We start from the raw sequence: 228498 nt of genomic DNA on the forward strand, positions 1-228498 counted from the left end.
ACAAAGCCGCGCTGTGCGCCCGGCCGTTTCTCCTGCCCAACTGGGGCTGGCTGCTGGTCCTGTTGGTTGCCGCGCCGCTGGTCATTACCGTTCTGTTCTGGCAGGACTGGTCGGTTTACGCGCTGATTGCCGCCACCGTCATCGGTCTGGCGGTGCTGAGTAAAATTTATCGTCAGGCAGAAAACCAGAAGCAGCGTAAAGAGCTGGGCCTGATCGTGACCCTCACCGTCTTTAGCCTGCTGTTCTGGGCCTTTGCCCAGCAGGGCGGCAGCTCCATCAGCCTGTATATCGATCGCTTCGTAAACCGCGATATTTTCGGCTATTCGGTTCCTACCGCCATGTTCCAGTCGGTAAACGCCTTTGCCGTGATGCTCTGCGGCGTGGTGCTGGCCTGGCGGGTAAAAGAGAGTATGGGGGGTCGCCGCAGCGTACGCATCTGGGGCAAATTCGCTCTCGGCCTCGGTCTGATGAGCGCCGGATTCTGCATTCTGACCCTTAGCGCCCGTTGGTCCGCAGCCTATGGCCACTCTTCCATGCCGCTAATGATCCTCGGTCTGGCGGTGATGGGCTTTGCAGAGCTGTTTATCGACCCGGTGGCGATGTCGCAGATTACACGTATTGAAATCCCTGGGGTAACTGGCGTATTAACCGGCATTTATATGCTGCTTTCCGGCGCGATTGCCAACTATCTGGCGGGCGTTATTGCCAACCAAACGTCCCAGAGCGCGTTTGACGCCAGCGGCGCGATCAACTATTCCATCAATGCTTATATCGATGTGTTCAGTGACATCACCTGGGGCGCGCTGGCCTGCGTCGGGCTGGTACTGTTGATCTGGCTGTATCAGTCGCTTAAATTCAGAAACCGCCCGCTGGCGATTGAGTCCTGAGTTAACGGGCATGAGTGGCTGGGCGCCGTGACCCGATCGTCTTCGTTAAGGTCGGTTACCCGCAGCACCCAGCCACGCTCGCTTCCCTGTGTCTGCATGGTGTGGGCAATGCGTAGCGCCGCCTCCCGCTGACCTTCTTTTTTCCCTGCTGGCGTCCCTGCAATAAACCTTCCTGTAGCCCCTGGCTATGTCCTTCCAGGCTACCGGGTGACATAAATGACCTTACGCGCCTTTTCTTGCCGCTTCATAGGCGGCAAGCGTCGCCGCGCGGGCCTGTTTATGATCGACGATGGGCTGCGGGTAGTTAAGCGTGACGCCTGCTTTTTTTGCCCATTTCCACGGTTCGTGAATCGCGTTTCCAGGCACGTCGCGCAGTTCCGGGAGCCACTGACGAATAAACCTACCGTCGCGATCGAATTTTTCCCCCTGCGTTGTTGGGTTAAAAATACGAAAATAGGGTGCGGCGTCAGTACCTGTGGAGGCCGCCCACTGCCAGCCGCCGTTATTGGCGGCGAGATCGCCATCAATAAGCTGCGACATGAAATAGCGCTCGCCCTTGCGCCAGTCGATCAGCAGGTCTTTCACCAGGAAACTGGCGGTAATCATTCGCAGACGGTTATGCATCCAGCCGGTAGCATTAAGCTGGCGCATAGCCGCATCAACAATCGGAAAGCCGGTTTGCCCCGTCTGCCAGGCGCTGAAATGCGCCGCGTTATCCTGCCAGGCTACCTTTTCCGTCCAGCCGATAAATGGGCGGTATTTACACAGCGCAGGGTTCCAGGTCATCAGATGCCGATAAAACTCTCGCCAGATAAGCTCGTTCAGCCAGACGCTGCCCGGCCCGCCGTCCAGTGCGTCAGGCTGTTCGGCGAGCAGGCGGTGCAGACACTGGCGCGGCGATAACCCTCCCGTCGCCAGAGCGGCAGATAAACGGCTGGTGCCGTCGATAGCGGGAAAATCCCGCTGCTGTGCGTATTCACCCGCCCCCTGCTGGCAAAACTGGCGCAGTCGGGCTATCACCGTTTTTTCGTCCACCGGGAAAAGCGTGGTGTCTGCCTCCTGCTGCGGATAGGTAAACACGATTTTTTGACGCCGCTGCGCCAGGGGCGAATTTTCTCGCGCGGCTGGCGCCGCCACACATTCAGGCATGGCCTCTTTCAAGCGCTTAAGCCAGGCATTTTTAAACGGGGTAAAAACTTTATACATTTCCTGATTGCCGGTCATCACCGATCCCGGCGGCAGAATCACGCTGTCGTCAAACCCTTCACATACCACCTCAGGCAGCGCTTTTTCTACCGCCGCATCCCGTTCGCGTTCGTTGACCTCATACTGATAGTTGTAAAAAAGATGGCTGACATCATGCTGCCTGCAGACCGCTTTTACCGTTTCGACGCTGGCGGTAAAGTCGTCCGCTTCGGCGGTGAGCAGCGGGATGCCCTTCTCCGCGAGGGAGGCCTGCAACCCTTCGAGTTGCGCACGGATCACCCCCGCCTGACGCGGCGACATAGTGTGATCTGCCCATTGGCGGGGCGTGGAGATAAAGAGCGCCAGCACGTGCGCATTACGATGGCGACAGGCGGCGGCAAGCGCGAGATTGTCATGCAGACGGAGATCGCGGCGGAACCAGACCAGATGGGTGGGCATAGAACTCCTGTTAAAATAACGCGGTACGTTTCACGATAATGATTTTTATGTCCTTACTGCCGGGTCCTTCAGGCGCTAAGTGTAGACGCAGACATAAAAAAACCGCCACATGACTGTTGGCGGTTTTTTTGTCGGTCAATGATCAGTAAAAATCGCAGGTCGCTTTTTCTGCCTGGTCCATCCACACCGGCTTGTCGCTGGTTTTCGACCAGACGCGGTGCAGGTAGCTGTAAAAACGGGCGCGATCTTTCCAGAACAGCATGACCGGCAGCGCCAGGACTCCCGCCAACACGGCGAAAGTACGGCGTAAGAACACAACATGCGCGGGATAATCTTTATAGAGTCCCATACTTTCTCCCCTTTTATATCTTCGGTGAATTGCACCGTGAAAATGAATTTGGTTATCTGATGAAAATTGTACCGCCTTGCCTGTAATTTTACTACTCATCCGACCACTTATTTTTAGCGGTTTAGGCTTTATTTACCTTCATTACGTAATTAAGTTACACAAAGGTTAAATTAATACTAATCATTAGTTAAATAATGGTCTCTGCCATTTTTATACTTTTTTTACACCTTACCCGCCAATTTTTGCGAAATCTTTGCGGGCAGATATTTACCCTTTGATTATCACCATTATGCCACTGGAGGTGCACTGTGAGTGCAGGCGTGATAATCGGTATCGTACTGATTTTCTTATTATTAGGTTATCTGGTATATGCGTTAATCAACGCGGAGGCATTCTGATGGCTGCGCAGGGATTTCTACTTATTGCCACGTTCTTAGCGATGCTGTTCTTACTTGCCAGACCCCTGGGAGTCGGACTGGCGCGTTTGATTAACGATACGCCGCTTCCGGGCACAGCAGGCATTGAGCGTCTGCTCTGGCGGGCGCTGGGGATTTCCCAACGGGAAATGAACGCCCGGCAGTATGTGCTGGCTATTCTCGCGCTGAATGTGTTGGGGCTGGCGGTGCTGTTCGTCATGCTGATGTGTCAACAGCGCCTGCCGTTAAATCCGCAGCAGTTGCCGGGCCTGTCATGGCATCTGGCGCTCAATACGGCAGTAAGTTTTGTCACCAATACCAACTGGCAGGCTTACGGCGGAGAAACGACCCTTAGCTATTTCAGCCAGATGGTCGGCCTGACAGTGCAAAACTTCTTGTCAGCGGCCACCGGGATTGCCGTCGTGTTCGCGCTGATACGCGGGTTTATCCGTCAGAGCGCCAGCACCCTGGGTAATGCCTGGGTCGATCTGGTACGTATTACCTTGTGGATCCTGTTCCCCCTCGCGTTACTCATCGCGCTGTTCTTTATTCAGCAAGGGGCGCTGCAAAACCTGCTGCCGTATCAGCCGTTCACCACCCTCGAAGGGGTGCAACAGTCCCTGCCAATGGGACCCGTCGCCTCTCAGGAAGCGATAAAAATGCTGGGTACCAACGGCGGCGGCTTCTTTAACGCTAACTCGGCGCATCCGTTTGAAAACCCGACCGCGCTGACCAATCTGGTGCAGATGCTGGCGATCTTTTTGATTCCGGCGGCCCTGTGCTTTGCGTTTGGCGACGCGGCAGGCGATAGCCGCCAGGGGCGAATGCTGCTGTGGGCAATGTCGCTGATTTTTATCGTCTGCGTGGCGGTAGTGATGTGGGCGGAGGTGCAGGGTAACCCGCATCTGCTGCAATACGGCGCCGACAGCAGCCTGAATATGGAGGGGAAAGAGAGCCGCTTTGGCATTCTGGTCAGCAGTCTGTTTGCCGTGGTCACCACCGCCGCGTCCTGCGGAGCGGTCATTGCCATGCATGACTCCTTTACTGCGCTGGGCGGGATGGTGCCCATGTGGTTGATGCAGATCGGTGAAGTGGTGTTCGGCGGCGTCGGCTCAGGCCTCTACGGTATGCTGCTGTTCGTGATGCTGGCGGTATTCATTGCCGGCCTGATGATTGGCCGCACGCCGGAGTATCTCGGTAAAAAGATCGACGTGCGCGAAATGAAAATGACCGCGCTGGCGATTCTCGTTACCCCCGCGCTGGTCCTGCTCGGCAGCGCGCTGGCGATGATGACCGAGGCGGGACGCAGCGGCATGCTTAACCCCGGCCCTCACGGCTTTAGCGAAGTGTTGTATGCGGTCTCCTCGGCAGCCAATAACAACGGCAGCGCCTTTGCCGGTCTGAGCGCGAACTCACCGTTCTGGAACTGTCTGCTGGCCTTCTGCATGTTTGTCGGTCGCTTCGGGGTGATTATTCCGGTGCTGGCGATTGCCGGTTCGCTGGCGGTGAAACAGCGCCAGCCTGCCAGCCCGGGTACGCTGGCGACCCACGACGCGCTGTTTGTCGGGCTGCTGATTGGCACCGTACTGTTAGTCGGCGCGCTGACCTTTATTCCTGCACTGGCGCTTGGCCCAGTGGCTGAACACCTTTCCTTACGCTGAGCACGGAGCACATGACTATGAGTCGCAAACAACAGGCGCTTTTCGAACCGTCATTGGTCGCTCAGGCGCTGATGGACGCCGTGAAAAAATTAAGCCCCCATACCCAGTGGCGCAATCCGGTGATGTTTATCGTCTGGATCGGCAGCCTGCTGACTACCCTGATAGCCATCGCGATGGCTGGCGGGCAGATGCCTGGCAGCGCGCGGTTTACCGGCGCGATCGCCCTGTGGTTATGGATCACCGTGCTGTTCGCTAATTTTGCCGAAGCGCTGGCGGAAGGACGCAGTAAAGCCCAAGCCAACAGCCTGAAAGGGGTGAAAAAAACCGCCTTCGCCCGCAAACTGCGCGAGCCGAAATACGGCGCGCAAAGCGATCGTGTGGCGGCGGACCAACTGCGTAAAGGCGATATCGTCCTCGTGGAAGCCGGCGATATCATTCCCTGCGATGGCGAAGTCATTGAAGGCGGCGCGTCGGTGGATGAGAGCGCCATTACCGGCGAGTCTGCGCCGGTGATCCGTGAATCCGGCGGCGACTTCGCCTCGGTCACCGGCGGGACGCGTATCCTCTCCGACTGGCTGGTAATCGAATGCAGCGTCAATCCAGGCGAAACCTTCCTCGACCGGATGATCGCCATGGTCGAAGGCGCGCAGCGTCGTAAGACGCCAAACGAAATCGCCCTGACCATCCTGCTGATTGCCCTTACCCTCGTCTTTTTGCTGGCAACGGCAACGCTGTGGCCGTTTTCCGCCTGGGGCGGCCATCCGGTGACCGTGACCGTACTGGTGGCGCTGCTGGTGTGCCTGATCCCGACCACCATCGGCGGATTGCTCTCCGCGATCGGCGTGGCCGGCATGAGCCGGATGCTCGGCGCGAACGTTATCGCCACCAGCGGACGTGCAGTGGAAGCAGCGGGCGATGTGGATGTCTTGTTGCTGGATAAAACCGGCACCATCACCCTCGGCAACCGTCAGGCGTCACAGTTTCTGCCAGCCAGCGGCGTGGATGAACGCACGCTGGCGGACGCGGCGCAGCTTTCTTCGTTAGCGGACGAAACGCCGGAAGGCCGCAGTATCGTTATCCTCGCCAAGCAGCGTTTTAATCTGCGCGAGCGCGACGTGCAGTCGCTGCATGCCACTTTCGTCCCGTTCACTGCCCAGAGCAGGATGAGCGGTATTAACATCGATAACCGGATGATCCGTAAAGGATCGGTGGATGCGATTCGCCGCCACGTCGAGGCTAACGGCGGGCAGTTCCCGCCTGATGTCGAGCAAAAAGTGGACAGCGTCGCCCGCCTGGGCGCCACGCCGCTGGTGGTCGTGGAAGGCGCACGCGTACTGGGGGTTATCGCGCTTAAAGATATTGTCAAAGGCGGCATAAAAGAACGTTTCGCCCAACTGCGCAAAATGGGCATTAAAACGGTGATGATCACCGGCGACAACCGTCTGACCGCCGCCGCCATCGCCGCCGAGGCGGGGGTGGATGACTTCCTCGCCGAAGCCACGCCGGAAGCCAAGCTGGCGCTGATTCGCCAGTATCAGGCGGAAGGACGCCTGGTGGCGATGACCGGGGACGGCACCAACGACGCGCCAGCGCTGGCTCAGGCTGACGTCGCGGTGGCGATGAACTCCGGCACCCAGGCGGCGAAAGAAGCGGGTAATATGGTCGATCTCGATTCTAACCCCACCAAGCTGATTGAAGTGGTGCATATCGGCAAACAGATGCTGATGACACGCGGTTCCCTGACAACTTTCAGTATCGCTAACGACGTGGCGAAATACTTCGCGATTATTCCGGCTGCCTTTGCCGCAACGTACCCGCAGCTTAATGCACTGAATATTATGCGTTTGCATTCGCCGGATTCCGCGATTCTCAGCGCGGTCATTTTTAATGCGTTGATCATTGTCTTTTTGATCCCCCTGGCGCTGAGAGGCGTGCGCTACAAACCGCTCTCCGCCTCTGCGATGCTGCGCCGCAACCTGTGGATTTACGGTCTCGGCGGTCTGCTGGTGCCGTTTATCGGAATCAAAATCATTGATGTTCTGCTGACCCTGCTGGGTCTGGTGTGAGGGATATATGAATCAACTACGTCCATTCTTGTCGACGCTGATTTTTCTGATGCTGTTGACCGGCGGGGTTTACCCGCTGCTGACCACCACACTGGGACAGTGGTGGTTTGCGCCGCAGGCCAACGGCTCGCTGATTATTGACAATAACATCGTGCGCGGCTCCAGGCTTATCGGGCAAAACTTTACGGCGGAAGGATATTTCCACGGTCGCCCTTCCGCTACCGCCGACATGCCTTATAATCCGATGGCGTCTGGCGGCAGCAACCTTGCCGTCAGCAATCCTGAGCTGGATCAGCAGATCCAGCAACGGATAGCCGCCCTGCGCGCCGCCAACCCGCAGGCCAGCGCTACGGTGCCGGTTGAACTGGTCACGGCGTCCGCCAGCGGTCTGGATAACAACCTGAGTCCGGCCGCCGTCGCCTGGCAGATCCCGCGTGTCGCCAACGCGCGCAATTTACGCGTTGAAACGGTGAGGCAACTGGTCGCAAACTATACCCAAACGCCGCCGATTGGCTACCTCGGCCAGCCAGTGGTCAATCTCGTGGAACTGAATTTAGCGCTGGATAAGCTCTGATGGTTAATGAAGAACCGCTCCGCCCGGATCCCGATCGTCTGCTGGAGCAGACGGCGGCGCCGCACCGGGGAAAACTGAAAATTTTCTTCGGCGCCTGCGCGGGCGTCGGGAAAACCTGGGCAATGCTGGCCGAAGCGCAACGTTTGCGCGCCCAGGGGCTGGATGTTCTGATTGGGGTGGTGGAAACCCACGGACGCAAAGAGACCGCCGCCCTGCTGGAGGGGCTGGCGATTTTACCGCTGAAACGCCAGGCGCATCGCGGGCGTCACATCAGCGAGTTCGATCTCGACGCCGCCCTCGCCCGCCGTCCGGCGCTAATACTGATGGACGAACTGGCGCACAGCAACGCGCCTGGCTCACGTCATCCGCGACGCTGGCAGGACATTGAAGAACTGCTTGAAGCCGGTATCGATGTGTTCACCACCGTGAATGTCCAGCACCTGGAAAGTCTCAATGATGTCGTCAGCGGCGTCACCGGTATCCAGGTGCGCGAAACCGTTCCGGACCCTTTCTTTGACGCCGCCGACGAAGTGGTGCTGGTCGACCTGCCACCTGACGATCTTCGCCAGCGCCTGAAGGAAGGCAAAGTGTATATCGCCGGTCAGGCCGAACGCGCCATTGAACATTTCTTTCGCAAAGGCAATCTCATCGCCCTGCGCGAACTGGCCCTGCGGCGCACCGCCGACCGGGTGGACGATCAAATGCGCGCCTGGCGGGGACGCCCCGGCGAGGAAAAAGTCTGGCACACACGCGACGCCATTCTGTTGTGCATTGGACACAATACCGGCAGCGAAAAGCTGGTGCGCACCGCCGCGCGTCTGGCGTCCCGGCTGGGCAGCGTCTGGCATGCGGTGTACGTCGAGACGCCCGCCCTGCACCGTTTACCGGAAAAGCAGCGGCGGGACATTCTCAGCGCCCTGAGGCTGGCGCAGGAGTTGGGGGCGGAAACGGCCACCCTTTCCGATCCCCGTGAAGAGAAAGCGGTGGTTCGCTATGCCCGCGAGCATAACCTGGGCAAAATCGTGCTGGGACGCCCCCCGGGACGGCGCTGGTGGCACAAAGCGTCTTTCGCGGACCGGCTGGCGAAACGCGCGCCGGAACTGGACGTTATGATTGTCGCGCTGGACGAGTCGCCGCTACGCCCACTCTCCGCCCTGCCGGATACCCGCAGTTTTAAGGACAAATGGCGGGTGCAAATTCAGGGCTGTCTGGTCGCCGTCGCCCTTTGCGCGCTGACGACATTCATTGCCAGCCAGTGGCTGGCGGCCTTCGACGCCGCCAACCTGGTGATGCTGTATCTGCTGGGCGTGGTGGTGATCTCTCTTTTTTATGGCCGCTGGCCGTCGGTATTTTCTACCGTGATCAGCGTGGTCAGCTTTGACCTGTTCTTTATTGCCCCGCGCGGCACGCTCGCGGTATCCGACGTTCAGTATCTGTTGACCTTCGGGGTGATGCTCACGGTGGGTCTGGTGGTGGGGAATCTCACCGCTGGGGTGCGCTACCAGGCGCGCGTGGCGCGTTATCGGGAACAACGCACCCGTCATCTGTATGAAATGTCGAAAGCGCTGGCGATGGACCGCAGCGAGAAAGATATTGCCGTCACCAGCGAGCAATTTATCGCTTCCACGTTTCACGCCCGCAGCCAGATTCTGTTACCGGATGCGCAAGGCAGTCTGACGCCGCTGACCCACGCCAGGGGCATGACGCCCTGGGACGATGCGATCGCCCGCTGGAGCTTTGACAAGGGCCAACCGGCTGGCGCGGGCACCGATACCCTTCCCGGCGTGCCGTACCAGATCCTGCCATTGCGCAGCGCGGACAAAACGTACGGGCTGGCGATCGTCGAGCCGGGAAACCTGCGACAACTGATGATCCCTGAACAACAGCGCCTGCTGGAAACCTTTACGCTGCTGGTGGCGAACGCCCTTGAGCGCCTGACGCTCACCGCCAGTGAAGAACAGGCGCGTCTGACCAGCGAGCGGGAAAGCCTGCGTAACGCCCTGCTCGCTGCGCTCTCTCACGATCTGCGCACTCCGCTGACGGTGCTGTTTGGCCAGGCGGAAATTCTCACCCTCGATCTGGCCAGCGAAGGCTCCGCGCACGCGAAGCAGGCCAGTGAAATTCGCCAGCATGTGCTGAATACTACCCGGTTGGTGAATAATCTGCTGGATATGGCGCGCATTCAGTCAGGCGGCTTTAACCTGAAAAAAGAGTGGCTGACGCTGGAAGAAGTGGTGGGCAGCGCGCTGAAAATGCTGGAGCCGGGGTTACTTCACCCGGTCAATCTCTCCCTGCCAGCCCCGCTGACGTTGATCCATGTTGATGGCCCGCTGTTTGAACGGGTCCTGATCAATCTGCTGGAAAACGCCATTAAGTATGCCGGGCCGCAAGCGGAGATCGGCATTGACGCCCATGTCGAAGGCGACCAACTGCTGCTTGACGTGTGGGACAACGGACCGGGGATCCCCGAAGAACAGCAGCAGCCGATCTTCGACAAATTCGCCAGAGGTAATAAAGAGACCGCGGTACCCGGCGTCGGGCTGGGACTGGCGATCTGTCGGGCGATTGTTGAAGTGCACGGCGGCGCCATTGCCGTCTATAATCGCCCCCAGGGCGGCGCCTGTTTTCGTGTTACACTGAAGCAAGAAGCGCCACCAGAACTTGATGATTTTCATGAGGATATGTGACAAACGTTCTGATTGTAGAAGATGAACAGGCCATTCGCCGTTTTCTGCGCAGCGCGCTGGAAGGCGACGGACTGCGTGTATTCGAAGCGGAAACCCTGCAGCGTGGACTGCTGGAGGCAGCCACGCGGAAACCGGATCTTATTATTCTCGATCTTGGCCTGCCGGATGGCGACGGCATCGATTTCATCCGCGATCTGCGGCAGTGGAGCGCCGTCCCGGTGATCGTGCTTTCTGCCCGCAGCGAAGAGAACGATAAAATTGCCGCCCTTGACGCGGGCGCGGATGACTATCTGAGTAAACCTTTTGGTATTGGCGAACTGCAGGCGCGTCTGCGCGTGGCCCTGCGCCGTCATGCCGCAACCCCTTCCCCTGATCCGGTTGTCCGCTTTTCCGACATCGTGGTGGATCTCGCCGCGCATCTGATTCATCGCGGCGAAAGTGAAATTCACCTTACGCCGATTGAGTTCCGCCTGCTGGCCGTCATGCTCAACAATCCGGGAAAAGTGTTAACCCAACGGCAGCTGTTGAATCAGGTTTGGGGGCCGAACGCGGTCGAACATAGCCACTATCTGCGTATTTATATGGGTCACCTGCGGCAAAAGCTGGAGCAGGATCCGGCCCGTCCCCGGCATTTCATCACCGAAACCGGCATTGGCTATCGTTTTATGCCATGAATGGTTATTCATTATTTTTAAATAATTCTAAAAATTAATTTTTAATATACCGCACTGCCATAATAATAATTATGGCGGCATAAGTTTATTCTCACAAAAAATAACAAAATACAAACCTATAACATATAAAACACATTTTGATATCTTATCTGCCATCATGCATAAAAAACGACTAAATATTTTGCGAATGATCGTTTTTTGTTGATCTCCTTCACGGATCGGACTGTTTTCCTGGATAAAATACCCTCACCTTCTACTGATAAAGGAAAGGTAACCAAAATGGAAAACAATAACCGCTTAATGCCCCATATCAGGCGAACAACACATATAATGATGTTTGCCCACCGTAATAGTTTTGACTTTCATTTCTTTAACGCCCGTTAGTCGTTCGACTATGGGCACGTCAGCATACAGGTCTTCCTGACTCGCTGTATCACAGGCCTGCGCCTGTATCTCTAAGTGCTCACACTGCGTAAACCTGAATTTGCCTGTAACCGGACAGGTAAGGTTTTTTGCATCCTAAAAAAAGCAATTCACTGATTTTATTTATCAGGGGATGGACTTTGCTTTTATTCCGGCGCTATCAGTTTCTCATTTGAGAAATTGAGGACCTGCTATTACCTGAAATAAAGAGATGAACATGTCTGAATTAAAAATTGCCGTAAGCCGTTCCTGCCCCGACTGCTTCTCAACGCAGCGTAATATTGTAAATGTGGATGAAACCCATTTTATTGACGTGGCGGCGGTCGTGTTATCGGTCAATGATATTGAACGAGGTAAACTCGAAGAAATTGACGCCACCGGCTACGGTATCCCGGTGTTTGTCGCGACCGAAAATGAAGAGCGCGTCCCGGCGGAATTCCTGCCGCGTATCTCGGGTGTTTTCGAGTGCCATGAAGCCCGTAGCGCCTATTATGGTCGGCAACTGGAAACCGCGGCGAGCCACTATGAAACGCAGTTACGTCCGCCGTTCTTCCGTGCGCTGGTCGATTACGTTAACCAGGGTAACAGCGCCTTTGACTGCCCCGGACACCAGGGCGGCGAGTTTTTCCGTCGCCATCCTGCTGGCAACCAGTTCGTTGAGTATTTTGGCGAAACGCTTTTCCGCGCCGATCTGTGCAACGCTGACGTGGCGATGGGCGACCTGCTGATCCACGAAGGCGCGCCGTGCGTCGCCCAGCAGCACGCGGCAAAAGTGTTTAACGCCGATAAAACTTATTTTGTGCTGAATGGAACGTCATCATCGAACAAAGTGGTGCTCAACGCGCTGCTGACGCCGGGTGACCTGGTGCTGTTCGATCGTAACAACCACAAGTCAAACCATCACGGCGCATTATTGCAGGCGGGCGCCACACCGGTATATCTGGAGACCGCGCGTAACCCGTATGGTTTTATCGGTGGGATCGACGCCCACTGCTTTGAAGAGCGTTATCTGCGGGAACTGATCGGCGAAGTCGCGCCTCAGCGCGCCCGCGATGCGCGTCCGTTCCGCCTGGCGGTGATTCAGTTGGGTACCTACGACGGCACCATTTATAACGCACGTCAGGTGGTGGATAAGATTGGTCATCTGTGCGACTACATTCTGTTTGACTCCGCGTGGGTCGGCTATGAACAGTTTATTCCGATGATGGCGGACTGCTCACCGCTGCTGCTGGAACTGAACGAAAACGATCCGGGCATTCTGGTGACCCAGTCGGTGCATAAACAACAGGCTGGCTTCTCCCAGACCTCGCAGATCCATAAAAAAGACAGTCATATCAAGGGGCAGTCACGTTACGTGCCGCATAAGCGCATGAATAACGCCTTTATGATGCATGCCTCCACCAGCCCGTTTTATCCGCTGTTCGCAGCGCTGGATATCAACGCCAAAATGCACGAGGGCGCCAGCGGCCGCAATATGTGGATGGACTGCGTGGCGAACGGCATCGACGCCCGCAAGCTGATCCTTGAGAACTGTCAGTATATCCGTCCGTTTGTCCCGGAAACGGTGGACGGGAAACCGTGGCATGCCTGGCCAACGGCGACCATCGCCAGCGATCTGCGTTTCTTCCACTTTGTACCCGGCGAAAGCTGGCACGCGTTCGAAGGCTACGCAGAGCATCAGTATTTTGTCGACCCCTGCAAGCTGCTGTTAACCACCCCGGGCATTAATGCGCGGACCGGCGAATATGACGCCTTTGGCGTTCCGGCCACCATTCTCGCCAACTTCCTGCGCGAAAACGGCGTCGTACCGGAAAAATGCGATCTCAACTCGATCCTGTTTCTGCTGACCCCGGCAGAAGACATGGCGAAATTGCAGCAGCTTGTCGCACTGCTGGTGCGTTTCGAAAAACTGCTGGCGTCCGACGCGCCGCTGGCCGACGTGCTGCCCTCCATCTACAAGCAGCATGAAGCACGCTACGCCGGATACAGCCTGCGTCAGCTGTGTCAGGAGATGCACGACCTGTACGCGCGCCATAACGTTAAGCAGTTGCAAAAAGAGATGTTCCGTAAAGCGCATTTCCCACGCGTCAGCATGAATCCGCAGGAGGCAAATTACGCCTATCTGCGCGGCGAGGTGGAACTGGTGCCGCTGCCGGAAGCCGAAGGCCGTATTGCCGCGGAAGGCGCGTTGCCTTATCCGCCGGGGGTGCTGTGCGTCGTGCCCGGCGAAGTCTGGGGCGGCGCGGTGCTGCGCTATTTCAGCGCGCTGGAAGAAGGGATCAACCTGCTGCCGGGCTTTGCGCCGGAGCTGCAGGGGGTCTACATCGAAGAATGTGATGGTCGTAAGCAGGTGTGGTGCTACGTGATCAAAGCGAGACAAGAGCATGACGGTCTGCTGAAAGGAGAAACATTATGAGTAAAGCCAAAGCCAACAAAATGGGCGTGATGCAGCTTACCATTCTGACGATGGTCAACATGATGGGCTCCGGGATCATCATGCTGCCGACCAAGCTGGCGGAGGTCGGCACCATCTCGATTATCTCCTGGCTGGTCACCGCTGTCGGATCCATGGCGCTGGCCTGGGCGTTCGCCAAGTGCGGGATGTTCAGCCGCAAATCTGGCGGCATGGGCGGCTACGCGGAGTATGCATTTGGCAAGTCCGGTAACTTTATGGCCAACTATACCTATGGGGTGTCGCTGTTAATCGCCAACGTGGCGATTGCCATTTCCGCGGTGGGCTACGGGACCGAGCTGTTCGGCGCGACGCTCACGCCGGTGCAGATTGGCCTCGCCACCATCGGCGTTCTGTGGATCTGTACGGTTGCCAACTTCGGCGGCGCGCGGATTACCGGGCAGATCAGCAGTATTACCGTCTGGGGGGTGATCATTCCGGTGGTTGGCCTGTGCATCATCGGCTGGTTCTGGTTCAGTCCGACGCTGTACGCGAACTCATGGAACCCGCATCACGTGCCGTTCTTTACCGCCGTCGGGTCGTCTATCGCCATGACGCTGTGGGCTTTCCTCGGCCTGGAGTCCGCCTGTGCTAACGCGGAAGTGGTGGATAACCCTGAACGCAACGTGCCGATAGCGGTTCTTGGCGGTACGCTTGGCGCAGCGGTGATTTACATCGTCTCCACCAACGTGATTGCCGGGATTGTGCCGAACATGGATCTGGCCAACTCCACGGCCCCGTTTGGTCTGGCGTTTGCCCAGATGTTCACGCCGGAAGTGGGGAAAGTGATCATGGCGCTGATGATCATGTCCTGCTGCGGTTCCCTGTTGGGCTGGCAGTTCACCATCGCTCAGGTGTTTAAATCCTCTGCCGATGAAGGCTATTTCCCGAAAATCTTCTCGCGGGTGACTAAGGTCGATGCGCCGGTACAGGGGATGCTGACTATCGTGATTATTCAGAGCGGACTCTCGCTGATGACCATTAGCCCGTCGCTGAACAGCCAGTTTAATGTGCTGGTCAACCTGGCGGTGGTCACCAATATTATTCCGTATATCCTGTCGATGGCCGCGCTGGTGATTATTCAGCGGGTGGCGAACGTCCCGCCAGCGAAAGCGAAAATGGCAAACTTCGTGGCGTTTGTTGGCGCGATGTACAGCTTCTACGCGCTCTACTCGTCGGGGGAAGAAGCGATGCTGTATGGCTCGATTGTCACCTTCCTCGGCTGGACGCTATACGGACTGGTATCGCCGCGCTTTGAGCTGAAGAATAAGCACGGGTAAGTTAGCCCCCATCCTGAGACAAAAAAGGCGCCTTACGGCGCCTTTTCATTTGTCGGTAACGCCTGACGCATCAGGCGTTTTTCAGCACTTCGCTGACGATTTCAACCGCTTCTTTTTCGATCTGCTTGCGATGTTCTTCGCCGAGGAAACTTTCGCAATAGATTTTATAGGCGTCTTCCGTACCGGATGGACGCGCGGCAAACCAGCCGTTTTCCGTCATCACTTTCAGACCGCCGATCGCCGCGCCGTTGCCCGGCGCCGCGGTCAGGCGCGCGGTGATCGGATCACCAGCCAGCGTGCTGGCGCTGACCATTTCCGGCGACAGCTTCGACAACGCAGCTTTTTGCGCAGAGGTTGCGCCCGCCTGCAGGCGGTTATAGCTTGGCGCGCCGAAACGCGCCGCCAGTTCGTTGTAGTGTTCCTGCGGGTTTTTACCGGTGACGGCGGTAATTTCCGCCGCCAGCAGGCACATGATGATCCCGTCTTTATCGGTGGACCACGGCGTACCGTCGAAACGCAGGAACGATGCGCCCGCGCTTTCTTCACCGCCAAAGCCAAAGCTTCCGTCAAACAGGCCGTCAACAAACCATTTGAAGCCCACCGGCACTTCGACCAGTTTGCGGCCCAGATCGTTGACCACGCGGTCAATCATTGCCGAGGAAACCAGGGTTTTACCCACCGCCACCTCTTTGCCCCACTGCGGACGGTGCTGGAACAGATAATTGATAGCGACCGCCAGATAGTGGTTCGGGTTCATCAGCCCCGCCGGCGTGACGATACCGTGACGGTCATAGTCCGGGTCGTTGGCAAACGCCAGATCAAACTTATCACGTAGCGCCAGCAGGCCAGCCATCGCGCACTCCGAGGAGCAGTCCATGCGGATCGCGCCGTCTTTGTCCAGGTGCATAAAGCGGAAGGTCTGATCCACCTGATCGTTCACGAGGGTCAGGTTGAGCTTGTAGTGCTCCGCAATACGCTTCCAGTATTCAATACCGGAACCGCCCAGCGGATCGACGCCCAGCGTCAGGCCCGCTTTCTGAATGGCGGCCATATCAACAATTTCCGCCAGCCCTTCCACAAACGGCTGCACCAGATCCTGCTCTTTGACGTGACCAGACGCCATCGCCGCATCGAGAGAAATGCGCTTCACGCCCTTCAGACCGTCGGCCAGCAGCGCATTTGCGCGGTCTTCCACCACTTTCGTGACGTTGGTATCTGCCGGGCCGCCGTTCGGCGGGTTGTATTTGATGCCGCCGTCTTCCGGCGGGTTGTGAGACGGCGTGATGACAATACCGTCCGCCAGCGCCCCCCCTTTTTTATTGTGAACCAGGATAGCGTTCGACACCGCAGGCGTCGGGGTAAAACCGTTGTTCTCCTGAACAATCACGTCGACACCGTTGGCCGCCAGCACTTCCAGCACCGAGATAAACGCCGGTTCGGACAGCGCGTGGGTATCTTTCCCCACATAGCAAGGGCCGGTGATACCGTTTTTCGCACGTTCTTCGGCGATAGCCTGGGCAATCGCCAGTATGTGCGGCTCGTTGAAGCTATGGCGACCTGCACTGCCGCGGTGTCCGGAGGTACCGAACTTCACCGCGTGCTCGGCATTCCCTGCCTCGGGTTTCAGTACATAATATTGCGCCGTCAGTTGGGCGACGTTAATCAAATCACTTTGTTGCGCAGGTTGACCTGCACGGTTGTGGATTGCCATTGCCTGGTCCTTTTATGCAAGCATTAAATTGTTCCGCAAACCTTCTCAATCAATTCCGCCGGGAATTGCATTGACTGCATGATGTGTTCGACCATGCTGCATTTACGGCCGGTGTTGGTGTTCGTGATCACCCAGTACGGCGTGCCAGGCACATGTTTCGGCTTGGTCTGATTGCCGTTTTTCAGCAGCGTCTGTTCATCCGCCGCGAAATAGACGCGAGTGCGACCATGCAGCGAGTCGGTGGCATCGGCAAACGCCTGGTGATCCAGTGAGTAAAGTGTAGACAGCACCAGCATAAAGCGATTCACCGCTTTTTTCTGTTCGGCATATTCATCGGACAGCAGCAGCTCGCGCATAGCGCGCACTTTGTCTTTGACGGGATTGACGGGTTTCACTTCTGCGCTCACAGGCTGCGCGGCGCGTGCCTCTTTTGTCGCCGACGCGACGGGCTGCGATGCGGCGGAAAACTTCAACATACGCCGTAAAATGTCGGACGCGCTCTCGCCGATATGCTTGGTGTGGCTGGCAATATAGCTGTAGAGTTCATCATCAACTTCAATCGTTTTCATCTTAATCCAGTGCGGTGTCATAACTGATCTGAATACAAATCGTTGGAATTATAGGAGCAAATCCCAACAGCGGATAGCGTCAAACCTGGCTGAACAAAAAACTCGGAGTAAACCGTATCAGTTGCAGCCCAGTGGCAGAATGGTCAACATAATACCCTAACCCGACAGAGCGAAAAAAAGAACTTTGCCATGAAATTGAATATCCGAGCGCAAACTGCACAAAACCTGCACAATAATTCTCCCATCGTCCTCGTTCACGGTCTGTTTGGCAGCCTGGACAATCTCGGCGTGCTGGCCCGCGAGCTGGTCAGCGATCACGATATCCTCCAGGTCGATATGCGTAACCACGGCCTCTCGCCCCGCGATCCGCTGATGACCTATCCGGCGATGGCGCAGGATCTGCTCGACACTCTGGATGCGCAGCAGATCGAAAAAGCCACGTTTATTGGCCACTCGATGGGCGGCAAGGCGGTGATGGCCCTGACCGCGCAGGCTCCGGAACGCATCGATCGTCTGGTGGCGATCGACATCGCCCCGGTAGATTATAAGGTACGACGCCACGATGAGATTTTCGCGGCGATTAACGCCGTGACGGCGTCTCAGGGCACAACGCGCAAGGAGGCGGCTGCCGTCATGCGCGACCATCTCAGAGAAGAGGGCGTGATTCAGTTTCTGCTGAAGTCGTACGTTGACGGCGAATGGCGCTTTAACGTGCCGGTGCTGTGGGATCAGTATCCGCATATTGTCGGCTGGGAGCCGATTCCAGCCTGGGATCGCCCGGCGTTGTTTATCCCTGGCGGCAACTCCCCTTACGTCACCGAGGCGTATCGCGACGACCTGCTCGCGCAATTCCCACAGGCGCGCGCGCATGTCATCGCGGGCGCAGGCCACTGGGTTCATGCCGAAAAACCTGACGCAGTGCTGCGCGCCATTCGTCGTTATCTGAACGACAGCGCAAACTGATTAAAAACTCAGCGTCCGCGCGCGATTGCGCGCGCGAACGTTGGCGTGCCCCATCCACTGATGTATGATGGCGCGCTATCCATCCGGGCAGAGGCCTGGCTGATTGTTTCCCCGAAGTCACCAAAATCATGGCCAAAGAACAAACGGACCGTACGACATTAGATCTGTTCGCGCACGAGCGTCGCCCGGGACGACCTAAAACCAATCCGCTTTCACGCGATGAACAGCTGCGCATTAACAAGCGCAACCAGCTTAAACGCGACAAAGTTCGTGGCCTGAAACGTGTTGAACTTAAGCTCAACGCGGAAGCCGTCGACGCCCTGAATGAACTGGCGGAATCGCGCGACATCAGCCGCAGCGAGCTGATCGAAGAAATCCTGATGAGCCAACTGGCGACGTTGCGACGCCAGGGTTCAGTCTGAAACCCGCACAATTTATCACTATCATGTAGCAGGGAGTGCACTCGCGTGCGTTTGCTATTTCCGCATACCTGACTGTTCTGCTATGATTGCCCTTATCTGTGGGCAATTTGCCCCCACCATTTCAATAAGTTTCAAGAGGTTACTTTACTCATGGCAATCACTGGCATTTTTTTCGGCAGCGACACCGGGAACACCGAAAATATCGCAAAAATGATTCAAAAACAGCTTGGTAAAGATGTTGCCGACGTGCATGACATTGCAAAAAGCAGCAAAGAAGATCTTGAAGGCTATGACATCCTGCTGCTTGGTATCCCGACCTGGTACTATGGCGAAGCGCAGTGTGACTGGGACGACTTCTTCCCGACTCTGGAAGAGATTGATTTCAACGGCAAGCTGGTGGCGCTGTTCGGCTGCGGCGACCAGGAAGATTACGCGGAATATTTCTGCGACGCGTTAGGCACTATCCGCGACATCATTGTGCCGCGCGGCGCGACCATCGTCGGTCACTGGCCGACCGCGGGTTATCATTTTGAAGCGTCGAAAGGCCTGGCCGATGACGATCACTTTGTCGGTCTGGCCATTGACGAAGATCGCCAGCCAGAACTGACCGCCGAGCGCGTTGAGAAATGGGTTAAGCAGATTTCTGAAGAACTGCACCTGGATGAAATCATCAACGCCTGATGACCGTGCGGCGCAAAGACCATTTGCGCCGCATCAATAGACAAAACCAATCAAAATAATTGCTACAAATTTGTAACTTTCTTGCCCATCCCTGTACAATGTGCGGGAGTTATTAGGTGGCGCTCTCATTTCCAGGCAATACCACGTTTTTATTAACATTTGCCCGAGGCTTGCAGTTTTCATTTAAGGATGGCAGTCCTATAATGAGAGGCATTATCTCGAATGCAATTTCTGTCACTTCTCGTATGAAGTGAATCGTTTAGCAACAGGACAGATTCCGCATGACTGACAACAATACCGCATTAAAGAAGGCTGGCCTGAAAGTAACGCTTCCACGTTTAAAGATTCTGGAAGTGCTTCAGGAACCGGATAACCATCACGTCAGTGCGGAAGATTTATACAAACGACTGATCGACATGGGTGAAGAAATTGGTCTGGCGACCGTCTATCGCGTGCTGAACCAGTTTGATGACGCCGGTATCGTAACCCGCCACAATTTTGAAGGCGGCAAATCCGTTTTTGAGCTGACCCAGCAGCATCATCACGATCACCTTATTTGCCTCGATTGTGGCAAAGTGATTGAATTTAGTGATGATTCGATTGAAGCCCGTCAGCGTGAGATTGCGGCGAAGCACGGTATTCGTTTAACGAACCACAGCCTCTATCTCTATGGCCATTGCGCCGAAGGCGACTGCCGCGAAGACGAACACGCGCACGACGGCAAATAATTTTACGCTTGATGAAAGCCAGCCTGCGGGCTGGCTTTTTTGTGGGCGCGATCCCGCCGTTTTCCTTCCCTCCCCGCCCGTGTTGCTTTAATGTAAAAATTCCCTTCCCTGACCTGTCCGGAGAATCGAAATGGAACTTCGCCAGTTACGTTATTTTGTTCGTATTGTTGAAACCGGCAGCATGGGTAGCGCCGCGCTGGATCTCGACATTGGCGTCTCGGCGCTGAGCCAACAAATGACACGTCTGGAAAGCGAACTCGCCATCCGCCTGCTGCAACGAACGTCGCGCGGCGTCACGCCCACTAACGCGGGGCTGGCCTTTTATTCTCAGGCGCAACTGGCGCTACGGCATGCCGACGACGCCATTCTTGCTGCGCGTGAGGCGCGGTTATCCGGCCACGTTAGCGTCGGTATGGCGCCCAGTACGGCATCGGTGTTGGGCATTCCGTTTATTAACGCCATGCGGGAAAGCTACGCTGACGTGCGACTGCACGTCGTGGAGAGTCTCTCCGGCAATCTTGAGCGGATGATTAACACCCGCCAGCTTGATTTAGCGGTCGTCTTTCAGAAAGAGAAGATCCTGCGCTGGAGCGCGAAGCCGGTTCTGGAAGAGCGGCTGTTTCTGATCGGCCCCCACCCCCTGCTGGCTATATTTCCTGAAGACAACATCATGCCTGCTCAACTGGCGAATATTCCCCTCGTGATGCCCAGTCAGGGCCACGGTCTGCGCGGCAGACTGGAGGCTATCGCACAAGAGCACGCGCTGCAGGTTGATATCGTTGCGGAAATTGACGGTCTGACGCTACTGATGCGGGCGGTCCGCGACGGTCTGGGCGCCACCCTACAACCTGGCGCGGCGATTTCCCGACTGGACCAGGACGACCTGCGCGTGATCGGCGTCCATAATCCGGTCCTCAGCCGTCCCAACTTTTTGGTCAGTTTATCGGATGACGAACTGACCCCGGCGGGGCTGGCAGCTCGCGTCGTGCTGGGTAAAGTGATGCGTGAACTGGTTGAGGCTGACCGCTGGCCAGGCGCCACCCTTTACGTTAACTAAAGAGGGTTTTAGCAGTACCTCATAGCGCCCCCACAACCCATGCGTATACATTTTCATTACAAATTTAACATTTGTTAAAGCGTAATGGAGTCTACGATGGTTGATGTTCTGGTGATTGGCGGCGGCAATGCCGCGCTGTGTGCCGCCTTAACCGCCCGGGAGGCCGGTGCGTCGGTGCTGCTGCTGGAAGCGGCGCCGCGCGAATGGCGCGGTGGCAATTCACAGCACACCCGTAATTTGCGCTGTATGCATGATGCGCCGCAGGATGTGCTGGTCGACCGTTATCCCGAAGAGGAGTACTGGCAGGATCTCTGGCGGGTAACGGAAGGCAATACCAACGAAGCGCTGGCTCGGCTGGTGATCCGCACCTCTTCGCAGTGCCGTGACTGGATGCGCAAACACGGTGTGAATTTTCAGCCACCGTTATCAGGCGCACTGCACGTTGCGCGTACGAACGCCTTTTTCATGGGCGGCGGCAAGGCGCTGGTCAACGCCTATTATCGCAGCGCGGAGGCGCTCGGCGTCACCATCCGCTATAACACGCCGGTACAGGCGCTGGAGTTACATGACGGCGAGTTTGTCGCCGCGCTGGCGGGCGATGAACGCATCGAGGCCAGAACCTGTGTACTCGCCGCTGGCGGTTTCGAGTCCAATCGCGAATGGCTACGTGAAGCCTGGGGACAAAACGCGCGTGGGGAATGGCCCGCCGATAATTTTCTCATCCGCGGCACCCGCTTTAATCAGGGTGTCCTGCTTAAATTTATGATCGATGCCGGCGCCGACATCATTGGCGATCCATCCCAGTCGCACTGCGTGGCGATTGATGCCCGCGCGCCACTGTATGACGGCGGGATCTGCACGCGAGTGGACTGCGTCTCTTTAGGCGTGGTGGTCAACCGCGACGCAGCGCGTTTTTATGATGAAGGCGAAGATTTCTGGCCGAAACGCTATGCCATCTGGGGGCGCCTGGTCGCCCAACAGCCGGGGCAAATTGGTTATTCCATTATCGACAGCAAAGCCATTGGTCACTTTATGCCACCGGTATTCCCCGGCGCGCAGGCCAATACGCTGGAAGAGCTGGCCTGCCAACTGGGGCTGGATGCACAACGTTTTAGCGCTACCGTCAGGCAATACAACCAGGCCTGCCAGCCTGGACACTTTGATCACACCGTCCTGGATAACTGCGCCACCAGCGGGTTAACGCCGCCGAAAACGCACTGGGCACGCCCTCTCGATACGCCGCCTTATTACGGCTACGCCCTGCGGCCAGGGATCACGTTTACCTACCTCGGTCTGAAAGTGAACGAACGCGCGGCGGTGCATTTCGCCGGAAAACCCAGCCGTAACCTGTTTGTCGCCGGAGAAATGATGGCGGGCAATGTGCTGGGCAAAGGCTATACCGCTGGCGTTGGCATGTCGATTGGCACCACGTTTGGCTGCATTGCCGGTAAAGAAGCCGCCCAGGCCGCACGTAAGGAGGCGCACCATGAAGCAGCTTGAGAAATTAATTATTGAGGCACAAATCATTACCGAACCGGAAGCCGAAGTGGAACGGGTGATGCAGGTTTGTAACGCCTGCCGCTACTGCGAAGGCTTTTGCGCCGTCTTTCCGGCGATGACTCAACGTCTTGAGTTTGGCAAAGCGGACATCAACTACCTGGCTAACCTGTGCCATAACTGCGGCGCCTGTCTGCACGCCTGTCAGTACGCGCCCCCTCATGAGTTCGCCATTAACGTACCGAAAGCGATGGCGGAAGTGCGCCTCGAAACCTATCAGCATTATGCCCGGCCCGCCGCGTTTGGCGCGTTGTATCGCCGGGCGGGCATGACCGTCGCGCTAACGCTGGTCTTTGCGCTGATTTTCTTCCTGTTGTTGGCGATGAGTCTGAAAGGCTCCTTGCTGCACCCGCCGCTGGCTGGCGACTTCTACCAGATATTCCCGCATAACCTGCTGGCCTGGATGTTTGGTTCCGTCTTTATTCTGGCGATGGGGTTGTTGATGGCTGGCGTGATCCGCTTCTGGCGTGAGATCTCCCCCGGCGCGCCGCAGCCCGTGGAAATTGCCGAAGCGACGCACAATGCCCTGACGCTGAAGTACCTCGACGGCGGACACGGCAAAGGGTGTAACGAAGCCGATGATGCCTTTACATTGCTGCGCCGTCGCTTCCATCACTTGACCTTCTACGGTTTTATGCTCTGCTTCGCCGCCACCGTGGTGGCGACCGGCTATCACTATTTTGCAGGGTGGGAAGCCCCTTATCCGTTTTTCAGCGTGCCGGTGCTCCTCGGCACCCTCGGGGGGGTAGGTCTGATTATCGGTCCTGCGGGTTTGCTGTGGCTGAACGTAAAGCGCTCGCCGCTGCACGGTGACGCGCGACAAAAACCGATGGATCGCGGTTTTATTTTGCTGTTGCTGTTGACCAGCCTGACAGGGCTGGGACTGCTGGCAGGGAGGGATTCCACGTGGATGGGCGTTCTGCTTGCTGTCCATCTTGGCGTGGTGATGGCGCTCTTTTTAACCCTCCCGTACGGAAAATTTGCCCACGGATTTTACCGCTGCGCTTCGTTACTCAAATGGGCTATCGAGAAGCGGCGCGGAAAACAGGCGGGGGTCGCAGGCGATTGACCCGCAACATCTTACCTCAATAACTATTACGATAAGACAGTGGAGAGCAATCCCATGAGCCAACAACCATCGCGCGCCGGCACGTTCGGCGCAATACTGCGGGTAACCAGCGGTAATTTTCTTGAGCAGTTCGACTTTTTTCTGTTTGGTTTTTACGCCACTTATATTGCGAAAACGTTTTTCCCGGCAGAAAGTGAATTCGCCTCGTTAATGCTCACGTTTGCCGTCTTCGGCTCCGGCTTTTTGATGCGTCCCGTCGGGGCGATTGTGCTGGGTTCGTATATCGACAGAATTGGCCGCCGTAAGGGGTTAATGGTAACGCTGGCGATCATGGGTTGCGGTACGCTGCTGATCGCCCTCGTGCCTGGCTACCAGACCATTGGCGTACTGGCGCCAGTGCTGGTGCTGCTGGGCCGACTGTTACAGGGATTTTCCGCCGGCGTGGAGCTGGGCGGCGTTTCCGTTTATCTTTCAGAGATCGCCACGCCGGGCAATAAAGGTTTCTACACCAGCTGGCAGTCGGCCAGCCAACAGGTGGCGATTGTGGTGGCTGCGCTGATCGGCTACGGTCTGAACGTCACGCTCGGGCACGATGAAATCTCTGAATGGGGCTGGCGCATTCCGTTCTTTATTGGCTGCATGATCATTCCGCTCATTTTTGTACTGCGCCGTTCGCTACAAGAAACCGAAGCCTTTATCCAGCGTAAGCACCGCCCCGATACCCGGGAAATACTGACCACCATTGCGAAAAACTGGCGCATTGTCACCGCTGGTACGCTGTTGGTGGCAATGACCACCACTACTTTTTATTTTATTACCGTTTATACGCCCACCTACGGCCGTGCCGTTCTGCATCTGAGCGCGCGTGACAGCCTGATAGTCACCATGCTGGTCGGGATTTCTAACTTTATCTGGCTGCCTATTGGCGGCGCGATCTCCGATAAAATCGGCCGTCGTCCGGTGTTGATGGGGATTACTCTGCTTGCGCTCATCACGACCTGGCCGGTGATGCACTGGCTGACCGCCGCGCCGGATTTCACCCGTATGACCCTGGTGCTACTGTGGTTCTCGTTCTTTTTTGGCATGTATAACGGCGCGATGGTCGCCGCGCTGACCGAAGTGATGCCGGTCTACGTACGAACGGTGGGGTTTTCGCTGGCGTTCAGCCTTGCGACGGCCATTTTTGGGGGGCTGACTCCCGCAATTTCTACCGCGTTGGTTGAGATGACCGGTGATAAAAGTTCGCCAGGATGGTGGCTGATGTGCGCAGCGCTATGTGGTTTCGCCGCGACGGCTATGCTGTTTGTTCGCCTGAGCCGCAGTTACCACCCCGTGGAGAATTAAGCCAGAAAACAGGGGCGGAGACCCTCTCCGCCCCCTGGGTTATTTGGCGCTATTGTTGCTGCGGATTTCCTGCCAGATCTTGTCACAATCGGCTTTTACCGCCTGATCGTTACCGGTACGCATCGCCTGTATGCACTGCTGGTAATCCAGTACGCGAACGCTTTCCTGACGGGTAAACTGCTCGTGCTGTTTCTCTTTCTTCAGCACCGCTAAAACGCTCTGGCAGGCTTCGATTTTTTCTGGCGATCCCTGCGCCGTATTGATGCAGGCGCTGTACGCCTCTTTCAGACGGCTGTCTTCTTTTGGCGCCGTCGTCGTTGTGCAGGCCACCAGTCCCGAAGCCATCACGGCGATGAGTATCAGTTTTTTCATAGAACAGTCCTCAACGGTGCGGCAGGCGCATGGCCCGCCGCGTATGGGCATTAGAAGATGGTGAACGGGGCAATGACGATAAATTTCACGTCACGCTCATCCTGGAAGATGTTGCCGTAACCACCGCCCCAGCTTGGGATGTTGGAGTGGTTGTCATACTCAGTGAAGTGCAGTTTAAACATGGTGCCTTTGGCGCGTCCGTCCTGCAGGGTATAGACCGCATCCAGGCTGTAAGATGATTCCTCGATAGTGCGATTTTTGTCGTAGTACGCATCAGGATTGCTCTGCCAGGTGGACGGCTTCGCATCCCAGGCATACACATAAGACGCCCCCACTGCCCAACCCGGCAGGTTCCAGTTTTTCAGGTCATACATCGCGCCGAAGAAGACCGCTTTTTCGCCGTTGGCGTTGAAGTCAGAACGGTTATCCCACCAGATATCCAGACGACCGTTGGAGGAGGCATAAGTCGGGGTCATACGCTGCAGGAAGTAACCCTGCTGCCCTTCCGCTTTCACCCAGGTGCCTTCCAGACGCAGGTCAACCACTTCCGCGACCTTGTAGCCGAAGGTTAACGCCTGCAGCCAGGCCGTACCGTCGTAAATATCGTTTGTGCTACGGTCATCCACTTTGTCACGCGCACCGTAGAACTGGTAGCTGGTCGTCAGCGGGTTGCCGCCTAAATCAAACTTATAGCTGGCTTTCGCGAAGTACTGATCGACATAGCCTTCAGACTGTCCAAATGCCGCTTCCAGCACCAGGTCGTTTTTGAAATCATATTTCGCGCCGACGGAATGAAGGTAATCGACCTTAGTCTTTTTATCGGCCTGATAGAATTTGTCGACCTCGGTGTGCCACGGCGCTTTGTATTCGTTGGCCCACATATAGGAGAAGCTCAGCGCGCCCGCATCGCCGTAGTCAAAGTTCGCCCCGGCTTCGGCACCCTGATAGGTGCCCGGCATAAAGCTCCAGTGCGGTGCTAACAGCGTTTGTCCGGTTGGCTGAATATACCCCGCGCGCGCCCAGGCGGGGCCATACTTAAATTTCGCCGCCGCTTTATACAGGCTTACTCCGCTTTTATCGCCCGAGTAATCTTCGTCGTAGCCTTTATTCTTTTTCGAGAAGGCAATTTCGTTGGGGTGACCGCTGTCGCCGTTTTCCGCCATTTCGATAGCGGTGAAGGCCGCGATATCGAGGCCAAACATATCAGCCGCGTAGCCGGACTGGAAATCCAGGTTGGCGTTCCAGGTCGCATGAGAAAGGTTCGTTTTATATTTGTCTTCGTCGGTAACGTCTTTACGATCGCGCTCGCGCTGCCAGTAATAGATCCCGCCCGTCAGGGTGGAGTCATCAAAAAAACCTTCGGCATGAGCGTGTGGAACAACAACCAAGCCCGACATTGCTGTGATACCGGCGATAGCCAGCGCCAGCGCACTACGTTTGCCACTGAACGTACGCATGTGTTAATCCTCTTTGACGTTTTAAAGTGCTGTCGCCAACGGCTAACAGCCAAAAAATAAAAGTGAAAAGTAGCATTGAGAAAGACCTCGCTGACTACAATGAATAGACTATTTTTCGCGACGCGAATTATCAATACCTTTCTGTAACGAGAATGTAAGAGTATGAGCAACCGCACATATTTCATCGCGTTCTGTTACATTTCATTCATTTGATCAAAAAAGCGGAATATCAGAAAAAATTACTTGTTTTCCAGAAAGATGAAATCGGTTACATCACGATAAGCATTGATGAAATCAATTTGTTATGTAAAAAGATTTGTTAAGCAGAATATTTAAGAAACGATAATTAATTCGCTTCGAAAAAAGAGAGTTGAGGGCAAAAAAAAACGCCGCTGAACGCGGCGTTTGAGAGACAAGTTGCGGCTTATTCGCCGACTTTCGCCCAGGTGTCACGCAGGCCGACGGTACGGTTAAAGACCAGTTTCTCGGCGGTAGCATAACGGCTGTCCAGACAGAAGTATCCTTCGCGCTCAAACTGGAACGCTTTACCGGCGACCGCCTCTTTCAGCGATGGTTCGGCATAACCCTGTTTGATGACCAGCGATTCCGGGTTCATTACGGACAGGAAATCTTCCGCCGCGCCAGGGTTCGGCACGCTGAACAGACGATCGTAGAGACGAATTTCAACCGGCAGCGCGTGCGCCGCGCTCACCCAGTGAATCACGCCCTTCACTTTACGGCCATCTGCCGGATCTTTGCTAAGGGTGTCGGCGTCGTAGGTACAGAAGATGGTGGTGATAGTGCCTTCGGCATCTTTTTCCACGCGCTCAGCTTTCACCACGTAGGCGTTACGCAGGCGTACTTCTTTCCCCATGACCAGACGCTTGTACTGCTTGTTCGCTTCTTCACGGAAGTCCGCGCGGTCAATCCAGATCTCGCCGCTGAACGGCACTTGACGACTGCCCATTTCCGGTTTGTTCGGATGATTCGGCATCGTGACCTGTTCGCTCTCGCCCTGCGGGTAGTTTTCGATCACCAGTTTCACCGGATCGATTACCGCCATCGCGCGCGGCGCGTTTTCATTAAGATCTTCGCGAATGCAGGATTCGAGCGACGCCATCTCAATGGTGTTGTCCTGCTTGGTCACGCCGATACGTTTGCAAAACTCGCGAATCGCGGCGGCGGTATAACCACGGCGGCGAAGACCGGAAATGGTCGGCATACGCGGGTCGTCCCAACCTTCCACATGCTTGTCGGTCACCAGCAGGTTCAGCTTACGCTTGGACATCACCGTGTATTCCAGATTCAGGCGCGAGAATTCATACTGACGCGGGTGAACCGGAATCGTGATGTTGTCCAGCACCCAGTCGTACAGGCGACGGTTGTCCTGGAATTCCAGCGTACACAGCGAGTGGGTAATACCTTCCAGCGCATCGCTGATGCAGTGGGTGAAGTCGTACATCGGATAGATGCACCACTTGGTGCCGGTCTGGTGATGCTCCGCGAACTTAATACGGTACAGCACCGGATCGCGCATCACGATGAACGGCGACGCCATGTCGATTTTCGCGCGCAGGCAGGCTTTGCCTTCTTCGAAACCGCCGGTACGCATTTTTTCGAACAGCGCGAGGTTTTCGTCCACGCTGCGATCGCGGAACGGGCTGTTCTTACCCGGCTGAGTCAGGGTGCCGCGGTATTCGCGGATCTGCTCTGGCGTCAGTTCATCAACGTAAGCCAGACCTTTGGTGATCAGCTCAACCGCGTAGGCATGCAGCTGATCGAAGTAATCGGAGGAGTAGCGAACCTCGCCAGACCAGTGAAAACCTAACCACTCAACGTCGTTTTTGATCGAATCAACGTACTCGATATCTTCTTTTACCGGGTTAGTGTCATCGAAACGCAGGTTGCACTGGCCCTGATAATCTTGCGCGATGCCAAAGTTCAGGCAAATGGATTTCGCGTGGCCAATGTGCAGATAGCCATTTGGCTCCGGCGGAAAACGGGTATGTACCGTGGTGTGCTTACCACTGGCCAGATCTTCATCGATGATCTGACGAATAAAGTTACTCGGGCGGGCTTCAGCCTCACTCATCGTGGATTCCTCAAAGCGTAAACAACGTATAACGGCATATGATCTTATAAGCCGGACAGACTGACAACCTTTAGTTACGCAAAATACGTCTCAAACGAAAATATGGGGACCATTTGCTGCAAAAAAAAGCGGCGAAGGTTTGCCTCCGCCGCTTAAGGTCGCTGTGATGTTGTCGGAACCCGGTTTTCGCCTTATCCGACCCGGACCTTTTTATTTACCTTTGATTTCATACAGTGGAGTTTGACCCGCCACGACGTGACCTTCGGCTTTCACTACCAGCGCGCTGAAGTCGTCGATGTTGCTGCACACCACCGGACTTATCATGGAGCGCGCGTTCGCGTTCAGATAGTCCAGATCCATTTCCAGGATCGGCTGGCCTGCAGTCACTTCAGCCCCTTCTTCAACCAGGCGTTTAAAGCCCTGGCCGTTCAGCGCAACGGTATCGATCCCCATGTGGACCACGATTTCCGCGCCTTTCTCTGTTTCCAGGCAGAATGCGTGGTTGGTATTGAAGATTTTCACGATGGTTCCCGCTGCCGGAGAAACCACGGTTTTGTCCGTCGGTTTAACCGCCACGCCGTCACCGACCGCTTTGCTGGCGAACGCCTCGTCAGGCACCTGATCTAACGCCACCACGTCACCGGTAATCGGGGAAACCAGTTCAGCAATGGTCACCGCATTGGGTACCGCCTGCGGCTTCTGGGCCGGGGTTGCTGTTGCAGCAGGCGCGGCATCCGCCGAGGCTGCGGCAACCGGACCACGCGCAACGACTTTTTTCATCGCGTCGCCAATGGATTCTGCTTTCGCCCCGACAATAACCTGAATGGTTTGTTTGTTCAGTTTCACCACGCCGGACGCGCCCAGGCGTTTACACATTGCATCGCTCACCCTGGCGGAGTCGCCAACGGTCAGACGCAGACGGGTGATACAGGCATCAATGGCTTTCAGGTTATCCGTACCGCCGACCGCTGCGATGTAGCTGGTCGCCAGTTGCGTCAGACCTTCTTCCGTATTGCTGTTCGCTTCTTCAGTCACCACCTCGTCTTCTTTATCTTCGCGGCCCGGCGTTTTCAGGTTAAACATACGAATAACCGCGCTGAACAACAGGAAGTAAATGACGAAGAACGCCAGCCCCATAACCAGCAGCATCCAGACGTTCTGGCTCGCCGCGGGCAGGCTGTACATCAACACGTAGTCGATAGCGCCCGCAGAGAACGAGAAGCCAGCGTGGATCCCCAATAGCGTGGCGATAAACAGGCTGATGCCGGTCAGAATCGCGTGCAGGAGATACAGCAGCGGCGCAAGGAACATAAACAGGAATTCCAGCGGCTCAGTCACGCCGGTCAGGAACGCGGTGATGGCGACGGACAGCAGCATACCGCCTACCATCGGACGACGCGCTTTCGGGGCAGCGAAGTACATCGCCAGTGCCGCGCCCGGCAGACCAAACATCATGATCGGGAAGAAGCCGGACATGAACATCCCGGCAGTGCCGTCACCCGCGTAGAAGCGGTTGATATCGCCGTGGAAAACGGTACCGGCAGCGTTGGTGAATTCACCAATCTGGAACCAGGCGATGGTGTTCAGCACCTGATGCAGACCGGTTGGGATCAGCAGACGGTTGATGAAACCAAAAATACCGGAGCCGAGCGCGCCTGCGGACACGATCCATTCACCGCCAGCATGAATAGCATGCTGAACCGGCGGCCAGACGTAGCCGAAAATCGCCGCCAGCACCAGGCAGAAAAAGCCCGTAGCAATCGGCACAAAGCGTTTGCCGCCGAAGAAGCTCAGGAAGTCAGGCAGCTTGATATCCGCCCAACGGTTGTAGACAGCGCCGCCCACCAGGCCGGTAATGATACCCGCCAGCACACCCATGTTGATTTCCGGGTTGATGGTGACCATCGCTTTAGTCAGTACGAAATAACCGACCGCCCCTGCCAGCGCTGCCGCACCCGCGCTGTCTTTGGACCAGCTGGATGCCACACCGATGGCGAAGATCAGCGCGAGGTTATCAAAAATCGCCCCACCCGCCTGCGCGATAAAGGCGACGTTCAGTAAATCTGGTTGGCCGAATCGCAGCAACAGCGCCGCCACCGGCAGCACCGCGATAGGGAGCTGTAACGCCCTACCCAGTCGCTGGAAAAAACCTAGAATGTTCATCTTATTCCCCCTACGAGACCCCGATATGGCCATTCAGGCCGTATTTTTATGTGTGTAGCTCAACTTCTCAGCGTGATGTTCCGGCAAATACGTTGTTAGATCATCTCCTGCAAGAGTGTGTGAAAATTTAATTCGTATCGCAAATTAAAAGCGTGTTTTTTGTGAGTACAGTCACCAAATATCGTTATTATCTCTCCCTGTCACTGGCTAACTTTGAAAACTTATTTTATCATTCAAAAAATCAAGACGGATTGACTCCAATCGCGACAGACCAGGTTACGCTTTAAGGTGCACAGACGCGCAATCCGCCAACGGCTTACATTTACTTTCTGAGGTGAAGAATGAGACTGATTCCCCTGACTACCGCTGAACAAGTCGGCAAATGGGCTGCCCGCCATATCGTTAACCGTATCAATGCGTTCAAACCGACAGCCGATCGTCCGTTTGTGCTGGGTCTGCCGACGGGCGGCACGCCAATGACCGCTTACAAAGCCTTAGTGGAAATGCACAAAGCGGGCCAGGTCAGCTTCAAACATGTGGTGACGTTCAATATGGACGAATATGTCGGCCTGCCAAAGGAACATCCGGAAAGCTACCACAGCTTCATGCACCGTAATTTCTTTGATCACGTTGATATTCCAGCAGAAAACATCAACCTGCTCAATGGTAACGCGCCAGATATTGACGCGGAATGCCGTCAATATGAAGAAAAAATCCGTTCTTACGGTAAAATCCACCTGTTTATGGGCGGCGTCGGTAACGACGGTCATATCGCATTTAACGAACCGGCTTCTTCCCTGGCTTCCCGTACCCGCATTAAAACCCTGACCCACGATACGCGCGTGGCAAACTCCCGTTTCTTCGACGGTGATGTGGATCAGGTGCCTAAATATGCGCTGACCGTTGGCGTGGGGACTCTGCTGGATGCCGAAGAAGTGATGATTCTGGTGCTGGGCCATCAGAAAGCCCAGGCTCTGCAGGCCGCCGTTGAAGGCAACGTCAACCACATGTGGACCATCAGTTGCCTGCAGCTGCACCCGAAAGCCGTGGTGGTCTGCGATGAGCCGTCAACGATGGAACTGAAAGTTAAGACGCTGAAATATTTCAACGAGTTAGAAGCCGAAAATATTAAAGGTCTGTAATGTTGTCTCCGCCCTGCCACTGCGTTCAGGGCGGCATATTTTTGAAATCGGGGGTCGGAATGTATGCTTTAACCCAGGGTCGGATCTTTACCGGCCACGAAATTCTTGATGACCATGCGATTGTTGTCGCCAATGGCCTGATTGACAGCGTTTGTCCGGTGGCGGAACTGCCGCACGGGATCGAACAACGTTCACTGAACGGGGCCATTCTTTCCCCCGGTTTTATCGACGTTCAGCTTAACGGCTGCGGCGGCGTACAGTTCAACGATACCGCAGACGCCGTTACCGTTGAAACGCTGGAAATCATGCAGAAAGCCAACGAGAAATCGGGCTGCACCAACTATCTGCCAACGCTGATCACCACCAGCGACGAACTGATGAAGCAAGGCATTCGCGTTATGCGTGAATACCTGGCGAAACACCCGAACCAGGCGCTGGGTCTCCATCTGGAAGGCCCGTGGCTGAATCTGGTTAAAAAAGGCACCCACAACCCGAACTTTGTTCGTCAGCCGGACGCTGCGCTGGTGGACTACCTGTGCGATAATGCCGACGTCATCACCAAAGTTACGCTGGCGCCGGAAATGGTGCCTGCTGAAGTCATCAGCAAACTGGCGAATGCCGGCATCGTGGTTTCTGCCGGACACTCTAACGCCACGCTTAAAGAAGCCAAAGCCGGTTTCCGCGCAGGTATCCGCTTTGCCACGCACCTGTTTAACGCTATGCCGTACATTACCGGCCGTGAACCGGGTCTGGCGGGGGCTGTTCTCGACGATGCGGACATTTATTGCGGCGTGATTGCCGACGGCCTGCACGTTGACTACGCCAATATCCGCAACGCCAAACGTCTTAAAGGCGATAAGCTGTGTCTGGTAACGGATGCGACAGCGCCCGCAGGTGCGAATATTGAACAGTTCATTTTTGCTGGTAAAACAATATACTACCGCAATGGATTGTGTGTGGATGAAAACGGTACGCTAAGCGGTTCATCGTTAACCATGATCGAAGGCGTGCGTAACCTGGTTGAGCACTGCGGCATTGCGCTCGACGAAGTGCTGCGCATGGCGACGCTCTATCCGGCGCGCGCGATTGGCGTAGAAAAACAGCTCGGCAGCATCGCGCCGGGTAAAGTGGCGAACCTGACCGCGTTTACCCACGACTTTAAAATCATCAAGACCATCGTTAATGGTAACGAGGTCGTTACTGAGTAAGAGAAAGTATGACACCAGGCGGACAAGCTCAAATAGGTAATGTTGATCTCGTAAAACAGCTTAACAGCGCGGCCGTTTACCGCCTGATTGACCAGCATGGGCCAATCTCGCGGATTCAGATTGCCGAACAAAGCCAGCTTGCTCCCGCCAGCGTAACCAAAATTACGCGTCAACTGATTGAACGCGGGCTGATCAAAGAAGTCGATCAGCAGGCCTCCACCGGGGGCCGCCGCGCGATCTCTATTGTTACCGAAACCCGCGGTTTCCACGCCATCGGCGTACGTCTGGGACGCCATGACGCGACCATTACCCTGTTCGATCTCAGCAGTAAAGTGTTGGCGGAGGAGCATTACCCGCTGCCCGAACGTACTCAGGAGACGCTGGAACATGCGTTGCTCAATGCAATTACAGCCTTTATTGACGGCAACCAGCGCAAAATTCGCGAACTGATCGCCATTTCGGTGATCCTGCCGGGCCTTGTCGATCCGGAAAGCGGCATGATTCATTACATGCCGCATATTCAGGTTGAAAACTGGGGACTGGTCGATGCGCTGGAAACCCGTTTTCGCGTTACCTGTTTTGTCGGTCACGACATCCGCAGCCTCGCGCTGGCAGAGCACTATTTCGGCGCAAGCCAGGACTGTGAAGACTCCATTCTGGTGCGCGTGCACCGCGGCACCGGCGCCGGGATCATCTCCAATGGCCGAATTTTCATTGGCCGTAACGGCAACGTCGGCGAGATCGGCCACATTCAGGTTGAGCCGCTGGGCGAGCGTTGCCACTGCGGCAACTTCGGCTGTCTGGAGACCATTGCGGCTAACGCCGCGATCGAACACCGTGTGCAAAACCTGCTCAAACAGGGCTATCAGAGCCGTGTTTCGCTAAATGACTGCAACATCAAAACCATCTGTAAAGCGGCAAACAAAGGCGACAGCCTGGCCTCGGAAGTGATCGAGCACGTAGGGCGACATTTGGGCAAAACTATCGCCATTGCCATTAACCTGTTTAATCCGCAGAAGATTGTGATTGCCGGTGAAATTACCGAAGCGGATAAAGTCCTGTTGCCCGCAATCGAAAGCTGCATCAATACGCAGGCGCTGAAGGCGTTTCGCCAGAATCTGCCAGTGGTGCGCTCTACGCTGGATCACCGCTCCGCTATCGGCGCATTCGCCCTTGTGAAGCGCGCCATGCTGAACGGCATTTTGCTCCAGCATTTGCTGGAAAACTGATGCGCTTTTATAGTATCGGATTCATAACCATTTCCCTGGGTAGTTCATGACCATTAAAAATGTCATTTGTGATATCGATGGCGTGCTGATGCACGATAACGTCGCCGTCCCCGGCGCAGCAGAATTTCTGACCGGCATTATTGAAAAAGGTCTGCCGCTGGTGCTGTTGACCAATTACCCGTCGCAAACCGGGCAGGATCTGGCGAACCGCTTCGCCACCGCTGGCGTCAATGTCCCTGACAGCGTGTTTTATACCTCAGCCATGGCCACCGCCGACTTCCTGCGTCGTCAGGAAGGGAAAAAGGCTTACGTGGTGGGCGAAGGGGCGCTGATCCACGAACTGTATAAAGCCGGGTTCACCATCACCGACGTCAACCCGGATTTTGTGATTGTGGGCGAAACCCGTTCCTATAACTGGGACATGATGCATAAAGCGGCATACTTCGTGGCGAACGGCGCACGCTTTATCGCCACCAATCCGGACACCCACGGTCGCGGTTTTTACCCGGCCTGCGGCGCCCTGTGCGCCGGTATTGAGAAAATTTCCGGACGTAAGCCGTTCTACGTCGGCAAACCCAGCCCGTGGATCATTCGCGCCGCGTTGAACAAAATGCAGGCGCACTCAGAAGAGACGGTGATTGTCGGTGACAATCTGCGCACCGACATTCTTGCCGGATTCCAGGCGGGACTTGAAACCATCCTGGTGCTTTCCGGCGTTTCTACGCTTGATGATATTGACAGTATGCCGTTCCGTCCGAGCTGGATTTACCCCTCCGTCGCCGAGATCGACGTTATTTAACGCCAACCGTTGCCTGATGACGTTTCGCTTATCAGGCCTACGGTCAAGCCACGCCGTAACTAATAAAATCACCTAAAAATTGTCGATTCATTAATAAATCCGTTCATTACGTACTCTTTTTTCATCATTCCATAATCGCTGTTGCGTTTTTTCTTTTTTACCCGGCAAAAGTATTGCGCCCTGCTCTCCTTTGCGGCATTTTTTAAATCAAGCACACACAAAATGTATTCAGACAGGGTAACGGAGAAGGTTATGTGTTCAATTTTTGGCGTATTCGATATTAAGTCAGATGCAGGGGAACTGCGGAAAAAGGCGCTCGAGCTGTCACGCCTGATGCGCCATCGCGGCCCGGACTGGTCCGGTATTTTTGCCTGCGACAAGGCCATCCTCGCGCATGAACGTCTGTCCATTGTCGACGTCAACGCGGGCGCTCAGCCACTGTATAACGAAAAGAAAACCCACGTATTGGCTGTCAACGGCGAAATCTACAACCATCAGGCGTTGCGTGCAGAATATGGCGATCGCTATGCGTTCCAGACCGGCTCCGACTGCGAAGTTATCCTCGCGCTGTACCAGGAAAAAGGCCCGGAATTTCTTGACGATCTGCAAGGAATGTTCGCTTTCGCCCTGTACGATACCGAGAAAGACGCGTATCTGATTGGTCGCGACCACATCGGGATTATCCCGCTGTATATGGGTTATGACGAACACGGTAACCTGTATGTTGCTTCGGAAATGAAAGCGTTGGTGCCGGTTTGCCGCACGATTAAAGAGTTTCCGGCGGGCAGCTATTTGTGGAGCCAGGACGGTGAGATTCGTCAGTACTATCAGCGCGACTGGTTCGAGTACGATGCGGTAAAAGATAACGTTACCGACAAAGCGGAACTGCGCCAGGCACTGGAAGACTCGGTAAAAAGCCATCTGATGTCAGATGTGCCGTACGGCGTGTTGCTCTCCGGCGGTCTGGATTCTTCAGTGATTTCCGCTATCACCAAAAAGTTCGCCGCGCGTCGCGTGGAAGATCAGGAAAGATCTGAAGCCTGGTGGCCGCAACTACACTCCTTCGCCGTCGGTCTGGAAGGTTCTCCGGATCTGAAAGCCGCGCAGGAAGTCGCGAACCATCTGGGCACGGTGCACCATGAGATTCACTTCACCGTGCAGGAAGGGTTAGATGCGATCCGCGATGTAATTTATCACATCGAAACGTACGATGTGACCACGATTCGCGCGTCAACGCCAATGTACTTAATGTCGCGTAAAATCAAAGCGATGGGCATCAAAATGGTGCTATCCGGCGAGGGATCTGACGAAGTGTTCGGCGGCTATCTTTACTTCCATAAAGCGCCAAACGCCAAAGAACTGCACGAAGAAACGGTACGTAAACTGCAGGCGCTACATATGTTTGACTGCGCGCGCGCCAACAAAGCGATGTCAGCCTGGGGCGTGGAAGCCCGCGTCCCGTTCCTCGACAAGAAATTTCTCGATGTGGCCATGCGTATCAATCCGGAAGATAAGATGTGCGGCAACGGCAAGATGGAAAAACATATCCTGCGTGAATGTTTCGAATCTTACCTGCCGGCAAGCGTCGCATGGCGTCAGAAAGAGCAATTCTCCGATGGCGTGGGCTACAGCTGGATCGACACCCTGAAAGAAGTGGCGGCGCAGCAGATATCCGACCAGCAACTGGAGACCGCCAGCTTCCGCTTCCCTTACAACACGCCAGGCTCGAAAGAAGCGTATCTGTATCGTGAGATCTTTGAAGAACTGTTCCCGCTCCCGAGCGCCGCGGAATGCGTGCCGGGCGGCCCGTCTGTCGCCTGCTCTTCCGCCAAAGCGATCGAATGGGATGAAGCGTTCAAAACCATGAACGATCCTTCCGGACGCGCGGTCGGCGTACATCAGTCGGCATACAAATAAATCTGCATGATGAAATGGGTCCGCAAGGGCCCTTTTTTTGTTCTAAAATCTTGCCCATAAAGTGTTTCATAACCAATAATTGCCGATTATTGCGTCACGCTGTTCGCAACCTAACCAAACAGTCACATTCACGCTGTTTTCGATGAAAAAGAGGTTGACGCTTCAAGGCTCAATACGCATAATGCGCCCCGCAACGCCGATAAGGTAACGCGAAAAAAGAGGGCTACGTAGCTCAGTTGGTTAGAGCACATCACTCATAATGATGGGGTCACAGGTTCGAATCCCGTCGTAGCCACCATCTTTTTTGCGGGAGTGGCGAAATTGGTAGACGCACCAGATTTAGGTTCTGGCGCCGCAAGGTGTGCGAGTTCAAGTCTCGCCTCCCGCACCATTCACCAGTACGCGTTGCACGGATGGGGTATCGCCAAGCGGTAAGGCACCGGTTTTTGATACCGGCATTCCCTGGTTCGAATCCAGGTACCCCAGCCATATTTCTTCGAGTTTGCGGATCACCGCGACGGTCATTGGGGTATCGCCAAGCGGTAAGGCACCGGTTTTTGATACCGGCATTCCCTGGTTCGAATCCAGGTACCCCAGCCATCGAAGAAATACTCTGGCTACGTAGCTCAGTTGGTTAGAGCACATCACTCATAATGATGGGGTCACAGGTTCGAATCCCGTCGTAGCCACCATCTTACGAAATGTCGATTGATTCGGCAGATTCAGAAAAATTTGTTGGGGTATCGCCAAGCGGTAAGGCACCGGATTCTGATTCCGGCATTCCGAGGTTCGAATCCTCGTACCCCAGCCACATTTTTCAGACGTTCCGCTAACGAACGTAAGAAGTACGCCAATTGGGGTATCGCCAAGCGGTAAGGCACCGGATTCTGATTCCGGCATTCCGAGGTTCGAATCCTCGTACCCCAGCCACGTTAAAAAAGCTCGCTTCGGCGAGATTTTTGCTTTTATGAATTCCGAAAGTCCCAGCCAGCCGTATACATGTTCTGCCTCTGTCGCTAGATTAAGCCACGGCAGATAAAGGGACGTTACGATGAACTACCAGATTTTTCCGTTTATATTTACCCGGACGGCAACGCTGTTCCTTTTTGTTTTCGCCGTCGTGCTAACTTTCTTTGACCTTTCCGCGTTGCTAACCTACCTCATTCTGGTCGATTTACTCTTTCCCATCGGCATATCAATGCGCCTGCACCAGCTCAACGAAACGGGAGTAGCGCTCACGCTAACGGAGAAGACCCACAATATCACCTACATTCATGGTTTACCGGCGCATGAACAGCGGGTGGTTATTAAAAACCCCTGTTTCTGGTCGAAAAAACGTATCCAGCAATTTTATATCTTCAGCTTTCTTGGGAAGCTAATTTTACAGGGGTTCTGTATCGCGATATTGGCACGCGAATATCTCCTGACAGGAACAAATGCCGCAACAGACATCGTCGCCCTGCTCATACTTGTGTATATGCTATCGATGTCAGGGAGAAGCGCCTATATGCTATATCGCATCGCCACCCATCGTTGGCGCTGTGAACCCCTGACGACCAGCAGCGGAAGCGTCTGGTATCAGGGATTTTTATTCGAAGGAAACAACAGAGTAACGCTGTTCGAGCGGCTACTTTAAGCGCGTGTTACAACCCTAACGCATACTTCAGCGCCTGGCGTTTAACGACACCCGCACGTTCAGCAGCCATCAGGCCGAGGTTGCGCAGCATACGCAGCGGCGGCAGGTTATTACTGAATCCAGCGTAAAACAGATCCATGCCACTCTGCATCATAAAGTTATCCGCCATGCGCCGCATTTGGTAGCGCTTCAACACCGGCTGGCTGGCCCAACGTTCCCCATAGCTGCGCGCATTTACCAGCACATCGATCAGCGCATCGACATCGCGATAGCCGAGGTTCACCCCCTGCCCGGCCAGCGGATGAATGGTATGCGCCGCATCGCCCACCAGCGCCAGGCCCGGCTGAACATACTGCAACGCGTGTCGACGGGTCAGCGGGAACGCACCTGCGGCCAGCGGCGTCACCGGCCCCAGCCGCGCCGGGAAATGTTTTACGATTTCCGCCTGCAACTGCGGCATGCTCAGGGTCTGCAACTGGCGAATACGCGCTGGCGCGTCATACCATACCAGCGACGCCCAGCGATCAAAGAGCGGCAGAAAGGCGCGCGGGCCATCCGGCGTAAACTGCTGCCAGGTACTGTCCCCCGGCGCCTGCTCGCACTGAACGCTGATCAGCATGCATGACTGCGCATACTGCCAGGCGTGAATGCCAATGCCAGCCCGTTGGCGCACCTGTGAATTCGCCCCGTCAGCGCCGACCACCAGCTTCGCCATAATATGCTCGCCATCTGCCAGCTCCAGTACCTGACTGTCGTGATGACGGTGTAGCGCCGCAAGCGACGCAGGGACTCGCAGGGTAACGTTCGGATGCGCCTCCAGCGCCTGCCACAGCGCCTGCTGCAAAACAGTGTTCTCGACCATATAGCCCAGCAGCGGAAGCTTCAGTTCCGCAGCGTCAAAAACAACGTGGGCATTTTCCCATTCCCAGGTTTCCAGCCGACGATAAGGATGGCTGCGCATCCCTTGTACCGCATCCCAGACGCCCAGGCTTTTTAACAGCGAAACAGACGCGGCGCTGATCGCGGAAATACGCACGTCGGGCCGGCTGTCCGCCGCAAAGGGCGCTGGCGCGGCATGTTCAATCACCGTGACCGTAAATCCGTTCTGCGCCAGTCCCAGCGCCAGCGCGCCGCCGACCATTCCTCCGCCGACAATGGCCACTTCCGTTGGTTGATTTGTCATGGTCATTCATCCTGTTACGTGAATCAGATAAGTTTACAGGATTTTTTACCCCTTGAGGCTGATAACGGTCATACTGGTCACAACCGCGGCAAAGCATTACACTATGCGCCCTGCAATTCAGCCACTATTTCGCAAGAGCAAGTCGATGACCAAAAAACTCCATATTAAAACCTGGGGCTGTCAGATGAACGAATACGATTCATCGAAGATGGCCGATCTGCTGGATGCCACTCACGGGTATCAACTGACCGACGTGGCGGAAGAAGCGGATGTGCTGCTGCTGAATACCTGCTCTATCCGCGAGAAGGCTCAGGAAAAAGTCTTCCACCAGTTAGGCCGCTGGAAGCTGCTGAAAGAGAAAAACCCCGATCTGATTATCGGCGTCGGCGGCTGCGTAGCGTCTCAGGAAGGCGAACATATCCGTCAACGCGCTCACTATGTCGACATTATTTTTGGCCCGCAGACGCTGCACCGTCTGCCGGAGATGATCAACTCCGTTCGCGGCGATCGCAGCCCGGTGGTGGACATCAGTTTCCCGGAAATCGAGAAATTTGACCGTCTGCCGGAACCGCGCGCGGAAGGGCCGACCGCTTTCGTTTCTATTATGGAAGGCTGCAACAAATATTGTACCTACTGCGTGGTGCCGTACACCCGTGGTGAAGAGGTCAGCCGTCCGTGCGATGACATCCTGTTCGAAATTGCCCAACTGGCGGCTCAGGGCGTGCGTGAAGTGAACCTGCTCGGTCAGAACGTTAACGCCTGGCGCGGTGAGAACTACGACGGCACCACCGGATCTTTCGCCGACCTGCTGCGTCTGGTCGCCGCCATCGACGGTATCGATCGCATTCGTTTTACGACCAGCCATCCGATCGAGTTTACCGACGACATCATTGAGGTTTACCGTGATACGCCGGAACTGGTGAGCTTCCTGCACCTGCCGGTGCAGAGCGGCGCGGATCGCGTACTTAACCTGATGGGACGCACCCACACGGCGCTGGAATACAAAGCGATTATCCGTAAACTGCGCGCGGCGCGCCCGGATATTCAAATCAGCTCCGATTTTATCGTCGGCTTCCCGGGGGAAACCACTCAGGATTTCGAGCAGACCATGAAACTGATTGCCGACGTCAATTTTGACATGAGCTACAGCTTTATCTTCTCTGCGCGTCCGGGTACCCCGGCAGCCGACATGGTGGATGACGTGCCGGAAGAAGAGAAAAAGCAACGACTGTATATTCTTCAGGATCGCATTAACCAGCAGGCAATGGCCTGGAGCCGCCGTATGCTCGGCACCGTTCAGCGCATTCTGGTCGAAGGCACGTCGCGTAAGAGCATCATGGAACTGTCCGGTCGTACTGAAAATAACCGCGTGGTCAACTTTGAAGGCACGCCGGATATGATCGGTAAGTTTGTCGACGTGGAAATCACCGACGTCTGGACCAACTCCCTGCGCGGTAAAGTGGTACGTACCGAAGACGAAATGGGCCTGCGTATCGCTGAAACGCCGGAATCGGTCATTGCCCGCACCCGTAAAGAAAACGATATTGGCGTCGGGTTCTACCAGCCTTAACGCCTTCAGGCCCGCTACGCTGGCGGGCCTTGTAATTCTTCTCGCCGCCCCCATTTCTACTGCAATGCTTGCGCCTTTATCCACTGGCGTGAATAATTTCCTTATCAGCCGGTGAACGTTCATCTTCCGGCTACCTATGCATAAGAGGAACAGTTTGAACACAGACACTCGCGAAATTACCCTTGAGCCCGCAGACAATGCCCGCCTGCTGAGCCTTTGCGGCCCGTTTGACGACAACATCAAACAGCTGGAACGCCGTCTCGGCATCGAGATTAACCGCCGTGACAACCACTTTAAACTGACCGGTCGCCCAATTTGCGTTACCGCTGCGGCAGATATTTTGCGCAGTCTGTATGTTGATACCGCGCCGATGCGCGGCCAGATTCAGGACATCGAACCGGAACAGATTCATCTCGCCATTAAAGAGGCGCGCGTGCTTGAGCAGAGCGCCGAAAGCGTGCCGGAATACGGCAAAGCGGTGAACATTAAAACCAAACGTGGCGTCATTAAACCTCGCACGCCGAACCAGGCGCAGTACATCGCCAATATTCTCGACCACGATATCACCTTCGGCGTCGGGCCGGCGGGTACCGGTAAAACCTATCTGGCGGTCGCGGCGGCGGTCGATGCGCTGGAACGTCAGGAAATTCGTCGCATTCTGTTGACCCGCCCAGCGGTTGAAGCGGGTGAGAAACTCGGCTTCCTGCCGGGCGATCTCAGTCAGAAGGTCGATCCGTATCTGCGCCCGCTGTATGACGCGCTGTTTGAAATGCTCGGCTTTGAGAAAGTGGAAAAGCTGATCGAGCGCAACGTGATTGAAGTCGCGCCGCTGGCCTATATGCGCGGACGCACCCTGAATGACGCGTTCATTATTCTTGATGAAAGCCAGAACACCACCATCGAACAGATGAAGATGTTTCTGACCCGTATCGGCTTTAACTCAAAAGCGGTGATCACTGGCGATATCACACAGATTGACCTGCCGCGCAACACGAAGTCCGGGCTGCGTCACGCGATTGAAGTGCTGGCGAACGTCGAAGAGATCAGCTTCAACTTCTTCCACAGCGAAGACGTAGTGCGCCATCCGGTGGTCGCGCGCATCGTGAACGCTTATGAGGCCTGGGAAGAAGCGGAACAAAAACGCAAAGCCGAACTGGCGGCGGAACGCAAGCGTGAAGCGCAGGAGCAAGAGCAGAAATGAATCCGGTGATCCTTGATTTACAGCTGGCGTGTGAAAACAACGCGGGCCTGCCGGACGAAGTCCAGTTTCAGACATGGCTGAATGCGGTAATCCCGCAGTTTCAGGAAGAATCAGAAGTGACGATTCGCCTGGTCGATACCGCGGAAAGCCACGATCTCAACCTGACCTACCGGGGAAAAGATAAGCCGACCAACGTGCTCTCCTTTCCGTTTGACGCGCCGCCGGGTATTGAGATGCCGTTGCTGGGCGATCTGGTTATCTGCCGTCAGGTGGTTGAACAGGAAGCGCAGGAACAGGGCAAGCCGCTGGAAGCCCATTGGGCGCATATGGTGGTACACGGCAGTTTGCATTTACTCGGCTACGACCACATCGAAGACGATGAGGCCGAGGAAATGGAAGCCCTCGAAACAGAGATTATGCTTGCTCTGGGCTATGAGGATCCGTACATTGCCGAGAAGGAGTAGCACTCCTTCATTTTGCATGCCTGAGACGCGTAGCGCCATCAGGCGGTAAATGCCGTCAGCGGCTGAGTTTACGCCTGACGCGCGTTCGATTAACTAACATGAGAACCCATACGACGCCATGAGCGACGACAATTCACACAGTAGTGACACGTTAAGCAACAAGAAGGGATTTTTCTCCCTGTTACTGAGCCAACTTTTCCACGGTGAACCGAAAAACCGTGATGAACTGCTGGCGCTGATCCGTGATTCCGGGCAAAACGAGCTGATCGATGAAGATACGCGCGACATGCTCGAAGGGGTAATGGATATTGCGGACCAGCGCGTTCGCGATATCATGATCCCCCGCTCCCAGATGATTACCCTGAAACGCAACCAGACGCTGGACGAATGCCTCGATGTCATTATCGAGTCCGCCCACTCGCGTTTTCCGGTGATCAGCGAAGACAAAGATCACATTGAAGGGATTCTGATGGCGAAGGATTTGCTGCCGTTTATGCGCAGCGACGCCGAAGCCTTCAGCATGGAAAAAGTGTTACGCCAGGCCGTTGTCGTCCCGGAGAGCAAACGCGTTGACCGGATGCTCAAGGAGTTCCGCTCACAGCGTTATCATATGGCTATCGTCATCGACGAGTTCGGCGGCGTCTCTGGTCTGGTGACCATTGAAGACATCCTTGAACTGATCGTGGGTGAAATCGAAGACGAGTATGACGAAGAAGACGATATCGACTTCCGCCAACTCAGCCGCCACACCTGGACCGTCCGCGCGCTTGCGCCGATTGAAGATTTTAATGAAGCTTTCGGCACCCACTTTAGCGATGAAGAGGTCGATACCATCGGCGGCCTGGTGATGCAGGCGTTTGGTCACCTGCCCGCCCGCGGTGAAACCATTGACATTGATGGTTACCAGTTCAAAGTGGCCATGGCCGACAGCCGCCGTATTATTCAGGTTCATGTCAGAATTCCGGATGACTCCCCCCAGCCAAAACTGGACGAATAAAACCGAACGGGAAGAAGAACTCAATGGCATTTGCCTCTTTACTTGAACGCCAGCGCATTCGCCTGCTGCTGGCGTTATTATTCGGGGCCAGCGGGACGCTGGCATTTTCTCCGTATGACATCTGGCCCGCGGCGATAATTTCGCTTATGGGCCTGCAGGCGTTAACCTTAAACCGACGTCCGCTCCAGTCCGCCGCTGTCGGCTACTTCTGGGGACTGGGGTTGTTCGGCACCGGTATCAACTGGGTGTACGTCAGCATCGCGCAGTTTGGCGGGATGCCTGGTCCGGTCAACGTCTTTCTCGTGGTGCTGCTCGCCGCTTACCTTTCTTTGTATACCGGCCTGTTTGCCGGGATCCTGGCGCGCCTGTGGCCGGAAACCCGCTGGCTGCGCGTGGCGATTGCCGCGCCAGTGGTCTGGCAAATCACCGAGTTCCTGCGCGGCTGGGTTCTGACCGGCTTCCCGTGGCTGCAGTTTGGCTACAGCCAGATTGACGGCCCGCTGAAGGGGCTGGCGCCGGTAATGGGCGTCGAGGCGATCAATTTTATACTGATGATGACGAGCGGCCTGCTGGTGCTGGCCCTCGTCAGCCGAAACTGGCGTCCGCTGGCGGTGGCGGCGATACTGTTTGCGCTGCCTTTCCCGCTGCGATACATCCAGTGGTATACGCCGGAACCCGAAAGGGCGACCCAGGTTTCTCTGGTGCAGGGGGATATCCCGCAGTCGCTGAAGTGGGACGAAAGCCAACTGATCAATACGCTGAAAATCTACCTTGATGCCACCCAACCGCTGATGGGGAAATCGCAGCTGATCATCTGGCCGGAATCCGCAATTCCGGATCTGGAAATTAACCAGCAGCGCTTCCTCGGCATGATGGACGATTTGTTACGTTCAAAAAACAGTACGCTCATTACCGGCATCGTTGACGCGCGCCTGAACAAGCAGAACCGTTACGACACCTACAACACGATTATTACGCTGGGTAAAGACAATCCTTACAGCTACGACTCAGGCAATCGCTACAACAAAAACCACCTCGTGCCGTTTGGCGAGTTTGTGCCGCTGGAGTCGATCCTGCGTCCGTTAGCGCCCTTTTTTGATCTGCCGATGTCCTCATTCAGCCGCGGTCCGTATATCCAGCCGCAGCTGCACGCCCATGGCTTTGCCCTGACGGCGGCCATTTGCTACGAGATCATTCTGGGCGAACAGGTGCGGGATAACTTCCGTCCGGACACCGACTACCTGCTGACCATCTCTAACGACGCATGGTTCGGCAAGTCGATTGGCCCGTGGCAGCACTTCCAGATGGCGCGGATGCGTTCGCTGGAGCTGGCAAGACCGCTGCTGCGTAGCACCAATAACGGGATAACCGCGGTAATTGGCCCGCAGGGCGATGTCCAGGCGATGATCCCTCAGTTTACGCGTCAGGTGCTGACCACCACCGTGACGCCGACCACAGGCTTAACGCCGTATGCCCGTACCGGCAACTGGCCGCTGTGGGCGATAACCGCCCTGTTTGGTTTTGGCGCACTGCTAATGAGCTTGCGTCAACGCCGGAAGTAACCCTCCCGCGTAATCTCGCCGGATGGCGGCCCTGGCCCGTCTCCGGCGTTTCCTTTCTCCTGCTATTCCATTCTGGCACGTCTATTGCTTTGTAATACAAGGCAAACCTGTTTTAAGCCCAACGTGCAACCGGGACGCACCAACGCGGTTCATCGGTAGCACCGAAACAGTGCAATGAAAGATTTTTGCCTCCGGATGGTGCGGCGCACTTCGCAAAAATAAACAATAACGCAGCAATATCTTTACATTCAGCCAAACTAAATGTTAACAAACAGGTACAACACTGCACGCGCAAGTTGCAGACGATAACAACATCACAATGGGTATCAATGCGCCGATGGCGCAGACGATAAAGGAGTTGGATATGCAATTACGTAAGCTAGCCACAGCAATGCTGGTTATGGGGCTGTCTGCCGGTGTGGCGCACGCGGAAGACGCCGCGCCTGCTGCGGGCAGCACGCTGGACAAGATCGCCAAAAACGGCGTCATTGTCGTGGGTCACCGTGAGTCATCCGTACCGTTCTCGTATTATGACAATCAGCAGAAAGTGGTGGGTTATTCTCAGGACTACTCCAACGCCATCGTTGAAGCGGTGAAGAAGAAGCTGAATAAGCCTGACCTGCAGGTGAAGCTGATTCCGATTACCTCCCAGAACCGTATTCCGCTGCTGCAAAACGGCACTTTCGATTTTGAGTGCGGCTCTACCACCAACAACGTTGAGCGCCAGAAGCAGGCCGCATTCTCTAACACCATCTTTGTCGTCGGTACCCGCTTGCTGGCGAAAAAAGGCGGCGACATTAAAGACTTCCCGGATCTGAAGGGCAAAGCGGTGGTGGTGACTTCCGGTACCACCTCGGAGATTCTGCTGCATAAGCTGAACGACGAGCAAAAAATGAATATGCGCATCATCAGCGCCAAAGACCACGGTGACTCCTTCCGCACGCTGGAAAGCGGTCGCGCAGTCGCGTTCATGATGGATGATGCCCTGCTGGCGGGCGAACGCGCGAAGGCGAAGAAACCGGACAACTGGGAAATCGTCGGCAAAGCGCAGTCCGAAGAAGCTTACGGCTGCATGCTGCGTAAAAACGATCCGGATTTCAAAAAATTGATGGATGAGACCATCGCCCAGGCGCAAACCTCTGGCGAAGCGGCAAAATGGTTTGATAAATGGTTTAAAAACCCTATCCCGCCCAAGAACCTGAACATGAATTTCGAACTCTCTGACGAAATGAAGGCCCTGTTCAAAGAGCCAAACGACAAAGCACTTAACTAACAACAATGAAATAGGGCGAGATCTCCTTGCCCTCTCGATTGCTGGTCAGCACGGACAGACTATACGCCTGATGGTCGTTCCCCATCAGGCCTGAAAACCGAAACACGCTGATCAACAATCTTCGAGGGTAGCGCTGCTACCCTTTTTTTTCGGAGTAGATGTATGTCAATAGACTGGAACTGGGGTATTTTTTTACAGGAAGCCCCCTTCGGCAACACCACCTATCTCGGCTGGCTCTGGAGTGGCTTTCAGGTCACCGTGGCGTTATCCATCACCGCCTGGATCATTGCTTTTCTCGTCGGCTCGTTATTCGGCATTCTTCGCACTGTGCCGAACCGTTTTCTTTCCGGTATCGGCACGCTTTACGTGGAACTGTTCCGTAACGTTCCGCTGATCGTGCAGTTCTTTACCTGGTATCTGGTCGTGCCGGAACTGCTGCCGGAAGATCTCGGCATGTGGTTTAAGGCAGAACTGGATCCCAACATTCAGTTCTTCCTGTCGTCAATGATCTGTCTGGGGCTGTTTACCGCCGCCCGCGTTTGTGAGCAGGTACGCGCGGCAATACAGTCGCTGCCGCGCGGGCAAAAGAATGCGGCGCTGGCCATGGGACTGACGCTGCCGCAGGCGTATCGTTACGTGCTGCTGCCTAACGCTTACCGGGTGATCGTACCGCCGATGACCTCAGAGATGATGAACCTGGTGAAAAACTCGGCCATCGCCTCCACCATCGGTCTGGTCGATATGGCGGCGCAGGCGGGCAAGCTGCTCGATTACTCCGCCCACGCCTGGGAATCCTTTACCGCCATTACCCTGGCATACGTATTAATTAATGCCTTCATCATGCTGGTGATGAACCTGGTGGAACGGAAAGTCCGCCTGCCTGGCAATATGGGAGGCAAATAATGTACGAATTTGACTGGAGTTCCATTGTCCCTTCCCTGCCGTATCTGCTGGACGGCCTGCTGATTACGCTGAAAATCACCCTGACAGCGGTGGTCGTGGGGATTGTCTGGGGCACGCTGCTCGCGGTAATGCGCCTCTCAAGCTTTGCGCCGATCGCCTGGTTTGCCAAAGCCTACGTTAACGTTTTCCGCTCCATCCCGCTGGTGATGGTACTGCTGTGGTTCTACCTGATTGTGCCGGGGCTACTGCAGGATGTGCTGGGCCTGTCGCCGAAAACCGATATCCGTCTGATCTCGGCGATGGTGGCTTTTTCGATGTTCGAAGCGGCGTATTACTCCGAGATTATCCGCGCCGGTATCCAGAGTATTTCCCGCGGACAGTCAAGCGCTGCGCTGGCGCTGGGGATGACCCACTGGCAGTCGATGAAGCTCATCATTCTGCCGCAGGCGTTTCGCGCGATGGTACCGCTGCTGCTCACGCAGGGCATCGTCCTCTTCCAGGACACCTCCCTTGTTTACGTTTTAAGCCTTGCGGACTTCTTCCGCACCGCGTCCACGATTGGCGAGCGTGACGGCACGCAGGTTGAAATGATCCTGTTTGCTGGCGCCGTCTACTTTGTTATCAGCCTGAGCGCGTCGTTGTTGGTCAGCTATTTGAAGAAAAGGACAGTTTAATGATTACCCTGAAAAATGTTTCGAAATGGTATGGTCACTTTCAGGTGTTGACCGACTGCTCCACGGAAGTAAAAAAAGGCGAAGTGGTGGTGGTTTGCGGTCCCTCGGGTTCCGGTAAGTCAACGCTGATTAAAACCGTTAACGGCCTGGAACCCGTGCAAAAAGGCGAAATTACCGTCAACGGTATAATGGTCAACGACAAGAAAACGGATCTGGCGAAGCTGCGCTCGCGCGTCGGCATGGTGTTCCAACACTTTGAGTTATTTCCACATCTGTCGATCATCGAAAACCTGACGCTGGCGCAGGTCAAAGTGCTTAAGCGCGATAAAGCCCCTGCCCGTGAAAAAGCGCAGAAACTGCTGGAGCGCGTCGGCCTTGCCGCCCACGCCAACAAGTATCCGGCGCAGCTTTCCGGCGGCCAACAGCAGCGTGTGGCGATTGCCCGCGCGCTGTGCATGGATCCGATCGCGATGCTGTTTGACGAACCCACGTCGGCACTCGACCCGGAGATGATCAACGAAGTGCTGGACGTCATGGTCGAGCTGGCCAACGAAGGGATGACCATGATGGTGGTCACGCACGAAATGGGCTTTGCGCGTAAAGTGGCGAACCGGGTGATTTTTATGGACGAAGGAAAAATTGTCGAAGACTCGCCAAAAGAAGCGTTCTTCGCTAACCCGCAATCCGAACGCGCAAAAGACTTCCTTGCGAAAATCCTGCATTGATCCTGACGGCGCGCACGGCAGAGTGCGCGCCATCTCACGCTTTCTTGTTTCGCTCCTCGAATCCTTTTCAGCCCGGCGTTACCCTTGCCACAAAAGTAGCGCTTACAAGGAGCAACAATGGCACTTCCGATTTTGTTTGATTGCGATCCGGGTCATGACGACGCTATCGCAATGGTTCTCGCCCTCGCCTCACCAGAACTTGATGTTAAAGCCATTACCGCCTCCGCCGGCAACCAGACGCCAGAGAAAACACTGCGTAACGTGCTGCGTATGCTGACGTTGTTGAAACGTACCGATATTCCGGTCGCGGGCGGGGCGGTGAAGCCATTAACGCGCGAGCTGATCATCGCCGATAACGTTCATGGCGAAAGCGGGCTGGACGGTCCGGCGCTGCCGGAACCGGCTTTTGCGCCGCAGCCCTGCACCGCCGTCGAGTTAATGGCGAAAACCCTGCGCGAAAGTCCACAACCGGTCACCATCGTCTCGACCGGTCCGCAGACCAACGTTGCGCTATTACTGAATAGCCACCCGGAACTGCACGCCAACATTGCGCGAATAGTGATCATGGGCGGCGCGATGGCGCTGGGTAACTGGACGCCCGCCGCCGAGTTTAATATTTTTGTCGACCCGGAAGCGGCGGAAATCGTCTTCCAGTCGGGCATTCCGGTCGTGATGGCGGGACTGGACGTCACGCACAAAGCGCAGATCCATGCTGATGATACCGAACGTTTTCGCGCCATCGGCAACCCGATCGCGACCATCGTCGCTGAACTACTCGATTTCTTCCTCGAGTATCATAAAGATGAAAAATGGGGATTCACCGGCGCGCCGCTGCATGACCCCTGTACCATCGCCTGGCTGCTGAAGCCGGAGCTGTTTACCACCGTGGAGCGCTGGGTCGGCGTCGAAACGCAGGGTAAGTACACGCAGGGAATGACAGTCGTGGATTACTATTTCCTGACGGGCAATAGACCGAACGCCACCGTGATGGTGGATGTCGATCGCGAAGGGTTTGTGGATCTTCTGGCTGAACGCCTGACGGCTTACGCGTAATGTTTGCCGGATGGCGACACCGCCATCCGGCAATGCGAATCACGGCTCGAACGGTCTGCGCTGAAACTGATCGTGACCGCATTTTGGACACAGCGGCAGTACGTCTGGCGTATACACGGCTAAATGGAAATGGCATTTTTCACACACCAGGTTGCCTAACCCCACCACCTCGCCGCTGTGATAAACCCCGTGATGGCTGAGATCCTGGAACACCTCACGCCATTCCAGCTGCGTTTTGTCGGTAATATCCGCCAGTTCCTGCCACAGGCTCTCTTTAATTACCCGCATAAAGACGCTGTCGGACTCCTCCTCTAGGCTCTCTTCGTAGCTCATGGCGAACTCTTCCAGGTCGCGTCTGACCGCGCGGATCAGTTCGTCCGCCTCGGTTCGCGTTAACTCCCCTGCCTGCAATACCCGCTGCCGCGCCTGTTCCACCAGCAGGTCGATATCGCGTTCGCCGTTACGCAGGCGTTCGCTTAATGACGCCACCAGTTCACGGTAATATTGAGCAACCTTGTTCATCGTTTCGCCTCCTGGGTCGTTAACTGTCTATAATAATAGACGTTATTTGCACACTGCTTTGTAAGATCGCCCGCAGAGTGAGTAAATCAATGCGCGGATTAACCCTGCGAAAGACTGTTTTGACGCGGGCGTTTGGGCTATGCTATGCGGATCTAAAACACCACCTCTAAAGCTACGTTTGTAGCTGTATTGAAAACAGGACCACTGGCTGCCATGCAAGAGCAATACCGCCCGGAAGAGATAGAATCCAAAGTACAGCTTCACTGGGATGAGAAGCGCACATTTGAAGTAACCGAAGACGAGAGCAAAGAGAAGTATTACTGCCTGTCTATGCTTCCCTATCCTTCTGGCCGACTACACATGGGCCACGTGCGTAACTACACCATCGGTGACGTGATCGCCCGTTACCAGCGCATGCTCGGCAAAAACGTGTTGCAGCCTATCGGTTGGGACGCTTTCGGCCTGCCTGCGGAAGGCGCAGCGGTGAAAAACAACACCGCGCCGGCGCCGTGGACTTACGACAACATCGCCTATATGAAAAACCAGCTTAAAATGCTGGGCTTCGGCTACGACTGGAGCCGTGAACTGGCGACCTGCACCCCGGAATACTATCGCTGGGAACAGAAATTCTTTACCGAGCTGTATAAAAAAGGTCTGGTTTACAAAAAGACCTCTGCGGTGAACTGGTGCCCGAACGATCAGACCGTGCTCGCTAACGAACAGGTGATCGACGGCTGCTGCTGGCGCTGCGACACCAAAGTTGAGCGTAAAGAGATCCCGCAGTGGTTTATCAAAATTACCGCTTATGCGGACGAACTGCTGAACGATCTGGACAAGCTCGATCACTGGCCTGACACCGTCAAAACGATGCAGCGCAACTGGATTGGCCGTTCTGAAGGCGTGGAAATCACCTTTGATGTGACCGGTTATGAAGATACGCTGACCGTTTACACCACCCGCCCGGATACCTTTATGGGCGCCACTTACCTGGCCGTTGCCGCCGGTCACCCGCTGGCGCAGAAAGCCGCGGCGAACAACCCGGAACTGGCTGCCTTTATCGACGAATGCCGCAATACCAAAGTCGCGGAAGCCGATATGGCGACCATGGAGAAGAAAGGCGTCGATACCGGCTTTAAAGCGGTACATCCGTTAACCGGCGAAGCGATCCCGGTCTGGGCGGCGAACTTCGTGCTGATGGAATACGGCACCGGCGCGGTCATGGCGGTTCCGGGTCACGATCAGCGCGACTACGAATTTGCCACCAAATACGGTTTAACCATCAAACCCGTCATTCTTGCCGCCGACGGTTCCGAACCGGATCTGTCCGAACAGGCGCTGACCGAAAAAGGCGTGCTGTTTAACTCCGGCGAATTCGACGGTCTGGCCTTTGAAGACGCCTTCAACGCGATTGCCGACAAACTGGCGGCGCAAGGCGTGGGCGAGCGCAAAGTGAACTACCGTCTGCGCGACTGGGGCGTTTCCCGTCAGCGCTACTGGGGCGCGCCGATCCCAATGGTCACCCTGGAAGACGGCACCGTCATGCCAACCCCGGAAGATCAACTGCCGGTTATCCTGCCGGAAGACGTGGTCATGGACGGCATCACCAGCCCGATCAAAGCAGATCCTCAGTGGGCGAAAACCACCGTTAACGGTCAGCCAGCGCTGCGTGAAACCGACACCTTCGACACCTTTATGGAGTCCTCCTGGTATTACGCGCGCTACACCTGCCCGCAGTATCAGGAAGGCATGCTGGATTCCAAAGCCGCCAACTACTGGCTGCCTGTGGATATTTACATCGGCGGTATTGAACACGCCATCATGCATCTGCTCTACTTCCGCTTCTTCCATAAGCTGATGCGCGACGCGGGCATGGTGAACTCTGACGAACCGGCGAAACAGTTGCTGTGTCAGGGCATGGTGCTGGCGGATGCGTTCTATTATGTCGGCGAAAACGGCGAGCGTAACTGGGTTTCTCCGGTAGATGCCATTGTTGAGCGTGACGAGAAAGGCCGTATCGTGAAAGCGAAAGACGCGGCAGGCCATGAACTGGTGTACACCGGCATGAGCAAAATGTCGAAGTCGAAAAACAACGGTATCGACCCGCAGGTGATGGTTGAGCGTTACGGCGCCGACACCGTACGTCTGTTCATGATGTTCGCCTCCCCGGCGGATATGACCCTCGAATGGCAGGAGTCCGGCGTTGAAGGGGCAAACCGCTTCCTGAAACGCGTCTGGAAATTGGTTTACGAGCATACTTCACGTGGCGACGCTGCGCCGCTGAACGTTGCCGCGCTGAGTGAAGATCAAAAAGCATTGCGTCGCGACGTACACAAAACGATCGCCAAAGTGACCGATGATATTGGTCGTCGTCAGACCTTCAACACCGCTATCGCCGCGATCATGGAACTGATGAATAAGCTGGCGAAAGCGCCGCAGGAAGACGAACAGGACCGCGCCCTGATGCAGGAAGCGCTGTTGGCGGTTGTGCGTATGCTTAACCCGTTCACTCCGCACGTCTGCTTTACGTTGTGGCAGTCGCTGAAAGGCGAAGGCGATATCGACAATGCGCCGTGGCCGGTGGCTGACGACGCCGCGATGGTTGAAGACTCCACCCTCGTCGTGGTGCAGGTCAACGGCAAAGTGCGTGGCAAAATCACCGTTCCGGTGGATGCGACCGAAGAACAGGTTCGTGAACGTGCGGGTCAGGAACATCTGGTCGCAAAATATCTTGAGGGCGTGACCGTGCGTAAAGTGATTTACGTACCGGGTAAACTTCTCAATCTGGTCGTTGGCTAAGCGCGGGAGGAAGCGTGCGATATCTGGCAACAGTGTTGTTATCTCTGGCGGTGTTAACCACCGCCGGGTGTGGCTGGCATCTGCGTAGCACTACGCAGGTTCCGGACACCATGAAAACCATGATCCTCGACTCCGGTGATCCTAACGGCCCACTGAGTCGTGCGGTGCGTAATCAGTTGCGCCTGAACGATGTTGAGCTGCTGGAAAAAGGCTCAATGCGTAAAGATGTCCCATCGTTACGTCTGGGCGCCGTCAGTATTTCTCAGGATACGGCGTCGGTCTTCCAGGACGGTCAGACGGCTGAGTATCAGATGGTCATGAACGTTAACGCCTCGGTGCTGATCCCGGAACACGGTATTTACCCGATCAACACCAAAGTGTACCGTTCATTCTTCGACAACCCGCAGATGGCGCTGGCGAAGGATAACGAACAGCAGATGATCATCAACGAAATGTATGACAAAGCGGCTGAACAGCTGATTCGTAAGCTGTCCAGCGTAAAAATCGCTGATGTCCGCTCTGTTCAGGAAGAAGAAAAAACTGAAAATACCGCGGCCACACCTGCGGCTTCTTCCTCACGCGTTTCAACCACGCTGGGTAACTGATGATTCGGTTGTACCCTGAACAACTCCGCGCGCAGCTCTCCGAAGGGCTGCGCGCGGCGTATTTATTACTCGGTAACGACCCTCTTTTGTTGCAGGAAAGCCAGGACGCCATTCGTCAGGCAGCGGTAGCGCAGGGGTTCGAAGAACACCATACCTTTTCGCTCGACAACAGCACCGACTGGAATGCGCTGTTTTCACAGTGTCAGGCGATGAGTCTGTTCGCCAGTCGACAGACGCTGTTGCTGTTGCTGCCGGAAAACGGTCCAAACGCCGCCATCAACGAGCAGCTGGCCCACCTCACTCAGTTACTGCATGACGATCTCCTGCTTTTGGTGCGCGGTAATAAGCTCACAAAAGCCCAGGAAAATGCCGCGTGGCTCAGCGCGCTGGCCGATCGGAGCGTACAGGTCAGTTGCCAGACGCCGGAGCAGGCTCAGCTTCCGCGCTGGGTGGCCGCCCGGGCAAAACAAAAGAATCTGCAACTGGATGACGCGGCAAATCAGCTGCTGTGCTATTGCTATGAAGGCAACCTGCTGGCGCTGGCGCAGGCGCTGGAACGCCTGTCATTGCTGTGGCCGGACGGAAAACTCACGCTACCCCGTGTCGAACAGGCGGTGAACGATGCCGCGCACTTTACCCCGTTTCATTGGGTCGATGCGCTGGTGATGGGCAAGAGCAAACGCGCACTGCATATTCTTCAGCAATTACGCCTGGAAGGCAGCGAGCCGGTCATTTTATTGCGTACCCTGCAGCGTGAACTTTTACTGCTGGTCAACCTCAAGCGCCAGGCCGCCCATACGCCCCTGCGCGCGCTGTTTGATAAACACCGCGTCTGGCAAAACCGCCGTGCCATGACGAGCGAAGCCCTGAACCGACTAAGCCTGACGCAACTGCGCCAGGCGGTGCAGCTACTGACACGTACAGAAATAACGCTGAAGCAGGATTATGGCCAGTCAGTCTGGGCGGAACTCGAAGGTCTTTCGCTGCTGATTTGCCATAAGGCGCTGGCAGACGTTTTTATTGATGGTTGATATGAAATCGTTACAGGCACTTTTTGGCGGCACCTTTGATCCGGTGCATTATGGTCACCTCAAGCCCGTGGAAACCCTGGCCAACCTGATTGGCCTGTCACGGGTGATTGTGATGCCGAACAATGTTCCCCCGCATCGTCCACAGCCGGAGGCCACCAGCGCCCAGCGGAAAACGATGCTCGAGCTGGCCATAGCCGATAAACCGCTGTTCACCCTTGATGAGCGTGAGCTGCTGCGCGATACGCCTTCTTATACCGCGCAAACGCTGAAAGAATGGCGAGAGGAGCAAGGTCCGGATGCGCCGCTGGCGTTTATCATCGGCCAGGATTCACTGCTAACCTTTCCCACGTGGCATGACTACGAAACCATCCTTGATAACACCCATCTGATCGTCTGCCGCCGTCCAGGTTACCCACTGGAGATGGCGCAGGAGCAGCATCAACGCTGGCTGGAAAAGCATCTGACGCATACTCCGGACGATCTGCACCGGCTGCCCGCGGGCAAAATCTATCTTGCCGAAACACCGTGGTTTAATGTCTCCGCCACCCTTATTCGCGAGCGTCTGGAAAACGGCGAATCCTGCGACGACCTGATGCCGAAAGCAGTATTGGACTATATTAATCTGCACGGTTTGTATCGTTAAGCACATCCGCTAACGCCGCCAGCAGGCGGTCGTTTTCTCCGCTACTGCGTATCGCCACCCGAAAATAACGCGCATCAAGCCCTGGATAATTGGCGCAGCTACGGATCAAAATATGCCGTTCGAGGAGCGCGCGCTGCAGATCCCTTTCGCATTTCAGCAGCAGATAATTTGCCCGGCCAGGATAGACGCTCAAACCCGACAGCGCGCTCAACTGCTGATAAACGCGTTCCCCTTCCTCTTTCAGCCACTGCCAGGTCGCCTGCTGCCAGGCGATGTCATCCAGCAGATGTTCTCCGGCAAGCGCCGCAAACGCATTGATCGACCAGGGCATCTGCCGGGCGCGTACTCTGGCGACCGCCTGCTCGTCGCTGTTGACCAGATACCCCAGACGCAGCCCCGGAATGGCATAAAACTTGGTCAACGAACGCAGCACCCAGATATGCGGGTTAGCCTGCAAGGTGGGAATAAACCCCGGCTCGTCGGGGATGAAATCGAGAAAGGCTTCATCCAGAATCAGTGCGATATTCAGCGCCTTACAGCGTCGCGCAATGGCCTCGAGCAGCGACCGCTCCGGCAGCAGGCCGGTAGGATTATTAGGCGTACAGAGAAACAGGCAGTCATGCTCAGCGCGGAGCGCGCCAAGGATAGCGTCGGTGAGCTGCCAGCCGTCCGCCTCACGCAGGGCGAACAGGTCAATCTGACATTCGCCGCGGCGTAAGGCGCGACCGTATTCGGCAAAGCCGGGCGTGACAATCATTGCCCGTCGCGGTTTAAGGCCGTCCACCAGCGCGAAAATCGCCTCCGTCTCGCCGTTTGTCGCCAGGATCCAGGATGCGGGGATCTGATGATGTTTCGCCAGCGCCTGATGAAGATGGCGGTACTCAACGTCCGGATAGCGCTCGGCAAGATGAAGATTGTCGACGATGGCGCGTTTTACCGACGCCGGCATACCCAGCGGGTTAATATTCGCGCTAAAATCCAGCAGCCGATCGGCTGAAATACCGAGTAGCTCGGCGGCCTCGCGGGTATTCCCGCCGTGTGCGCTTGAAAACAGAGACATCGTGCCGCTCCTGGCAAAAAACGTTATTTTAAAGAAAACAGCGCGCGCAATCAGGGCCAATATCATGTTTTGCGCGAATACGTTCACGAGGAAAAAATGCGACTCTGGTTAGTTCGTCATGGTGAAACCGAAGCCAATGTAGCCGGTCTGTACAGCGGCCATGCTCCCACGCCGCTGACGGCGCGAGGCATTACTCAGGCGCAGACGCTGAACACACTGCTCAAGCAGGTTCCCTTTGAGCAGGTACTGTGCAGCGAGCTGGAGCGGGCGCAGCATACGGCGCGCTTAGTCTTAGCCGGGCGAGATCTTCCTCTCCTGACCCGCCCCGAGCTGAATGAAATGTTTTTCGGCGACTGGGAAATGCGCCATCACCGGGATCTGTGCGAAGAAGATGCGAGCAATTACGCGGCGTGGTGCAACGACTGGCAAAATGCGATCCCCACCAACGGTGAAGGATTTCAGGCGTTTTCAGGCCGGGTGGATCGGCTGATAAGCCAGCTTGCCGACTACCAGCATCATACACATGTGCTGATGGTCAGCCATCAGGGCGTACTTAGCCTGCTGATTGCAAAGCTGCTTTCTATGCCCGCGACCGCCATGTGGCGCTTTCGCGTTGAGCAAGGCTGCTGGAGCGCCATTGATTTCCACGACGATTTTGCCACACTGCGGGTACTGAACAGCAGAGCGGTATGGCAGCCGGGAGAATGAAAGGTCTGTTTTTTAGCGCCAGACACGCTTCGACCATTGACACCCCCTGACAGGCTGCTATTCTCCGCTGCCAGACTTTTCCCGCCCTTCAGCCCTTTGCAGAAATTGTTTTACAAAAATGGCGATGCATTCTGTTGCATGGGGTGGGATGATAGCCCACTTTCCGCACCTGAGCCGGTGACATTTGTCCCGTACCCGTGTGGGTTCAGGTATACTGACAGACTTATTTGTTTTATGCATTCATGCCCCAGGAGGAAAACTTGCAGGGTAAAGCACTCCAGGATTTTGTTATCGACAAAATTGATGACCTTAAAGGTCAGGACATCATCGCCTTAGACGTTCAGGGCAAATCCAGCATCACTGACTGTATGATTATCTGTACCGGCACCTCCAGCCGCCATGTGATGTCTATCGCCGATCACGTTGTGCAGGAATCCCGCGCGGCGGGCATGCTGCCGCTGGGCGTGGAAGGCGAAAGTGTTGCCGACTGGATCGTCGTTGACCTGGGTGAAGTGATTGTCCACGTGATGCAGGAAGAAAGCCGTCGCCTGTATGAACTGGAAAAACTCTGGAGTTAATGCGTGAAGCTTCAACTTGTCGCGGTAGGCACGAAAATGCCCGACTGGGTACAAACCGGTTTTACCGAGTACCTGCGGCGTTTTCCAAAAGATATGCCTTTTGAGCTTATCGAAATTCCAGCGGGCAAACGCGGCAAGAACGCGGATATTAAGCGTATTCTCGACAAAGAGGGTGAACTGATGCTGGCCGCCGCAGGCAAAAACCGCATCGTCACCCTGGATATTCCGGGTAAACCCTGGGACACGCCGCAGCTGGCAACGGAACTGGAACGCTGGAAGCTGGACGGGCGTGACGTCAGCTTGCTCATCGGCGGGCCGGAGGGCCTCTCTCCCGCCTGTAAAGCAGCGGCGGAACAAAGCTGGTCGCTCTCCGCGCTGACCCTTCCCCACCCGCTGGTTCGGGTGTTGGTCGCCGAGAGCCTGTATCGGGCATGGAGCATTACCACTAATCACCCCTATCACCGTGAGTGATCGTTGAGCTTGAGTAGACTACGCAGCGGATGAAACTACAGAATTCTTTTCGCGACTATACGGCTGAGTCCGCGCTGTTTGTGCGCCGGGCGCTGGTCGCCTTTTTGGGTATATTGCTGCTCACCGGCGTGCTTATCGCCAACCTGTACAATCTGCAAATCGTCCGGTATACCGACTACCAGACCCGCTCAAATGAAAACCGCATCAAGCTGGTGCCCATTGCCCCCAGCCGCGGCATTATATACGACCGTAACGGCATTCCGCTGGCCCTGAACCGCACGATTTACCAGATCGAAATGATGCCGGAAAAGGTAGACAACGTGCAGCAAACGTTAGACGCCCTGCGCAACGTCGTGGATCTCACCGACGACGATATCTCGGCCTTTAAGAAAGAACGCGCCCGTTCGCACCGTTTCACCTCCATTCCCGTGAAAACCAACCTGACCGAAGTGCAGGTCGCGCGTTTTGCTGTAAACCAGTACCGTTTCCCTGGCGTCGAAGTGAAAGGCTATAAGCGCCGCTACTACCCTTACGGCTCCGCACTCACTCACGTTATCGGCTACGTGTCGAAGATCAATGATAAAGATGTCGAACGGCTGGATAAAGACGGCAAGCTGGCGAACTATGCCGCCACCCATGACATCGGTAAGCTGGGCATTGAGCGCTACTACGAAGATGTGCTTCACGGCCAGACCGGCTACGAAGAAGTTGAAGTCAATAACCGGGGCCGCGTCATCCGCCAGCTTAAAGAAGTGCCGCCGCAGGCCGGGCACGACATCCACCTCACCATAGATTTAAAACTGCAGCAGTATATTGAGACGCTACTCGCAGGCAGCCGCGCGGCGGTGATCGTGACCGACCCACGCACCGGCGGCGTGCTGTCGCTGGTGTCAATGCCCAGCTATGACCCGAACCTGTTTGTCGACGGCATTTCCAGTAAAGACTATTCCGGTTTGCTTAACGATCCGAACACGCCGCTGGTCAACCGCGCCACGCAAGGGGTTTATCCACCGGCCTCGACGGTAAAACCGTATGTCGCCGTCTCCGCGTTAAGCGCAGGCGTGATTACCCGCAATACCAGCCTGTTCGACCCGGGGTGGTGGCAGTTGCCGGGGTCTGAAAAACGCTACCGCGACTGGAAAAAGTGGGGCCACGGACATCTGAACGTCACCAAATCGCTGGAAGAATCCGCCGATACCTTCTTCTATCAGGTCGCGTATGACATGGGTATTGACCGCCTGTCCGAGTGGATGGGTAAATTTGGCTACGGGCACTATACCGGTATCGATCTCGCGGAAGAGCGCTCCGGTAACATGCCGACCCGCGAATGGAAAATGAAGCGCTTTAAGAAGCCGTGGTATCAGGGCGATACCATTCCGGTGGGTATCGGACAAGGTTACTGGACGGCCACGCCGATTCAGATGAGCAAAGCGCTGATGATCCTGATTAACGACGGCGTAGTAAAAGTGCCACATCTGCTGATGAGCACTTCCGAAAACGGCAAGCAGGTTCCGTGGGTACAGCCCCACGAACCGCCGGTTGGCGACATTCACTCTGGTTACTGGGAACTGGCGAAAGACGGTATGTACGGCGTGGCAAACCGCGGTAACGGTACTGCGCATAAATACTTTGCCAGCGCGCCGTATAAAATCGCGGCCAAATCCGGTACGGCCCAGGTCTTTGGCCTGAAAGCCAACGAAACCTATAACGCGCATAAAATTGCCGAACGCCTGCGCGATCACAAGCTGATGACGGCCTTCGCGCCTTATGATAACCCACAGGTTGCGGTCGCCATGATCCTCGAAAACGGCGGCGCTGGCCCGGCGGTGGGGACAATTATGCGTCAGATTCTTGACCACATTATGTTGGGTGACAATAACACCAGTCTGCCAGCTGAAAACCCGGCGGTTGCGGCGGCGGAGGATCAATAACGATGACGGATAATCCGAACAAAAAAACATTCTGGGATAAAATTCATATCGATCCCACCATGTTGCTGATTCTGCTGGCGCTGCTTGTGTACAGCTCGCTGGTGATCTGGAGCGCCAGCGGCCAGGATATTGGCATGATGGAGCGTAAGGTCGGGCAGATCGCCATTGGTCTGGTGATCATGGTGGTAATGGCGCAAATTCCGCCTCGCGTTTATGAAGGCTGGGCGCCCTATCTTTACATTGTCTGCATCATATTGCTGGTGGCGGTCGATGCCTTCGGGGCAATATCAAAAGGGGCACAGCGCTGGCTGGATCTCGGCATCGTGCGCTTTCAGCCATCCGAAATCGCCAAGATCGCCGTTCCGCTAATGGTCGCGCGCTTTATCAACCGCGACGTTTGCCCGCCATCGCTGAAGAATACCGCCATTGCACTGGTGCTGATTTTTATGCCGACCCTGCTGGTGGCGGCGCAGCCTGACCTGGGCACCTCAATTCTGGTCGCCCTTTCCGGCCTGTTTGTGCTGTTCCTTTCGGGCCTGAGCTGGCGTCTGATTGGCGTGGCGGCGCTGCTGCTTGCCGCGTTTATTCCGATCCTGTGGTTCTTCCTGATGCATGATTATCAACGCCAGCGCGTCATGATGCTTCTCGACCCGGAAACCGATCCGTTAGGCGCGGGCTACCATATTATTCAGTCTAAGATCGCGATTGGCTCAGGCGGCCTGAGCGGTAAAGGCTGGCTGCATGGGACGCAGTCGCAGCTGGAATTTCTTCCGGAACGTCATACCGACTTTATCTTCGCGGTACTGGCCGAAGAACTGGGCCTGGTGGGGATCCTTATCCTGCTGGCGCTGTACATCCTGCTGATCATGCGTGGCCTGTGGATTGCCGCCCACGCGCAAACCACCTTTGGTCGCGTCATGGCCGGTGGTTTAATGTTGATATTATTCGTTTATGTCTTCGTTAATATTGGTATGGTGAGTGGTATTCTGCCTGTTGTAGGCGTTCCGCTGCCACTGGTCAGTTACGGAGGCTCGGCGCTGATTGTGCTGATGGCCGGGTTCGGGATTGTCATGTCGATCCATACCCACAGAAAAATGTTATCGAAAAGCGTGTAAGGGGTGCGCAATGCGTAAGCAGTTGCCTGGAGTCTGCGTCGCAGCAGGAATTATGCTGCTCGCGGCATGTACGAGCGATGATGGTCAGCAAGCGACCATCGTTGCGCCGCAGCCAGCGGTATGTAATGGACCGGTGGTGGAGATCGGCGGAGCGGAGCCGCGTTACGAGCCGCTCAGCCCGACCGCTAATCAGGATTACCAGCGAGACGGTAAGCATTATAAGATTGTGCAGGATCCGTCGCGCTTCAGTCAGGCCGGGCTTGCTGCGATTTACGATGCCGAACCGGGCAGCAATCTCACCGCTTCGGGCGAGATGTTTGATCCGATGCAGCTGACGGCTGCGCATCCTACATTGCCGATCCCTGGCTATGCGCGAATTACTAACCTCGCCAATGGCCGGATGATCGTCGTACGCATTAACGATCGTGGCCCTTACGGCAACGATCGGGTGATTTCGCTGTCGCGCGCCGCCGCCGACCGTCTGAACACCTCGAATAACACCAAAGTGCGCATCGATCCGATCGTGGTCGCCCAGGACGGTTCCCTGTCGGGTCCCGGCATGGCGTGTACCACAGTGGCAAAACAAACCTATGCCCTGCCCGCGCGACCAGACCTGAGCGGCGGCATGGGAAGCGCCTCCTCCGCACCACAGGCTATCCAGCCTCAGGGCGATGTTCGCGCGATCAGTAACGCCACGCTGAAAAGCGAAGACAGCGCTGGCGCGCCGGTAAACAGTAGCGGTTTCCTCGGCGCGCCAACGACCTTAGCGTCAGGCGTTCTGGAAGGCAGTGAACCGACACCGGCTGCGCAACCCACCACTGCCGCGCCGGTAACCGCTCCTGTGAGCGCGCCAACTGCAACGGTACCTGCCGCAGCGCCTGCTGCAGCATCCGGTCATTATGTTGTTCAGGTCGGGGCAGTCAGCGATCAGGGGCGCGCGCAACAGTATCAGACGCGGTTAGCACAGCAGTTTAACGTGCCTGGACGCGTGACCCAGAACGGCGCCGTGTGGCGAATTCAGCTCGGTCCTTTCGCCAGTAAAGCGGAAGCCAGCGCGCTACAGCAGCGTTTACAATCCGAAGCCCAGCTGCAGTCATTCATCACCGGCGCGCAATAACGTAAAAGCGGCATCTGATTTGTCAATTTCTGTAAGTGACGTTAACAACGTTAACAAAAGTCACCCGGAAAGTCAGATGCCTGCCGGTAGTGCATTTGCTATAGTAAGGCACTTTTTTCAATTCCATCACGGATGTCGTAGTTCAGACCATGAAGACCACTTTTTCCGCTCGTTTCATGCAGCGCATGGCGCTCACCACGGCTCTCTTCACAGCCGCTATCTCAGGCGCGCATGCCGATGACCTGAATATTAAAACCATGATCCCGGGTGTTCCGCAGATCGATGCGGAGTCTTACATCCTTATTGATTACAACTCCGGCAAGGTGCTGGCTGAACAAAATGCCGACACCCGTCGCGATCCGGCCAGTCTGACCAAAATGATGACCAGCTATGTTATCGGTCAGGCAATGAAAGCGGGAAAATTCAAAGAAACCGATCTGGTCACGATTGGCAACGATGCCTGGGCGACCGGTAACCCGGTCTTCAAAGGCTCTTCTCTGATGTTCCTGAAGCCAGGAATGCAGGTGCCGGTCTCACAGCTGATTCGCGGCATCAACCTGCAGTCCGGTAACGACGCCTGCGTGGCGATGGCGGATTTTGCCGCAGGGAGCCAGGACGCGTTTGTAGGTCTGATGAACAGCTATGTGAACGCGCTGGGACTGAAAAACACCCACTTCCAGACGGTACATGGTCTGGATGCGGAAGGTCAGTACAGCTCCGCCCGCGACATGGCGTTGATTGGCCAGGCGCTGATCCGCGATGTGCCGAACGAATACTCGGTGTACAAAGAAAAAGAGTTCACCTTTAACGGCATTCGCCAGATGAACCGCAACGGCCTGTTATGGGATAACAGCCTGAATGTGGACGGTATCAAAACCGGACATACGGCAAAAGCGGGCTATAACCTTGTCGCCTCCGCGACCGAAGGGCAGATGCGTTTGATCTCCGCAGTGATGGGGGGACGCACCTATAAAGGTCGTGAAACCGAAAGTAAAAAGCTACTGACCTGGGGCTTCCGTTTCTTCGAAACCGTCAACCCGCTGAAAGCCGGTAAAGAGTTCGCCTCTGAACCCGCCTGGTTTGGCGATACCGATCGCGCCTCCTTAGGCGTGGATAAAGATGTGTATCTGACCATCCCGCGCGGACGCATGAAAGATCTGAAGGCCAGCTATGTTCTGAACAACGCGGAACTCCACGCGCCGTTGCAGAAAAATCAGGTGGTCGGCACCATTAACTTCCAGCTCGACGGCAAAACCATTGAGCAACGTCCGCTGGTTGTGCTGCAGGAAATCCCGGAAGGCAACTTCTTCGGTAAAATCATTGATTACATTAAATTAATGTTCCATCACTGGTTTGGTTAAAAATCGAACACTTGAAAGTGTGATTTCCATCCCCATATACTAAGCATCAGTAAAACTCCCGCCTTGCCGCGGGAGTTGTCATTTTTTTACGTTACGCCGGAGCTGACATGAAAACCAAACTTAACGAACTGCTTGAATTCCCTACGCCTTTTACTTACAAAGTTATGGGGCAGGCGTTACCTGAGCTGGTCGATCAGGTGGTTGAAGTGGTACAGCGCCATGCGCCAGGTGATTACTCTCCGACGGTAAAACCAAGCAGCAAAGGCAATTACCACTCGGTTTCTATTACCATCAACGCCACGCATATTGAACAAGTTGAAACACTGTACGAAGAGCTCGGCAACATTGAGATCGTCCGTATGGTGCTGTAAATCTGTTAACGTTACCCGGCATTGTCCGGGTAACCCCTCTCCTCTCTCGCTGTGATATACTTTTTCCCTCTTTTGTTTTCTCTACGGAGATGCTGTTTTGTCTCAGGATAAAATATTGGTCCGCCAGCTCGGCCTTCAACCCTACGAGCCCGTCTCCCAGGCCATGCACGAATTTACAGACACCCGCGATGAGCACACCGCCGACGAAATCTGGCTGGTAGAACATCACCCGGTCTTTACCCAGGGCCAGGCGGGAAAAGCGGAACATGTCCTGATGCCCGGCGATATCCCGGTGATTCAAAGCGATCGCGGTGGACAAGTGACCTATCATGGCCCCGGCCAACAGGTGATGTATGTCCTGTTCAATCTCAAACGCCGCAAGCTGGGCGTCCGGGAACTGGTCACCCTGCTGGAACAAACCGTCGTGAATACGCTGGCGGAAGTCGGTATAGACGCACATCCCCGCGCCGATGCCCCAGGTGTCTACGTCGGCGAAAAGAAAATTTGCTCCCTCGGATTACGTATTCGCCGCGGCTGCTCGTTCCACGGCCTGGCGCTGAACGTAAATATGGACCTTTCGCCATTTTTGCGTATTAACCCATGTGGTTATGCGGGAATGGAAATGACAAAAATATCGCAGTGGGATAAACAAGCCACCACTGAAAATATTCGGCCACGTTTATTGGCAAATATTTTAGCCCTGCTAAATAATCCTCCTCACGAATATATTACTGCTTAACCAATTGATAATAATGACCCACAAATTAGCTGGGTCATTAATCCAGATCCCTTGAAGGCTTTACAAAACCGCCTGGTTTCTATATTTTCATTATCTCTGTGTTTGAATCGTTAACGAAATATTTCGTTTCGTCGTCATTCTATTTTTCATCGACGCGCGTTAATTATTCAATCGTCATTCTTTTTGCAATCATTTTTCGCAATGGCAAGATGAGTAAGGGTGGAGAAAATATATGCAGCTCATAAATATAACTCACGCAATTATTCATAAAACAAATAAATCTGGAGTGTGAGCGTGAGTGAGAATAGTCAGCCGAAAGGTCATTGTTACGAACACCGGCCCGAAGATAAACCGCAAATTTTCAGAACGCTAAGAAATATCGACCTGAATCTGTTGACTATCTTTGAGGCTGTTTATGTTCATAAAGGTATCGTTAACGCCGCCAAAATACTCAATCTGACGCCTTCGGCCATCAGCCAGTCTATTCAGAAACTGCGCACTATTTTTCCCGACCCGCTGTTTATTCGCAAAGGACAAGGTGTTACGCCAACCGCCTATGCCACTCATTTGCACGAATATATCAGCCAGGGTCTTGAGTCGATTCTCGGCGCTCTCGATCTTACCGGCTGTTATGACAAACAGCGAACCATTACCATTGGCACCTCGCCGTCCGTCGGCGCGCTGGTGATGCCCACCCTCTACCAGGCGATCAAAACCCGCTTTCCGCAACTGCTGTTGCGGAATATTCCCGTGCATGACGCCGAAGCCCAACTCAGCCAGTTCCAGACCGATTTGATTATTGATAACCACGTCTACAGCAATCGCGTGGTCCAGCATCAGGTTCTCTTTTCCGACAACATTGAACTGGTTTGCCGGCAGAACCATCCATTCCTGACCGGCGCGTCCACCCCTGAGCACGTCGACAATGCGGAACACAGTCTGTTGATGATAGAAGGGCAAAGCTTCACGCTGCTGCGCCAGCGGATCCAGGAGATTTTCCCGAACCGGAAAATCAGCTTCAGCAGCTATAACATATTCACCCTTGCCTCGCTGATCGCACACAGCGATCTTGTCGGCATTATGCCAGCCCGCTTTTTCACGCTGTTCAACCAGTGCTGGTCGCTACAGCGGCTGCCGCACCCCGCCCTGAACCGCGAGCAGGTCGACTACTCGCTCCATTACAATCGACTGAGCCTGCGCGATCCCATTCTGGAAAACGTGATTACGGTTATTCGTGATGCTTTTTGAAAAGGAAATGTTGCTGTCGGGTCACAACTGAGGTTGGGCATATGGCACAAAACAACAACTATTTTACATTTTACCGACCACTCAGGCTGCTTTAAGGGCCGTTTCAATGATATACTGCCTGTAGTGAATTCAAAAATAGTTGATAAATACAACATTTCATTGAATTAAAACGCTTTCCTTCGTATTCGCAACTGGAACACGCACGCTATGAGTAAACCCATTGTGATGGAACGCGGTGTTAAATACCGCGATGCCGATAAGATGGCCCTTATCCCGGTCAAAAATGTGGCGACAGAGCGCGAAGCCCTGCTGCGCAAACCGGAATGGATGAAAATTAAGCTTCCAGCGGACTCCACACGTATCCAGGGCATTAAAGCCGCCATGCGCAAAAACGGCCTGCATTCCGTCTGTGAGGAAGCCTCCTGCCCGAACCTGGCGGAATGTTTCAATCACGGCACCGCCACCTTTATGATCCTCGGCGCAATTTGCACCCGTCGCTGCCCGTTCTGTGATGTTGCTCACGGTCGCCCTGTTGCCCCTGACGCCAATGAGCCGGTGAAGCTGGCGCAAACCATTGCTGATATGGCGCTGCGCTATGTGGTGATCACCTCCGTGGATCGTGACGATCTGCGTGACGGCGGCGCGCAGCATTTTGCAGACTGCATTACCGCAATCCGTGAAAAGAGCCCGAACATAAAAATTGAAACACTGGTGCCTGACTTCCGTGGCCGTATGGATCGCGCACTGGATATTCTGACCGCCACCCCGCCGGATGTGTTCAACCATAACCTTGAAAACGTACCGCGTATCTATCGTCAGGTTCGTCCGGGCGCGGACTACAACTGGTCGCTGAAGTTACTGGAACGCTTTAAAGAAGCGCACCCGGAGATCCCGACCAAGTCAGGCCTGATGGTGGGTCTGGGCGAAACGAATGCTGAAATCATTGAGGTGATGCGTGATCTGCGCCGTCACGGCGTTACCATGCTCACTCTGGGTCAGTATCTGCAGCCGAGTCGCCACCATTTGCCGGTACAGCGCTACGTCAGCCCGGATGAGTTTGACGAGATGAAAGCGGAAGCGTTGGCAATGGGCTTTACCCACGCCGCCTGCGGTCCGTTCGTGCGTTCCTCTTACCATGCTGACCTGCAGGCGAAAGGAATGGAAGTGAAGTGATTCAGTAACGAATCGTTACATTTCAGCCATAAAAAAAACCCGCCAGCGTGCGGGTTTTTTCTCGTCAGCATAAAACGGATGAGCATCCTGCTCCGGGCATTACTCTTTATGAGAGAGTTTTTCAGCCTGAACGTTACCGTCTACGTCTCTTTTTGCAGTCGCATCGTCATCGTTCATGGCTTTTTTAAAGCCCTTGATTGCCGTGCCCAGGTCTCCACCCAGCGTGCGTAACTTCTTGGTACCAAACAGCAGAACAACCAGTGCGGCAACCACCAGCAGTTTGGTAATACTAATCTCACCCATAAATACCTTCTCGAATTAAAACAGGCAGCAAAGCGTGCCTTGATAACCGGATAACATTAACGGTCATTTGACGCGCGCACACAATAGCAATCTGTAACAAGGTGAATCAAGCAGTGTTTAAAAAAACGTCATAATAATTGCGGTGGCGCAAATCTGCGATTACGTAACACCGGCAACTGCGCGCGCACCTGGCGGATCCGCGCGGCAGAAATCTCTGCCATGATCAGCGCCGGGCACTCTGCCGCCGCCGCGACGGTTACGCCAAACGGGTCGATAATCCGGCTCTGACCAATATTTTTATTTCCGCACTCACCGGCAGCGACCATATAACAGGTCGTGTCCAGCGCCCGGGCCGCCAACAGCGTTGACCAGTGGTGCTCTTTCAGCGGCCCACGTACCCAGGCAGCCGGAAGTACCAGTACGTCCGCCCCTTGTAGCGCCTGGGCGATCGACAGCTCAGGAAAGCGCAGATCGTAGCAGGTCATCAGCCCGACCTTAAACCCTTCCACCTCAATCAGCGGCGCAATCGTCTTTCCGGCGTCGACGTTTCGCGATTCCTGTATCGAAAACGCATCGTAAAGATGCAGCTTAGCGTAGCTCGCCACGATTTTCCCGGCGCGCAGCGCCACCAACGTATTCACCGCGCGTCCGGGAAGCGAAGGAACGTGGATAGTCAGGATAGTGGTCAGGGTATTGTTTGCGCTTTCCTGCAAAAGCCGCTGCAGGAACTCCCCTTCCAGTCGCTGGGCGGATTTAACCGATAAATCGGGATCCGCATCATCGCGCGCCAGCAGCGCTTCTGGCGGAACGAGCAGCGAGACGCCGCGTTTGACCGCTTGCGTCATCAACGATACGCAGGTTTCTGCGTTTTCTTCCCATACGGGACTGACGGCAAATTGCCCGGCAGCAGCGAACATACACCCTCCAGTCAGGTTGGTTACACTCGCCAACCCTGTTTATTCAGCGTTACACTCATACCCATTACTCATCAAATAACAGGATTACGCAGTGTTACAACTTCTTTTAGCAGTTTTTATTGGCGGTGGTACAGGAAGTGTAGCGAGATGGATGCTCAGTATGCGGTTTAATCCGGTACATCAGGCGATCCCTGTGGGTACCCTGACCGCGAATTTACTGGGGGCATTTATCATTGGCATGGGACTGGCGTGGTTTAGTCGGATGACCCATATCGATCCTGTGTGGAAAGTGCTTATCACCACGGGGTTTTGCGGCGGGTTAACGACCTTCTCAACCTTTTCCGCGGAAGTGGTTTTTCTGCTTCAGGAAGGACGTGTTGCATGGGCAATGCTGAATGTGCTGGTCAACCTGCTCGGCTCGTTTGCCATGACCGCACTGGCGTTCTGGTTAGTTACCGCCGCCAGCAGCCACTGAAGATCAAAAAAAACCCGCTGATTAAGCGGGTTTTGAATTCTTGCTGACGTAGGCTTACAGAGCGGTTACGTTTGCAGCAGAAGGGCCTTTGGCACCGTTAGTGATTTCGAACTCTACGCGCTGACCTTCAGCCAGAGTTTTAAAACCATTGGTCTGGATTGCAGAGAAGTGTACGAACACGTCTTTGCTGCCATCTTCCGGAGTAATGAAACCGAATCCTTTGGACTCATTAAACCACTTAACGTTACCTTTAATCTTAGACATCAAAATTACCTTTACATGAAAAATAGACACAAATGCTGTGTCGGGTACCAGTACACCAATTGTGGTACGCTTTGTCCAGTCGAACTTTGGTAAAAAGTGATAAATATCGCGTTATTTTTTAGCATAAGCATATAGCTTATTGTTTTATCTACTCTTTTTAATCACTTATCGCTTCAGAACTGAAAGCGCATCCAGGCAAAATAGACGTTACCATTATTGTAGGTACCGGGGATGTAGGTCATCTGAAACGTTGCCGGTCCGTACCCAATGGACGCCAGCGGCAGCAGCACCGGGACAGGAATGTAATTCCAGTTATCGCGCGCCGTAACGCCTGCGGTAAAGCCCAGCCCCAGTCGGAAGTTATCGTCCGGCAGTGGGCGCCATGTGCTTTCCCAACCATAGCCGCCAATGGGCTCCCATTTATTCCAGGAGTCTTTAAAGGCCATGATATACAGGCCATGCCAGTTTCCTTTTTCATCCCAACGTGACTGACCAAAACCGCCGCCCCACGGACGCTCATTATAACGATCGGTTTTTTCTTTATCGTAAGCGAAACGCGCATGCCAGGTGATCGCAGGAATATATAAATCATAATGTTCCGGCTCCCGCCAGGTCTCCGCGACATTGTCGGTAAACGTCGTAAACCATCCTTTCTCTTCAGCCAATGCCTGCTGTTGCAGGCCGGATTGAATAAAAAGAAAAACAATAAGGAAAAAGAATTTTTTAGCCACCATCACAATATTTATTACCCTGCTTAAGTACAGCTTAAATTGTACCAAAAAAAAGTTTAATGGGACCTTAACAGCGGTGATTTAAACCAGAATCAGATTGTTCTAAGATTTATTTTCACCCAAATAACCTTATTATATTTGGGTATATTTATTGCTGTGTTATCAGCGAGATATCGCTGTTTTTTTGTTCTGCTTCGCGCGTTGTTCTCCTGCCCCGCAAATTATTAACATTGATGCATCATAATTTGCACAAATATAAAACAAACACCCATAACAGGGATAAAGCCGGCTGAGATATATTGAACCGGTAGCATTATTGTAAAAAAAGCCGATAACTCAGATTTAATTCGTCTGTTTCTTGATTTTAATCAGCGAGTGTCGCAGGGTTATTCGGCACATTTTTACACCACTTAATTGGTATTTTCTTATTTTCATATCTGGGTGTCCATGCGACAGGGGAAACAATGTTAACAGTGATTGAACTCCTTATTGGAGTAGTGGTTATCGTGGGCGTCGCCCGCTACATAATTAAGGGGTATTCCGCGACCGGCGTACTCTTTGTCGGCGGTCTGGCGCTGTTGATTATCAGCGCGTTGATGGGACATAAGGTTCTGCCTGCCAGTGAATCGACAACGGGTTACACGGCGACCGATATTGTCGAGTACATCAAGATCCTGCTAATGAGCCGCGGCGGCGATCTCGGCATGATGATCATGATGCTCTGCGGTTTCGCCGCCTATATGACCCATATCGGCGCAAATGATATGGTGGTGAAGCTGGCATCCAGGCCGCTGCAGTACATTAACTCGCCTTACCTGCTGATGATTGCCGCCTATTTCGTGGCCTGTCTGATGTCGCTGGCGGTGTCTTCTGCTACCGGCCTCGGCGTATTGTTGATGGCGACGTTGTTCCCGGTCATGGTTAACGTCGGGATCAGCCGCGGCGCCGCAGCGGCAATTTGTGCGTCCCCTGCCGCAATTATCCTTTCGCCTACCTCCGGCGACGTGGTTCTGGCAGCGAAAGCCGCCGAAATGCCGCTCATCGACTTTGCCTTTAAAACGACGTTGCCGATCTCCATAGCCGCCATTATCGGTATGGCGGTAGCGCACTTTTTCTGGCAGCGTTATCTGGATAAAAAAGAAAACATCGCCCATGAAATACTGGACGTGAATGAGATCACCACCACAGCCCCGGCATTGTATGCCATCCTGCCGTTTACACCGATTATTGGGGTACTGATTTTTGACGGTAAGTGGGGACCGCAGTTGCACATCATCACCATTCTCGTGCTGTGTATGCTAATTGCGGCAGTACTGGAGTTTGTTCGTGGCTTTAATACCCAGAAAGTCTTCTCCGGGCTGGAAGTCGCGTATCGCGGCATGGCGGATGCTTTCGCCAACGTGGTGATGCTGCTGGTGGCCGCAGGCGTTTTCGCGCAGGGTCTGAGCACGATTGGCTTTATCCAGAGCCTGATCTCCATCGCCACGTCGTTTGGTTCGGCGAGCATCATTCTGATGCTGGTGCTGGTCATTCTGACCATGCTGGCAGCGATGACCACCGGCTCCGGTAACGCGCCGTTTTATGCGTTTGTCGAAATGATTCCCAAGCTGGCGCATTCGTCCGGCATCAACCCGGCGTACCTGTCGATTCCGATGCTGCAAGCCTCCAACCTGGGACGGACGATTTCTCCGGTTTCCGGCGTGGTGGTCGCGGTAGCCGGAATGGCGAAAATTTCGCCGTTTGAAGTGGTAAAACGCACTTCCGTACCGGTCATGGTGGGGCTGTTAATCGTGATTATCGCCACCGAAGTGATGGTGCCAGGCACGTCTTCCGCCGTCACTGGCGGCTGATATTATCCGGGGGAGATCAGCGCCGGATAAGACGCGGGGAAATCCCCAGGAGCATAATAACGATGTGACTGGGGTTTTGAGCGTAGCGAACAGTGAGGCAGCGTGAAGGTTGACGTGTATCACCCGTGGTAACTGCGCTGCGGCCGTCCTACCTTTCCATGCACTATTTCCGCTGTAATCAGATGCCGACTGGCGCAATACTCAAGGTACCGTCTGGCAGTGGTTCGGCTGATGGTCAGCGCCTGAGCGACGGTTTCGGCGGTGTGCTGTACCTGTGGGTCGGCGAACAGCTTCTTCACCGCGTTTAGGGTCAGCGCATCAATTCCGGTTGGCAGATCGTCTTTCGGCTCCCCACGGGCATAAGCATTAAACATCTCATCAATCTGTCGCTGGCTGGCGCTGTCATTACCCTCCAGCATCCGTTTGCGCTGCTGGTAGCGCGTCAGAGTCTGTCCCAGTCGCTCATAAGCGATGGGCTTGATCAAATAGTCAAACGCCCCGCTGCGCACCGCTTCCGATACCGTTTCCATATCGCTGGCGGCCGTGGTAAACACTACGCCGCCAGGATAGCGCGACTCGGTCAGCTCGTGCAGCAGGGTGATCCCTTTCCCGTCGGGCAGGTAATTATCCAACAGAATGAGTCCCGGTCTGAAGCGTTCGATCATCATTCTTGCCTGCGCCAGGTTGCCCGCTAACCAGATCTGGTTAAAACCGGGAATATGGCGGATGTATTCTGCATGCATTTCCGCAAGCAGCATTTCATCCTCAACGATTAATAGGGTTAATGGTTCCGTCATTGTTCTTTTTCACTTTCGGAATAAAGAGAGAAAATAGAGTGCCGCAGGGGGAATTGTCTTCCAGCGTTATCATCCCGCCACAGCGTCTCACATAGCTGGCAATCAGATACAGGCCAATGCCGTGCTCACCCGGCTCATCGGTACGGGTGCTGACACCCTGTTCAAATATTTTGTCGCGAAGCTCCTCTGGCACGCCGCAGCCCTGGTCGGCGACTTCTATCACCACCTCGTCACCTTCGTCGCTCAGATACAGTTCCACCACGTTATTGCCTTCCACTGTGCGTAAACTCGCTTCGAAGGCATTATCCAGCAGATTGCCGACAATCGCCGCAAATTCAGTGCTGTCCAGCCCTTGCGGCAGGTGATGCAGTTGGCTGCCAGGGACAATCGTCATTTTAAGCCCCAGTTCACGCGCGCGCTGTACCTTACCAAACAGCAATCCCGCTACCTGGCGGTCGGCAAAGGCGTCGCGCAGACTGTCGATAAGCTGCTGCTGCGCCTGGGACTCGCCCTGCACCATCTCCCTGACCCGATCGTACTCCTTCATCTGTAAAAGGCCATTGAGCGTCGACATCCAGTTAAGATGTTCGTGGCGTAACGTTCTGAGACTCTCTACGTATTGCTTGATCTGGGTTAACTGGGCGTTCAGGGTGGCGATTTCGTCTTTACTGCGAAAGCTGATAATCGCCCCCAGCAGTTCCTCGCCGGAACGGATCGCTTCGCGATTAGCAATCACGCTCAGGCCGTTGAAATTCATCATGACGTCAACGCGTTTTTCAGCAATGCGATCGGTAAAGAAATCGGACGGCGACACCACGTCCTCGATACGCCTGCCTAACCACTGTCGTCCTGGCGAGCGCAGACCAAGCATTTTTCTCGCGCTACGGTTAATCGCCGTGATAAAACCGTCCGGATCCACCGCAATCAGCCCTTCATACACCGAGCTAAACAGCGCCTCCTGCTGGCGCACCACCCGGGCGATCTGCCGGGGTTCCATGCCCATCATCTGACGACGAATATGGGTGGCGAACAACCACGAAAGTAGCATCAGAACCACCAGCAACAGCACAAACACGCCCGCCATCGGCAGAATAAAGTCCAACCGCCAGCTGTCTATTTTACTGACCAGATAACCGATGGAGACGACGCCGATAACATTGCCTTCATTATCAAAGATCGGCGTTTTGGCGCGCATGGCATTGCCGATTGAGCCGGTACCAGAGATGAAATAGCTTTCCCCTTTCTCCAGCGCGCCTGGCTTGATGAACTGCATCGGGTAGCCGATTTTTTTCGGGTTCGGGTGATAAAGGCGAACAGAGTTGCGATCGCCAATCACCACGTAGTCAAAGTCCGTGTCGATTTGCAGCTTATCGGCAATGGTTGCCAGTCGCTTGTAATCACGGGTTTTCACCGCCGCAATGATGCTGTCGTTCGCGGCGATGATCTTCGCCTGGTTCATCGCCATATCACGAACGTGGCGGGTCAAATAGTCTTCAAAGCTGGCGGAAAAATATTGCGCCAGCGCGGCGATAATGAACACCGAGAAAACCAGAATAAGCAGAAAAATACGCAACGGAAATGCCAGTTGTCAAAAAAAAGAAAACGGCTTTTTATTTTTTTGAACCAACATTGCTGTTCCTTTACCGGCATTATAAACAGAGCACGCACGCTAAATGTAATAAAAATGTTTTACTCCCACGCAAGCGGAATAAGAGTGATCGTTACAGATTCATCACCTTAAATCAATTAAACAACTTAAAACCACATCTCAAATTGTGATTAGAATAATTAAAAAACTTAAAACCATTAAACCCATAAAAACCATCTAAGTGTTTGTGAAATAAATCAAAATTTACCCCCTAAATACTCCTTACGATGTATGTGTTCAGGAGAAAAAGAAATATCTCGTCGCAAAATTTTCTTTTCCTCCAAATGAAAACAAAACGTTATTAAATTGCTTTTTCGTACAACATTCGCCTCAAAACGGCAACAATATAGCTTCTCAGGATGCCTTTACTATGTTTAGTAATAATGTGTTTACACGGGTCAAACGCTCAGAAAATATAAAAATGGCGGCGATCACACAATTCCTGAAAGAGAATGATTTAAGCATCGATACCACCGTGGAGGTGTTTATTACGGTGACCCGTGATGACCGCCTTATCGCCTGCGGCGGCATTGCCGGAAATATCATTAAGTGCGTGGCCATCAGCGAATCGGTACGCGGCGAAGGATTAGCGCTCACGCTGGCGACAGAGTTGATCAATCTCGCTTACGAAAGACATTGCACGCATCTGTTCATTTACACCAAAACGGAATACGAAGTCCTGTTCCGACAGTGCGGTTTTTCGACCCTCGCCAATGTTCCCGGCATCATGGTGCTGATGGAAAACAGCGCAACCCGCCTGAAACGCTACGCAGAATCGTTAACCCGTCTGCGTCACGACGGTAAAAAAATCGGCTGCATCGTAATGAACGCCAACCCATTCACCAACGGACATCGCTATCTGATCCAGCAGGCGGCGGCGCAGTGCGACTGGCTGCATCTGTTTCTGGTGAAAGAAGACACCTCGCGCTTTCCTTATGAAGACCGGTTCGATCTGGTGATCAAAGGCTCGGCGGATATCCCGCGTCTCACTGTGCATCGCGGTTCCGAATACATTATTTCCCGCGCCACATTCCCGTGTTACTTCATTAAAGAACAGAGCGTCATTAATCACTGCTATACGGAAATTGACCTGAAAATTTTCCGTCAGTATCTGGCGCCCGCCCTGGGAATCACCCATCGTTTCGTCGGAACGGAACCGTTCTGTACCGTCACCGCCCAGTATAACCACGACATGCGTTTCTGGCTGGAGACGCCCACCCTTCCCGCCCCACCGATTGAACTGGTGGAAATAGAGCGCCTGTGTTACCAGGAGACGCCCATCTCGGCCTCGCTGGTCCGCAAGCTGCTGGTTAAAAAAGATCTCACGGCTATCGCGCCGCTGGTGCCGCCTGCCACGTTGCACTATCTGCAACAAATGGCTGAACGCCCCGCAAACGGTGCGACAGTCCGCCAAAAGACCCCCGCATTAGTAACAGGTGAAAAATGAAAATAAACCAGGCTGCCGTCGCAGGCACACTTGAGTCGGGTGATGTGATGATCCGCATCGCCCCTCTCGATACGCAGGAGATTGACCTGCAAATCAATAGCAGCGTTGAGAAACAGTTTGGCGAGGCCATTCGCGCCACCATTCTGGCGGTTCTTGCGCAATATGACGTACGCGGCGTGCAAGTGAATGTCGATGATAAAGGCGCGCTCGACTGTATTTTACGCGCACGACTGGAAGCGTTACTGGCTCGCGCCAGCGGCATCCCGGCCCTGCCATGGGAGGATCGCCAATGATTTCCGCGTCTTTACAACAACGTAAAACCCGCACGCGCCGCAGCATGCTGTTTGTTCCGGGCGCCAACGCCGCCATGGTCAGCAACGCCTTTATTTACCCCGCCGATGCGCTGATGTTCGACCTGGAAGATTCCGTTGCGCTGCGTGAGAAAGACACGGCTCGTCGCATGGTTTACCACGCGCTGCAGCATCCTCTGTATCGCGATGTAGAGACCATCGTGCGTGTCAACGCGCTGGACTCCGAGTTTGGCGTCAACGATCTGGAGGCTGTCGTTCGCGGCGGCGCTGACGTGGTTCGTTTGCCGAAAACCGACACGGCGCAGGACGTTATTGATATTGAAAACGAAATCCTGCGCATTGAAAAAGCCTGCGGCCGCGAACCAGGCAGCACCGGCCTGCTGGCGGCCATTGAGTCACCGCTGGGCATTACCCGCGCGGTAGAGATCGCCCACGCCTCTGAACGCCTAATCGGTATCGCCCTGGGCGCGGAAGACTATGTGCGCAACCTGCGCACCGAGCGCTCGCCGGAAGGCACCGAACTGCTGTTCGCCCGCTGCGCTATTTTGCAGGCCGCACGTTCCGCCGGTATCCAGGCGTTCGACACCGTGTATTCCGATGCCAACAACGAAGCGGGTTTTCTGCATGAAGCCGCGCATATCAAACAGTTGGGCTTTGACGGCAAATCGCTGATCAACCCACGCCAGATTGAACTGCTGCATAACCTGTACGCCCCGACGCAAAAAGAGGTCAACCATGCGCGTCTGGTCGTGGAAGCCGCTGAAGCCGCCGCCCGCGAGGGACTCGGGGTGGTCTCTCTGAACGGCAAGATGGTCGACAGCCCGGTGATCGAGCGCGCGCGTCTGGTGCTCTCCCGCGCAGAACTTTCCGGCATCCGCGAAGAATAAGGCAAAAAATAATGACCCAGAAAAACGAACAGTCTCAACGACAGGAACGGGTAACGGCCTGGAGCCGCCGCGCTGAAATCAACCTGTCCAGCTATAAAAACGCGTCCAAACAGAACCTGCAGGCGCAGAAACCGCGCAACCAAAAGCTGTGCGCAAACCTGGAAGAAGCCATCCGTCGTTCCGGTTTACAGGACGGGATGACCATCTCCTTCCACCATGCGTTTCGCGGCGGCGATCTGACCATTAACCTGGTGATGGACACTATCGCCAGCATGGGCTTTAAAAACCTGACCCTGGCCTCCAGCTCCCTGAGCGACTGCCACGCGCCGCTGGTTGACCATATTCGTAAAGGCGTAGTCAGCCGCATCTATACTTCAGGCCTGCGCGGGCCGTTGGCGGAAGAGATCTCGCGAGGCCTGCTGGCCGAGCCTGTGCAGATCCACTCCCACGGCGGGCGCGTCAATCTGGTGCAAAGCGGCGAGCTGAACATTGACGTCGCTTTTCTCGGCGTGCCGTCCTGCGACCCGTTTGGTAATGCCAACGGCTATACCGGGAAAGCCTGCTGTGGTTCGCTCGGCTATGCCCGGGTCGACGCCGAAAGCGCCAATCAGGTGGTGCTGTTGACGGAACAACTGCTGCCGTATCCGCATAATCCGGCCAGCATCGCCCAGGATCAGGTCGATCTTATCGTTCAGATCGATCAGGTCGGTGATGCCGATAAAATCGGCGCAGACGCCACCCGTATGACCACCAACCCCCGCGAGCTGCTTATTGCCCGCAGCGCGGCGGACGTGATTGTTAACTCCGGCTACTTCAAAGAAGGTTTCTCGCTGCAAACCGGCACCGGCGGCGCGTCGCTGGCGGTCACCCGCTTCCTTGAAGACAAAATGCGCAGCCGCAACATTTGTGCGGACTTTGCGTTGGGCGGCATCACCGCCACCATCGTCGACCTGCATGAAAAGGGGCTGATTCGCAAACTGTTGGATGTCCAGAGCTTCGATCGCAACGCCGCTCAGTCGCTGGCGCGCAACCCGAACCACATCGAAATCAGCGCGAACCAGTACGCAAACTGGGGTTCCAAAGGCGCCTCCGTTGACCGCCTGGACGTGGTGGTGCTGAGCGCGCTGGAAGTGGACACCCAGTTTAACGTCAACGTGCTGACCGGCTCCGACGGCGTGATTCGCGGCGCGTCCGGCGGTCACTGCGACACCGCGGTCGCTGCTGCGCTGTCCATCATCGTCGCGCCGCTGGTACGCGGTCGCATTCCCACGCTGGTCGATAACGTGCTGACCTGCGTCACCCCGGGCTCCAGCGTCGACATTCTGGTGACCGACCACGGCATTGCCGTTAACCCGGCACGACCGGAACTGGCGGAACGCCTGAAAGAAGCCGGTATGAAAGTGGTGCCGATTGCGTGGCTGCGCGAGCGCGCGCAACAGCTCACTGGCGAACCGCGTCCCATCGCGTTCACTGACCGCGTGATCGCCGTGGTGCGTTATCGCGACGGTTCCGTGATTGACGTTGTTCATCAGGTGAAGGAATAAGCCATGCACCTGCTTCCTGAACAGGCCACCCGCCACGCGGTTTCTATTCCCGAGCTGCTCGCCAGCCGGGATGAGAGACAGGCAAGGCAACACGCCTGGCTTAAGCGCCATCCCATTCCACTGGTCTCCTTTACCGTGGTGGCGCCCGGCCCGATCAAAGACAGCGCGCTCACCCGTCGCCTCTTTAATCACGGCGTGACTGCCCTGTACGCGCTGGCGGAGACAGCGGGCTGGTTAATCAGGGAGCAGGCTGCACTGGCCTCTGCAAGCGGGCCGGAAGGCATGATCTCCATAGAAGCGCCGGCCCGTGACATCAAGCTCGCGACGATAGAGCTTGAACACAACCATCCTCTGGGACGCCTGTGGGACATCGACGTCCTGACGCCCGGAGGCGAAATTCTCTCCCGTCGCCATTTTGCGCTGCCTGCCCGCCGCTGCCTGCTGTGCGGGCAAAGCGCCGCAGCGTGCGCGCGCGGGAAAACCCATACGCTCTCCGATCTTCTTAACCACATGGAGGCGCTATTACATGCTGCCGATTCCCGATACGCACGGTGAAACCACCGCCCTGCCGCGCACGCTGTTTGACGCTTACGCGCATCTCGCCTGGCGCGCCATGCTGACGGAAGTGAATCTGTCGCCGAAGCCAGGACTGGTCGATCGCCTGAACTGCGGCGCGCATAAAGATATGGCGCTCGCCGATTTTCATCGTAGCGCGCTGGCCATTCAGGGCTGGCTGCCGCGTTTTATCGAATACGGCGCCTGCTGCGCACAGCTACCGGCAAACTCGGTGTTAAGCGGGCTGCGTCCATTAGGTATGGCCTGCGAAGCGGATATGTTCCGCGCCACCGCTGGGGTCAACACCCACAAGGGCAGCATTTTTTCGCTGGGTTTGCTGTGCGCCGCCATTGGCCGCTTACATCAGCTGCAGCGCCCCATTACGCCTGAAACGATCTGCGCCGCCGCCGCCAGCTTTTGCCGGGGCCTGACGACACGCGAACTGCGCAATAACAATCACCAAAAAACCGCAGGCCAGCGTCTTTATTTCCAGTTGGGCTTAACCGGCGCGCGCGGCGAAGCCGAGGCGGGATACCCCTTAGTGATCCGCCACGCACTGCCGCATTACCGCACCCTGCTCGCCACGGGACGCGACCCGGAACTGGCGCTGCTCGACACGCTGCTTGTGCTGATCGCGCGCAATGGCGATACCAACGTCGCCTCGCGCGGCGGGGCGGCAGGTTTGCGTTGGATCCAGCAGCAGGCCACAGCCTTACTGCAAAGCGGCGGCATTCGTAGCGCCGACGATCTCGACCGTCTTCACCAGTTCGATCAGGCGTGTATTGAACGCAATCTCAGCCCCGGCGGTAGCGCCGATCTGCTGATCGTGACGTGGTTTTTAGCTCAACTTTCTCAGGTTAACCATTTAAACACTTATTAAAATTTCCTTTTCGGAGAAGCACTTATGTCTTTATCTAAAGATAATATATGGAAATTATTGGCGCCTCTTATCGTCATGGGCGTCATGTTTCTTATCCCTGTTCCGGACGGTATGCCCCCTCAGGCATGGCACTACTTCGCCGTCTTCGTGGCGATGATTGTCGGGATGATCCTGGAGCCTATTCCGGCTACCGCGATCAGCTTTATTGCCGTCACTATCTGCGTCATTGGCAGCCATTACCTGCTGTTTGATGCCACAGAACTGGCCGATCCTTCCTTTAACGCCGGCAAACAGGCGCTGAAATGGGGGCTGGCGGGCTTCTCCAGTACCACCGTCTGGCTGGTGTTCGGCGCGTTTATCTTCGCGCTGGGCTACGAAGTGACCGGCCTCGGTCGCCGGATCGCGCTGTTCCTGGTGAAGTTCATGGGTAAACGCACCCTGACCCTGGGCTATGCGATTGTCATCATCGACATCCTGCTGGCGCCGTTTACGCCGTCCAATACCGCCCGTACCGGCGGCACCGTGTTCCCGGTGATCAAAAACCTGCCGCCGCTGTTTAAATCGTTCCCGAACGATCCGTCAGCGCGTCATATTGGCGGCTATTTGATGTGGATGATGGTGATCAGTACCAGCCTGAGCTCCTCTATGTTTGTCACCGGCGCGGCGCCAAACGTGCTGGGTCTGGAGTTCGTGAGTAAAATCGCGGGCGTGCAGATCAGCTGGTTGCAGTGGTTCCTCGGCTTCCTGCCAGTCGGCATCATTTTGCTGATCGTTGCGCCATGGCTCTCTTACGTACTGTACAAGCCGGAAGTGACGCACAGTGCGGAAGTTGCTGCCTGGGCGGGCGATGAACTGAAAACCATGGGCCGTCTGACCCGCAAAGAGTGGACGCTGATCGGCCTGGTTCTGCTGAGCTTAGGCCTGTGGGTGTTTGGCGGTGAGCTGATTGACGCCACCGCGGTCGGTCTGCTGGCGGTATCGCTGATGCTGGCGCTGCACGTAGTGCCGTGGAAAGATATCACCAAATATAATAGCGCGTGGAACACCCTGGTTAACCTCGCCACCCTGGTGGTGATGGCAAACGGCCTGACCCGCTCTGGCTTCATCGACTGGTTTGCTAACACCATGAGCGCGCATCTGGAAGGCTTCTCGCCTAATGCGACAGTCATTGTGCTGGTACTGGTGTTCTATTTTGCCCACTACCTGTTTGCCAGTCTGTCGGCGCACACTGCCACCATGCTGCCCGTGATCCTGGCGATTGGTAAAGGTATTCCAGGCGTTCCTATGGAGCAGCTGTGTCTTCTGCTGGTGCTGTCCATCGGTATCATGGGCTGCCTGACCCCGTATGCAACGGGCCCTGGCGTCATCATCTACGGCTGTGGCTACGTGAAATCTAAAGATTACTGGCGTCTTGGCGCAATCTTCGGGGTGATTTACATCGCGATGCTGCTGCTGGTTGGCTGGCCGATACTGGCTATGTGGAACTGATTTTTCCACGCGAGAAAACGGAATAACCCCACCGCCCGCCCGGTAATCATACCCGGCGGGCTTTTTTATGGTTAAATAGAGACTATTCAGTTTTTATATAAGTCCCACGCTCACCATGAAACCAATCTGGCAAAAATCTGTTCTTCTGGCTGCAACCCTGCTTCCTTTTTCATCGGCGTTCGCCGAACCGCTTCAGGCAAAACAGTATGGCGATTTTGATCGCTACGTGCTGGCGCTCTCCTGGCAAACCGGATTTTGCCAGAGCCAGCATGAGCGCAACCGCCATGAACCTGACGAGTGCCGCCTGCAAAAAGAGACCGCCAATAAGGCTGATTTCCTGACGGTACACGGTTTATGGCCAGGGTTGCCAAAGTCCGTTGCCTCGCGCGGGGTGGATGAACGGCGCTGGATGCGGTTTGGCTGCGCCACGCGTCCAATCCCTAACCTGCCGGAAGCGCGCGCCAGCCGCAAATGCGCGGCGCCGGAAACCGGCCTGTCGCTGGAAAGCGCCGCCAAACTGAGCGAAGTGATGCCGGGCGCCGGTGGACGCTCCTGCCTTGAGCGCTATGAGTACGCCAAACACGGCGCCTGCTTCGGCTTTGATCCGGATGCTTACTTCGGCACAATGGTGCGTCTGAATAAAGAGATCAAAAGCAGCGAGCTGGGAACCTTCCTCGCCGACCATTATGGTCAACGTGTCAGCCGCAGCGCGTTCGACGCGGCGTTTGCCAGACGCTGGGGTAAAGAAAATAGCAAAGCAGTGAAGCTAAGCTGTCAGGGTAATCCTGCGTATTTAACCGAAATCCAGTTTTCACTGAAAGCCAGTGCCATCAACGCGCCGCTGACGGCAGACTCTTTCGCCCCGCAACCGCATCCGGGAAACTGCGGCAAAGACTTTATTCTCGACAAGGTGGGGTATTAGCCGAGAATTCCGTGAAGCCGTAAGCAACCAGGTAATTGCCTGAATGTGAGCTAAATCACTTCAAAGTGCACGGAAGTCTCAGTATCATCAGGAGAGTTAAACCCTCGCCGCCTGACGGTGAGGGTTTTCTTTTGGGAATCTATACCTGCGGCAAAACGCAGTACTGACGACATGGAGTAAAAATGTCCAGACCAACTATCATCATTAACGACCTTGACGCAGAACGCATCGATCGCCTGCTGGAGCAGCCCGCGTATGCTGACTTACCCATTGCTGACGCGTTAAATGCCGAGCTGGATCGTGCCCAGATGTGTTCGCCAGAAACCATGCCGCCTGACGTCGTCACCATGAACAGTCGGGTGAAATTCCGCGATCTGAGCAATGGCGAAATTCGCGTGCGCACGCTGGTTTATCCTGCGGCAATGACCGACAGTAATACCCAGCTTTCGGTGATGGCGCCGGTGGGCGCGGCGCTGCTTGGCCTGCGCGTCGGCGACAGCATTCACTGGGAACTGCCGGGCGGCGCCTCCACGCACCTTGAAGTGCTCGAACTGGAATACCAGCCAGAAGCCGCAGGCGACTATTTGCGTTAATCCCTCATCTGCATAAGCGATTTTCCGCTTTACCCAGAGGATGCCCTGCATCCTCTTTCCGAAAATCATCCCTTCTTCCTGGTTCATCCTTTCACCGCCCGATCCATACTTAGAGCCGGTTTCAGTCGGCGTCTTTATCGCCGCCAGTTTGCGCACTGCCCGGTTCCAAAGGGCAAATGAAATAGCCTGACAGGACAGGCTATTAATCGGTTTCACCGGCAGGTACAGTCATGAACGAGACTTTTGCGATACTGCTGGGGTTTTTCGTGATGGCGGCAATCGTCATCGCAGCAGTTCTGTATCTGGAAAAGCGCTGGTAAGGGTCAGATAACGCCGCCTGGCATCGCATTCACCAGCCCTTTCACCGTTTTCTGCGCCGACTCTGCACTTTGCGCGCCCGGCACCAGGATGACTTTTCGGCACTCTTCCTGACGTTTTTCGAAGATCTCATACCCGCGAGCTGCGTCTTCAAACGGCATATAGTGAGTGACGATTTCTTCCGGCTTGAGCAGTCCTTTTTCCACTAAGGGCAGCAGCTCGCCCAGCCAGGCATGGACGTGAGTTTGCCCCATTTTAAAGCTCAGCCCTTTATCAAACGCATCGCCAAACAAGAAGCCGTGGATGAATCCGGCGTAAACGCCCGGCACGCTGACAATCCCGCCACGCCTTACCGCAGCAATACACTGGCGCAATGCTTTCCCGCTGCTGCCCTCGAGCTTCAGGTTGGTCAGCAGCGTTTCCGTGGCGCTGCCTTTGGCTTCAAACCCCACGGCGTCAATCACCGCATCCACGCCGCGATGCCCCGCGGTTTGCTCAATAATCAGCTCCGCCGCATCGTTATGATCGTCAAAATTAATCGGGATCGCGCCGTAACGCGCTTCGGCGAAACGCAGTCGGTAGGGATGGTGATCGACGATAAAAATTTGCTCGGCGCCCAGTAGCCGCGCGCAGGCGATGGTCAGTAGCCCGACGGGGCCAGCGCCAAAGACCGCCACGCTCGAGCCTTTCTGGATTTGCGCATTCTTCGCCGCCTGCCAGGCGGTAGGCAGGATATCCGACAGAAACAGCGCTTTGTCGTCAGACAGCAAAGGCGGAACCTTAAACGGCCCGACGTTGCCTTTCGGTACGCGAACATACTCCGCCTGTCCGCCCGGCACGCCGCCGTAAAGGTGGCTGTAGCCAAACAGCGCGGCCGGCGGCGGGATCTGTTTTTTATTCAGCGCCGCGCCCTTGCCGGCGTTGGTGTTTTCACAGGCGGCATATTGCTGCAAACGGCAAAAAAAACAGTCGCCGCAGGCGATCACAAAAGGGATCACGACCCGTTCGCCCTTCTTCAGGGTCTTTACGTCGCGACCGGTCTCAACCACTTCTCCCATGAACTCATGGCCAAAAATATCGCCATGCTTAACCTGAGGTATCTTCCCGCGATACAGGTGGAGATCGGAACCGCAGATGGCGGTCGCGGTAATTCGCAGGATGATATCGTCAGGTTGCTCAATAATGGGATCGGGAACATTTTCAACCTGAACATGATGCGGACCGTGGTACGTCAGTGCTTTCATATAACCTCCGGTACAGGGTTTTAAAATCGGCGCATCTCTAAAGGGTAGCCATCAGCGGGGAAAAGCCGTCACGCAGCGCGCCTTTGGGATTATTCCTGGCTGCACGCGCGGGGCATTTTCGCTAAAGAAACAGGACGAAGTGAAAAAGTGCCAGACAAAGAGCAGAAAGGAATATTATTATATGCTTGAATGATTTGAGTATTCATTAACAGGGAGAAACGGGTATGTATAAGACGATCATTATGCCGGTTGATGTTTTTGAAATGGAGCTAAGCGACAAGGCGATCCGCCACGCTGAGTTTCTGGCGCAGCAGGATGGCGTGATTCATTTGTTACATGTATTGCCAGGCTCTGCCAGCCTGAGCCTGCATCGTTTTGCCGCCGACGTTCGTCGCTTCGAAGAGCATCTGCAGCACGAAGCCGAGACCCGACTGCAGACCATGGTCGGGCACTTCAGCATTGATCCGTCACGTATTAAACAGCACGTCCGCTTCGGCAGCGTCCGCGATGTGGTCAATGAGCTGGGTGAAGAACTGGATGCGGATGTGGTGGTGATTGGTTCACGTAACCCGTCGATCACCACGCACCTGCTGGGATCTAACGCTTCCAGCGTCGTGCGCCATGCAACGCTGCCGGTGCTGGTCGTACGTTAGACTCACCGCTTCATAAACGATAAAGCCCTGCCTTTCGGCAGGGCTTTCTTATTGCAGGTATCGTCTTACTTTCTTTTTATGCCGTTTTCGTGCGGATCAGGTAGTCAAAGGAACTCAGTGACGCTTTTGCCCCTTCGCCGGTCGCGATGATGATCTGCTTGTACGGCACCGTGGTGCAGTCGCCGGCAGCGAACACGCCTTTCACGTTTGTTTCGCATTTCGCATCGATGATGATTTCACCCATACGGTTACGCTCGATGGCGCCTTCCAGCCAGTTGGTGTTCGGCAGCAGACCAATCTGCACGAAAATCCCCGCCAGCTCAACGCTGTGAACATCACCGCTGACGCGGTCGCGGTATTCCAGACCAACCACTTTCGAACCGTCACCTTTTACTTCCGTGGTCTGCGCGTTCAGAATAATGTCGACATTTTTCAGGCTGCGGACTTTATCCTGCAACACCTGGTCTGCCTTCATTTCAGGCGCAAACTCAAGCAACGTAACATGTTCAACGATGCCCGCGAGGTCAATCGCCGCTTCAACGCCGGAGTTACCGCCGCCAATCACCGCGACGCGCTTGCCTTTAAACAGCGGGCCGTCACAGTGCGGGCAGTAAGTGACGCCTTTAGTGCGATACTGATCTTCACCCGGCACATTCATGTTGCGCCATTTCGCACCCGTCGCAATGATGATACTGCGCGCTTTCAGCACCGCGCCAGACGCCGTTTCGATCTGGTGTAACCCGCCTTCAACGGCTGCCGGAACCAGTTTGCTGGCGCTCTGACTGTCGATCACATCAACATCGTAATCGCTGACGTGCGCCTTCAGCGCGCCCGCCAGTTTCTGGCCTTCGGTTTTCGGTACGGAGATGTAGTTTTCAATGTCTACCGTGTCGAGCACCTGACCACCGAAACGTTCGCCCATCAGGCCGGTACGAATACCTTTACGCGCGGAATAAACCGCTGCTGCCGCGCCCGCCGGGCCGGAGCCGACAATCAACACATCGTAAGCGTCGCGCTTGTTCAGTTCTTCGGCTGCGCGTTTTTCTGCGCCGGTATCCACTTTAGCGACGATTTCCGCCAGCGTCATACGCCCCTGACCGAACTCTTTACCATTAACAAAGACCGCCGGTACGCCCATCACGTTGCGATCGGTGATCTCGTTCTGGAAGGTGCCGCCGTCAATCGCCGTGTGCTTAATACGCGGGTTCAGCACCGCCATCAGGTTCAGCGCCTGCACCACGTCCGGGCAGTTATGGCAGGAAAGCGAATAATAGGTTTCGAATTCAAACTCGCCGTCGATATCGCGGATCTGCTCCAGCAGAGACTGCGTTTCCTTCGACGGATGGCCGCCAGTCCACAGCAGCGCCAGTACCAGAGAAGTAAATTCGTGGCCCAGCGGAGAACCTGCGAAACGAGGTCCCTGGTCAGAACCTGGGTTGGTAATCAGGAAAGACGGCTTACGCACCGGCAGACTGTTCTCTTCTTTGAACGTCACCTTCGGCGACAGTTCGGCGATTTCAGCCAGTAGTTCCCTGATTTCTGCCGATTTAGCGCTGTCATCCAGCGTGGCAATCAGCTCAACAGGTTTAGTGAGTTTCTCAAGGTAAGCCTTGAGCTGGGTTTTCATATTTGTGTCGAGCATCATTCTTCCCTCTCTGAAAACATCATCATGCAAGCTGCCTTAAACGGGCCGCCTGAATGCAACTTGCGTCATGGTGCTGGAATGAAATGGGCGCAGGCGCGCCCATGACTGAAACAATTTCCAAAGTATTTCGCGTCACAGCAAGGCGGCTAGCCTGAGAATCCCCGGAGCTTACGGAAGTCAGTGACCGGGGTGAACAGGCGACGCCAACGCAGCTATGGCGGAAAAGACGACGGAAATTTAGATTTTACCCACCAGGTCCAGGGATGGAGCCAGCGTCGCTTCGCCTTCTTTCCATTTCGCCGGGCACACTTCGCCTGGGTGAGCAGCAACGTACTGGGCAGCTTTGATTTTGCGCAGCAGGTCAGATGCGTCACGGCCGATACCTTCAGCGGTAACTTCGATCGCCTGGATGATACCCTGCGGGTCAACAACAAACGTCGCGCGGTCTGCCAGACCTTCGTCTTCACGCATGTTGTCGAAGTTACGGGTCAGGGCGCCAGTCGGGTCACCGATCATCGCATATTTGATTTTCGCGATGGTTTCAGAGCTGCTGTGCCATGCTTTGTGGGTGAAGTGGGTGTCAGTAGACACAGAGTAAACGTCTACGCCCAGCTTCTGCAGTTCTTCATAATGGTCTGCAACGTCACCCAGTTCAGTCGGGCATACGAAGGTAAAGTCAGCCGGGTAGAAGAAGAACACGCTCCAGCGGCCTTCGGTATCTTTTTCGGTAACTTCGATGAATTCACCGTTTTTGAACGCCTGGTTTTTAAAAGGTTTAATTTTAGTGTTAATCAAGGACATCTGTACTTCCTCCGTGTTTTCGTTGAGTTGTAAGGTAACGAAAAATGACTGACAGGGCTAATGCGTTTCCTTTATCAAATCAATAAGCGTTAGCTAACAACCTTCTCTCACCAACGTGGTGAACCTGAACAATCCAACGTAAAAAGGGCCACCTTCGCAGGCGGCCCCGTTACCTGAACTACCCGTAGGTAACTTCAGCGCCAGTGAAACTGGCTAAGTGTTGCGCTCTACATTACCTTAACAAAGGCTGTAACAGCGAAAAGGATTACAACACCCTGCCGGGAAAAGGGCAATCATTCCCTCCGAGATGTTGCCTATGGCTGTGATAGGTTTGCCCATCATGCTCGTAACGCATTAGATTTATAAGGAATAAAAATGTTTAAACGCACGCTTCTGCTCACCCTGCTGCCCTTTCTCGCTCATGGCGAAGAGCTTCCGGCGCCGGTTAAAGCCATCGAAAAACAAGGCATTACTATCATCAAGTCTTTCGACGCGCCGGGGGGGATGAAAGGGTATCTGGGAAAATACCAGGACATGGGGGTGACTATCTACCTGACGCCGGACGGAAAACAGGCGATTTCGGGTTATATGTACAATGAAAAAGGCGACAACCTGAGCAATCAACTGATCGAGAAAGAGATTTATGCCCCGGCTGGCCGGGAAATCTGGCAGCGGATGGAAAAAGCCACGTGGCTGCTGGATGGCAAAAAAGATGCGCCGGTGGTGCTGTACGTCTTTGCCGATCCCTTCTGCCCGTACTGTAAACAGTTCTGGCAGCAGGCCCGCCCGTGGGTGGAATCCGGAAAAGTGCAGCTACGTACTTTGCTTGTCGGGGTCATTAAGCCGGAAAGCCCGGCGACCGCCGCCGCCATTCTGGCGGAAAAAGATCCGGCTAAAGTCTGGCATGACTATGAAGCCTCGGGGGGCAAAATGCCACTTAACGTGCCGGCCTCCGTCCCGCCTGAACAAATGAAGATCCTGAATATGCATCAAAAAATTATGGACGATCTGGGCGCAAATGTGACGCCTGCTATCTATTATATGAATAAGGACAATGTGCTGCAGCAGGTCGTCGGTTTACCTGATAACGCGCAACTGGAAACCATGATGAAAAGTCATTAACATTTTGTGGGGTGATTAAAATTAAATTGACCATAATCGCCCTCAATACTTCTTAATTTCTTCACCAAAAAAAATTTAATGTGTTATTTTAGCCATACTAAATGTACCTTTAAGTTTACATCCTTAAATTTTCATCAGTGACAACACCTGATATATACATGCAATTGATAATTTCATCTTAGAAATGGAAACAGGAAAAAAACATGGCTAACCTTTACGATCTCAAAAAATTCGACCTTAACCTGTTGGTTATTTTTGAATGTATTTACCAGCATCTCAGCATCAGTAAGGCGGCTGAAACGCTTTACATCACACCCTCAGCGGTGAGCCAGTCGCTACAGCGGTTGCGGACGCAGTTAAACGATCCGTTATTTATCCGTGCTGGTAAAGGCATTACCCCCACAACAATGGGGATTAACTTGCATCACCACCTGGAAAATAATCTGAACAGTCTTGAACAGACGATAAATATCATGCATGAGACAGAAATCAGGAAAAGATTTATAATTTATGGCCCCCAACTCCTTATTTCTGAAAGTATTATGGATTTAATAAAGAAAGTTCGTCAGAATACGAACATAGAAATTGAACACCATGATATTCTCACCAGCAAAGAGTCGGCTGAAGATTTGTTAGCTTATCGAAAAGCTGATCTGGTCATTTCTTTATATCCAGTGAATAATCGTTCAGTTATTTGCAAGCCTTTTAATCCTGTAGATTGTATTCTGGTATGCAGCAAAGATCATCCTCGCATTAATGAACACTCCTCCCTGGAGGACATTTTAGAAGAACAATTCACGCTGTTTCTCCATGATGATCCAGGTGTGAAAGAATATCAACTACATCCCGAGAATATTATTAAGGGGAGAAAAATTGGTTTTCGTAGCCAGTCGCTAATTGCTATTGCAAACGTTATTTCTTCAACGGACATTATTGGTTTTATACCCAGAGTCATATTCGATTTCTATCAACCATTATTACAATTCAAACGAATCAATTATCCATTTGCGATCCCACCTGTTCAGCTTTATTACTTATACAACCGTTCCTCCATGAATAATAAGATGTTTTCGGAGATGATTTCACGGATGAATAATGACGGTTAAGATTTTGAGCGCTAAGCATTTGTTATATAAATACTTAGCGCCAACACATTCATAATAAATATGAATTTTGCACAATCCCTCAAACGGCCTATCGTATATAATTACTTATTGTATTATATTAATGATATTACCGTTCAGGGATAGGCTTTATATGTCTGTTTATAAGATTCCTTTAGATCAAAACGTTCTTGAAGCCGCAGAAGAACGAATATCATGGACCCTTGAGAATCTTCCACGCGTCTGTGTCTCATTTTCAGGCGGGAAAGACTCCGGGCTCATGCTGCATTTAACTGCACAGCTTGCACGCAAGTTAAACAAAAAAATTAGTATACTGTTTATTGACTGGGAGGCGCAGTTTTCCTGCACCATCGACTATATTGACGCACTGCGCCAGACATATTCCGACGTCATTGAGCATTTCTATTGGGTGGCGTTGCCCCTGACAACGCAAAATTCACTCTCACAATTCCAGCCAGAATGGCAATGCTGGGAACCCAATACCCGCTGGGTGCGCCAGCCGCCGCCGGATGCGATTACCGACCCGGGCTATTTTTCCTTCTATCAGTCCGGGATGACGTTTGAACAATTCGTACGCGAATTCGCCGACTGGTTTTCTAATAAACGCCCGGCCGCCATGATGGTCGGTATTCGTGCAGATGAGTCTTATAACCGTTTTGTCGCCATCGCCAGCCTGAGTAAGCAACGTTTTGCCGATGATAAACCCTGGACCACCGCCGCGCCGGGCGGACACACCTGGTATATCTACCCGATATATGACTGGAAAACCGCGGATATCTGGACCTGGTTCGCACAAACAAAACTGCCCTGCAATCCGCTTTATAACCTGATGTATCAGGCTGGCGTTCCGGCTCGCTATATGCGCATTTGCGAACCGTTTGGCCCTGAACAACGCCAGGGGCTGTGGCTGTACCATGTTATTGAACCTGAAAGATGGGCGCTTATGTGCGAACGCGTCAGCGGCGTCAGAAGCGGCGGAATATACGCCGGACAAAACAATCATTTTTACGGGCATCGGAAGATCCTCAAGCCCGACCATTTAAGCTGGCAGCAGTACGCCATGCTGCTCTTGCAAAGTATGCCGGAGAAAACGGCAGAGCATTACCGAAACAAAATTGCCGTCTATTTGCAGTGGTATAAGAAAAAAGGCGACGGGGAGATCCCGGAAACCCAGGCGGGTGATATTGGCGCGAAAGACATTCCGTCCTGGCGGCGCATCTGTAAGGTTTTACTGAATAATGATTACTGGTGTCGGGCGCTCTCTTTCAGTCCGACGAAGCCAAAGAGTTACCAACGTTACAGCGATCGCATGAAAGCAAAACGTAAAGAGTGGGGAATTTTATGCAACAACGACTAACACAGGAACTCACGCACTTTCTTTCTGCGTTGTCCGAAGAAGAGCGCATTAAAGCCATCAACGAATTCAGAATGGCCATTCATCGCGTCAGCCCGTTTCGCGACCAACCGGTAGACTGCGTTTTATGGATCAAAAACGAGCATATCGCGCCCAATGATTACAACCCCAATACCGTCGCGCCACCGGAAAAGAAACTGCTGCTGAAATCCATTGAAGAGGATGGTTTCACCCAACCCATTGTGGTGTCTCAGGCCAGTGAAGAAGAGTATGAAATTGTCGATGGCTTTCACCGTCACGAGCTGGGCAAAGGCCGGGCGGCGCTAAAAACGCGGCTGAAAGGGTATTTACCCATTACCTGCCTGGAAGGCGAACGCCACGATCGGATGGCGGCCACCATTCGCCATAACCGGGCAAGGGGACGGCATCAGATCCACGCGATGTCAGAAATTGTCCGCGAACTGGCGTTACTGGGCTGGGATGACGCTAAAATAGGCAAAGAGCTGGGCATGGACGACGATGAAGTGCTGCGCCTGAAACAGATCAACGTTCTGCAGGAGCTGTTCGCCAATCGTCGATTCTCGAAGGCCTGGACGGTGAAATAAGCAGAACGACTGATGCTCAGTATCCTACAAGGCGCAGGAAGTCACAGCCCCAGCCACAGAAATCAGGATGAGCATCAGCAGCAGCGCGCGCCGCCCTTCCCGCCGTATCGCGCATCCTGACGCTCGCGGAAAAACTCTTCATAGGTCATAGGTGTCTGCTCAGGATGCGTCACCCGCATATGCTCAACATAGTTGTCATAATCCGGTACGCCAATCATCAGCTTCGCCGCCTGGCCCAGATATTTACCGGCTTTCGAAAGCGTATCAAACATCATTCCCCCTTAACAGAAACACCCTCCCCCGGTGCGGGAGAGGGTGATGCATAACTTAGTGCGCGCCTTTCGCCTGCGCGACGATCTCATCCACGTTTTCCGGCATCGGCTCGTACGGCGTTTCTTTCGCCGTCGGCGTGTCCACCTTCAGCGCCGCCAGCGCGGTCTTGATGGAGAACAGCGCCAGCACCACAACCACCACCATAAAGAAGATCGTCAACCCGGCATCCAGACGGTTATTAAATACCAACTGCGCCAGCTGCGATTCGGTGTACTGCGCCGGAATATTGCCGCTGTCGATCATCGCCTGGAACTTATTGGCGATCGCCAGGAAGCCCACTTTCGCATCCGGACTGAAGGCTTTCTGCCAGCCGGCGGTCAGAGTACAAATCAGCAGCCACGCGGTAGGCACCAGCGCCACCCATGCATAACGCTGGCGCTTCATCTTGAACAACACCACCGCACAAAGCATCAGCGCCATGCCCGCCAGCATCTGGTTGGCGATACCAAATAGCGGCCACAGGGTGTTAATGCCGCCGAGCGGGTCGACGACCCCCTGATGCAGGAAGTAACCCCAGGCCAGCACGCACAGCGCCGTCGCCAGCAGGTTAGCGGGCAGCGAATCGGTACGTTTCAGCCCCGGCGAGATCACGCCCAGCAGATCCTGCAACATAAAGCGTGCAGCGCGCGTCCCGGCGTCCACCGCGGTGAGAATAAACAGCGCTTCAAACAGAATCGCGAAGTGATACCAGAAGGCGACATCCATCATCCCGCCCAGCGCACCGTGGAGAATGTACGCCATCCCCACCGCCAGCGTCGGGGCGCCGCCCGCACGGGAAATGATCGACTGCTCGCCGACCTCGTTCGCGATCTGGTTCAGCGTATCCGGCGTAATCACAAAGCCCCAACTACTGACCACCTGCGCGGCAGACGCTACCACGTCCGTAGTTCCGGCTGGAGCCAGAACCGCCATCGGGCTGTTCATTGCGAAGTAGACGCCCGGATCAATGATGCAGGCGGAAACCAGCGCCATGATGGCCACAAAGGATTCCATCAGCATCCCACCATAGCCGATAAAGCAGGCCTGTCCTTCATTCGCCAACATCTTCGGCGTGGTGCCCGAGGAGATCAGCGCATGGAACCCGGACACCGCGCCGCAGGCAATGGTAATAAACAGGAACGGGAACAGGTTACCGGTCCAGACTGGCCCCGTACCGTCGACAAATTTGGTCAGCGCAGGCATGGTCAGGGTTGGGCGCATGATCAAAATCCCTACCGCCAGGCCAACAATGGTGCCGATCTTCAGGAAGGTGGAGAGATAATCACGCGGCGCCAGCAGCAGCCACACCGGCAGCACCGCCGCCACGAAGCCGTACCCCACCAGCATCCAGGTCAACTGTACGCCGGTAAAGTCAAAGTATGGCGCCCAGGTTGGGCTTTCCGCGACCCAGCCGCCGGAGATAATGGCAAACACCAGGAATACCAGCCCAATCACCGACACTTCGCCAATGCGTCCCGGACGGAGATAGCGCAGATAAATCCCCATGAAGATAGCCAGCGGAATGGTGAACGCCACGGTATACGTCCCCCACGGGCTGTGAGTCAGCGCTTTCACCACAATCATCGCCAGCACCGCGAGGATGATCACCATGATCATAAAACAGGCCACCAGCGCAATGACCCCGGCGGTCGGCCCCATCTCCTCTTTCACCAGTTCGCCGAGCGAACGCCCGTCGCGCCGGGTCGAGACAAACAGCACCATAAAGTCCTGCACCGCCCCGGCGAGTACCACCCCGGCCAGCAGCCAGATCATTCCCGGTAGATAACCCATCTGCGCCGCCAGCACCGGCCCCACCAGCGGCCCTGCCCCGGCAATTGCCGCAAAATGGTGACCGAACAGCACTTTTTTGTCGGTCGGCACATAGTCCAGCCCGTCGTTATGACGCACGGCGGGCGTCATGCGCGTCGGGTCAACCGCCAGCACATTTTTGGCAATGTACAGGCCGTAAAAACGGTAGGCAATGAGATAGACGCAGACCGACGCCACCACGATCCATAGCGCGTTGATCTGTTCCCCACGGTTTAATGCAATGTAGCCCAGAGCGAACGCCCCCATAACCGAGAGCACTGTCCAGACGAGGTATTTCCCTGATTTATTCATGGTTGTTATCCGTTTGCATGTTCCAGAGAAGTGAGATGTTACATTTTGTTTCTATAACATCTTTTCCAGTTTTAACAACCTGACAACCTAATAAACCTGAACCATCACCTGATATTTACATTGCATTGTTAAGCGGATCACTATCCGCAGGAAAACCGCACAAAATGTGAAACTTTTTTTACAGCTCACAATTTTTGTTTCCTCACCGTTGTAGCCGCCAATGAAATGATTTGAATCATCTTTTTAATTGCTTACATCGTCAGAATAAGTGGGCTAAACGCATATCTACAAGGAGAAGGAAATGAGTAGTACAGAGGTAAAGGAGCAAAGAACAGGACCCGGCGCGTATTTCGCCCTGGCGTTTGCCGCCGTCTTTTTTTCCGGGTTATTGGGTGGAAAAGAGTGGTATGGGGTCTTTGACTTCACCACGCTCAACGGCGCGTTCGGACGCGTCGTGAGCGGCGTGAGTCAGCAAGGCGACGCGATCACCACCACCACCAGCGCCTTTCGCGGCGTGGGGGGGAACGGCGCGATGGACGGCTTTTTATTTGCATTGGGCCTCATTCCGGCGGTGATGTTCGCCCTCGGCATGATCAACGTACTGGAGCATTATGGCGCGTTGCGCGCCGCGCGCCGCCTGTTAACGCCCTTGCTGCGCCCGCTGCTGGGGATCCCTGGCAACACCGGACTGGCGATGATCGGCAGCCTGCAAAGCACTGACGTAGGAGCGTCACTGACCCGCAATTTGTCCGATGAAGGACAGATTACGGAAAAAGAGAAAGATATCTTCGCGATGTTCCAGTTTTCCGCCGGCGCAATGATCACCAACTTCTTCTCCTCCGGCGCGATCCTGTTCACGCTGATGGCGATGGACGGTACGCCCGCGGTCCCAACGTCTATCGGCGTTTGCATCATGGTGATGTTCGTGATGAAAATTTTCGGCGCCAACCTGATGCGCCTGATCCTGACGTTCAGCGGGAAAAAAGCCCCTGCCGTCACCGCGGAAAAAGGAGAAGCCTGATGAGCGCCCAAAATGCTAAACCGGTTATTACCGATGTCTTCGTTGAAGGCGCGCGTAAAGGCTGGAACATCGCCACCAGCAGCACATTGCCCAATGTCGTGATGGCCTTCATTATCATCAAGGCGCTGGAGATCACCGGCGCGCTGAAAGGCATGGGCATGATCTTCGCTCCGCTGATGGGGCTGTTTGGTTTACCCGGCGAAGCCGCCGCCGTGCTGATCGGCGGCTGGATGTCGATGGGCGGCGGCATTGGCGTCGCTATCGGTTTGTTCGATAAGGGGATCATCAGCGGCGAACATCTGGCGATCCTCGCCCCGGCTATCTATCTGATGGGCTCGCAGGTGCAATATCTGGGCCGTATCCTCGGGGTGATTGGCACCCAGGCCAAACGCATTCCGCTGATGATCGTTATTTCGATCGTCAACGCCTTTATCGCGATGCTGCTGATGCGCATCATTCTCTGAATTAAGGACGATGTATGGATCTTGAAACGTATTTTGCCGAACTGGAAACCCTGGTCAACGTGGACTGCGGCACCGCCACCCTTGAAGGTGTCGCGCAGGTTGCCGGCATCATCCGCCAGCTCTGGCAGCAGGAGGGCTGGCACGTCGAGTCCGTCGATCTGGGCGACAAGGTCGGTCCCGGCCTGTTTGTCACCAATAAACCGGGCGCCGAAAAATTCGACGTGCTGATGGTCGGGCATATGGACACCGTTTTCCCGGCTGGCACCGTGGCCGAACGCCCGATGAGCCGCGATGAAAACCGACTGTATGGTCCTGGCGTCTCTGACATGAAAAGCGGCCTGCTGAACATCCTCTGGGCAATGCGCACGCTGGCGCCGGAACATCGCGAACGCCTGAGCATCGCGGTCGCCATGAATCCCGATGAAGAAACCGGCAGCGTCTATTCTCACGAATGGATTGGCGAACTGGCGAAAAAATCACGCTGCGTGCTGGTCTGCGAAGCAGCGCGCGCCGACGGCTCGCTGGTGAAGGCGCGTAAGGGAATGGCAGGTTATCACCTGACCTTCACCGGCGTTGCCGCCCATGCAGGTAACGAACCGGAAAAAGGACGCTCGGCGATTACCGCTCTGGCGAACAGTATTGTCGCGATCAATGCCCTCGCCGACAGCCGCGCCGGAACGACGCTTAACGTAGGGGTCATTCGCGGCGGCAGCGCTGCTAACGTGGTGCCGGACAGCGCCTTTGCCGAACTCGACGTACGCTTCTGGCAAAACGACGAAGATGCCCGCGTCCATCAGGCGTTGCAGGAGATGTGCGAGCGCGGCTTCCTTGACGGAGTCACCACCACGCTCGTTCAGGTCAATCACAAACCGGCGATGGCGGCAAGTGAAGCGACGGGCGAGCTGATGGTCCTCGTGGAGCAGGCGGGTAAAGAAGAAGGTATTGCGATTACCTGGCAGGCCGTCGGTGGAGGCAGCGACGCCAACCATACCGCCGCGTTAGGCATTCCGACGCTGGACGGTCTTGGTCCGGTAGGGGCGGGTTTCCACAGCCCGGCAGAATGGCTGGATATCGCCTCGATCGCGCCGCGGATCCGCTTATTACGCCGCATCGTGTCGCAGTTGTAAGCGTCAACCCCTCTCTGCACAGGGAGGGGTATTTATCTTAACCGAGCACCGCGGTTCCCAGCCGGCAAGTGCAGCAACGCCGCCCTTGCTCATCAAACACCACAATCTCCCAGCTTTGACTTTGGCGCCCCAGGTGCAGCGGCTGACAGACGCCGCGTACTTTTCCCTGAGAGACCGGACGATGATGGGTGGCATTCAGCTCGGTCCCCACTACGCACTGACCGTCCCGGGTCATCAGATAGCCCGCCATCGAGCCCAGCGTCTCCGCCAGTGCCGCTGACGCGCCGCCGTGCAGCAGGCCAAACGGCTGATGAGTGCGGGCATCGACTGGCATTTCCGCTTCCAGCACCTCATCGCCCAGGCGGGTGTAGAGGATCCCCAGATGCGCCACCATCGTGTTCTGGCTGGTGGCATTCAGTTCATCCAGCGTTAAGTGACGTTTCCAGATCATCGTTATGCTCCCAGCGTCGAACCGCCGTCCACCACGATGTCCTGCAGCGTGATATGGCTCGCCAGATCGGAAGCAAGGAACAAAATGGTATTAGCGATCTCCTGCGGACGAGCGATTTTGCCCAGCGGAATACCGAGCTTAAACTGCTCGCCAAAGCCGCGAATGCGCTGTTGTTCAGCATCGTCGCTAATCCATAACGTGCGCTGCATATCGGTATCAGTGGAGCCAGGCGACACCACGTTACAGCGCACACCGTTACCCGACAGCTCCAGCCCAACGGTCAGCGCCAGGCTTTTCAGCGCCGCTTTTGACGCGCCGTAGGCGCTCATGCCGATACGCGGGGTGTGCGCGGCGTCGGACGCCACGGTGACAATCGCTCCCCCCTGCTGGCGGCGAAACTGCGCCATCGTCTGTTGAAAAAGATTAAACGCCCCACCGACGTTGACGGCAAAGGTTTGCTGCCAGTCGTCGGCGCTCAGCGCATCGGTGGCCCCCATACGCAGGATCCCGGCGGCGTTCACCAGCACGTCCAGTCGTTCGGTTTGCGCCAGTAAACGCTGGCACACCTCGGCCACTTGCCCTGCATTCGCCACGTCCAGCGTTTCGGTGACGAACGGGTAGTCGTCCAGCGCGAATTCACGGTCGAAACCGGTGACCTGTGCGCCCGCTTTCGTAAACGCCAGCGCGGTCGTGTAACCAATGCCCTTACCGGCGCCGGTAATCCACACCGTTTTGCCCTGAAAGTCAAACCCGGCCATTACTTCACCTCGCGTGAAAGCAGTGTCCACCAGGCGTCAATCGTCGGATTTTTCGCCAGCATCACGAAGTCGATATCGCCATGTACTTTGCGCCAGCGCGCCGCCAGCGCCATCATCCGCACCGAATCCAGACCGTAATCAATGAGGTTCTCATCATCCATCGGCGTATCGGACTCATCCAGCAGCGGCAGGATCAGGGCGCGCAGCGCATCTTTGCTGGCTGGGACTGGCGCGGGCAGCAGATCCTGCGTCATCACCACCCGGCCGGAACGTCCTGCGACGTACTTCAGCGACATCAGGTGCTCTTCGCGACTAAAGTCCGCCAGCGCGTCCGCCACCATAAACGGCTTGATGTCACGCATAAAGGCGTCGGTGGCGGTGGTCATGCAGCCGATATGCGCGTACACGCCGGTGATAATCAACTGGTTACGCCCCGTCTCTTTCAGCATTTGTTCAAGCGGTGAACGGTGAAACGCGCTGTATCGCCATTTCACCAGCACCGTGTCAGCCTCATCCGGCGTCAACAGATCCACCACCTTTTGCTGCTCCGGTGAACGGGTCAGGCCCGGCCCCCACATATCATTGAGCAACGCGCGGTCTTCATCGCTCTGCTCTTTCGGCTGGGCGGTGTAATAGACCGGAATGTGATGTGCTTTACAGTATTCCCGCAGGGCGGCGATATTGGCGATAACCTGCGCCATCATCGGGCAGTTTTCCCCCCAGAAGCTGACAAAGTAATCCTGCATATCGTGAATCAACAGCGCCGCGCGCTCGGGTTCAAAGGCCCAGTTCACCTTGTTGGTCGGAATATCCTGCGCGCCCGGCAGCGCGTATGCCTGTAATTTTGGGATTGCCATTGCGTGTTCTCCTTCAGGCCGTGCGCGTAGCCAGCCACTGACGTAATTGTTTTTTATCGACTTTACCGACCGGCGTCAGAGGCAGCGCCTCGACGGTCTCTACACGGTCCGGCAGCTTAAATTCCGCGACGCCCTGCTCGCGCAGGAATCGACGCACCTGGACGGCGCGCAGGGGTTCTTTCACCACCAGATACGCACAGCTTTTCTCGCCCATTAGCTCATCTTCCATGCTGACCAGCGCCGCATGGATCACCGCCGGATGGCGCAGCAACAGGTTTTCGATCTCTTCTGCGGCGATCTTCTCACCGCCGCGGTTGATCTGATCTTTTTCACGTCCCTGAACGGTGATGTATCCGTCTTTATCGATGGAAATCAGGTCGCCCGAACAGTAAAACCCGTTGGCGTCAAATGCGCTGGCGTTGTGCTCAGGGCTTTTAAAGTAGCCGCGGAAGGTATACGGACCGCGGGTCATCAGCCGTCCGGTCTCGCCCTGCGGCAGCGGATTACCGTCGGCGTCCGCTACCCACACTTCATCATCCGGACACATCGGACGTCCCTGGGTGTTGATGATTCGCTCCGGGCTGTCGTCAAGGCGGGTGTAATTCACCAGCCCTTCCGCCATGCCAAACACCTGCTGGAGCTGACAGCCGATCTCCGCCGGAATACGGGCCGCCAGCGACGCGGACAGACGCGCGCCGCCCACCTGCAACAGTTGCAGCGAGGCCAACTGCGCGTTGCTGCCCCATTCGTTAATTGCCTGAAGCCACAGGCTGACCGCAGGCGGCACCAGCGCCGTGGCGTTAATCTGGTGTTTTTCGATCAGCGGAAAGCACAGCGTGGCGCTCGGATCATCCGCCAGCACCACGGTTCCCCCGGCGAGAAACACGCCCAGCGACCCCGGCGAACTCATCGCATAATTGTGCGCCGCCGGAATCGCGCATAAAAAACGCGTCTGCGCGGTGAAGCGGCAGATTTCGTTGCTGCGGCACACGCTGTAGTAGTAGTCATTATGGGTTCGCGGGATCAGCTTCGGCGTCCCGGTGGTACCACCGGAAAGCTGAAAATAAGCCACCTCGTCGGCAGGGGACGGCGTGGCGGTAAACGCCTCCGCCGGGGTGTCAATCGCTGCCTGCAGGCAATGTTCGCCGTGGTCATTAAGCAGATGCACCACGCGAATAGTGTTGTGCTCCGCCACAAAGGTATTCAGGAAATCATCGCCCGCAAACAGCGCGTGTTGGCGGTCAGCAATCAGCAGCGCGGGTTCTATCTGCTTCGCGTAAGCGTTCAGTTCGGTACGCTGATGGCTGAACAGGGCGAGGACCGGCGCCACGCCCAGCTCCAGCAGGGCAAAGAAAGTGATATACAGTTCGGCCACGTTGCCCAGTTGCACCAGCGCGGTTTCGCCCGGCTTGATGCCCTGACGGCGTAAACTGCTGGCGAGATTCGCCGCCGCCTGATTCAACTGGCGATAGCTCAAATGGCGCTCGCCGTCGATCACCGCCGTACTGTCGTTTTGCGCATGGCGGGTCAGAATGTCCGTCAGCGGCAAATCCAGCCAGTACCCTTTTTCACGGTAACGCCGGGCAAACTCGTCAGGCCACCGGGTGAAAGGAATGCTCATCATCGCTCCTTAATGCAATCCAAAAACGTTCAACATGGTGGAGAGCTTGACGCCAGTTTCACGCCATTCCCCCACCGGCGAAGAGGCCGGGACAATTCCTGCGCCCGCAAACAGGCGAACCTGGTTTTTATGCAGCTTCGCACAGCGGATCGTCACCACCCACTCACCGTTTCCGTCGGCGTCGCACCAGCCGACAATGCCGCCAAACAGGTCACGGTCGAACGGTTCCAGTTCAGCGATAAGCTCAATCGCCGCCTGATGCGGGAAGCCGCTCAGCGCCGGCGTCGGATGCAGCAGGCACGCCAACGTCAGGGCGTTTTCTCCGGCGTTCGCCTTACCTTCAAACGGCGTGCCGAGGTGCCACAGCGTCGGGGTGGTAATCAACTGCGGCGAAGACGGCAGGTGCAGTTCACTGCTGCGATCGCGCAGAACGGTTTTCATCGCCTGGGTCACCAGATCGTGTTCATGGCGATCCTTCTCGGATGCCAGCAGACGGTTACCCGCCTCCCTGTCCAGCACGTCATCCGGCTGGCGACGGGCGGAACCGGCTAACGGCAGCGAACTGAAGCGCTCGCCCTCTTTGCGCAGCAGCAGCTCCGGACTGGCGCCGAGCAGCACCCCGCCGTCCTCCAGCGGGACATGGAAGTTGTAACTAACTGGGTTTTGCGCCACCAGACGTTCAAGCAGCGCGCCGCTGTCGATCTCCGCGTCGGCGGTGATATCAATCAGGCGCGACAGCACAACCTTATCAACCTCCGGCGTGGCGGTAAGCGCAGCGGCTCGCGCCACCATACTTTCAAAGGTGTCCTGCTCCGGGATCGCCCTGCGTTCGGTCACATTCAGCGACTGATGACCGGTAAAATAACGCGAGGCCTGCTGTTTTTCCTGTCGCGAGAACGTTTCCCAGGCATCCGGGATAAACAACGCGGAAGGCTGACGGGTATCAAACGGAATAGCGCCGACCATTATCGGGTTAGCGAGGCCCTGCGCTTTGGCATCGGCGAACAGATTATGTAATTTTTGTTGGAAAGGACTGTCTGGCGAATCGCCGTTGACGGCAGGTTCATTGAAACGGGCGAAGCATCCTGACGTCGTAAAACTGCGGTACGGCGACATAAAGAAAAAGCGATCGGGCGCAAGTGTTGCCATGGTCTGCTGTACTTCCTCGGCCAGTGACGTATCCATATCATCCTCCAAAATGATAAAGGTTTTAATAATGATTATCATTTATATTTTCGGGCGCTAACCTAAAAGCAAACAGGCAGTATGTCAACTCCTGGGGTAGCACAATGTGCGACTAAGGCTTGCATCCCTTATCCTTAATAATGAAAATGAGAAGCATTAATCACTCAGTACAGGAACCGATTAGTGAGACTGTCTTCTCTCCCCACCCTGCTTATTACGCTTGCCGTTTTCGGATTCTCCTCAGCCCAGGCCGCTGACTGGCCGCGCCAGGTCACGGACAGCCGCGGAAGCCACACGCTGGAGCGCAAACCCGAACGCATCGTTTCCACCAGCGTCACGCTCACCGGTTCGCTGTTGGCGATTGACGCCCCGGTCATTGCCAGTGGTGCCACCACCCCGAACAACCGTGTGGCGGACAGTCAGGGCTTTCTGCGCCAGTGGAGCGACGTGGCGAAAGCACGCAAACTGACGCGACTGTACATTGGCGAGCCGAGCGCAGAAGCCGTCGCGGCGCAGATGCCTGACCTGATTTTGATCAGCGCCACCGGCGGCGACTCGGCGCTGGCGCTGTACGATCAGCTGTCAACCATCGCCCCGACGCTTATCATCAACTACGACGATAAAAGCTGGCAGACGCTGCTGACCCAGCTAGGCGCGATCACCGGCCAGGAAAAACAGGCCGCCGCGCGCATTGCCGAGTTCGATAAGAAGCTGGCGAGCGTGAAACAGCAGTTAACCCTGCCACCGCAGCCGGTGAGCGCGCTGGTTTACACCGCCGCCGCCCACACCGCCAACCTGTGGACTCCGGACTCGGCACAGGGCAAGATGCTGGAACAGCTTGGCTTTACGCTGGCGACACTGCCTGCCGGGTTACAGGCCAGCCAGAGCCAGGGCAAACGTCACGACATCATCCAGCTTGGCGGAGAAAATCTCGCCGCCGGGCTGAATGGCCAGGCGCTGTTCCTGTTTGCCGGTGACGAAAAGGACGAGAAAGCGATTTATGCCAACCCGCTGCTGGCGCACCTGCCTGCGGTTCAGAACAAACGCGTTTATGCGATGGGCACCGAATCCTTCCGTCTGGACTATTACAGCGCAATGCGGGTTTTAGACCGCCTCGCCGACCTGTTTTAACGTGTTATTGTGCCTGACGGCGCGTCGCGACTCAGGCACTGGCTGGCTGCTGGCGAAACCGCCGCAGCTCGCTTAACAACAGCATCAACAGTACGCCAATCATCACCAGACCAAACCCGCTGACGCTGGCCGACGCCACGGGCGTCATCACAGCGCCCAGTCCGCCTAATAAGGCCGCGCCAATGGCGTCCCCGGTCACGTTCTGCGCGGTCCACAAACCGTTAATCCGTCCTAACATCTGTTCCGGCGTCTGGGTTTGCAGCAGGGTGTACTGCAACAGCGAACTTATTGCGCTCAGCCAGCCAAACAGCGCCAGGCAGACAACGCCCAGCGCCCAGATGGGCATCAGGGCGAACAGACCGATCGCCAGAAACGATCCCACGGTAGAAAGCAGCATAATCCACCCCGGCCGCACGCTGTGCGCCAGCTGTCCGCTGGTCAACGCGCCAACCGCCGCGCCGAGCGGAATGGCGGCGTACAATAAGCCAATCTGTGCCGCTGACATCTGCCAGCCGATCGCCAACGCCGGATACAGCACGCGCACGGCGCTGGCCATTGTCAGCAATCCGCCGAGCAGCGCGATCCCCCCGATTAGCGGGCTGGCAAGCAAAAAGCGAAATGCCGCGAGCAGCGACGTCAACGGATGCTCACGCGGCTGCGGCGGAGGCGGCAGAGCGGGTAAACTCAGCAACGGCAACAAAGTTATAAATGTTCCGGCCGCCGCCAGCCCGTAGTTCCATGCCACGCCGCCAGAGGCAAGAAGCAGCCCGCCGAGCATCGGCGAAATCACCGAGCCCAGACGTACGGTCAGCATAGTGATCGCCCCGGCCTGCATCAGGTTTTCGCGCCCGACCAGCGCAGGCGTTGCCGCCAGCAATGCGGTCACGCCGAGCGAGGCAAAGAAACCGTCCCACAAACCGAGCAGATAAATCGCCATCAGTGACGGCTCCGGCAGCATCGCATTCAGGCACAGGCCGATAAAGCCAATGCCGCAGGTGCCGCGCGCCAGCAGGATCACTTTTTTCCGCTCGTAGCGGTCCGCCAGCACGCCGCCAACCATCAGCCCGATAAACATCGCGCTGCCGGTCAACGTCACCGAAAGACCGACCTGCCAGGTGGAGTGAGTCATCATCTGGATCTGCACAGGTACCGCCACGCCGAGCAACCCCAGCGAGACGATCGAGATAAAACGGGCGAGGAAGACCGCGCGAAAAGCAGGATGCGTCCTCAACAGACTGAGGTTGAGGAGCCAGGATTGTCGATTCATTACAAAACCTTGATGGGTACTTTTATTATCAATTCCGTGGCTGCACATGGTAACATATTCAAATAAGATCGATAACGATAATTACTATCATTATCAGGGAAGTGGATATGTCATGCTCTGTTTCCGTGACGCGCGCCATTGCCGTGCCCGGATTGTTGTTATTACTGATTGTCGCCACGGCATTAAGTCTCATCATCGGGGCCAAGCCCCTCCCCGCGGTCGTGGTGCTGGATGCGCTTCGCGGCAGTTGCCACAGCGCCGACTGCACGATCGTGCTCGACGCCCGTCTGCCGCGCACGCTGGCGGGTCTGCTGGCGGGGGGCGCGCTCGGCCTTGCCGGGGCGCTCATGCAAACGCTCACCCGTAACCCACTGGCCGATCCCGGCCTGCTTGGCGTCAATTCCGGCGCCAGTTTCGCCATCGTGCTGGGGGCGGCGCTGTTTGGCTTTTCCACACCGCAGGAGCAACTGGTAATGGCTTTTGCGGGCGCGCTGGTGGCGTCGCTGATCGTGGCGTTTACCGGTAGCCAGGGCGGCGGACAGCTCAGTCCGGTGCGCCTGACGCTCGCCGGCGTCGCGCTGGCGGCGGTGCTGGAAGGCCTCACCAGCGGGATCGCGCTGCTTAACCCGGACGTCTACGATCAACTGCGCTTCTGGCAGGCCGGTTCGCTGGATATCCGCAGCCTGCAAACGCTCAAGGTGGTCATTGTACCGGTACTGTTCGCGGGAGCGACGGCGCTGATGCTGAGCCGGGCGCTCAACAGTCTGAGTCTTGGCAGTGATACCGCTACGGCGCTGGGCAGCAAAGTCGCGCGCACACAGCTTATCGGCCTGATGGCCATCACCGTGCTCTGCGGCAGCGCCACGGCGATCGTCGGGCCTGTCGCCTTTATCGGCCTGATGATGCCGCACATGGCGCGCTGGCTGGTGGGCGCCGACCACCGCTGGTCATTGCCTGTCACGCTGATCGCCACCCCTGCCCTGTTGCTGTTTGCGGATATCATCGGACGGTTGATTGTTCCCGGCGAACTGCGGGTCTCGGTCGTCAGCGCCTTTATCGGCGCGCCGGTGCTGATTTTTCTGGTTCGTCGACGCCCGCGAGGTGCCGCATGAGGCATATCTCCCGTCGTCTGTTTATCAGTTGCCTGCTACTGTTGCTTGCCTGCCTGCTAGTCGGTATGTGGAGTCTGCGCAGCGGCGCCGTAACGCTCGAAACCTCGCAGATTATCGCCGCCCTGCTCGGCGATGCGCCGCGCAGTATCACGATGGTCGTCACCGAATGGCGATTGCCGCGGGTATTGATGGCGTTGCTGATCGGCGCAGCGCTCGGGGTCAGCGGGGCGATTTTTCAGTCGCTGATGCGAAACCCCTTAGGTAGCCCCGACGTGATGGGCTTTAACACCGGCGCCTGGAGCGGCGTGCTGGTGGCAATGGTGCTGTTTGGCCAGCATCTGACCGCCATCGCGCTGGCGGCAATGGCGGGCGGTATTCTTACCTCGCTGCTGGTCTGGCTGCTCGCCTGGCGCAACGGCATTGAGACCTTCCGCCTGATCATCATCGGTATCGGCGTACGCGCGATGCTGGTGGCGTTCAACACCTGGCTGCTGTTGAAAGCCTCGCTGGAGACGGCGCTGACCGCCGGACTGTGGAACGCCGGGTCGCTGAACGGTCTGACGTGGGCAAAAACCTGGCCGTCCGCGCCGCTGATTATTCTCATGCTGATCTGCGCCGCCCTGCTGGTACGCCGAATGCGTCTGCTGGAAATGGGCGATGACAGCGCCTGTGCGCTGGGCGTCAGTGTCGAGCGTTCCCGCCTGATGATGATGCTGGTGGCCGTGGTATTAACCGCCGCCGCCACCGCGCTGGCCGGACCGATTTCGTTTGTTGCGCTCGTCGCGCCGCACATCGCCCGCCGACTTAGCGGTACCGCCCGCTGGGGATTAACCCAGTCCGCGCTCTGCGGGGCGCTGCTGCTGTTGGCGGCGGATCTCGGCGCACAGCAACTGTTTATGCCGTACCAGCTTCCGGTGGGCGTTGTCACCGTGAGCCTCGGCGGTATTTACCTTATCGCCTTGTTAATTCAGGAGTCCCGCAAAAAATGACCGAATCAGTAGCCCGTTTGCGTGGCGACCAGTTAACGCTGGGTTATGGAAAATTCACCGTTGCCGACAATCTTAGCGTCGCCATTCCGGACGGGCATTTCACCGCGATTATCGGGCCAAACGGCTGCGGCAAATCGACGTTGCTGCGTACCCTGAGCCGCCTGATGACGCCCGTACACGGACACGTCTGGCTGGATGGCGAGCACATCCAGCGTTACGCCAGTAAAGAGGTCGCGCGGCGCATCGGCCTGCTGGCGCAAAACGCCACCACCCCCGGTGATATTACCGTTCAGGAACTGGTGGCGCGGGGTCGCTACCCGCACCAGCCGCTGTTTACCCGCTGGCGCAAAGAGGATGAGGAAGCCGTTTCGCAGGCGATGCGCGCCACCGGTATTACCCATCTGGCCAACCAGAGCGTGGACACGCTTTCCGGCGGGCAGCGCCAGCGCGCATGGATTGCGATGGTGTTGGCGCAGGAGACGTCGATTATGCTGCTGGACGAACCCACCACCTGGCTGGATATCAGCCATCAAATCGATCTGCTGGAGTTGTTGAGCGAACTGAATCGCGAGAAAGGCTATACCCTTGCGGCGGTGTTGCACGATTTGAATCAGGCCTGCCGTTACGCTACGCATTTGATTGCCCTGCGGGACGGAAAAATTGTCGCCGAGGGCGCCCCCAGCGCGATTGTCAACGCCGGGTTGATTGAGGAAATCTACGGGTTGCGCTGCACCATCATTGACGATCCGGTCGCGGGTACGCCGCTGGTCGTGCCGCTTGGACGTTCAAACAGAGGTTAACGACGAAATGGCTTAGCCGGACAAGGTGCATATGCCCTGTCCGGCTGGCGGGTTTATTTATTCATCCGCCTCAATGCCGTTCAGCTTCCCGGCGATAACCGGACCAATCTTCTCAAACGCCGCAGGAGAAATGATCTCCACATGCGCGCAGTCCTGACCATACACCTCCAGTTCAGCGACCCACGGCGCCCAACTGCCTGTCGGACTCATCCCTGCGGGCAGCGTTTTTTCCGCCACAAACAGGGTCGCTCGCCCGTCAAACGGGACGCTGTGCGCGGTGCTCAGTAACCGCACAGCATCAGCATAGTTGCCTTCGATGGTGCTGAACAATTCACGGGAAGCCTTCCCCTGCTGGGCGGCCAGAAACGCTTCCCGCTCGCGATCGATTTCCGCCAGCACTTCCGGATCCAGCCCGTTGGCCTCTTTTTCCGACCAGTTTTGCGTTTCCGGCGGCCAGGTATCGAGCAGGCCCAGGAAAGCGACCGCTTCACCACGCGCGCGCAGGCGCGACGCAATGCCCTGCGCTAACGTGCCGCCGAGCGAATAGCCGAGTAAGTAATACGGGCCGTGCGGCTGTTGCGCCAACAGTGTCGCCAGATGGCGTTCGCAGACCGCGTCCAGATCGGCACAGGTCTGCATCGGCCCCTGTGGACGGGGAGACTGAATGCCGGTAATCGACCACTGCGAACCGAGATAGCGTGACAGAACGCTAAACTGCCAGGCAAATCCCGACGCCGGATGGAAACAGAACAGCGTGGGTCCCCTGCCTTTACGCAGCGGCAGCAGCGTTTCAAAACCCAGACGCTGGCTCTGTACGTCGTCTTCGGCCTCCAGTAACGCGGCCAGTTGGCCAACCGTCGACGCCACCATCACCTGCCCCGGCGTCACCTGACGCGCGAAAATACGGCTGAGCTGCGCCGCCAGCTTCATCGCCAGCAGCGAATGACCGCCGAGAGCAAAGAAGTCGGCATCAATGTCGTTAACTTCACAGCCCAGCAGTTGGCTGAACGCCCGCGCCACCTGCGTCTCAACCCCCGCCAGCGGCGCACGGCCTTTGGCGCGCGGGGCCAGTTCCGGCATCGGCAACGCTTTTCTGTCGAGCTTGCCGTTGGCGCTGAGCGGCAACTGCGCCAGTTGTAGCAGCACCACTGGCACCATGTGCGGCGGCAATGTCTCGCGCAGTTTCGCCTGTAGCGCCGCAATATCCAGCGGCAGGCCGGACTGTGAAACCAGATACCCCACCAGTTGACGGGCGTCGCCGCCGGTCGCCGCCGCCTGATTAAAGACGCAGGCATGAACCACCGCCTGCTCAACATCAGGCAGCGCCTGCATCACGCGGTCGATCTCACCCAGTTCAATGCGCTGTCCGCGGATCTTGAGCTGATCGTCACTGCGCCCAAGGTACTCCACCGCGCCGTTATCCAGCCAGCGCGCAACGTCGCCAGTACGATACATGCGCTCGCCGGGGGCAAACGGATCGGCGATAAACCGGCTCGCGGTGAGATCCGGTCGCCCAAGATACCCCTGTGCCAGTTGAATACCGGTCAGGTAGAGATCGCCCGCCACGCCAGGCGGAACCGGATGCATCATCGCATCCAGAATGCGCAGCCCTGTGTTCCAGACCGGGAAGCCAATCGGTACGCTACTGCCGGTGACCGCTGCCAGTTCGTCACCCCAGGCGGGATACCAGCTGACATCTACCGCCGCTTCCGTCGGCCCGTACAGGTTATGCAGCGGCGCATGGGTCAGTTGCTCCCACTCCCGGCACAGCTCGGCGGGCAGCGCTTCGCCGCTACAGAAGACGTGTTGCAACGTGGCGCAGCTTTCGCGGGCGCTTTCCGGCGTTAGCGACGCCACAAACGCCGCCAGCATCGACGGCACAAAGTGGGTAGTCGTCACCCCATAATGGGCAAAGAAGCGCTGCATGGCGAGCGGATCGCGGTGTGCCTCCGGCTCGGCCATCACCAGCTTCGCGCCGGCGATAAACGGCCAGAAGAATTCCCAGACCGAGACGTCAAAACTGCACGGCGTTTTTTGCGCCACCACGTCGCTCGCCGTCAGCCCATAATGGTTTTGCATCCACAGCAGACGATTGACGATGGCGGTTTGCCCCACCATCACGCCTTTCGGCCTGCCCGTCGACCCGGAGGTGAAAATGATATAGGCGGTATGGTGCGGCTGAGATAAACCGAGCGGCTGGCCGTCCCCGCCTGCCAGCGGTTCGCTGTAGCAAAGGCTTTCCAGCCCCGGCAGGTCGTTAAAGCGAGCACGCTGTTCTTCACTGGTGATTAGCAGTTTAGGTCGGGCATCTTCGAGCATCATCCGCAGACGATCGTCCGGATAGCCGGTATCCAGCGGCAGCCAGGCCGCACCGGCTTCGACAATGCCATGCAGAGCGAGAGTCAGGAAAACAGAGCGCGGTAACGCCACCGCGACGCTGTTACCCGGTTTCACGCCGTGCTCGCGCAGCAGCGTCGCCAGCGCCACCACTTGCTCGCGCATTTCACGGTAGCTGAACTGATAACGCGCATCCGCCAGCGCCGGGGCGTTCGGCGTTCTTTTCGCCTGCTCCGCCACCAGCGCGCTGAGGGTCGTCCGAGGGATCGCGACCTCCGTGGCGTTGACGCTCTCCAGATGCCGCCACTCTGCCGGCAGCAGCATGTCGGCATCGCCGCAGCGTAGCGCAGGATTTTCTGCAAACTGTTCAATTATCGCCGTCAGACGCGCGGCGTGCTTCGTCAGGGTCGCTTCATCATAACGCTGGCTGTTAGCCAGCAGCTCGATGCTCAGGCCGCCGTCTTCATCGGGGAACAACGCCAGTTCAAGATCGTTGACCGGACCGGTCGCCAGCGTATGGGTCTGTGCCTGAATGCCCGGAATATCCAGTTGATAATCAAAAACTTTAACATTGAGTACCGGACCAAACAGCGGCTCTTCTCCGGCGGCGCGCCCGCTGTCGCGAACGATCTGCTCTGCGTCATAGCGCTGATGACGGCGCATTTTTTTCAACTGCGCCGAGAGTCGTTTCGCCAGATCCGCCAGACTTTCTGCGGCATCAATGCGTACCCCAAGCGGTAACACGTTAAGCACCGGTCCGGTCGCCGTCAGAGCTGCCGAGCCCATCCGACGCATAAAGATAAAGCCCGCGGCGTACTCCATCCGGCTGCACAGCCTGCCGAGCCACAGCGCCACCAGCGCCAGCGCCAGATCGGTGCGCTGCACGTCAGGGAACTGCGCCGACAGCTGGCGAAACGCCCCTTCCGGCGCGTTCAGCTTCATGCGGACGATCTCTGCCGTTGTCGCGCGTCCCGGCAACGGCGCGGAAGACAGCGACGCGGGCGGCGGCAATTCCCGGCGCTGCTGAGCCCAGAACGCGCCGTCGCGCTGCCAGGCGTCGCTCTGGCGATACTGCTGATATTCCTCTACAACCTCAGCAAACGGCGTAAACGGCGAGGCGGGCGTGGGTTCATCACGCTGCCACGCGCAGTATATCGCCGCGATCTGGCGGGTAATGGCCGGGAAACTAAAGCCATCGACCAGCAAATGATGATAGCGCTGATACCAGTACCAGCGGTTATCCGCTACCCGAATTAACTGATGAAACGCCAGCGGTTTACCGCTGTCCACGCGCAGATTTTGTTGCAGATCCGCCTGCATCAGCGCCAGCGCAGCGTCATGAGGATGGACGGCATCACGCAGATCGGTTATCTGCGGTCCGGCAAAGCGCAGAGAATCATCCACCCACTGCCAGACGTCGCCGTTATCTTCCGTAAAGCGCATCCGCAGCGTGTCGGCCTGCTCCATTCCGGCAACCACCGCGCGCGCCAGCAACGGCGCGTCCAGATGGCCAGTAAGCTCCACATAGTGGGCGACGCTCCAGGCCGACGGCAGCGTTGACAGTTTTTCTGCCATCCAGATGCCGGGCTGAGCGGCGACCAGCGGTAAACGTTGGCTCATAGCGCCTCCTGCGAAACGGCATAATAGTGAGGAAGCAAAGTACGCCAGTGTGTTTCCAGCCACTGCTGACACGCCGCCTGGGACTGAGGCCCGGCTACCACCTGCCAGCCAGCGGGCAGCGCGCACTGCTGCGGCCAGAGGCTAAACTGATGCTGACCATTTTGCAGAATGTAAAACAGTCCCTGCGGGTTATCGAAGGGATTCGTGAATTCCATACTCAACTCCTGTCGTGGAAAATCGCCTGCTTAACGCAGCGGCTGCCAGAGGTCGATAAGCCCCTGCATCAGCCCGCCGCGCCAGCAAAGCGCATCATGTCCGCCGTCAACCTGACGCCAGAAAACCGACTGCTGTGTTGTCTCCAGTTGTGCATAAAGCGCCTGGTTCGCCCGGAAAATCACCGGCTCCCGGACCCCGGCCTCCAGCACAATGCGCAAACCGTTGGCCTGAAGAAGCCCGGCTTTGAGTTGTTCTGTGATAAACCCGTCCTGATGGCCGCCGCGATGGGGCCACCAGTACGAACCGGACTGACTGAGGACGCAGCCGAAGCGCCCGGGCCAGTTCAGTCCGGCGTAAAGCGATGACAAGCCGCCGAAGCTCTGTCCGGCCACCAGCGTGCGATCGGCGCGGTCGCTGAACGGCGCAACGGCGTAAACCTGCGGCAATAATTCTTCCTGCACGGCCAGCCAGAAGTCGGGATTACAGGGAAGCTCGCGGCTGCGGTGAGCGGTATCGATCGCATCAATCAGCACGTACACCGCCTGCGGAAGCAGCCCTTGCTGCGTGAGTGACGTCAGCGCAGGCCAGACCGGCAGACTTTGCGCCCAGAACTGGCCGTCGAGCAACACAGCCAACGGACGCGTTTGCGGCCGATCGTCGCCGGTAGTAAAAACCCACACCCGTCGCGTATTGCCGAGGCGTTTGCTGCGCCATTGCACCACAGTTGGCAGAGAACGGGGCGGCTGCGGGCGATCCCAGCCGGGCTGCGCTGGCGCCTGGGGCATTTCCAGCGCCGACACGCCATGTCCTCGCCCGCCCTGCCAACTTACCGGGTTGAGCGGGTCGGCAATCGCCTGGGGCAACAACTGCCGCCAGCCTTCGCGCAACATGGTCCGATCGGGCGTTTCACCGACCGCCAGACCGGCAAACACATCGTCACGCGCGGTAGGAATAAAGCAGTAGCTGCCGCGCCAGTGAGCGCCAAGAACTGTTCGCCATTGCCAGACATCCGTTCCGGCAATGCGCTGCATCGACTGAGGCAACTGGTTCTGATGATGGTCGGTCACGCCGGTGATATAGACCCACACGCGCTGAATGGGGGAGCAGGTTTCATCGCCCTGCGGATCGCGCCACCAGAAGGTGACCTGGTAATTGCCGTTGGCATCGCGTGTCCATTCAGGACCGTTTTTTGACTGCCACCAGGCCTCGCTCCCAACCGTTAACGCCGTCACCGTCTTAACCCCATGTTTATTGTGAAATTTTTCATTGATTGATGAAATATATTGATAATATTATTGATAACTATTTGCATTTGCAATAGCGTATTGTCGCGCTGTGGGAAGCGCGAACACGTTTTAACCAACCGCACTGCGTGCTTTTCTGGAATGGAGGGTTTTCGCAGACGCGGGCGATATCGGGCCAGATGCGTCTTTCCGGCAACTGGTACACGTGGCTAAAGAAAAGCAGGATAAACAATGAACAAGAAGATTCATTCACTGGCCTTATTGGTCAATTTAGGGATTTACGGGGTCGCGCTGCCCGCCATGGCAGAAGAGACAACCGACAGCACAACCGCCTCTCATGAAGACACCATCGTCGTGACCGCCGCCCAGCAAAACCTGCAGGCCCCCGGCGTGTCGACCATTACCGCCGATGAAATTCGCAAAAACCCGCCCGCTCGCGACGTCGCCGAAATTATCCGTACGATGCCAGGCGTTAACCTGACCGGTAACTCGACCAGCGGTCAGCGCGGCAACAACCGCCAGATCGACATTCGCGGTATGGGGCCGGAAAACACCCTGATTCTGATCGACGGTAAGCCCGTCACCAGCCGTAACTCAGTGCGACTTGGCTGGCGCGGCGAACGTGACACCCGTGGCGATACGGCCTGGGTACCGCCGGAAATGATTGAACGCATTGAAGTGCTGCGCGGTCCTGCCGCAGCGCGCTACGGCAATGGCGCCGCCGGGGGCGTGGTGAATATTATCACCAAGAAAAGCAGCAGCGAGTGGCACGGCTCATGGAACACCTATTTCAACGCGCCGGAGCACAAAGACGAAGGCGCGACCAAGCGCACCAACTTCAGCCTGAACGGCCCGCTCGGCGGGGATTTCAGCTTCCGTCTGTACGGTAACCTCGATAAAACCCAGGCCGACGCGCGCAACATTAACCAGGGGCATCAATCAGAGCGTACCGGCACCTATGCAGATACCCTGCCCGCCGGACGCGAAGGGGTCATCAACAAAGATATTAACGGCGTGGTGCGCTGGGACTTCGCGCCGATGCAGTCCCTCGAACTGGAAGCGGGCTACAGTCGTCAGGGCAACCTGTACGCCGGGGATACGCAAAATACCAACACGAACCAGTTGGTGAAAGATAATTACGGCAAAGAGACTAACCGTCTGTACCGTCAAAACTACTCGCTGACCTGGAACGGCGGCTGGGACAACGGCGTCACCACCAGCAACTGGGTGCAGTATGAACATACCCGTAACTCCCGGACACCGGAAGGTCTGGCGGGCGGTACCGAAGGGATCTTCGATCCGAAGGCCGCGCAGAAATATGTTGATGCCGACCTGAACGACGTGACCCTGCACAGTGAAGTCAGTATTCCACTGGATCTGTTGGTAAACCAGAACCTGACGCTGGGCACCGAGTGGACCCAACAGCGCATGAAGGACATGCTTTCCAACTCGCAAACCTTTATGGGCGGCGATATTCCGGGCTATAGCAGTACCGATCGCAGCCCGTATTCAAAAGCGGAAATCTTCTCGCTGTTCGCTGAGAACAACATGGAGTTGACCGACACCACCATGCTGACGCCGGGGCTGCGTTTCGATCATCACAGCATCGTCGGCAACAACTGGAGTCCGTCCCTGAACCTGTCACAGGGCCTCGGCGACGATTTTACCCTGAAAATGGGGATCGCCCGCGCCTATAAAGCACCGAGCCTGTATCAGACCAACCCGAACTACATTCTGTACAGCAAAGGCCAGGGCTGTTACGCCACGGGCGCGGCATCCGGCATCGGCTGTTACATGATGGGTAACGATGATCTGAAAGCTGAAACCAGCATTAACAAAGAGATCGGCCTTGAGTTCAAACGCGACGGCTGGCTGGCGGGCATTACCTGGTTCCGCAATGATTACCGCAATAAGATTGAGGCGGGTACCGCGCCGATGAACCGCACGTCCATCACCAGCAAAGGGAAAACCACTTACACCGATATTTACCAGTGGGAGAACGTACCCAAAGCCGTGGTTGAAGGTCTGGAAGGAACGTTAAACGTGCCGGTCAGTGAAACGGTGAACTGGACTAACAACATCACGTACATGCTGCAGAGTAAGAACAAAGAGACCGGCGAGCGCCTGTCGATTATTCCAGAGTACACGCTGAACTCAACGCTGAGCTGGCAGGTGCATCAGGACGTCTCGCTGCAGTCCACCTTCACCTGGTACGGCAAACAAGAGCCGAAGAAATACGACTACCAGGGTAAACCGGTGACGGGTTCAGACAAACAGTCCGTCAGCCCGTACAGCATCGTTGGCCTGAGCGCCACCTGGGACGTGACCAAGAACGTCAGCCTGACCGGCGGCGTGGATAACGTCTTCGACAAGCGATTGTGGCGTGAAGGGAATGCCCAGACTACCGGCAGCACGACTGACGTCTCGTATATGCGTGGCGCAGGCGCGTACACGTATAACGAACCGGGTCGTACGTGGTATATGAGCGTAAACACCCACTTCTGATATCAGCACACCCTTCCGCGCGGGCGGAAGGGTGTTATTATCACCCCATGCAAATCACCCATTCTCGTCTCCCCTTCGCCGACCTTACGCTGCACGTCGTCACTTTCGATCCCGCCAGCTTTCAGGAAAGCGACCTGCTGTGGCTCCCTCACTACACGCGTCTGATGAACGCCGGACGCAAGCGTAAAAGCGAGCATCTGGCAGGCCGGATTGCCGCCGTACATGCGTTAAGGGAGTATGGCGTCAAAAGCGTACCGGGCATCGGCGATCGGCGTCAGCCGCTATGGCCGGAAGGGCTGTTCGGCAGCATCAGCCACTGCGGCAATACCGCGCTGGCGGTAGTCGCCAGAGAGCCAGTGGGGGTTGATACAGAAGCCTTGTTTTCGCCGCAGACGGCGGAAGAACTGGTAAGAAGTCTCGTTTCGGAGGCTGAGCAGGAACGTCTGAAAGCGTGTCGCCTGCCCTTTGAACAGGCGCTGACGCTGGCCTTTTCCGCCAAAGAGAGCGCTTTTAAAGCCACGCCAGCGTCAGAGCAGCATCACGCCGGGTTTCACCACTATGAGATTGTCGACGTGCAGGCAGACCTGCTGCGTCTGCGCCACCGCGCGCTGCGTTGGCGCGTGCAGTGGCATTTCACCCAACAGCATCTGATCACGCTGGCCCGCGGTTAACCGTTGAGCAACTCTCGCGCCTGATTCGCCACAGACTGCGCGTCAAAGCCGTGGTGTTGTCGCATCCAGCGCCGATCCGCCGCCGCAGCGTATTCACCGTCCGGAATACCCAACCGTTTCAGTACCGCGCCGCTGCCCGCTTCTGCCAGCGCCTCCGCCACCAGACTGCCCAGCCCGCCGTTAACGTTATGTTCTTCAACGGTTATTACCGCCTTGCACCCTTTCAGCGCAGCCAACAGGGCCTGTGTATCACAAGGGCGGATTGACGGCACGCCGATTACCGTCGCATGGATACCGGCGTCGGCTAACAGCGAGGCGGCATCCACCACTTCATGCACCGTCGACCCTGTCGCCACCAGCGCCAGATCGTCACCTTCGCGTAACGTCACAACCGCGCCAGGCGCAAAGCGATAGTCCTCACCATACAACTCCGGCAGCGCTTTGCCGTCCATACGGATATACACCGGACCGACATAACCGAGGGCATAGTCGATGATCTGACGGCATTCGCGCGGAGACGAAGGGGCGAATATCTGGATATTGCCAAACCCCCGCATAACAGCGAGATCGTCGATCGAATGGTGGGTACTGGCCAACGGCCCATAGCTGGCCCCGGCGTTCAGGCCAAACAGCTTCACGTTCGTGTTGTTGTAACAAACATCGACTTTGATTTGCTCGTTAGCCCGGGAAATCAGGAACGGTGCGGCGTTACACGTGACGGCGACTTTCCCGCCCAGCGCCAGCCCTGCCGCCGTACCGACCATGCTTTGCTCGGCGATCCCCACGTTAACCAGCCTGCCGGGAAACTGTTTGATAAACGGGGCAATCTTCGCCGTCGAGGTGGAGTCCGCCACCACCGGCACCAGGTCGACGCCCTTTTCCACGGCATCAATAAACGCCTGAACCATCACGTTCGCGAGGTGTTCTGCATTACTCATCTTTCAGTTCCTCCAGTGCCAGTGCGATTTCTTCGCCTTTCGGTACGCGGTGGTGCCATTCCGGACGTCCCTGAATAAAGGAGATCCCTGCGCCTTTGGTGGTGTTGGCGATAATGACATTGGGTTTACCCGCCTGTTTCAGCCCTTCCAGCGCGGCAACCACCGACGCCATCTCATTGCCTTCACACTCCGTTACCGCCATACCAAACGCCCGCCATTTATCGGCCAGCGGGTCCGTATTCAGGATTTCGCGGGTCGGCCCGGCAAGCTGAAGATTGTTTTTATCGTTAATGATGATCAGGTTATCCAGCCCGTAATGCGCTGCCGCCAGCGCGGCTTCCCAGTTACTGCCTTCTGCCAGCTCGCCGTCGCCGGTAATCAAAAAAATGCGGCGGGCGCTGTTGCTTTTTTTGGCTGCCAGCGCCAGTCCCACCGCAACAGGCAAACCGTGGCCCAGCGCGCCCGTGTTCAACTCAATGCCGGGGGTTTTCTGGCGAACCGGGTGTCCGGGAAGATGGGAGTTGGCATGCTGGTAGGTTTCCAGCCAGTCGACGGGGAAAAATCCCGCTTCTGCCAGCACGCAGTAATAGCACCCCACCGCGTGCCCTTTAGACTGGATGTAGATGTCGCGCTGGTCATCGTCCAGGCGATCCGGCGCGACGTTGAGAATACGGAAGTAGAGCGCGGTCAGCAGTTCAACCTGAGACAAGTCGGCACCGGTGTGGCCGCCTGCGGGACTGTTGGCGTTGAGTCTGACAATGTGGCGGCGCACGGCTCGCGCCTTGCGCTCAAGCGTCTGGATATCGTAATTATAGGGATTCATTTAATACCTCTGAATTTATTTTCAATATGGAATATTTATTCCACCAGGAACTAAAAAAACCAGACATCCCCAGGCGTTGCATGACATGGCTTGTGCCGCTGCAGGATACTCAGGAACATTCTGTCTCCTTACCGCAACTGGATTAACGAACGACATATTCAATTGACTTAACGCTACATTGAATATATATTCACACTTGATTCTTTATTCAATTATGCGACCTTTTTCTCAGCTTTGTCCAATGCTGTTTTTGAGGATTGGTTAAACTTAGAGCTTTGTCACACTTACCAGCTTTGTCTTTTCGCGTATGATAATACCCTCTAAGATAATGGCGGTACGGAACGTATGTGTCTGGCTATGATGAATTTTTTTGGGGAATACTATGGCAAAGCAGGATGAACAACGGCTATTGGTTAAAATCGCAACCCTTTACTATCTCGAGGGTCGCAAACAGTCCGATATTGCTCAGCTTCTCTCGCTTTCTCAGTCGTTTATCTCCCGCGCAATCACCCGCTGTCAAAAAGAGGGCGTGGTGAAAATCAGCGTCGTTCAACCGTCCAATATTTTTCTTAATCTTGAGAAAGGCATCGAAGAACGCTACGGGTTGAAACAAGCCATCGTGGTGGATACGGAAGAAGATGCCAGCGATCACGCCCTTAAACGCGCCATAGGCTCCGCCGCGGCCCACTATCTTGAAACCCGTCTGCGGCCTAAAGATCTGGTTGGCGTCTCGTCGTGGAGTTCAACCATCCGCGCAATGGTCGACGAAGTCCATACACAAAATCTGAAGGCGGGCGGCGTCATTCAACTTCTCGGCGGCGTCGGACCAAACGGCAACGTGCAGGCTACCATCCTCACCCAAACGCTGGCGCAGCACCTGAACTGCGATGCCTGGCTTCTGCCCTCGCAAAGTATCGAAGGTTCGGTGGAAGAGAAAAACCGGCTTATCGCCAGCAAAGACGTCGCCGATGTGATCTCACGCTTCGATAACGTTGATATCGCCATTGTCGGCATCGGCATTCTCGAACCGTCGCAGCTCCTTAAAACCTCCGGGAACTATTATCACGAAGATATGCTCCAGGTGCTGGCCGATCGCGGTGCCGTAGGGGATATCTGCCTGCACTACTATGACAAAAGCGGTCAACCTGTTTTACAGGACGACGAAGATCCGGTGATCGGCATGGCGCTCGACAAAGTGAAAAAATGCCCAAACGTCGTGGCGCTGGCTGGCGGTACCGACAAAGTCGCGGCCATTAAAGGGGCGCTAAACGGCGGCTATATTGACGTTTTGATCACCGACTATCCCACCGCTCGCCAGTTGGTCACCGCCTGAATTCCGCCTCACTGTACTGCCTTTGCGTTGCGATCCTTGTGCGCAAAGGCATTAAAAATCTTTAAATTTCAATAAACTGAAAGGATTCACCTCCACGTAATTTTCACCGGTCTTTGCTATTCTGCCCACTCTCTAAGTGTGATTCTCAGCACAATTGATGATTTTTTCGGTAGCTCAGCCCAACGATTGTGGCTAAGGTATTAAATAAATAATCAATACCGAATATATATTCACAAACAAAAATACGCGACGTCACAGCCAGCCTGATGAAGTAAAACGCGACAACGAGGGATGCCATTCTGCCTTCTACGCCGGGACGCAATGTGACTCAGGAGACAATCTATGTGTACAGCGAAGAAAGGGTTCATTATCGCGCTGGATGAAGGCACCACCAACGCGAAAGCGGTCGCGCTAGACGACAGGGGCAACGTGGTCGCGAAATACTCTCAGCCGCTGGCGATTCAAACGCCGCGGGAAGGCTGGGTGGAACAATCCGGCGAGGTATTGATTGAGGCATCCCTGGACGTGATCGCCAGGGCCATTCAGCATGTCGGCGCAGACAACGTCGTTGCGCTGGCGATCAGTAATCAGCGTGAAACCGCCATCGGCTGGTATCGCGACAGCGGTAAGCCGCTGAATGCCGCGATCACCTGGCAGTGCACGCGCAGCGCGGCCTGGTGTGAGGCGCTGCGCCAGGATAATCAGGAGCCGTTGATTAAAGCCACAACCGGCTTGCCCATCGCCCCGCTGTTCTCGGCCTCGAAAATGCGCTGGCTGCTGGAATCGATACCTGACGGTGCGCGACTGGCGGAACAGGGAAAAATTTGCCTGGGCACCATCGACAGTTGGCTGCTGTGGAACTTAACCGGCGGCGAGGCCTTCTCCTGCGACTTCTCCAACGCCGCCCGCACCCAACTGCTTAACCTGCAAACCGGGCAATGGGATGAGGCGATGCTGGCGCTGTTCGCGATCCCCCGCGTCGCGCTGCCGGAAATCAAACCCTCCAGCGGCCTGTTTGGTCATACCTGTGGGCTGGCCGGGATCCCGGATGGTATTCCGGTGATGTCGATGGTTGGCGATTCTCACGCCGCCCTGTTTGGTCATGCGCTTGGCGAACTGGGGTGTGTTAAAGCTACCTACGGCACGGGTTCCTCAGTCATGGCGCCAGTGAAGTCGGCGCAGTGCGCTATCCACGCGCTGGCGACCACCATCGCCTGGCATGATGGCGAACGCATTGTTTACGGTCTGGAAGGCAACATTCCGCACACCGGCGACGCGGTTGCCTGGATGGCGGACAGCACCGGACTGAGCGAGCTGCCTGACGACGAGCTGGCGCATGAACTTAACACCCTTCCCGCTTCCGTTGAATCGACCCTCGGCGTTTACTTTGTCCCGGCGCTGACCGGGCTAGGCGCGCCCTGGTGGGATGACAGCGCGCGGGGCGTGATCTGCGGACTCAGCCGCGGGGTAAAGCGGGCGCATCTGATCCGCGCCGCCCTCGAGTCTATTACCTATCAGATAGCAGACGTGGTCGTTGCCATGCAACAGCACGACGATTTCAGCTTAACGGCGCTCATGGTTGACGGCGGTCCAACAAAAAATGACTGGTTGATGCAATACCAGGCGGATCTGTTGGGCTGTCCGGTGATGCGCAGCGATGTGCCGGAACTTTCCGCCATCGGCGCCGCGTTGCTGGCGCGCAAAGCGCTTCACCCCGGCTCGCTGAGCGATCTTAAAGACCTCTTAACCGAGCACAGTACTTTTCAGCCCGACATGGCGCGCCACCGTCGACTGCAACAACGATGGCAGGCGTGGCGCCATGCGGTGAACAGAACATTATGGAAACCGGCCTCGTCGGTCTGACGCCTTACCAGGGAATAACGGCTGACTGAATACACTCACTCAACAAAGGAGGACTCCGGCCCATAACAAATCTGGCTTTACGTTGTTTCACCGTACCCGACAATAACAACACAGAGAGAACATTGTCATGAAATTACGTTTAACGCTGTTAACCGCTGCTACCCTGACCGCGTTGTCCTTTGCCGCGCATGCCGTCGAAAAAGGGACAATTATGATTATGGTCAACTCGCTGGATAATCCGTATTACGCCTCTGAAGCGAAAGGCGCCAGCGAAAAAGCGCAAGAATTAGGTTACAAGACCACAATTCTTTCGCACAGCGAAGATGTGAAAAAACAAAATGAGCTCATCGATACCGCCATCGGTAAAAAAGTTCAGGGCATTATCCTTGATAACGCTGACTCAACGGCCAGCGTTGCGGCAATTGAAAAAGCGAAAAAAGCGGGAATACCGATTGTTTTAATCAACCGTGAAATTCCGGTAGATGATGTGGCGCTGGTGCAGATTACCCATAATAACTTCCAGGCCGGTTCGGAAGTCGCCAACGTATTTGTGGAAAAAATGGGTGAAAAAGGCAAATACGCTGAGCTGACCTGTAACCTCGCGGATAATAACTGCGTCACCCGTTCCAAATCATTCCACCAGGTCATCGACCAGTTCCCGGATATGGTCAGCGTCGCGAAACAGGATGCTAAAGGCACGCTGATTGACGGCAAACGCATCATGGACAGCATTCTGCAAGCGCACCCTGACGTGAAAGGCGTTATCTGCGGAAACGGCCCCGTCGCGCTTGGCGCTATCGCCGCCCTGAAAGCCGCTAACCGCAGCGACGTCATTGTCGTCGGCATTGACGGCAGCAACGACGAACGCGACGCGGTGAAAGCGGGTTCGCTGCAGGCTACCGTGATGCTTCAGGCTCAGGCCATCGCGGCGCAGGGGGTGACCGATCTGGATAACTACCTGCAAAACGGCGTGAAGCCCGATAAACAGCGCGTGATGTTCCGCGGCATTCTCATCACTAAAGATAACGCAGATAAAGTCCAGGATTTCAACATCAAGTCCTGATCCCGGGGAGTTGCGCCTCTCACGAGGCGCAGAGGAGAACATTATGTCTAAAAAAGCCTGGCTGGCGCTGGCCGTATTGACCATGGGAGGGTGCCGCATCGTCTCGCAACAGGAACTGGCGGACCTTAAATCTCCCCCCAATCCCCATATGGCCAACATTGACCAAACGTGGCAAAACCAGATTGTCCCGCAGATTGTCGGGCAGGCGCGTCCCGTCGCCGAACTGATGGCGGCGCTGGGCGCGGAAAAAGACATTGACAGCGCCTGTCAAAAGCTGGGCTTTCGTTCTCAGGATGAGAATCCCTGCCTCTTTTACGTCAAGGTAGCAGGAAAGATCAGCCAACTCGACACGGCGTCACGCAGCGGCAAGATGACGGTCGCGGATAAGAGCGGCAGCGATGTGGTCGTCCAGATCGGTCCGACGCTGCGCGGCACGCAGTTGCGCGATGCGTATAAAGGGGCCAGCTACGGTGATTTCAACGACCAGGTGTTGTTCGGCGAATATGGCCGGGCAATTAACGAGCAGGCCGTTAACATGATCCAGGCGGCGCCGCTGAAAACCGGCGAATCCGTCGAGGTGTATGGCGTATTTTCCAGTTGGGATATTCCCCAAACACTGCCTGCGATTACGCCCGCCAAAATCGACCTGGCAGGAGGGGAATAATATGCAGCCGCATAATCGCGTCGCGCCCGACTGCGCTGAGTCTGAAGTGATTATTGAAACCCGTGCGCTGTCGCGCGTTTATCCCGGGGTGGTGGCGTTAGATAATGTGAATTATCGGGTCTACCGGAATAAGGTCAATGTACTGATTGGCGAAAATGGCGCGGGTAAATCGACCATGATGAAAATGCTCGCCGGGGTGGAAACGCCCTCCTCCGGGCATCTGTTTCTTGATGGTCAACCTGTCTCGCTAAATTCGACACATCAGGCGGAGAAACTGGGGATCAGCATTATTTTTCAGGAGCTGAATTTATTTCCCAATATGAACGTCATGGATAATATTTTCATGGCTAACGAATTTTTCCAGAAAGGACGAATCAACGAAAAATATCAGTATGCGTTGGCGAAATCTTTACTGGAAAGACTGGAGCTGGACGTTGACCCTTATACGCCGCTAGGGGAACTCGGCATCGGCCACCAGCAACTGGTGGAAATCGCCCGCGCGCTGTCTAAAGACACGCGAGTGCTGATCATGGATGAACCTACCTCCGCCCTCAGCCAGTCTGAAGTGAAAGTGCTGTTCAACGTGATCGAACAGCTGAAGCGGCGCGGCGTGACCATTATTTATATCTCCCACCGTCTGGAAGAACTGATGGAAATTGGCGACAACATCACCATTTTCCGCGACGGTCGGTTTATCAGCGAACGCCCCGTTCGTGACGCCAGCATTCCGTGGATCATCGAACAAATGGTGGGCGACAAGAAAAAACATTTCGATTACCAGGCCGCGCCACACGGCGACACCGTGCTTGCCGTACAGGGCCTGACCGCGCTTCACCCCAGCGGTGGCTACAAACTCAATGACGTTTCGTTTCGCTTACGCAAAGGCGAAGTGATCGGCATTTACGGTCTGCTGGGTGCCGGGCGCACAGAGTTGTTTAAGGGGCTGGTAGGCCTGATGCCCTGCCAGAGTGGAAAGATAGACCTCAACGGCGAACGCATCGATAACGCCCACTTCCAGTCGCGACTGAAAAAAGGGCTGGCGCTGGTGCCAGAGGACAGACAGGGTGAAGGCGTGGTGCAGATGATGTCGATCCAGTCCAACATGACCTTGTCAGACTTCAGCCTGAAGGGGTTTCGTCGGGCCTGGCAATGGTTGAACCCGCATAAAGAGCAGGCCAGCGTGAAGGAGATGATCCAGCAACTGGCAATTAAGGTCAGCGATCCCGAACTGCCCATTACTTCCCTGAGCGGCGGCAACCAGCAGAAAGTGGTACTGGGCAAGGCGCTGATGACGCAGCCTCAGGTGGTGTTTCTTGATGAACCGACCCGCGGCATCGACGTGGGCGCGAAAACCGACGTCTATCACCTTATCGGCAAAATGGCGCAGCAAGGGTTGGCAGTGATGTTTTCGTCATCTGAACTCGACGAAGTGATGGCGCTGGCGGATCGCATTCTGGTCATGGCCGATGGCCGCATTACCGCCGATGTCCCCCGCGATGCCGTCACGCGCGAGGCGTTAATCGCCGCGTCTACCCCACAAGATTAATCAGGCTGGAATCCATCATGAACCAGAAATATATGATTTATATGTACCTGCTAAAGGCCAGAACATTCATCGCGCTGCTGCTGGTGATTGCGTTCTTTAGCGTGATGGTACCGAATTTCCTGACCACGTCTAACCTGCTGATTATGACGCAGCATGTGGCAATCACCGGGCTTCTGGCCATTGGCATGACGCTGGTGATCCTGACGGGTGGCATCGACCTGTCCGTGGGCGCCGTTGCCGGGATCTGCGGCATGGTGGCGGGCGCGCTGTTGACCAACGGCCTGCCCATCTGGGGCGGTAATATCCTCTTTTTTAACGTGCCGGAGGTGATCCTCTGCGTCGCCCTGTTCGGCATCCTCGTCGGGTTCATCAACGGCGCGGTAATTACCCGCTTCGGCGTGGCGCCGTTTATCTGCACCCTCGGCATGATGTATGTCGCCAGGGGCTCCGCCCTGCTGTTTAACGACGGCAGCACCTACCCCAACCTCAACGGGATGGAGGCGCTGGGCAACACCGGTTTCGCCACGCTGGGCTCCGGCACCCTGTTGGGCATTTATCTGCCTATCTGGCTGATGATTGGCTTCCTGCTGCTGGGTTATTGGATCACCACCAAAACGCCGCTTGGCCGCTATATCTACGCCATCGGCGGCAACGAGTCCGCCGCGCGCCTTGCCGGCGTGCCGATCGTTAAAACAAAAGTCTTTGTATACGCCTTCTCCGGACTGTGCGCGGCCTTTGTCGGACTGATTGTCGCCTCGCAGCTGCAAACCGCGCATCCGATGACCGGCAATATGTTTGAAATGGACGCCATTGGCGCCACCGTACTGGGCGGAACCGCGCTGGCAGGTGGGCGCGGCAGGGTTTCCGGTTCCATTATCGGCGCTTTCGTCATCGTCTTTCTCGCCGACGGGATGGTCATGATGGGCGTCAGTGACTTCTGGCAGATGGTCATTAAAGGGGTGGTTATCGTCACCGCCGTGGTGGTCGATCAGTTCCAGCAAAAGCTCCAGAACAAGGTCATTCTGATGCGCCGCCATGAAGAAAAGCTGGCGGCGGCGCCCTCGGCAAAAACCGCATCAAGCTAAACCGCATCATTCCGCCGGGCGGAGGCTGCCCGGCTTAAACAGGAGAAAAATATGCAACGCAATTTTCAGGGGAAAACCGTGGTTATCACCGGGGCATGTCGGGGAATTGGCGCCGGCATCGCCGAACGCTTCGCCCGCGACGGCGCAAATCTGGTTATGGTGTCCAACGCGGAGCGCGTCCACGACACCGCAGAGCAACTGCGCCAGCGCTATCAGGCGGATATCCTGTCACTGCAGGTCGATGTGACCGATGAGGCGCAGGTGCAGTCGCTGTACGAGCAGGCCGCCGCCCGCTTCGGGACTATCGATGTATCCATCCAGAATGCCGGAGTCATCACCATCGACTATTTCGACCGGATGCCGAAGGCGGATTTCGAAAAAGTGTTGGCGGTAAACACTACCGGGGTATGGCTGTGCTGTCGTGAAGCGGCAAAATACATGGTTAAACAGAATCAGGGCTGCCTGATCAACACCTCGTCAGGTCAGGGGCGGCAGGGCTTTATCTATACCCCGCATTACGCCGCCAGCAAGATGGGCGTTATCGGTATCACCCAGAGCCTGGCGCACGAGCTGGCGCCGTGGAATATCACCGTCAACGCCTTCTGTCCGGGCATTATCGAAAGCGAAATGTGGGATTACAACGATCGCGTGTGGGGCGAGATTCTCAGCAGCGAAGAAAAACGCTACGGCAAAGGGGAACTGATGGCGGAATGGGTGAAAGGGATCCCAATGAAACGGGCCGGGAAACCCGAGGATGTCGCCGGGCTGGTGGCTTTCCTTGCCTCTGACGATGCGCGTTACCTTACCGGGCAGACCATTAATATTGATGGCGGCCTGATCATGTCGTAATCCCCGCCGGGGACTATGTGGAGAGAAATCACTATGATCGCAAAAGATTTTGCCCGGCAGTTATTTAACCTCGAAGGGCGCGTCGCCTTCGTTACCGGCGCGGGTAGCGGTATCGGCCAGATGATAGCCTGGGCCCTTGCCAGCGCGGGCGCGCGCGTGGTCGGTTTTGACCTGCGGGAAGACGGCGGGCTGAAAGAAACCGTACAGAATATCGAGGCCATCGGCGGGCAGGCCGCCCTCTACGCGGGCGATGTCCGGCAACTCAGCGACCTGCGCGCGGCCATCGCTTTCACCCACGAACGTTTTGGTCGCCTCGATATCGCGGTTAACGCCGCCGGGATCGCGAACGCTAACCCGGCGCTGGAAATGGAAAGCGAGCAGTGGCAGCGGGTAATTGATATCAACCTGACGGGCGTGTGGAACTCGTGCAAAGCCGAAGCGGAACTGATGCTGAAAAGCGGTGGCGGCGCCATTATTAATATCGCCTCTATGTCCGGGATCATCGTGAACCGGGGCCTTGATCAGGCGCATTACAACAGTTCGAAAGCCGGCGTGATCCATCTTTCGAAAAGTCTGGCGATGGAGTGGATTGAGAAAGGGATTCGGGTCAACTCCATCAGCCCGGGTTATACCGCCACGCCAATGAATACCCGCCCGGAAATGGTGCATCAGACGCGGGAATTTGAAAGCCAGACGCCGATTCAACGTATGGCGAAGGTGGAAGAGATGGCCGGTCCGGCGCTGTTTCTCGCCAGCGATGCCGCGTCGTTTTGCACGGGGGTAGATCTGGTGGTGGATGGCGGGTTTATCTGCTGGTAAACATTCGCCCGCAGCCAGTGAAGACTGCGGGCTTTCATTTTTCTGAATCTCAGCAATGGCCTGAAGCCGGAAAGCGTCAGGCGCCCGCGGTTACCCGACTCTCCACATCTCTTCTTACTGTGTATGTAAACAGTAAGCGTTTTTTTTCAGAAAACGTTTAGATCTACATGCCGGGAAACAGTACGCCGTTGCCTGGCGCTTCGCGATCCAGATGAATAAAGTTCAGATGGCGTTCATACTGGTCGAGAATATCGGTAATCACCTGCTCTTTACTGTAGTCCATCAGGTCATTACCCTGACTGCCTTCCAGCAGGAAAGTTTCCAGACGATAGTAGGTCGATTTACCACTGCGGGCACGGTAGGTGAAACCCGGCACCGCGTACTGCTGCGGCCAGATCTGGTAGATAAAATTCCGTTCGTCGCCCATGTATACCCGCAGATCCAGATGGCCGAGGTTTTCGCCCTCTTCCGGCGGCAGGCTTTTTAGCGCTACCCTGGCGCCGCGCAGTGTGAGCTCCTGGGCCACTTCTTCCATCGCCGGGAAGCATACCGTCTCCATCATCTGGCGGGTATAGCGCGTGCCCGGATAGTTCATCAGCCGCGATAAGCGTTTTTTCCAGCTCAGCCGATCCTGTACGCCCATCGGACGCGGCGCGGTGTGTCGGCTGGCGCTTTCCCGGCGATAATCCTCGACCTTCAACGATTTATACAGCCCGGCCATGACAAAGAAGATGACGAAGCTAAACGGTAGCCCCATGATGACCGTGGTGTTCTGCAGCGCGGAAATACCGTTTGTCATCAACATGCCGAGCGTCAGCAGGCCGATGGCGACAGACCAGAAAATGCGCAGCCAGTTTGGCGCATCGCTGTTAATGTCTTTTAGCTTTGAAGTAAAGTTACCCAACACCAGCGCGCCGGAATCTGCGGAGGTCACATAGAACAGCAGGCCTGTGATTGTCGCCACCGAAGCGCTGAAGGTGAACGCCGGATACTGGGCCAGCAGGCTGTAAAATCCACGCTCCGGATGCGCCATCGCTTCGGATGCAAAGCCTGCATCGCCGTGAATAATTTCGTACAGCGCGCTGTTGCCAAACACCGACAGCCACAGCAGGGTAAAGGTGAACGGAATAATCAGCGTGCCGAAAACGAACTGACGGATCGTACGCCCGCGCGAAATACGCGCCAGGAACAGGCCGACAAACGGTGACCACGCCACCCACCACGCCCAGAAGAACAGCGTCCAGTTGTTCATCCACTCGACCGGGCGATCAAAAGCAAAGCTGTTCAACGTCATGCCCATAAAGCGATTCACGTAATCACCCACGTTAAGCACCAGCGCATTGAGCAGGAATGACGTATCGCCCATAAACAGCACAAACAGAATCAGCCCCAGCGCCAGCGCAACGTTCAGTTCGGACAGCACGCGAATGCCCTTATCGACGCCCGAGGTGACAGAAATCGTGGCGATAATCACCGACAGCACTATCAGCGCCGCCTTTGCCGCCATTGAATCCGGGATATCAAACAGCACGCTAAGCCCGTAGTTCAGTTGCACCACGCCAATCCCGAGGGTAGTGGCGATGCCGAAGATGGTGCCAATCACCGCCGCGATGTCCACGCTGTGTCCTATCGGTCCGTTGATTCGTTTACCAAAGATGGGATAGAGCGCCGAACGAATGGTCAACGGCAGGTTATAGCGATAGCTGAAGTAGCCCAGCGCCATGCCCATCAGCGCATACATCGACCAGCCGGTCAGACCGTAGTGAAACAGGGTCCAGACCATCGACTGGCGAGCCGCTTCGACTGTCTGCCCCGCCCCTTCCGGCGGCTGCATATACTGCGTGACCGGTTCCGCGACCGAGAAAAACATCAGGTCGATACCAATCCCGGCGGCAAATAACATCGCAGCCCAGCTTAGCAGGCTGAATTCTGGTTTGGACTGCTCAGGCCCGAGCTTCACTGAGCCAAAGCGCGAACAGGCGATAAAAATGACGAAGACGATATACAGCGTGGCGGCCAACAGATAATACCAGCCGAAGGTTTTCGATACCCAGTTCAACGTCTTGCCGATCCAGGCGGCGGAGAAATCACTAAAGAAGAGCGTGGTCAGGGAAAACAACAAAATCAGCCCGGCGGACGTATAAAAAACAACCGGATTGATTTTGTCTTTTTCTCTGCACGAGGGAAGGTCTGACATCCAGTATCCTCACTTTTATTGCAACTATTTGAAATCAAAAACGTAACAATTAATACACATTTATATTGAACGTTCAATCAAAAACCGTTCTAATAGATAAACAAAACTGATGAATGGAGTCCGAAAATGCCCAAACTGGGGATGCAACCGATTCGGCAACGGCAGCTGATTAACGCCACGCTGGAGGCGATCAATGAGGTGGGAATGCACGATGCGACGATCGCGCAGATCGCTCGCCGCGCCGGGGTTTCGACCGGCATCATCAGCCATTACTTCAGGGATAAGAATGGATTGCTGGAGGCGACGATGCGCGACATCACCAGCCAGCTCCGCCATGCGGTTTTGCATCGGCTGCGTGCGCTCCAGGGCGCCCGTGCCGAACTGCGCCTGCGGGCCATCGTCGCGGGGAATTTTGACGACACGCAGATAAGCCACGCGGCGATGAAAGCGTGGCTGGCCTTCTGGGCCAGCAGTATGCATCAGCCGATGCTGTATCGCCTTCAGCAGGTTGCCAGTAAGCGCCTGCTGTCGAATATCGTCTACGAATTTAAGCGTGAACTGCCGCGCGAACAGGCGCAGCAGGCGGGTTACGGACTGGCGGCGCTGATTGACGGACTTTGGCTACGCGCCGCGCTGAGCGGCGAACCGTTTAATCTGAGTCTCGCCCAGGCGCTGACCACCCATTTCATCAGTCAGCATTTGCCGAAAGCCACTGACTAAACGAGGAGAACGCATGTCGCGAATGGCAGAACAACAGCTTTATATAGACGGTGGTTATACCGCCGCCGCCAGCGGTCACACCTTCGATACCATCAATCCTGCCAATGGCGATATTCTGGCGACGGTTCACGCCGCAGGGCGTGACGATGTTGATCGCGCCGTAAAAAGCGCCCAACGCGGACAAAAAATTTGGGCGGCGATGACCGCGATGGAACGTTCGCGCATTCTGCGCCGGGCGGTGGATATTCTGCGCGAACGCAATGACGAGCTGGCCAGACTGGAAACGCTGGATACCGGAAAGCCGTTCAGCGAAACCGCCAGCGTGGATATCGTGACCGGCGCGGACGTACTGGAGTATTACGCCGGGCTGATCCCGTCACTGGAAGGCAGCCAGATCCCGCTGCGCGAGTCCGCTTTCGTTTACACTCGCCGCGAGCCGTTGGGCGTGGTGGCAGGGATCGGCGCATGGAACTACCCGATTCAAATCGCGCTGTGGAAGTCTGCTCCGGCGCTGGCGGCGGGCAATGCGATGATCTTCAAACCCAGCGAAGTGACGCCGCTCACCGCGTTAAAGCTGGCGGAAATCTACAGCGAAGCAGGTCTGCCGGACGGCGTATTTAACGTGTTGCCGGGCGCGGGTGCGGAAACGGGCCAGTATCTGACCGAGCATCCCGGCATTGCCAAAGTGTCGTTTACCGGCGGGGTTGCCAGCGGCAAAAAAGTGATGGCGCATTCCGCGGCCTCCTCACTGAAAGAGGTCACGATGGAGCTGGGCGGTAAATCGCCGCTGATTATTTTCGAGGACGCCAACGTTAATCTGGCCGCCGACATCGCCATGATGGCGAATTTCTACAGCGCCGGGCAGGTCTGTACCAACGGCACCCGCGTGTTTATCCCGACAAAGATGAAAAGCGCCTTTGAACAGACGATCCTCTCCCGCGTGGCGCGAATTCGCGCAGGCGATCTGTTTGATCCGGCAACTAACTTCGGGCCTCTGGTCAGCTTCGCGCATCGGGAAAACGTTCTGCGCTATATCGAAAGCGGCAAGCGCGAAGGCGCAACGCTACTGTGCGGCGGCGGCGCACTGAAAGGCCGCGACGTTGAACATGGCGCGTGGGTTGCGCCAACGGTGTTCACCGACTGTCGCGACGAGATGACCATCGTACGGGAAGAAATCTTTGGCCCGGTCATGTCAATTCTCACCTATGAGCGCGAAGACGAGGTAATTCGCCGCGCCAACGCGACCGACTATGGTCTGGCGGCAGGCGTGGTCACGCAGGATCTCAACCGTGCGCATCGGGTTATCCACCAGCTCGAGGCCGGGATCTGCTGGATCAACACCTGGGGGGAATCCCCGGCGGAAATGCCGGTCGGCGGCTATAAGCACTCTGGCATTGGTCGTGAAAACGGCGTGATGACGCTGCAAAACTACACCCAGGTAAAATCCATCCAGATCGAGATGGCCCCCTTCCAGTCCGTCTTTTAACCAGGAGGTCTCATTGCATTTTGACTATATCATTATTGGCGCCGGTTCTGCCGGCAACGTACTGGCAACACGACTGACAGAAGACAGCAATACCACCGTTCTGCTTTTAGAGGCGGGCGGCCCGGACTACCGTGCGGATTTTCGCACTCAGATGCCCGCGGCGCTGGCCTATCCCCTTCAGGGGAAACGCTATAACTGGGCGTATGAAACCGAGCCGGAACCGCACATGAATTATCGCCGGATGGAGTGCGGACGCGGCAAAGGACTGGGCGGTTCCTCGTTGATTAACGGCATGTGCTATGTTCGCGGCAACGCGATGGATCTCGACAACTGGGCAAACGAACCCGGACTCGAACACTGGAGCTATCTCCACTGCCTGCCCTACTACCGTAAGGCGGAATCGCGCGATATCGGCGCAAACGACTATCACGGCGGCGACGGCCCGGTCTGCGTGACCACCTCGAAACCCCATGTGAATCCGTTGTTCGACGCGATGATCGAGGCGGGCGTACAGGCCGGTTATCCGCGCACGGACGATCTTAACGGTTACCAGCAGGAAGGCTTTGGCCCGATGGATCGCACCGTAACGCCGCAGGGACGTCGCGCCAGCACCGCGCGCGGCTATCTCGATCAGGCAAGAAAACGTCCTAACCTGACGATAATCACCCACGCGCTGACCGATCACATCATCTTTGATGGCAAAAAGGCGGTGGGCGTGGAGTGGCTGGAAGGCGACGGCACCATTCCGACCACCGCCACAGCGGAAAAAGAGGTGCTGTTATGCGCCGGGGCGATTGCTTCGCCGCAGATTCTGCAGCGTTCCGGCGTTGGCGACGCGGCGTTGCTGAAAGCGTTTGCTATTCCGCTGGTTCATCACCTGCCCGGCGTCGGCGAAAATCTGCAGGATCATCTGGAGATGTACCTGCAATACGCCTGTAAAAAACCGGTCTCACTGTACCCGGCTCTGCAATGGTGGAATCAACCGAAGATCGGCGCCGAATGGCTGTTTGGCGGCACCGGCATTGGCGCGAGCAACCATTTCGAAGCGGGCGGTTTTATCCGCAGCCGGGACGCGTTTACCTGGCCAAACATTCAGTATCACTTTCTGCCGGTCGCGATCAATTACAACGGCTCGAACGCGGTTAAAGAACATGGCTTCCAGTGCCACGTCGGCTCTATGCGCTCGCCAAGCCGCGGCCACGTCCATCTTAAATCACGCGATCCGCGCGAGCACCCGGCAATTTTGTTTAATTACATGTCGACCGACCAGGACTGGCAGGAGTTTCGCGACGCCATTCGCATTACCCGTGAAATCATCAACCAGCCCGCGCTGGATCCCTTTCGCGGACGGGAAATAAGCCCTGGCAGCGACTGCCAGAGCGACGAACAACTGGACGCGTTTGTGCGCGAGCACGCCGAGACGGCGTTTCATCCCTGCGGCACCTGCAAAATGGGCTTTGATGAAATGGCGGTCGTGGACGGCGAAGGCCGGGTTCACGGCGTGGAAAACCTGCGCGTGGTGGACGCTTCAATCATGCCGCAAATCATCACCGGCAACCTGAACGCGACCACAATCATGATTGGCGAAAAGCTTGCCGATGCTATTCGTGGTCGCGCCCCGCTGGCAAAAAGCACAGCCAGCTATTACGTGGCGGGCGACACGCCGGTGCGCCAGGCGCCACGGCGGTAACGGTCTGTATGGTCTGATAACGCGGCGCGTATCAGGCCGCTTCCGAATACCCATAACGCTTCTATACTGAAAAGACATTCCTTTAAAAGAGAACGTTATGCCGTTACCCGATTTTCACGTCTCCGAACCCTACACCCTCGGCATTGAGCTGGAAACGCAGGTGGTTAATCCACCGGGCTATGACCTGAGCCAGGATTCTTCGCGGCTGATTGCCGCCGTGAAAGACCGGGTCACCGCCGGTGAAGTCAAACATGACATCACCGAAAGCATGCTGGAACTGGCGACCGATGTGTGTCACAACATCGACCAGGCCGCCGCACAGTTTTCCGCCATGCAGCAGGTGATTCTCCACGCCGCGGCGGAGCACCATATTGAGATTTGTGGCGGGGGCACCCATCCGTTTCAAAAATGGCAGCGGCAGGAAGTGTGCGATAACGAGCGCTATCAGCGGACGCTGGAGAATTTTGGCTACCTCATTCAGCAGGCGACCGTGTTTGGTCAGCACGTACACGTCGGTTGCGCCAGCGGTGACGACGCGATCTATCTGCTGCACGGGCTGTCACACTTCGTGCCGCACTTTATCGCGCTCTCTGCCGCTTCGCCTTATATGCAGGGTTCTGACACCCATTTCGCCTCATCGCGGCTGAATATTTTCTCCGGTTTTCCGGACAACGGTCCGATGCCGTGGGTCAGTAACTGGCAGGAATTTGAGGGGCTATTCCGTCGGCTCAGTTACACCAGCATGATCGAAAGTATTAAAGATTTGCACTGGGATATCCGACCGAGTCCGCATTTTGGCACCGTGGAAGTGCGGGTGATGGATACGCCGCTCACCCTGTCTCATGCCGTCAACATCGCGGGACTGATTCAGGCGACCGCGCACTGGCTTTTGACCGAGCGACCGTTTAAACACCAGGAACGCGATTACCTGCTGTATAAGTTCAACCGCTTTCAGGCCTGCCGTTACGGGCTGGACGGCATTCTGACCGACGTACATACCGGCGATCATCATAAACTGTCAGAGGACACCCTGCGTCTGCTGGAGAAAGTCGCCCCCTCGGCGGATAAAGTGGGCGCAGGCAGCGCGATCGAGGCTCTGACCCGTCAGGTGAGAAACGGCGGCAGCGAAGCGCAAAAGATGCGGGAATTTGTCGCCGATGGCGGGTCGTTGATTGGTCTGGTGAAAAAACATTGCGAGATCTGGGCGGGGTAACAGGACGGCGTTTGCGTTGTCCGGCGTAATCCCGGACAATGGCTTTTTTAACTCACATTTAACAATGCCATGAAACACCCGCTTGAATCGCTGATGACTGCCGCCGGTATTTTGCTGATGGCTTTTCTGTCCTGCCTGTTGCTGCCCGCCCCGTCTCTGGGACTGACGCTGGCGCAAAAGCTGGTTGACGCCTTTCATCTGATGGATCTCAACCAGCTTTATACGCTGCTGTTCTGCCTGTGGTTTTTAGCGCTTGGCGCTGTCGAATATTTTGTGCTCCGCTACGTCTGGCGTCGCTGGTTTTCGCTGGCCGGTTAAGCCCGTGAAGTCGCGCATGCCGTGCACCAGCGCTTCGCACCACGCGGTGTAGTCATGCCCGCTCGACCACGGATGAAAACTGACCGTGTAGCCCTTTTCTTTGAGTACCTTTTCAAACGCCAGCGTGTTGCGATAAATGCCGCCGTTCGGCCCTTCCTGTTCAAAACGCCCGGCTTGTAGCCAGAAGGTGATCGGGTAGCGCGGCGAGTTCTGATACTGCCGCGTCAGCCAGGCGGGCGCCTCCCCGTGCGGTGCCCACCAGTAGGAGCCGGAAAGACTCAGCACATTGCCAAACAGCCGTGGGTAGCGCAGCGCCACCCACGACGACGCCAGTCCCCCGTAGCTGGACCCGGCCAGCACCGTTTTCTGCCGCTGGAGGGATATGCCCCGCTGCGCCAGCCAGGGCGTCAGCTCGTGCGCCATGAAATCGGCAAAGTCCGGGTTTGGCGGCAGCTCTTTTCCACGACGCGGATGATCGAGCGAGTCCACAAATACCACATTGATCGGCGGAAGCTGATGGCGGGCAATCAGACCGTCAACTATCCGGTCGATATGGTAGTCATCAAGGTAGGTTTTACCGTCAAACAGGATCAACGTCCAACGCGCCGGCTGCGCCACTCGAGGACGGTAGAGGGCGATTTCCCGGCGATTGCCTAACCGTTCGCTTTTCAGCATCTGACGGGTTAGCGCGCCGTGCGTCAACGGCTGTGCAGCGGCCTGCGCCGAACAAAAACGCGGCGGGCCAAGATCGATTAACGACGACTGGTTCCAGCGATCGGCATGCTTATCGCCGATCCGCAACGGGTTATAAGGATCGGCCTGCGCGCTGACCAGGATCGCGCGTCGCTGATCGCGGGGCGAACCGCTGACTTTTGGCACATCCGGCGCCAGTTTGTACTGCATAACCGTATCCGCAGGCACAACATAGCTGCGAAACCAGACGTCGGATTGTCCGAGTCGAAACAGCGGATCGTGCTCGCCTGCCGGCGAGCCAAACAGAAAAACGTTTTGCTTCGCGCCGCGCCAGAGAAAGGTGATCCGTTTATGGTTAGCGTCGACAGGTTCGACCAGCGGCGTACCGTAACGCTGCCGATCCTGCCAGAAATCCGCGGTTCCCGCCCCGGCGGCAATCGCTTTTTCCAGCCGCTGTAGCGTCGGGCTGACCGGGGAAATTCGCTGCGTGCGCGGCAGCGGCGTCGTCTCTTTCATCTGCCAGCTAAACTGCCAGCGCGCGCCTTCGTTACCATGCAGCACCAGCGAGGTAGTTTGCTGTACGGGTAACGAAAACAGCAAATGATGCTCGCCATCGTCGGGGCCGTCTTCCAGTAACGTGCGGATACGCCGGTTTTGACCGTCGAGCAGACGGGCATCGGTGACGCCGGACAGCGTTGCGGAAACATAGTTTTCGTTTAGCGGAGGAAGGACAAAACAGACTTCGCCGCTGGCATCAAATTTTCCCTGCTGCTCGCCGTGGAGCGAGGGAGTCGAACAGGACATCGCCTGAGCCGACAGGGTTCCCAGCCCCAGGAGCAAACCACTCCACGCCATTTTCATTGGCTAACCGTTCCTGAAGAAATGTGTCAGCCACGCTAATGTAAATGGGAATGATTTGCAATAAGATTTGTAAGCGGAATGTTACTCTGCCTGTCGCGGCCTGATAACACTATGCCGGGTGTGTCCGGCTGTGGTTCTCTTTGCGGTAGGCGCCCGGCGGCTGATTAAACGTGCGGGTAAAGATGCGGGTAAACGTCTGCTGCGAATCAAAACCGTAGCGCAAACAGATATCGTATACTTTTTCGTCGGATTCGCGCAAATCCCGCGCCGCCAGCAGCAGCTTACGCTCGCGGATGTAGCGTCCGAGACTCTCCCCTTTGTACTGCATAAAAAGGCGCTGCAAATGCCACTTGGAATACCCCGCGTGGCGGGCGATATCGTCAATACGCAACGGTTGATTCAAATTTTCATCAATCCATTCGACAATGGTGTCGATTACCTGAGCAGAAATGGTCATTCAGCACTCCTCTCCTGCAAATTGCTCGTGTTCTCCCACCATGCCGTGAACTGTTGCGCCGGATCGTCGAGCTTCACCGGTTCGCCCAGCGTCGGAGTGAGCAGGCGGTAGGGTTTATGACGACTGGCCAGCGCCAGCCGCTTATAAGGATCATCCCAGGTGTGTTTCGCCAGCACAAAACGTCCGGCATGCCCCGGTAAGATGGCTCTGGCGCGCAGATCCTGTGCCGCCTGAGCGGTTTCCTCCGGCATCATGTGGATGTATTTCCAGTCCGGGTCGTACTGACCGTTTTCCATGATCGCCAGGTCGATCGCGCCAAACTGTTCGCCAATCGCCCGAAAGTGCGGGCCGTAGCCAGAGTCTCCGCTGTAGTAAATTTTCTGTTCCGGCGTTTCAAACAGAAAACTGGCCCACAGCGTCTGGTTACGCTTGATGCCGCGTCCGGAAAAATGGCGGGCGGGCAGTACGTGAATATAGAGCCCGTCATCCACCCGCACAGACTGGTGCCAGTCACGCTCCTCAATAATGTCGCCGTTCATACCCCAGTACCGCAAATGCGAACCGACGCCGAGCGGCGTAATCACCCGCTTCACTTTTGGCATCAACGCCTTGATGGTGGCGTAATCCAGATGGTCATAATGATCGTGAGAAATGATCAGCAGATCGATCGCCGGCATTGCCTGGGCGGTCCAGGGGTAATCGCCGACAAACGCTTTGTTGAGAAAAGAAAACGGCGCCGCATAACGGCTGAAGACCGGGTCGATCAGAATGCGTTTTCCGCCGAGCTGCAAATACCACGACGAGTGGCCGAGCCAGATCAGCGTGTCCCTGTCCGCGGGCAGAGCTGCAATATCGGTCGCTACCAGCGGTAACGGCTGCGCCGGACGCGCGTTCTCTCGCTTTGCGACCAGGAATTCCCACCAGGCCGCCAGCAGACTTTTATTTCCGGTATAGCCCGGCCCTGGCACCTGATTATGGAATTGCCCATCACGATAATTGACGGACTGTTCAAACTGGCTGAGCTGAGCCCCTTGCGGCGCCTGACCGAAGCCAGCATTGAGGACAAACGGTAACGTTGCGGCACTGGCAATGATCATCATAACAACCACACAAACTGTGAGACGCTTCATATCCTGACCTGAAAACGCGCTCCCGTCCGGTAGTCTGCGCGGCTGACTCTTGATTATGAGTGAGTAAGCACTCATTATAGAAATCAGAAATTTCGCGTCAAGACGTTTTTCAATCTTTGACATTCCCCGTTGCGGCGCTGCAAAGGCCGTGTTTCAATTCGGGTTTTAGACTGATAAGGGTAAAATGTAGTGGCTCGTCCGAAGAGTGAAGACAAAAAACTGGCATTACTGGAGGCATCAACCACGGCAATCGCGCAGTCCGGGATCGCGGCTTCTACCGCCGTGATTGCCCGTAATGCAGGCGTGGCGGAAGGAACATTGTTTCGCTATTTCGCGACCAAAGACGAGTTAATTAACGAACTTTACCTCCATCTTAAGCACAGCCTGTGTCAGTCAATGATCGCCAGGCTGGATCGCTCGCTGACCGATGCCAAAGCGATGACCTTTTATATCTGGAGCAGCTATATCCGCTGGGGGCTGGAACAGACGCACGGGCACCGCGCGATACGCCAACTGGCGGTCAGCGAGAAAATCACCAAAGAGACAGAACAAAAGGCCGACGCCATGTTTCCTGAGCTGCACGATCTTTGCCATCGTGCGGTCCTGCCGGTCTTTATGTCAGACGAATATCGCGCCTTCGGCGACGCGCTGTTTTTAACCCTGGCCGAAACCACCATGGAGTTTGCCACTCGCGAACCGGCTCGCGCCAGTGAGTTTATCTCTCTCGGTTTTGAAGCGATGTGGCGCGCCCTCACCCGCGAGGAGTCCTGATGAATGATAAAACGCTGTATGATTGCGCGCGCCGTCTGGCGTTGGCTTTTCCGTTTACCGAACATTGCTGGCCGTTTGGCCCGGAATATGACGTCTTTAAAGTGGGCGGTAAGATCTTCATGATTGCCACCGACGTGAACAATCGCAGAGTGATTAATCTGAAGTCCGATCCGCAAAAATCGCTGTTAAATCAGCAGATATACCCGAGCATCACGCCTGGTTACCACATGAACAAAAAGCACTGGATTTCCGTCACGCCCGGCGACGATATCAGCGAGTCGCTGCTGGAAGAACTGGTTAACGATTCGTGGAATCTGGTAGTTGACGGTCTGACGAAGCGCGACCAAAAACGGATCCGCCCGCGCTGATTGGTCGTGACAGACGATAACTGTTTTCGCATTTTCTCACTTATCATCTGCCGGAGAACCTTGTACCCTGCGAGGTAATAAAACAAACCGGGAGTAGTTATGGATATCGTATCAGTTGCCTTAAAACGTCATTCCACCAAGGCCTTCGACCCCAGCAAAAAACTGACCGCTGAACAGGCATAAAAGATAAAAACGCTGCTGCAATACAGCCCGTCCAGCACCAACTCTCAGCCGTGGCACTTTATTATCGCCAGCACCGACGAAGGCAAGGCGCGCGTCGCGAAGTCTGCCGCCGGAAACTATGTGTTTAATGAACGCAAAATGCTCGACGCTTCACACGTGGTGGTGTTCTGCGCCAAAACGGCGATGGACGACGCCTGGCTGGAGCGCGTGGTCGATCAGGAGGAGGCGGATGGCCGCTTCCCGAACGCCGAAGCAAAAGCGGCTAACCACAAAGGCCGCACCTTCTTCGCCGATATGCACCGTAAAACCCTTCACGATGATGCGCACTGGATGGCAAAACAGGTTTACCTGAACGTGGGGAACTTCCTGCTCGGCGTCGCCGCGCTGGGGCTGGACGCCGTACCAATCGAAGGCTTTGACGCTGAGATCCTTGACGCCGAATTTGGCCTGAAAGATAAAGGGTTCACCAGCGTGGTCGTGGTCCCTGTCGGTCATCACAGCGTCGAAGATTTCAATGCTTCACTGCCGAAATCCCGCCTGCCGTTATCCATCACCCTGACGGAAGTGTAACTGTTCAGATAAGAATGCCAGGCAGCAGTCTGTTGCTGGCTGGCAAATTATCAGGACATTCCTCATTACTTCCCCGCGCCATAAGTCCTGAACTGGATCAGAGTTTTCTCGCACCCGCAATGGCGAATAAATACACTTATGATTTATTCCCGGGTTTTATCATGTTCCCCACTCACTCTCTTTTTCGCCAGAATTGATATCGCGGGAGCCTGAAGCTGGCAAAATTTGCATAAACTCCGTACAGCGGTCATCATAGGCCGCTGTTTTATAAAGGAGACGTTATGCAGGATTTAATTACCCAGGTCGAAGATTTAGCGGGTATAGAGATGAATCACACCACGTCGCTGGTGATGATTTTTGGCATTATTTTCCTCACCGCCGTGATTGTGCATATCATTTTGCACTGGGTGGTTCTACGCACATTCGAAAAACGCGCCACCGCCAGTTCGCGCCTGTGGCTGCAAATTATTACGCAAAATAAATTATTCCACCGCCTGGCGTTTACCCTTCAGGGGATCATCGTCAATATCCAGGCGGCGCTGTGGCTGCAAAAAGGCAGCGAGGCGGCAGAAATGTTAACCACCTGCGCGCAGCTGTGGATCATGATGTATGCCCTGCTGTCGCTGTTCTCCCTGCTGGACGTGATTTTTAATTTGTCGCAGAAATTACCGGCGGCATCTCAGCTTCCGCTCAAAGGCATCTTTCAGGGAATCAAACTGATTAGCGCGATTATCGTTGGCATTCTGATGATTTCGCTGTTAATAGGCCAGTCGCCAGCGATTTTAATAAGCGGCCTGGGCGCGATGGCGGCGGTGTTAATGCTGGTGTTTAAAGATCCAATCCTGGGGCTGGTCGCCGGGATCCAACTTTCCGCCAACGACATGCTTAAGCTGGGCGACTGGCTGGAGATGCCGAAATACGGCGCGGACGGCGCGGTGATCGACATCGGACTGACGACCGTAAAAGTGCGTAACTGGGATAACACCATCACCACCATTCCGACCTGGTCGCTGGTCTCTGACTCGTTCAAAAACTGGAGCGGCATGTCGGCTTCCGGTGGTCGGCGTATTAAGCGCAGCATCAACATTGACGCCACCAGCATTCATTTTCTTGATGAAGATGAAAAAGCGCGCCTGTATAAAGCGCAACTGCTGAAACCCTATTTAGATACCCGTCATCAGGAAATTGACGCCTGGAACCAGCAGCGCAATGCGCCGGAATCCGTATTAAACCATCGCCGGATGACCAATATCGGCACCTTCCGCGCCTATCTGAACGAGTATTTACGTAACCATCCGCGCATTCGCCAGGATATGACGTTAATGGTGCGCCAGCTCGCCCCGGACGATCACGGACTGCCGATGGAAATTTATGCTTTCACCAATACCGTGGTCTGGCTGGAATATGAAAGTATTCAGGCCGATATTTTCGACCACATTTTTTCGGTGGTGGAAGAGTTTGGTTTACGCATTCATCAGTCGCCGACCGGCAACGATATTCGCTCGCTGGCCAGCGCATTGCCGAAATAACTCAGGTACTGGCGCGCGAAACATAGCGCCAGTTCATCATCACCCTTTCCGTCGGCGCATCCGGATTATCGATCTTATTTAAGAGCAGCTCGACCGCCTTGCGCCCAATATCCCGCGACGGTTGTTCGATGGTGGTCAGTGAAACCATTTCCGCCACTTCCGTGCCGTCAAACCCTACCACGGCGATATCTTCCGGCACCCGCAGCCCGGCCTGTTCAATGGCGCGTAGCGCCCCTGCCGCCAGCGTGTCGGAAACAGCAAATACCGCATCCGGCGGGGTATTCTGGAGTAACGCTTGCATCGCCTTCCTGCCCGCGCCGGAACTGAGATCGCTGGCGTATTCCACCGCCTGGTAATCGAGATCGCGAAGGTGAATGACGCTCTTATAGCCACGCTCACGCAGGCGGGCGTATTTATAGCTCAGGTCATGGTTGATAAGCGCAATACGCTGCCGTCCGCTGTCGGCAAGCTGACTGACCACATGCTGCGAGGCATCAACGTCGTTAATTCCCACGCAGGAAACCGCGCCCGCATCGGCGTATTCCGCACACTGTACCCACGGCGCGTTGCCAATCATTTCCGCGAGTTCCGGCAGTTTCGAGAAGGCATCCATGGTGATAATGCCGTCGACGATTTTGCCGGACAGCAGGCTCAGGCCCGAACGGGAACGTTCGATATCGGAACCGGAATTGCACAACAGAATCCGGTAGCCATTTTTCTCCGCCTCTTCTTCAATGCCTTTGACCACTTCAGCGCAAAACGGATTCGCGATATTAGAGACCATCACCAGAATCATATAGCTTCGTGCGGTGCGTAACTGCCGCGCCAGCAGGTTTGGCTGATAGTTACTCTCTTTGATCGCCTGCAGCACCCGCTCGCGGTTTTTCGCCTTCACCGTATCGCTGTTATTGAGCACGCGCGACACCGTAGCCACCGACACGCCAGCCAGCCTGGCGATTTTCTGAATAGACATAACGACGACACATCCTGCGGTTAGCGTTTTGTGCAGGCTATCATAAATTTGTTGCCCGGCGAACCGGGCGACGTGTCATTGTTCAACGCGCACCCAGCGCTGCTGCTGATGGCTTTTCACAATGGCGTCAATGATATACATCACGTTAGCGCCGTCATGGAAGGTTGCGAACTGCGGCGCCTCCGGCATCGCTCCCGTCTGCACTGCCCGGTAGAACTGCGCCAGCATATTTTTGAAGGCATCCGGCCAGCCTTCAATGTGTCCACCGGGAAAGTGGGCGCTGTCGGCCACGTCAGGGTTCATCAGCCCTGGATCGTCGCTCAGCGTCTGATTGGCCTGCGCGCGATGGCCGATCCACAGCTGCTGCGGGATTTCCTGATCCCACGCCACTGACCGCTCGCTGCCATTTACCTCAAACGTCAGGCGGTTTTTGCGCCCGGCGCTCACCTGCGAGACGCTAAAGCTGCCTTTGCTGCCGTCGTCAAAGCGGAACAGCACCGAACCAAAATCTTCGGTGGTGACCCGCTTGTCTTCGTACTGCGCGTTTTCATCGTGGGAAAAGGTCTGGTTTCCCCCCACGCTGGCCTTACGCGTCGGCCAGACGATGGCGAGATCGGCCATCACCTCCGTAATGCGCCTGCCGGTGACAAACTGCACCGTGTCGCACCAGTGGGAGCCGATATCCGCCACCGCCCGCGATGCGCCGCCCAGCGCCGCATCCACCCGCCAGTTGTCGTCGGTTTCCAGCAGCATCCAGTCCTGCAAATAGCTGCCGTGCGAGGCAAACAGCCGCCCGATGCTGCCCGCGCGCATCATACTCGCCGCCTGGCGCACCATCGCAAACTGGCGATAGACGAAGCTCACGCCGTGCACCACCCCCGCCTGCTCCGCCAGCGCCACCAGCTCGCGCGCCTCGTCCGGGGTCATGCACAGCGGTTTTTCGGAAAATACGTGCTTACCCGCACGCAGGATCTTGCGGTTGATCTCCGCGTGCAGGTGGTTCGGCGTGCAGTTGTGCACCACGTGCAAATCAGGGTGCGCGAGCAGTTCCTCCACGCTGGCGCAGGCGTGCGGCACGTTAAGCTGGCGCGCCTTTTCCTGCGCCCGGGCAAACGATCCGTCGCAGAGCGCCACCACCTGCACAAAACCCAGGCGCCTGAGCGCTTCGATATGCGCCGGGCCAATAAACCCGCTGCCGATAATGCCGACGTTAATCATCGTTGCCCCCTGCGGCGAAATCATCAAACGCGCGTCCGGAAACGGGAATGATGTGGCGGCGGATAAACGCGCTGCCCTCCCTCGCGCCGGTATCGCCGTCCTTCAGGCAGCACTCCCACTCCAGCACCGCCCAGCCGTCGTAGTCGTACTGGGTCAGCTTGCTGAAGATGCCCCGGAAGTCGATCTGCCCGTCGCCGAGCGACCGGAAGCGGCCAGCGCGGTTGATCCACGGCTGATAGCCGCCGTACACGCCGCTGCGCCCGCTGGGGCGGAACTCGGCGTCCTTAACGTGAAACGCTTTTATACGCGTATGGTAGATGTCGATAAAAGTCAGATAATCCATCTGCTGCAACAGCATATGGCTTGGGTCGTAGAGTATGTTGCAGCGCGGATGGTTATCCACCAGCGCCAGAAAACGCTCGAAGGTCACGCCGTCATGCAGATCTTCCCCCGGATGCAGCTCAAAGCAGACGTCAACGCCCTGCTCGTCGAAGGCGTCCAGAATTGGCCGCCAGCGGTCTGCCAGTTCCTGAAACGCTTCCTGAAAACGCTGCTCGTTATGCGGCGGCCACGGGTAGAAAAACGGCCACGCCAGCGAGCCGGAGAAGGTGGCATGGGCCTTCAGGCCTAACCGGGAGGACGCCACCGCCGCCTGCTTCAGCTTTTCTGTTGCCCACGCCCGGCGCGCCGCATCGTTACCGCGCACGGACGCGGGCGCGAAGTGGTCAAACGCCTTGCTGTAAACCGGGTTTACCGCCACAAGCTGCCCTTCCAGATGGGTCGACAGTTCGCTGATGACCAGCCCATGCGCGGCCAGCTTGCCGGTAATGTCATCGCAGTAGGCCTGGCTTTCTGCGGCTTTCTCGACATCAAAAATGTGCGGATGGTTACAGGGGATCTGCACCGCCCTGTAGCCCTTCGCCGCTGCCCATTCGGCCAGCCCGTTAAGCGTGTTGAACGGCGCGTTCTCACCAATAAACTGCGACAAAAATATGCCGGGCCCTTTTATCGTCCTCATACCCCCTCCTGAACATTACGCCTTGTCATCGTCATACTTAAACGTGAGAAGGAAAATCAGCGCGATCGCCGCGGCAGCCACCGCCGGGATCCACCAGAATGTCACCCATGCCTGCGGCACGGTCTGCCCGGCCACCAGGCGGTTATAGAGCGCGCCGGAAATCTGCGAGCCGAGCAGCATGCCGATGCCGTAGGTAAACATTACGATCATGCTCTGGGCCTGGCCTTTGACCTTTTCACCGGCGACCCGGTCGGTATAGATAAAGCCGACAACAAAGAAGAAATCGTAGCAGACGCCGTGCAGCAGGATACCGAGATAGAGCAGGATGTGCCCCTCCTCGCTGACGCCCAGCGCGAACATGGCATAACGCACGAACCACGCCAGCATGCCGATCAGCAGCATCACCTTCACGCCCAGGCGGCGGAACAGCAGCGGGATGACCAGCATGAAGAAGATTTCGGACATCTGCCCGAAGGACATGGCGGTGCTGACGTCGGCAATGCCGGCATCCGCCAGATACGAGGCGGTGTAGGCGTAGTAGGTTCCCAGCGGGACGGAGATCAGCATCGCGCAAACGGAGAAGACGAAAAAGTGGCGGGTTTTGAGCAGCGCGAAGGCATCCGCGCAGAAGAGATCCCGCACCCTGACCGGCAGGCCTTTCGCCGGGGCTGGCGTGTGCGGCAGCGTCAGGCTATAGATCGCCAGCAGCACGGAGCTTGCTGCCGCCACCTGGAAAATGGTGACGCTGGACGCCACGCCGGTGACGCCGATAAAAATGCCCGCTACGATCCAGCCGATGGTGCCGAACACGCGCACCACCGGGAAGGTTTTATCCACGTTCGCCAGGCTGTGAAAGGCGATATTGTTGGTCAGCGCCAGCGTCGGCATGTAGCAGAGCGTGTAGCCAAACAGCAGGCCAATCAGCAGGGCGCCGTTTTCGGCAATCAGCGCGCCCGGCACGAACCACAGGATTGCCGCGCCGGCCAGGTGCATCACCGCCATCACCTTCTGCGAGGCGAAGAAGCGATCCACCAGCATCCCGAGCACGAACGGCGAAAGAATGGAGGCGATTGGCCCGGCGGAGAACGCATCGCCAATCAGCAAAGACATGTTGTGCCGGGTCATCACCAGGCCGAGCGTGACCGACCAGCTCCCCCAGATGAAAAACTGCAGAAACATCATCAGCGACAGACGCGGCACCAGCAGCCGGTGCTGTGTTATCGCCTTTTCACTACTTTCAGTTGACACCATGATAAGCCTCACCCTTAAAAGTAATCGATTACAAAATGCAACAAATAAAAAGTAATCGATTACAAATTAAAGATCCTGCGGATCGAAACAGAATTGGGAGGGAGGTCACGATAAAGGTGGAGCGGTACATTAAGGGCCCGGCAGGCGCAGTACCGCCAGGCTTAAAACGGGTGCGGCTGGGGGTCCTCACCCCGGCCCTCTCCCTGAGGGAGAGGGAGAAAAGCAGATCACTTTTTTCGGGATAATTTAAACGCCACAAACAGGAACACCACCCACACCGGCAGCAGCATCGCTGACAGACGCATCTCATCCATGGTGCACATCAGCACCAGAATCAGCGCCAGGAACGCGATACAGATATAGTTCCCCGCCGGATAGAGCAGCGCTTTAAACTGCGTCACGCGCCCCTTACGGCGCATGGCGGCGCGAAAGCGCAGGTGCGCCAGGCAGATCATGATCCAGTTCAGCAGCAGCGTGGCGACAACCAGCGCCATCAGCAGACCAAAGGCCTGTTTCGGCAGCAGATAGTTGATCAGCACCACCAGCGAGGTGATAGCGCCCGAAAGGAACAGCGAATTGACCGGCACGCCGCGACGGCTGACGCGGGTGAGGAATTTCGGCGCATTCCCCTGCACCGAAAGGCCAAACAGCATGCGGCTGTTGGAGTACACTCCGCTGTTATACACCGACAGCGACGCCACCAGGATAACGAAGTTCAGCGCCGACGCCACCACGTTGCTGTTCAGATCGTGGAAAATCATCACGAACGGGCTGCTGTCGGATTTCACCTCCACCCACGGGTAGAGCGCCAGCAGAACGACCAGCGAGCCGATGTAGAACAGCAGAATACGGTACACCACCTGGTTGACCGCTTTCGGTATGCTTTTGTGCGGGTCGCGCGCTTCGGCCGCGGTGATGCCAATCAGCTCCAGCCCGCCGAAGGAGAACATGATCACCGCCAGCGAGAGGATCAGCCCCTTCCAGCCGGTCGCCAGGAAGCCGCCGTGCTGCCACAGGTTATCGATGGTCGCCCGCTCGCCGCCGTGGCCGGAGAACAGCAGCCACAGGCCGAAGCCGATCATGCCGATAATCGCCAGCACCTTGATCAGCGCGAACCAGAACTCGGTTTCGCCGTACAGGCGCACGTTTACCAGGTTAACGGCGTTAATAATGATGAAGAAGGCTGCGGCCCAAATCCACGTCGGCACGTCCGGCAGCCAGTACTGCATATAGATGCCTGCGGCGGTCAGCTCGGCCATTCCCACCAGCACAAACATTACCCAGTAGTTCCAGCCGGAAAGGAAGCCTGCGAACGGGCCCCAGTATTTATAGGCAAAGTGTGCGAAGGAGCCTGACACCGGCTCTTCAACGACCATCTCGCCGAGCTGGCGCATGATCAGGAAGGCGATAATTCCCGCGATAGCATAACCCAGCAGAACCGCCGGACCGGCCATCTGAATGGCGGGGCCGATACCGAGAAACAGCCCGGTACCGATCGCGCCGCCAAGGGCAATTAACTGAATATGTCGATTTTGCAAACCACGTTGCAGCGTCGGATTCTGATCCGACGAGGCTTCAGCGCTACCACGGCCTGAAGCGGATGACGCGTCTTTCACGCCCTACCCCTGTCTCTTTTTTAGAAGGGGCACGTTTTAACACTTCAGGCAGGTGGTAGCAAGCCTAACGCCGGGCCACCGCATGCGCCCGGCGGATAAACGTCACGACCCGATGATCCCGCCGTCCGCTTTGGTAATCACCACCGTTGACGATCGCGGGCGGCCGTTCGGGCTGGCGTCAGGCCAGTTAGAGACGGCGCGCGGATTAGCCGGATCGGTAATATCATCCCCGCCCTCCCCCGGATGCTGAATATTAATAAACAGCGTGCGGTTGTCCGGCGTAAACGCAATGCCGGTGATTTCGCACCCGCGCGGGCCGGTCAGGAAGCGGCGATACTCATTGGTGCCCGGAATAGTTGCCACCATCTGGTTATTGCCCATCCCCTCGTACGCTTTCTTATTGATGGTGCTGGAGGAGACATCGGTCTGGATCCACAATACGCCCTGGTGATCGAACGACAGCCCATCCGGGCTGCCGAACGCCGCGCCCTGCATGGAGCCTTTAGACTTAGGATCGTCGCCGTCGGTGCGTCCTGCCATGACCAGGATATCCCACCTGAAGCGGGCGGCAGCAGGGTCTGCTCCCTCTTCGTGCCAGTGCATAATATGACCAAACACGTTGTTGGCGCGCGGGTTGGCGGCATCGACCGGCGCCTTGCCCTCTTTACCGCGATCGCTGTTGTTGGTGAGCGTACAGTAGACGCTGCCGCTGGCGTGCGGATCGACGGCTATCCACTCGGGGCGATCCATCTTCGTCGCCCCCACCACGTCGGCCGCCAGGCGGGTTTTAATCAGCAGATCGCCCTGGCTTTCGAAGCCGTTGCTTTTATCCAGCCCATTTTGCCCGAAGACCAGCGGCAGCCAGTCGCCGCTCCCCTCCTCGTTGAACCGGGCAACGTACAGCGTGCCGGACGTCAGCAGGTTCATATTGGCTTCACGGTTCGCGGGATCGTATTTTTTGTCCGAGACGAATTTATAGATGTACTCAAATTTCTGGTCGTCCCCCATATAGACCACCACGCGGTTATCGGCGGCGAGCGTGACGGCAGCGCCCTCATGCTTGAAGCGGCCCAAAGCGGTATGCTTGCGCGGCGTGGAGGTGGGGTCGTAGGGATCAATTTCTACCACCCAGCCGAAACGGTTGGGCTCGTTAGGGGTTTTATCGACGCTGAAGCGGTCATCCACCTCGTTCCAGCGGTAGGATTCATCGCTGTCGCTGATGCCGTAGCGTTTTTCCAGCGGGTTGAGGTCGGCTTTTTTGACAAAAATATCCGACCAGTTCTCCTCGCAGGTGAGATAGGTGCCCCACGGCGTATGGCCGTTGGCGCAGTTTTGCATCGTGCCCAGCACGCGTTCCCCCTGCGGGTCGGCGGCAGTTTTCATTAGGTCCTGATGCCGCGCCGGGCCGGTAAGCTGCATTGGCGTATTCACGGTAATGCGGCGGGCCAGGGAAGACGGTCGAACCACCTGCCATTCTCCGCCCGTTTTTTTCACTTCTACCACCGACACGCCCATCGCGTTCTGCCCCTTGCGGGCTTTGTCGAGACTCCAGTTCGCCGTACCGTCGGTAAACAGCATTCCGTTGTCGATGTATTCATGGTTCATCGCCAGCAGGCCATGCTCCGGGTTTTGCCCCCCCTGCGGCAGGCTGAACCACGCCATGCCGTCGTGGTGCATGCCCGCCTGCACGGCCTGTTCGTCCGTGGTGTTGCTGGCATCCGGCTTAAATGCCGGCATACTGTTTTTGATCCCCGTCGGGTCACCCCAGCGATAGAACGGGCGGGCAATATAGCCTTCCGGTACCCTTACCGTGTCTTCCGTTGAGACAGCGATACTGGTAAACCCAAGCGACACGGCCTTGGCCAGCGCGGAAGGCTTCGATACCGCGGCAACGGCATTTTCGGGTTTGATCAGAAAGGGGAATGAAACGGCAGCCCCCGCAACGGCGCCCGCCTGTAAAAAACGGCGACGGGAGAGAAATACCTCCGCCACCTCAGAGAATACCGGGTTAGCGCTGCGGTTGTTGATATCGTCACGATGTTCTTTTTTAAAAACGGATTTGAGGGGTCTGCCCATAGCGGCTTCCTGTCATTGGCCAAGAGGTAAGGAGTTGGCGAACAGTGTAAGAAGCTTTTGTTACATTTTTATAACAATGAGAGGAGTTGGGGCATCCCTGCCCCGGATAACGAGGTGGAACCTCAGAACTCGTAACCCACCGAAACCTTAAAGGTTCGCGGTTCGCCCTGCGTGATATAGGTGCCGGAATCGTCCACGCTCGCCCAGTAGTTCTCGTTGGTGACGTTATCAATACCGGCACGAACCACCATTTGATTCTGACTCTGGTTGACAGCAAAACGATAGCGCATACCGAGATCCAGCGTGGTGTAGTCATTAAGCTTTTTGCTGTTGGCCAGATCGGCATACTGCGAACCGGAGTGATTCACCCGCGCGGTGGCGGTAAGCCCTTCAACCGGTTTAATGTCATACTCCGCGCCGAGTACCGCATAGAAGTTCGGAACACCAATCGCCTCATTCCCCTGATTCACCCCGTTGTTGGTTTTGGTCAGCGTTGCCTGCAGCCAGGTGGCGCTGGCGTTCAGACGCAGCCCCAGCGTCGGTTCGCCGAATACGTTCAGCTCCACGCCGCGGTTACGCTGTTCTGCATCCAGCCCGTAATGTTTGGTTTCACTGTCGAGGATGGCCGTCGGCATTTTTATCTCAAACAGCGCCAGCGAGCCGCCCACACGGCCAAAGTCCGCCTTCACGCCGACCTCATTTTGCTTAGAATGAACGATGCCGGTGCTCTGACCGTAGTTAACGGCAGTGTTGGGCGCAGTTTTCCCCGGCTGTAGCGCTTCGGTATGGTTGGCGTAGAGCGAGATTTCCTCCCACGGTTTATAAACCACGCCATAGGTTGGCATCCAGCGGCTGCCGTCAAAACCGTCAGCGGGGTTTTCCGCCCCTGTCATTTTGTCATAGCCGCGAATCACCACCTTCTGATGGCGGGCACCGACGGTGAACAACAGTTTGTCGTCGAATACGCCCAGCGTATCGCTCAGCAACCAGCCTTGTGTGCGGGTACGCCCGCTGGTTCGGGGGTCGCTATAATCTCCCCCCTTCCCGTTCGAGTTTGTGCTGCCCGGAGCGGCCACCCCGCCGTTGTGATAAATATTGGTGTACGGATTCTCCGCCGTTTTCGACATTTTCCACGCGATCTTTTCGTTTTTGCTTTGCGCCGAATAACCAACGTTCACTTTGTGCGAAACAAAGCCAGTGTCGAACTGCCCGCGAAGGCCAGCCATTCCGCTCACTGTGTCGCTAATGCGATTGGTGTCGAGTCGGCTGACCATGGCCCTGCCGCTCTTGTCCAACAATTTCGGCGCGCTGTAGATGCCTTCTTCGTGGGCGTGCTGCGCGCCGAGACCGGTATACGCCGTCCAGCTGTCGGTGATGTCGTACTCGCTGCGCCACATCCCGAACGTGTTGTCGATATCGCTGTAGGCCCACTTCTGCGAGAAGTTGCGGTTATTGTCCGGGGGGGCAGGAATGAAATCGACCACGGAGATATTGACGCTGGTCGGGCTGCCGTGGAAGGTTTTTTTCTGATAGCCCAGATCCAGCGAGGTGCGGAAACGGTCGCCTTTGTAATCCAGACCGGTAGAAAGCAGCGTGGTACGGCGGCGGTCATCAGTAATGGTCGTTTCACCTTCGCGGTGAACCAGGTTCACGCGCGCGCCAAACTGGTCGTTGTCGCCAAAGCGACGGCCTGCATCGAGCGTGGCGCCAATCTGTGAATCGGAGGTGTAGTCCACGCCCACTTTCGCCTGCGGCGCGTCGCCCGCATGCTTTGGCTCAAGGTTGATCATCCCGCCCACGCCGGAGCTTGCCGCGCCGTTCATCAGGGCGTTTGCCCCTTTGAAAATTTCAATGCGCTCGACCATCTGGGCATCCACCACCTGACGCGGCAGCACGCCGGACAGCCCGCCAAAGGTCATGTCATCGCCGTCAAACTTCAGGCCGCGAATGCGGAAGGTTTCGGCGCTGTTGCCGTACCCCTGAACGTACTGTACGCCCGCGTCGTTAGCCACCACGTCAGCAATGGTTTTTGCCTGCTGATCCTCCACCAGCTTCGCGGTGTAGCTGATGATGCTGAACGGCACATCCATGGCGTTCTGCTGACCGAGCATCCCCAGCCTGCCGCCGTTAGCAACCTGACCGTCAAGAAACGCGGGCATCGGCGTGTCGCCGCCGGGAACGAAGTCGCCGCGCGTGGCCGCCTGCACTACGATGGTGTCTTCCGGGTTAACCGCCTTTTCTGCCGCCCATGCGGAGACTGAGAGCGCGCTGACCGTCAGCGCCAGAGCTGTTTTGGTGTTGTTCATGTGAATGCCATAGAAATAAGAAAAAACGGTGCCGGACAGCATCCTGCCCGGCCTTGTTATTATTTGTTCAGCGCAATGCGCACCACGCTGTCCGGCGCGTCGGTGGAATGGTCTTTATTGAATTTTTGCTTTACGGTGACGTAGAGGGTCTGACCATCCGCAGAAAGCAGCAGGCTGTTGGGATTCGGCGGCAGATCCCAGCTTTTTTTCAGGCGGTAATCAGTCGCGTTGAGGCTAAGCAATTTTCCGGATTCACGCTGGGTAATGTAGATCTCGTTACGTTTCGGGTTGAACGTCACGGCTAAGGAATCCCCCACGTCCAGTTGCTTCAGCACTTTGCCGCTGTGGATATCCAGCACCAACGTGGTTTTGGCTTTCGAGTTGTCGGTAACGAACAGACGACCGGTTTGCGGATCTTCCGCCATATTCAGCAGCAGAGCCGGTTTGTCGCCCAGTGGCTTCCAGCGCTTCTCGACGCGCTGATTGCGTGGGTTGATCACCAGGATCTCGCCGCCGCCGTTCGCGGCATAAATACGCTGCGTGGTGTCTGAGTAGTGCAGTCCGGTCATCCATTTACCGGTGTTTTTGATGCGGGTTTTCAGCTTCAGCGTACCGGCGTCCACCACCCAAATCACTGCCGGATCGGCAACCGCGCCCACATACAGCAGCCCGTTATGCAGTAGCACCTGACGGGCGCCGTAAGGGAAGCCTTCCGGGTTACGCTCCGGGAACAGAATCCGGTTTTTGACTTTGCCGTCTGCGGTATTGATTGCGCTCAGCCCGCCGTCCAGCGAATTTGTGACATAAACCGTTTTCCCCTCCGCTGACATCGCCATACCGAAGTTTTTCAGATCGGTATGGCTGCGACCCAGAGTTTGCAGGGTGTTAGCATCCAGCTTATAGACCACGCCGCCCTGCACGTCCTTAAAGCCTTCTGCGCTGGCGACGTACAGCGCATCGCCTGCCGGGTTTAGCGCCATTTCGTACAGGCCATCCGCCAGATCGCGCTTAATAAGATCCGTCGCAGCCGCTGACGCGGCCACATGTTCTGTCGTTGCCGGGGTCGCGGTGGCCGACGGCGTCGTGGCGCAGCCGGTTAACGCCGCCGCGATCAGCAGCGCGAGGACGGTGGTGGTCTTTTTCATGCCGGGTTCCTTACCGAAAGAGGCAATGCATTAAAATAATAAAGAGAATGAGAACTATACTTATTCTCTTTTTCATCGCAAGCAAATTTCGCTTAAAAAAGACCCTTTTTGAAACAGGGGTTCGGAATGTGAGGAGTCCCACCGAAAAATGGGCGAATCGAGAATTTCTGCGAATTATTCTGGACGAAAAGGCATGACAGACCACAAAATGCAGATTGCTGTTTTTTCCATAAATATCAAAAATATGACTTAACCTAAATCGCGTCATTCTTGGGATGGTTACGCCAGGCTACGGGTGTCATGAATAAGATCATTAAACGACTCGAAATCGTTAAAAGCGCTATCGAACTTGAAGATCAGCAGATTATCCAGCAGCAGCTTGTGCATTTAAAACAAGAGGCTGGCGATCCTGCTCTTTACGCCATTGCCCTCGCCATTGAATCGGGTCGATTCAGCGATGCCATGCGCGACATCGCCGCCTGGCTGCAAAATCAACGTGCCCTCACCCATTGGCAGGACCCGGCCATTGCCGCCAGCAAGCTGGAGCTTAAGGCACTGGAAGCCCAGTTGCGCGAGCTGATCGACACCCGTAATACCCGCATTCAGATCCTCGACGAATTTAATGACCAGTATCACCTGCGTCTTGGCCCTTTGATGAGCCGGATTCTGGCGTTGCGCCAACAACTGGCGGCCAGCGCCCGGCGCAAACAGGAAGTGGAACGTCAACGGCGTGAAAAGGATTATCGTGCCTGCCAGCAGTATATTTCGCTGGCTATCGAAAGGTTAGCGCAGCTCAAACTGCAATGGATGGCGATAAGTTCAACCTCCCGCGAAGCCGTAACAGTGCGAGAGCGTATTCAGCAGCAAACGGAACTGATTGCCGATCTGCTCGCTGAAATCCGCGAGCTGGAAAGCGACGCCACCCAACATGATGACGGCGCGGCCCGTCAGGCGCAGGAAGACGCGGCCCATGAATATCAGGAATACCAGGAACAGCAGCAGGACGCCCTGCACCGTTTTGCCCGCGACCAGCGTCTTTCCGCAGACGAACGCAGTGAGCTTAAGCGCCTGTGGCGACAAGCCAGCCGCCTGTGTCATCCTGACGTGGTCGCCGATGATCTTAAAGAGAAGGCGCATCAGATGATGGTGAAGCTTAACCTCGCGCGGCAGAATGCCGATCTGGCGGCAATTCGTTCGCTGCTTTCACAGTTGCAAAGCGGTCTGGAGCCGATGATGGCCAGCGACAGGCTGAATAATCTGGAACATTTGCAGAAAAAAATTCGCCAGTTGCGCAGCCAGATAGAAGCGTTACTGAAAGAGATTGCGGAACTGGAAGCGGAAAACGCCTGGCGTCTGGCGACATCGGTACAGGACAAAGAAGCGTATTTCGCTGAGCAGGAGCGCGCATTAGCTGCGCTTCGCGATACGCTGGAAGTGCAGGTAAAACACGTCGAGCAGGAACTGCTGGCAGGTTAACCGCAACGTTTTGTCGGTGTGTTACAAAATCCCTGCTGTTGGGTTGAAGCCCCGATAAACGCCTCAATTGGCTTTAAGAAAACGTTTTAAGCGGCATACGGCTTAGCGCAACTCTACGCAGAATCCCTCAGTGATGCAGAGGGATTTTTTTCCGTGGAGTCATCTGAACGCACAGCCATTTACTCTGTACTATGAATAACGTTTTAATAAGGCCGGTATCGCCTCCGGCGGGATCGGCGGTGAAAAATAAAATCCCTGGGCTTTATCGCAGCCCATCCCAATCAGCCAATCGTTTTGCGCTTCCTCTTCGACGCCTTCCGCCAGAGCCTCAACCCCAACGTTATGTGCCAGCGAAATTATCCCCTCCACCAGTTGCGCCGATCTCGCCCCTTCCGGCACCGCCGCAAGAAACGATTTATCCATCTTTAAGGTGTCAAAGGGATAGCGCAGCAAATAGTCAAGATTGGCGTGTCCGGTGCCAAAGTCATCCAGCGCGAAGGTGATCCCCAGCGCCTTCAGCTCACGCATATTTTTCGCCGCGATCTGGCATTCGTACAGAGGCTGTGTTTCCGTGACCTCAATTTCACAGCGCCGCGGGTCCAGACCGTATTTCGCAAGATTATGCTGGACCCGCGCGGGTAATTGCGGGTCACATAGTTCAAGGGCCGAGAAATTGATCGACAATGACAGGTATTCAGGCCAGCCTGCCGCCGTCTCCCACGGCGTTTTCGTCACCATCTCTTCCACGGCCAGGAACTGACCGCTGTTTTCTAACAGTGAAATAAACATATCCGGCGGCACCATTCCCATTTCCGGGCTGTTCCAGCGCATCAACGCCTCGAATGCGCAAATGCGTCCGGTGCGCAAATTAAAGATCGGCTGATATACCATATAAAGCTGCTGAGTCTGTTTCGCGCCTTTTAAGGCTTTCAGCACGGCGCCGGAATCTGCCACTTTTCCCTCCTGATGTTATCCTTCCATTGGGTACCACGCCGCGCGCATCGCCCTCGCGAAGTCGTACCTGAACCAGAAATATTACAGGCAAACTTACGACAGAAAGGATAAGCGATGGTTGAATCTGACTATCAATTTATTCAGTTCCGCAGAGTTTGCCAAACCCAGCTTCACAATAATTTTCATCTTATGCGTCTGGATGGTTTTGTAACTCAGGCTGACCAGGCTTGAGATCTCCTGCGGTGAATAACCGCCCACCAGTAAACGGAGAACCTGCTGCTCGCGGTCGGTGAGTCTTTTTTGTGAACGAAATAGCTGTGGGCTCCAGTACTCGCTCGCCAGTGTGGCCAGTCGTCGGTAATCCCGTAGCGGTGATTTATCCGTCAATACGATGGCCTTTTCAACATACAATAACTCGGTGCACAGTTTTGCCAGACGACTGTCAGCGATAACAACCACCGTATTGTCGTGAACGTTAAATCTGTTTTTATTTAAATAATTCACAAAGTCCGCACAGGCGTGTTTATGGCTGGTGAGATTAAAAATCATCGTACGATGGCGATAACGCGCGGCGTTATTGACCATAACCCGCCAGGGGACAGGCGTGACTTCAACATGTTTACTTTTTAAATAGTCAGAGATGCCCTGACCCACAAAATCTCCACATCCACTCATTAACATGAAAGCCTCCCTTCTGGTTTAAATTTTTATAAAGTTTTAAGCTTATTGCTCAACAAAATATTAATGATGACTTTTTCGACCCCGGACTCCTCACGAGGATGTTTGAATTGAAATTTGCAGGAGATTTGTTGACTGGCATAAAGCTGATTATTTTCGTCAAATTCTTGTATGGGTACGACGTTGACCACTCGGAGATCCAGGTGGAGCGAACCGAACTGTTCAAATTCAAGCAATGCCCCTTTGATTAGCGCGTCTTTATACAGAAATCGCGTATTCACACTCGGTGACATTAGCGCACAGCCGCCGCGGGAGATATTTTTGATTTGTAGACTGTAATTTTCGCCGTTTTTATAACGACCCAGACAATAAAAATGCTGGCCTTTCAGAAAGGAAAAGCGCTGATGTTGCCGACGTTGCACAAAAAAAATAACGTCAGGAATGTAATACGCTAGCCCGCCCTTCATGTTAGCCGTCAGCGAGGGACTAAACCTGGCGTTAAACTTAATAATGCCTCTTTCGCTATGCAGAATGAAATGCTGGATCGAAGAAGGAATAACCTCGCTGCGTTCAACAATAACGAAATAATCAAAGTCCACCTTTTCCAGCTGCGTGACCACACTGTTTTCCTTGAATTTCAACTCCAGTTTGGTTTTTCTGAGAAGTTCTTCACGAATAATGGCCACGATTTCAAATTTATTTTCCTTTGCCATTCCAAATCCCATAGTCAATCCTTATTTTTCGTAATCCAGATACTTCTCATTTAATTAAAATAAAAAAGAAGGAGAATTTTCCTGACTGATAGTTTTTGTTTACCATAAGGGATTCTCTTTCAGATATTTCGCACGATATTAAGTTTTTAGCTATTTTTATTGATTAATTGATTTGTAAAAACATTCAGTGAAGTGTAAAACTGGCCCACTTTATGCGTGCAAAAATCCCAACTTAACGAAAATTTCATTACAAAAAGGGATAATTCGGCTAAAAAACGAAGCACCATGAAATAAAAAAATGGACGAGGGGAACGGCTTTCAGTACGCGATAAACATCGCTGTTTTTCTGCGCAACACGCTGGTGAATATGTCCTCAGTCACGTCGAGCGGAATTAATCCGCTCTTTCAGGAGAAAATAAATACAAAAAATGATGAAAAAAACGCTTACAGGAGAGGAAAAACAGCGAGGGATTTCATTCAAACGAAATGAAGGTATCCGACCGGTGTGGTGACACCAGGTCGGATAATGTGAATAAGATTATCTCCTCCCTGCGGCGTGATGCCTGCGCAACCACATCAGCTTATAGGCGGCGGGAATAATAAACAGCGACAACAGCGGCGCGGTAATCATCCCACCAATCATTGGCGCGGCGATGCGGCTCATCACCTCTGACCCGGTCCCTGTGCCCCATAAAACAGGCAGCAGACCGGCAATGATAACCGCCACGGTCATCGCTTTCGGCCGCACCCGGAGTACCGCGCCGTGATAAAGCGCATCGTCGAGTTTCTCTGCCGTGAAGGTCTGCGGATTATTCAGCGCTGGCACGGCCTCTATGGCATGACGCAGGTACATCAACATCACCACGCCAAACTCAGCGGCGACGCCGGCAAGGGCGATAAACCCGGTTCCCGTCGCCACCGACAAATGGAACCCCATCCCGTAAAGAAACCAGATCCCGCCCACCAGCGCAAACGGCACGCTGGTAATGATTAACAGCGCCTCGCCAACGCGACGGAACGCCAGGTACAGCAGAACAAAAATAATCATCAGCGTCATCGGCACCATCATTTTAAGCTTATGATTCGCCCGCTCCAGCAGTTCAAACTGTCCGGAAAACGCGACGCTGGTGCCGGGCTTCATCTGCACGTTTTTCGCGATCGCTTGCTTGAGATCGTTCACCACGGAAACCATATCCCTGTCGCGGGCGTCGATGTAGATCCAACTGGTGGGGCGCGCATTTTCCGTTTTTAACATCGACGGGCCGGACGTGATGTTGACCTCCGCCACATCAGCCAGCGTGATTTGCTGTTTTAACGGCGTCAAAATCGGCAACTGCCGTAGCGCCTGCGGGCCGTCGCGATAGTTCTGCGGATAACGCAGATTAATCGGATAGCGGGCGATGCCCTCCACGGTCTCCCCCACCATCGCCCCGCCGATCGCAGAGGAGACGAACAGCTGTACGTCGCCGACCGTCATCCCGTAGCGCGCCGCTTTTTCCCGATCGATGTCGATATGGAGATAACGTCCGCCTTCCAGACGTTCCGCCAGCGCAGAGGTTACCCCCGGTACAGTTCTCGCGACGTTCTCGATCTGTTCGGCCATCGCGTCAATATCCGCCAGCACGTTGCCGGACACTTTGATGCCAATGGGACTTTTGATGCCGGTGGAAAGCATATCGATGCGGTTACGAATCGGCGGCACCCACAGGTTTGCCAGCCCCGGCAGACGAACGGTCTGGTCCAGCTGCTCAATGATTTTTTCCATCGTCATCCCCGGACGCCACTGATCCTGCGGCTTAAGCTGAATGGTGGTTTCCACCATTTCCAGCGGTGCGGAATCCGTTGCGGTTTCTGCTTTGCCGGTTTTGCCGAAAACCCGCGCCACTTCCGGCACGCTCATAATCAGCTTATCGGTTTTCTGCAACATGCTGGCCGCTTCCGCCGCCGAGATCCCCGGTAGCGTGGAAGGCATATACAGCAAGTCGCCTTCGTTAATCTGCGGTAAGAACTCGCCGCCCACTTTGCCGAGCGGCCAGACAACCGTCAGGACAGAAAGTAGCGCCAACAGCAGCGTGGTTTTCGGCCAGCGCAGCACGTTCAGCAGCAGCGGATGGTAAAGACGGATCAACAAGCGGTTCAGGGGATTGCGGCTTTCCGCCGGAATATTGCCGCGGATCCACAGCCCCATCAGCACAGGAATCACCACAATCGCCAGCAGCGCCGCACCGGCCATTGCCCAGGTTTTTGTGAACGCCAGCGGCCCGAACAGACGCCCTTCCTGGCCTTCCAGGGTAAAGATAGGGATGAAAGAAAGGGTAATAATTAACAGACTGATGAACAACGCAGGTCCCACCTCGACGGAGGCCTGCGTAATCACCTGCCAGCGCGTCTCGTTATCGATGTTTTTCCCCGGATGCTGATGCGCCCACTCCTCCAGCCGTTTATGGGCGTTTTCGATCATCACAATCGCAGCGTCGACCATTGCGCCAACGGCGATAGCGATACCCCCAAGCGACATGATATTGGCGTTAAGCCCCTGAAAATGCATCACAATAAATGCAATACACAATCCCAGCGGCAAAGAAATGATCGCCACCAGCGCGGAACGCAGGTGCCAGAGAAACAGCGCGCAGACCAGCGCCACGACAATGAACTCTTCCAGCAGCTTATCGCTAAGATTGTCGATGGCGCGGTCAATCAGCCCACTGCGATCGTAGGTTGTTACGATCTCCACCCCTTCCGGCAAACTGCGTTTCAGGATGTCCAGCTTGTTCTTCACGGCGGAGATAACCTCGCGCGCATTTTTCCCGGAGCGCAGGATCACCACCCCGCCCGCCACTTCGCCATCGCCGTTCAGTTCGGCGATCCCCCGGCGCATTTCAGGACCGATTTGCACCCTCGCCACATCGCGCAGATACACCGGCACGCCGTTTTCATTCGTCTTCAGGACGATATGATTGAAATCCTCCAGCGATTGCAGATAGCCGCTGGCGCGCACCATGTATTCCGCTTCCGCCAGTTCGACCGACGACCCGCCCGCCTCTTGATTTGACGTGCTCAGCGCGGCCTTTACCTCCGCCAGGCTGATGCCGTACTGGGCAAGTTTCATCGGATCAATGACCACCTGATATTCTTTCACCACCCCGCCGACCGAAGCCACCTCCGACACGTCGGGAATCGTTTTAAGTTCATATTTCAGAAACCAGTCTTGTAACGAACGCAATTCGGCCAGATCGTGCTTACCGCTGCGATCGACCAGCGCATATTCAAAGATCCAGCCAACGCCTGTGGCGTCCGGTCCCATTTCCGCGCTCACTCCGGCGGGAAGTTTTCCCTGCACCTGATTAAGATATTCAAGCACTCGCGAACGCGCCCAGTACGGATCGGTGCCGTCTTCAAAAATGACGTACACATACGAATCGCCAAACTGCGAGAAGCCGCGCACCGTTTTGGCGCCCGGCACGGACAGCATCGTGGTCGTTAACGGATACGTGACCTGATTTTCCACGATTTGCGGCGCCTGCCCTGGGTAACGCGTTTTGACAATCACCTGCACGTCGGAGAGATCGGGTAGCGCATCCACTGGCGTATTCACAATGGTCCAGGTTCCCCAGACGCCAAGGAAAAGCGCGCCAATGACGATCAGAAAACGGTTGGCGACCGAGCGGCGGATTATCCATTCAATCATCTGCGTTCTCCTCAGTGCGCATGCGCGGCGGGCGTGGATGTGTCAGGAGTGGACGCCGCTCGCATTCGATCCAGCGCGCCAGCGATATTCGCTTCGGAGTCAATCAAAAACAGACCGCTGGAAACCACGCTTTCCCCTTCTTGCAAGCCGGAACGGATTGCCGTTAATCCCTGCGATGACTGGAATACCGACACCCGTTTCGGCACAAAGCGCCCTTCGTTATCAACCGTAATCACCCGCTGTTCGCTGCCGGTGTCGATCAGCGCTTTTGTCGGGATCAGCAGCATTGGCTCGCTTTGGCTGTTGAGGCTAAGAAAAGCGTTCATGCCTGGCTTCAGCGCTTCGTCGGGGTTGTCCACTTCCAGACGCAGTTGCAGGGTACGGGTTGAGGCATCCGCACTCGGCAACAGCGTCCATTTGCGGAAGGTGAAATGCATGTCGGGACGGGCCGGTATGGTCAGGGAAAACTGCGAGGCGTCTTTAATCAGCCACGCAATGGACTCCGGCACGGCAGCCGTTACCCAGACCGGATTCATTCCCTGAATCTTCGCCACCACATTATCTTTGCTGATGTTCATTCCGGCGCGTAAATCAAAGGCGGTAATCACGCCGTCGATCGGCGCGGTGAGGGTGAAGCGGGTCTGAATCTTGCGGGTGGTAATCAGGCGGCGAAGATCCGCTTCCGGCATGCCGGCCAGCCGCAGGCGTTCAAGGATCCCCTCAACCTGGCTGGCGGTTCCGCCTGTCTCCTTCAGCAGCAGATACTCACTTTGCGCTTCCACCCAGTCAGGAATGGTCAGCTCAAGCAGCGGCGCGCCCTTTTTCACTTTATCGCCGACGGTCAACGGCCAGACTTTTTCGATAAACCCGGCGGCGCGCGCCTGCATAATCGCATACTGATATTCGTTGTAGCTGACGTTCGCCGGGAAAGTCTGCGCAAAGGTCAGCGCCCCCCGGCGAACGACCCCGGTTTTCACGCCGAGGTTTTGCGTCTGTGTGGGGTCAATCCGCACGCCCGGCGCGGCGGCGTTTGCGCTTTCTTCATCGGCGTATTTCGGCACCAGGTCCATATCCATAAAGGGCGATTTCCCCGGCTTGTCGAAGCGGGTATTCGGGTACATCGGGTCGTACCAGAACAGCACCTTGCGGGCGTCGTTTTGTGCGGTAGACGACGCATCGTCAGGCCCGCGATCGGCTGTGAAATACGCGTAACCGCCCACGGCGATAAGTCCGCCAGCCAGCATGCAGCCGATAATCAGCGCGATATTTTTCATGAGGTCATGCCCAACGTTGAAATAAAGAAAAATTACTGACGCTTAATGTCCTGCAATAACGAAAGATTCCCCTGCTGGACAAAATGAAAGGTGACGCTATCGCCTGGCGTGATCCCGTTAAGCTGCGTTTGCGGCGTGAGGGTAAAGCGCATGGTCATGGCCGGCCAGTTCAGCGCCGGGATCGGCTCGTGCGCAATGGTGACCTTCTTGCTTTCCCCGTCTATGGCTTTGACGACTCCCGTTGCGCTCACCACCGGGCTGTGTTCAGCGGCAATCATCCCGTCATGATGATGTTCACTGGCCTGAACATGGGCTGCCAGCACAGAGAAAACCGTTACTACGACTGCTTTAAAGAGATTGTTCATAAGTCACCTTTCAGAAGGAGTGAATTTTGCCGGACGGCGACTGGCGCCTGAACCGGCTACAGGAGGCCTGGCCCGCGGCGGGGGATTTATTCCACCCAGCCGCCGCCGAGGGCGGTATACAGTTTGATTTCGTTAACCTGGCGGGCGTAATTGAGGTCCAGCAACGTTTGTTGGGTTGAAAACAACGAACGCTCCGCGTCCAGCACGTCGATGTAACTCACCGCACCGTGGCGATAGAGCGCTCTGGCGCGTTGCAGGGTAATGTGCAGCGACGCGAGGTAGCGTTGCTGGCCGCGAATCTGCCCGGCCAGACTCTGGCGCAGCGCCAGCGCGTCAGCGACCTCTTTAAACGCGTTCTGGATTTTTTGCTCGTAATTGACCACCGACTGCTGTTGACGGATCTCGGCCAGATCGAGACTGGCCTGATTACGACCGGCATTGAAAATCGGCAGCTCCACCTTTGGGATGAAGCTCCACATGCCGCCCGCCGCGCTGAATAAGTTCGTCAGATCGCTGCTGCTGCCGGAAATGCCGCTGGTCAGGCTAATGGAGGGGAAAAACGCCGCCCGCGCCGCGCCAATATTGGCGTTCGCCGCCATCAGCGTATGCTCTGCCTCCATAATGTCCGGTCGTTGCAATAAGATGTGCGACGACAGCGCAGGCGGCAGGGTTACAGCATGGAGATCGCCCTCGCCAGCGGCGTTTTCCTCCGGTAGCCGGGCATAGGCGCCCAGCAGAAGCTGTAACGCGTTATTGGCCTGCGCCAGCTCCCCCTGACGTTTGGCGATGTCGCTGCGGGTGCTTTCAATAACGCCGCGCGCCTGTTCCAGCGCCAGCACATTACTGGTACCGGTGACCAGTTGCTTTTCCACCAGCGCATAAGAACGCTGATAATTGCCTAACGTTTCTTCGGCAACCCGAAGTTGAGCCGCCGCAAGTCGCTGACTGAAATAGCTTTGCGCCACGTTCGAAACCAGCAAAATATGGACCGCCCGACGGGCTTCTTCGCTGGCAAAAAAGTTCTGTCGGTCGGCTTCGCTCATGTTTTTCAGCCGACCAAAGAAATCCAGATCAACACTGAGATTCAGTCCCGCGTCGTATTCGCGGCTGGTTCCGCTGTCGCCCTTGAGATTTCCGCTCCAGCTTCCGCTGCCTTCTGCGTTCAACTGCGGGTAGCGGTCGGCGTCGGTGACCCGGTACTGCGCCCTCGCCTCCTGCACTTTCAGCGTCGCCATGCGTAAATCCCGGTTATTACGCAACGCCTCGCTAATAAACGTTTTGACTTGAGGATCAACGAAAAACTGCCGCCAGCCGCTATCCTGATAGTTCGCAGGCGCGGTCATCAGACGGTTGTGGCTCAGCGAAAACTGCTGCGGCACCGGTAAGGCCGGGCGCTGGTAGTCCGGCGCCAGCGAGCATCCTGTCAGCAGCAGCGCCGTGCTGAGGGTAAAAAACCTGAATGTGCACATAAGCCTGATTAACATAAGGAAAGATGCGGGTAACTTTACCTGGCGCTCTCTGTTCAGGCGGTGACAGCAAAATGACAAAGCTGTCATTTTCCCGGAAGGCGATTGCTATCCGATCTGACTTCTCTAGAATTGGGAGACGCCACGTAAACAGGCGGCGGAAGGAGGATGCGTTGAAGATACTGATCGTCGAAGATGAGAAAAAAACCGGGGAGTATCTGACCAAAGGGCTGACGGAAGCGGGCTTTGTGGTCGATCTTGCGGATAACGGCCTGAATGGCTATCACCTGGCGATGACCGGCGACTACGACCTGCTCATTCTCGACATTATGCTACCCGACGTTAACGGCTGGGATATTGTGCGTATGCTGCGCGCTGGCGGAAAAGGGATGCCGATTCTGTTACTCACGGCGCTCGGCACCATTGAACACCGGGTGAAGGGACTGGAATTAGGCGCGGACGATTATCTGGTTAAGCCGTTCGCCTTCGCCGAGCTGCTGGCGCGCGTCAGAACGCTGCTGCGGCGCGGCGCCGCGGTGATTGTTGAAAGTCAGTTTCAGGTGGCGGACCTGAATGTCGATCTGGTCAGTCGCAAAGTCAGCCGGAGCGGAATGCGGATCACTCTCACCAGCAAAGAGTTTACCCTGCTTGAGTTCTTTCTCCGTCACCAGGGCGAGGTACTGCCGCGCTCGCTGATCGCCTCCCAGGTGTGGGATATGAATTTCGACAGCGACACCAATGCCATCGATGTCGCCGTGAAACGTCTGCGCGGCAAGATTGATAATGACTTCGAACCCAAACTGATTCAGACCGTGCGCGGCGTGGGCTACGTGCTTGAGGTGCCGGATGCGCAGTAAGCGACCTTTTTCCCTGGCGACACGCCTGACTTTTTTCATCAGCCTTGCCACAGTCGCCGCTTTCTTTGCCTTCGCCTGGATCATGATCCAGTCGGTAAAAGTCCATTTTGCCGAACAGGACGTGAACGATCTCAATGAAATTAGCGCCACGCTGGAGCGCATACTCAGCCATTCCGATGAACCGGAATCCCGGCGGCTGGAGATTGTGCAAAATGTGGTTGCTGGTTATTCAAACGTCCTCATTGCGCTGGAGGACACCCGCGGGCGGGCGCTTCTGCATTCGCCTGGCGCGCCGGACATCCGGCAATTTCTCGCCACCGCCGAGCCGGACACCACCGTTCCCGGCGGCAACGTTTGGCTGATCAACGAGCCAGCGAAGCAAATGACCGGACACGGCACCCACGCCAGCTGGCGCATGATCCGCCTGCCGGTCGGTCCGCAGATTGACGGTAAACCGGCATATACTCTGTACATGGCGTTGTCGATCGACTTTCACCTCCATTACATTAACGATCTGAAAAACAAGCTGATCATGACCGCGTCGATCATTAGCCTGCTGATCGTCTTTCTGGTTTTATTCGCGGTCTATAAAGGACACGCGCCGATTCGCCGCGTTAGCCGACAGATCCAGAACATTACCTCGAAAGATCTCGACGTTCGCCTTGACCCGCAAAATGTCCCCATTGAGCTGGAACGACTGGTGCTCTCTTTCAACCACATGCTGGAACGTATTGAAGATGTCTTTACCCGCCAGTCTAATTTTTCTGCCGACATCGCGCATGAGATCCGCACGCCCATCACCAACCTGGTGACGCAGACGGAGATTGTTCTTAGCCAGCCGCGAACTCAAAAGGAACTGGAAGAGGTGCTCTATTCCAGCCTTGAGGAACTGAGCCATATGGCAAAAATGGTCAGCGACATGCTGTTCCTGGCCCAGGCGGATAACCACCAGCTTATTCCAGAGAAAAAAGCGCTTAATCTGGCCGAGGAAGTCAGTAAGGTGTTCGACTTTTTTGAAGCGCTGGCAGAGGAGCGTGGCGTCACGCTGCGCCTTGAGGGCTGCCCGTGCCATGTTTTCGGCGATCCGGGAATGTTGCGCAGAGCGCTGAGCAATTTATTATCAAACGCGTTGCGTCATACGCCTGGCGGCGAAACCGTCATCGTCAGGCTAAAAGAGATTGACGATCGGGTGCGCATTGAGGTTGAAAACCCGGGAACGCCGGTTGCGGCGGAACATCTGCCGCGTCTGTTTGATCGTTTCTATCGCGTGGACCCCTCCCGCCAGCGCAAGGGCGAAGGCAGCGGCATAGGCCTGGCGATCGTCAAGTCGATTGTAACGGCGCATCACGGAAAAGTGTCGGTGACGTCTGACGCCCGCGCGACCCGCTTTACGCTGAGTTTGCCGAAAGCGCTGCGCTGACAGGTCGCTACCGGTGGCGTCAGCGCTAAGAATCCTCCTAAATCAAAGGAGGCAATGGCGGTGAATTTTTAACCCACACAAAATTTTAACACTTCATACACATAATGATATTGCCCGGCGGACGATGTCCAACACGTCACGGCTCCTGACGTCACTGTTTTTCCTCCGCCCGCCTTTTCGTCAACCTATGACCACGCCAATGCGGTTACGCTAAATAATTCCACCTGGCGCACAATTTTTATTCTTCTTTGAAACAAAAAATCCGAAAAAAAAGGCATATCTGGCCGCTGACTATTTATCCGGCAAATTATTAACAGAATAGCGTTATTACCGTCAGAATTTTGTGCGTGTCCGATCACGGTCATTATTGTTAATCGCACGTTGTCATTTTTTAAATCGATAGAATTCAAATTATTGCAAAGCAAAAAAGGTCATTCTTATTTTTTATTGTGCATTAATTCACTGAATGTTACCGTCCTGACACCGATGAACAGCGATCAGGATAATCAGGGAGGTTCGGTGAAGGTCTATGCATTATAACCTCCTGTGGCTTATTTGGGGGCTTTGGCTTTATCTCATTATTCATTATGGCGTAGGTGATCAACATTTTTACCTGACGATAAAATCGCGATGGAAAGTGATTGCCATAATTATTTTAACCTGTGGTTTATTTTATGCTGTTTATTTAATTTTATCATCGACGGGGATCAGAACCATGTTCAAACGCAAAGAGCAAAACACCACGTTTGCCGACACTCATGCAGACATCAACATCGCCTCTTCTCTTAACCCTTCTCAGGTTTCTTACCTCGGCGACGATGTGGAATTGACGGTAAAACCGACGCAGCAAAGCCCGCTGGAACCGTCGGTCGCCGTTATCCCGGAAACCTGTATTATTAAGGGCGAGCTTAACTCCACCAGCGATATTCACGTAAATGGCCGCATTGACGGTGTTATTCGCTCTGAAAAAACCGTTCATATTCTGAAAAGCGGTCACGTTGAAGGGGATATTATAGCCTATGCCATTGCCGTCGACGGCGTTCTGAATGGCAATTGTATCGGCGGCGAAGTCAGCATTAATGCGCAGGGAATGGTAAATGGTCAGGTAAAAAGTGACTCACTGGCCATTCATAAAAATGGCCGTTTTTACGGTAACTCTTTACCGCGCAGCGACGAAGAAGCGCAAAAAAATGAATTTATCAGCGCCATGGATGCGGTAAAAGAAAATACCATCGACCTGGCCAGTTTTTATAAAGAGTGACAGGAAGATATTCGCGCCGGATGGCGGCTTTGTGCGGTCCGGCCTGAATACCGCCAGGTAAACGCGCCAGGAAATGGCGCCCCCTGCAGGATTCGAACCTGCGACCGACGGCTTAGAAGTTCCTCGGACTATCTAGGATAACAACAACTTACCCCATCACCACTGCGCTCACATGTCCCACCTTCGCAAAACATGTAAAGCCTTGCAAACCGATGCAAAGCTTTACGTGTCTCATTTCTGTCTCACATCACAGGGCAATCATCAAACTCACCAGAACGCGCATCGTTGATGATGTACGTTATCACTCCGAACAAATGCGACTCATCATCAAACAGGCTGGTCGGCTTTGGTATCTCCTCTGCCGCTCCAGTCTCAAGATTAATCAGATGTGGTTTGGGGTAGCGCTTGTATCGCTTCACCCTGAACTCATTGTCAACTGAACAAACCAGCAACGAGCCATCAAACGGCGTCAGTGAACTGTCAACGACGAGCAAAGCACCGTACATGATGCCTTCTCGCCAGTACGTTTGCCCTGACCGCATGAAGTACGTTGCCGATGGTTTGCTGATTAACGTCTCGTCGAGCGATATGCGTTGCTCAACGTAGTCTGCTGCCGGGCTCGGGAATCCCATGATGCACCTCCGATAGATACTGTATATTGATACAGTATTACTGATCGTTAGTGTCGATCAATACCGATTGTGGTGCTACACTTCAGACCTTTCCGAATTTACTGATTTTTATCATGTTAAAGTTATTCGTTAAGTACACATCTGTAGGCGTTCTTAACACGCTAATACACTGGGTCGTGTTTGCTGTCTGCATTTACGGACTGCATACAAATCAGGCACTTGCAAACTTTGCTGGGTTTGTCATGGCGGTTTCTTTCAGCTTTTATGCCAATGCAAAGTTCACATTCAATTCCTCGACCACAACATTGCGATACATGCTGTATGTCGGGTTCATGGGCACTCTGAGTGCTGCGGTTGGATGGGCTGCTGATATGTGTGGGTTGCCACCATTGGTGACTCTGGTTACGTTTTCCGCTATCAGTCTGGTATGCGGTTTCATTTATTCAAAATATATTGTCTTCAGGGATGCAAAATGAAAATCTCTCTGGTTGTTCCGGTCTTTAATGAAGAAGACACGATACCAATTTTTTATAAAACGGTTCGCGAGTTTGAAAATCTAAATCCGTATGAGGTTGAGATAGTTTTCATAAATGATGGAAGCAAAGATGCGACTGAGTCTCTGATCAACGATCTGGCATTATCAGACCCGCTTGTCGTTTCTTTGTCATTTACCCGAAATTTCGGAAAAGAATCAGCTATTTTTGCTGGGCTTGACCATGCAACTGGTGATGCAGTGGTTCCTATTGATGTTGACCTGCAAGATCCAATCGAAGTTTTGCCTCACCTGATTGAAAAATGGCAGGAAGGGGCGGATGTTGTGCTGGCAAAGCGCATCGATCGTTCAACTGATGGTCGATTAAAAAGAAAGACTGCTGAGTGGTTCTACAAACTACATAATAAAATAAGTAATCCTAAGATTGAGGAAAATGTAGGAGACTTCCGCTTAATGTCTCGTGAGGTCGTTGAAAATATCAAGTCAATGCCTGAGCGAAATCTCTTTATGAAAGGAATTTTAAGTTGGGTGGGTGGAAAAACGTATGTTGTTGAATACGCACGCGCTGAAAGAGTTGCTGGTAATTCTAAATTCAATGGTTGGAAATTGTGGAATCTGGCTATTGAGGGGATAACTTCATTCTCTACCGTACCCCTAAGAATATGGACATACATAGGGCTATTTTTTTCTTGCGTTTCATTTTTTTATGGTGCATGGATGATATTTAACACTTTAGTTTGGGGAAACCCAATCAGAGGATATACATCATTAATTGTTTCTATATTGTTTCTTGGAGGAGTGCAATTAATTGGAATAGGAATACTTGGCGAATACATAGGAAGATTATATATTGAGTCAAAACACAGACCTAGATATTTACTTAAGGAAAAGAAATGAAAGTGCTAACAGATAAGGGAATGGGTTATTTTTTATACGCATTATTCTTTGTGATAGTTTTCTCTATATACTTTAAAACACCTATACAGTCTGATGATTACAGTTATTTTTTAAAAGGATTAAGTATAGAATCATCAGTTCATCACTATATGACTTGGAGCGGCAGGGTTGTCGCTGATACGTTATCTAGCGCAATTCTAATAACAGAAAACAGGGTTTTAATCGCTCTATTTAATTCTTGCGTTTTGTTCTGTATGCTGTGGAGCATAGCAGCAATACCTTTCGGAAAGCGGAGAGATAAATATTTTTATTTAAGTTTTTCATTGATCTCATTGATTTACTGGGTTGGGAACCCAAACCTTGGTCAAACCACTTTATGGACGGTTGGTGCTGCTAATTATGTATACCCCAATGCATTGCTTTGCTTGGCTCTATACTATTTCTTCCTTAAAGAAATGCATAAGGAAAAGGTGAATTGTTATGCGCTTTGTGCTCTAGCTTTTTTTTCGGGTATTGGCAATGAAAACATGAGCGTATCAATATGTTTCTTGGCGCTTGTATATATAACATATGTGCTTTACAAAGAAGGCAGGGTGTCGTTAAAAACATTGGCGCCATGCTTATCTTACCTTTTGGGTTCTATCGTGTTAATTGCCAGTCCGGGAAATTATGCGAGAAAGGAGTTCTTTAAAGATTGGTATGAACTTCCTTTATCTACAAAGATAGTAGAGCATATTACTATTCGCATACCTGACGCTGTCCAGTCTATTTGGCTGATATCATCCTTGGCATTGGCATCCTTTTTGATTGTTATTACTGATGGAAAAAGAATAAGGTTGCCTTTGTTATTTCTTATCGCTGCGCTCATTTCAGTTTTAGTAATGGTTGCATCACCCTATCTTGCCCTAAGAAGCCTTAATTGCACACTAATCCTGATGTTACTGTCGTTATCATTATTATTCTTTAATAAAGTTAATATTGCATCACGAAATGTTTCGATATGGGCTTTATTATTAGCAATAATATTACCGTATGCTGCCGTTAAAATTTACAACGAGTTCACTTCGTATACCTCTCTATCAGAGCAGCAGAAAATTAGAGAAAGAATTATGAGGGAAGGTGGTTCATATATTCCTATGTTTTATACGGGAATGCTTTTTGATAAAGGTGATGCTCCAAGTGATTACTTCAGCCCAGATTATACAGGTAAATATTATGGCATCGATGACGTAAGCCAATACCAAGTCCCGTTCGATTATTCATTCATCACATCCGGTAAATGGATGTATGCTTCTGATACAAATCATGAGGCATTAAAGGCAATTTTCCATGCTTCTAATAAACTTATATTTGAAATTAACAAAAATAAGTTTCATGGATTGAATGATGGGGAGTCATTCTTTTTGCATTTAATCAATGAGAATGGAACCGAGTTTAACAGGGATTTCTACTCTAAGGTCTATTGTATTGAATCAAGATGCTTTGTAGCATCAGACCCTGTTATTATGGGAGGGATTAAGAGTATTGAATTTGGTTTATATAACAGATACACTAATGAATCCACGCTATTTTACATAAAATAGATTACAAATGAAGGAGAATTCACCTCCTTCATTTTTCTTTTTTTTATGGCTTTTGAGGCCAAATAGGATTGTTTAAATCTACCTTGGTCAAGGCATATCTATATCTTTGCCATGATTCTAGAATTTTCTTATCAGATTCTTCGATGTACCCGCCATCAAGTGCATCTTTCATTGGTGAAATGACAATCGTCGCCTCGTTTATCAATGACTGTCTTTTCATATATAACATTTCCTGAATATCTTTTTCTTCAGGAATTGGAGCATCGCCCCATGAAGGAAGTCCGTCTTTACCTGCTATTCTTACCTTTCCTTCTGATGTTTTATCTTGAATGTATTCAAGATATATATTATATGATACATCGACAGCATCGGAAATTTCCCATCCAGCATCTTGATATTTAGCCACGTCATTTTTAGCGAAAAAACTGTTATTTAAAGCGCTATACACCATTTCCATATCAGAACCCTATCGCAATGTAAAAAACGGATTCACCTGCCTCTTGTGAGGCTGTGCCTGGAACTCCTGACCATGCCATATTTATAAAAGCAAACCCTGTTTTACTGATGTCAGATGCTCTATATGCTGGGCTGAATACCCAAAAGTTAGCCGCGTATGTCTGACCAAATACGATTCCATAACACTGATTTGTAAATGGCGTTGAGAATGTCTTTGCTCCAGAGCTAGAGATTGTACCGAATCGCATTTGAAAACCGTTAGGGAAATTAACTCCTCCTGATGGGGAGGACCAATAAGACATGTCAGGTATTTGGTTGACACTGTTTCCAACAGTACGATATGCGGCAGATCCAAGACTTAAAATGTCTGCAATATCGCTAGCTACTTTAGACCATCCAGTGGTAATTGAGTTTGGATTGCCGGTATTCCCGTCTACTGTGCATCTGTAAACAGTTTTTAAGTCATCCCCAAGAACAAAGGAACCAGCGGGATATCCACCGATAGCCGTCGCAAACGCAGAATCGTAAGTGTTTAATGCACCTGTGCTGGACCACCTTCCGAGGGATGATAACTCGAACAGGATTTGGTTCATGTCCTGCCCTTTCGGTGGCAGTCCACCTGCAGACTTCAGAATCATTGTTATTGGTGGAAATCCAGACTCATATGATGCAGTGTTATCTCCAGATGGAGTGGTGGGCAGAATTGCCTCCCTCTGTCCATTAACGCCAAATGGTTTAGGTTGCTTCGCTGGTGCGTCTGTGCGGTTCATATCTAATCTCTGTAGAAAGTGCCATCATTGAATGGATAGGCATCTGATGAAAATCCAAAATACGGACTGACTATCTGCCGTATATTTACTAGTACACCGCTTGGAACTGGCGTAACTTCATAGTTTGTCAGAATTGATTCTTCGTACGGCGCGAGTTCAAATTCAAATGTTATTCCTATAGTCATATCTCGGTAGTTTACGCAATATGCTCTTCCTCTTTGGTAAAAGAGTATTTTCAGGAATCTGTTTATTTCCGGAATAGTGGCTATGCTTATGTTAGTGAATGCCTTGCAGAATATCAGTGTACGGTAAGTGTCATCCCCTAGTCTGACGTTTGTTGTTTCCTGTATGCCACCAAAAAAAGGTGAGTCGTTGAATGGCGTAGGGTAATCTGGATCTGCATCATCAGCTTCGCCGAACCCGAATGAGCTACTTTCTATCGGTGCATTGATGTAACGGCTGATTCCAACTATTTTACCCCACATATCAAGTCCGTATGTTTCACAGGTCGTTAAATCCCATACTTTGGCAATGAACTCATCTGTGAAATCATCAAGACTTAAAGCCTGATTAAACGTATCAATGATGGATAATAGTTTTTGACTTGCAGAATATTGGGTAAGAATGGTGTCTTTCCACATGCCTCACCCCTTACGATAATGTAACAGTTATGTCAGATTCCTGAATGGTAGGGACCTGGTCTATACCCATAGTTACCGCTGGACCATATGTTGAACCATCCAGAGAGACTTCCAGAGAAAGAATCCCAATCGTATCAGGAGAGATTGAAATTACTGGCGCATAGTACTTTCCGGAGTTTATAGTCGCCCCGATCCGAGCCTTACCAATCCCCTCATAACCACCGTTAAATACCGAGGCAATCATCGTCTTAACTTGCTGAGTGATATCACTTGGAGGATTAAGAGAACTATCAAGCTCAACATTAAAATAGACTCGCGTTGGTGTGGCTTTCTGCCACTGCATGTCATAAGAAGGATATGGAGCGGTGTAGTTTACGTTATCGTAAACAGTGTATGTGGTATCTCCATTGAGATTTGCACCAGGGTTATAGGTGTTGAATATCGCCTCTGCGACATCCGAATCCGTTCCGCCATACACACATATATAAATTGAATGACCAAGCACCGGAAAGTTTGTCGTGCCTTTATTTACGGTTGATGCCGTTCTGTTGGACCATACATAAGCGTCCAGGACTCCATTGGTGGCAAGAAGCGCGGATAGTGTAGAGGCATCCTGATTCCTGCTATTTCTCGCCACTGACTGTCTGCGTCGTGTTTCAAAGGCAATTCGAGACTCAACATCAACACCAACAACACCCGGGCTGACGTTTGTAATAGAATCCCATCCAGATACTGCGCGGTAAATCTGGTTAAGTGCCCCTGCTGCGCATGGTATGGGGCCGGTAGTGGTATTAACAAACTGCACGTCAACCGAGCCAGTCGATGGGATTATCGCGTTGTCGATTGACTGGTAAATATATCCGCTCGTGTCTACCGCAGAACTGCCAGCAGGGATTGTTGTACCTACCTGACCAATACAAGTTGCAGTGACCACCGTCCCCTGCGCTGAGATGCGGTCCATGAAGTAAATACGACCAATCCCATCCTGAAACCTTCCAGTTGAGTAATCAGGGTTAACCTGGTTAAACAGGCATAGAAGCTTGTCGTACTCTTGCGCGATGATTTCAGTGTCCGACTGAGCAATCTGGCCTTGAGGTGAGCTTAATGACTGACTGGCACCACCACCAAGAGCGGTTGTCATATCTGTCAGGCGACCAGCAAGAACATCAGAGATGTCAGGAACGGATAGACCATTCTCAGTGATGGTTACATCAGGTACAGCAGTTTCTAAAGTCGTCATATCGTTGCCGTCGCTGTATTACCGTTGATGTCCGTAACGCGAATCGTGCCGCGCATACGACGAGTGTTTTTATCGAAGAAGACCGTAGCAAGTGCCTGGTCAACGATGGGGAGCTTTTTGGCTTCAGTCTGAAGTTTTTGCGCTACATAACCTGGTGTTGGACGCTTGCCTAGCACATCGGATTTCCACGGAATTCCAAGAGTGTTGTCGTAATAGCATTCTCCAGAAAATACCAGGCATGCACTGGCAACATCCTGAGCTACTGAATACACTTCATCAGCAATGGCAATGTTCCCGTTTCCATCCAATGTTAAGTCCCACGTAGACGTGTCTAACTGCATGGTTCTGTATGTCATGTAGGCTTGTCCGTTGTGTTGGAGTCAACTGTTGAACTTCCGGTTTGTACGCCTGATACCGGGTGTTTGTGAATGTTGTAGTTGTCTCTGAGATTTTTAACCGTAGATGACTGAGTTCCGGAGTTGTCCTGAATATCTCCACTAACCTTTAACAAAGGAGTAGTCATATTCACTCCATCGGGTGCGGTGATATTCACCGATGAACAGATGATGTTTACCGGGTTAGGCGTGGTGATATTTATCGCCCCATCAGCAAACTCAATAAACTGTGCCGGCTCGCCGTTCAGGAACCCACCAAGATAAAGAGCATCTGATTTGCTGTGCGTTCTTTTGCTGCCAGGTATGGATTGCTTTCGGTTTGCTCTGGCTATTGAGTTATCACGATCGCACACAGCAATCATCCCGATATCTCCGGGAACGGGGTTCATGATGACTGCGCTGTCACCACGCTGAAGCCGGAAAACTGGAACGTTGAATATCTGTGAATTCTGAATCATCGCCCCACTAGGGTCTGTCCTGGTTACCAGTGGAAGCACATCGACAACCAGGTTTGGCGCAATTCCACGAATGGCCTCCACCTGGACAAGTTCAATAAAAAAAGCCCCCGAAAGGAGGCTTTTGAAGATGTATGAGAAGGATTCCGCTTCGCTTGTCTGCGCACTGGTTGGCGTAAACAGGTTATCCGCCATTATCGCCCTCGGTTAGTATTCTGTTCGCGATGCACACTGAGTGCCATGGTCCGTCTGGCATCCATGAAGAAAGCTCATGGCTAACGCTGGTTAGCTTGTATGTGCCGCTTGCGTGAGGAAGAGATGTGATGAGTCTGACATTGCGACCGGTCGTCAACAGTGTTGAGAACTGCGTCTGGAACATCACTCCACCATTTGAAAATATCGGATAACCTATCAGCCCGTATTCAGGCGAAATAAGCGGCATAACATCATCTTTCTTCTCATTCTGAGGCCAGAATGTGATTGTTGGTGATGCTACCGACATGGCTATTTCAAAGTCGTCACACAGCTTCTCAAGCTGGTTGAATATGCTCCCCTCATAGTGAGGGTTTGTTGCAACTATTCCATCAAGCCCGGTGATGTATGGGCTATATCCTGCAGCCTTGCAGATTGCAGTGATTACGCTTGTTACTGGAGTAGATCCATTGAACGAGAATGGCGGCGATGGCTTGTTTTGCAGGTCAGCGTTTGCTGTTGCAGTTATCATCAGCGCTGAATTGGGCGCGGTATTCATGTTCGCAATGGAAGACGTCATATAACCCACAAAAATCGCAGTATCGCCAACATAAATCTTCATGCTGATGCGTTCAGTATCAGAACCGAACAACCCCATAGCCTTTGATGACAACGATGCCAGAAGCTCCATGCTCAACCCGAAAAGGCTGACGTTTACCTGAGTGCCAAATAAGTTTCCAGCAGACTGAAACGATACTGTTGAACGAACCTCGCTGATGGAGATTGTGTTATTCCCTTTCTCATCAAAGGAAGATGTTTCGTTAGTAAACTCAAACCTGAGAGAACGCTGGTTATACAAGCTCGCTCTCCTCTATGTAGTACAGCACAAAGCGACCACCAAGACCTTCATAAGACGGGTCAAGTTGACCTGCGTTATCCAGAAAAACCAGATCGCCAGAAAATCCCAGATACCTGTATCTGACCATTCTATTTCCGTACAGGCATGGAACACCCTGCATGATTGGGTTGCCGTTTACTGTAAGGTCCATATACATGAAGCTTTCACGCTGAATCAGCCTGATAGTGCAACGCTGCCCTGCAAGGTCAACGGATATCGACTGAGATTTCTTTGGTTCAAGAGGTATTGTTCTCATGTGATATTCTCGTTGATCTCTTTGGCTAGCTCTGCTGCCTTCTGCGTGGCGCTATTTGCAACTTCAAGAACTGGCTTAGACACCGTATCGAGTGCGCTCTGAAAACCTGCCGTAACAGCGCCTGATGTCGTAGTTATTATTCCGCTTACCGATGATTTCAGTGATGACCACGATTTCCCTAATTCGTCTAACGTAGATGGCGATGATCCAGCATCTTTTGTTGCTTCTCCCATTCCAGTTACGCCCTGACTTATGGTGTCATTTGTTGGCTTATTTTCTGTCTGCGCTCCGGAAAGAATAACCTCCATCTGCTGCATCACTTCCTGAAAGTACAGGTAGATAGTCAACATGCTGACGCCGCGCTGAGAATTCACTTCGTAAGAGTGATCAATAAGGTCATAGCTTTGCAGCGTTTCTTTCGGCGTCTCAATGTCATAGGTGTTTGCCGTTTCCAGCATCGTCTTAATGGTATCGAGTGTGCTGCTCTGGCTGGTAAATGTCAGGTCAAAGATGTTCGGGATATTGCCGGAGAATCCGGTAAGGCCAGTGACGATGATCTCACAACGAATTACAGACGGTTCTTTCACTTTGTTGATGGACTGGTACTTACCACCCTCAACAGGAGCGTTTGTTATTTGCGCCCTACCGCTGGGCTGTATTGATGCCATGCCACTGAATTCCAGCGCCACAGCATTGGTCTTGCTATTGCGGATCACATACTGAGGGTGCAGGACGCTATCGATGATTGAAAGCGGAGAGCCACCGCCGATAGCGTTGAATATATCTGCTGTGTTCAGGTCGATAATGCTCATATTACCCGCCAGTTAAAAGCCCGGATAACGGGCTATTCTTTGCTCTTTAATAGAGATATGCTCAACTAAATAAACAGCGAGATATCAGTATGAAAATTAATAAATCATTTCTTGTTCATTGCTTAGTGGCGGTTTCGCTTTCGATGCCGTTCTGCATTAAAGCAGCCACCCAACAACCTTCTAATGACATCGTTAAAGAGTCAGCATTTGCATGCGTTGGCTTAGCTCAGAAATATGGTTCTGATGGAAGGCGTTTTGCCCCAGAAGGCGTTAAGTCATTCATCTCATCTCAAGTTGATGATTGTGTTCGCCTGCTATCGTTCTCAATGGTTAATAAAAACGCAGGCAAAGACATTCGTGATGATATAGAGAGCAAATGGGCAACAACCTATTATGATGTCACAGACGATGAATACAGTTTCTATGGAGAGTTCCACAGAAACATAATGACAGAGGCACAAAAAGCAGCGGAAGACCATGATTACCTGAATGAAATGGTTTTATTTGGCAAGTCCGCTGCTAAAGGTTATTAGTGATCATCTTACAGCTGAAGCGTAAGAGACATTGGTTGATGCACGTTGTGCCTGCTGGTTTACACTTTGAGTCAAGGCATCTACAGTTTGAGGGTTTGTCTGCACAATAACATTATCAATTTTGGTTACACTGCTCTTACTGTTATCGATGCTTGATGTAGTGTTTCTTGATTGTGAATTGGCAAGCTTTTGCTGTTGAAGGTAATATTCATTCTGAAACTGGTTAGCTCCGCCAATTTTCAGTCCATTTTGCCAGTTACCGAATCCTTCATGCTTCGCCATTGCTGTTCGCAATTTAGCCATCACATTCGGGTCGGCCAGGTTTAATTCATCATTAGCGCCAACTCCCATATACCCAGCAACCTGCTTGATATATGAACCAGTATCATTCTCTGATGATGGAGCCCACGTGCTAACAATGTCCTTAACTGTCCGTAGTTTTCTACCAGTTGTCAGTCCGTTGTAGTAGCGCATAAGTTGGTTTGACATGGCATCCCAACCTTCCTGTTCGGTAGAAAATCCTTTAAAACCACCAACTCCAGAATCTCCCCTAATATTACCCGGGTTATTGTTTTTATCAGCTAATGTTTTACCTGATGGATTCTTAGCGCTGCCTGGCACAGCCTCGTCATAATCAAGTCCGAATAGCCTCTCAAACCAGTGCTTCTGGTAAATAAGTGGCTTGTCCTCATCCCTCATGTTTAGGACGGAGTCAGGCGTTGTGGCGTCAGCAATATCTCCGCTGTAGAAGATTCCAGCCAGTAGCCCGAGTATTCCACCCGCACCTTTACCTCCGCCTCCTCCAGTCATACTAAGCGCTTTATTTCCAACATAGAGTCCGGCTAGTATCTTGAGAGCGTTCTCAGCCCCTCCTACTGCATCAGTGAAGGATTTGATTTTATCTCCTGCGTCCTTGAAGAATCCGATGATGTCTCCATGGTGTCCTCGTATCCAATCACCAAATGCTTTTATTGCACTCATTACCTCTGGAGCAAATGCCAGGGCTAAATCTTGCTTTATCCGATCTAATTCAGAATCAAGCTGACCAAGAGTGGCAACAAGCGCTTCCTGCTCTTTCACCTGAGCGGCGGTGATATTTGATTTCTTGGTCTCTGAGTCGACCAGTGACTTCAACTCACCGGATTTGATTTTGGCTGCGTCTGTCGGGTCGAATCCGGCAGCCGCCATTACCTGCATCAGGTTTTCCTGGGAATGCGTTTTACCGTAACGAGTAAACTCGGATAGTGCTTTGTTCGGGTCGCCAAGCTTATTGATATTCAGGCCTGTGCGAGCGCCCAGCACCATCAGGTTCTGTGCCGCACCAGTAAGGCCACCAAAGATAGTTGGGTCAGCAATATTCGCCAGAGCCATTCTTGCACTGCCAGCAGCAGAAATGAATGCATCACCATTCAGTCCTGCCTGCTGGAAGCCACGGCGTACTCCGAACATCTTATTCACGTCAGAACCGAAGAACTTAGCTTGCTGACTTGCCCGGACAATCTCATTCGCTGTTGAGGTAAATAACTGCTTGATACCATACAGACCAGCACCGATACCAAGAAAGCCAGCAGCAGCCGTGTAAGCACCTCTGAATGACGATACCGCAGCTGTTCCAAATTTACCCATCTCACCAGTCGTGGATTTTAATGCCTGACTGATGTTACGACTGGAGCGGTCAAAATCGCCTTCTATTTCCTTAACTTCATTCTTCAGCTTGCGCTTACCGTTCAGGAACTCGTCGGTCTTAATTGTGACCTTATAGGCCAACTCGTTAACGATCATCATTGCTCCTGGTGTTTATGCCATACGCGCTGATTGAAGTTTTCCACAGAAATAATCTCCAGCAGGTTATACATATCCAGCACGGATAGTTTCTCCTGAAGCTCGGTGTATGTGGCTTTTCCTGAACAGATAATGGCGTTGATAGTCGGTGAGATATTGACGGGTGAAACTAATTTTGCCGGAAGGGTTTCCTCTTCTAAAAACGGGTACTTCACCCTTCGGCGATGGTTAAAAAATCGAAATTAACCTCAAACACTTTATCCAGCACTGAGCGGATAGTTGAAACCTCTTCAAAGTCGATAGCACCATTAACCTTGCGACGATTACGCTGACCATCGTGAGTGATGACGATTTCTACTGTAGACATTAAACGGTCACGCAGAGTGTGGGCTACATCAGGAGAGGATGCGGAAATTACACTAAGGCCGACCGTAGCCAGCCCAGCACACCCCATTGCAATCACATCAGCAGGAATGCTTGTATAGTTCGACTCTCCCATTGCCCGGAAAATATCCTGAGCCAGAGAGTCGGCATCCCATGCCGACATTTCAGTGATGATGAATTCCTTCCCTTTGTCTCTACCATCGGCATCAACAATAAACACTATCTCTTTTCTAGCCATTAGATTGGACTCGGAGTTACTGATTCAAAATGGAAAACTGCTGGTCTTGCCTGAAGAACCCTGCGCCCTGGTGGATTTGGAGTCCAGGTATGGATTACACCATTTACAAAGTTCCATTTGCGCCCCAAGGCAGGGACTGTAAGAACCATATTGCATGCGAATTTACCGATAGCCGTTCTTTCGGCAACCCACCAATCATCAATTAAAAACCCAGCATTTGAAGTTGGCATTAAGGTAATTGTTTGTTCAGTTGGGTTGAAGATGAAGCCAGCATGGTACTTACCATCAGCTGACATGGCATCTTCTGTGTTAGTTAGAGCACCAGTCTCAAACATGTTGTCTGCTGCGTAATCGTCAACGTCAAAACCGCCAGGGTAGTAAGCAGGTACGACGATTCGCAGCTTACTGTTAGCCGATGTAATGTCGATAGGCATGGTTTATTCCCTTATAAAATAGCGGTTGAGGACATTGTAATGGACTGGATAAGCTGTCCATCAACATAATAGAAAATGACACCCTGCAGATCGCGCTCGATACGCGCCGAACCTGGTTGAGTCGGGATGTACAAGAACCACCCCTGAGAGTACAGCGTCGCAGAGATATCTTTGCCTACCGTGTTGTTCACAATGCGAATTTGAGCGTTGTCCAGAGTTACTCCGCGCTGAATTGCGCCGAAGTTTAAAGCTTGCTCGGCAACGTCAATCACAGCAGCAGATACCGCACCATAGCCAGTTGCATTGAACGGATATGACTGGTTATTGGTGAACAGGTTAGCAAATGCCCCTACCAGATTGGCGTTAATCCAGACCTGGTCGATGAAGCTATCAAGCCAGACAAACTTGCCAGTAATCGCGCCATCAGACGCATATTGCGCCATTGTTTTATTCAGGCTATATGAGCCGTAGAAGTTGTAACCATTTGATTTCAGAGCCTGTGCAGTAGCAAGGTCGCTCACGTTAGGAGCTAAGCCTGAGAATCCACGGAACTTGAACGAGATGCGCCCGTTAGTTCGAGCAAAGTCTATTGATGCTGCATAGGCAAGAGCAGTTACGCTGTACATATAGGAGCCGTACACCGGGAAGATGTTCTCGTATCCGTTAGCCACAACTACCTGCTGAACGAAACAGTTAGCGTTATTGGCAATTGTTCCAGCCTGAGTCGTGTCATGCACAACGTAGCCATAGCGGTTTTTGCTGCTGTTCGCCCACGCACACAACTCACCTTTCTGGTCATCAGTTAACTCAACAAGAGAGTTAAACAAAATCCAGTTCTGGTTGGTGTTGATGATGTTATTCATCGTATCGGTCAGGGTGACTGCATCAGAGCCAGGAGAAACCGTTGCAGCGGTTGCAGCGGTTAACAGCAGTCCGGTAGCAAGAGCGCCATCTGACGCGAATGAAACCTCGCTGTCTGCGCCTGTAGTAGCTGAGCGAATGATGAATCGGTTAGCAATTGGCAACCATTCTACGGATACTTTGCTTGCTCCGATTCCTGTTTCCAGTTTGTCAGCGATATCAGAGAAGCTTGTTGCTGTGGAAAGGTCAATCGATGCACTGGTAGTAGATACACCATCAACAGACAGTGTGATAGTTCCTGCAGGAATAGCTTTCAGAGTTGCCAGAGCCACACCTTTCAGATTGCCTGACAGCAAATATCCGGCTACGTCAGCAGTAACGATGCGGTACATCAGCAACTCACCAGGAATAACGGATGAGTTTTCGTAGCCGTTGAAATACTGCTGAGCGGCGAGGAATTCTTTCGATTCACTGCCCATCAGAGCAGAGACATCAGATGATGAAAAATAAGATTGCACTGCACCTACTGGGATAAGCTCGTTATCGGTCAGCATCAGGCCGTTAGCATCAACCGCAGAACCGGCAGGTGTAACGACATTGGGCGTGATATTGAAATCTACGGATAAAGGGATTGTGCTCATTGGCGTCCATCCACCTGTTGGGTTGTAATTTCTGCTTTGTCGAAGTAATCCTGCGGGAACGACACGATTATGTGTGCTTGCAGGGAAAGAGTTAGTGTGTAACGTTCCTGCCACTGGCTTTCTGCATCTATCATGGGAGCCTGAATTGCAGGAGATGAGTAAAGTGGTGCCAGACGTTCGTCTATGGCTTTGATAGTGTCGTAGCCGTAGTCACTGGCGAATGTGGTTTCCAGTGCAATAGCCCGATCCCCTGCACCCTGACCATAGATATCCACCTGAATATCAGCCTGGCGAACTTCGGTATATCCCATGGCACTTGTTGACGGAGAGCCTGTGTCCTGCTTGATATCTCGCGTCGTGGACAACCGAATGAATCGCAAAGGGGTCAGGATGCAGAACTGTCCTTTAGGCATAGGTACACGGTTAGCCTGCGCTTGCTGGCACGTTCCGCATATAGGCTCGATGTAATCAGCCAGGACATCTATAACGTCATCTACGGTGAAGTCATTCATGTGCTCACCTGCAATACTGCAATGAGTCGGCACCAATCAGGCCAAAGCTCTACCGGTTCAACAACAAGCCATTGCTCGCCATTAATCACGAAGATATCTCCACCCTGCTCCATTTCACGCTGCACGCTGAAGTAGTTGCCATTGACGTAAATAACCTTCGCTAGCCCTTGCAAGTTAAGGCCGTCTACGTGCTGCATATCGCCACGACTGATTGGCTGTAGTTGAATAGTGACGTTCTGGTCAGGAAGATAAGATGGAACTGGTTTGCGTCCGGGGCCGATGGTTTCACCGGCGTACTTCTTCAGAATTGCAGAGATGTTGGGGTTGATACTGGTGATCGCGTTATTGGCTATTTGTCTGAGATTCAATTTCGCCCACCTCATAACTAACGCTGTTTAACATGTTAGACGTGTCAATCAGCGGCTTATCAAATCCCTTTCTTGCAATCGTCACAGGAGATAATGGAGGAGAATCAAGGGTGCGAATCGACTCTTTGATGTCATCAACGATGATTTCACCAAGCAACGAAAGGACATCTCTTATCTCGCCACCATTTTCAATCAGTTTTGCTGTCGCTTCCTGCCATTCAGATTCATGGTTTGCAATCGCATTTCTGAAGAATGGTCTTGGAGGTTGATTGTTTGCCGGGTTACCGAATTCGTTCGTTGCAGCAATCATAGGGACTGGTGTCCCGTCCGGATATGTTGCACCTTCAAGGAATCCAACTTTTAGTTGCAGGTTTTCAAACGAGCTTGCTGCCTTATCCAGTGCGTCCATTACCTCATCCATCAGTACCTCCGGTAATATCCGTATGGATAGTTGGATGGTGAATGCCCGCTTATGTACTGGAAGGTGCGGAATGGTGCCGTAGCATTCCAGTAATCAGCGCCATACTTTGTTTGCATGTACCATGCTGAGTTTGCTGTTACCCCTGGCATTTCCGCATGAACGCTAACTGAACCCTCTGAAGCACTGTCGATTCTCCCCACCAATCCGGATGGGGACTGCCCATTAGCGCCTGAATACAGAAAGGCGATATGGGCAACCAGCATATTCAGCAGCATTGCGCGGACAGCCAAATCCGACACGCGACTAAAGTCGGTGTTATCGAGATAGATGGTTGCCTGCGTGAAATACTGCTGAAGGAGTGCGTCGTCGACAGATGAGAATTCAGGGTAGCGTAGCTTAAATGCGGCGGGGTCAAATATTACGACGCCCATTCACAACTCCCGCTATTTGGTGTCAGCCTTTTTAACGCCAGGAGCCGGTTTTTCCGGATCAAGACCTTCAAGGCCAGTTTTGGCTTTTTCCAGTTCTTTACCCTGAGCCTTTACGCTGCGTTCGTCTTTCTGGATGAAGATGGCATTGTTCTGGATGTAGGGTGCGTCCTGATACATCTTCATGAATTTGTCCATGAAGTCTTTTTCAACCTGAGTGACACCGAAAGCACCTTCAGGAATTGCTCCATCAAGCTGACGAAGGGCGGTACTAGCCGCCCCTTTCAGGATTACAGTTACGCCATCAATAGTTACCTGAAGGCCGTTTGGCAATTTGCAGCCAACACTTACCATTTCTGCCATGTATTAAACTCCCAACATGCTTGCAATTGCCAGAGGCTGACGAATGATTGCGCCCCAGGTGCCACCGGTTTTCTTTTGTTTGTACGCTGACAGGTCAACAACCACTGGATGCGCACGCATTTTTTCAGTGAATGCACAGTAGCCAGTATCCTGACCATCCAGATCGTCAGCAATAAGCTGAACAAGCTGACCGGATGCGGTGTTGTACTCAACAGCAGTAACAACTCGCAGGTTAGGGAAGTTTTTCTTCAGCTGATCTGACACGTTCACATTGTACATGTTCGTTTTAGTCAGATTGGCTTCAGACTCCGGAGACATTGCCAGCGTCATTTTGCTATCGCGTTCAACATAACCTTTGGTCTGAGTGATAAGTTGCGTGTACAGCGCCTGAATATCGTCGTACACAGCCTGCCCATCTTTGGTTGACCATGTGGTGCCGCTACCAGTACCAGTAGCCCCCGGGGTGATTGACGCTGGAAGGTTAGGGTCATTCAACAGCCCGTAGTTCTTCAGTCCAGCAACACCGAAGAAGTAGGATTTGTTCTGGAACTTATTCAGGGTCAGAGCGGAAGCGGTGTTCAGTTGCTGAGCCCATGCGATACGACCTTCACCGTAGCGGTCCAGTTCCAACTCACCCCACTGAGTGATGGTCTGGTACAGGTAGGATTCACGAGCAACCCAGTTTACGTTCGCGCTTACCTGACCGTTGTTGTTGTAGTCACCATAGCTGGATACCTGACCAGTGGATTCTACGACCGGGAATTGCGCGGTCATAGTGGTCCAGTCGCCTTTCTTGGTTTCGCCCATGATTTCCACCGCTTTCATCGGAGTAACCAGGATACGAATCAGTTCCGGATCGACGTAGTTGGTGAAATACCACGGAATACCGGCGTTACTGGCAGTAACCAGCGTTGGCTGGGCATCCATTGCGTAGGAATAGCTACGCGCTTCCGCGTCAGTCAGATAGGCTTTGGCTTCCGGAAGGATTACACCGTAATCCCGTTCAGCCATCGCTTTGTGTTGTAAAAATTCTGCGTTATTCATTGATTAGCTCCAGGTGCCCATCTGAATCAGTTCGCCAGCAGCGCCAGCGCTACCAACAACAAATTTGGTTTCTACATAACCGGAAATCGTTGCACCGGCTGCGCCAGTGGTAATGGAACCATCCGACAGTTTGGCGAAGATTTTCTGCTTGGCAGTTGCCACTCCGGCAGTTTTCACCCAGAAGTCACCAGCTGTCATCAGGGTCATCTGGAATCCAGGCTGGATAGTCATTGATGCTTCTGCCAGCCAGTCAGTGATAGAAGCCTGACCTTCACGATGTACGAAGCCATCAGGGACGCCAGTACCGGTGTTGCTGACAACGCCGTTGGTTACCCAACCGAAGCGACCGACGATCACCCCATTGGTGCCAGCTACCAGAGCACCTTCACCCGCAAGCAAGCTTGCCTTAGGGTTTGCAGAAGCGAAGTCACCCTCAACACCTGGTGCCTGCTGCTGATTGATTACACTTTGAAAGCCGCTCATTGCTTAGCTCCGTTTCATTTTGGTTGCGCCAGGGAATGCTTTGGCGAAGGAAGTGGTTGCCGCCGAGTCCATGCCGATGCCATTGGTTGGCTTGCGAACCTCTGATTTCTGGTTGATGGCAAACTCAACCATCGATTTCAGTGCTGAAGGATGGACGCCTTTATGGTCTGCGCCGATGGAATCAAGAGCGAATCGATAAATAGACTCTGCTGAATCCATTGCTACCAGACTCACGTCGCCTACCAGAGAGCGAACACATTCACGCGCTTCATTGGCCTGACGGATGCGGCCCATCACGTTTTCTTCAGCTTTGCGGATTAATGCGGCATCCATAGCTGCTTTGTCCTCTTCGTCATCTTCATCTTCGGCTTTCTTTTTCTCTTTGCCGTCATCATTCTCGTCTTCCGCTTCTTTGCGGTCGCGATCACGGTCTTTACGTTCACGTTCTTCACGCTCTTTGAGTTCTTTCTCTTCGCGTTTCAGACGTTCAGCCTCTGATTCGTTGTCTTTCTCTGCCTGTGTGGCTTCGTCCTCGACAACCTTTTGTACTTTCTTTTCCACGTCTTCTGGCTTCTCATCACTTGCCAGCATGGGCGTGATAATTGCCATCAACTTTTTGGTAAGTTCTGACATTGATTTCATTCCTGTAGGTATTGAATCCCCGACAACGACGTCGGATCCGGCTCTGCCCTCTATTACGAGAGCAACGTGGTTCCCGACGATATCGCGCATTACGCCATCATATGGCTGGCCTTCATGCACGCCGGGGGTCATGTCAGCTACATATCTGTAGGCCGACGAAAGCTCTTTCTTCTCGTCCGTCTCGATTCCAGCAATGGAATCTGCATCCCAGACAACAAGAGAGTTTTTGAGGTAAGTCCCGTCAAACTCGGCATCAGTACCAGTAGAGCCAACCACAGCCATCTTCTGAGGTTCTGCGGCAGTAACCGGGATGTGTTCGTTAAGGAGCGGGATGTTGTTGAATGTCGATGCTGCTTTGGCTAACTCTTTCGGGTCGCGAAGCAGGTAGTAAACTTTGTCAGGCTGTAGGCCTAGCGATCTGGAATTGGGGATTTCGCGGCCATAGTAGGGGCAGATGTTAGCCTTGCTGATTGGCGTCACTTCGATGTGCAGGCGACCGTCCTTGTCAAAGGAGCGCACCGTTGCCCTGTCGAATGCCAAAGCGGAGTCGCCAGTGTAGCCATTGGCGTAAGCCGCCTGCTCCTGCTCTTCTGCCTCTTCTTTGGTTGGATAAACCTTACCGTGATTTCCCCATTGCCAGCCGCCGTCAACTTTGCGTACGGGCATGGATTTACCTTTCTTCAGGCAATTAAAAAGTCGCCTCAGCGACCGTTGTTTTTCTTCAATGCGGTTATTGTAAGAAGCGCTATAACCACGCTGCCAAATATCAATGTCAGGCCTAATGCCTTGAACACCTCAATCATTTTCGCTCCAGTCCCGGGATGATTGGTGACCATGTGCACCTGCAGTTGATAGCTTCACCTGGTAACACCCATTCACCATCGAGATACAGGCCTTTATCGAGATCGAACTCTTTTCCGTCTGCTTTCACGTGGGATGGCCTTGGCTGCTTCCCGGCGTGAGAGTGTCGCCATATTCCTTTGGTGATGCCGAGTTTCTTCTGTCGCTCAGACTGAATGACCGCCGTCGCCTTGTTGTTCTGGTCGCGAGCGATGGTCTCTGCGCGTCTGCGTGTGATGCCGTAGCGTTTCACCAGTTCATCAGTGAGATAACCAAGGTCACGACCACGGCTTACTGACTGCATAACCATAGTCTCTACCTGCGTGTGATATTGCTCAGGTATCGACTTAATCAGGTTGACGTTCTCGTTGATGACGGCCTGCATCGCGTTTTTAAGCTCATCATTCATCGTGAACTTAACAGTAAAGCCGCCAGCCTTTAGCGCAGAGTGAAGAGAGACATCAGTATTTCGCAGGGTCTTATCGACGAAGCGATCTGCCAGTTTCTTCGCAAGCTCATTGAACTTGCTTTCCCACTGCTTGCCGAGTTTAGCCAGCCTGCGCTTTAACTCATTCGCCGGGCTGGCATCCATCGCCATGCTGTCTTTGTAGCCTGCCTCAAGCCAGTAACGGTAAGACTTGTTCATCTCCCGTACCAGTTTGATAAGCTCAGCCCGATACCATTCGTGAACTCCTGCGTTAGCTCTGACCGGACGAAGGGTTTTCTGGCTCTGCAAATCCTTCTTCGAAGGACTCGGCTTCGTACTCTTCTTCGTCATCTTCAGATTCCATTATGTGGTATGGGCTGGCCTTGTCGGACTGGCGCATGCTTCTGATTGCGTCGAGGTCGAATACTCCGGCTTCGGCATAGTTCTTGTCAGCCTCAGATTGATGTTTCATGACCTCGGCTTTCTCGGATTCTGTAAGCTCGTACAGCGGCAGGAACTCGAAATCTATATCAGGGTCAATCTCGCCGAATTCGTTTAACTGGATGACATCCAGCACGGTTTTCAGTGGGCTTCTGAATAGATTCTCCTGCATGGCGTGAATTGAGTCGTAGAAGACGCGAATCTCACCATCAGATGATGCGTTTAGGCCGTTTGGTGTGATGCCAAGCAACTTAACCAGTGGAATACTTGATACCGAGGCCATCTGCTCTTGTGCTTGCGCCTGAAGAGCATCGACACCGGACAGGCTTGTCACGAACTGGAAGAATTCTTCAGATTCCTTATCAACCATGAACATTCCACGGTTATCGCGGACCTTATTGAAGAACTCAGCACGCATAAACAGGTTGGGGTCTGCAACACCGGACAAGACGTTTTGCATGTTCGTCTTCAGGCCGTACACCACAAACGAGTGAACCAGGTCGCTCACGCTGTCACGTGTTCTCAGCCAATTCTGCACATATGGTTCTGCCATCTGGCTAAGAGACAGGCCGCCGAAGTTGTAAGCCGCCTTGAGAATGTCCGGCACTTGTCGGGAAATCATCGTCAGTATACGGCTGGCGTGAACTGTGCGCCCCATGACGTACCATTCAGCCGGGCTGAAGAAGTCAGGGCTGAGTGGGTTGTCAGCGTTATACACACCCGGGTATGTCCACATTGCCTCGATAACGCGGAAACCATTCAGACTTCCTTTGGTTATCTTGCGTGGGCTGATGTAGAGCTTCTTGTCCAGTTCGTCAGGAACCAGCCAGGCAGAGTTACCGCTTGGCGTCTTCACATCGATGTAAATCTGGCCTCGCCCGAAATAACCGTCATGCTCTGCTGCTTCACGGAACTTTTCTCGCACCTGAAACCGTCTTAACGCGTCATCCAACTGACGAATCTTATCGGCCTTATCATCACCGTCATCTTTGCCGATGTGCTTCAGCTCAATCCACTTGCGTGTCATCTCCTCCGCTATCGTGCCGGTAATCTTGCGATACTCGGGCAACTGAGCGAGCTGTGACAGGTATGGATAACCGGGGAAGCCACCGTAGCCATATGCGGTGATATTGGCTGAATTCAGGTAACTGTAAGGTGTGGAGTCCATCGCCAGCGCAGCATCGCCAATATGCTCAGGGATAACTCCCGGCGGCGGCGTGTATCGCTCAATCTTGCGAAGCACTTCACCTTCAGATTTGATGCGTTCCTGCTCGTTCATCATCGCCAGCGCATTAGCCAACGACATGGGCTGCTTTGCCTCTTTCTTTGGAGGCTCAGCTTTTTTCTTTTTCCAGCGTTCAAACACTATGCTAGCCTCAAAAGTTCTTCTGATATGCGTAACGGACCGTTGCCATTTTTCATTTCATCAATGGCATCCATCATCGGATCTAACTGGTCGTCGTGCGTATTGAAATCAGGGTTGATGGCTTCCATCTCGACGAGGAAGTCGTTAATGAATGGTGCGTTGCTGGGCAGCTTGATATACCCGGACTCGATATATCCCTGCACGTCCATCAGGCGAGTGTATTTATCTTTATCGCGCTGTATGGCCTTTATTGGGCATATCGCCTTTTTACGGATGTTCTGTATCAGGCCGGTGCCGGATGACTTATCCTCTATCGCCATGTGGCGAAGCGGTCCATTCTTTAGGGTCTTGCACTTTTCCCAGAATGCGACGGCGCGGCGCTGTAGTTCATCTGCTTCCCACTTACCGCGAATCATGTCTATCAGGTAGATATATCCGTCAGTGCCTAGTCCCCAGTGCTCGAATACGGAGAAGTCATTAACCTCTTTAGTTTTCTGCGCCGTGTCGCCATAGACGGCTCGCCACTGCATAGGAGGAAGCACGGAGTATTCACCGAACCATTCAGACTTAATCAGGCCTCCGCCTTTAGCGGTTGGTCGCTGTTGGTATAGTGCGTTCCATACCAGGGATCCGCGTTGCTTGCATTTCTCGACGAACTCTTGCGGCATACGCTCTGGAAACAGGATTTCACCGGGATTGCGAAGGTGATACACGTTGCCGTTTAGCTCGTGAATCTCTTCCTTCTCAGCCTCCATTGGGAAGCTAACCACACGCCAGTTTTCACCGCCCTCTTCTGCTAGTTTGAGTAATTGGCCTGCCAGGTCGTTTTGATGCCAGCGAGTCAGAATGATGACGATGCCGTTTATCTTTGGATCTACACGCGTGAAGAATGTCGTGTCGTACCAGTCCATCACCGCTTCCTGATAGGTTGGAGACGATGCGGTTTTGTAATCTTTCGCGGGATCATCAATTACCCCGATATTCATACCCTGACCGGTGATACCGCCGTTAACGCCCGCAGAACGATATGAGCCGCCGTGTAGCTCGCCTTTAGCGTCCACTGGCTCCCACAGTTCGGTTTTGTTGATGCCACCCGCCAGGCTGCGACCTGAAGGTATTTTCACATCAGGAAAAACGTCAGCATACTTATCAGATGTGATGATGCGCTTAACGTCCCGGCTCATTCGGTCTGACAGGTCAGAAGAATAGGAGCACGAGATGATATTCCATGATGGATGCAGGCCTAACACGTATGCAGGGAAGCGACGCGAACACAGCTCGCTCTTTCCAGAACGCGGTGGAGCAAACACCATCAGACGGGGCATGTTCCCGGCTTTAACTTCATCCAGAAAGTGATCTAACTCTGCGCAAAGTAGCTCGTTAAACCATCCAGTTTCGTATTGCGGATTGGTGTACAGAGTGAAGTCGAGAAGTTTTTTACGTGCTGAGCGAATCGCCAGTTCTTTGTGCAACTCATAAATCTGAGCGTTTCGATTCAAGCTGATTGGAGCGTCTGCCATTTCCCAGCTCCTTCAGTTTCTCTTCAAGTAATTCTTCTGACATATCCGCATAACGAACCGGACCACCGTTAGCACCGGTAATCTCTGTTGCAGTTTGTTCTCTGAATGCCTGGACGTTTACATGCTTGCCAAGTAGCTCAAGGTTTTTAACCTTGTCAGGCCATTTGATTTTCTTAAGGAGAGCAGCACTATCTGCTGATGCCATCTCTACGACATCCATTCCTGATAGCGTTGTACGCCACACCTTAGGCCAGTCTTTAATCGGCTTCAGTTCGCCATTGGCAAGCAGGATGTCAAGCACGTCCATCTGATCGATTTCAGTCAGGCGGCGCAATACATAGGCAGCGTCTACTCCTACTTCTTCATTGCGTTCAGTCTTTAACTCTGCAATGCGATCTGCGATGTCAGGTTTTGACAGGTTTTCACTACCAGTGGCGCGGGCAGTTTTCTCGCTGTATCCCGCCCTGATAGCTGCCTGAGTGGCATTGAGGTCTTTCAGGTACTCACGGGCAAACAGCTCTTGTTTGTCTGTGAGCTTTGCCATGTTATTTACTCTTTTCGATGGGAATCACTGTAAATCCGCCAACAGAAGCTTTCTTAATTGCTGTGATGCTAGGGGAGTCTTTCTTCGGGTAGAAGTAAATAAAGTCATCATCCATTTTGGGCCTGAATCCCCTGATATAACCTACGTGCTGTTGCTCTAGAGCATCTTCCAACCATAGCCATAGTTGAAACTCTCCGATATCAATTATCATAATCAGAATTTCCTGCTTTCCACTCGTGGGAGTTAATCGCATTTCACAGAATTAAATATCAGGAAGCGAGAACTCCGGCAGCACGAAGCTTTGCTAACAGTGCATTGAAGTCAGTCACCACACCAGCCACATCAGTAGCAACTGAATCTGCCTGTGCTGCTGATTGTTTCACAGTGCCTGCTGTTGTGGTGGTTGCAGCACCTGGTACATCACTGGAGCTTGGTACGCTTACAGGCACACCGCCAGTGGAGATTACTCGTTGTGTCATTGTTTGCTCCTGGGCATTATGTTGGTTGCCATTAGCGCAACGGTTTCTCTGCTTCTCAGTAGTGATTAGTCACTTCCGTCTGTTCCGGCTTGCCAAGATGTGGATCACGCTCCTTTGAGGGTCACACAAATCATTTAGCGCACAGCCTGTCCCATGTTTCGTTATGGGTGTTTATCGCTTTTACCGTTCTGCTATCCATCACATCAGGGTCCTTACCATGGGTGATGATTGGCTGAAATGCGGTGCATGCATTGTCTACATAGACATACTTAATCTGCGGAGTGGTATTTTGAAGTCCGCATGCGCTCACGAGCAGCGCTATCAGACAGAGATTGATTTGCTTGTGCGACATCTTTCACCGCCTTAATGGTGACTTCCTGCTTAGTGGTGATGTTCTGTGCTGACTCTTTTTCGGCGTTAGCACTCTTAACATCAGCCTCGGCTTTTGCCTCTGTCTGGCCTTTGCTTTTCGCTGTGAACCAGGTGAGAGCAATAGCGCCAACAATCCCGATGGCACCAAGTATGTATTCCCATCCGACAGCCATTAACGAACTCATTTCACTTCCCTCAGCTCAGCGGCTTTATCCTTCAGCTTTGACTGGCGAACAAACTGAGCAAGCACTGCCAGCACCACCATCCCCTGGCTGATATAACCGAGGATGTCGTGAGGAATGTAGCCCTTGATGTCTTCAGGGAGAAATGTCCATGCCTGAATAGCCGCCTCCGGGAAACTTTGAATCCACGCTCCAAGCATTGCACCCAATGATGCAAGCCATACCGACCATGTTTTAAATAGCAACTTTGCATGAGCAACGAATTCAAGACGGGTATATCTCTGCGCCATTAACAGAAAAACGATAGCCACCAGGCAGAAAGCGATGAATATTTTCATCAGATAATCCCCTTATACGCTTCAAGCGTTCCGGCTCGCATTACCTCTGCGTGGCGACTCGCACGGTTTGGCGTTTGCTTTGCCCATTTGCTGGACAGCATTCCGGATGCAGCACCAGAGAAGTTTCCGGCAGCTACCATAGCAAGTGTGTTCTTGAACCCGGCTAGACCCTGCACACCCATCTGATAAGCCATGCTGACAAGGATGTCTTTGCGCTCCTGATTGCATGCTTTCATCGCGGAAATAATGAGTGGATTTTCGTTCATCTTTTTGATTGTTGATGCAACGAATGACTCCAGCCATACATCGCCAACTTCACGTGGAACTGTGAATGTGTAATTGCTCAGAGGTGCGCCCTTTGGACCAATCTTCACACCGCAAGCCACAGTTGGATAACCTTCAGTATCGATGTACGGGCGCTCTTTATACCCCTCTTCATAATTGAGGATTTTCACAATGTTACTCATTATTAATTCCTTCAGAAGATGAGGTTTTTCTGTACGCTTGGATAGGACTGAGGCGCATCAAAGGTGTGAACTTTTGAACCTTCAGGAGAGATGATCACCACGCCGGGTGACTGACCGCCTTTTGATTGCTGAGACGCCAGCTCTTGCTCGGCATCTCGTCTTTTTAAATCTGAAGCAGCCAACCGCTTTGAGAGGCTGCTGTTTTCTTTTTGCATCTGGGCGATTGTCTTCTGACCATTGTCAATAACCGCCTGGATGTTGTAACAGGCGAATGCAGTTATGAGGAAAAAAAGCACAGGCATAATCCCGATAACATAACGCCCAACCTTCAGCTCAACGTTATTTGTCATCATTGTCACCATCTGGTCCGAATCCAGGTGGATGGATACGCCTTATAATTGATGCGCCCTGCCAGCCGGCAGCACCGCAACCAATACCCATAACGTATAACGACCACCCGTTCGTCATTGAAAATAAAAACATCATCATTCCGGCAAAGAGCGACACGAGCACATGATTAAGGAGAGGAACCCTTTGATCGGGAGAGCTGTAAGCATATTTTGCCAGCGAGCCAACCAGATTCATGATGACCGCGAGAAGCAGAGCCGGAATGAATTCGATTCCGTTTGCCATTGCGTAGTCTCCACCACTCAGGTGGCTGCTTAAAATGCGCCTGGCCGTTAAACGGCGCGGGAAGAGACTAGCCAGGCCGCTAAGATGCGACCCTCAAAGTGAGGGACTTGTTCACATTTATTAATGTGGTTCTTGTGTAATGAACAAATCCGATCTAAGTTTCATCCGTCTGATCAGACGATATGGGCCTCGGTCTTTGTTCGTGATTAGCGTCATGAGCAAGATGACTGTAGGTTGTTCCACCAACTTACGGTCGCCCATTTTCACGAAGCCCCGCCGATGCGGGGTTTTCTATTTGTGCAAAACGCCCTTATCCCCGTAACCACGAAAGTTAGAGGGTATCTGTATGTGTTCTGGTGTTTGGTGATGAGGGCGCTTTCAGAAATGTCGTGCCAGAAATGCAAAAAGCCCCAAGGCGTAAACCCCAGGGCTTTGAATGAATGCAGTAATCCATCATTGGTTTCAGATTAAACAAATATCGCCACTTTGTAAAGCGACTTTTCTACAAAAATGCGATTACATAGAAATTTTTCCTATTTAGTGACTTTCCTCAACATCTGGTTCGCATATTCCTCCTGCTTAATGCACTCACTAACCAAACTTTCAAAAAAGTCCTTGTAAGACCTTCTCCATGTAGTTTCTGGCACATCAATTACTGTTGCACAGATATACTTGCGCACACTGTCAGGTAACAAACGCGAATAACCACGACCATGACATCTTCCACATGTTTTATATGCAGGTACGCCACCTTGTAGAATAGTTTTCTCTTTGTCTAAAACTACGCCCTTTCCATTGCACTGACAGGAGTTGCTAATCACTCCAGCCCCTTTGCATTTATGGCAAAGTACTTTCACCAACTCTCTTCGTTCTGTTAACTTCGGTTGACCAATAAACTTCATGGTTACCCTCTCTGCTTCGATAAACTTCTCTCCTTTGCAGCAATCGCATGTTCTGGTACTTGCAGCACTTCTTGCGTAGTCAGCAAATGCAAATGTTGCGAGCACTTGCATTACCTTTGACTTAATATCATTTTCGAGCTTGCGTAAGGCGGCAACCTTATCGCAGTGCTCAAGTGCATATTGGGTCAGCAGTTCAATAGCTTTATCACGGTCATTGCTGCTGATTTCCATCTTCCCTAAAAACGCGCTGTAACCTAACTCGGCTCGACTTTGCGTCATTCCCATGGCAGCCATGACATCAGTACCTGTTAGCGTCTCTGAGGAGGTTGCACGCGGCGTATCGTTTATCTGCGTAGACTTCGCGAAGTGAAACTTGACTGCGTTTTCCAGGTTCATCGTGAAATTCTCCATAGCATGTACGGCCAAATTAATCCGGTACCAAGCGCGGTTATCACCAGATGCGTTTTAAATCCCAGTTCCTTTTGTCTTGTATGTGACCATTCAGCCATCATCCCTGCCATGAACGCATAGACGATCATAAATAGAGTAAACATCTAGGCAGCCTCCGGACCGTCTGGCTTATTAAGTCCTAATCGATTAACCAGTTCACGACGGCGCTCTGAAAGTAAACACATTGCCCTTTCCGCATCTGCAATCTGCGCATCAATATCCTTGAGCTTCTCCATGTCTGCATGACGCTGCCATTTGACTTGCTGAATGCTAGTTACGCTGCACATGTTTTACCTCGACCACCTTGATGAACCATGAGGACGCCGTTAACGATGGCGTGAAATTGAGCTTTGGTGTCTCGCGAATACCTGAGGATGGTGTTCCTGCTGCAGGCTAATTGCCTGGCTGCTTCGGACTGATTTCCTCTGACTTCTACCAAGATGTCAGGGATGGTTTTGATAGATGGTGTCATTCGGTCCTCCTGTTCCATGCGCGAACAGCATCGCGTTTGGTTCTGTATGTTTCGGTAATGGGATTTATCAGGCATGATTTACTTGAGCACCCGGCGAACACACCGTCACCATCTGCGGTTAGCTCTGCATCACCTCCACAGAAGGGACACTTCAACAACGTAGCCCAATGGGGAAGTTTGAGGTCATAAATCATGCGGCCTCGCTTCTGCTGTCAAGCAGGTCTTTAAGCTTCTGCTGATACTCGCCGTATTTCGGCTGGTAGCCATTTGCCTTCTTCCCTCGATGGGTAAGCTTTTCACCGAATAGCGCCTGCTCTACGCTCATACCTTTCCTGAGTCTAAACAGAATCGTATTGCCGGCGATGCTTACTCTTGGGTCTCGAGACCATTCTGCTGGGGTTTTGGTTTCCCCGTTGAAGGTGATGGCGTGGCTGCTTTTTCTTGTGTGGGATGGGATGTGAATACGTGATCGCATCACGTTGCAGGCATTGCACAAAACCCTGAGATTATCCGGTTCGTTGTTATTGACTCGATCATCTTTATGGTCAATATGCGCGTTTGCCCAGGTAACAGCTTTTCCGCATAATTCGCATGGTGGTAACTGCTCTCCGTACCTTGCAAACACAAGCTTTCTGTGCTCGTACACAAATCCATTTTTCATTGCCAGTGGATGAGATGGCTCTTTAATCATCACGTATCCCTTGGCGTTAGTAGAGAATCCCTTTCCTTTCCCATGTTTTGTGAGCTCATATGTCCCATATCGCATCATCCTGAAATAATGCTTTTGGCATACCTGCTGCTCCATGTATCTACATTCCCGATCGCAACCTTCAATCTTGCACTTCATGCGGCCTCCAGTAGTTCTGTAATCATTGGCAAACTCCCGCATGTCTCAGTAACTACCAGCACTAGCATTCCACCTTTAATCGCCTGACAGCGCTTAATACGCATATCGTCTATCTGACCGTCATCCAGCCAGAAGCCCGCACTGGTTAGTGCGTCAAAAACTGCTTTGGGCAGATTGTCCAAATCTCGTTTGCGGTTATCGGGAGGTGCTGCGTGGATGGTTATTTTGATGCGAGGTGTGATTTTGATGTCTAACTGTTGTTGCTGGATTATTTCGATTACTTCTTTTCGGTATCGCTTTCCCCAATCGCTGATGTAGTGGATTCCTCGTGAGTGTCGCCAGTATTTGTTGACTGAAGGTGGCCATGGCAGCTGCAACAGATATCTATTCATCTGACAGATAGCCTCCCTCCATTCGCCAATTGCTTTAGAGTCAGGACAATGGCTCTATCCATTTCAGCCCTGCGTTCTTCCCTTGTCATATCCTTTCCGTTATCTATGCGCGTATGGCATTGTTCGCATAGCGCTGCCGTTAAACAGTCATCAACCTTCAGGCCCATTCCCTTCCCTTCGTTACGGTGCGCTGCCTGAACCCCATAGCGTCCACATAGAACGCAGCAATCTATCTCCCTGACTGCCTGAAGCCATTTATTGCTTCGAAAAATTGCCATTCGACATATCTCCATTCGGATCGCGATATACCATCCATTCGTTGATGCACTCTTCACATGCATAGGTTTCTTCTGGCATTAGCTCTTTCGTACAGCCTGCGCACAACGTTCGACGTATACTCTGCTGCTCGTATGATTGGGCTTCTGATTGGCTAAGCATGGTTGGCGTCCTGCATCATCAGGAAAACGATCATTGCCGAACGCAGGGCTTTATCACATGGCTGATGAGACACAACGTGTACCTTTAGCTCGTCAATTCCGTAAGCAGTTACCCACTCCACTGGAGTATCGCACCGCTCCTCAGCATCGTATTCAATGCTGATTCTGTTGGCAGAAATAATAGGCCATGCGTCTGCTGCTTTATTGCATGGGTCGAATGTCTTTTCCCATTCTGAGTCCCATACGTAATCGGGGTAAAAGATAAATCTCCCAGGAATAGCGTTTGATACGCGCTGGTTAATTTCTAAATCTGATAACTGTGAATAGTCCATATTTAGCTCCACATTCTGTTTTGATACTGACTCCTACCCTTTGGCTCGCTGGCGTACTCAGGCAACAAGGCTCCTACTATCCACAGTCGTGGGTCAGTGCTAAGGTGCTTTGTGGTCTTTACGTTGCGGGAGTGGTAGAGAGTGATGAGTTGGTTGGCTTCGTCGGTGGTCATTGGAGGGTGGTAGAAATACGTTCGCTTCAATCGTACCTCCTGTCAGTGAATCTGACGTTCTGACCTGTCGCCCAAGCCATCGTGTACTCTATGAGGCTAGCCATGCGCCCCACGCTCATCTCTGCGCTGCTCTCGCGGATGTTGACGTACTCACCCTCTAACCCGGGAACTACTTCGGCCTCCTGCTTTGTAGCGACCGCATGACCGCTAATCAGCAATACCTTCCACTGCTCAGGCCTGAGTTGCTTTCCGCACCATGTGACCTGACGAGCGATATCACCCAAAAGCGCGTGAAATTTCGCATTCTGGTCGAGGTTGCGTTTGTAGTCAGATATTCGAATGGTGATGGGTCTTTCGTTGTCGAGGGGTGATGCGAGAATGGCGTTTATTGCTGACTGCTGTTGCTGCTTACTCCTGAGAAATATCGTCTGTTTCATGGCATTCCTCGTCAGATGTTAGTTCCTCAATCGCCCATGATTTGAATCCAATACGCTCTACATAATCCCGCGCCTTGTCATATGTGGTGAAAGCTGCCATTGACTCCATTTCACCTTCAAATCCCCGGGCGCTTACAACAAATACTGATGCATTCATACTCACTCCTTCACTTTGATTCCAGCGCAACTCAGGACAGCATCAACTTCATCCTGGTAGTAATACGTCAGGCCGCTTGATGATTTAGCTAACTTAAACGGCTCAGGCATATCTAGCTCGATAGCTGCGCGAGATGCCTGCCATGCCATGAACAGCATCTTGTCGAAGACCTCAACCATGCCAGGTGGTATACCTTCCACCATTTCCGGAAACCATTGCTCGAAAGCCTTTCTTGATTCGTCCATATCCCTCTCCATCAACCTACATTCACATTCAACAAGTATTGGCTCACCCCATGATTGAACGCCGCCGCTATCTTCAAATCCTGAACCATTGCATCTTTCGCATGTACTCATCATTCCTCTCCTTCAGTGTGCTGGGGTGCTATTCTTTCAAATCGTCTGGAAGCTCGACTTCTTGACCAAGCTTCGCAAACACAATAGCCCTGCATATAGCTATTCTTGGATTTTTAGCGATTAGACCTCGGCGTCTACCTGGGGAAACAAGCTCGTTTACTCCAACCCAGTGATAAATCTTCCCTGTCGCTGGGTCAGCAGATTGATAGCAGCTTATCGACATGCTCTCCATCAATTCACCGCACTGCCCCCAATCTGTAGATGGTGAAAACACATATCTGCTATAGCGCTTATTTTCTTCCCCACACAGTTGGTGCATGTCATTTAGATATATTTGTGCATCTTGCGGTCGCGTTATCTTTCCGCCAATAGCAATGGCCACTGCAACGTCTAACCTCACTCCTTCTAATTCGTCGACATTTAATTTCACGACCTCACCTCTCTCAATCTCAGGTTTATAAATGCAGTAAGTTGATTGGCGCAGCCAAAAGTAAACGGTGCTGACTTCTGATACATCCACACCTTCTCGCGTCCTAGCCATTCACGATATAGCTCACCCTGCTTACTGAGCGACGCTAGGATTTGCGATACGGTGGTGATATCCAGCCCCAAATCCGCAGAAACATCAGACGATGTGCCTGACCGCCCCGAATCGAACCATCCGAGAATTGACTCAATTCGTTTGTGGTGAAGCTCAGTAAGACGGTATCGCTTAATGCCACCTTTGGCGTTATAGCTTTCTAACTGGCCTGATGCGGTGAGTTCACGGAGTAACTGAGTGATTCTGGATTTTGGTACTTTGGTTAGCTTCTGGAATTCTGCTGCTGAGGTTGGGTAGTTTGTTTCAAGGTGGTGAAGTATTTTTTCTCTTGCGTTCATGATTGCTCCCGGAGTTTCTTCTCCTGGCTTCTTTGATTCAAGCCATGCTGTAAGCGAATCCTCATCTGCGAAGTAATAACCATCCTGGATTTTTATTACCTCACCTGAATCGACAAGCTTTTTTAAATGCCATGTCAAAGTTCGCTGAGGGATGTTAAGTGCTTTGAATATGTCTTTGCGGATGGTAACTGGTCGGCTTTTTATGAAGGATTTGATGGATGATGATTTGTCTTTCATCACTTGCTCCTGTAGCTATCCCAGGTGAATGCGAGTGTGCATCCACCTCCGTCGTTCATTCGGTCTATGACGCGCTCACCAATGAATGCCGATAGCTCATCTTTGCTCTGATTGCTTATCAGGATGGTTGGCTTCATGCGCTCGTAGCGGGTGTTGATGATTTCGAACATAATCATCTTTTCCGCCTCACTCCCGAACTGCACACCAACCTCATCGATAATTAGCAGGTCAGGCTTAGTGAAGTGGCGAATAACTTCTTCCTCTGTGCGGGTGGAGTTTTTCGACCATGTTGATTTATATTCACGCGCGATTTTCAGCGCTGTGGTGAAAGATGCAGAACTTTGGTGCTCTGTAATCGCGTGCCGCGCAATTGCCAGGGCAAGATGGTTCTTCCCCGTTCCAGGTTTACCGCACATAACCAGACCGCCGCCTCTCTGTAATCGCTCAGGCCATTTGCTGGCGTATGCCTGACATACCTTCAGTACTCGTTTAGCATCGTCGTTAACTGGCACGTAGTTTTGCAGGGAACATCCCTTAAATCGCTCAGGGATATCGAGATTATTTAACAGAAATTCGACGGTCCTTTTGCGGGATGCCTCGTCGCTTTTAATCTTCTCTGCCTGTAGCTCAATAAGCTCGTCACGCAAGCATTCAGGGCATTCACTTGGTCTGGTAGCAAACTTAATAGGGCCTGTTGAATATCGGTTTCTCTGCTCAAACTCGCCGTGTTTCTCGCAGTTGCCAGTACAGAACTCTACGGCGGTGTGCTCGATTTCAATTGGCGGCTTGCTTAGCTCTGACAGTCTCTTCTCCAGGGATGAGATTTTTTCGTCCAGTGTCATAATCACTCCTGAGCCCAAGAAGGAATCTCGGTTTGTCCGTAATCTTTGGCGGCAAAACTCTCGTTAACAGCTCGTTTCACCGGATTCCTGTACGCGTTTTTGTTTTGGTAGTTCAACTTGGCACTGGCAGTGCTGAACCAGTTCTTCGGCTTTTCGTGGGTAAACTCCAGATCCAACCGCGTTAACTCAGCCACCAAGTCGATGTTTGGGAAAATGGCTTTCCAGGAGTCGAAGTCTTTGTGATTCAGTCGTACAACATTTCCTTCGAAGGCATAACGACTAGCCATCAAGTGAACGTTATCTTCACCTTCGCAAGTCGCTTCAGCGGCTTGGGTGTTATTAGAGGGAATCAGGTTAAGGGAATCAGGAATCAGGTTAAGGGAATCAGCAGGATTTAAATTGTTCTCTACTGGTTCTTGCACTGTACTTGCACAGTGCTTTTCTGGTGCTTCTTGTTTATCAGTAGCTTGCGATTCATTTGCACCATCATTGCACTGTGCTTGCATGGTGCTTTCATCGACCTTTACTGGTTCTTCTTCCTGTTTAGGATCTGCTTCGCAGTATTCTGGTATCTCACTAGGTGCTTCCTTGCAGTGAGGATTCTGGTGCTTTTTCCAGTTGGTAATCTGGATGTATGCGCCATCCTGAACCTGATAGCGCTGGATGAATTTGCGATCGTGTAGCTGTTGAAGAAGCTCATCGCAGTCGACGTTATCGAAAGGAAGTACAAGGGCTTTCACCTTCTTTGGCCGGTCGTCTAAACGACCTTCCTTATCGGCGATAGTCCATAGCCCGGCAAACAAGAGCCGGGCGTGAGGTGAGCATTCTGCCAGTTCATCGTTAGTGAAGAAGCCTGGTTTAATGTTTCGTGAACGAGCCATTAATCATCCTCCAGTTCGTAATCTGCAAAATAACCAGAAGCCATCTTTAAGAATCTGGATTCAGTTACTGTGTAAGCCTTCCTGCCTTTCCTCTCCTTGCCTTCTGGCTCAATGAGATGACAGGCGTAAATAATTCTTCTCTGCCAGTTCCCTGGCATTTCCACTACTGCCAGAACCTCAAGAATTCTCTTTCCTTCAGCATCAGCAGTGTAAAAACATTGATCTCCATACCCACAGTCGGCTGGTTCATAATTCTTGTGGCAACCGCCAATCCAACGCTCATCGGTATGCACGTTACCGTCGTAAGACTGATAATCTGTACACACGAAGATAAATGGATATACGGTTTCGAACCTGTCACCGGCCTTTATGCCAGTGTTTACTTGCTTGGTTTGTCCTGCCATAATTACTCCTGTTACTTGGCGTAACACAGTGTGTTTAAGCGTCCAGATTGCCACCAACAACTGGACGTTTTTCTTTTGTGATTCCCTCCAGTGCATGCCTGAATGCACGACTTATCGGACTGATGTCTGAATCCATCCCAAACGCGCACAGAACGGCTGCAATAAATCGCCAGTCAGTACGGCTTATCTTCGACTCATGACATCCAACCATCTTTGCCAGTCCTCGCTGAGTGACAGTAGAGAGGTTGATTAGTAAATCTGTTTCAGCACGGTCGATATCGCGCTGAGAGGGTTTGCTGTAACTTGCGTTTTCCATTTCGTATTATTTCCATAGTTAAATAGTTGAATACGCATCGGTTGATGCGTTGGTTGTAGGGACGAAACATCCCTGACCCGTAGTGTTAAAGAGCGGTACTGCTTAAGCTGCGTTCAGTTCAGGTGGAAACACATCATCCAACTGAACTTTTGCGCCAAAACTGTTGAGGGCATCAACGAGCTGGCGGCACATTTTCAAATCTGGATGTCGTCGACCCGATTCGTAGTGCCCAATTGCTCCCTGTGTACACCCAACCTTTTCAGCCAGAACGGCTTGAGAAACCTTCATGGTTTCCCGGATTTTCCGAAGATTACTCATCGGTTCATCTCCTCAGGATGGTACGTAAAACAATAATACAAACTGTACTGAGATAATGCAAGGGGATTAATACATTTTGTGCATTGTGACAGTTAATACAACACGTAATAATCGTGATATGAAAACACCGTGGAATGAACTGGCTAAAGCCAGGATGAAACAGATTGGCATTACCCAGGATAAGCTTGCCGAAGCTCTCGGAAAGACTCAGGGGGCGATAGGGCATTGGCTTAATGGTCGGCGCGAACCTAGCATTGAGGACATCGCCTCAATCATGAAACAGCTCGGTCTGAAGGAGTTGGTGCTGAGTTCTGATGGGATGGTTGACTATCCAGATTCTGATATGGGTAATGTCACCAATCCACGTCCTAACACTGAGGTAAGGAGATTCCCCCTGATTAGCTGGGTTAGCGCAGGAAATTGGTGTGAGGCTGTTGAGCCTTATCAACTTCAGGAGATTGAGGTATGGCCTGAAACAACAGCACATGCGAGCGAACGGTCGTTCTGGCTGACGGTTAGGGGTGATTCGATGACTTCGCCTACCGGACTTAGCATACCCGAGGGAATGCAGATACTGGTTGATCCAGCAATCGAGGCAACGAACGGACGACTTGTAGTTGCAAAGCTGGATTCAGAGAACGAGGCGACCTTCAAGAAATACGTAGTAGACGCAGGGCAGAAATACCTCAAACCGCTTAACCCCAGCTACCACATGTTCCCTATTGATGGTAACTGCCGCATTATTGGCGTAGTGATAGAAGCCAAATGGCAAGGCCTGTAATTTAGATTCATCCCTTCAACCCGCTACGGCGGGTTTTTTAATACACAAAATTTATTTTCCCTTCTCATTCATACACTTCGTACATTTACGTAAATTTTAAGTACATATTGTATTGACGATACTCAGTACATTTTGTATTGTTAAGCCATCAGCAGGACGCTGGTAGCCAAACGGAATTGATTGGCAGCTCTTTAACAAGATGGCATGGGGATGATTCGTCCCCGCCAAAGGAAGTTGCTTTGGGGTGTGGTGAAACAGGAAATGATTCGCAGGCATCGAATATCAATCGGGAATGGCGGCGCTGCCACCTGTTAGTAAGTCGATGGTGCATGGCCTGATCAACCAAGCGAAAAGACCGGCGGATTCTGTGGTTCGATTCCACATTCACTGCACCGCCAAAGCAACCACTGGAGGTATCCAATGAAAGCCAGAGAGATTCGCAAACTCGAACGTGCTCGCCAGCATAAAGAGATTAAACAGTATTCACAAAGGATTGACCGTGCATTTTCACGGCTATCAGAAGACTGCAGCAATCGCGTGATTAGAGCCACTTCGCTCGGAAGTCTGCGCGATAAGAAAGAGCAGGAAGCACCGCAGAAAACTAACCGCCTGTACTACAGCAAGCCAACCCGTGAAATGGGAGTGACTTGTGTAGGACGGCAGAAAATGAAATTAGGCAGTAAGCCGCTGTATGAGGGGTGAAATGGACAGATTTTCTAAATCAAATGCTATTGCATGTATTAAATCGTATTACCTGCCAAGACCACATGAAGAGTGCTTAGGTAAGCAACAAGTAGCTTTCGACAGAGCCAAGCACGAAACGTTAGAAAACCTAAAAAAGAAAATATCTGATATCGAAGAAATTACGTTTAGTGATTTCACTAACAGAAAGAGCGCCGCATAGTCGGCCTTCTTTTGGCAGCAAGCCACAGAGGTGAATATGAAAGACATACCGCATTGGGATGTTGATGAAGATTACATTGTCGATGCTACTGAAGGTCACATTCTGTTTTCAGCCGAGAACGCCAATAAGCAGGAAATAAAATTGGCAAGTGCAGCGCCTGATTTGCTCGAAGCTCTGCAAGACATGCTTTCAGGATGGAAATACATCCGAGAGCAGCATGGTGACCTTTACGGTGTCGGCTGGGATAGAGCGCAGGATAAAGCAAAGGCAGCCATCAGCAAGGCTCTTGGGGAGGAGTGATGAAGTGGATTAAGTGTAGTGAGCGGATGCCGGAATCCGGAATTACTGTGCTTGGATATTGTGTTTGCAATTCAAATTTCTCGGGAATTTACACCATGAGGAAGCCAGTAATTGAGGCAAAGAACTCAAAGCAGGACACGCGTTTAATCAAGCATGAGCGAGTGACTCACTGGATGCCATTACCTGAACCACCAAGCGAATAAGCACCTATAGCAGATTCACGAGTCTGCTATGTGAGCAATATCGCTCGTAACCGAATGAGGACGAAGACTCGTTCTGGTTATTGGAGAATCATCCCTTGATAGTCTTGCCGCTCTATATGGGAGGCATTCTTTTTGTCTAGAGGAAAGTATGCCTAAGTTATATACGATGGAAAAGGTTCTTTATTTGGCGTCCCTTGAACGTGGGCTAAATGTTGATAAAACAGAAAGAAAACACACCGACCTAAGCGAGAGGGTTAATAAGTTGCTTGCCAACAAAAGCATCGTGGAAGTGGCAGATGATGATGTGGCTAGATACTACAAAATAACCGACGAGGGGCGTGTTAGGCTGCTTCAACTTCAAATTCAATACAGAAAGCAGCATGGGAAAAACACTGACATGCATGAAATGGAATTGTCAGACCTGCGCCATAAATTATCAGCCGCCTGAGTGCGGCTTTTTTCATTCCAGCATCTGAGTGAGCATTTATTCAAGTGCTCAGTCGTAATGCAAATCACACAACAAAAGGAATCCCACCATGATGCATTTATCGCTATCGGGTGGCGGCATCATGTCCGCCTACTACCCGGCTGAATCTGAATTAACCAAGCGTATACGTCGTCTTATTCGCGCTGTTCGTAAGCAACTGGAGGCGTTATGCAAAACACATTAACCGTTATTCGTCAGTGCGTAACTCCAGGAATGCTGGTTATTCACCACGGAAAGCCATGGAGAGCAGCAGTTAACAAAGACGGCAAGTTGCACATCCACACACTGACCGAAGCTAAGCCACTTAAAGACCTGCTGGTAGATATCGTGCTTAACCATAAAAACGAGCCGGAGATTATCTAGTGAGCATTGCAGACAACTGGTCAGACGATGCGTTTATTCGCCTTATGAAAGACATGCTCAATCAGCAGAAAGAACAGGAGAACGATGATGATTCTGACTCTGAATGATAAACGTGAAATATCGCAAATCATCGCAAGTTTTACTGACGAAGATTACGAACGAATTAACAGTGAAGTTGATCGCCTTTGCAAACGCTGCGACCCGGTGAGCGAAATGCTTCGCTCATATAAACCTGACGAGCACACAAAGGACGCCATCGACTGGTTAGAGGATGATGACTGCAATTATCAGGAAAAGGCCGCTGAGTGGTTCTGGGATGCAATTACGGAAAGGGTTAAAGCTGAATATGCATTCGGCATATTCAAGCGCAGACATGTTTATGGAGAGGCGGCATGAGCAATATCGTTGAATTTGTAAAGCAACAGGAGCCGCTATTCTGCGGCGCACTAACAGAGCAGACGGTTACCTGGGCAAAGGAAAGCCAGTTTGCGATTCAGTACTTCCAGAAGAACGACTTTCTCGCAAAAACAGCATTGTCGAACCCTACTAGTGCTCAGAACGCGATTATCAATGTTGCAGCCATCGGCATCACTCTGAATCCGGCAAGCAAACTGGCTTATCTGGTTCCTCGCGACGGTATGGTGTGCCTCGATATCAGCTACATGGGTCTTCTTCACCTGGCGCAGTCTACAGGCTCCATTAAGTGGGGTCAGTGCAAACTGGTGTACTCAACTGACACCTACGAATCAAATGGCCTTGATAGCGCTCCTACGCACAAATACAACGCTTTTGGTGAGCGTGGCGAGGTTGTCGGTGGTTACTGCACGGTTAAAACTGCCGACGGTGACTACCTGACGGAGGAGATGAGCCTAGCAGAAATCAAGACGGTGGAGGCAACCAGCAAGGCAAAGAATGGGCCTTGGAAAACGTTCTGGGAAGAGATGGCACGTAAAACCATCGTCAAGCGAGCTTCGAAATACTGGCCCAAGGCACAGCGCCTTGATAACGCGATTCACCTCCTCAATGAAGATGAAGGGATGCATCAGGAGCCAGTCATGCCGCATAAGTCAGAGGAAGATATCCGTGAAGACGAGCGGAAGCGACAGCAGGAAATCATCGAGCATGTTCAGGCTCTTTGTGACGACATGGCTCAGGCTGAAACCATGGATGACCTTAAACGCATCTTTGCTGACGCCTACAAACGCACGTCAGGTATGAAGTTGCAGCAGAACGTACAAGCCATCTATACAGAATGCAAGGCTAAGTTGGAGGTAACCAGTGAGTAAACTTTACGAGATTGCTAACGATTACGCCAAGTTGATGGATTCCGATTTTGAAGCCGACGAGATAGCCGACACTCTGGAAGGAATGGAAGGAGAGCTAACAGATAAGGTTGAGCAGTTGCTTGCCATTGTTAAAAACGAATCTGGTTACGCTGAACGCCTCAAGGAAGAGGCTAAATCTCTTAATGAGAGAGCGGCAGTAATTCAAAATAAGATTGAAAACATTCTCTCGTATATCGCTTCATCGCTGGAAATGGTCGGCAAGAAGAAAATACGTGCAGGACTGCACCAAGTAACAGTGAGAGCACCATCTGAATCAGTGGATATAACAGACTCCAGCGCCCTCCCCCCTGAATATGTTGAATACGAAACAGTAATTAAAGCCGACAAATTAGCCATCAAACATCAACTCAAAGCCGGTAATTCTATACCAGGCGCACAACTCAAAGTCGGCAAACCTTCTCTAATAATCAAGTAAGAAAACACCATGAAGAATATTCCCTGGGAGAAATGGGAAGAGGATTTCTTGCGCGAGGTAGCGGCAACCATGCCAGTTAAAGTTATCGCCGAAAAGCTTGAACGAACCGAAAAAGCGGTAATGGCTAAGGCAACGCGTATCGGCGCTGACATGGTTAGCCGCTTACGAGGTAAGCGCTGGACTCGAGCAGAAGTATCACTCTTCGAAAAATTCTCCGCAGAAGAAATAGCAATCGCAACCTGCCGATCCATCTATTCAGTAAGAGCCATGCGCTACAAGATAAAAAGGCTCAATGAAGAACGATCAGGAATGCGAATAAATTGATATTGAGGAACTAATAATGAAACTAAAAATCGACATCGGTAAATACGTTATTACCGGAACAAAGCATGACCTCATTCTCAGTGAGAAGAAGAAAGTAACCGATGAGAAAAGTAAAAACTTTGGTAATGAGGTGCTTGTCCGTTGTGGTTACTACAGCAAGTTTGAGCATCTGGTTAAAGAACTCTGCCATCGTGAAATCCTGGCATCCGAAGCACAATCATTTCAGGCGTTACAGAAGCATATAGAAACACTTGGCCTTTCTCTCAGCAAAGCGGTAAACGACTTTATGGAGAGTAAATCATGATAGGCAACACATACGACCCTGGTATTTCCCCTCACGAATTAATAGCCAGACACAAATTCAAGCCAATGCCAGATAAGCAGGAGTTACTCAAGCGTGACTCTTTCGATACGAAAACACGACTCCAGAACAACAAGTGGCTGAATGCGATGCTGAGAGGTGGAAAATGAGCGCAATATCAAGTTACCCGGCAGTCCAGCAAATTAATTTCTACATCAATGACGCATCCCCTGAGTTGCTAGTAGAGCGGAGAGTTTATCTCGAAAATTATCTTCTCCCATGCTGGAAAGGAAGGCTGGCAGAAATGCAGTCATGGAGCGAATACACAGACGCTGATTTACAACTTCTCGCTGCATACCAAAGAGGCGTTGATTATCTGACGGATGCGTTAACGCAGGAGGCCGCACAATGAGCAACATCGAAAAACTGGCTGACGATTCGATGTTCTCATCAATCGAAGGCTTTGCGTCTCTTGTCGTTGACTCCATTGAATTCGAATTGGGCAGAGAACTGACTGAAGAAGAACATCAACGTGTCTACCTTCACGTCGAAGGGACTATTAACAACGCAACGAGCAAAGGCGGTGCAGCATGACAATCGACAAACAGGCGCTGCGTAAATTGGCAAAAGCATTATCTGGCAAGGAGTGGGTTGCCTTTGTTCACAAGGCATCTGGTACGTATGCCGTAGGTTCGTTAGGCCATGAGCGTGGCGAAGACATTATCAAATGGCCTGGCCTCGACGGTCAGGACAATGCAGAAAGCAAAGCAAAATACATCGCCGCGGCCAACCCCGCCACCGTGCTGGCGCTGCTTGATGAGCTGGAAGCAGCAAAGGAATTGGTAGAACTTCAGCGTTTCAAGCTTGAGCGACAGGCAGAGGATTTACACCAGGCTAAATCACTAGAAAGCATCCACCGAGATAAGCGTTTCGAAGTTGAACAAGAGTTCCGTGACTACAAGGACCGAGCTGATAGCAACCAAATGAGGCTGGCGAAAGAAGTGTGTCGCCTCGAAGATGCACTACATGCCGCTGGCATCGGTAAGGGGGAGTGATGGGCATTACGCATGTTGTTAGCTTCTCTGGTGGCAGAACGTCAGGCCGACTCGTCAGGGAAATGGTAAAGAAAATCAAGTTGGGTTGGGATGTTCGTTTCGTGTTCATGGATACCGGTGCAGAGCACCCGGAAACCTACAAATTTATCCGGGAGGTTGTCGCTAACTGGGGGATCGAACTCATTTGCCTTCGCGTATTGGTAAATCCAGAACTTGGGAAAGCAAACAGCTACAAGGTAATTTCCATTGATGAAATCGGACCCGACTTGCAACCGTGGATTGACGTCATGGCGAAGTACGGCACCCCATATTTTGGTGGCGCGTTCTGTACGCGGACAATGAAAATCGAGGTGTGTGAGCGCTTTTGCAAGGATAATTTCGTCGATTACCAATCGTGGCTAGGAATGCGTGTCGACGAACCTGCCAGAATTTGGGGTGAGGCGCTTTTCCCAAAATTGCGCCGCATGAATTTCGATAATTACATGATGATTGATTTATACCGTGATTTATCACAGTCGCAAACTCAGGAACAAATGCGGGAAACACTGGAAACGCACTTTATGATTTTCGGCGATGTGGCAACCGAGATTATTAATCGCGTTATTTCAATTGCCAAATCAAAGCAGCGGTTTATGGCTGAAATTATGGATGATGAAAAACAGGATGTTTTGGAATGGTGGAATAGGCAGCCGTTCGACTTGGGTATTCCTGAGCACCTGGGGAACTGTGTTTTTTGCATCAAGAAAGGCATCAACAAAGTTGCACTGGCTATGCGTGATGAACCTGAAATGCTGGAGAAATTCCGTGAAGCTGTTATGTCTCCTGATGTTCGCGTCGTAGAGCGCCGCCAACAGGAAAACAAAATCATGTACAGGAAAGGGAATTCTCTGGACAGCATTGAGGAAGCGTATTCATCACTGACACGCGATGAAATTGCGGCGACCATGCGCGGCGGTGGTGGTGAGGAGCCGGGTTCCTGTACGGAAAGTTGCGAGGCATTTATTGTCGGAAATAGCGATTCCTCTCAGATGGATTTGTTCGCAAATCAGGAGAAAGCAGCATGACCACTATTACCAGATTCACCAATGAGCGGTTGATTGCGCAGGCTGAGGGAAATATCACGATGCTGAGAGCCTCTCTTGAGCACGTAAAAGACCCGTTCGAACGAGAGGATCTTGCTGCTGATTTGCGTCTTGCAGAAATCGCGCTGGCATCGCTGGAGGCTGAGCCTGTTGCGTGGACGGAGAAATGCGAAATCACCAATATGCAGGCCACCGGTCTATACCTTCGCGGCTTCCCTGATAACTCGCAAGGGCGTGATATCGCGCTCTACACCGCCCCGCCAGCGCCGGTAGTGCCTCCAGGGGCCGACGCGCATAGTGCGAGAATGGCGGTTGGTTTTAATAAATACGCGCAATCAGGATTTATTGAGGGCTGGAACGCCTGCCGCGCCGCCATGCTTCAGGCTGGCACCCTCACCTATGAGGATACCAGGCAAGTGGACGAATTAACGATGTGGATTAAGCGATTAGTCCGTTCGCTAAAAAACGCCAATCCTGACAGTAAGTTGCCACGCGACGTGATGGACTACTTGACCGCAAAGGGGCTCATAGGTGTGGGGGACGTATTGAGATGATTCCAGATAAAGACCTTACCGACGATGTGCTGGATGAAATTATCGCCGGGGCTAAAACATCGATGGAGCAGTACCTTGCTCTTTCGTTGAAGGCTGAGCGTCAAGTATGGCGGAAGGAAGGCCCCACCGATGACGAACGCATTATGGCTATTGAGGGCATTCATAACTGCGAACGGTGCGGTGATGAAGGGTGGATAGTCGGTGAAATGGGTATCACGCGCTGTGCGTGTGGTCAGGCTGGCAACTCTCCGGTAATTCCGGACGGTTGGATTCCGTTAAGCGAGCGGTTGCCGGATTTTTGCGGTCGCTATTGGTGTTATGTCGAAGAACAGAATGACCTTGGTAAAAGCCACTATCAGTGGAACTGTTCATGGAATGGTGAGCGGTGGTTGGTCGATAGTGACAATGGCGGACGCGTTACCCACTGGATGCCAATGCCCGCAGCACCACAGCAGGAGATGCAAAGTGAGTGACAAGGCAATCAGAACTCATACCGAACGCCTTGAGAGGGTTATCGAGCAGGGCGTTAAGTTGCGTGATGATATGCGTAGCAAGATAGCTAACCTTGAGAAAATGGTATGCGCCCAGAAAGCTGAAATTATCAGAGCCACCCGCGCCAAGGAGTTGTACCAGAGAAGGCTTTCCAACTACAAACGATCACTGGTAGTTGAGCGGGAGAAGCGGCAGAAACTTGAAGGTCAGCTTATCAAGTTAAAGCGGAAGATGAGTAATGGCTAATCCAGTGGTGAGACAGTGATGTATAATCCATCTCATAGCATTGAGAGGATTTCATCATGTCACAGTGGAACATTGCAGCAAAATCGCAGGAAGAACGCGACAAGGTTAACGCTGACCTGGCGGCGTCCGGCGTTGCGTACAAAGAACGCCTTAACATGCCAGTTATCGCTGAGCAGGTGGCGAGAGAACAACCTGAGCACCTGCGCGAGTATTTCATGGAAAGAGTCAAATATTATCGCGAGCAGTCGTTAACGCTGCCGAGAGCAAGCGACCCGCGATATATTGAGATGGCTGAGCAGAACGCCAAGAAGTAACAACCTGAACGAATACGAACCCGCCGAGTGCGGGTTTTCTTTTATCTGAACTCGCTACGGCGGGTTTTGTTTTATGGAGATAGATAATGAAGGCCAATCATGACCAGGAAGAAGGCTGCTTGTTCATCAGCATGACGGAAGAAGACGCAAGCATGTGTTTCGATGCTATAGAAGCGATGCTTTCAACAGAGAATGTATTCGTTCCACCAGAGTGTTACGACGCGCTAATGGACTTAATGACCGCTCTCAATCTGGAGTAACCATGGAATCACACAGCCTCACACTCGATGAGGCCTGTGCATTTCTCAAGATATCCAGACCTACCGCCACCAACTGGATCCGCACAGGCCGACTACAGGCAACACGTAAAGACCCCACAAAACCCAAATCCCCTTACCTCACCACACGACAAGCCTGCATTGCGGCGCTTCAGTCTCCGCTGCATACTGTCAGCGTGAGCGCGGGTGATGGCATCAGAGAGGAAAGAAAATGTCACTCTTCCGCAGAGGTGAAATATGGTACGCCTCGTACTCGCTCCCGGGCGGGAAGCGAATTAAGGAGTCTCTTGGCACAACGGACAAGCGGCAAGCACAGGAGTTGCACGACAAAAGAAAGGCTGAACTCTGGCGAGTAGACAGACTCGGCGAATTTCCGGATGTGACTTTTGAAGAAGCTTGCTTACGATGGATTGAGGAGAAATCAGATAAGAAGTCTCTCGATACTGACAAAGGCAGGATGGGATTCTGGCTGGAGCATTTTGAAGGAGTCAGGTTAAAGGACATTACCGAGGCGAGGATTTACTCAGCGGTTAGCAGGATGCACAACCGAAGCAATCTGGAGATATGGAAAGCACGAGTCGAAGCAGCAAGGAAGAAGGGTAAGCCTGACCCTGTTTATGTAGCCAAGCCGGTAACCACTTCCACCAAGGCGAAGCACCTTGCGTTGATGAAAGCCATTCTCAGAGCAGCAGAACGCGACTGGAAGTGGCTGGAGAAAGCGCCAGTCATTAAGATACCGACCGTCAGGAATAAGCGTGTCAGATGGCTGGAAAAGGATGAAGCAAAGAGGCTGATTGATGAATGTCCGGAGCCGTTAAAGTCTGTCGTCAAGTTCGCGCTAGCGACAGGTTTACGGCGTTCGAACATCATCAATCTGGAGTGGCAGCAGATAGACATGCAGCGTCGAGTGGCATGGGTAAACCCGGAAGACAGCAAATCAAACAGAGCTATTGGCGTAGCACTGAATGATACCGCATGTAGGGTTCTGCGTGACCAGATAGGAAATCACCATAAATTTGTGTTCGTACATACAAAGGCAGGAAGAAGGCCTGATGGTTCCATCACTCCGGCAGTCAGGAAAATGAGGGTCGATGATGGACGTGCATGGAAGTCTGCATGTAAGCGTGCAGGGATCGAAGATTTCCGTTTTCACGACCTGAGGCATACATGGGCAAGCTGGCTGATTCAGTCAGGTGTTCCGTTGTCGGTACTACAGGAAATGGGAGGCTGGGAGTCGATAGAAATGGTGCGTCGATATGCCCACCTCGCGCCTAATCACCTGACCGAACATGCGAAGCAAATTGACTCGATTTTTAACGATGATGTCCCAAATATGTCCCACGAAGGAAATTTAGAGGCAGGAGGAAATGGGTAACTTATTGATAATTAAGAGCGCCCCCTGCAGGATTCGAACCTGCGACCGACGGCTTAGAAGGCCGTTGCTCTATCCAGCTGAGCTAAGGGAGCATCGAGAGAAAACAAACTGACATAAAACTGCCCGGTATTATACGTTCACCACTCTGGTGGTCAATGGCTTTCCTTTCAACTGCTTGAGTTATGAGCATAACCGCCGCCGTTCACCTCAAGAGCGGCCTGATTCCTGTCAAAAACTGCCGCGACCGTAAGCGGCGACTGACAACCGTCCTCACTTCTGACAAAATAGCCGCATCCCCTTCGACGTGAAATTACAGATGGAATCCTCTCTCTGATGGCAGCAAAGATTATTGACGGTAAAACGATTGCGCAGCAGGTGCGCTCTGAGGTTGCTCAAAAAGTTCAGGCGCGCGTGGCGGCCGGACTGCGGGCGCCAGGACTGGCGGTTGTGCTGGTAGGCAGTAACCCGGCTTCGCAGATTTATGTCGCAAGCAAACGTAAGGCCTGTGACGAAGTGGGATTCGTCTCCCGCTCCTATGACCTGCCGGAAACCACCAGCGAGGCGGAGTTACTGGAACTGATCGATACGCTGAATGCCGATAACACCATTGACGGTATTCTGGTGCAATTGCCGCTTCCGGCGGGTATCGATAACGTTAAAGTGCTGGAGCGTATCGATCCGGACAAAGACGTGGATGGTTTTCATCCTTACAACGTTGGTCGCCTGTGCCAGCGCGCGCCGCGTCTGCGTCCCTGTACGCCCCGCGGCATCGTTACCCTGCTTGAACGCTACAATATCGACCTTTACGGCCTGAACGCCGTCGTGATTGGCGCATCCAACATCGTGGGCCGCCCGATGAGCATGGAGCTGCTGCTGGCCGGTTGCACGACCACGGTGACGCATCGCTTTACCAAAAATCTGCGCCATCATGTCGAAAATGCCGATCTGCTGGTCGTCGCGGTCGGTAAACCGGGCTTTATTCCCGGTGAGTGGATCAAAGAAGGCGCCATCGTGGTTGATGTCGGCATTAACCGTCTGGAAAATGGCAAGGTGGTTGGCGACGTCGTTTTTGACGACGCGTCCGCGCGCGCATCTTACATTACCCCCGTGCCGGGCGGCGTTGGCCCAATGACCGTCGCCACTCTTATCGAAAACACGCTTCAGGCGTGTGTTGAATATCACGACCCACAGGATAACTAACATGGCGACATTTTCTTTAGGCAAGCATTCTCACGTTGAACTGTGTGATTTGCTGAAACTGGAAGGCTGGAGCGAAAGCGGCGCCCAGGCGAAAATGGCCATTGCGGAAGGACAGGTCAACGTTGACGGCGCGGTGGAAACCCGCAAACGCTGCAAAATCGTTGCCGGTCAAACCGTCAGCTATGCCGGTCAGAGCGTCACCGTCGTCGCCTGATGCCCTTTGCCGGACAGCGGTCTTCGCACCCTGTCCGGCGATGCTCCCCTTCTCGTCGAGTGACTTCATCGTCCCTTCACAGTGCGTTGCGAACATTGCGTTTTTTCATACGAAGCGAAAATATGCCAACGATTCTCACCCACGCGGCTGTCCCGCTCTGCCTCGGCTTAGGGCTGGGCACAAAAGTCATTCCCCCCCGTTTGCTGTTTGCCGGTATCGCGCTGGCGATGGTGCCGGACATGGATGTGCTCTCCTTTAAACTCGGCGTGGCCTACGGCAACGCGTTCGGCCATCGCGGCTTTACCCATTCGCTGCTGTTTGCTTTTGTGGTGCCGATACTGTGCATGCTCATTGGTCGACGATGGTTGAAAGCCAGCCTGACGCGCTGCTGGCTGTTTCTTACGGTATCACTGCTGTCACACAGTTTACTGGATTCGATCACTACCGGCGGCAAAGGTGTCGGCTGGCTGTGGCCGTGGTCGGATGAACGCTTTTTTGCGCCGTGGCAGGTGATTAAGGTCGCGCCGTTCGCGCTATCGCGCTATGCCACGCCGTATGGCCATCAGGTGATATTCTCGGAACTGCTGTGGGTGTGGTTACCGGGGCTGATGCTGATGGGGATGTTGTGGTGGAAACGGCGATAAAAAGCCGGATAGCGACGCGTTACGTCTTATCCGGCCTGTAAATAACCTCAACCCGACAAGCGTAAACGCCGCCGGGGATCTCCGTCTTACTTGCGACGCCAGGTGGTTCCCTGTGGTCCGTCTTCCAGGACGATACCCATTTCGTTCAGACGATCGCGCGCCGCATCCGCCGCCGCCCAGTCTTTCGCTTTACGGGCATCCAGACGCTGCTGGATCAACGCTTCGATTTGGGCTACTTCGCCGTCATCCGCCTGCGCGCCGCTTTGCAGGAACGCTTCCGGCTCCTGCTCCAGCAGACCGAGCACAGCAGAAATTTTACGCAGATGTGACGCCATGGCATTGGCGGCTGCCATATCTTCCCCTTTCAGACGGTTCACTTCGCGCGCCATGTCGAACAGCACCGAATAGGCTTCCGGCGTATTGAAGTCGTCGTTCATCGCCTCAATAAAGCGCGTTTCAAAGGCCTCGCCACCGGCAGGAGCGACGGTTTTATCCGTTCCGCGCAGCGCGGTGTACAGCCGCTCCAGCGCTGAACGCGCCTGCTTGAGGTTCTCTTCGCTGTAGTTCAGCTGGCTGCGGTAGTGACCGGACATCAGGAAGTAGCGCACCGTTTCCGCATCGTAGTATTTCAACACGTCGCGCACGGTGAAGAAATTGCCCAGCGATTTAGACATCTTTTCGCGATCGACCATCACCATGCCGGAGTGCATCCAGTAGTTCACGTATTCGCCGTCGTGCGCACAGGTGGACTGCGCGATTTCGTTTTCATGATGCGGGAACATCAGATCCGAACCGCCGCCGTGAATATCAAAATGATTACCCAGCTGTTTGCAGTTCATGGCCGAGCATTCAATATGCCAGCCAGGACGGCCTGCGCCCCACGGCGACGGCCAGCTCGGTTCGCCCTCTTTGGACATCTTCCACAGCACGAAGTCCATCGGGTTGCGTTTGACGTCAACCACGTCCACGCGCGCCCCGGCCTGCAACTGATCCAGATCCTGGCGAGACAGCAGACCGTAGTTTGGGTCAGTCGGCACGTCGAACATCACGTCACCGTTGTCTGCGACGTAAGCGTGGCCTTTGGCGATCAGTTGCTCGGTGATCTCAATGATCTCGGCGATATGATGCGTCGCGCGTGGCTCCATGTCCGGGCGCAGAATATTCAGCGCATCAAAATCTTTGTGCATTTCCGCGATCATGCGATCGACAAGCGCCACGAAGCTTTCACCGTTTTCATTAGCGCGTTTGATGATTTTGTCGTCGATATCAGTAATGTTGCGTACGTATTTCAGCGTGTAGCCCAGAAAACGCAGGTAACGCGCCACCACATCGAACGCGACGAAAGTACGGCCATGTCCGATATGACAGAGATCGTAAACGGTAATACCACACACGTACATGCCGACTTCCCCGGCATGAATAGGTTTGAATTCCTCTTTTTGGCGCGTCAGTGTATTAAAAATTTTTAACATTGAAGGTTCCGTGTAAGACGTGTGTGGATCGTAAAGTCCGTATAATACCCATAATTCGGCATGGGATCAGCACACTTTGCAAGGTGATCACAGCCTGCGCTTATGCTATAACACACCCCTTACTCTGACCCTCATCGGGTTAAAGCACTTCTCTATCGGAACAGGATGCAAAAATGGTTACTTTCCACACTAATCACGGCGATATCGTAATCAAAACGTTTGATGATAAAGCGCCTGAAACAGTTAAAAACTTCCTGGACTACTGCCGCGAAGGTTTTTACAACAACACCATTTTCCACCGTGTGATTAACGGGTTCATGATTCAGGGCGGCGGTTTCGAACCTGGCATGAAGCAGAAAGCAACGAAAGAAGCGATCAAAAACGAAGCCAACAACGGTCTGAAAAACACCCGCGGTACGCTGGCGATGGCCCGTACTCAGGCTCCGCACTCTGCAACCGCGCAGTTCTTCATCAACGTCGTCGACAACGACTTCCTGAATTTCTCCGGCGAAAGCATGCAGGGCTGGGGTTACTGCGTATTTGCCGAGGTCGTTGAAGGCATGGACGTTGTGGATAAAATCAAAGGCGTCGCGACCGGTCGCAGCGGTATGCACCAGGACGTACCAAAAGAAGACGTGATCATCGAAAACGTGACCGTTAGCGAGTAATCGTGGCGACACTGTTTATTGCAGATCTTCATCTCTGCACGGAAGAACCGGCGATTACCGCCGGTTTTCTGCGTTTTTTAGCCGGAGAGGCCCGTCAGGCCGACGCGCTGTATATCCTCGGCGATCTGTTTGAAGCCTGGATCGGCGACGACGACCCTCTGCCTCTGCACCGGCAAATCGCGGCGGCAATCAAGGCGGTGGTTGACGCGGGCGTTCCTTGCTTCTTTATTCACGGCAACCGGGACTTTCTGCTTGGGAAACGCTTCGCGCGTGAAAGCGGAATGATCCTTTTGCCGCAGGAAAAGGTGCTCACGCTGTATGGCCGCCGGATACTGATTATGCATGGCGATACGCTGTGTACTGACGACCACGGTTATCAAGCGTTTCGCGCCAAAGTTCATCAGCGCTGGCTGCAAACGCTGTTTCTCGCCCTGCCGTTGTTTATTCGCAAACGGGTAGCCGCGAAAATGCGCGCGGGCAGCAAAGCCGCCAACAGCAGCAAATCGCTGGCCATCATGGACGTTAATCAAGATGCCGTTGTGGCCGGGATGGAAAAACATCAGGTGCAGTGGCTGATCCACGGGCACACCCACCGCCCGGACGTGCATACCCTTACCGCTAACGGCCAACCCGCGTTCCGCGTGGTGTTAGGCGCCTGGCACAGCGAAGGGTCGATGGTAAAAGTGACGCCGACAGACGTTAAACTGATCTCTTTCCCGTTTTAAATCTCCCCGCGAATTGCCAGCCCCATAAGTGACGCAACCGTTTTCCTTGGCGTATTTACATGCTATTCTCTGTGGCCTCAAAAGCAGCGTGTCCCGCACCACAGGAGTTTTCAGACGCATGTCTTCCCGCAATAACCCGGCGCGAGTCGCCATCGTGATGGGGTCCAAAAGCGACTGGGCTACCATGCAGTTCACCGCCGAAATCTTCGATATTCTGAACGTCCCACACCACGTTGAGGTTGTCTCTGCGCACCGCACCCCCGATAAACTGTTCAGCTTCGCCGAAAGTGCGGAAGAACACGGCTATCAGGTGATTATCGCCGGCGCCGGCGGCGCGGCGCATCTGCCAGGCATGATTGCGGCGAAAACGCTGGTGCCGGTGCTGGGCGTTCCGGTACAAAGCGCAGCGCTGAGCGGCGTCGACAGCCTCTACTCCATCGTGCAAATGCCGCGCGGCATTCCGGTGGGCACGCTGGCGATAGGTAAAGCCGGCGCGGCAAACGCAGCGCTGTTGGCCGCCCAAATTCTGGCAACGCACGACGACGCGTTACGTCAGCGTTTGCACAACTGGCGCAAGGCGCAGACGGACGACGTCCTTGAGAATCCGGACCCGCGAGGTACGGCATGAAACAGGTCTGCGTACTGGGCAACGGTCAGTTAGGTCGAATGCTGCGTCAGGCCGGTGAACCGCTGGGTATCGCCGTCTGGCCGGTTGGGCTGGACGCGGAACCTGCCGCCGTCCCTTTTCAACAAAGCGTTATCACCGCAGAAATTGAGCGCTGGCCGGAAACGGCGCTGACCCGTGAACTGGCGCGTCATCCCGCGTTCGTCAACCGCGACGTCTTCCCGATTATTGCCGACCGCCTGACGCAAAAGCAGCTTTTTGACACGCTCAACCTGGCGACCGCGCCGTGGCAATTGCTGGCCGATACAAAGGAATGGCCCGCGGTGTTTGAACGGCTGGGTGAACTGGCGATCGTGAAACGTCGCGTCGGCGGCTACGACGGCCGCGGCCAGTGGCGACTGCGCGCGACGGAAACCGACCAGCTTCCGGCCGACTGCTACGGCGGATGCATCGTTGAACAGGGCATCAACTTTTCCGCTGAAGTGTCGCTGGTTGGCGCTCGCGCCTTCGACGGCAGTACGGTGTTTTACCCGTTAACGCGCAACCTGCATCAGGACGGAATTCTGCGTACCAGCGTCGCTTTTCCCCAGGCCAATGCGAAACAGCAGGCACAGGCCGAAGCGATGCTCTCCGCCATTATGCAGGAGCTGAACTACGTCGGCGTAATGGCGATGGAGTGTTTTGTCACGCCGGACGGCCTGTTGATTAACGAACTGGCGCCGCGCGTGCATAACAGCGGTCACTGGACGCAAAACGGCGCCAGCATCAGCCAGTTCGAGTTGCATTTGCGGGCTATTACCGGCCTGCCGATGCCAGCGCCGGTGGTAAACAGCCCGTCGGTGATGGTGAATCTGATTGGCAGCGAGCTGAATGCTGACTGGCTGAAGCTGCCGCTCGTGCACCTGCACTGGTATGACAAAGAGGTGCGTCCGGGGCGTAAAGTTGGCCACCTGAACCTGACCGACAGCGACACCGCGCGCCTGAGCGCAACGCTTGAAGCCCTCGCGCCGCTGCTTCCGCCGGAATACGCCAGCGGTATCGTCTGGGCGCAAAGCCAGCTCAACTAACACATTTAGTGCCAGGGGAAGGAAGTTTCCTTCCCCGTTTCCCCTCTACGCGCGTAAAATCCCCCCATTGCTGTTTTTGTCTTTTCAGGATTTCACATGAACGATGGAACGGACTATCGGGCGATCCTCGCCGCTGATACGCCCTTAATCGATGTCCGCGCGCCGGTTGAATTTCAGCAAGGCGCAATGCCCGGCGCTATCAATTTGCCCTTGATGGATGATGACGAGCGCGCCGCCGTCGGCACCTGTTACAAACGCCAGGGGCCGGACGCTGCGCTGGCGCTGGGTCATCAACGGGTCTGCGGCGAGAAACGCCAGCAGCGAATTGACGCCTGGCGCGCGGCCTGCGAAAAATACCCGCACGGCTATCTCTGCTGCGCGCGCGGCGGCCAGCGATCGCATATTACTCAACAGTGGCTGCGCGAGGCGGGCGTCGAGTACCCGCTGATCAAAGGCGGCTACAAAGCGCTGCGCCAGGCGGCGATACACATTACGGAAGAACAGGTCCAGAAACCAATGGTGCTTGTCGGCGGCTGCACAGGCAATGGCAAAACGCAGCTGGTCCAGCAGCGGCCTGATGGGGTCGATCTTGAAGGGCTCGCCCATCATCGCGGCTCCTCGTTTGGCCGCACGCTGGAACCGCAGCTCAGCCAGGCGAGTTTTGAAAACCTGCTGGCGGTGACGTTACTGCAAAAACAGGCGTCACGCTGGGTGCTGGAAGATGAAGGCCGGATGATCGGCTCAAACCATCTGCCGGAATGTCTGCGCCTCCGGATGACTCAGGCGAGCATCGCCGTGGTGGACGATCCGTTCGAACGCCGTCTTGAACGGTTGCGCGACGAGTATTTTATCCGTATGCACCATGATTTCACCCACGCATACGGGGACAAACAGGGCTGGCAGGAATATGGCGAGTATCTGCATCACGGGCTTTTCGCTATTCGCCGCCGTCTGGGTTTGCAACGCTTTGCCGAACTGACCGCAAAGCTTGACACCGCGCTGACGGAACAGCGTCGTACCGGTAGCACCGACGCCCATTTCAACTGGCTGGTGCCGCTGCTGGAAGAATATTACGACCCGATGTACCGCTATCAACTGGAGAAAAAAGCCGACAAGATTGTCTTTCGCGGGACGTTTGAAGAGGTGGCGGACTGGCTGCGCCATTAAAAGAGCCGGGCGGCGTTTTCGCCTTACCCGGCGCGCACAGTGCGGCGACACAGGCCGGATAAGACGCCACGCGTCGCTCTCCGGCACTGTCGCCGACTCAGAAGTCGTAACGCAGACGCACGAGGTTCATATCGCCCAGGTCATCGGTGCTGGAGGTGAAGACATGCTCGTAATCAACACGGAAACCATAGTCCAGTTGGAAGCTGATCCCCACGCCGTTATCGGTGCGCAGATAATCCCGGCCATTCACGTATTCAATACGGTCGCCCATAAAGTACGGCTGAATGGATTTCACCGCGTACTGGTTGATCGGGAAAGTGTAGCCCGCGAAGTATTCCAGACCCCAGGCATCACCAGCAAAGTAGTCGTTCACCGATACTTTTTTCGTGGTCATGAAGTTCTGGTACCAGCCGCCGCCCATTGAGAAGGTCCAGTTTTCCGGCGTCCAGCTCAATGCTGTACCCACAATGTTCTGATCGTACGTCTTGTTGCCGTTGCCGCGCATTTCTGCACGGGTGTAGTTCCACGCCGTACCCCAGCTTAGATCGTCAGTAATATGATAATCCGCACCCAGCGAGCCGCCGCCTTTACGCTTGTAGTTCAGGCCGTTGTTTGCGTTGTAGTCATCGCTGAACAGATAAGACGCGTAGAGATCAACATCGCCTACGGTTTTTTTGTATTTCAGCATTTTGCGAGAACGGTAGGAGCCATCGTAGTCGCCGTTGATCCCGTTACCCGGAGCCTGGCCTATCATGTCATAGTCCCAGATATCGGTTTTCGCGCCCACCACATCGTAGTAAATGCTGTTCTGTTGACCGAAAGTCAGCGTACCCCAGGTATCGCTTTTCAGACCGGTATACAGCATACGGCGGGTGGTGTCGTGCGCGCCTTCGGCGTAGTGGTTATCCCAGTTAAACTGCGCCGGAATATTCACGCCCAGCTCGTAGAAGCTGATCCAGCTAATGTCGTCAAACAGATAGTAATCTGCCGCGAAACGGAAACGGGTGCCGCCGTCAAAACCATTACGTTTATAACCGTTGGCGCCGTCATCGCCCGTCATATTCTGGAACTGGGGACGAATACTCCCGCCCACGGTGAAGTTTAGACGGCTCAGCGGGTTGCCCGCCTGGGGATCTTGTTTCAGAACAGTGATTTCCGCCTGAGAAGCGAAAGACATTAATGCCACTGCCGCGCCGATCGATGCCGCCAGCGCTGTTGTTTTTATAGTCATTATTTTTCCTTGATAGATTTCCTGCTAATTATTCAGCAATGGAATGTTAACCGGAATTACTACAGGCGTGTTGGCGGGTTTTTAATGATTTGTGCCGTTAAACGGCGCAGGCTTATCCATTTATGCTTTTAAAAAAGAGCGCGCCGGTATCTTCACCGGCGCGTCAGTCTCATACTGCTTAATTGCTAAACTGGCGGAACAGCGCCTTCCCCTTCAGTAACCGGATCCCCAACCAGCCGCCGCAGACGGAAAGCAGGAACGCGCCGCTAAGGGGTAAAACCGCCCACAATCGCCAGTCCGGCTGCCAGGGGAAATCAAAGACCCGGGTTTGCAACATGGCCAGCGCTGTTTCTGCGCCAATGGAGGCCACCAGCCCGGACACCAATCCCAGCATGGCAAATTCACACCATAAGGTGGTGCGCAGCAGTTTCTTGCCCGCCCCCAGCGTGCGCCAGACGACCAGTTCCTGATGGCGTTGCCGCATGCCAACCTGCACCTGCGCCAGCAACAGCAGGATGCCGCAGGCGGTAACCAGCACCACCATGACTTCCAGCGCCCGGCTCACCTGCTCCAGTACCTGGCCGACCTGCCGGAGAATAGCGCCGATATCCAGCAAGCTAACCGTCGGAAACTCGCGGTTAAGTTGGGTCAGCATTTCGTTGCCGTTTTCCCAACGAAAGCTGGTCAGCCAGCTTTGCGGCTGTCCGTCAAGCGCGCCGGACGGGAAGATAAAGAAGAAGTTTGGCCGCAAACTTTCCCAGTCCACCTTACGCAGACTGGTGACCTTTGCGCTGAACTGTTGGGTATCGCCCATAAAGGTCACGCTATCGCCCAGTGACACGTTCAACCGCTTCGCCAGCCCCTCTTCTATCGACACTTCGCCCTTTTTCGGCGGCCAGACGCCGGCGACAATCGGATTATGGCTGGGTTGGCTATCCTGCCATGTCAGATTCAGCTCGCGGTTTAGCGCTTCATCCGGATTACCTTCGGTCGATTTATCGTTAATGGCCGTCAGGCGCGCCCGGACAATAGGATAAAACGCTTCCGGGATCACCTGATGCTCCGAGAGAAAGGCCTTCACCTGCGGCACCTGTTCAGAAGCGATGTTGATCAGAAAATAGTTGGGGCTTTCCGGCGGCAGTTGCTGCTGCCAGCGATCCAGCAGATCGCCGCGCAGCACCAGCAGTAGCGCCAGCAGCATAAACGACAGCGAGAATGCGGAAAGCTGGCTCAGGGTGGACCACGGCTGACGCAGCAGGCGGCTAACGGCCAGACGCAGCGGCAACGACGAGAGCGTCAGGCCGCGCAGAACATTCAGCAGCATCCACCCCAGCACGCCGCACAGCAGCGCCAGTACCACCGCGCCCGCCAGCACCGCCCACAGCAGGGGACTGCCGCCCATTAATCCGGCGAGCAACAGCACAACGACAGCGGTGACGACCGGCAGATAAAACTTCAGCGGCCAGACATTCGCCACCGCGTCGCGACGCAGTACGCGCAGCGGCTGAGTCGCCAGCAGCAGACGATACGGACGCAGGCCCACCAGCAGCGAAATCACCACCATGGTGCCCAGCGCCCACAGCCACGGCCAGAGGCTGGCAGGCGGCAGTGCGGCAGGCAATACCGGCTTGAGCAGCACCATTAAGACCTTTTCAAACAGTAACCCTATCGCGCCTCCGGTGACGGCAGAAAGCGCCAGCACCATCAGCCACTGCCCGACGATCAGCTTGCGCAATTGCGCCCTGCCCGCGCCGAGGGTTTTCAGGATTGCCACTAGATCATAGCGGCTGCGGCAGTAATGGCTCATTGCCACCGCCACGGCGGCGACGGCCAACAGCAGGGTTAACAGCGCTGAAAGCAGTAAAAATTGCTGCGATCGCTCAAGGGATTTACCGAGCGCGCCTTCATCCTGCTCAAGACCATACCAACGATGCTCTGGTTTGAGCTGCGGCAGCAGCCATTTTTCGTAGTCGTCCAATTGCTGCGCAGTACCGCCAAACTTGTAGCGCCAGGTAACGCGGCTGCCGGGCTGTACCGCACCGGTTTTTTCCACATCAGCAATGTTCATCATCAGCCGCGGCGCCATCTGGAATGGGTTAAAGCCCGAGTCCGGCTCCTGCACCACTTCACCGGCAATACGCAACGTGGCGTCGCCCACGTCAAGGGTATCGTCGATTTTCAGATTCAGCAGCTCCATCAGGCGCGGCGCGAGCAGCACCGACCCGGGCTGGGGCTTCAGCCCAGACGGGCGGGTCTCCAGCTTGCCGTACATCGGATAAAGGTCATCAACCGCCTTAACGTTAGCCAGTTGCGGCGTGTCTCCGGCAAACGTCATGGTGGCGAAGGTCAGTTGTTCCCCGACTTTTAGCCCGCGCTGACGCGCTTCGTCGATCCACGCCTGCGGGACCACGCGCGAACTACGCAGCGTCCGGTCGCCGGCCATAAACTCACGGCTTTGCTGGCTTAACCCTTTCTCCATTCGGTCGCTGATGCTGCCCAGCGCCAGCACACAGGCCACCGCCAGGCTCAGCGCCATCCAGACAATCAGTAACGACGGCGAGCGCCATTCGCGCCAGAACCAGCGTGCGATCATGCCTCCTCCTGCAACTGTCCGTTGACCAGTCGCAGACGCCTGTCGCAGCGCGCCGCCAGTTGGGGATCGTGGGTCACCAGGATCAACGTCGTCCCGTGTTCACGGTTCAGCGAAAACAGCAGATCGGCAATTTTGTCGCCAGTCTGTCGATCCAGGTTGCCGGTTGGTTCATCCGCAAACAGCACCTCCGGTCGTCCGTTAAACGCGCGCGCCAGCGCCACGCGCTGCTGTTCGCCGCCGGAAAGCTGGGCCGGAAGATGATCCAGACGCTTACCCAGCCCCAGTTGTTCCAGCAACGCTTTCGCGCCTTCCCGGCTTTTGCTGCTGGTTTCCCCACGCAGCAGCGCTGGCAGCTCGACGTTCTCCAGCGCGTTTAGCGTCGGGATCAACATAAACGACTGGAAAACAAAGCCGACGTGCCTGGCGCGCAGTTGCGCCCGCGCTTCCTCGTCCATCTGGTGCAGCGGTTTACCCACCAGACTGACCTCGCCGCCGCTGCCGTCATCCAGTCCGGCGAGGATCGCCAGCAGCGTTGACTTACCCGAACCCGACTCGCCAATCAGGGCGATGGTCTCGGCGCGTTTGACAACCAGTTCAACTCCGGTAAGGATGGAAAGCTCATGCTCCCCCTGACCGACGGACTTCTTAAGACGATGAACTTCAACAATGTTTTCCGCTGGCATTTGCCCTTCCTGTTTTTGATCCTGTTTACCTGTCGGGCCGTGGCGGCTGACACGTTATTAATCCTCGGCGACAGCCTGAGCGCCGGCTATCGTATGTCTGCCAGCGCAGCCTGGCCTGCGCTGTTGAATGACAAATGGCAAGCAAAAACCACGGTTGTCAATGCAAGCATCAGCGGCGACACCTCCGGGCAAGCGCTGGCCCGACTGCCTGCCTTGCTAAAACAACATCAACCGCGCTGGGTACTGGTTGAGCTTGGCGGTAACGACGGCCTGCGCGGTTTCGCCCCGGCGCAAACCGAACAGACGCTGCGCACCATTTTGCAAAAGGTGAAAGCCGCTAACGCCGAACCGCTGCTGATGCAAATTCGCCTGCCCGCAAACTACGGTCGCCGTTATAATGAAACCTTCAGCGCTGTTTATCCTAAGCTTGCCAGTGAGTTCGATATTCCTCTGTTACCCTTTTTTATGGAAGAGGTCTATCTGAAACCCCAATGGATGCAGGATGATGGTATTCATCCTAACCCCGAAGCTCAGCCGTTTATCGCTGACTGGATGGCGAAACAGCTGAGTCCTTTAGTAAATCATGAGTCATAACACAACGGAGATCCTGACAGGTAAAGTTATGCAAAAATCGGTCTTAATAACAGGATGTTCCAGCGGAATTGGCCTGGAAAGCGCGTTTGAACTTAAGCGCCAGGGCTTTCAAATTCTCGCAGGCTGCCGTAAACCTGAAGATGTCGCCCGCATGAATAGCATGGGCTTCACCGGCGTACAGATCGATCTCGACTCTCCTGAGAGTGTGGATCGCGCCGCCGATGAAGTGATCGCCCTGACCGATAACTGTTTGTTTGGGATCTTTAATAATGCCGGGTACGGCGTTTACGGTCCCCTGAGCACCATCAGTCGTGAGCAGATGGAGCAGCAATTTTCCGCCAACTTTTTTGGCGCTCACCAGCTCACAATGCGCTTATTACCGGCAATGCTGCCCCACGGCGAAGGGCGTATCGTCATGACCTCGTCGGTGATGGGGCTGATCTCCACGCCGGGACGCGGCGCTTACGCCGCCAGTAAATACGCGCTGGAAGCGTGGTCGGACGCGCTACGTATGGAGCTGCGCCACAGCGGAATTCACGTCAGCGTGATCGAGCCCGGCCCCATTCGTACCCGTTTTACCGAGAACGTTAACCAAACGCAAAGCGACAAACCGGTGGAAAATCCCGGCATTGCCGCCCGTTTTACCCTGGATCCTGAAGCGGTGGTCAATAAAGTGCGCCACGCGTTTGTCAGCGACAAACCTAAACTTCGCTATCCGGTCACGCTGGTCACCTGGGCCGTCATGCTGCTGAAACGTCTGCTGCCGGGACGCCTGATGGACAAAATTTTGCGTGGGTGAGTTGAAGCGCGCGCGTCAGCCCCCATGTAAAAAAGAAATCGACAAAAGAGAGCAACTCCATGTCCGTACAGAATATTGTCAACATTAACGAATCGAACCTGCAGCAGACTTTAGAACAGTCGATGACCACACCGGTACTGTTCTATTTCTGGTCCGAGCGTAGCCAGCACTGTCTGCAACTGACGCCAGTGCTGGAAAGCCTGGCCGCGCAGTATAACGGCCAGTTTATCCTGGCGAAGCTCGACTGTGACGCCGAGCAGATGATCGCCTCCCAGTTTGGCCTGCGTGCGATCCCTACCGTTTACCTGTTCCAGAACGGTCAGCCGGTTGACGGTTTCCAGGGGCCGCAGCCGGAAGAAGCGATTCGCGCCTTGCTCGATAAAGTGCTGCCGCGTGAAGAAGAGTTGAAAGCCCAGCAGGCAATGCAACTGATGCAGGAGGGCAACTATATCGACGCGCTGCCCCTGCTGAAAGACGCCTGGCAGTTGTCTAACCAGAACGGTGAAATTGGCCTGCTGCTTGCGGAAACCCAGATTGCCCTGAACCGCACTGAAGAGGCCGAAGCGGTGCTCAAAACGATTCCTCTGCAGGACCAGGACACCCGCTATCAGGGGCTGGTGGCGCAGATTGATTTGCTGAAACAGGCCGCCGATACGCCGGAGATTCAACAGCTCCAGCAACAGGTTGCCGATAACCCGCAGGATGCCGGACTGGCGGCGCAACTGGCGCTGCAACTGCATCAGGTGGGACGTAACGAAGAAGCGCTGGAACTGCTGTTTAGCCATCTGCGTCACGATCTCGCCGCGGCGGACGGACAGGTGCGTAAAATGTTCCAGGAAATTCTGGCCGCGCTTGGCACGGGTGATGCGCTGGCGTCGAAGTACCGTCGCCAGCTGTACGCGCTGTTATATTAATTCCGCCTGCAGTGCCCGGTGGCGCTACGTTTACCGGGCCTGCGGGTCAGAGATGCCCTTCCCCGCTCACGACTTTAAATGCGTCACCACCAGTTGGTGACGCGAATTGTAGAATTTCCGATAGGTTAAATAACAGGCGATAATGGTTGACAGGCTCGCCGTCGAAAGCAGCATAAAGGTCACCATAATCTGGTATTTTATCGCTTTTACCGGATCGATCCCGGCAAAGATCAGCCCCGACATCATACCTGGCAAACTCACCAGCCCAACCGT

Annotated in this window: 240 protein-coding genes, 8 tRNA genes and 2 pseudogenes (2 of these 250 running past the window's edge); 141 read left to right on the top strand and 109 right to left on the bottom strand. The window is 54.1% G+C overall.

Features of this window, described 5'->3' with window-relative positions; all coding sequences use genetic code 11:
- Positions 1-887, top strand: the 3' portion of a protein-coding gene (dtpD, locus tag APU02_RS00290; RefSeq protein WP_060568888.1) for a dipeptide permease DtpD. 595 nt of this gene lie to the left of the window's left edge; only the last 887 of its 1482 coding nucleotides appear in the window; its start codon lies beyond the left edge, outside the window; its stop codon occupies positions 885-887.
- Positions 888-1109: 222 nt separating this feature from the next.
- Here the strand turns inward: dtpD and phrB are convergent, their stop codons facing one another.
- Both phrB and APU02_RS00300 read right to left on the bottom strand, forming a co-directional pair.
- On the bottom strand, positions 1110-2531 hold the full coding sequence (phrB, locus tag APU02_RS00295) for a deoxyribodipyrimidine photo-lyase (RefSeq protein ID WP_060568889.1): 1422 nt from the start codon (positions 2529-2531) through the stop codon (positions 1110-1112).
- A 142-nt stretch (positions 2532-2673) separates the two neighbouring features.
- Positions 2674-2880 carry a YbfA family protein gene (locus APU02_RS00300; RefSeq protein WP_042285391.1) on the bottom strand — a complete coding sequence of 69 codons (207 nt, stop codon included), beginning with the start codon at positions 2878-2880 and terminating at the stop codon, positions 2674-2676.
- A 308-nt stretch (positions 2881-3188) separates the two neighbouring features.
- Here APU02_RS00300 and kdpF point away from each other — a divergent pair, with 308 nt between their 5' ends.
- The 9 genes from kdpF to potE all read left to right on the top strand — a co-directional run bounded on the left by kdpF (position 3189) and on the right by potE (position 15113).
- Entirely contained in the window at positions 3189-3278 is a 90-nt protein-coding gene (kdpF, locus tag APU02_RS25665) for a K(+)-transporting ATPase subunit F (protein ID WP_042285393.1), read from the top strand.
- Complete coding sequence (gene kdpA, locus APU02_RS00310; protein ID WP_060568890.1) at positions 3278-4957, top strand: potassium-transporting ATPase subunit KdpA; 1680 nt, start codon at positions 3278-3280, stop codon at positions 4955-4957. The genes kdpF and kdpA overlap by 1 nt, the downstream gene beginning before the upstream one ends.
- Positions 4958-4974: 17 nt before the next feature.
- Entirely contained in the window at positions 4975-7023 is a 2049-nt protein-coding gene (gene kdpB, locus APU02_RS00315; protein WP_060568891.1) for a potassium-transporting ATPase subunit KdpB, read from the top strand.
- 7 nt (positions 7024-7030) lie between these two features.
- On the top strand, positions 7031-7597 hold the full coding sequence (kdpC, locus tag APU02_RS00320) for a potassium-transporting ATPase subunit KdpC (protein WP_042285401.1): 567 nt from the start codon (positions 7031-7033) through the stop codon (positions 7595-7597).
- Complete coding sequence (gene kdpD / locus APU02_RS00325; RefSeq protein WP_060568892.1) at positions 7597-10284, top strand: two-component system sensor histidine kinase KdpD; 2688 nt, start codon at positions 7597-7599, stop codon at positions 10282-10284. Before kdpC ends, kdpD begins: the two co-directional genes overlap by 1 nt.
- A complete protein-coding gene (kdpE, locus tag APU02_RS00330) occupies positions 10281-10958 on the top strand; it encodes a two-component system response regulator KdpE (protein WP_042285405.1) in 678 nt (225 codons plus the stop codon). The genes kdpD and kdpE overlap by 4 nt, the downstream gene beginning before the upstream one ends.
- 279 nt (positions 10959-11237) lie before the next feature.
- Complete coding sequence (speFL, locus tag APU02_RS25980; protein ID WP_106875989.1) at positions 11238-11342, top strand: leader peptide SpeFL; 105 nt, start codon at positions 11238-11240, stop codon at positions 11340-11342.
- Between the two features lie 256 nt (positions 11343-11598).
- Positions 11599-13797, top strand: coding sequence for an ornithine decarboxylase SpeF (gene speF / locus APU02_RS00335; protein ID WP_060569119.1), 2199 nt, complete (start codon positions 11599-11601; stop codon positions 13795-13797).
- Positions 13794-15113, top strand: coding sequence for a putrescine-ornithine antiporter (gene potE, locus APU02_RS00340; RefSeq protein WP_042285407.1), 1320 nt, complete (start codon positions 13794-13796; stop codon positions 15111-15113). Before speF ends, potE begins: the two co-directional genes overlap by 4 nt.
- Before the next feature lie 70 nt (positions 15114-15183).
- Here the strand turns inward: potE and pgm are convergent, their stop codons facing one another.
- Both pgm and seqA read right to left on the bottom strand, forming a co-directional pair.
- Complete coding sequence (gene pgm, locus APU02_RS00345) at positions 15184-16824, bottom strand: phosphoglucomutase (alpha-D-glucose-1,6-bisphosphate-dependent) (RefSeq protein ID WP_060568893.1); 1641 nt, start codon at positions 16822-16824, stop codon at positions 15184-15186.
- 23 nt (positions 16825-16847) lie between these two features.
- The gene (seqA, locus tag APU02_RS00350; protein WP_042285411.1) at positions 16848-17393 is read right to left on the bottom strand and encodes a replication initiation negative regulator SeqA; all 546 of its coding nucleotides are present in this window, start codon (positions 17391-17393) and stop codon (positions 16848-16850) included.
- 189 nt (positions 17394-17582) lie between these two features.
- Between seqA and ybfF the strand changes: the two genes are divergently transcribed.
- The 8 genes from ybfF to tcuC all read left to right on the top strand — a co-directional run bounded on the left by ybfF (position 17583) and on the right by tcuC (position 25214).
- Entirely contained in the window at positions 17583-18356 is a 774-nt protein-coding gene (gene ybfF / locus APU02_RS00355; RefSeq protein ID WP_060568894.1) for an esterase, read from the top strand.
- A 128-nt stretch (positions 18357-18484) separates the two neighbouring features.
- The gene (gene ybfE / locus APU02_RS00360) at positions 18485-18778 is read left to right on the top strand and encodes a LexA regulated protein (protein ID WP_042285416.1); all 294 of its coding nucleotides are present in this window, start codon (positions 18485-18487) and stop codon (positions 18776-18778) included.
- A gap of 150 nt (positions 18779-18928) precedes the next feature.
- The gene (gene fldA, locus APU02_RS00365) at positions 18929-19459 is read left to right on the top strand and encodes a flavodoxin FldA (RefSeq protein ID WP_060568895.1); all 531 of its coding nucleotides are present in this window, start codon (positions 18929-18931) and stop codon (positions 19457-19459) included.
- Positions 19460-19740: 281 nt separating this feature from the next.
- Positions 19741-20187 (top strand): ferric iron uptake transcriptional regulator, encoded by a 447-nt coding sequence (gene fur / locus APU02_RS00370; protein ID WP_042285420.1) that lies wholly within the window; start codon positions 19741-19743, stop codon positions 20185-20187.
- Positions 20188-20317: 130 nt separating this feature from the next.
- Entirely contained in the window at positions 20318-21244 is a 927-nt protein-coding gene (gene tcuR, locus APU02_RS00375) for a tricarballylate utilization LysR family transcriptional regulator TcuR (RefSeq protein ID WP_042285423.1), read from the top strand.
- Positions 21245-21340: 96 nt separating this feature from the next.
- Entirely contained in the window at positions 21341-22744 is a 1404-nt protein-coding gene (tcuA, locus tag APU02_RS00380; RefSeq protein ID WP_060568896.1) for an FAD-dependent tricarballylate dehydrogenase TcuA, read from the top strand.
- A complete protein-coding gene (gene tcuB / locus APU02_RS00385; RefSeq protein WP_060568897.1) occupies positions 22731-23870 on the top strand; it encodes a tricarballylate utilization 4Fe-4S protein TcuB in 1140 nt (379 codons plus the stop codon). The genes tcuA and tcuB overlap by 14 nt, the downstream gene beginning before the upstream one ends.
- A 54-nt stretch (positions 23871-23924) precedes the next feature.
- Entirely contained in the window at positions 23925-25214 is a 1290-nt protein-coding gene (tcuC, locus tag APU02_RS00390; RefSeq protein WP_042285430.1) for a tricarballylate/proton symporter TcuC, read from the top strand.
- A gap of 39 nt (positions 25215-25253) precedes the next feature.
- On the opposite strand, the gene chiQ is transcribed toward tcuC, so the two are convergent.
- From chiQ to nagE, 4 genes are all read right to left on the bottom strand, one after another.
- Positions 25254-25586: a ChiQ/YbfN family lipoprotein gene (gene chiQ, locus APU02_RS00395; RefSeq protein WP_060568898.1), complete on the bottom strand. Its 333-nt coding sequence runs from the start codon at positions 25584-25586 to the stop codon at positions 25254-25256.
- Between the two features lie 50 nt (positions 25587-25636).
- A complete protein-coding gene (chiP, locus tag APU02_RS00400) occupies positions 25637-27043 on the bottom strand; it encodes a chitoporin (RefSeq protein ID WP_042285435.1) in 1407 nt (468 codons plus the stop codon).
- 424 nt (positions 27044-27467) lie between these two features.
- Positions 27468-29135 (bottom strand): glutamine--tRNA ligase, encoded by a 1668-nt coding sequence (gene glnS, locus APU02_RS00405; RefSeq protein WP_042285437.1) that lies wholly within the window; start codon positions 29133-29135, stop codon positions 27468-27470.
- Between the two features lie 210 nt (positions 29136-29345).
- Positions 29346-31298: a PTS N-acetyl glucosamine transporter subunit IIABC gene (gene nagE / locus APU02_RS00410; protein ID WP_060568899.1), complete on the bottom strand. Its 1953-nt coding sequence runs from the start codon at positions 31296-31298 to the stop codon at positions 29346-29348.
- Positions 31299-31639: 341 nt separating this feature from the next.
- Here nagE and nagB point away from each other — a divergent pair, with 341 nt between their 5' ends.
- The 13 genes from nagB (at position 31640) to APU02_RS00475 (ending at position 39229) form a co-directional block, all read left to right on the top strand.
- Entirely contained in the window at positions 31640-32440 is an 801-nt protein-coding gene (gene nagB, locus APU02_RS00415) for a glucosamine-6-phosphate deaminase (RefSeq protein WP_042285441.1), read from the top strand.
- Between the two features lie 59 nt (positions 32441-32499).
- The gene (nagA, locus tag APU02_RS00420) at positions 32500-33648 is read left to right on the top strand and encodes an N-acetylglucosamine-6-phosphate deacetylase (protein WP_042285443.1); all 1149 of its coding nucleotides are present in this window, start codon (positions 32500-32502) and stop codon (positions 33646-33648) included.
- 8 nt (positions 33649-33656) lie between these two features.
- Entirely contained in the window at positions 33657-34877 is a 1221-nt protein-coding gene (gene nagC / locus APU02_RS00425; protein ID WP_060568900.1) for a DNA-binding transcriptional regulator NagC, read from the top strand.
- A 46-nt stretch (positions 34878-34923) separates the two neighbouring features.
- Positions 34924-35676: a ribonucleotide monophosphatase NagD gene (nagD, locus tag APU02_RS00430; RefSeq protein ID WP_042285447.1), complete on the top strand. Its 753-nt coding sequence runs from the start codon at positions 34924-34926 to the stop codon at positions 35674-35676.
- 252 nt (positions 35677-35928) lie between these two features.
- Positions 35929-37593 carry an asparagine synthase B gene (gene asnB, locus APU02_RS00435; RefSeq protein ID WP_060568901.1) on the top strand — a complete coding sequence of 555 codons (1665 nt, stop codon included), beginning with the start codon at positions 35929-35931 and terminating at the stop codon, positions 37591-37593.
- Between the two features lie 221 nt (positions 37594-37814).
- Positions 37815-37891: transfer RNA gene (locus APU02_RS00440), tRNA-Met, on the top strand.
- A gap of 8 nt (positions 37892-37899) precedes the next feature.
- Positions 37900-37984: transfer RNA gene (locus tag APU02_RS00445), tRNA-Leu, on the top strand.
- Positions 37985-38007: 23 nt separating this feature from the next.
- Positions 38008-38082: transfer RNA gene (locus APU02_RS00450), tRNA-Gln, on the top strand.
- A gap of 36 nt (positions 38083-38118) precedes the next feature.
- A tRNA-Gln gene (locus APU02_RS00455) sits at positions 38119-38193 on the top strand.
- A 15-nt stretch (positions 38194-38208) separates the two neighbouring features.
- Positions 38209-38285: transfer RNA gene (locus tag APU02_RS00460), tRNA-Met, on the top strand.
- Between the two features lie 44 nt (positions 38286-38329).
- Positions 38330-38404 (top strand) — tRNA-Gln (locus APU02_RS00465).
- A 44-nt stretch (positions 38405-38448) separates the two neighbouring features.
- Positions 38449-38523 (top strand) — tRNA-Gln (locus APU02_RS00470).
- 121 nt (positions 38524-38644) lie between these two features.
- Positions 38645-39229 (top strand): hypothetical protein, encoded by a 585-nt coding sequence (locus tag APU02_RS00475; protein ID WP_060568902.1) that lies wholly within the window; start codon positions 38645-38647, stop codon positions 39227-39229.
- 7 nt (positions 39230-39236) lie between these two features.
- Here APU02_RS00475 and ubiF read toward each other — a convergent pair whose 3' ends face one another.
- A complete protein-coding gene (gene ubiF / locus APU02_RS00480) occupies positions 39237-40412 on the bottom strand; it encodes a 3-demethoxyubiquinol 3-hydroxylase (protein ID WP_060568903.1) in 1176 nt (391 codons plus the stop codon).
- 145 nt (positions 40413-40557) lie between these two features.
- Between ubiF and miaB the strand changes: the two genes are divergently transcribed.
- The 10 genes from miaB to rihA all read left to right on the top strand — a co-directional run bounded on the left by miaB (position 40558) and on the right by rihA (position 50834).
- Complete coding sequence (miaB, locus tag APU02_RS00485; protein WP_042285454.1) at positions 40558-41982, top strand: tRNA (N6-isopentenyl adenosine(37)-C2)-methylthiotransferase MiaB; 1425 nt, start codon at positions 40558-40560, stop codon at positions 41980-41982.
- A 154-nt stretch (positions 41983-42136) separates the two neighbouring features.
- Positions 42137-43183 carry a PhoH family protein gene (locus APU02_RS00490; RefSeq protein ID WP_042285455.1) on the top strand — a complete coding sequence of 349 codons (1047 nt, stop codon included), beginning with the start codon at positions 42137-42139 and terminating at the stop codon, positions 43181-43183.
- The gene (ybeY, locus tag APU02_RS00495; RefSeq protein ID WP_060568904.1) at positions 43180-43647 is read left to right on the top strand and encodes an rRNA maturation RNase YbeY; all 468 of its coding nucleotides are present in this window, start codon (positions 43180-43182) and stop codon (positions 43645-43647) included. Before APU02_RS00490 ends, ybeY begins: the two co-directional genes overlap by 4 nt.
- 118 nt (positions 43648-43765) lie before the next feature.
- On the top strand, positions 43766-44644 hold the full coding sequence (corC, locus tag APU02_RS00500) for a CNNM family magnesium/cobalt transport protein CorC (RefSeq protein ID WP_042285457.1): 879 nt from the start codon (positions 43766-43768) through the stop codon (positions 44642-44644).
- 23 nt (positions 44645-44667) lie between these two features.
- Entirely contained in the window at positions 44668-46206 is a 1539-nt protein-coding gene (gene lnt, locus APU02_RS00505) for an apolipoprotein N-acyltransferase (RefSeq protein ID WP_060568905.1), read from the top strand.
- A 364-nt stretch (positions 46207-46570) separates the two neighbouring features.
- A complete protein-coding gene (locus tag APU02_RS00510; protein WP_042285462.1) occupies positions 46571-47479 on the top strand; it encodes an amino acid ABC transporter substrate-binding protein in 909 nt (302 codons plus the stop codon).
- A 162-nt stretch (positions 47480-47641) separates the two neighbouring features.
- A complete protein-coding gene (gene gltJ, locus APU02_RS00515; RefSeq protein WP_042285465.1) occupies positions 47642-48382 on the top strand; it encodes a glutamate/aspartate ABC transporter permease GltJ in 741 nt (246 codons plus the stop codon).
- Positions 48382-49056, top strand: coding sequence for a glutamate/aspartate ABC transporter permease GltK (gene gltK, locus APU02_RS00520; protein WP_042285468.1), 675 nt, complete (start codon positions 48382-48384; stop codon positions 49054-49056). Before gltJ ends, gltK begins: the two co-directional genes overlap by 1 nt.
- Positions 49056-49781 carry a glutamate/aspartate ABC transporter ATP-binding protein GltL gene (gene gltL / locus APU02_RS00525; protein WP_042285471.1) on the top strand — a complete coding sequence of 242 codons (726 nt, stop codon included), beginning with the start codon at positions 49056-49058 and terminating at the stop codon, positions 49779-49781. Before gltK ends, gltL begins: the two co-directional genes overlap by 1 nt.
- 117 nt (positions 49782-49898) lie before the next feature.
- Positions 49899-50834 (top strand): pyrimidine-specific ribonucleoside hydrolase RihA, encoded by a 936-nt coding sequence (rihA, locus tag APU02_RS00530; protein WP_060568906.1) that lies wholly within the window; start codon positions 49899-49901, stop codon positions 50832-50834.
- A gap of 39 nt (positions 50835-50873) precedes the next feature.
- Here rihA and APU02_RS00535 read toward each other — a convergent pair whose 3' ends face one another.
- Positions 50874-51356: a zinc ribbon-containing protein gene (locus APU02_RS00535; protein WP_042285476.1), complete on the bottom strand. Its 483-nt coding sequence runs from the start codon at positions 51354-51356 to the stop codon at positions 50874-50876.
- 213 nt (positions 51357-51569) lie between these two features.
- On the opposite strand from APU02_RS00535, the gene leuS reads away from it, so the two are divergent.
- From leuS to nadD, 4 genes are read left to right on the top strand one after another with little or no spacing between them, the layout of a single operon-like run.
- On the top strand, positions 51570-54152 hold the full coding sequence (leuS, locus tag APU02_RS00540; protein WP_060568907.1) for a leucine--tRNA ligase: 2583 nt from the start codon (positions 51570-51572) through the stop codon (positions 54150-54152).
- 14 nt (positions 54153-54166) lie between these two features.
- Positions 54167-54757 carry an LPS assembly lipoprotein LptE gene (gene lptE, locus APU02_RS00545; RefSeq protein WP_060568908.1) on the top strand — a complete coding sequence of 197 codons (591 nt, stop codon included), beginning with the start codon at positions 54167-54169 and terminating at the stop codon, positions 54755-54757.
- Positions 54757-55788, top strand: coding sequence for a DNA polymerase III subunit delta (holA, locus tag APU02_RS00550; RefSeq protein ID WP_060568909.1), 1032 nt, complete (start codon positions 54757-54759; stop codon positions 55786-55788). Before lptE ends, holA begins: the two co-directional genes overlap by 1 nt.
- A gap of 1 nt (position 55789) precedes the next feature.
- Positions 55790-56431 carry a nicotinate-nucleotide adenylyltransferase gene (gene nadD / locus APU02_RS00555; RefSeq protein ID WP_082636759.1) on the top strand — a complete coding sequence of 214 codons (642 nt, stop codon included), beginning with the start codon at positions 55790-55792 and terminating at the stop codon, positions 56429-56431.
- Here the strand turns inward: nadD and cobD are convergent.
- Positions 56406-57491, bottom strand: a complete 1086-nt coding sequence (cobD, locus tag APU02_RS00560; protein WP_060568910.1) for a threonine-phosphate decarboxylase CobD — start codon at positions 57489-57491, stop codon at positions 56406-56408. The two genes, nadD and cobD, sit on opposite strands and share 26 nt — an antisense overlap.
- Positions 57492-57587: 96 nt before the next feature.
- On the opposite strand from cobD, the gene APU02_RS00565 reads away from it, so the two are divergent.
- The 11 genes from APU02_RS00565 to lipA all read left to right on the top strand — a co-directional run bounded on the left by APU02_RS00565 (position 57588) and on the right by lipA (position 68303).
- Positions 57588-58199 (top strand): adenosylcobalamin/alpha-ribazole phosphatase, encoded by a 612-nt coding sequence (locus tag APU02_RS00565; RefSeq protein WP_042285494.1) that lies wholly within the window; start codon positions 57588-57590, stop codon positions 58197-58199.
- 260 nt (positions 58200-58459) lie between these two features.
- Positions 58460-58777 (top strand): ribosome silencing factor, encoded by a 318-nt coding sequence (gene rsfS / locus APU02_RS00575; RefSeq protein ID WP_012904988.1) that lies wholly within the window; start codon positions 58460-58462, stop codon positions 58775-58777.
- A 3-nt stretch (positions 58778-58780) separates the two neighbouring features.
- A complete protein-coding gene (gene rlmH / locus APU02_RS00580) occupies positions 58781-59248 on the top strand; it encodes a 23S rRNA (pseudouridine(1915)-N(3))-methyltransferase RlmH (protein ID WP_042285498.1) in 468 nt (155 codons plus the stop codon).
- Positions 59249-59277: 29 nt separating this feature from the next.
- On the top strand, positions 59278-61179 hold the full coding sequence (gene mrdA, locus APU02_RS00585) for a peptidoglycan DD-transpeptidase MrdA (RefSeq protein ID WP_060568911.1): 1902 nt from the start codon (positions 59278-59280) through the stop codon (positions 61177-61179).
- A gap of 2 nt (positions 61180-61181) precedes the next feature.
- Complete coding sequence (mrdB, locus tag APU02_RS00590; protein ID WP_042285504.1) at positions 61182-62294, top strand: peptidoglycan glycosyltransferase MrdB; 1113 nt, start codon at positions 61182-61184, stop codon at positions 62292-62294.
- Between the two features lie 10 nt (positions 62295-62304).
- On the top strand, positions 62305-63411 hold the full coding sequence (gene rlpA, locus APU02_RS00595; protein ID WP_060568912.1) for an endolytic peptidoglycan transglycosylase RlpA: 1107 nt from the start codon (positions 62305-62307) through the stop codon (positions 63409-63411).
- A gap of 149 nt (positions 63412-63560) precedes the next feature.
- Positions 63561-64772: a D-alanyl-D-alanine carboxypeptidase DacA gene (gene dacA / locus APU02_RS00600; RefSeq protein WP_042285511.1), complete on the top strand. Its 1212-nt coding sequence runs from the start codon at positions 63561-63563 to the stop codon at positions 64770-64772.
- Between the two features lie 107 nt (positions 64773-64879).
- Positions 64880-65143, top strand: coding sequence for a DUF493 family protein YbeD (ybeD, locus tag APU02_RS00605; protein WP_004100153.1), 264 nt, complete (start codon positions 64880-64882; stop codon positions 65141-65143).
- A gap of 97 nt (positions 65144-65240) precedes the next feature.
- Positions 65241-65882 (top strand): lipoyl(octanoyl) transferase LipB, encoded by a 642-nt coding sequence (lipB, locus tag APU02_RS00610; protein ID WP_042285513.1) that lies wholly within the window; start codon positions 65241-65243, stop codon positions 65880-65882.
- Between the two features lie 294 nt (positions 65883-66176).
- Positions 66177-67130 (top strand): YbeF family transcriptional regulator, encoded by a 954-nt coding sequence (locus APU02_RS00615; RefSeq protein ID WP_060568913.1) that lies wholly within the window; start codon positions 66177-66179, stop codon positions 67128-67130.
- A gap of 207 nt (positions 67131-67337) precedes the next feature.
- A complete protein-coding gene (lipA, locus tag APU02_RS00620; protein ID WP_042285520.1) occupies positions 67338-68303 on the top strand; it encodes a lipoyl synthase in 966 nt (321 codons plus the stop codon).
- Positions 68304-68402: 99 nt separating this feature from the next.
- Here the strand turns inward: lipA and tatE are convergent, their stop codons facing one another.
- A complete protein-coding gene (gene tatE, locus APU02_RS00625; protein ID WP_042285523.1) occupies positions 68403-68606 on the bottom strand; it encodes a twin-arginine translocase subunit TatE in 204 nt (67 codons plus the stop codon).
- Between the two features lie 128 nt (positions 68607-68734).
- A complete protein-coding gene (locus APU02_RS00630; protein ID WP_060568914.1) occupies positions 68735-69523 on the bottom strand; it encodes a deaminated glutathione amidase in 789 nt (262 codons plus the stop codon).
- 91 nt (positions 69524-69614) lie between these two features.
- On the opposite strand from APU02_RS00630, the gene crcB reads away from it, so the two are divergent.
- Positions 69615-69998 carry a fluoride efflux transporter CrcB gene (gene crcB / locus APU02_RS00635; protein ID WP_042285528.1) on the top strand — a complete coding sequence of 128 codons (384 nt, stop codon included), beginning with the start codon at positions 69615-69617 and terminating at the stop codon, positions 69996-69998.
- 54 nt (positions 69999-70052) lie between these two features.
- On the opposite strand, the gene cspE is transcribed toward crcB, so the two are convergent.
- Together cspE and pagP are read right to left on the bottom strand one after the other, a co-directional pair.
- The gene (cspE, locus tag APU02_RS00640; RefSeq protein WP_000034826.1) at positions 70053-70262 is read right to left on the bottom strand and encodes a transcription antiterminator/RNA stability regulator CspE; all 210 of its coding nucleotides are present in this window, start codon (positions 70260-70262) and stop codon (positions 70053-70055) included.
- 173 nt (positions 70263-70435) lie between these two features.
- Positions 70436-70999 carry a lipid IV(A) palmitoyltransferase PagP gene (pagP, locus tag APU02_RS00645; protein ID WP_042285534.1) on the bottom strand — a complete coding sequence of 188 codons (564 nt, stop codon included), beginning with the start codon at positions 70997-70999 and terminating at the stop codon, positions 70436-70438.
- Positions 71000-71457: 458 nt separating this feature from the next.
- On the opposite strand from pagP, the gene dcuC reads away from it, so the two are divergent.
- A complete protein-coding gene (gene dcuC / locus APU02_RS00650; RefSeq protein WP_042285536.1) occupies positions 71458-72843 on the top strand; it encodes an anaerobic C4-dicarboxylate transporter DcuC in 1386 nt (461 codons plus the stop codon).
- A 119-nt stretch (positions 72844-72962) separates the two neighbouring features.
- On the opposite strand, the gene dpiA is transcribed toward dcuC, so the two are convergent.
- Positions 72963-73640 (bottom strand): two-component response regulator DpiA, encoded by a 678-nt coding sequence (dpiA, locus tag APU02_RS00655; protein ID WP_060568915.1) that lies wholly within the window; start codon positions 73638-73640, stop codon positions 72963-72965.
- On the bottom strand, positions 73609-75225 hold the full coding sequence (gene dpiB / locus APU02_RS00660) for a sensor histidine kinase DpiB (protein ID WP_239692839.1): 1617 nt from the start codon (positions 75223-75225) through the stop codon (positions 73609-73611). The genes dpiA and dpiB overlap by 32 nt, the downstream gene beginning before the upstream one ends.
- A gap of 433 nt (positions 75226-75658) precedes the next feature.
- On the opposite strand from dpiB, the gene citC reads away from it, so the two are divergent.
- The 10 genes from citC to yldA all read left to right on the top strand — a co-directional run bounded on the left by citC (position 75659) and on the right by yldA (position 84235).
- On the top strand, positions 75659-76735 hold the full coding sequence (citC, locus tag APU02_RS00665) for a [citrate (pro-3S)-lyase] ligase (RefSeq protein ID WP_060568916.1): 1077 nt from the start codon (positions 75659-75661) through the stop codon (positions 76733-76735).
- A complete protein-coding gene (gene citD, locus APU02_RS00670) occupies positions 76732-77028 on the top strand; it encodes a citrate lyase acyl carrier protein (RefSeq protein ID WP_042285548.1) in 297 nt (98 codons plus the stop codon). The genes citC and citD overlap by 4 nt, the downstream gene beginning before the upstream one ends.
- A complete protein-coding gene (citE, locus tag APU02_RS00675) occupies positions 77025-77933 on the top strand; it encodes a citrate (pro-3S)-lyase subunit beta (RefSeq protein WP_042285551.1) in 909 nt (302 codons plus the stop codon). Before citD ends, citE begins: the two co-directional genes overlap by 4 nt.
- An 11-nt stretch (positions 77934-77944) precedes the next feature.
- Positions 77945-79477, top strand: a complete 1533-nt coding sequence (gene citF / locus APU02_RS00680; protein ID WP_060568917.1) for a citrate lyase subunit alpha — start codon at positions 77945-77947, stop codon at positions 79475-79477.
- A gap of 3 nt (positions 79478-79480) precedes the next feature.
- Positions 79481-80032, top strand: a complete 552-nt coding sequence (gene citX, locus APU02_RS00685) for a citrate lyase holo-[acyl-carrier protein] synthase (protein ID WP_042285557.1) — start codon at positions 79481-79483, stop codon at positions 80030-80032.
- Complete coding sequence (gene citG / locus APU02_RS00690; protein ID WP_060568918.1) at positions 80004-80912, top strand: triphosphoribosyl-dephospho-CoA synthase CitG; 909 nt, start codon at positions 80004-80006, stop codon at positions 80910-80912. Before citX ends, citG begins: the two co-directional genes overlap by 29 nt.
- A 24-nt stretch (positions 80913-80936) precedes the next feature.
- Entirely contained in the window at positions 80937-82400 is a 1464-nt protein-coding gene (gene citT / locus APU02_RS00695) for a citrate/succinate antiporter CitT (RefSeq protein ID WP_060568919.1), read from the top strand.
- A 115-nt stretch (positions 82401-82515) separates the two neighbouring features.
- The gene (rna, locus tag APU02_RS00700) at positions 82516-83322 is read left to right on the top strand and encodes a ribonuclease I (RefSeq protein WP_042285565.1); all 807 of its coding nucleotides are present in this window, start codon (positions 82516-82518) and stop codon (positions 83320-83322) included.
- A gap of 182 nt (positions 83323-83504) precedes the next feature.
- Complete coding sequence (gene rnk, locus APU02_RS00705) at positions 83505-83915, top strand: nucleoside diphosphate kinase regulator (protein ID WP_060568920.1); 411 nt, start codon at positions 83505-83507, stop codon at positions 83913-83915.
- Positions 83916-84145: 230 nt separating this feature from the next.
- Entirely contained in the window at positions 84146-84235 is a 90-nt protein-coding gene (gene yldA, locus APU02_RS27085; protein ID WP_275477531.1) for a small membrane protein YldA, read from the top strand.
- Positions 84236-84238: 3 nt separating this feature from the next.
- On the opposite strand, the gene APU02_RS00710 is transcribed toward yldA, so the two are convergent.
- Positions 84239-85477 (bottom strand): zinc-dependent alcohol dehydrogenase, encoded by a 1239-nt coding sequence (locus APU02_RS00710; RefSeq protein ID WP_060568921.1) that lies wholly within the window; start codon positions 85475-85477, stop codon positions 84239-84241.
- A 224-nt stretch (positions 85478-85701) separates the two neighbouring features.
- Between APU02_RS00710 and uspG the strand changes: the two genes are divergently transcribed.
- Positions 85702-86130 carry a universal stress protein UspG gene (gene uspG, locus APU02_RS00715; protein WP_042285573.1) on the top strand — a complete coding sequence of 143 codons (429 nt, stop codon included), beginning with the start codon at positions 85702-85704 and terminating at the stop codon, positions 86128-86130.
- Between the two features lie 76 nt (positions 86131-86206).
- Here the strand turns inward: uspG and ahpF are convergent, their stop codons facing one another.
- Both ahpF and ahpC read right to left on the bottom strand, forming a co-directional pair.
- Positions 86207-87772: an alkyl hydroperoxide reductase subunit F gene (gene ahpF / locus APU02_RS00720; RefSeq protein ID WP_042286200.1), complete on the bottom strand. Its 1566-nt coding sequence runs from the start codon at positions 87770-87772 to the stop codon at positions 86207-86209.
- Between the two features lie 240 nt (positions 87773-88012).
- A complete protein-coding gene (ahpC, locus tag APU02_RS00725; protein WP_000052802.1) occupies positions 88013-88576 on the bottom strand; it encodes an alkyl hydroperoxide reductase subunit C in 564 nt (187 codons plus the stop codon).
- A gap of 375 nt (positions 88577-88951) precedes the next feature.
- Here ahpC and dsbG point away from each other — a divergent pair, with 375 nt between their 5' ends.
- From dsbG to APU02_RS00745, 4 genes are all read left to right on the top strand, one after another.
- Positions 88952-89698, top strand: a complete 747-nt coding sequence (gene dsbG / locus APU02_RS00730; protein ID WP_060568922.1) for a thiol:disulfide interchange protein DsbG — start codon at positions 88952-88954, stop codon at positions 89696-89698.
- 203 nt (positions 89699-89901) lie between these two features.
- Positions 89902-90804: a LysR family transcriptional regulator gene (locus APU02_RS00735; RefSeq protein ID WP_060568923.1), complete on the top strand. Its 903-nt coding sequence runs from the start codon at positions 89902-89904 to the stop codon at positions 90802-90804.
- A gap of 151 nt (positions 90805-90955) precedes the next feature.
- The gene (locus APU02_RS00740) at positions 90956-92179 is read left to right on the top strand and encodes a phosphoadenosine phosphosulfate reductase (RefSeq protein ID WP_042285585.1); all 1224 of its coding nucleotides are present in this window, start codon (positions 90956-90958) and stop codon (positions 92177-92179) included.
- Positions 92164-92781, top strand: a complete 618-nt coding sequence (locus APU02_RS00745) for a ParB/RepB/Spo0J family partition protein (RefSeq protein ID WP_060568924.1) — start codon at positions 92164-92166, stop codon at positions 92779-92781. Before APU02_RS00740 ends, APU02_RS00745 begins: the two co-directional genes overlap by 16 nt.
- A 74-nt stretch (positions 92782-92855) precedes the next feature.
- Here the strand turns inward: APU02_RS00745 and APU02_RS00750 are convergent, their stop codons facing one another.
- The gene (locus tag APU02_RS00750) at positions 92856-93053 is read right to left on the bottom strand and encodes a YbdD/YjiX family protein (RefSeq protein ID WP_042285592.1); all 198 of its coding nucleotides are present in this window, start codon (positions 93051-93053) and stop codon (positions 92856-92858) included.
- Between the two features lie 55 nt (positions 93054-93108).
- Positions 93109-95214, bottom strand: coding sequence for a pyruvate/proton symporter CstA (gene cstA / locus APU02_RS00755; protein WP_060568925.1), 2106 nt, complete (start codon positions 95212-95214; stop codon positions 93109-93111).
- A gap of 301 nt (positions 95215-95515) precedes the next feature.
- Between cstA and APU02_RS00760 the strand changes: the two genes are divergently transcribed.
- Genes APU02_RS00760 through APU02_RS00770 form a run of 3 tightly spaced genes read left to right on the top strand, consistent with a single transcriptional unit; the run spans position 95516 to position 97826 of the window.
- Positions 95516-96235 (top strand): nucleoside recognition domain-containing protein, encoded by a 720-nt coding sequence (locus APU02_RS00760; RefSeq protein ID WP_042285602.1) that lies wholly within the window; start codon positions 95516-95518, stop codon positions 96233-96235.
- Positions 96235-96699, top strand: coding sequence for a YjiG family protein (locus APU02_RS00765; RefSeq protein ID WP_060568926.1), 465 nt, complete (start codon positions 96235-96237; stop codon positions 96697-96699). The genes APU02_RS00760 and APU02_RS00765 overlap by 1 nt, the downstream gene beginning before the upstream one ends.
- Positions 96700-96713: 14 nt before the next feature.
- Complete coding sequence (locus tag APU02_RS00770) at positions 96714-97826, top strand: M20 family metallopeptidase (protein WP_060568927.1); 1113 nt, start codon at positions 96714-96716, stop codon at positions 97824-97826.
- Positions 97827-97863: 37 nt separating this feature from the next.
- Here APU02_RS00770 and entH read toward each other — a convergent pair whose 3' ends face one another.
- Genes entH through entC form a run of 5 tightly spaced genes read right to left on the bottom strand, consistent with a single transcriptional unit; the run spans position 97864 to position 102698 of the window.
- Positions 97864-98277 (bottom strand): proofreading thioesterase EntH, encoded by a 414-nt coding sequence (gene entH / locus APU02_RS00775; RefSeq protein WP_060568928.1) that lies wholly within the window; start codon positions 98275-98277, stop codon positions 97864-97866.
- Positions 98278-98279: 2 nt separating this feature from the next.
- Positions 98280-99035, bottom strand: coding sequence for a 2,3-dihydro-2,3-dihydroxybenzoate dehydrogenase EntA (gene entA, locus APU02_RS00780; protein ID WP_060568929.1), 756 nt, complete (start codon positions 99033-99035; stop codon positions 98280-98282).
- Positions 99035-99892 carry an isochorismatase gene (locus APU02_RS00785; RefSeq protein ID WP_042285616.1) on the bottom strand — a complete coding sequence of 286 codons (858 nt, stop codon included), beginning with the start codon at positions 99890-99892 and terminating at the stop codon, positions 99035-99037. Before APU02_RS00785 ends, entA begins: the two co-directional genes overlap by 1 nt.
- Before the next feature lie 13 nt (positions 99893-99905).
- Positions 99906-101513, bottom strand: a complete 1608-nt coding sequence (gene entE / locus APU02_RS00790) for a (2,3-dihydroxybenzoyl)adenylate synthase EntE (RefSeq protein WP_060568930.1) — start codon at positions 101511-101513, stop codon at positions 99906-99908.
- Between the two features lie 9 nt (positions 101514-101522).
- Positions 101523-102698 (bottom strand): isochorismate synthase EntC, encoded by a 1176-nt coding sequence (entC, locus tag APU02_RS00795; protein ID WP_060569120.1) that lies wholly within the window; start codon positions 102696-102698, stop codon positions 101523-101525.
- 189 nt (positions 102699-102887) lie between these two features.
- Here entC and fepB point away from each other — a divergent pair, with 189 nt between their 5' ends.
- Positions 102888-103829 (top strand): Fe2+-enterobactin ABC transporter substrate-binding protein, encoded by a 942-nt coding sequence (gene fepB, locus APU02_RS00800; RefSeq protein ID WP_233459115.1) that lies wholly within the window; start codon positions 102888-102890, stop codon positions 103827-103829.
- A gap of 31 nt (positions 103830-103860) precedes the next feature.
- Here fepB and entS read toward each other — a convergent pair whose 3' ends face one another.
- Positions 103861-105096 (bottom strand): enterobactin transporter EntS, encoded by a 1236-nt coding sequence (entS, locus tag APU02_RS00805; protein WP_042285620.1) that lies wholly within the window; start codon positions 105094-105096, stop codon positions 103861-103863.
- Positions 105097-105203: 107 nt separating this feature from the next.
- Here entS and fepD point away from each other — a divergent pair, with 107 nt between their 5' ends.
- Genes fepD through fepC form a run of 3 tightly spaced genes read left to right on the top strand, consistent with a single transcriptional unit; the run spans position 105204 to position 107997 of the window.
- Complete coding sequence (fepD, locus tag APU02_RS00810) at positions 105204-106208, top strand: Fe(3+)-siderophore ABC transporter permease (protein WP_060568932.1); 1005 nt, start codon at positions 105204-105206, stop codon at positions 106206-106208.
- Positions 106205-107197, top strand: a complete 993-nt coding sequence (fepG, locus tag APU02_RS00815) for an iron-enterobactin ABC transporter permease (RefSeq protein WP_042285627.1) — start codon at positions 106205-106207, stop codon at positions 107195-107197. The genes fepD and fepG overlap by 4 nt, the downstream gene beginning before the upstream one ends.
- Positions 107194-107997 (top strand): iron-enterobactin ABC transporter ATP-binding protein, encoded by an 804-nt coding sequence (gene fepC / locus APU02_RS00820; RefSeq protein WP_060568933.1) that lies wholly within the window; start codon positions 107194-107196, stop codon positions 107995-107997. Before fepG ends, fepC begins: the two co-directional genes overlap by 4 nt.
- Positions 107998-108054: 57 nt before the next feature.
- Here the strand turns inward: fepC and entF are convergent, their stop codons facing one another.
- From entF to fes, 3 genes are read right to left on the bottom strand one after another with little or no spacing between them, the layout of a single operon-like run.
- Positions 108055-111954 carry an enterobactin non-ribosomal peptide synthetase EntF gene (gene entF / locus APU02_RS00825; RefSeq protein ID WP_060568934.1) on the bottom strand — a complete coding sequence of 1300 codons (3900 nt, stop codon included), beginning with the start codon at positions 111952-111954 and terminating at the stop codon, positions 108055-108057.
- Complete coding sequence (locus APU02_RS00830) at positions 111951-112169, bottom strand: MbtH family NRPS accessory protein (RefSeq protein ID WP_060568935.1); 219 nt, start codon at positions 112167-112169, stop codon at positions 111951-111953. Before APU02_RS00830 ends, entF begins: the two co-directional genes overlap by 4 nt.
- Before the next feature lie 30 nt (positions 112170-112199).
- Positions 112200-113402 carry an enterochelin esterase gene (gene fes, locus APU02_RS00835; protein ID WP_060568936.1) on the bottom strand — a complete coding sequence of 401 codons (1203 nt, stop codon included), beginning with the start codon at positions 113400-113402 and terminating at the stop codon, positions 112200-112202.
- Positions 113403-113645: 243 nt separating this feature from the next.
- On the opposite strand from fes, the gene APU02_RS00840 reads away from it, so the two are divergent.
- A complete protein-coding gene (locus tag APU02_RS00840) occupies positions 113646-115919 on the top strand; it encodes a TonB-dependent siderophore receptor (RefSeq protein ID WP_060568937.1) in 2274 nt (757 codons plus the stop codon).
- Between the two features lie 47 nt (positions 115920-115966).
- The gene (entD, locus tag APU02_RS00845) at positions 115967-116590 is read left to right on the top strand and encodes an enterobactin synthase subunit EntD (RefSeq protein ID WP_060568938.1); all 624 of its coding nucleotides are present in this window, start codon (positions 115967-115969) and stop codon (positions 116588-116590) included.
- Here entD and APU02_RS00850 read toward each other — a convergent pair.
- Entirely contained in the window at positions 116587-117528 is a 942-nt protein-coding gene (locus APU02_RS00850) for a transketolase C-terminal domain-containing protein (RefSeq protein ID WP_042285642.1), read from the bottom strand. The two genes, entD and APU02_RS00850, sit on opposite strands and share 4 nt — an antisense overlap.
- Complete coding sequence (locus APU02_RS00855; RefSeq protein WP_042285644.1) at positions 117521-118351, bottom strand: transketolase; 831 nt, start codon at positions 118349-118351, stop codon at positions 117521-117523. The genes APU02_RS00850 and APU02_RS00855 overlap by 8 nt, the downstream gene beginning before the upstream one ends.
- A 382-nt stretch (positions 118352-118733) precedes the next feature.
- Here APU02_RS00855 and APU02_RS00860 point away from each other — a divergent pair, with 382 nt between their 5' ends.
- The 8 genes from APU02_RS00860 (at position 118734) to APU02_RS00895 (ending at position 127573) form a co-directional block, all read left to right on the top strand.
- Positions 118734-119684 carry a sugar-binding transcriptional regulator gene (locus tag APU02_RS00860; RefSeq protein ID WP_060568939.1) on the top strand — a complete coding sequence of 317 codons (951 nt, stop codon included), beginning with the start codon at positions 118734-118736 and terminating at the stop codon, positions 119682-119684.
- Positions 119685-120026: 342 nt separating this feature from the next.
- Entirely contained in the window at positions 120027-121547 is a 1521-nt protein-coding gene (locus tag APU02_RS00865) for an FGGY-family carbohydrate kinase (RefSeq protein WP_060568940.1), read from the top strand.
- Positions 121548-121674: 127 nt separating this feature from the next.
- Positions 121675-122610: a D-ribose ABC transporter substrate-binding protein gene (locus APU02_RS00870; RefSeq protein ID WP_042285653.1), complete on the top strand. Its 936-nt coding sequence runs from the start codon at positions 121675-121677 to the stop codon at positions 122608-122610.
- Between the two features lie 43 nt (positions 122611-122653).
- The gene (locus tag APU02_RS00875) at positions 122654-123274 is read left to right on the top strand and encodes a DUF2291 domain-containing protein (protein WP_042285655.1); all 621 of its coding nucleotides are present in this window, start codon (positions 122654-122656) and stop codon (positions 123272-123274) included.
- Between the two features lies 1 nt (position 123275).
- Positions 123276-124820 carry a sugar ABC transporter ATP-binding protein gene (locus APU02_RS00880; protein ID WP_060568941.1) on the top strand — a complete coding sequence of 515 codons (1545 nt, stop codon included), beginning with the start codon at positions 123276-123278 and terminating at the stop codon, positions 124818-124820.
- A 17-nt stretch (positions 124821-124837) separates the two neighbouring features.
- Complete coding sequence (locus APU02_RS00885; RefSeq protein WP_042285659.1) at positions 124838-125905, top strand: ABC transporter permease; 1068 nt, start codon at positions 124838-124840, stop codon at positions 125903-125905.
- A 51-nt stretch (positions 125906-125956) separates the two neighbouring features.
- The gene (locus APU02_RS00890; RefSeq protein ID WP_042285661.1) at positions 125957-126754 is read left to right on the top strand and encodes a glucose 1-dehydrogenase; all 798 of its coding nucleotides are present in this window, start codon (positions 125957-125959) and stop codon (positions 126752-126754) included.
- A 33-nt stretch (positions 126755-126787) separates the two neighbouring features.
- Positions 126788-127573, top strand: coding sequence for an SDR family oxidoreductase (locus APU02_RS00895; protein ID WP_042285664.1), 786 nt, complete (start codon positions 126788-126790; stop codon positions 127571-127573).
- 163 nt (positions 127574-127736) lie between these two features.
- Here APU02_RS00895 and APU02_RS00900 read toward each other — a convergent pair whose 3' ends face one another.
- Positions 127737-129770, bottom strand: coding sequence for a choline transporter (locus APU02_RS00900; RefSeq protein ID WP_060568942.1), 2034 nt, complete (start codon positions 129768-129770; stop codon positions 127737-127739).
- A gap of 126 nt (positions 129771-129896) precedes the next feature.
- Between APU02_RS00900 and betI the strand changes: the two genes are divergently transcribed.
- The 5 genes from betI to APU02_RS00925 all read left to right on the top strand — a co-directional run bounded on the left by betI (position 129897) and on the right by APU02_RS00925 (position 135197).
- The gene (gene betI, locus APU02_RS00905; RefSeq protein WP_042285669.1) at positions 129897-130490 is read left to right on the top strand and encodes a transcriptional regulator BetI; all 594 of its coding nucleotides are present in this window, start codon (positions 129897-129899) and stop codon (positions 130488-130490) included.
- A 13-nt stretch (positions 130491-130503) separates the two neighbouring features.
- Positions 130504-131976 (top strand): betaine-aldehyde dehydrogenase, encoded by a 1473-nt coding sequence (gene betB, locus APU02_RS00910; protein ID WP_042285671.1) that lies wholly within the window; start codon positions 130504-130506, stop codon positions 131974-131976.
- A 13-nt stretch (positions 131977-131989) separates the two neighbouring features.
- Positions 131990-133666, top strand: a complete 1677-nt coding sequence (betA, locus tag APU02_RS00915; RefSeq protein ID WP_060568943.1) for a choline dehydrogenase — start codon at positions 131990-131992, stop codon at positions 133664-133666.
- Positions 133667-133763: 97 nt separating this feature from the next.
- Positions 133764-134879, top strand: coding sequence for a YbdK family carboxylate-amine ligase (locus APU02_RS00920; protein WP_060568944.1), 1116 nt, complete (start codon positions 133764-133766; stop codon positions 134877-134879).
- Between the two features lie 69 nt (positions 134880-134948).
- Positions 134949-135197, top strand: a complete 249-nt coding sequence (locus APU02_RS00925) for a DUF1158 domain-containing protein (RefSeq protein WP_042285680.1) — start codon at positions 134949-134951, stop codon at positions 135195-135197.
- On the opposite strand, the gene APU02_RS00930 is transcribed toward APU02_RS00925, so the two are convergent.
- The 3 genes from APU02_RS00930 to APU02_RS00940 all read right to left on the bottom strand — a co-directional run bounded on the left by APU02_RS00930 (position 135126) and on the right by APU02_RS00940 (position 138338).
- On the bottom strand, positions 135126-136751 hold the full coding sequence (locus tag APU02_RS00930) for an alpha/beta hydrolase-fold protein (RefSeq protein WP_060568945.1): 1626 nt from the start codon (positions 136749-136751) through the stop codon (positions 135126-135128). The two genes, APU02_RS00925 and APU02_RS00930, sit on opposite strands and share 72 nt — an antisense overlap.
- 109 nt (positions 136752-136860) lie before the next feature.
- On the bottom strand, positions 136861-137208 hold the full coding sequence (locus APU02_RS00935) for a RamA family antibiotic efflux transcriptional regulator (protein WP_042285684.1): 348 nt from the start codon (positions 137206-137208) through the stop codon (positions 136861-136863).
- Positions 137205-138338, bottom strand: coding sequence for an MBL fold metallo-hydrolase (locus tag APU02_RS00940; RefSeq protein WP_042285686.1), 1134 nt, complete (start codon positions 138336-138338; stop codon positions 137205-137207). The genes APU02_RS00935 and APU02_RS00940 overlap by 4 nt, the downstream gene beginning before the upstream one ends.
- A 189-nt stretch (positions 138339-138527) precedes the next feature.
- On the opposite strand from APU02_RS00940, the gene APU02_RS00945 reads away from it, so the two are divergent.
- From APU02_RS00945 to APU02_RS00960, 4 genes and pseudogenes are all read left to right on the top strand, one after another.
- Positions 138528-139109, top strand: coding sequence for a TetR/AcrR family transcriptional regulator (locus APU02_RS00945; RefSeq protein WP_060568946.1), 582 nt, complete (start codon positions 138528-138530; stop codon positions 139107-139109).
- On the top strand, positions 139109-139477 hold the full coding sequence (locus APU02_RS00950) for an MmcQ/YjbR family DNA-binding protein (RefSeq protein ID WP_042285689.1): 369 nt from the start codon (positions 139109-139111) through the stop codon (positions 139475-139477). The genes APU02_RS00945 and APU02_RS00950 overlap by 1 nt, the downstream gene beginning before the upstream one ends.
- A gap of 99 nt (positions 139478-139576) precedes the next feature.
- A pseudogene (gene nfsB / locus APU02_RS00955) lies at positions 139577-140230 on the top strand (oxygen-insensitive NAD(P)H nitroreductase).
- A gap of 281 nt (positions 140231-140511) precedes the next feature.
- The gene (locus APU02_RS00960; RefSeq protein ID WP_060568947.1) at positions 140512-141759 is read left to right on the top strand and encodes a mechanosensitive ion channel family protein; all 1248 of its coding nucleotides are present in this window, start codon (positions 140512-140514) and stop codon (positions 141757-141759) included.
- Between the two features lies 1 nt (position 141760).
- On the opposite strand, the gene APU02_RS00965 is transcribed toward APU02_RS00960, so the two are convergent.
- The 8 genes from APU02_RS00965 to APU02_RS01000 form a co-directional block, all read right to left on the bottom strand.
- On the bottom strand, positions 141761-142732 hold the full coding sequence (locus APU02_RS00965) for a LacI family DNA-binding transcriptional regulator (protein ID WP_060568948.1): 972 nt from the start codon (positions 142730-142732) through the stop codon (positions 141761-141763).
- A gap of 75 nt (positions 142733-142807) precedes the next feature.
- Complete coding sequence (locus tag APU02_RS00970) at positions 142808-143950, bottom strand: Gfo/Idh/MocA family oxidoreductase (RefSeq protein WP_060568949.1); 1143 nt, start codon at positions 143948-143950, stop codon at positions 142808-142810.
- Positions 143943-144968, bottom strand: coding sequence for a sugar phosphate isomerase/epimerase family protein (locus tag APU02_RS00975; RefSeq protein WP_060568950.1), 1026 nt, complete (start codon positions 144966-144968; stop codon positions 143943-143945). Before APU02_RS00975 ends, APU02_RS00970 begins: the two co-directional genes overlap by 8 nt.
- A 15-nt stretch (positions 144969-144983) precedes the next feature.
- Positions 144984-146219 carry an MFS transporter gene (locus tag APU02_RS00980; RefSeq protein WP_060568951.1) on the bottom strand — a complete coding sequence of 412 codons (1236 nt, stop codon included), beginning with the start codon at positions 146217-146219 and terminating at the stop codon, positions 144984-144986.
- Between the two features lie 227 nt (positions 146220-146446).
- The gene (gene pheP / locus APU02_RS00985; protein ID WP_060568952.1) at positions 146447-147835 is read right to left on the bottom strand and encodes a phenylalanine transporter; all 1389 of its coding nucleotides are present in this window, start codon (positions 147833-147835) and stop codon (positions 146447-146449) included.
- A 102-nt stretch (positions 147836-147937) separates the two neighbouring features.
- Positions 147938-149911, bottom strand: a complete 1974-nt coding sequence (locus APU02_RS00990; protein WP_060568953.1) for a PhoX family phosphatase — start codon at positions 149909-149911, stop codon at positions 147938-147940.
- A 122-nt stretch (positions 149912-150033) separates the two neighbouring features.
- Entirely contained in the window at positions 150034-152217 is a 2184-nt protein-coding gene (locus tag APU02_RS00995) for a TonB-dependent siderophore receptor (RefSeq protein ID WP_060569121.1), read from the bottom strand.
- A gap of 59 nt (positions 152218-152276) precedes the next feature.
- Positions 152277-153362 (bottom strand): YncE family protein, encoded by a 1086-nt coding sequence (locus APU02_RS01000; protein ID WP_060568954.1) that lies wholly within the window; start codon positions 153360-153362, stop codon positions 152277-152279.
- Between the two features lie 300 nt (positions 153363-153662).
- On the opposite strand from APU02_RS01000, the gene APU02_RS01005 reads away from it, so the two are divergent.
- On the top strand, positions 153663-154838 hold the full coding sequence (locus APU02_RS01005; protein WP_060568955.1) for a DnaJ family molecular chaperone: 1176 nt from the start codon (positions 153663-153665) through the stop codon (positions 154836-154838).
- Positions 154839-155027: 189 nt separating this feature from the next.
- Here the strand turns inward: APU02_RS01005 and APU02_RS01010 are convergent, their stop codons facing one another.
- The 7 genes from APU02_RS01010 to APU02_RS01045 all read right to left on the bottom strand — a co-directional run bounded on the left by APU02_RS01010 (position 155028) and on the right by APU02_RS01045 (position 163979).
- Positions 155028-155792 carry an EAL domain-containing protein gene (locus tag APU02_RS01010; RefSeq protein WP_060568956.1) on the bottom strand — a complete coding sequence of 255 codons (765 nt, stop codon included), beginning with the start codon at positions 155790-155792 and terminating at the stop codon, positions 155028-155030.
- 93 nt (positions 155793-155885) lie between these two features.
- Positions 155886-156473, bottom strand: a complete 588-nt coding sequence (locus APU02_RS01015) for a LuxR family transcriptional regulator (RefSeq protein WP_060568957.1) — start codon at positions 156471-156473, stop codon at positions 155886-155888.
- A 26-nt stretch (positions 156474-156499) separates the two neighbouring features.
- On the bottom strand, positions 156500-157195 hold the full coding sequence (locus APU02_RS01020) for a PilZ domain-containing protein (RefSeq protein ID WP_060568958.1): 696 nt from the start codon (positions 157193-157195) through the stop codon (positions 156500-156502).
- Positions 157196-157721: 526 nt separating this feature from the next.
- Positions 157722-160871 carry a CusA/CzcA family heavy metal efflux RND transporter gene (locus APU02_RS01030; protein WP_060568960.1) on the bottom strand — a complete coding sequence of 1050 codons (3150 nt, stop codon included), beginning with the start codon at positions 160869-160871 and terminating at the stop codon, positions 157722-157724.
- Positions 160872-160882: 11 nt separating this feature from the next.
- Complete coding sequence (locus tag APU02_RS01035) at positions 160883-162145, bottom strand: efflux RND transporter periplasmic adaptor subunit (RefSeq protein ID WP_060568961.1); 1263 nt, start codon at positions 162143-162145, stop codon at positions 160883-160885.
- A gap of 32 nt (positions 162146-162177) precedes the next feature.
- Positions 162178-162510: a cation efflux system protein CusF gene (gene cusF / locus APU02_RS01040; protein ID WP_060568962.1), complete on the bottom strand. Its 333-nt coding sequence runs from the start codon at positions 162508-162510 to the stop codon at positions 162178-162180.
- Positions 162511-162596: 86 nt separating this feature from the next.
- A complete protein-coding gene (locus APU02_RS01045; RefSeq protein WP_060568963.1) occupies positions 162597-163979 on the bottom strand; it encodes an efflux transporter outer membrane subunit in 1383 nt (460 codons plus the stop codon).
- Positions 163980-164149: 170 nt separating this feature from the next.
- On the opposite strand from APU02_RS01045, the gene cusR reads away from it, so the two are divergent.
- The 3 genes from cusR to APU02_RS01060 all read left to right on the top strand — a co-directional run bounded on the left by cusR (position 164150) and on the right by APU02_RS01060 (position 167514).
- Positions 164150-164833, top strand: a complete 684-nt coding sequence (gene cusR, locus APU02_RS01050; protein ID WP_042285734.1) for a copper response regulator transcription factor CusR — start codon at positions 164150-164152, stop codon at positions 164831-164833.
- Positions 164823-166253: a Cu(+)/Ag(+) sensor histidine kinase gene (locus tag APU02_RS01055; RefSeq protein ID WP_060568964.1), complete on the top strand. Its 1431-nt coding sequence runs from the start codon at positions 164823-164825 to the stop codon at positions 166251-166253. The genes cusR and APU02_RS01055 overlap by 11 nt, the downstream gene beginning before the upstream one ends.
- Positions 166254-166968: 715 nt before the next feature.
- Positions 166969-167514, top strand: coding sequence for a polymer-forming cytoskeletal protein (locus APU02_RS01060; protein WP_157845128.1), 546 nt, complete (start codon positions 166969-166971; stop codon positions 167512-167514).
- Between the two features lie 242 nt (positions 167515-167756).
- Here APU02_RS01060 and APU02_RS01065 read toward each other — a convergent pair whose 3' ends face one another.
- Positions 167757-168173 carry a S24 family peptidase gene (locus APU02_RS01065; protein WP_343285941.1) on the bottom strand — a complete coding sequence of 139 codons (417 nt, stop codon included), beginning with the start codon at positions 168171-168173 and terminating at the stop codon, positions 167757-167759.
- An 86-nt stretch (positions 168174-168259) separates the two neighbouring features.
- Between APU02_RS01065 and APU02_RS01070 the strand changes: the two genes are divergently transcribed.
- From APU02_RS01070 to APU02_RS01080, 3 genes are read left to right on the top strand one after another with little or no spacing between them, the layout of a single operon-like run.
- The gene (locus tag APU02_RS01070) at positions 168260-168622 is read left to right on the top strand and encodes a GtrA family protein (RefSeq protein ID WP_060568966.1); all 363 of its coding nucleotides are present in this window, start codon (positions 168260-168262) and stop codon (positions 168620-168622) included.
- On the top strand, positions 168619-169536 hold the full coding sequence (locus tag APU02_RS01075; protein WP_060568967.1) for a glycosyltransferase family 2 protein: 918 nt from the start codon (positions 168619-168621) through the stop codon (positions 169534-169536). Before APU02_RS01070 ends, APU02_RS01075 begins: the two co-directional genes overlap by 4 nt.
- Positions 169533-171119, top strand: a complete 1587-nt coding sequence (locus tag APU02_RS01080; RefSeq protein ID WP_060568968.1) for a DUF6056 family protein — start codon at positions 169533-169535, stop codon at positions 171117-171119. Before APU02_RS01075 ends, APU02_RS01080 begins: the two co-directional genes overlap by 4 nt.
- Positions 171120-171162: 43 nt before the next feature.
- Here the strand turns inward: APU02_RS01080 and APU02_RS01085 are convergent, their stop codons facing one another.
- From APU02_RS01085 to APU02_RS01120, 9 genes are all read right to left on the bottom strand, one after another.
- Positions 171163-171576, bottom strand: a complete 414-nt coding sequence (locus APU02_RS01085; protein ID WP_060568969.1) for a tail fiber assembly protein — start codon at positions 171574-171576, stop codon at positions 171163-171165.
- Position 171577: 1 nt separating this feature from the next.
- Entirely contained in the window at positions 171578-172345 is a 768-nt protein-coding gene (locus APU02_RS24725; protein ID WP_072197049.1) for a phage tail protein, read from the bottom strand.
- 2 nt (positions 172346-172347) lie between these two features.
- Positions 172348-172986 (bottom strand): DUF2612 domain-containing protein, encoded by a 639-nt coding sequence (locus APU02_RS01090; RefSeq protein ID WP_060568970.1) that lies wholly within the window; start codon positions 172984-172986, stop codon positions 172348-172350.
- 10 nt (positions 172987-172996) lie between these two features.
- On the bottom strand, positions 172997-174226 hold the full coding sequence (locus tag APU02_RS01095) for a baseplate J/gp47 family protein (RefSeq protein ID WP_060568971.1): 1230 nt from the start codon (positions 174224-174226) through the stop codon (positions 172997-172999).
- Positions 174223-174582, bottom strand: coding sequence for a hypothetical protein (locus APU02_RS01100; RefSeq protein WP_060568972.1), 360 nt, complete (start codon positions 174580-174582; stop codon positions 174223-174225). Before APU02_RS01100 ends, APU02_RS01095 begins: the two co-directional genes overlap by 4 nt.
- The gene (locus tag APU02_RS01105; protein WP_060568973.1) at positions 174579-175271 is read right to left on the bottom strand and encodes a phage baseplate protein; all 693 of its coding nucleotides are present in this window, start codon (positions 175269-175271) and stop codon (positions 174579-174581) included. Before APU02_RS01105 ends, APU02_RS01100 begins: the two co-directional genes overlap by 4 nt.
- Positions 175261-176127, bottom strand: a complete 867-nt coding sequence (locus APU02_RS01110; protein WP_060568974.1) for a hypothetical protein — start codon at positions 176125-176127, stop codon at positions 175261-175263. Before APU02_RS01110 ends, APU02_RS01105 begins: the two co-directional genes overlap by 11 nt.
- Positions 176120-176254, bottom strand: a complete 135-nt coding sequence (locus APU02_RS27105; RefSeq protein WP_343285916.1) for a hypothetical protein — start codon at positions 176252-176254, stop codon at positions 176120-176122. Before APU02_RS27105 ends, APU02_RS01110 begins: the two co-directional genes overlap by 8 nt.
- Before the next feature lie 164 nt (positions 176255-176418).
- Positions 176419-177234, bottom strand: coding sequence for a hypothetical protein (locus APU02_RS01120; protein ID WP_060568976.1), 816 nt, complete (start codon positions 177232-177234; stop codon positions 176419-176421).
- A gap of 89 nt (positions 177235-177323) precedes the next feature.
- Here APU02_RS01120 and APU02_RS01125 point away from each other — a divergent pair, with 89 nt between their 5' ends.
- Positions 177324-177767, top strand: coding sequence for a hypothetical protein (locus APU02_RS01125; protein WP_060568977.1), 444 nt, complete (start codon positions 177324-177326; stop codon positions 177765-177767).
- Positions 177768-177770: 3 nt separating this feature from the next.
- On the opposite strand, the gene APU02_RS01130 is transcribed toward APU02_RS01125, so the two are convergent.
- From APU02_RS01130 to APU02_RS01330, 41 genes are all read right to left on the bottom strand, one after another.
- A complete protein-coding gene (locus tag APU02_RS01130; RefSeq protein ID WP_239692834.1) occupies positions 177771-179552 on the bottom strand; it encodes a lytic transglycosylase domain-containing protein in 1782 nt (593 codons plus the stop codon).
- Between the two features lie 208 nt (positions 179553-179760).
- On the bottom strand, positions 179761-180171 hold the full coding sequence (locus APU02_RS01140) for a hypothetical protein (protein WP_060568980.1): 411 nt from the start codon (positions 180169-180171) through the stop codon (positions 179761-179763).
- On the bottom strand, positions 180171-180605 hold the full coding sequence (locus APU02_RS01145) for a hypothetical protein (protein WP_060568981.1): 435 nt from the start codon (positions 180603-180605) through the stop codon (positions 180171-180173). The genes APU02_RS01140 and APU02_RS01145 overlap by 1 nt, the downstream gene beginning before the upstream one ends.
- A gap of 11 nt (positions 180606-180616) precedes the next feature.
- A complete protein-coding gene (locus APU02_RS01150) occupies positions 180617-182107 on the bottom strand; it encodes a DUF3383 domain-containing protein (RefSeq protein WP_060568982.1) in 1491 nt (496 codons plus the stop codon).
- The gene (locus APU02_RS26785; protein WP_239692835.1) at positions 182104-182619 is read right to left on the bottom strand and encodes a hypothetical protein; all 516 of its coding nucleotides are present in this window, start codon (positions 182617-182619) and stop codon (positions 182104-182106) included. Before APU02_RS26785 ends, APU02_RS01150 begins: the two co-directional genes overlap by 4 nt.
- Complete coding sequence (locus APU02_RS01160) at positions 182616-182987, bottom strand: hypothetical protein (RefSeq protein WP_060568983.1); 372 nt, start codon at positions 182985-182987, stop codon at positions 182616-182618. The genes APU02_RS26785 and APU02_RS01160 overlap by 4 nt, the downstream gene beginning before the upstream one ends.
- On the bottom strand, positions 182962-183408 hold the full coding sequence (locus tag APU02_RS01165) for a hypothetical protein (RefSeq protein ID WP_060568984.1): 447 nt from the start codon (positions 183406-183408) through the stop codon (positions 182962-182964). Before APU02_RS01165 ends, APU02_RS01160 begins: the two co-directional genes overlap by 26 nt.
- On the bottom strand, positions 183408-183839 hold the full coding sequence (locus tag APU02_RS01170) for a DUF4054 domain-containing protein (protein ID WP_060568985.1): 432 nt from the start codon (positions 183837-183839) through the stop codon (positions 183408-183410). Before APU02_RS01170 ends, APU02_RS01165 begins: the two co-directional genes overlap by 1 nt.
- Before the next feature lie 12 nt (positions 183840-183851).
- Positions 183852-184199, bottom strand: a complete 348-nt coding sequence (locus APU02_RS26790; protein WP_072197050.1) for a hypothetical protein — start codon at positions 184197-184199, stop codon at positions 183852-183854.
- Between the two features lie 3 nt (positions 184200-184202).
- Positions 184203-185243: a major capsid family protein gene (locus tag APU02_RS01180; RefSeq protein ID WP_060568986.1), complete on the bottom strand. Its 1041-nt coding sequence runs from the start codon at positions 185241-185243 to the stop codon at positions 184203-184205.
- Between the two features lie 3 nt (positions 185244-185246).
- Positions 185247-185726 (bottom strand): hypothetical protein, encoded by a 480-nt coding sequence (locus tag APU02_RS01185; RefSeq protein WP_060568987.1) that lies wholly within the window; start codon positions 185724-185726, stop codon positions 185247-185249.
- 3 nt (positions 185727-185729) lie between these two features.
- Entirely contained in the window at positions 185730-187034 is a 1305-nt protein-coding gene (locus APU02_RS01190; RefSeq protein WP_072197051.1) for a DUF2213 domain-containing protein, read from the bottom strand.
- Positions 187035-187167: 133 nt separating this feature from the next.
- A complete protein-coding gene (locus APU02_RS01195) occupies positions 187168-187854 on the bottom strand; it encodes a phage minor head protein (RefSeq protein WP_060568988.1) in 687 nt (228 codons plus the stop codon).
- A gap of 52 nt (positions 187855-187906) precedes the next feature.
- Complete coding sequence (locus APU02_RS01200; protein WP_343285917.1) at positions 187907-189442, bottom strand: DUF1073 domain-containing protein; 1536 nt, start codon at positions 189440-189442, stop codon at positions 187907-187909.
- Positions 189442-190962 (bottom strand): phage terminase large subunit, encoded by a 1521-nt coding sequence (gene terL / locus APU02_RS01205; protein WP_060568989.1) that lies wholly within the window; start codon positions 190960-190962, stop codon positions 189442-189444. The genes APU02_RS01200 and terL overlap by 1 nt, the downstream gene beginning before the upstream one ends.
- Complete coding sequence (locus tag APU02_RS01210) at positions 190916-191506, bottom strand: terminase small subunit (protein ID WP_060568990.1); 591 nt, start codon at positions 191504-191506, stop codon at positions 190916-190918. Before APU02_RS01210 ends, terL begins: the two co-directional genes overlap by 47 nt.
- A 1-nt stretch (position 191507) precedes the next feature.
- Complete coding sequence (locus APU02_RS01215; protein ID WP_060568991.1) at positions 191508-191717, bottom strand: hypothetical protein; 210 nt, start codon at positions 191715-191717, stop codon at positions 191508-191510.
- Between the two features lie 58 nt (positions 191718-191775).
- Entirely contained in the window at positions 191776-191985 is a 210-nt protein-coding gene (locus tag APU02_RS24735) for a head fiber protein (RefSeq protein ID WP_072197052.1), read from the bottom strand.
- 269 nt (positions 191986-192254) lie between these two features.
- Positions 192255-192542, bottom strand: coding sequence for a hypothetical protein (locus APU02_RS01220; RefSeq protein WP_060568992.1), 288 nt, complete (start codon positions 192540-192542; stop codon positions 192255-192257).
- The gene (locus tag APU02_RS01225) at positions 192539-192877 is read right to left on the bottom strand and encodes a hypothetical protein (RefSeq protein WP_060568993.1); all 339 of its coding nucleotides are present in this window, start codon (positions 192875-192877) and stop codon (positions 192539-192541) included. Before APU02_RS01225 ends, APU02_RS01220 begins: the two co-directional genes overlap by 4 nt.
- Positions 192877-193344: a glycoside hydrolase family protein gene (locus APU02_RS01230; protein ID WP_060568994.1), complete on the bottom strand. Its 468-nt coding sequence runs from the start codon at positions 193342-193344 to the stop codon at positions 192877-192879. The genes APU02_RS01225 and APU02_RS01230 overlap by 1 nt, the downstream gene beginning before the upstream one ends.
- Before the next feature lie 11 nt (positions 193345-193355).
- Positions 193356-193697, bottom strand: coding sequence for a hypothetical protein (locus APU02_RS01235; protein ID WP_131729025.1), 342 nt, complete (start codon positions 193695-193697; stop codon positions 193356-193358).
- Positions 193684-193977, bottom strand: a complete 294-nt coding sequence (locus APU02_RS01240) for a hypothetical protein (protein WP_060568996.1) — start codon at positions 193975-193977, stop codon at positions 193684-193686. The genes APU02_RS01235 and APU02_RS01240 overlap by 14 nt, the downstream gene beginning before the upstream one ends.
- A 533-nt stretch (positions 193978-194510) precedes the next feature.
- Positions 194511-195275, bottom strand: a complete 765-nt coding sequence (locus APU02_RS01245; protein WP_060568997.1) for an antitermination protein — start codon at positions 195273-195275, stop codon at positions 194511-194513.
- Positions 195276-195433: 158 nt separating this feature from the next.
- Positions 195434-195616, bottom strand: a complete 183-nt coding sequence (locus APU02_RS01250; RefSeq protein ID WP_060568998.1) for a hypothetical protein — start codon at positions 195614-195616, stop codon at positions 195434-195436.
- Complete coding sequence (locus tag APU02_RS01255) at positions 195604-195801, bottom strand: protein ninH (RefSeq protein WP_060568999.1); 198 nt, start codon at positions 195799-195801, stop codon at positions 195604-195606. The genes APU02_RS01250 and APU02_RS01255 overlap by 13 nt, the downstream gene beginning before the upstream one ends.
- A 190-nt stretch (positions 195802-195991) precedes the next feature.
- Complete coding sequence (locus APU02_RS01260; protein ID WP_239692836.1) at positions 195992-196606, bottom strand: HNH endonuclease signature motif containing protein; 615 nt, start codon at positions 196604-196606, stop codon at positions 195992-195994.
- A 38-nt stretch (positions 196607-196644) separates the two neighbouring features.
- Positions 196645-197040 (bottom strand): crossover junction endodeoxyribonuclease RusA, encoded by a 396-nt coding sequence (locus APU02_RS01265; RefSeq protein WP_060569001.1) that lies wholly within the window; start codon positions 197038-197040, stop codon positions 196645-196647.
- The gene (locus APU02_RS26795) at positions 197037-197333 is read right to left on the bottom strand and encodes a hypothetical protein (RefSeq protein ID WP_060569126.1); all 297 of its coding nucleotides are present in this window, start codon (positions 197331-197333) and stop codon (positions 197037-197039) included. The genes APU02_RS01265 and APU02_RS26795 overlap by 4 nt, the downstream gene beginning before the upstream one ends.
- A complete protein-coding gene (locus tag APU02_RS24745) occupies positions 197296-197478 on the bottom strand; it encodes a protein NinF (protein ID WP_072197054.1) in 183 nt (60 codons plus the stop codon). The genes APU02_RS26795 and APU02_RS24745 overlap by 38 nt, the downstream gene beginning before the upstream one ends.
- Positions 197471-197809 carry a phage protein NinX family protein gene (locus tag APU02_RS01275; RefSeq protein WP_060569002.1) on the bottom strand — a complete coding sequence of 113 codons (339 nt, stop codon included), beginning with the start codon at positions 197807-197809 and terminating at the stop codon, positions 197471-197473. The genes APU02_RS24745 and APU02_RS01275 overlap by 8 nt, the downstream gene beginning before the upstream one ends.
- A 199-nt stretch (positions 197810-198008) precedes the next feature.
- Positions 198009-198419, bottom strand: a complete 411-nt coding sequence (locus tag APU02_RS01285; RefSeq protein ID WP_060569004.1) for a recombination protein NinB — start codon at positions 198417-198419, stop codon at positions 198009-198011.
- Positions 198391-198576 carry a hypothetical protein gene (locus APU02_RS01290; protein ID WP_060569005.1) on the bottom strand — a complete coding sequence of 62 codons (186 nt, stop codon included), beginning with the start codon at positions 198574-198576 and terminating at the stop codon, positions 198391-198393. Before APU02_RS01290 ends, APU02_RS01285 begins: the two co-directional genes overlap by 29 nt.
- Before the next feature lie 2 nt (positions 198577-198578).
- Entirely contained in the window at positions 198579-198821 is a 243-nt protein-coding gene (locus tag APU02_RS01295; protein WP_060569006.1) for a hypothetical protein, read from the bottom strand.
- A 139-nt stretch (positions 198822-198960) separates the two neighbouring features.
- On the bottom strand, positions 198961-199362 hold the full coding sequence (locus APU02_RS01300; protein ID WP_060569007.1) for a phage protein NinX family protein: 402 nt from the start codon (positions 199360-199362) through the stop codon (positions 198961-198963).
- On the bottom strand, positions 199359-200048 hold the full coding sequence (locus APU02_RS01305) for a helix-turn-helix domain-containing protein (protein ID WP_239692837.1): 690 nt from the start codon (positions 200046-200048) through the stop codon (positions 199359-199361). Before APU02_RS01305 ends, APU02_RS01300 begins: the two co-directional genes overlap by 4 nt.
- The gene (locus tag APU02_RS01310) at positions 200048-200890 is read right to left on the bottom strand and encodes an ATP-binding protein (protein ID WP_060569008.1); all 843 of its coding nucleotides are present in this window, start codon (positions 200888-200890) and stop codon (positions 200048-200050) included. Before APU02_RS01310 ends, APU02_RS01305 begins: the two co-directional genes overlap by 1 nt.
- Before the next feature lie 2 nt (positions 200891-200892).
- The gene (locus APU02_RS01315) at positions 200893-201771 is read right to left on the bottom strand and encodes a hypothetical protein (protein WP_060569009.1); all 879 of its coding nucleotides are present in this window, start codon (positions 201769-201771) and stop codon (positions 200893-200895) included.
- On the bottom strand, positions 201771-202175 hold the full coding sequence (locus tag APU02_RS01320; protein ID WP_060569010.1) for a hypothetical protein: 405 nt from the start codon (positions 202173-202175) through the stop codon (positions 201771-201773). Before APU02_RS01320 ends, APU02_RS01315 begins: the two co-directional genes overlap by 1 nt.
- Positions 202176-202209: 34 nt before the next feature.
- Complete coding sequence (locus tag APU02_RS01325) at positions 202210-202491, bottom strand: CII family transcriptional regulator (RefSeq protein WP_060569011.1); 282 nt, start codon at positions 202489-202491, stop codon at positions 202210-202212.
- A gap of 102 nt (positions 202492-202593) precedes the next feature.
- The gene (locus APU02_RS01330) at positions 202594-202809 is read right to left on the bottom strand and encodes a helix-turn-helix transcriptional regulator (RefSeq protein ID WP_060569012.1); all 216 of its coding nucleotides are present in this window, start codon (positions 202807-202809) and stop codon (positions 202594-202596) included.
- 118 nt (positions 202810-202927) lie between these two features.
- Here APU02_RS01330 and APU02_RS01335 point away from each other — a divergent pair, with 118 nt between their 5' ends.
- The 23 genes and pseudogenes from APU02_RS01335 to APU02_RS01430 all read left to right on the top strand — a co-directional run bounded on the left by APU02_RS01335 (position 202928) and on the right by APU02_RS01430 (position 213629).
- Positions 202928-203590 (top strand): LexA family transcriptional regulator, encoded by a 663-nt coding sequence (locus APU02_RS01335; protein WP_060569013.1) that lies wholly within the window; start codon positions 202928-202930, stop codon positions 203588-203590.
- 420 nt (positions 203591-204010) lie between these two features.
- Positions 204011-204292, top strand: a complete 282-nt coding sequence (locus APU02_RS01340; protein WP_060569014.1) for a hypothetical protein — start codon at positions 204011-204013, stop codon at positions 204290-204292.
- Between the two features lie 238 nt (positions 204293-204530).
- Positions 204531-204794 (top strand): hypothetical protein, encoded by a 264-nt coding sequence (locus tag APU02_RS01350; protein ID WP_060569016.1) that lies wholly within the window; start codon positions 204531-204533, stop codon positions 204792-204794.
- On the top strand, positions 204794-204997 hold the full coding sequence (locus APU02_RS24750) for a DUF551 domain-containing protein (protein WP_072197055.1): 204 nt from the start codon (positions 204794-204796) through the stop codon (positions 204995-204997). Before APU02_RS01350 ends, APU02_RS24750 begins: the two co-directional genes overlap by 1 nt.
- Before the next feature lie 148 nt (positions 204998-205145).
- Positions 205146-205445, top strand: coding sequence for a hypothetical protein (locus APU02_RS01355; RefSeq protein ID WP_060569017.1), 300 nt, complete (start codon positions 205146-205148; stop codon positions 205443-205445).
- An 88-nt stretch (positions 205446-205533) separates the two neighbouring features.
- Positions 205534-205668, top strand: a complete 135-nt coding sequence (locus APU02_RS25990; protein ID WP_120714856.1) for a hypothetical protein — start codon at positions 205534-205536, stop codon at positions 205666-205668.
- Positions 205653-205847 carry a hypothetical protein gene (locus tag APU02_RS01360; RefSeq protein ID WP_001181693.1) on the top strand — a complete coding sequence of 65 codons (195 nt, stop codon included), beginning with the start codon at positions 205653-205655 and terminating at the stop codon, positions 205845-205847. Before APU02_RS25990 ends, APU02_RS01360 begins: the two co-directional genes overlap by 16 nt.
- Before the next feature lie 87 nt (positions 205848-205934).
- Positions 205935-206243 (top strand): hypothetical protein, encoded by a 309-nt coding sequence (locus tag APU02_RS01365; protein ID WP_060569018.1) that lies wholly within the window; start codon positions 205935-205937, stop codon positions 206241-206243.
- A complete protein-coding gene (locus APU02_RS01370; protein ID WP_060569019.1) occupies positions 206240-207133 on the top strand; it encodes a RecT family recombinase in 894 nt (297 codons plus the stop codon). The genes APU02_RS01365 and APU02_RS01370 overlap by 4 nt, the downstream gene beginning before the upstream one ends.
- Entirely contained in the window at positions 207126-207608 is a 483-nt protein-coding gene (locus tag APU02_RS01375; RefSeq protein ID WP_060569020.1) for a siphovirus Gp157 family protein, read from the top strand. The genes APU02_RS01370 and APU02_RS01375 overlap by 8 nt, the downstream gene beginning before the upstream one ends.
- A 9-nt stretch (positions 207609-207617) precedes the next feature.
- Positions 207618-207932, top strand: coding sequence for a hypothetical protein (locus APU02_RS01380; RefSeq protein ID WP_060569021.1), 315 nt, complete (start codon positions 207618-207620; stop codon positions 207930-207932).
- Between the two features lie 16 nt (positions 207933-207948).
- Positions 207949-208236, top strand: a complete 288-nt coding sequence (locus tag APU02_RS01385) for a hypothetical protein (RefSeq protein WP_060569022.1) — start codon at positions 207949-207951, stop codon at positions 208234-208236.
- Positions 208233-208403: a DUF2737 family protein gene (locus APU02_RS24755; protein WP_072197056.1), complete on the top strand. Its 171-nt coding sequence runs from the start codon at positions 208233-208235 to the stop codon at positions 208401-208403. The genes APU02_RS01385 and APU02_RS24755 overlap by 4 nt, the downstream gene beginning before the upstream one ends.
- Positions 208404-208641: 238 nt before the next feature.
- A complete protein-coding gene (locus APU02_RS01395; protein WP_060569024.1) occupies positions 208642-208827 on the top strand; it encodes a hypothetical protein in 186 nt (61 codons plus the stop codon).
- A complete protein-coding gene (locus APU02_RS01400; protein WP_060569025.1) occupies positions 208824-209288 on the top strand; it encodes an ead/Ea22-like family protein in 465 nt (154 codons plus the stop codon). Before APU02_RS01395 ends, APU02_RS01400 begins: the two co-directional genes overlap by 4 nt.
- Positions 209288-210352: a phosphoadenosine phosphosulfate reductase family protein gene (locus APU02_RS26800; RefSeq protein ID WP_060569026.1), complete on the top strand. Its 1065-nt coding sequence runs from the start codon at positions 209288-209290 to the stop codon at positions 210350-210352. Before APU02_RS01400 ends, APU02_RS26800 begins: the two co-directional genes overlap by 1 nt.
- Positions 210349-210924, top strand: a complete 576-nt coding sequence (locus APU02_RS26805) for a hypothetical protein (protein WP_239692838.1) — start codon at positions 210349-210351, stop codon at positions 210922-210924. The genes APU02_RS26800 and APU02_RS26805 overlap by 4 nt, the downstream gene beginning before the upstream one ends.
- Positions 210921-211397: a DUF551 domain-containing protein gene (locus APU02_RS25995; protein ID WP_060569027.1), complete on the top strand. Its 477-nt coding sequence runs from the start codon at positions 210921-210923 to the stop codon at positions 211395-211397. The genes APU02_RS26805 and APU02_RS25995 overlap by 4 nt, the downstream gene beginning before the upstream one ends.
- A complete protein-coding gene (locus tag APU02_RS01420; RefSeq protein WP_060569028.1) occupies positions 211390-211662 on the top strand; it encodes a hypothetical protein in 273 nt (90 codons plus the stop codon). Before APU02_RS25995 ends, APU02_RS01420 begins: the two co-directional genes overlap by 8 nt.
- Before the next feature lie 56 nt (positions 211663-211718).
- Positions 211719-211976 carry a DNA polymerase III subunit theta gene (locus tag APU02_RS01425; RefSeq protein WP_060569029.1) on the top strand — a complete coding sequence of 86 codons (258 nt, stop codon included), beginning with the start codon at positions 211719-211721 and terminating at the stop codon, positions 211974-211976.
- An 86-nt stretch (positions 211977-212062) separates the two neighbouring features.
- The gene (locus tag APU02_RS26535) at positions 212063-212236 is read left to right on the top strand and encodes a hypothetical protein (RefSeq protein ID WP_157845129.1); all 174 of its coding nucleotides are present in this window, start codon (positions 212063-212065) and stop codon (positions 212234-212236) included.
- A gap of 2 nt (positions 212237-212238) precedes the next feature.
- Positions 212239-212334, top strand: a pseudogene (locus tag APU02_RS26810) (helix-turn-helix domain-containing protein); the annotation flags it as partial.
- Between the two features lie 131 nt (positions 212335-212465).
- Complete coding sequence (locus tag APU02_RS01430; protein WP_060569030.1) at positions 212466-213629, top strand: site-specific integrase; 1164 nt, start codon at positions 212466-212468, stop codon at positions 213627-213629.
- An 18-nt stretch (positions 213630-213647) separates the two neighbouring features.
- Here APU02_RS01430 and APU02_RS01435 read toward each other — a convergent pair.
- Positions 213648-213721: transfer RNA gene (locus APU02_RS01435), tRNA-Arg, on the bottom strand.
- 241 nt (positions 213722-213962) lie between these two features.
- Between APU02_RS01435 and folD the strand changes: the two genes are divergently transcribed.
- From folD to APU02_RS01450, 3 genes are all read left to right on the top strand, one after another.
- Positions 213963-214829 (top strand): bifunctional methylenetetrahydrofolate dehydrogenase/methenyltetrahydrofolate cyclohydrolase FolD, encoded by an 867-nt coding sequence (gene folD / locus APU02_RS01440; protein ID WP_042285739.1) that lies wholly within the window; start codon positions 213963-213965, stop codon positions 214827-214829.
- Position 214830: 1 nt separating this feature from the next.
- Entirely contained in the window at positions 214831-215043 is a 213-nt protein-coding gene (ybcJ, locus tag APU02_RS01445) for a ribosome-associated protein YbcJ (RefSeq protein ID WP_042285741.1), read from the top strand.
- A gap of 122 nt (positions 215044-215165) precedes the next feature.
- A complete protein-coding gene (locus APU02_RS01450) occupies positions 215166-215687 on the top strand; it encodes a metal-dependent hydrolase (protein WP_060569031.1) in 522 nt (173 codons plus the stop codon).
- An 86-nt stretch (positions 215688-215773) separates the two neighbouring features.
- Here the strand turns inward: APU02_RS01450 and cysS are convergent, their stop codons facing one another.
- Positions 215774-217159, bottom strand: a complete 1386-nt coding sequence (gene cysS, locus APU02_RS01455) for a cysteine--tRNA ligase (RefSeq protein ID WP_042285746.1) — start codon at positions 217157-217159, stop codon at positions 215774-215776.
- Between the two features lie 173 nt (positions 217160-217332).
- Here cysS and ppiB point away from each other — a divergent pair, with 173 nt between their 5' ends.
- The 5 genes from ppiB (at position 217333) to mnmH (ending at position 221411) form a co-directional block, all read left to right on the top strand.
- On the top strand, positions 217333-217827 hold the full coding sequence (ppiB, locus tag APU02_RS01460; RefSeq protein WP_012904905.1) for a peptidylprolyl isomerase B: 495 nt from the start codon (positions 217333-217335) through the stop codon (positions 217825-217827).
- A 2-nt stretch (positions 217828-217829) separates the two neighbouring features.
- On the top strand, positions 217830-218552 hold the full coding sequence (gene lpxH / locus APU02_RS01465; RefSeq protein ID WP_060569032.1) for a UDP-2,3-diacylglucosamine diphosphatase: 723 nt from the start codon (positions 217830-217832) through the stop codon (positions 218550-218552).
- Positions 218553-218670: 118 nt separating this feature from the next.
- Entirely contained in the window at positions 218671-219180 is a 510-nt protein-coding gene (purE, locus tag APU02_RS01470) for a 5-(carboxyamino)imidazole ribonucleotide mutase (protein WP_060569033.1), read from the top strand.
- The gene (gene purK / locus APU02_RS01475; RefSeq protein WP_060569034.1) at positions 219177-220244 is read left to right on the top strand and encodes a 5-(carboxyamino)imidazole ribonucleotide synthase; all 1068 of its coding nucleotides are present in this window, start codon (positions 219177-219179) and stop codon (positions 220242-220244) included. Before purE ends, purK begins: the two co-directional genes overlap by 4 nt.
- Positions 220245-220340: 96 nt before the next feature.
- Complete coding sequence (mnmH, locus tag APU02_RS01480; RefSeq protein WP_060569035.1) at positions 220341-221411, top strand: tRNA 2-selenouridine(34) synthase MnmH; 1071 nt, start codon at positions 220341-220343, stop codon at positions 221409-221411.
- Positions 221412-221508: 97 nt separating this feature from the next.
- Here mnmH and APU02_RS01485 read toward each other — a convergent pair whose 3' ends face one another.
- The 3 genes from APU02_RS01485 to ybbA all read right to left on the bottom strand — a co-directional run bounded on the left by APU02_RS01485 (position 221509) and on the right by ybbA (position 225918).
- On the bottom strand, positions 221509-222642 hold the full coding sequence (locus APU02_RS01485) for a porin (RefSeq protein WP_042285761.1): 1134 nt from the start codon (positions 222640-222642) through the stop codon (positions 221509-221511).
- A 178-nt stretch (positions 222643-222820) separates the two neighbouring features.
- Entirely contained in the window at positions 222821-225235 is a 2415-nt protein-coding gene (ybbP, locus tag APU02_RS01490; protein WP_060569036.1) for a putative ABC transporter permease subunit YbbP, read from the bottom strand.
- Positions 225232-225918 carry a putative ABC transporter ATP-binding protein YbbA gene (ybbA, locus tag APU02_RS01495; RefSeq protein ID WP_042285767.1) on the bottom strand — a complete coding sequence of 229 codons (687 nt, stop codon included), beginning with the start codon at positions 225916-225918 and terminating at the stop codon, positions 225232-225234. Before ybbA ends, ybbP begins: the two co-directional genes overlap by 4 nt.
- Between ybbA and tesA the strand changes: the two genes are divergently transcribed.
- From tesA to APU02_RS01510, 3 genes are read left to right on the top strand one after another with little or no spacing between them, the layout of a single operon-like run.
- On the top strand, positions 225889-226512 hold the full coding sequence (tesA, locus tag APU02_RS01500) for a multifunctional acyl-CoA thioesterase I/protease I/lysophospholipase L1 (protein ID WP_042286206.1): 624 nt from the start codon (positions 225889-225891) through the stop codon (positions 226510-226512). The genes ybbA and tesA overlap by 30 nt on opposite strands.
- Positions 226502-227311 (top strand): SDR family oxidoreductase, encoded by an 810-nt coding sequence (locus APU02_RS01505; RefSeq protein WP_120714857.1) that lies wholly within the window; start codon positions 226502-226504, stop codon positions 227309-227311. The genes tesA and APU02_RS01505 overlap by 11 nt, the downstream gene beginning before the upstream one ends.
- 59 nt (positions 227312-227370) lie before the next feature.
- Positions 227371-228225 (top strand): co-chaperone YbbN, encoded by an 855-nt coding sequence (locus APU02_RS01510; RefSeq protein WP_042285772.1) that lies wholly within the window; start codon positions 227371-227373, stop codon positions 228223-228225.
- A gap of 66 nt (positions 228226-228291) precedes the next feature.
- Here APU02_RS01510 and fetB read toward each other — a convergent pair whose 3' ends face one another.
- Positions 228292-228498, bottom strand: the final stretch of a protein-coding gene (fetB, locus tag APU02_RS01515; protein WP_060569037.1) for an iron export ABC transporter permease subunit FetB. The gene runs 570 nt beyond the window's last position; 207 of the gene's 777 nt are visible here — the last part of the coding sequence; the start codon falls outside the window, past its right edge — the gene reads right to left on this strand; the stop codon is at positions 228292-228294.

The organism is Citrobacter sp. 50677481, from assembly GCF_001463265.1.
GTDB classification, from domain to species: Bacteria; Pseudomonadota; Gammaproteobacteria; order Enterobacterales; family Enterobacteriaceae; genus Citrobacter_A; species Citrobacter_A sedlakii.

What these genes read in the sequence shown, in the direction of transcription:
- phrB (WP_060568889.1), bottom strand. Translation starts at nt 2,531, where the DNA reads ATGCCCACCCATCTGGTCTGGTTCCGCCGCGATCTCCGTCTGCATGAC.
- APU02_RS00300 (WP_042285391.1), bottom strand. Translation starts at nt 2,880, where the DNA reads ATGGGACTCTATAAAGATTATCCCGCGCATGTTGTGTTCTTACGCCGT.
- kdpA (WP_060568890.1), top strand. Translation starts at nt 3,278, where the DNA reads ATGGCTGCGCAGGGATTTCTACTTATTGCCACGTTCTTAGCGATGCTG.
- kdpB (WP_060568891.1), top strand. Translation starts at nt 4,975, where the DNA reads ATGAGTCGCAAACAACAGGCGCTTTTCGAACCGTCATTGGTCGCTCAG.
- kdpC (WP_042285401.1), top strand. Translation starts at nt 7,031, where the DNA reads ATGAATCAACTACGTCCATTCTTGTCGACGCTGATTTTTCTGATGCTG.
- kdpD (WP_060568892.1), top strand. Translation starts at nt 7,597, where the DNA reads ATGGTTAATGAAGAACCGCTCCGCCCGGATCCCGATCGTCTGCTGGAG.
- speFL (WP_106875989.1), top strand. Translation starts at nt 11,238, where the DNA reads ATGGAAAACAATAACCGCTTAATGCCCCATATCAGGCGAACAACACAT.
- speF (WP_060569119.1), top strand. Translation starts at nt 11,599, where the DNA reads ATGTCTGAATTAAAAATTGCCGTAAGCCGTTCCTGCCCCGACTGCTTC.
- potE (WP_042285407.1), top strand. Translation starts at nt 13,794, where the DNA reads ATGAGTAAAGCCAAAGCCAACAAAATGGGCGTGATGCAGCTTACCATT.
- pgm (WP_060568893.1), bottom strand. Translation starts at nt 16,824, where the DNA reads ATGGCAATCCACAACCGTGCAGGTCAACCTGCGCAACAAAGTGATTTG.
- seqA (WP_042285411.1), bottom strand. Translation starts at nt 17,393, where the DNA reads ATGAAAACGATTGAAGTTGATGATGAACTCTACAGCTATATTGCCAGC.
- ybfF (WP_060568894.1), top strand. Translation starts at nt 17,583, where the DNA reads ATGAAATTGAATATCCGAGCGCAAACTGCACAAAACCTGCACAATAAT.
- ybfE (WP_042285416.1), top strand. Translation starts at nt 18,485, where the DNA reads ATGGCCAAAGAACAAACGGACCGTACGACATTAGATCTGTTCGCGCAC.
- fldA (WP_060568895.1), top strand. Translation starts at nt 18,929, where the DNA reads ATGGCAATCACTGGCATTTTTTTCGGCAGCGACACCGGGAACACCGAA.
- fur (WP_042285420.1), top strand. Translation starts at nt 19,741, where the DNA reads ATGACTGACAACAATACCGCATTAAAGAAGGCTGGCCTGAAAGTAACG.
- tcuR (WP_042285423.1), top strand. Translation starts at nt 20,318, where the DNA reads ATGGAACTTCGCCAGTTACGTTATTTTGTTCGTATTGTTGAAACCGGC.
- tcuA (WP_060568896.1), top strand. Translation starts at nt 21,341, where the DNA reads ATGGTTGATGTTCTGGTGATTGGCGGCGGCAATGCCGCGCTGTGTGCC.
- tcuB (WP_060568897.1), top strand. Translation starts at nt 22,731, where the DNA reads ATGAAGCAGCTTGAGAAATTAATTATTGAGGCACAAATCATTACCGAA.
- tcuC (WP_042285430.1), top strand. Translation starts at nt 23,925, where the DNA reads ATGAGCCAACAACCATCGCGCGCCGGCACGTTCGGCGCAATACTGCGG.
- chiQ (WP_060568898.1), bottom strand. Translation starts at nt 25,586, where the DNA reads ATGAAAAAACTGATACTCATCGCCGTGATGGCTTCGGGACTGGTGGCC.
- chiP (WP_042285435.1), bottom strand. Translation starts at nt 27,043, where the DNA reads ATGCGTACGTTCAGTGGCAAACGTAGTGCGCTGGCGCTGGCTATCGCC.
- glnS (WP_042285437.1), bottom strand. Translation starts at nt 29,135, where the DNA reads ATGAGTGAGGCTGAAGCCCGCCCGAGTAACTTTATTCGTCAGATCATC.
- nagE (WP_060568899.1), bottom strand. Translation starts at nt 31,298, where the DNA reads ATGAACATTCTAGGTTTTTTCCAGCGACTGGGTAGGGCGTTACAGCTC.
- nagB (WP_042285441.1), top strand. Translation starts at nt 31,640, where the DNA reads ATGAGACTGATTCCCCTGACTACCGCTGAACAAGTCGGCAAATGGGCT.
- nagA (WP_042285443.1), top strand. Translation starts at nt 32,500, where the DNA reads ATGTATGCTTTAACCCAGGGTCGGATCTTTACCGGCCACGAAATTCTT.
- nagC (WP_060568900.1), top strand. Translation starts at nt 33,657, where the DNA reads ATGACACCAGGCGGACAAGCTCAAATAGGTAATGTTGATCTCGTAAAA.
- nagD (WP_042285447.1), top strand. Translation starts at nt 34,924, where the DNA reads ATGACCATTAAAAATGTCATTTGTGATATCGATGGCGTGCTGATGCAC.
- asnB (WP_060568901.1), top strand. Translation starts at nt 35,929, where the DNA reads ATGTGTTCAATTTTTGGCGTATTCGATATTAAGTCAGATGCAGGGGAA.
- APU02_RS00475 (WP_060568902.1), top strand. Translation starts at nt 38,645, where the DNA reads ATGAACTACCAGATTTTTCCGTTTATATTTACCCGGACGGCAACGCTG.
- ubiF (WP_060568903.1), bottom strand. Translation starts at nt 40,412, where the DNA reads ATGACAAATCAACCAACGGAAGTGGCCATTGTCGGCGGAGGAATGGTC.
- miaB (WP_042285454.1), top strand. Translation starts at nt 40,558, where the DNA reads ATGACCAAAAAACTCCATATTAAAACCTGGGGCTGTCAGATGAACGAA.
- ybeY (WP_060568904.1), top strand. Translation starts at nt 43,180, where the DNA reads ATGAATCCGGTGATCCTTGATTTACAGCTGGCGTGTGAAAACAACGCG.
- corC (WP_042285457.1), top strand. Translation starts at nt 43,766, where the DNA reads ATGAGCGACGACAATTCACACAGTAGTGACACGTTAAGCAACAAGAAG.
- lnt (WP_060568905.1), top strand. Translation starts at nt 44,668, where the DNA reads ATGGCATTTGCCTCTTTACTTGAACGCCAGCGCATTCGCCTGCTGCTG.
- APU02_RS00510 (WP_042285462.1), top strand. Translation starts at nt 46,571, where the DNA reads ATGCAATTACGTAAGCTAGCCACAGCAATGCTGGTTATGGGGCTGTCT.
- gltJ (WP_042285465.1), top strand. Translation starts at nt 47,642, where the DNA reads ATGTCAATAGACTGGAACTGGGGTATTTTTTTACAGGAAGCCCCCTTC.
- gltK (WP_042285468.1), top strand. Translation starts at nt 48,382, where the DNA reads ATGTACGAATTTGACTGGAGTTCCATTGTCCCTTCCCTGCCGTATCTG.
- gltL (WP_042285471.1), top strand. Translation starts at nt 49,056, where the DNA reads ATGATTACCCTGAAAAATGTTTCGAAATGGTATGGTCACTTTCAGGTG.
- rihA (WP_060568906.1), top strand. Translation starts at nt 49,899, where the DNA reads ATGGCACTTCCGATTTTGTTTGATTGCGATCCGGGTCATGACGACGCT.
- APU02_RS00535 (WP_042285476.1), bottom strand. Translation starts at nt 51,356, where the DNA reads ATGAACAAGGTTGCTCAATATTACCGTGAACTGGTGGCGTCATTAAGC.
- leuS (WP_060568907.1), top strand. Translation starts at nt 51,570, where the DNA reads ATGCAAGAGCAATACCGCCCGGAAGAGATAGAATCCAAAGTACAGCTT.
- holA (WP_060568909.1), top strand. Translation starts at nt 54,757, where the DNA reads ATGATTCGGTTGTACCCTGAACAACTCCGCGCGCAGCTCTCCGAAGGG.
- nadD (WP_082636759.1), top strand. Translation starts at nt 55,790, where the DNA reads ATGAAATCGTTACAGGCACTTTTTGGCGGCACCTTTGATCCGGTGCAT.
- cobD (WP_060568910.1), bottom strand. Translation starts at nt 57,491, where the DNA reads ATGTCTCTGTTTTCAAGCGCACACGGCGGGAATACCCGCGAGGCCGCC.
- APU02_RS00565 (WP_042285494.1), top strand. Translation starts at nt 57,588, where the DNA reads ATGCGACTCTGGTTAGTTCGTCATGGTGAAACCGAAGCCAATGTAGCC.
- mrdA (WP_060568911.1), top strand. Translation starts at nt 59,278, where the DNA reads ATGAAACTACAGAATTCTTTTCGCGACTATACGGCTGAGTCCGCGCTG.
- mrdB (WP_042285504.1), top strand. Translation starts at nt 61,182, where the DNA reads ATGACGGATAATCCGAACAAAAAAACATTCTGGGATAAAATTCATATC.
- rlpA (WP_060568912.1), top strand. Translation starts at nt 62,305, where the DNA reads ATGCGTAAGCAGTTGCCTGGAGTCTGCGTCGCAGCAGGAATTATGCTG.
- dacA (WP_042285511.1), top strand. Translation starts at nt 63,561, where the DNA reads ATGAAGACCACTTTTTCCGCTCGTTTCATGCAGCGCATGGCGCTCACC.
- ybeD (WP_004100153.1), top strand. Translation starts at nt 64,880, where the DNA reads ATGAAAACCAAACTTAACGAACTGCTTGAATTCCCTACGCCTTTTACT.
- lipA (WP_042285520.1), top strand. Translation starts at nt 67,338, where the DNA reads ATGAGTAAACCCATTGTGATGGAACGCGGTGTTAAATACCGCGATGCC.
- tatE (WP_042285523.1), bottom strand. Translation starts at nt 68,606, where the DNA reads ATGGGTGAGATTAGTATTACCAAACTGCTGGTGGTTGCCGCACTGGTT.
- APU02_RS00630 (WP_060568914.1), bottom strand. Translation starts at nt 69,523, where the DNA reads ATGTTCGCTGCTGCCGGGCAATTTGCCGTCAGTCCCGTATGGGAAGAA.
- cspE (WP_000034826.1), bottom strand. Translation starts at nt 70,262, where the DNA reads ATGTCTAAGATTAAAGGTAACGTTAAGTGGTTTAATGAGTCCAAAGGA.
- dcuC (WP_042285536.1), top strand. Translation starts at nt 71,458, where the DNA reads ATGTTAACAGTGATTGAACTCCTTATTGGAGTAGTGGTTATCGTGGGC.
- dpiA (WP_060568915.1), bottom strand. Translation starts at nt 73,640, where the DNA reads ATGACGGAACCATTAACCCTATTAATCGTTGAGGATGAAATGCTGCTT.
- citC (WP_060568916.1), top strand. Translation starts at nt 75,659, where the DNA reads ATGTTTAGTAATAATGTGTTTACACGGGTCAAACGCTCAGAAAATATA.
- citD (WP_042285548.1), top strand. Translation starts at nt 76,732, where the DNA reads ATGAAAATAAACCAGGCTGCCGTCGCAGGCACACTTGAGTCGGGTGAT.
- citE (WP_042285551.1), top strand. Translation starts at nt 77,025, where the DNA reads ATGATTTCCGCGTCTTTACAACAACGTAAAACCCGCACGCGCCGCAGC.
- citF (WP_060568917.1), top strand. Translation starts at nt 77,945, where the DNA reads ATGACCCAGAAAAACGAACAGTCTCAACGACAGGAACGGGTAACGGCC.
- citX (WP_042285557.1), top strand. Translation starts at nt 79,481, where the DNA reads ATGCACCTGCTTCCTGAACAGGCCACCCGCCACGCGGTTTCTATTCCC.
- citG (WP_060568918.1), top strand. Translation starts at nt 80,004, where the DNA reads ATGCTGCCGATTCCCGATACGCACGGTGAAACCACCGCCCTGCCGCGC.
- citT (WP_060568919.1), top strand. Translation starts at nt 80,937, where the DNA reads ATGTCTTTATCTAAAGATAATATATGGAAATTATTGGCGCCTCTTATC.
- rna (WP_042285565.1), top strand. Translation starts at nt 82,516, where the DNA reads ATGAAACCAATCTGGCAAAAATCTGTTCTTCTGGCTGCAACCCTGCTT.
- rnk (WP_060568920.1), top strand. Translation starts at nt 83,505, where the DNA reads ATGTCCAGACCAACTATCATCATTAACGACCTTGACGCAGAACGCATC.
- yldA (WP_275477531.1), top strand. Translation starts at nt 84,146, where the DNA reads ATGAACGAGACTTTTGCGATACTGCTGGGGTTTTTCGTGATGGCGGCA.
- APU02_RS00710 (WP_060568921.1), bottom strand. Translation starts at nt 85,477, where the DNA reads ATGAAAGCACTGACGTACCACGGTCCGCATCATGTTCAGGTTGAAAAT.
- uspG (WP_042285573.1), top strand. Translation starts at nt 85,702, where the DNA reads ATGTATAAGACGATCATTATGCCGGTTGATGTTTTTGAAATGGAGCTA.
- ahpF (WP_042286200.1), bottom strand. Translation starts at nt 87,772, where the DNA reads ATGCTCGACACAAATATGAAAACCCAGCTCAAGGCTTACCTTGAGAAA.
- ahpC (WP_000052802.1), bottom strand. Translation starts at nt 88,576, where the DNA reads ATGTCCTTGATTAACACTAAAATTAAACCTTTTAAAAACCAGGCGTTC.
- dsbG (WP_060568922.1), top strand. Translation starts at nt 88,952, where the DNA reads ATGTTTAAACGCACGCTTCTGCTCACCCTGCTGCCCTTTCTCGCTCAT.
- APU02_RS00735 (WP_060568923.1), top strand. Translation starts at nt 89,902, where the DNA reads ATGGCTAACCTTTACGATCTCAAAAAATTCGACCTTAACCTGTTGGTT.
- APU02_RS00740 (WP_042285585.1), top strand. Translation starts at nt 90,956, where the DNA reads ATGTCTGTTTATAAGATTCCTTTAGATCAAAACGTTCTTGAAGCCGCA.
- APU02_RS00745 (WP_060568924.1), top strand. Translation starts at nt 92,164, where the DNA reads ATGCAACAACGACTAACACAGGAACTCACGCACTTTCTTTCTGCGTTG.
- APU02_RS00750 (WP_042285592.1), bottom strand. Translation starts at nt 93,053, where the DNA reads ATGTTTGATACGCTTTCGAAAGCCGGTAAATATCTGGGCCAGGCGGCG.
- cstA (WP_060568925.1), bottom strand. Translation starts at nt 95,214, where the DNA reads ATGAATAAATCAGGGAAATACCTCGTCTGGACAGTGCTCTCGGTTATG.
- APU02_RS00760 (WP_042285602.1), top strand. Translation starts at nt 95,516, where the DNA reads ATGAGTAGTACAGAGGTAAAGGAGCAAAGAACAGGACCCGGCGCGTAT.
- APU02_RS00765 (WP_060568926.1), top strand. Translation starts at nt 96,235, where the DNA reads ATGAGCGCCCAAAATGCTAAACCGGTTATTACCGATGTCTTCGTTGAA.
- APU02_RS00770 (WP_060568927.1), top strand. Translation starts at nt 96,714, where the DNA reads ATGGATCTTGAAACGTATTTTGCCGAACTGGAAACCCTGGTCAACGTG.
- entH (WP_060568928.1), bottom strand. Translation starts at nt 98,277, where the DNA reads ATGATCTGGAAACGTCACTTAACGCTGGATGAACTGAATGCCACCAGC.
- entA (WP_060568929.1), bottom strand. Translation starts at nt 99,035, where the DNA reads ATGGCCGGGTTTGACTTTCAGGGCAAAACGGTGTGGATTACCGGCGCC.
- APU02_RS00785 (WP_042285616.1), bottom strand. Translation starts at nt 99,892, where the DNA reads ATGGCAATCCCAAAATTACAGGCATACGCGCTGCCGGGCGCGCAGGAT.
- entE (WP_060568930.1), bottom strand. Translation starts at nt 101,513, where the DNA reads ATGAGCATTCCTTTCACCCGGTGGCCTGACGAGTTTGCCCGGCGTTAC.
- entC (WP_060569120.1), bottom strand. Translation starts at nt 102,698, where the DNA reads ATGGATACGTCACTGGCCGAGGAAGTACAGCAGACCATGGCAACACTT.
- entS (WP_042285620.1), bottom strand. Translation starts at nt 105,096, where the DNA reads ATGAATCGACAATCCTGGCTCCTCAACCTCAGTCTGTTGAGGACGCAT.
- fepD (WP_060568932.1), top strand. Translation starts at nt 105,204, where the DNA reads ATGTCATGCTCTGTTTCCGTGACGCGCGCCATTGCCGTGCCCGGATTG.
- fepG (WP_042285627.1), top strand. Translation starts at nt 106,205, where the DNA reads ATGAGGCATATCTCCCGTCGTCTGTTTATCAGTTGCCTGCTACTGTTG.
- fepC (WP_060568933.1), top strand. Translation starts at nt 107,194, where the DNA reads ATGACCGAATCAGTAGCCCGTTTGCGTGGCGACCAGTTAACGCTGGGT.
- entF (WP_060568934.1), bottom strand. Translation starts at nt 111,954, where the DNA reads ATGAGCCAACGTTTACCGCTGGTCGCCGCTCAGCCCGGCATCTGGATG.
- APU02_RS00830 (WP_060568935.1), bottom strand. Translation starts at nt 112,169, where the DNA reads ATGGAATTCACGAATCCCTTCGATAACCCGCAGGGACTGTTTTACATT.
- APU02_RS00840 (WP_060568937.1), top strand. Translation starts at nt 113,646, where the DNA reads ATGAACAAGAAGATTCATTCACTGGCCTTATTGGTCAATTTAGGGATT.
- entD (WP_060568938.1), top strand. Translation starts at nt 115,967, where the DNA reads ATGCAAATCACCCATTCTCGTCTCCCCTTCGCCGACCTTACGCTGCAC.
- APU02_RS00850 (WP_042285642.1), bottom strand. Translation starts at nt 117,528, where the DNA reads ATGAGTAATGCAGAACACCTCGCGAACGTGATGGTTCAGGCGTTTATT.
- APU02_RS00855 (WP_042285644.1), bottom strand. Translation starts at nt 118,351, where the DNA reads ATGAATCCCTATAATTACGATATCCAGACGCTTGAGCGCAAGGCGCGA.
- APU02_RS00860 (WP_060568939.1), top strand. Translation starts at nt 118,734, where the DNA reads ATGGCAAAGCAGGATGAACAACGGCTATTGGTTAAAATCGCAACCCTT.
- APU02_RS00865 (WP_060568940.1), top strand. Translation starts at nt 120,027, where the DNA reads ATGTGTACAGCGAAGAAAGGGTTCATTATCGCGCTGGATGAAGGCACC.
- APU02_RS00870 (WP_042285653.1), top strand. Translation starts at nt 121,675, where the DNA reads ATGAAATTACGTTTAACGCTGTTAACCGCTGCTACCCTGACCGCGTTG.
- APU02_RS00875 (WP_042285655.1), top strand. Translation starts at nt 122,654, where the DNA reads ATGTCTAAAAAAGCCTGGCTGGCGCTGGCCGTATTGACCATGGGAGGG.
- APU02_RS00880 (WP_060568941.1), top strand. Translation starts at nt 123,276, where the DNA reads ATGCAGCCGCATAATCGCGTCGCGCCCGACTGCGCTGAGTCTGAAGTG.
- APU02_RS00885 (WP_042285659.1), top strand. Translation starts at nt 124,838, where the DNA reads ATGAACCAGAAATATATGATTTATATGTACCTGCTAAAGGCCAGAACA.
- APU02_RS00890 (WP_042285661.1), top strand. Translation starts at nt 125,957, where the DNA reads ATGCAACGCAATTTTCAGGGGAAAACCGTGGTTATCACCGGGGCATGT.
- APU02_RS00895 (WP_042285664.1), top strand. Translation starts at nt 126,788, where the DNA reads ATGATCGCAAAAGATTTTGCCCGGCAGTTATTTAACCTCGAAGGGCGC.
- APU02_RS00900 (WP_060568942.1), bottom strand. Translation starts at nt 129,770, where the DNA reads ATGTCAGACCTTCCCTCGTGCAGAGAAAAAGACAAAATCAATCCGGTT.
- betI (WP_042285669.1), top strand. Translation starts at nt 129,897, where the DNA reads ATGCCCAAACTGGGGATGCAACCGATTCGGCAACGGCAGCTGATTAAC.
- betB (WP_042285671.1), top strand. Translation starts at nt 130,504, where the DNA reads ATGTCGCGAATGGCAGAACAACAGCTTTATATAGACGGTGGTTATACC.
- APU02_RS00920 (WP_060568944.1), top strand. Translation starts at nt 133,764, where the DNA reads ATGCCGTTACCCGATTTTCACGTCTCCGAACCCTACACCCTCGGCATT.
- APU02_RS00925 (WP_042285680.1), top strand. Translation starts at nt 134,949, where the DNA reads ATGAAACACCCGCTTGAATCGCTGATGACTGCCGCCGGTATTTTGCTG.
- APU02_RS00930 (WP_060568945.1), bottom strand. Translation starts at nt 136,751, where the DNA reads ATGAAAATGGCGTGGAGTGGTTTGCTCCTGGGGCTGGGAACCCTGTCG.
- APU02_RS00935 (WP_042285684.1), bottom strand. Translation starts at nt 137,208, where the DNA reads ATGACCATTTCTGCTCAGGTAATCGACACCATTGTCGAATGGATTGAT.
- APU02_RS00940 (WP_042285686.1), bottom strand. Translation starts at nt 138,338, where the DNA reads ATGAAGCGTCTCACAGTTTGTGTGGTTGTTATGATGATCATTGCCAGT.
- APU02_RS00950 (WP_042285689.1), top strand. Translation starts at nt 139,109, where the DNA reads ATGAATGATAAAACGCTGTATGATTGCGCGCGCCGTCTGGCGTTGGCT.
- APU02_RS00960 (WP_060568947.1), top strand. Translation starts at nt 140,512, where the DNA reads ATGCAGGATTTAATTACCCAGGTCGAAGATTTAGCGGGTATAGAGATG.
- APU02_RS00965 (WP_060568948.1), bottom strand. Translation starts at nt 142,732, where the DNA reads ATGTCTATTCAGAAAATCGCCAGGCTGGCTGGCGTGTCGGTGGCTACG.
- APU02_RS00970 (WP_060568949.1), bottom strand. Translation starts at nt 143,950, where the DNA reads ATGATTAACGTCGGCATTATCGGCAGCGGGTTTATTGGCCCGGCGCAT.
- APU02_RS00975 (WP_060568950.1), bottom strand. Translation starts at nt 144,968, where the DNA reads ATGAGGACGATAAAAGGGCCCGGCATATTTTTGTCGCAGTTTATTGGT.
- APU02_RS00980 (WP_060568951.1), bottom strand. Translation starts at nt 146,219, where the DNA reads ATGGTGTCAACTGAAAGTAGTGAAAAGGCGATAACACAGCACCGGCTG.
- APU02_RS00990 (WP_060568953.1), bottom strand. Translation starts at nt 149,911, where the DNA reads ATGGGCAGACCCCTCAAATCCGTTTTTAAAAAAGAACATCGTGACGAT.
- APU02_RS00995 (WP_060569121.1), bottom strand. Translation starts at nt 152,217, where the DNA reads ATGAACAACACCAAAACAGCTCTGGCGCTGACGGTCAGCGCGCTCTCA.
- APU02_RS01000 (WP_060568954.1), bottom strand. Translation starts at nt 153,362, where the DNA reads ATGAAAAAGACCACCACCGTCCTCGCGCTGCTGATCGCGGCGGCGTTA.
- APU02_RS01005 (WP_060568955.1), top strand. Translation starts at nt 153,663, where the DNA reads ATGAATAAGATCATTAAACGACTCGAAATCGTTAAAAGCGCTATCGAA.
- APU02_RS01015 (WP_060568957.1), bottom strand. Translation starts at nt 156,473, where the DNA reads ATGTTAATGAGTGGATGTGGAGATTTTGTGGGTCAGGGCATCTCTGAC.
- APU02_RS01020 (WP_060568958.1), bottom strand. Translation starts at nt 157,195, where the DNA reads ATGGGATTTGGAATGGCAAAGGAAAATAAATTTGAAATCGTGGCCATT.
- APU02_RS01030 (WP_060568960.1), bottom strand. Translation starts at nt 160,871, where the DNA reads ATGATTGAATGGATAATCCGCCGCTCGGTCGCCAACCGTTTTCTGATC.
- APU02_RS01035 (WP_060568961.1), bottom strand. Translation starts at nt 162,145, where the DNA reads ATGAAAAATATCGCGCTGATTATCGGCTGCATGCTGGCTGGCGGACTT.
- cusF (WP_060568962.1), bottom strand. Translation starts at nt 162,510, where the DNA reads ATGAACAATCTCTTTAAAGCAGTCGTAGTAACGGTTTTCTCTGTGCTG.
- APU02_RS01045 (WP_060568963.1), bottom strand. Translation starts at nt 163,979, where the DNA reads ATGTGCACATTCAGGTTTTTTACCCTCAGCACGGCGCTGCTGCTGACA.
- APU02_RS01055 (WP_060568964.1), top strand. Translation starts at nt 164,823, where the DNA reads ATGCGCAGTAAGCGACCTTTTTCCCTGGCGACACGCCTGACTTTTTTC.
- APU02_RS01060 (WP_157845128.1), top strand. Translation starts at nt 166,969, where the DNA reads ATGTTCAAACGCAAAGAGCAAAACACCACGTTTGCCGACACTCATGCA.
- APU02_RS01070 (WP_060568966.1), top strand. Translation starts at nt 168,260, where the DNA reads ATGTTAAAGTTATTCGTTAAGTACACATCTGTAGGCGTTCTTAACACG.
- APU02_RS01075 (WP_060568967.1), top strand. Translation starts at nt 168,619, where the DNA reads ATGAAAATCTCTCTGGTTGTTCCGGTCTTTAATGAAGAAGACACGATA.
- APU02_RS01080 (WP_060568968.1), top strand. Translation starts at nt 169,533, where the DNA reads ATGAAAGTGCTAACAGATAAGGGAATGGGTTATTTTTTATACGCATTA.
- APU02_RS01085 (WP_060568969.1), bottom strand. Translation starts at nt 171,576, where the DNA reads ATGGAAATGGTGTATAGCGCTTTAAATAACAGTTTTTTCGCTAAAAAT.
- APU02_RS24725 (WP_072197049.1), bottom strand. Translation starts at nt 172,345, where the DNA reads ATGAACCGCACAGACGCACCAGCGAAGCAACCTAAACCATTTGGCGTT.
- APU02_RS01090 (WP_060568970.1), bottom strand. Translation starts at nt 172,986, where the DNA reads ATGTGGAAAGACACCATTCTTACCCAATATTCTGCAAGTCAAAAACTA.
- APU02_RS01095 (WP_060568971.1), bottom strand. Translation starts at nt 174,226, where the DNA reads ATGACGACTTTAGAAACTGCTGTACCTGATGTAACCATCACTGAGAAT.
- APU02_RS01100 (WP_060568972.1), bottom strand. Translation starts at nt 174,582, where the DNA reads ATGACATACAGAACCATGCAGTTAGACACGTCTACGTGGGACTTAACA.
- APU02_RS01105 (WP_060568973.1), bottom strand. Translation starts at nt 175,271, where the DNA reads ATGGCGGATAACCTGTTTACGCCAACCAGTGCGCAGACAAGCGAAGCG.
- APU02_RS27105 (WP_343285916.1), bottom strand. Translation starts at nt 176,254, where the DNA reads ATGGTCAGATACAGGTATCTGGGATTTTCTGGCGATCTGGTTTTTCTG.
- APU02_RS01120 (WP_060568976.1), bottom strand. Translation starts at nt 177,234, where the DNA reads ATGAGCATTATCGACCTGAACACAGCAGATATATTCAACGCTATCGGC.
- APU02_RS01125 (WP_060568977.1), top strand. Translation starts at nt 177,324, where the DNA reads ATGAAAATTAATAAATCATTTCTTGTTCATTGCTTAGTGGCGGTTTCG.
- APU02_RS01130 (WP_239692834.1), bottom strand. Translation starts at nt 179,552, where the DNA reads ATGATGATCGTTAACGAGTTGGCCTATAAGGTCACAATTAAGACCGAC.
- APU02_RS01140 (WP_060568980.1), bottom strand. Translation starts at nt 180,171, where the DNA reads ATGGCTAGAAAAGAGATAGTGTTTATTGTTGATGCCGATGGTAGAGAC.
- APU02_RS01145 (WP_060568981.1), bottom strand. Translation starts at nt 180,605, where the DNA reads ATGCCTATCGACATTACATCGGCTAACAGTAAGCTGCGAATCGTCGTA.
- APU02_RS01150 (WP_060568982.1), bottom strand. Translation starts at nt 182,107, where the DNA reads ATGAGCACAATCCCTTTATCCGTAGATTTCAATATCACGCCCAATGTC.
- APU02_RS26785 (WP_239692835.1), bottom strand. Translation starts at nt 182,619, where the DNA reads ATGAATGACTTCACCGTAGATGACGTTATAGATGTCCTGGCTGATTAC.
- APU02_RS01165 (WP_060568984.1), bottom strand. Translation starts at nt 183,408, where the DNA reads ATGGATGAGGTAATGGACGCACTGGATAAGGCAGCAAGCTCGTTTGAA.
- APU02_RS01170 (WP_060568985.1), bottom strand. Translation starts at nt 183,839, where the DNA reads ATGGGCGTCGTAATATTTGACCCCGCCGCATTTAAGCTACGCTACCCT.
- APU02_RS26790 (WP_072197050.1), bottom strand. Translation starts at nt 184,199, where the DNA reads ATGGCAGAAATGGTAAGTGTTGGCTGCAAATTGCCAAACGGCCTTCAG.
- APU02_RS01180 (WP_060568986.1), bottom strand. Translation starts at nt 185,243, where the DNA reads ATGAATAACGCAGAATTTTTACAACACAAAGCGATGGCTGAACGGGAT.
- APU02_RS01185 (WP_060568987.1), bottom strand. Translation starts at nt 185,726, where the DNA reads ATGAGCGGCTTTCAAAGTGTAATCAATCAGCAGCAGGCACCAGGTGTT.
- APU02_RS01190 (WP_072197051.1), bottom strand. Translation starts at nt 187,034, where the DNA reads ATGCCCGTACGCAAAGTTGACGGCGGCTGGCAATGGGGAAATCACGGT.
- APU02_RS01195 (WP_060568988.1), bottom strand. Translation starts at nt 187,854, where the DNA reads ATGAACAAGTCTTACCGTTACTGGCTTGAGGCAGGCTACAAAGACAGC.
- terL (WP_060568989.1), bottom strand. Translation starts at nt 190,962, where the DNA reads ATGGCAGACGCTCCAATCAGCTTGAATCGAAACGCTCAGATTTATGAG.
- APU02_RS01210 (WP_060568990.1), bottom strand. Translation starts at nt 191,506, where the DNA reads ATGGCAAAGCTCACAGACAAACAAGAGCTGTTTGCCCGTGAGTACCTG.
- APU02_RS01215 (WP_060568991.1), bottom strand. Translation starts at nt 191,717, where the DNA reads ATGATAATTGATATCGGAGAGTTTCAACTATGGCTATGGTTGGAAGAT.
- APU02_RS24735 (WP_072197052.1), bottom strand. Translation starts at nt 191,985, where the DNA reads ATGACACAACGAGTAATCTCCACTGGCGGTGTGCCTGTAAGCGTACCA.
- APU02_RS01220 (WP_060568992.1), bottom strand. Translation starts at nt 192,542, where the DNA reads ATGAGTTCGTTAATGGCTGTCGGATGGGAATACATACTTGGTGCCATC.
- APU02_RS01225 (WP_060568993.1), bottom strand. Translation starts at nt 192,877, where the DNA reads ATGAAAATATTCATCGCTTTCTGCCTGGTGGCTATCGTTTTTCTGTTA.
- APU02_RS01230 (WP_060568994.1), bottom strand. Translation starts at nt 193,344, where the DNA reads ATGAGTAACATTGTGAAAATCCTCAATTATGAAGAGGGGTATAAAGAG.
- APU02_RS01235 (WP_131729025.1), bottom strand. Translation starts at nt 193,697, where the DNA reads ATGATGACAAATAACGTTGAGCTGAAGGTTGGGCGTTATGTTATCGGG.
- APU02_RS01240 (WP_060568996.1), bottom strand. Translation starts at nt 193,977, where the DNA reads ATGGCAAACGGAATCGAATTCATTCCGGCTCTGCTTCTCGCGGTCATC.
- APU02_RS01245 (WP_060568997.1), bottom strand. Translation starts at nt 195,275, where the DNA reads ATGAACCTGGAAAACGCAGTCAAGTTTCACTTCGCGAAGTCTACGCAG.
- APU02_RS01250 (WP_060568998.1), bottom strand. Translation starts at nt 195,616, where the DNA reads ATGTGCAGCGTAACTAGCATTCAGCAAGTCAAATGGCAGCGTCATGCA.
- APU02_RS01255 (WP_060568999.1), bottom strand. Translation starts at nt 195,801, where the DNA reads ATGACACCATCTATCAAAACCATCCCTGACATCTTGGTAGAAGTCAGA.
- APU02_RS01260 (WP_239692836.1), bottom strand. Translation starts at nt 196,606, where the DNA reads ATGGAGCAGCAGGTATGCCAAAAGCATTATTTCAGGATGATGCGATAT.
- APU02_RS01265 (WP_060569001.1), bottom strand. Translation starts at nt 197,040, where the DNA reads ATGAATAGATATCTGTTGCAGCTGCCATGGCCACCTTCAGTCAACAAA.
- APU02_RS26795 (WP_060569126.1), bottom strand. Translation starts at nt 197,333, where the DNA reads ATGGAGATATGTCGAATGGCAATTTTTCGAAGCAATAAATGGCTTCAG.
- APU02_RS24745 (WP_072197054.1), bottom strand. Translation starts at nt 197,478, where the DNA reads ATGCTTAGCCAATCAGAAGCCCAATCATACGAGCAGCAGAGTATACGT.
- APU02_RS01275 (WP_060569002.1), bottom strand. Translation starts at nt 197,809, where the DNA reads ATGGACTATTCACAGTTATCAGATTTAGAAATTAACCAGCGCGTATCA.
- APU02_RS01285 (WP_060569004.1), bottom strand. Translation starts at nt 198,419, where the DNA reads ATGAAACAGACGATATTTCTCAGGAGTAAGCAGCAACAGCAGTCAGCA.
- APU02_RS01290 (WP_060569005.1), bottom strand. Translation starts at nt 198,576, where the DNA reads ATGAATGCATCAGTATTTGTTGTAAGCGCCCGGGGATTTGAAGGTGAA.
- APU02_RS01295 (WP_060569006.1), bottom strand. Translation starts at nt 198,821, where the DNA reads ATGGACGAATCAAGAAAGGCTTTCGAGCAATGGTTTCCGGAAATGGTG.
- APU02_RS01305 (WP_239692837.1), bottom strand. Translation starts at nt 200,048, where the DNA reads ATGAAAGACAAATCATCATCCATCAAATCCTTCATAAAAAGCCGACCA.
- APU02_RS01310 (WP_060569008.1), bottom strand. Translation starts at nt 200,890, where the DNA reads ATGACACTGGACGAAAAAATCTCATCCCTGGAGAAGAGACTGTCAGAG.
- APU02_RS01315 (WP_060569009.1), bottom strand. Translation starts at nt 201,771, where the DNA reads ATGGCTCGTTCACGAAACATTAAACCAGGCTTCTTCACTAACGATGAA.
- APU02_RS01320 (WP_060569010.1), bottom strand. Translation starts at nt 202,175, where the DNA reads ATGGCAGGACAAACCAAGCAAGTAAACACTGGCATAAAGGCCGGTGAC.
- APU02_RS01325 (WP_060569011.1), bottom strand. Translation starts at nt 202,491, where the DNA reads ATGGAAAACGCAAGTTACAGCAAACCCTCTCAGCGCGATATCGACCGT.
- APU02_RS01330 (WP_060569012.1), bottom strand. Translation starts at nt 202,809, where the DNA reads ATGAGTAATCTTCGGAAAATCCGGGAAACCATGAAGGTTTCTCAAGCC.
- APU02_RS01335 (WP_060569013.1), top strand. Translation starts at nt 202,928, where the DNA reads ATGAAAACACCGTGGAATGAACTGGCTAAAGCCAGGATGAAACAGATT.
- APU02_RS01340 (WP_060569014.1), top strand. Translation starts at nt 204,011, where the DNA reads ATGAAAGCCAGAGAGATTCGCAAACTCGAACGTGCTCGCCAGCATAAA.
- APU02_RS01350 (WP_060569016.1), top strand. Translation starts at nt 204,531, where the DNA reads ATGAAAGACATACCGCATTGGGATGTTGATGAAGATTACATTGTCGAT.
- APU02_RS24750 (WP_072197055.1), top strand. Translation starts at nt 204,794, where the DNA reads ATGAAGTGGATTAAGTGTAGTGAGCGGATGCCGGAATCCGGAATTACT.
- APU02_RS01355 (WP_060569017.1), top strand. Translation starts at nt 205,146, where the DNA reads ATGCCTAAGTTATATACGATGGAAAAGGTTCTTTATTTGGCGTCCCTT.
- APU02_RS25990 (WP_120714856.1), top strand. Translation starts at nt 205,534, where the DNA reads ATGATGCATTTATCGCTATCGGGTGGCGGCATCATGTCCGCCTACTAC.
- APU02_RS01360 (WP_001181693.1), top strand. Translation starts at nt 205,653, where the DNA reads ATGCAAAACACATTAACCGTTATTCGTCAGTGCGTAACTCCAGGAATG.
- APU02_RS01365 (WP_060569018.1), top strand. Translation starts at nt 205,935, where the DNA reads ATGATTCTGACTCTGAATGATAAACGTGAAATATCGCAAATCATCGCA.
- APU02_RS01370 (WP_060569019.1), top strand. Translation starts at nt 206,240, where the DNA reads ATGAGCAATATCGTTGAATTTGTAAAGCAACAGGAGCCGCTATTCTGC.
- APU02_RS01380 (WP_060569021.1), top strand. Translation starts at nt 207,618, where the DNA reads ATGAAGAATATTCCCTGGGAGAAATGGGAAGAGGATTTCTTGCGCGAG.
- APU02_RS01385 (WP_060569022.1), top strand. Translation starts at nt 207,949, where the DNA reads ATGAAACTAAAAATCGACATCGGTAAATACGTTATTACCGGAACAAAG.
- APU02_RS24755 (WP_072197056.1), top strand. Translation starts at nt 208,233, where the DNA reads ATGATAGGCAACACATACGACCCTGGTATTTCCCCTCACGAATTAATA.
- APU02_RS01395 (WP_060569024.1), top strand. Translation starts at nt 208,642, where the DNA reads ATGAGCAACATCGAAAAACTGGCTGACGATTCGATGTTCTCATCAATC.
- APU02_RS01400 (WP_060569025.1), top strand. Translation starts at nt 208,824, where the DNA reads ATGACAATCGACAAACAGGCGCTGCGTAAATTGGCAAAAGCATTATCT.
- APU02_RS26800 (WP_060569026.1), top strand. Translation starts at nt 209,288, where the DNA reads ATGGGCATTACGCATGTTGTTAGCTTCTCTGGTGGCAGAACGTCAGGC.
- APU02_RS26805 (WP_239692838.1), top strand. Translation starts at nt 210,349, where the DNA reads ATGACCACTATTACCAGATTCACCAATGAGCGGTTGATTGCGCAGGCT.
- APU02_RS25995 (WP_060569027.1), top strand. Translation starts at nt 210,921, where the DNA reads ATGATTCCAGATAAAGACCTTACCGACGATGTGCTGGATGAAATTATC.
- APU02_RS01425 (WP_060569029.1), top strand. Translation starts at nt 211,719, where the DNA reads ATGTCACAGTGGAACATTGCAGCAAAATCGCAGGAAGAACGCGACAAG.
- APU02_RS26535 (WP_157845129.1), top strand. Translation starts at nt 212,063, where the DNA reads ATGAAGGCCAATCATGACCAGGAAGAAGGCTGCTTGTTCATCAGCATG.
- APU02_RS01430 (WP_060569030.1), top strand. Translation starts at nt 212,466, where the DNA reads ATGTCACTCTTCCGCAGAGGTGAAATATGGTACGCCTCGTACTCGCTC.
- folD (WP_042285739.1), top strand. Translation starts at nt 213,963, where the DNA reads ATGGCAGCAAAGATTATTGACGGTAAAACGATTGCGCAGCAGGTGCGC.
- ybcJ (WP_042285741.1), top strand. Translation starts at nt 214,831, where the DNA reads ATGGCGACATTTTCTTTAGGCAAGCATTCTCACGTTGAACTGTGTGAT.
- APU02_RS01450 (WP_060569031.1), top strand. Translation starts at nt 215,166, where the DNA reads ATGCCAACGATTCTCACCCACGCGGCTGTCCCGCTCTGCCTCGGCTTA.
- cysS (WP_042285746.1), bottom strand. Translation starts at nt 217,159, where the DNA reads ATGTTAAAAATTTTTAATACACTGACGCGCCAAAAAGAGGAATTCAAA.
- ppiB (WP_012904905.1), top strand. Translation starts at nt 217,333, where the DNA reads ATGGTTACTTTCCACACTAATCACGGCGATATCGTAATCAAAACGTTT.
- purE (WP_060569033.1), top strand. Translation starts at nt 218,671, where the DNA reads ATGTCTTCCCGCAATAACCCGGCGCGAGTCGCCATCGTGATGGGGTCC.
- purK (WP_060569034.1), top strand. Translation starts at nt 219,177, where the DNA reads ATGAAACAGGTCTGCGTACTGGGCAACGGTCAGTTAGGTCGAATGCTG.
- mnmH (WP_060569035.1), top strand. Translation starts at nt 220,341, where the DNA reads ATGAACGATGGAACGGACTATCGGGCGATCCTCGCCGCTGATACGCCC.
- APU02_RS01485 (WP_042285761.1), bottom strand. Translation starts at nt 222,642, where the DNA reads ATGACTATAAAAACAACAGCGCTGGCGGCATCGATCGGCGCGGCAGTG.
- ybbP (WP_060569036.1), bottom strand. Translation starts at nt 225,235, where the DNA reads ATGATCGCACGCTGGTTCTGGCGCGAATGGCGCTCGCCGTCGTTACTG.
- tesA (WP_042286206.1), top strand. Translation starts at nt 225,889, where the DNA reads ATGAACTTCAACAATGTTTTCCGCTGGCATTTGCCCTTCCTGTTTTTG.
- ybbA (WP_042285767.1), bottom strand. Translation starts at nt 225,918, where the DNA reads ATGCCAGCGGAAAACATTGTTGAAGTTCATCGTCTTAAGAAGTCCGTC.
- APU02_RS01505 (WP_120714857.1), top strand. Translation starts at nt 226,502, where the DNA reads ATGAGTCATAACACAACGGAGATCCTGACAGGTAAAGTTATGCAAAAA.
- APU02_RS01510 (WP_042285772.1), top strand. Translation starts at nt 227,371, where the DNA reads ATGTCCGTACAGAATATTGTCAACATTAACGAATCGAACCTGCAGCAG.